This is a genomic window from Haladaptatus sp. T7 (assembly GCF_026008575.1).
GTDB lineage: Archaea > Halobacteriota > Halobacteria > Halobacteriales > Haladaptataceae > Haladaptatus > Haladaptatus paucihalophilus.
Genome location: NZ_BROP01000003.1, coordinates 110,942 through 335,025, shown reverse-complemented (window position 1 = coordinate 335,025; position 224,084 = coordinate 110,942). Strand labels below are relative to the sequence as shown.

General features: G+C 62.5%; 228 protein-coding genes, 5 tRNA genes, 1 pseudogene and 1 riboswitch (1 of these 235 cut by a window edge). Of the genes and pseudogenes, 116 read left to right on the top strand and 118 right to left on the bottom strand.

The genetic code is table 11. The features are described from left to right. Positions 1-154 precede the first annotated feature (154 nt). Positions 155-1,546 carry an aryl-sulfate sulfotransferase gene (locus OPC11_RS10915; protein WP_049940975.1) on the top strand — a complete coding sequence of 464 codons (1,392 nt, stop codon included), beginning with the start codon at positions 155-157 and terminating at the stop codon, positions 1,544-1,546. A gap of 147 nt (positions 1,547-1,693) precedes the next feature. Here the strand turns inward: OPC11_RS10915 and OPC11_RS10910 are convergent, their stop codons facing one another. Then, positions 1,694-1,987 carry a HalOD1 output domain-containing protein gene (locus OPC11_RS10910; protein ID WP_264781881.1) on the bottom strand — a complete coding sequence of 98 codons (294 nt, stop codon included), beginning with the start codon at positions 1,985-1,987 and terminating at the stop codon, positions 1,694-1,696. Between the two features lie 172 nt (positions 1,988-2,159). Between OPC11_RS10910 and OPC11_RS10905 the strand changes: the two genes are divergently transcribed. Then, positions 2,160-2,525 (top strand): helix-turn-helix domain-containing protein, encoded by a 366-nt coding sequence (locus OPC11_RS10905; protein ID WP_264781880.1) that lies wholly within the window; start codon positions 2,160-2,162, stop codon positions 2,523-2,525. Positions 2,526-2,558: 33 nt separating this feature from the next. Continuing rightward, positions 2,559-2,870 (top strand): hypothetical protein, encoded by a 312-nt coding sequence (locus OPC11_RS10900; protein ID WP_264781879.1) that lies wholly within the window; start codon positions 2,559-2,561, stop codon positions 2,868-2,870. 234 nt (positions 2,871-3,104) lie between these two features. Here OPC11_RS10900 and OPC11_RS10895 read toward each other — a convergent pair whose 3' ends face one another. Both OPC11_RS10895 and OPC11_RS10890 read right to left on the bottom strand, forming a co-directional pair. Then, complete coding sequence (locus OPC11_RS10895; RefSeq protein WP_264781878.1) at positions 3,105-4,490, bottom strand: MFS transporter; 1,386 nt, start codon at positions 4,488-4,490, stop codon at positions 3,105-3,107. Positions 4,491-4,947: 457 nt separating this feature from the next. Continuing rightward, a tRNA-Phe gene (locus OPC11_RS10890) sits at positions 4,948-5,021 on the bottom strand. Positions 5,022-5,336: 315 nt separating this feature from the next. On the opposite strand from OPC11_RS10890, the gene OPC11_RS10885 reads away from it, so the two are divergent. The 4 genes from OPC11_RS10885 (at position 5,337) to OPC11_RS10870 (ending at position 8,366) form a co-directional block, all read left to right on the top strand. Continuing rightward, complete coding sequence (locus OPC11_RS10885; RefSeq protein WP_264781877.1) at positions 5,337-5,765, top strand: hypothetical protein; 429 nt, start codon at positions 5,337-5,339, stop codon at positions 5,763-5,765. Position 5,766: 1 nt separating this feature from the next. Beyond that, entirely contained in the window at positions 5,767-6,723 is a 957-nt protein-coding gene (locus tag OPC11_RS10880; RefSeq protein ID WP_264781876.1) for an alpha/beta hydrolase, read from the top strand. A 108-nt stretch (positions 6,724-6,831) separates the two neighbouring features. Then, positions 6,832-6,969 carry a hypothetical protein gene (locus OPC11_RS10875; protein WP_154652461.1) on the top strand — a complete coding sequence of 46 codons (138 nt, stop codon included), beginning with the start codon at positions 6,832-6,834 and terminating at the stop codon, positions 6,967-6,969. Between the two features lie 272 nt (positions 6,970-7,241). Continuing rightward, entirely contained in the window at positions 7,242-8,366 is a 1,125-nt protein-coding gene (locus OPC11_RS10870) for a hypothetical protein (protein WP_264781875.1), read from the top strand. 489 nt (positions 8,367-8,855) lie between these two features. Here OPC11_RS10870 and OPC11_RS10865 read toward each other — a convergent pair. Beyond that, a tRNA-Val gene (locus tag OPC11_RS10865) sits at positions 8,856-8,929 on the bottom strand. A gap of 85 nt (positions 8,930-9,014) precedes the next feature. Here OPC11_RS10865 and OPC11_RS10860 point away from each other — a divergent pair. Together OPC11_RS10860 and OPC11_RS10855 are read left to right on the top strand one after the other, a co-directional pair. Continuing rightward, entirely contained in the window at positions 9,015-9,284 is a 270-nt protein-coding gene (locus OPC11_RS10860) for a hypothetical protein (protein ID WP_264781874.1), read from the top strand. A 276-nt stretch (positions 9,285-9,560) separates the two neighbouring features. Next, entirely contained in the window at positions 9,561-11,516 is a 1,956-nt protein-coding gene (locus OPC11_RS10855; RefSeq protein ID WP_264781873.1) for an ABC transporter ATP-binding protein, read from the top strand. 63 nt (positions 11,517-11,579) lie between these two features. Here OPC11_RS10855 and OPC11_RS10850 read toward each other — a convergent pair whose 3' ends face one another. The 4 genes from OPC11_RS10850 to OPC11_RS10835 form a co-directional block, all read right to left on the bottom strand. Continuing rightward, a complete protein-coding gene (locus tag OPC11_RS10850; protein WP_264781872.1) occupies positions 11,580-12,170 on the bottom strand; it encodes a hypothetical protein in 591 nt (196 codons plus the stop codon). Positions 12,171-12,279: 109 nt separating this feature from the next. Continuing rightward, positions 12,280-13,125 (bottom strand): trehalose-phosphatase, encoded by an 846-nt coding sequence (otsB, locus tag OPC11_RS10845; RefSeq protein ID WP_264781871.1) that lies wholly within the window; start codon positions 13,123-13,125, stop codon positions 12,280-12,282. Next, positions 13,122-14,624, bottom strand: a complete 1,503-nt coding sequence (locus OPC11_RS10840; RefSeq protein WP_264781870.1) for a trehalose-6-phosphate synthase — start codon at positions 14,622-14,624, stop codon at positions 13,122-13,124. The genes otsB and OPC11_RS10840 overlap by 4 nt, the downstream gene beginning before the upstream one ends. A 189-nt stretch (positions 14,625-14,813) precedes the next feature. Further along, on the bottom strand, positions 14,814-15,128 hold the full coding sequence (locus tag OPC11_RS10835; protein WP_007979786.1) for a hypothetical protein: 315 nt from the start codon (positions 15,126-15,128) through the stop codon (positions 14,814-14,816). 81 nt (positions 15,129-15,209) lie between these two features. On the opposite strand from OPC11_RS10835, the gene OPC11_RS10830 reads away from it, so the two are divergent. Then, on the top strand, positions 15,210-15,947 hold the full coding sequence (locus OPC11_RS10830) for a creatininase family protein (protein ID WP_007979784.1): 738 nt from the start codon (positions 15,210-15,212) through the stop codon (positions 15,945-15,947). 15 nt (positions 15,948-15,962) lie between these two features. On the opposite strand, the gene OPC11_RS10825 is transcribed toward OPC11_RS10830, so the two are convergent. Continuing rightward, entirely contained in the window at positions 15,963-16,445 is a 483-nt protein-coding gene (locus tag OPC11_RS10825; protein ID WP_264781869.1) for a DUF5790 family protein, read from the bottom strand. Positions 16,446-16,730: 285 nt separating this feature from the next. Beyond that, positions 16,731-17,072 (bottom strand): dihydroneopterin aldolase family protein, encoded by a 342-nt coding sequence (locus OPC11_RS10820; protein WP_264781868.1) that lies wholly within the window; start codon positions 17,070-17,072, stop codon positions 16,731-16,733. A gap of 85 nt (positions 17,073-17,157) precedes the next feature. Between OPC11_RS10820 and OPC11_RS10815 the strand changes: the two genes are divergently transcribed. From OPC11_RS10815 to OPC11_RS10790, 6 genes are all read left to right on the top strand, one after another. Next, the gene (locus OPC11_RS10815; RefSeq protein WP_007979779.1) at positions 17,158-17,766 is read left to right on the top strand and encodes a translation initiation factor IF-2 subunit beta; all 609 of its coding nucleotides are present in this window, start codon (positions 17,158-17,160) and stop codon (positions 17,764-17,766) included. Positions 17,767-17,815: 49 nt separating this feature from the next. Then, positions 17,816-18,034, top strand: coding sequence for a hypothetical protein (locus OPC11_RS10810; RefSeq protein WP_007979777.1), 219 nt, complete (start codon positions 17,816-17,818; stop codon positions 18,032-18,034). A gap of 62 nt (positions 18,035-18,096) precedes the next feature. Further along, positions 18,097-18,843, top strand: a complete 747-nt coding sequence (azf, locus tag OPC11_RS10805; RefSeq protein ID WP_007979775.1) for an NAD-dependent glucose-6-phosphate dehydrogenase Azf — start codon at positions 18,097-18,099, stop codon at positions 18,841-18,843. A gap of 49 nt (positions 18,844-18,892) precedes the next feature. Beyond that, positions 18,893-19,441, top strand: a complete 549-nt coding sequence (locus OPC11_RS10800) for an NUDIX hydrolase (protein ID WP_007979773.1) — start codon at positions 18,893-18,895, stop codon at positions 19,439-19,441. After that, positions 19,441-19,959: an NUDIX hydrolase gene (locus OPC11_RS10795; protein ID WP_007979771.1), complete on the top strand. Its 519-nt coding sequence runs from the start codon at positions 19,441-19,443 to the stop codon at positions 19,957-19,959. Before OPC11_RS10800 ends, OPC11_RS10795 begins: the two co-directional genes overlap by 1 nt. Positions 19,960-20,031: 72 nt before the next feature. Next, positions 20,032-20,379, top strand: coding sequence for a rhodanese-like domain-containing protein (locus OPC11_RS10790; RefSeq protein ID WP_007979769.1), 348 nt, complete (start codon positions 20,032-20,034; stop codon positions 20,377-20,379). A gap of 100 nt (positions 20,380-20,479) precedes the next feature. Here OPC11_RS10790 and yciH read toward each other — a convergent pair whose 3' ends face one another. From yciH to OPC11_RS10765, 5 genes are all read right to left on the bottom strand, one after another. Beyond that, the gene (yciH, locus tag OPC11_RS10785) at positions 20,480-20,773 is read right to left on the bottom strand and encodes a stress response translation initiation inhibitor YciH (RefSeq protein WP_007979767.1); all 294 of its coding nucleotides are present in this window, start codon (positions 20,771-20,773) and stop codon (positions 20,480-20,482) included. 65 nt (positions 20,774-20,838) lie between these two features. Continuing rightward, positions 20,839-23,079, bottom strand: coding sequence for a DUF3488 and transglutaminase-like domain-containing protein (locus OPC11_RS10780; RefSeq protein ID WP_264781867.1), 2,241 nt, complete (start codon positions 23,077-23,079; stop codon positions 20,839-20,841). Further along, the gene (locus tag OPC11_RS10775; RefSeq protein ID WP_264781866.1) at positions 23,076-24,101 is read right to left on the bottom strand and encodes a DUF58 domain-containing protein; all 1,026 of its coding nucleotides are present in this window, start codon (positions 24,099-24,101) and stop codon (positions 23,076-23,078) included. The genes OPC11_RS10780 and OPC11_RS10775 overlap by 4 nt, the downstream gene beginning before the upstream one ends. 1 nt (position 24,102) lies before the next feature. Further along, the gene (locus OPC11_RS10770) at positions 24,103-25,101 is read right to left on the bottom strand and encodes a MoxR family ATPase (RefSeq protein ID WP_007979761.1); all 999 of its coding nucleotides are present in this window, start codon (positions 25,099-25,101) and stop codon (positions 24,103-24,105) included. Positions 25,102-25,440: 339 nt separating this feature from the next. Continuing rightward, positions 25,441-25,752 carry a hypothetical protein gene (locus OPC11_RS10765; protein WP_264781865.1) on the bottom strand — a complete coding sequence of 104 codons (312 nt, stop codon included), beginning with the start codon at positions 25,750-25,752 and terminating at the stop codon, positions 25,441-25,443. A 72-nt stretch (positions 25,753-25,824) separates the two neighbouring features. Here OPC11_RS10765 and OPC11_RS10760 point away from each other — a divergent pair, with 72 nt between their 5' ends. Beyond that, on the top strand, positions 25,825-26,037 hold the full coding sequence (locus OPC11_RS10760) for a hypothetical protein (RefSeq protein WP_264781864.1): 213 nt from the start codon (positions 25,825-25,827) through the stop codon (positions 26,035-26,037). On the opposite strand, the gene OPC11_RS10755 is transcribed toward OPC11_RS10760, so the two are convergent. The 3 genes from OPC11_RS10755 to OPC11_RS10745 are packed head-to-tail and all read right to left on the bottom strand — an operon-like array spanning position 25,988 to position 28,303. Then, positions 25,988-26,974, bottom strand: coding sequence for a 5,10-methylenetetrahydromethanopterin reductase (locus OPC11_RS10755; protein ID WP_007979755.1), 987 nt, complete (start codon positions 26,972-26,974; stop codon positions 25,988-25,990). The genes OPC11_RS10760 and OPC11_RS10755 overlap by 50 nt on opposite strands. After that, positions 26,961-27,722, bottom strand: a complete 762-nt coding sequence (locus tag OPC11_RS10750) for a coenzyme F420-0:L-glutamate ligase (protein ID WP_264781863.1) — start codon at positions 27,720-27,722, stop codon at positions 26,961-26,963. The genes OPC11_RS10755 and OPC11_RS10750 overlap by 14 nt, the downstream gene beginning before the upstream one ends. Positions 27,723-27,775: 53 nt before the next feature. Further along, a complete protein-coding gene (locus OPC11_RS10745) occupies positions 27,776-28,303 on the bottom strand; it encodes a metallophosphoesterase family protein (RefSeq protein ID WP_007979750.1) in 528 nt (175 codons plus the stop codon). 84 nt (positions 28,304-28,387) lie between these two features. Here OPC11_RS10745 and OPC11_RS10740 point away from each other — a divergent pair, with 84 nt between their 5' ends. After that, positions 28,388-29,518 carry a PQQ-binding-like beta-propeller repeat protein gene (locus OPC11_RS10740; RefSeq protein ID WP_264781862.1) on the top strand — a complete coding sequence of 377 codons (1,131 nt, stop codon included), beginning with the start codon at positions 28,388-28,390 and terminating at the stop codon, positions 29,516-29,518. Positions 29,519-29,587: 69 nt separating this feature from the next. After that, complete coding sequence (locus OPC11_RS10735; protein ID WP_264781861.1) at positions 29,588-30,829, top strand: NUDIX domain-containing protein; 1,242 nt, start codon at positions 29,588-29,590, stop codon at positions 30,827-30,829. Positions 30,830-30,865: 36 nt separating this feature from the next. Here the strand turns inward: OPC11_RS10735 and OPC11_RS10730 are convergent, their stop codons facing one another. From OPC11_RS10730 to OPC11_RS10720, 3 genes are all read right to left on the bottom strand, one after another. Then, positions 30,866-31,051 (bottom strand): hypothetical protein, encoded by a 186-nt coding sequence (locus OPC11_RS10730; protein ID WP_026177838.1) that lies wholly within the window; start codon positions 31,049-31,051, stop codon positions 30,866-30,868. Next, a complete protein-coding gene (locus OPC11_RS10725) occupies positions 31,036-31,155 on the bottom strand; it encodes a hypothetical protein (RefSeq protein WP_234944732.1) in 120 nt (39 codons plus the stop codon). The genes OPC11_RS10730 and OPC11_RS10725 overlap by 16 nt, the downstream gene beginning before the upstream one ends. Positions 31,156-31,314: 159 nt before the next feature. Beyond that, on the bottom strand, positions 31,315-31,488 hold the full coding sequence (locus OPC11_RS10720) for an HTH domain-containing protein (RefSeq protein ID WP_232423794.1): 174 nt from the start codon (positions 31,486-31,488) through the stop codon (positions 31,315-31,317). Positions 31,489-31,753: 265 nt separating this feature from the next. Between OPC11_RS10720 and OPC11_RS10715 the strand changes: the two genes are divergently transcribed. Both OPC11_RS10715 and OPC11_RS10710 read left to right on the top strand, forming a co-directional pair. Next, positions 31,754-32,179: a DUF5518 domain-containing protein gene (locus tag OPC11_RS10715; protein ID WP_264781860.1), complete on the top strand. Its 426-nt coding sequence runs from the start codon at positions 31,754-31,756 to the stop codon at positions 32,177-32,179. Between the two features lie 209 nt (positions 32,180-32,388). After that, a pseudogene (locus OPC11_RS10710) lies at positions 32,389-32,643 on the top strand (IS6 family transposase); the annotation flags it as partial. Between the two features lie 324 nt (positions 32,644-32,967). On the opposite strand, the gene OPC11_RS10705 reads toward OPC11_RS10710, so the two are convergent. Further along, positions 32,968-33,540 (bottom strand): hypothetical protein, encoded by a 573-nt coding sequence (locus OPC11_RS10705; RefSeq protein ID WP_264781859.1) that lies wholly within the window; start codon positions 33,538-33,540, stop codon positions 32,968-32,970. A gap of 113 nt (positions 33,541-33,653) precedes the next feature. On the opposite strand from OPC11_RS10705, the gene ddh reads away from it, so the two are divergent. After that, positions 33,654-34,592 (top strand): D-2-hydroxyacid dehydrogenase, encoded by a 939-nt coding sequence (ddh, locus tag OPC11_RS10700; RefSeq protein ID WP_069450187.1) that lies wholly within the window; start codon positions 33,654-33,656, stop codon positions 34,590-34,592. Positions 34,593-34,815: 223 nt separating this feature from the next. Next, positions 34,816-36,207 carry an FAD-binding oxidoreductase gene (locus OPC11_RS10695; RefSeq protein ID WP_264781858.1) on the top strand — a complete coding sequence of 464 codons (1,392 nt, stop codon included), beginning with the start codon at positions 34,816-34,818 and terminating at the stop codon, positions 36,205-36,207. 33 nt (positions 36,208-36,240) lie between these two features. On the opposite strand, the gene OPC11_RS10690 is transcribed toward OPC11_RS10695, so the two are convergent. The 3 genes from OPC11_RS10690 to OPC11_RS10680 all read right to left on the bottom strand — a co-directional run bounded on the left by OPC11_RS10690 (position 36,241) and on the right by OPC11_RS10680 (position 40,198). Further along, positions 36,241-37,494, bottom strand: a complete 1,254-nt coding sequence (locus tag OPC11_RS10690) for a M20/M25/M40 family metallo-hydrolase (RefSeq protein ID WP_264781857.1) — start codon at positions 37,492-37,494, stop codon at positions 36,241-36,243. Beyond that, positions 37,487-39,046, bottom strand: coding sequence for an APC family permease (locus OPC11_RS10685; protein WP_026177839.1), 1,560 nt, complete (start codon positions 39,044-39,046; stop codon positions 37,487-37,489). The genes OPC11_RS10690 and OPC11_RS10685 overlap by 8 nt, the downstream gene beginning before the upstream one ends. Positions 39,047-39,508: 462 nt before the next feature. Beyond that, positions 39,509-40,198: a helix-turn-helix domain-containing protein gene (locus OPC11_RS10680; protein ID WP_007979733.1), complete on the bottom strand. Its 690-nt coding sequence runs from the start codon at positions 40,196-40,198 to the stop codon at positions 39,509-39,511. Positions 40,199-40,350: 152 nt separating this feature from the next. Between OPC11_RS10680 and OPC11_RS10675 the strand changes: the two genes are divergently transcribed. From OPC11_RS10675 to OPC11_RS10665, 3 genes are all read left to right on the top strand, one after another. After that, entirely contained in the window at positions 40,351-41,388 is a 1,038-nt protein-coding gene (locus OPC11_RS10675) for a DUF1611 domain-containing protein (protein WP_264781856.1), read from the top strand. Continuing rightward, on the top strand, positions 41,388-42,443 hold the full coding sequence (locus OPC11_RS10670) for a dipeptide epimerase (RefSeq protein ID WP_007979735.1): 1,056 nt from the start codon (positions 41,388-41,390) through the stop codon (positions 42,441-42,443). The genes OPC11_RS10675 and OPC11_RS10670 overlap by 1 nt, the downstream gene beginning before the upstream one ends. Positions 42,444-42,543: 100 nt before the next feature. Next, a complete protein-coding gene (locus tag OPC11_RS10665) occupies positions 42,544-43,737 on the top strand; it encodes a redox-regulated ATPase YchF (protein WP_264781855.1) in 1,194 nt (397 codons plus the stop codon). Between the two features lie 514 nt (positions 43,738-44,251). Here the strand turns inward: OPC11_RS10665 and engB are convergent. Then, entirely contained in the window at positions 44,252-44,872 is a 621-nt protein-coding gene (engB, locus tag OPC11_RS10660) for a GTP-binding protein EngB (protein WP_264781854.1), read from the bottom strand. A 127-nt stretch (positions 44,873-44,999) separates the two neighbouring features. Here engB and OPC11_RS10655 point away from each other — a divergent pair, with 127 nt between their 5' ends. Together OPC11_RS10655 and OPC11_RS10650 are read left to right on the top strand one after the other, a co-directional pair. Then, positions 45,000-46,361 (top strand): TIGR00341 family protein, encoded by a 1,362-nt coding sequence (locus OPC11_RS10655; RefSeq protein ID WP_007979731.1) that lies wholly within the window; start codon positions 45,000-45,002, stop codon positions 46,359-46,361. A gap of 71 nt (positions 46,362-46,432) precedes the next feature. Next, positions 46,433-47,761 carry a TIGR00341 family protein gene (locus tag OPC11_RS10650; protein WP_264781853.1) on the top strand — a complete coding sequence of 443 codons (1,329 nt, stop codon included), beginning with the start codon at positions 46,433-46,435 and terminating at the stop codon, positions 47,759-47,761. A 23-nt stretch (positions 47,762-47,784) separates the two neighbouring features. Here OPC11_RS10650 and OPC11_RS10645 read toward each other — a convergent pair whose 3' ends face one another. Beyond that, positions 47,785-48,744, bottom strand: coding sequence for an NOG1 family protein (locus tag OPC11_RS10645; protein WP_264781852.1), 960 nt, complete (start codon positions 48,742-48,744; stop codon positions 47,785-47,787). 101 nt (positions 48,745-48,845) lie between these two features. Here OPC11_RS10645 and OPC11_RS10640 point away from each other — a divergent pair, with 101 nt between their 5' ends. The 3 genes from OPC11_RS10640 (at position 48,846) to OPC11_RS10630 (ending at position 50,550) form a co-directional block, all read left to right on the top strand. Further along, a complete protein-coding gene (locus OPC11_RS10640) occupies positions 48,846-49,211 on the top strand; it encodes a DUF5518 domain-containing protein (protein WP_264781851.1) in 366 nt (121 codons plus the stop codon). Positions 49,212-49,243: 32 nt separating this feature from the next. Continuing rightward, the gene (locus OPC11_RS10635) at positions 49,244-49,558 is read left to right on the top strand and encodes a hypothetical protein (RefSeq protein WP_069451905.1); all 315 of its coding nucleotides are present in this window, start codon (positions 49,244-49,246) and stop codon (positions 49,556-49,558) included. A gap of 125 nt (positions 49,559-49,683) precedes the next feature. Continuing rightward, positions 49,684-50,550 (top strand): RimK family alpha-L-glutamate ligase, encoded by an 867-nt coding sequence (locus OPC11_RS10630; protein ID WP_264781850.1) that lies wholly within the window; start codon positions 49,684-49,686, stop codon positions 50,548-50,550. Here OPC11_RS10630 and OPC11_RS10625 read toward each other — a convergent pair. The 3 genes from OPC11_RS10625 to OPC11_RS10615 form a co-directional block, all read right to left on the bottom strand. Continuing rightward, the gene (locus OPC11_RS10625; RefSeq protein ID WP_069451903.1) at positions 50,537-50,926 is read right to left on the bottom strand and encodes an Hsp20/alpha crystallin family protein; all 390 of its coding nucleotides are present in this window, start codon (positions 50,924-50,926) and stop codon (positions 50,537-50,539) included. The two genes, OPC11_RS10630 and OPC11_RS10625, sit on opposite strands and share 14 nt — an antisense overlap. A gap of 149 nt (positions 50,927-51,075) precedes the next feature. After that, positions 51,076-51,411 (bottom strand): hypothetical protein, encoded by a 336-nt coding sequence (locus OPC11_RS10620; protein WP_264781849.1) that lies wholly within the window; start codon positions 51,409-51,411, stop codon positions 51,076-51,078. 433 nt (positions 51,412-51,844) lie between these two features. Then, complete coding sequence (locus OPC11_RS10615) at positions 51,845-52,858, bottom strand: type II glyceraldehyde-3-phosphate dehydrogenase (protein WP_264782000.1); 1,014 nt, start codon at positions 52,856-52,858, stop codon at positions 51,845-51,847. A 407-nt stretch (positions 52,859-53,265) separates the two neighbouring features. Between OPC11_RS10615 and OPC11_RS10610 the strand changes: the two genes are divergently transcribed. The 7 genes from OPC11_RS10610 (at position 53,266) to OPC11_RS10580 (ending at position 58,378) form a co-directional block, all read left to right on the top strand. Beyond that, entirely contained in the window at positions 53,266-53,877 is a 612-nt protein-coding gene (locus OPC11_RS10610; protein ID WP_264781848.1) for a hypothetical protein, read from the top strand. A 114-nt stretch (positions 53,878-53,991) separates the two neighbouring features. Beyond that, the gene (locus OPC11_RS10605) at positions 53,992-54,936 is read left to right on the top strand and encodes an aminopeptidase (RefSeq protein WP_007979712.1); all 945 of its coding nucleotides are present in this window, start codon (positions 53,992-53,994) and stop codon (positions 54,934-54,936) included. A 12-nt stretch (positions 54,937-54,948) separates the two neighbouring features. Next, positions 54,949-55,281, top strand: a complete 333-nt coding sequence (locus OPC11_RS10600; RefSeq protein WP_264781847.1) for a CHY zinc finger protein — start codon at positions 54,949-54,951, stop codon at positions 55,279-55,281. A gap of 92 nt (positions 55,282-55,373) precedes the next feature. After that, positions 55,374-55,907, top strand: coding sequence for a hypothetical protein (locus OPC11_RS10595; RefSeq protein ID WP_264781846.1), 534 nt, complete (start codon positions 55,374-55,376; stop codon positions 55,905-55,907). Positions 55,908-55,977: 70 nt separating this feature from the next. Beyond that, positions 55,978-56,628: an HVO_0476 family zinc finger protein gene (locus OPC11_RS10590; protein ID WP_026177842.1), complete on the top strand. Its 651-nt coding sequence runs from the start codon at positions 55,978-55,980 to the stop codon at positions 56,626-56,628. Positions 56,629-56,678: 50 nt separating this feature from the next. Next, entirely contained in the window at positions 56,679-57,590 is a 912-nt protein-coding gene (locus OPC11_RS10585; protein WP_264781845.1) for a class I SAM-dependent methyltransferase, read from the top strand. Between the two features lie 26 nt (positions 57,591-57,616). Beyond that, a complete protein-coding gene (locus OPC11_RS10580) occupies positions 57,617-58,378 on the top strand; it encodes a protein-L-isoaspartate O-methyltransferase (RefSeq protein ID WP_264781844.1) in 762 nt (253 codons plus the stop codon). Positions 58,379-58,381: 3 nt separating this feature from the next. Here OPC11_RS10580 and OPC11_RS10575 read toward each other — a convergent pair whose 3' ends face one another. Further along, complete coding sequence (locus OPC11_RS10575; protein ID WP_007979700.1) at positions 58,382-58,867, bottom strand: Ig-like domain-containing protein; 486 nt, start codon at positions 58,865-58,867, stop codon at positions 58,382-58,384. 76 nt (positions 58,868-58,943) lie between these two features. On the opposite strand from OPC11_RS10575, the gene OPC11_RS10570 reads away from it, so the two are divergent. From OPC11_RS10570 to crcB, 3 genes are all read left to right on the top strand, one after another. Beyond that, the gene (locus tag OPC11_RS10570) at positions 58,944-59,972 is read left to right on the top strand and encodes a DUF87 domain-containing protein (protein ID WP_264781843.1); all 1,029 of its coding nucleotides are present in this window, start codon (positions 58,944-58,946) and stop codon (positions 59,970-59,972) included. Between the two features lie 101 nt (positions 59,973-60,073). Next, positions 60,074-60,142, top strand: a riboswitch (Fluoride riboswitch). A 9-nt stretch (positions 60,143-60,151) separates the two neighbouring features. Then, entirely contained in the window at positions 60,152-60,544 is a 393-nt protein-coding gene (locus OPC11_RS10565; RefSeq protein ID WP_007979696.1) for a CrcB family protein, read from the top strand. Further along, a complete protein-coding gene (gene crcB, locus OPC11_RS10560; RefSeq protein WP_264781842.1) occupies positions 60,541-60,903 on the top strand; it encodes a fluoride efflux transporter CrcB in 363 nt (120 codons plus the stop codon). Before OPC11_RS10565 ends, crcB begins: the two co-directional genes overlap by 4 nt. 71 nt (positions 60,904-60,974) lie before the next feature. Here crcB and OPC11_RS10555 read toward each other — a convergent pair whose 3' ends face one another. The 3 genes from OPC11_RS10555 to OPC11_RS10545 form a co-directional block, all read right to left on the bottom strand. Continuing rightward, on the bottom strand, positions 60,975-61,406 hold the full coding sequence (locus OPC11_RS10555; RefSeq protein WP_264781841.1) for a universal stress protein: 432 nt from the start codon (positions 61,404-61,406) through the stop codon (positions 60,975-60,977). A 68-nt stretch (positions 61,407-61,474) separates the two neighbouring features. Further along, positions 61,475-63,925 (bottom strand): MMPL family transporter, encoded by a 2,451-nt coding sequence (locus OPC11_RS10550; protein ID WP_264781840.1) that lies wholly within the window; start codon positions 63,923-63,925, stop codon positions 61,475-61,477. Between the two features lie 6 nt (positions 63,926-63,931). Continuing rightward, positions 63,932-65,515: a hypothetical protein gene (locus OPC11_RS10545; protein WP_264781839.1), complete on the bottom strand. Its 1,584-nt coding sequence runs from the start codon at positions 65,513-65,515 to the stop codon at positions 63,932-63,934. 307 nt (positions 65,516-65,822) lie between these two features. Here OPC11_RS10545 and OPC11_RS10540 point away from each other — a divergent pair, with 307 nt between their 5' ends. Then, positions 65,823-66,230 carry a hypothetical protein gene (locus OPC11_RS10540; protein ID WP_264781838.1) on the top strand — a complete coding sequence of 136 codons (408 nt, stop codon included), beginning with the start codon at positions 65,823-65,825 and terminating at the stop codon, positions 66,228-66,230. Between the two features lie 84 nt (positions 66,231-66,314). Here the strand turns inward: OPC11_RS10540 and OPC11_RS10535 are convergent. The 3 genes from OPC11_RS10535 to OPC11_RS10525 form a co-directional block, all read right to left on the bottom strand. After that, a tRNA-Asp gene (locus OPC11_RS10535) sits at positions 66,315-66,387 on the bottom strand. A 69-nt stretch (positions 66,388-66,456) separates the two neighbouring features. Further along, positions 66,457-66,912: a group I intron-associated PD-(D/E)XK endonuclease gene (locus OPC11_RS10530; RefSeq protein WP_264781837.1), complete on the bottom strand. Its 456-nt coding sequence runs from the start codon at positions 66,910-66,912 to the stop codon at positions 66,457-66,459. Between the two features lie 274 nt (positions 66,913-67,186). Beyond that, positions 67,187-67,259: transfer RNA gene (locus OPC11_RS10525), tRNA-Asp, on the bottom strand. A gap of 289 nt (positions 67,260-67,548) precedes the next feature. Here OPC11_RS10525 and OPC11_RS10520 point away from each other — a divergent pair. From OPC11_RS10520 to OPC11_RS10480, 9 genes are all read left to right on the top strand, one after another. Continuing rightward, positions 67,549-67,776: a DNA-directed RNA polymerase subunit H gene (locus tag OPC11_RS10520; RefSeq protein ID WP_007979681.1), complete on the top strand. Its 228-nt coding sequence runs from the start codon at positions 67,549-67,551 to the stop codon at positions 67,774-67,776. Continuing rightward, the gene (locus OPC11_RS10515; protein ID WP_007979678.1) at positions 67,776-69,332 is read left to right on the top strand and encodes a DNA-directed RNA polymerase subunit B''; all 1,557 of its coding nucleotides are present in this window, start codon (positions 67,776-67,778) and stop codon (positions 69,330-69,332) included. Before OPC11_RS10520 ends, OPC11_RS10515 begins: the two co-directional genes overlap by 1 nt. Next, entirely contained in the window at positions 69,332-71,158 is a 1,827-nt protein-coding gene (gene rpoB / locus OPC11_RS10510) for a DNA-directed RNA polymerase subunit B (RefSeq protein ID WP_007979677.1), read from the top strand. The genes OPC11_RS10515 and rpoB overlap by 1 nt, the downstream gene beginning before the upstream one ends. Position 71,159: 1 nt before the next feature. Further along, entirely contained in the window at positions 71,160-74,090 is a 2,931-nt protein-coding gene (locus OPC11_RS10505) for a DNA-directed RNA polymerase subunit A' (protein WP_264781836.1), read from the top strand. After that, a complete protein-coding gene (gene rpoA2, locus OPC11_RS10500) occupies positions 74,083-75,264 on the top strand; it encodes a DNA-directed RNA polymerase subunit A'' (RefSeq protein ID WP_007979673.1) in 1,182 nt (393 codons plus the stop codon). Before OPC11_RS10505 ends, rpoA2 begins: the two co-directional genes overlap by 8 nt. Then, positions 75,264-75,692: a NusA-like transcription termination signal-binding factor gene (locus OPC11_RS10495; RefSeq protein ID WP_264781835.1), complete on the top strand. Its 429-nt coding sequence runs from the start codon at positions 75,264-75,266 to the stop codon at positions 75,690-75,692. Before rpoA2 ends, OPC11_RS10495 begins: the two co-directional genes overlap by 1 nt. 330 nt (positions 75,693-76,022) lie before the next feature. Then, positions 76,023-76,592, top strand: coding sequence for a hypothetical protein (locus OPC11_RS10490; RefSeq protein WP_264781834.1), 570 nt, complete (start codon positions 76,023-76,025; stop codon positions 76,590-76,592). A gap of 151 nt (positions 76,593-76,743) precedes the next feature. Further along, the gene (locus OPC11_RS10485; protein WP_007979666.1) at positions 76,744-77,172 is read left to right on the top strand and encodes a 30S ribosomal protein S12; all 429 of its coding nucleotides are present in this window, start codon (positions 76,744-76,746) and stop codon (positions 77,170-77,172) included. 2 nt (positions 77,173-77,174) lie between these two features. After that, the gene (locus OPC11_RS10480; protein WP_007979662.1) at positions 77,175-77,792 is read left to right on the top strand and encodes a 30S ribosomal protein S7; all 618 of its coding nucleotides are present in this window, start codon (positions 77,175-77,177) and stop codon (positions 77,790-77,792) included. A 53-nt stretch (positions 77,793-77,845) separates the two neighbouring features. On the opposite strand, the gene OPC11_RS10475 is transcribed toward OPC11_RS10480, so the two are convergent. Further along, a complete protein-coding gene (locus tag OPC11_RS10475) occupies positions 77,846-78,607 on the bottom strand; it encodes a DUF5781 family protein (RefSeq protein ID WP_264781833.1) in 762 nt (253 codons plus the stop codon). Between the two features lie 141 nt (positions 78,608-78,748). Between OPC11_RS10475 and OPC11_RS10470 the strand changes: the two genes are divergently transcribed. The 7 genes from OPC11_RS10470 to OPC11_RS10440 all read left to right on the top strand — a co-directional run bounded on the left by OPC11_RS10470 (position 78,749) and on the right by OPC11_RS10440 (position 85,538). Then, on the top strand, positions 78,749-80,935 hold the full coding sequence (locus OPC11_RS10470) for an elongation factor EF-2 (protein ID WP_264781832.1): 2,187 nt from the start codon (positions 78,749-78,751) through the stop codon (positions 80,933-80,935). Positions 80,936-81,516: 581 nt separating this feature from the next. Beyond that, on the top strand, positions 81,517-82,056 hold the full coding sequence (locus OPC11_RS10465; RefSeq protein WP_007979657.1) for a hypothetical protein: 540 nt from the start codon (positions 81,517-81,519) through the stop codon (positions 82,054-82,056). Then, complete coding sequence (locus OPC11_RS10460) at positions 82,053-83,003, top strand: homoserine dehydrogenase (RefSeq protein WP_264781831.1); 951 nt, start codon at positions 82,053-82,055, stop codon at positions 83,001-83,003. The genes OPC11_RS10465 and OPC11_RS10460 overlap by 4 nt, the downstream gene beginning before the upstream one ends. A 145-nt stretch (positions 83,004-83,148) precedes the next feature. After that, on the top strand, positions 83,149-84,414 hold the full coding sequence (tuf, locus tag OPC11_RS10455) for a translation elongation factor EF-1 subunit alpha (RefSeq protein WP_007979654.1): 1,266 nt from the start codon (positions 83,149-83,151) through the stop codon (positions 84,412-84,414). 3 nt (positions 84,415-84,417) lie between these two features. After that, positions 84,418-84,726 carry a 30S ribosomal protein S10 gene (gene rpsJ, locus OPC11_RS10450; RefSeq protein WP_007979652.1) on the top strand — a complete coding sequence of 103 codons (309 nt, stop codon included), beginning with the start codon at positions 84,418-84,420 and terminating at the stop codon, positions 84,724-84,726. Between the two features lie 117 nt (positions 84,727-84,843). After that, entirely contained in the window at positions 84,844-85,461 is a 618-nt protein-coding gene (locus tag OPC11_RS10445) for a rhomboid family intramembrane serine protease (RefSeq protein ID WP_264781830.1), read from the top strand. Positions 85,462-85,466: 5 nt separating this feature from the next. Further along, positions 85,467-85,538: transfer RNA gene (locus tag OPC11_RS10440), tRNA-Ala, on the top strand. A gap of 438 nt (positions 85,539-85,976) precedes the next feature. On the opposite strand, the gene OPC11_RS10435 is transcribed toward OPC11_RS10440, so the two are convergent. After that, a complete protein-coding gene (locus OPC11_RS10435) occupies positions 85,977-87,071 on the bottom strand; it encodes a hypothetical protein (protein ID WP_264781829.1) in 1,095 nt (364 codons plus the stop codon). A gap of 143 nt (positions 87,072-87,214) precedes the next feature. Beyond that, positions 87,215-87,472, bottom strand: a complete 258-nt coding sequence (locus OPC11_RS10430; RefSeq protein WP_264781828.1) for an ArsR family transcriptional regulator — start codon at positions 87,470-87,472, stop codon at positions 87,215-87,217. A 295-nt stretch (positions 87,473-87,767) separates the two neighbouring features. Between OPC11_RS10430 and OPC11_RS10425 the strand changes: the two genes are divergently transcribed. The 3 genes from OPC11_RS10425 (at position 87,768) to OPC11_RS10415 (ending at position 89,226) form a co-directional block, all read left to right on the top strand. Then, positions 87,768-87,902, top strand: a complete 135-nt coding sequence (locus OPC11_RS10425; protein ID WP_232423797.1) for a formate dehydrogenase accessory protein FdhE — start codon at positions 87,768-87,770, stop codon at positions 87,900-87,902. Between the two features lie 433 nt (positions 87,903-88,335). Next, the gene (locus tag OPC11_RS10420; RefSeq protein ID WP_264781827.1) at positions 88,336-88,812 is read left to right on the top strand and encodes an Lrp/AsnC family transcriptional regulator; all 477 of its coding nucleotides are present in this window, start codon (positions 88,336-88,338) and stop codon (positions 88,810-88,812) included. 108 nt (positions 88,813-88,920) lie between these two features. Further along, positions 88,921-89,226 carry a HalOD1 output domain-containing protein gene (locus tag OPC11_RS10415; RefSeq protein ID WP_018128918.1) on the top strand — a complete coding sequence of 102 codons (306 nt, stop codon included), beginning with the start codon at positions 88,921-88,923 and terminating at the stop codon, positions 89,224-89,226. Between the two features lie 9 nt (positions 89,227-89,235). On the opposite strand, the gene OPC11_RS10410 is transcribed toward OPC11_RS10415, so the two are convergent. The 7 genes from OPC11_RS10410 to OPC11_RS10380 all read right to left on the bottom strand — a co-directional run bounded on the left by OPC11_RS10410 (position 89,236) and on the right by OPC11_RS10380 (position 95,006). Continuing rightward, positions 89,236-89,844, bottom strand: coding sequence for a uracil-DNA glycosylase family protein (locus OPC11_RS10410; RefSeq protein WP_264781826.1), 609 nt, complete (start codon positions 89,842-89,844; stop codon positions 89,236-89,238). Positions 89,845-89,872: 28 nt separating this feature from the next. Continuing rightward, positions 89,873-91,156: a ribonuclease R family protein gene (locus OPC11_RS10405; RefSeq protein ID WP_007979633.1), complete on the bottom strand. Its 1,284-nt coding sequence runs from the start codon at positions 91,154-91,156 to the stop codon at positions 89,873-89,875. A gap of 42 nt (positions 91,157-91,198) precedes the next feature. Then, positions 91,199-91,501: a hypothetical protein gene (locus OPC11_RS10400; protein WP_007979631.1), complete on the bottom strand. Its 303-nt coding sequence runs from the start codon at positions 91,499-91,501 to the stop codon at positions 91,199-91,201. A 47-nt stretch (positions 91,502-91,548) separates the two neighbouring features. After that, a complete protein-coding gene (locus OPC11_RS10395; RefSeq protein WP_264781825.1) occupies positions 91,549-92,028 on the bottom strand; it encodes an RNA-binding protein in 480 nt (159 codons plus the stop codon). A gap of 127 nt (positions 92,029-92,155) precedes the next feature. Next, the gene (locus OPC11_RS10390) at positions 92,156-92,854 is read right to left on the bottom strand and encodes a DUF1028 domain-containing protein (protein ID WP_264781824.1); all 699 of its coding nucleotides are present in this window, start codon (positions 92,852-92,854) and stop codon (positions 92,156-92,158) included. Positions 92,855-92,911: 57 nt separating this feature from the next. Next, a complete protein-coding gene (locus tag OPC11_RS10385) occupies positions 92,912-94,384 on the bottom strand; it encodes a S8 family peptidase (protein ID WP_264781823.1) in 1,473 nt (490 codons plus the stop codon). Between the two features lie 184 nt (positions 94,385-94,568). Next, a complete protein-coding gene (locus tag OPC11_RS10380; protein WP_264781822.1) occupies positions 94,569-95,006 on the bottom strand; it encodes a hypothetical protein in 438 nt (145 codons plus the stop codon). A 151-nt stretch (positions 95,007-95,157) separates the two neighbouring features. On the opposite strand from OPC11_RS10380, the gene sepF reads away from it, so the two are divergent. Beyond that, a complete protein-coding gene (gene sepF, locus OPC11_RS10375) occupies positions 95,158-95,517 on the top strand; it encodes a cell division protein SepF (protein WP_007979619.1) in 360 nt (119 codons plus the stop codon). On the opposite strand, the gene OPC11_RS10370 is transcribed toward sepF, so the two are convergent. Genes OPC11_RS10370 through OPC11_RS10360 form a run of 3 tightly spaced genes read right to left on the bottom strand, consistent with a single transcriptional unit; the run spans position 95,514 to position 97,493 of the window. After that, positions 95,514-95,906, bottom strand: a complete 393-nt coding sequence (locus OPC11_RS10370) for a DUF5611 family protein (protein ID WP_264781821.1) — start codon at positions 95,904-95,906, stop codon at positions 95,514-95,516. The genes sepF and OPC11_RS10370 overlap by 4 nt on opposite strands. A 50-nt stretch (positions 95,907-95,956) precedes the next feature. Then, entirely contained in the window at positions 95,957-96,802 is an 846-nt protein-coding gene (locus OPC11_RS10365; protein ID WP_264781820.1) for an oxidoreductase, read from the bottom strand. Between the two features lie 52 nt (positions 96,803-96,854). Then, entirely contained in the window at positions 96,855-97,493 is a 639-nt protein-coding gene (locus OPC11_RS10360; protein ID WP_264781819.1) for an FAD-dependent oxidoreductase, read from the bottom strand. 91 nt (positions 97,494-97,584) lie between these two features. Here OPC11_RS10360 and OPC11_RS10355 point away from each other — a divergent pair, with 91 nt between their 5' ends. From OPC11_RS10355 to OPC11_RS10345, 3 genes are all read left to right on the top strand, one after another. Further along, entirely contained in the window at positions 97,585-99,342 is a 1,758-nt protein-coding gene (locus OPC11_RS10355; RefSeq protein WP_026177846.1) for a 2-oxoacid:acceptor oxidoreductase subunit alpha, read from the top strand. After that, positions 99,339-100,202 (top strand): 2-oxoacid:ferredoxin oxidoreductase subunit beta, encoded by an 864-nt coding sequence (locus OPC11_RS10350; protein ID WP_007979608.1) that lies wholly within the window; start codon positions 99,339-99,341, stop codon positions 100,200-100,202. The genes OPC11_RS10355 and OPC11_RS10350 overlap by 4 nt, the downstream gene beginning before the upstream one ends. 384 nt (positions 100,203-100,586) lie before the next feature. Then, a complete protein-coding gene (locus OPC11_RS10345; protein ID WP_007979606.1) occupies positions 100,587-101,819 on the top strand; it encodes a digeranylgeranylglycerophospholipid reductase in 1,233 nt (410 codons plus the stop codon). An 11-nt stretch (positions 101,820-101,830) separates the two neighbouring features. Here the strand turns inward: OPC11_RS10345 and OPC11_RS10340 are convergent, their stop codons facing one another. Then, a complete protein-coding gene (locus tag OPC11_RS10340) occupies positions 101,831-102,139 on the bottom strand; it encodes a MazG nucleotide pyrophosphohydrolase domain-containing protein (protein WP_007979604.1) in 309 nt (102 codons plus the stop codon). 393 nt (positions 102,140-102,532) lie between these two features. Here OPC11_RS10340 and OPC11_RS10335 point away from each other — a divergent pair, with 393 nt between their 5' ends. Further along, complete coding sequence (locus OPC11_RS10335) at positions 102,533-103,696, top strand: glycoside hydrolase (RefSeq protein WP_232423798.1); 1,164 nt, start codon at positions 102,533-102,535, stop codon at positions 103,694-103,696. Here OPC11_RS10335 and OPC11_RS10330 read toward each other — a convergent pair. From OPC11_RS10330 to OPC11_RS10295, 8 genes are all read right to left on the bottom strand, one after another. Continuing rightward, complete coding sequence (locus tag OPC11_RS10330) at positions 103,693-104,436, bottom strand: 4-phosphopantoate--beta-alanine ligase (protein WP_007979598.1); 744 nt, start codon at positions 104,434-104,436, stop codon at positions 103,693-103,695. The two genes, OPC11_RS10335 and OPC11_RS10330, sit on opposite strands and share 4 nt — an antisense overlap. A 53-nt stretch (positions 104,437-104,489) precedes the next feature. Beyond that, entirely contained in the window at positions 104,490-105,323 is an 834-nt protein-coding gene (locus OPC11_RS10325) for a pantoate kinase (protein ID WP_264781818.1), read from the bottom strand. A 112-nt stretch (positions 105,324-105,435) separates the two neighbouring features. Further along, on the bottom strand, positions 105,436-106,734 hold the full coding sequence (aspS, locus tag OPC11_RS10320) for an aspartate--tRNA(Asn) ligase (protein ID WP_264781817.1): 1,299 nt from the start codon (positions 106,732-106,734) through the stop codon (positions 105,436-105,438). A 25-nt stretch (positions 106,735-106,759) separates the two neighbouring features. Next, the gene (locus OPC11_RS10315) at positions 106,760-107,389 is read right to left on the bottom strand and encodes a TetR/AcrR family transcriptional regulator (RefSeq protein ID WP_018128924.1); all 630 of its coding nucleotides are present in this window, start codon (positions 107,387-107,389) and stop codon (positions 106,760-106,762) included. Further along, positions 107,386-108,189: an ABC transporter permease gene (locus OPC11_RS10310; RefSeq protein WP_264781816.1), complete on the bottom strand. Its 804-nt coding sequence runs from the start codon at positions 108,187-108,189 to the stop codon at positions 107,386-107,388. The genes OPC11_RS10315 and OPC11_RS10310 overlap by 4 nt, the downstream gene beginning before the upstream one ends. Next, positions 108,182-109,114, bottom strand: a complete 933-nt coding sequence (locus OPC11_RS10305) for an ABC transporter ATP-binding protein (RefSeq protein ID WP_264781815.1) — start codon at positions 109,112-109,114, stop codon at positions 108,182-108,184. Before OPC11_RS10305 ends, OPC11_RS10310 begins: the two co-directional genes overlap by 8 nt. 216 nt (positions 109,115-109,330) lie before the next feature. Continuing rightward, positions 109,331-110,053: a phosphoglycerol geranylgeranyltransferase gene (locus tag OPC11_RS10300; protein WP_007979592.1), complete on the bottom strand. Its 723-nt coding sequence runs from the start codon at positions 110,051-110,053 to the stop codon at positions 109,331-109,333. Positions 110,054-110,483: 430 nt separating this feature from the next. Further along, complete coding sequence (locus tag OPC11_RS10295) at positions 110,484-113,060, bottom strand: DNA topoisomerase I (RefSeq protein ID WP_264781814.1); 2,577 nt, start codon at positions 113,058-113,060, stop codon at positions 110,484-110,486. Between the two features lie 181 nt (positions 113,061-113,241). Between OPC11_RS10295 and OPC11_RS10290 the strand changes: the two genes are divergently transcribed. The 3 genes from OPC11_RS10290 (at position 113,242) to OPC11_RS10280 (ending at position 117,642) form a co-directional block, all read left to right on the top strand. Then, complete coding sequence (locus OPC11_RS10290; RefSeq protein ID WP_264781813.1) at positions 113,242-115,458, top strand: histidine kinase N-terminal 7TM domain-containing protein; 2,217 nt, start codon at positions 113,242-113,244, stop codon at positions 115,456-115,458. 133 nt (positions 115,459-115,591) lie between these two features. Further along, positions 115,592-116,131: a HalX domain-containing protein gene (locus OPC11_RS10285; RefSeq protein WP_007979589.1), complete on the top strand. Its 540-nt coding sequence runs from the start codon at positions 115,592-115,594 to the stop codon at positions 116,129-116,131. Positions 116,132-116,241: 110 nt separating this feature from the next. Then, the gene (locus OPC11_RS10280) at positions 116,242-117,642 is read left to right on the top strand and encodes an MATE family efflux transporter (RefSeq protein WP_264781812.1); all 1,401 of its coding nucleotides are present in this window, start codon (positions 116,242-116,244) and stop codon (positions 117,640-117,642) included. 53 nt (positions 117,643-117,695) lie between these two features. Here OPC11_RS10280 and OPC11_RS10275 read toward each other — a convergent pair whose 3' ends face one another. The 4 genes from OPC11_RS10275 to gatB form a co-directional block, all read right to left on the bottom strand. Next, complete coding sequence (locus tag OPC11_RS10275; RefSeq protein ID WP_007979587.1) at positions 117,696-118,409, bottom strand: lytic transglycosylase domain-containing protein; 714 nt, start codon at positions 118,407-118,409, stop codon at positions 117,696-117,698. Positions 118,410-118,543: 134 nt separating this feature from the next. Further along, positions 118,544-119,221, bottom strand: a complete 678-nt coding sequence (locus OPC11_RS10270) for a DedA family protein (protein WP_007979586.1) — start codon at positions 119,219-119,221, stop codon at positions 118,544-118,546. After that, positions 119,206-119,463 carry a hypothetical protein gene (locus OPC11_RS10265; RefSeq protein WP_264781811.1) on the bottom strand — a complete coding sequence of 86 codons (258 nt, stop codon included), beginning with the start codon at positions 119,461-119,463 and terminating at the stop codon, positions 119,206-119,208. Before OPC11_RS10265 ends, OPC11_RS10270 begins: the two co-directional genes overlap by 16 nt. A 146-nt stretch (positions 119,464-119,609) precedes the next feature. Beyond that, the gene (gatB, locus tag OPC11_RS10260; RefSeq protein ID WP_007979582.1) at positions 119,610-121,127 is read right to left on the bottom strand and encodes an Asp-tRNA(Asn)/Glu-tRNA(Gln) amidotransferase subunit GatB; all 1,518 of its coding nucleotides are present in this window, start codon (positions 121,125-121,127) and stop codon (positions 119,610-119,612) included. 232 nt (positions 121,128-121,359) lie between these two features. Between gatB and OPC11_RS10255 the strand changes: the two genes are divergently transcribed. The 3 genes from OPC11_RS10255 to OPC11_RS10245 are packed head-to-tail and all read left to right on the top strand — an operon-like array spanning position 121,360 to position 126,280. Next, the gene (locus OPC11_RS10255) at positions 121,360-121,626 is read left to right on the top strand and encodes a hypothetical protein (protein ID WP_232423799.1); all 267 of its coding nucleotides are present in this window, start codon (positions 121,360-121,362) and stop codon (positions 121,624-121,626) included. Between the two features lie 27 nt (positions 121,627-121,653). After that, entirely contained in the window at positions 121,654-125,232 is a 3,579-nt protein-coding gene (smc, locus tag OPC11_RS10250; RefSeq protein WP_264781810.1) for a chromosome segregation protein SMC, read from the top strand. Next, entirely contained in the window at positions 125,225-126,280 is a 1,056-nt protein-coding gene (locus OPC11_RS10245) for a ScpA family protein (RefSeq protein ID WP_264781809.1), read from the top strand. Before smc ends, OPC11_RS10245 begins: the two co-directional genes overlap by 8 nt. On the opposite strand, the gene OPC11_RS10240 is transcribed toward OPC11_RS10245, so the two are convergent. From OPC11_RS10240 to OPC11_RS10225, 4 genes are all read right to left on the bottom strand, one after another. Then, on the bottom strand, positions 126,277-127,347 hold the full coding sequence (locus tag OPC11_RS10240; protein WP_264781808.1) for an alanine--glyoxylate aminotransferase family protein: 1,071 nt from the start codon (positions 127,345-127,347) through the stop codon (positions 126,277-126,279). The two genes, OPC11_RS10245 and OPC11_RS10240, sit on opposite strands and share 4 nt — an antisense overlap. A gap of 162 nt (positions 127,348-127,509) precedes the next feature. Next, positions 127,510-128,358, bottom strand: coding sequence for an S-methyl-5'-thioadenosine phosphorylase (gene mtnP, locus OPC11_RS10235; RefSeq protein WP_264781807.1), 849 nt, complete (start codon positions 128,356-128,358; stop codon positions 127,510-127,512). A gap of 182 nt (positions 128,359-128,540) precedes the next feature. Next, a complete protein-coding gene (locus tag OPC11_RS10230) occupies positions 128,541-129,140 on the bottom strand; it encodes an HD domain-containing protein (RefSeq protein WP_264781806.1) in 600 nt (199 codons plus the stop codon). A gap of 5 nt (positions 129,141-129,145) precedes the next feature. After that, positions 129,146-129,856 carry a phosphoribosyltransferase gene (locus tag OPC11_RS10225; protein ID WP_069452967.1) on the bottom strand — a complete coding sequence of 237 codons (711 nt, stop codon included), beginning with the start codon at positions 129,854-129,856 and terminating at the stop codon, positions 129,146-129,148. Between the two features lie 292 nt (positions 129,857-130,148). Between OPC11_RS10225 and OPC11_RS10220 the strand changes: the two genes are divergently transcribed. Then, on the top strand, positions 130,149-131,537 hold the full coding sequence (locus tag OPC11_RS10220) for a S1 family peptidase (protein WP_264781805.1): 1,389 nt from the start codon (positions 130,149-130,151) through the stop codon (positions 131,535-131,537). 1,191 nt (positions 131,538-132,728) lie between these two features. On the opposite strand, the gene OPC11_RS10215 is transcribed toward OPC11_RS10220, so the two are convergent. After that, positions 132,729-133,082, bottom strand: coding sequence for a HalOD1 output domain-containing protein (locus OPC11_RS10215; RefSeq protein WP_264781804.1), 354 nt, complete (start codon positions 133,080-133,082; stop codon positions 132,729-132,731). Positions 133,083-133,715: 633 nt separating this feature from the next. Here OPC11_RS10215 and OPC11_RS10210 point away from each other — a divergent pair. Beyond that, complete coding sequence (locus tag OPC11_RS10210; RefSeq protein ID WP_264781803.1) at positions 133,716-134,639, top strand: PhzF family phenazine biosynthesis protein; 924 nt, start codon at positions 133,716-133,718, stop codon at positions 134,637-134,639. A gap of 18 nt (positions 134,640-134,657) precedes the next feature. Here OPC11_RS10210 and OPC11_RS10205 read toward each other — a convergent pair whose 3' ends face one another. Continuing rightward, on the bottom strand, positions 134,658-135,005 hold the full coding sequence (locus OPC11_RS10205; RefSeq protein WP_007979552.1) for a KTSC domain-containing protein: 348 nt from the start codon (positions 135,003-135,005) through the stop codon (positions 134,658-134,660). A 180-nt stretch (positions 135,006-135,185) separates the two neighbouring features. On the opposite strand from OPC11_RS10205, the gene OPC11_RS10200 reads away from it, so the two are divergent. Together OPC11_RS10200 and ppsA are read left to right on the top strand one after the other, a co-directional pair. Next, on the top strand, positions 135,186-135,524 hold the full coding sequence (locus OPC11_RS10200) for a hypothetical protein (protein WP_264781802.1): 339 nt from the start codon (positions 135,186-135,188) through the stop codon (positions 135,522-135,524). 119 nt (positions 135,525-135,643) lie between these two features. Continuing rightward, entirely contained in the window at positions 135,644-137,938 is a 2,295-nt protein-coding gene (ppsA, locus tag OPC11_RS10195) for a pyruvate, water dikinase (protein WP_007979548.1), read from the top strand. Between the two features lie 100 nt (positions 137,939-138,038). On the opposite strand, the gene OPC11_RS10190 is transcribed toward ppsA, so the two are convergent. Next, on the bottom strand, positions 138,039-138,554 hold the full coding sequence (locus OPC11_RS10190; RefSeq protein WP_069452976.1) for an HPP family protein: 516 nt from the start codon (positions 138,552-138,554) through the stop codon (positions 138,039-138,041). Positions 138,555-138,717: 163 nt separating this feature from the next. On the opposite strand from OPC11_RS10190, the gene OPC11_RS10185 reads away from it, so the two are divergent. Then, a complete protein-coding gene (locus OPC11_RS10185; RefSeq protein WP_264781800.1) occupies positions 138,718-139,839 on the top strand; it encodes a hypothetical protein in 1,122 nt (373 codons plus the stop codon). A 51-nt stretch (positions 139,840-139,890) separates the two neighbouring features. Next, on the top strand, positions 139,891-140,949 hold the full coding sequence (mfnA, locus tag OPC11_RS10180) for a tyrosine decarboxylase MfnA (protein ID WP_264781799.1): 1,059 nt from the start codon (positions 139,891-139,893) through the stop codon (positions 140,947-140,949). 10 nt (positions 140,950-140,959) lie between these two features. Here the strand turns inward: mfnA and OPC11_RS10175 are convergent, their stop codons facing one another. Beyond that, the gene (locus tag OPC11_RS10175) at positions 140,960-141,487 is read right to left on the bottom strand and encodes an HVO_2922 family protein (RefSeq protein WP_306421014.1); all 528 of its coding nucleotides are present in this window, start codon (positions 141,485-141,487) and stop codon (positions 140,960-140,962) included. A gap of 160 nt (positions 141,488-141,647) precedes the next feature. On the opposite strand from OPC11_RS10175, the gene OPC11_RS10170 reads away from it, so the two are divergent. Then, positions 141,648-142,205: a VTT domain-containing protein gene (locus OPC11_RS10170; RefSeq protein WP_232423837.1), complete on the top strand. Its 558-nt coding sequence runs from the start codon at positions 141,648-141,650 to the stop codon at positions 142,203-142,205. Positions 142,206-143,056: 851 nt separating this feature from the next. Further along, on the top strand, positions 143,057-145,135 hold the full coding sequence (gene metG / locus OPC11_RS10165) for a methionine--tRNA ligase (RefSeq protein ID WP_007979538.1): 2,079 nt from the start codon (positions 143,057-143,059) through the stop codon (positions 145,133-145,135). 7 nt (positions 145,136-145,142) lie between these two features. Here metG and OPC11_RS10160 read toward each other — a convergent pair whose 3' ends face one another. After that, positions 145,143-145,427, bottom strand: coding sequence for a GYD domain-containing protein (locus tag OPC11_RS10160; RefSeq protein WP_007979536.1), 285 nt, complete (start codon positions 145,425-145,427; stop codon positions 145,143-145,145). A 115-nt stretch (positions 145,428-145,542) separates the two neighbouring features. On the opposite strand from OPC11_RS10160, the gene pyk reads away from it, so the two are divergent. From pyk to OPC11_RS10135, 5 genes are all read left to right on the top strand, one after another. Next, positions 145,543-147,291 carry a pyruvate kinase gene (gene pyk / locus OPC11_RS10155; protein WP_007979534.1) on the top strand — a complete coding sequence of 583 codons (1,749 nt, stop codon included), beginning with the start codon at positions 145,543-145,545 and terminating at the stop codon, positions 147,289-147,291. A 35-nt stretch (positions 147,292-147,326) separates the two neighbouring features. Continuing rightward, a complete protein-coding gene (locus OPC11_RS10150; RefSeq protein WP_007979533.1) occupies positions 147,327-147,509 on the top strand; it encodes a hypothetical protein in 183 nt (60 codons plus the stop codon). Positions 147,510-147,547: 38 nt separating this feature from the next. Further along, positions 147,548-148,081 carry an NfeD family protein gene (locus OPC11_RS10145; RefSeq protein ID WP_007979531.1) on the top strand — a complete coding sequence of 178 codons (534 nt, stop codon included), beginning with the start codon at positions 147,548-147,550 and terminating at the stop codon, positions 148,079-148,081. Between the two features lie 81 nt (positions 148,082-148,162). Continuing rightward, positions 148,163-149,347 carry an SPFH domain-containing protein gene (locus OPC11_RS10140; RefSeq protein WP_026177849.1) on the top strand — a complete coding sequence of 395 codons (1,185 nt, stop codon included), beginning with the start codon at positions 148,163-148,165 and terminating at the stop codon, positions 149,345-149,347. A 102-nt stretch (positions 149,348-149,449) separates the two neighbouring features. Further along, complete coding sequence (locus OPC11_RS10135) at positions 149,450-150,064, top strand: MarR family transcriptional regulator (protein WP_007979526.1); 615 nt, start codon at positions 149,450-149,452, stop codon at positions 150,062-150,064. 204 nt (positions 150,065-150,268) lie between these two features. Here OPC11_RS10135 and OPC11_RS10130 read toward each other — a convergent pair whose 3' ends face one another. Next, entirely contained in the window at positions 150,269-150,508 is a 240-nt protein-coding gene (locus OPC11_RS10130; protein WP_007979522.1) for a hypothetical protein, read from the bottom strand. Between the two features lie 218 nt (positions 150,509-150,726). Here OPC11_RS10130 and OPC11_RS10125 point away from each other — a divergent pair, with 218 nt between their 5' ends. Next, positions 150,727-152,547 (top strand): flippase-like domain-containing protein, encoded by a 1,821-nt coding sequence (locus tag OPC11_RS10125; RefSeq protein ID WP_018128935.1) that lies wholly within the window; start codon positions 150,727-150,729, stop codon positions 152,545-152,547. Here OPC11_RS10125 and yjjX read toward each other — a convergent pair. Further along, positions 152,533-153,069 (bottom strand): inosine/xanthosine triphosphatase, encoded by a 537-nt coding sequence (gene yjjX, locus OPC11_RS10120; RefSeq protein ID WP_007979519.1) that lies wholly within the window; start codon positions 153,067-153,069, stop codon positions 152,533-152,535. The two genes, OPC11_RS10125 and yjjX, sit on opposite strands and share 15 nt — an antisense overlap. 34 nt (positions 153,070-153,103) lie before the next feature. Continuing rightward, entirely contained in the window at positions 153,104-153,853 is a 750-nt protein-coding gene (locus OPC11_RS10115; protein ID WP_264781797.1) for a helical backbone metal receptor, read from the bottom strand. A gap of 254 nt (positions 153,854-154,107) precedes the next feature. Here OPC11_RS10115 and OPC11_RS10110 point away from each other — a divergent pair, with 254 nt between their 5' ends. The 4 genes from OPC11_RS10110 (at position 154,108) to OPC11_RS10095 (ending at position 157,348) form a co-directional block, all read left to right on the top strand. Continuing rightward, on the top strand, positions 154,108-155,070 hold the full coding sequence (locus OPC11_RS10110; protein WP_007979514.1) for a transcription initiation factor IIB: 963 nt from the start codon (positions 154,108-154,110) through the stop codon (positions 155,068-155,070). A gap of 55 nt (positions 155,071-155,125) precedes the next feature. Next, a complete protein-coding gene (locus OPC11_RS10105) occupies positions 155,126-156,154 on the top strand; it encodes a site-specific DNA-methyltransferase (protein ID WP_264781796.1) in 1,029 nt (342 codons plus the stop codon). A 30-nt stretch (positions 156,155-156,184) separates the two neighbouring features. Then, positions 156,185-156,859, top strand: a complete 675-nt coding sequence (locus OPC11_RS10100; RefSeq protein ID WP_007979510.1) for a type I 3-dehydroquinate dehydratase — start codon at positions 156,185-156,187, stop codon at positions 156,857-156,859. 72 nt (positions 156,860-156,931) lie between these two features. Then, positions 156,932-157,348 (top strand): zinc ribbon domain-containing protein, encoded by a 417-nt coding sequence (locus OPC11_RS10095; protein WP_007979508.1) that lies wholly within the window; start codon positions 156,932-156,934, stop codon positions 157,346-157,348. Here the strand turns inward: OPC11_RS10095 and OPC11_RS10090 are convergent. Beyond that, on the bottom strand, positions 157,335-158,504 hold the full coding sequence (locus tag OPC11_RS10090) for a 3-dehydroquinate synthase II (protein WP_007979506.1): 1,170 nt from the start codon (positions 158,502-158,504) through the stop codon (positions 157,335-157,337). The two genes, OPC11_RS10095 and OPC11_RS10090, sit on opposite strands and share 14 nt — an antisense overlap. A 246-nt stretch (positions 158,505-158,750) precedes the next feature. Here OPC11_RS10090 and OPC11_RS10085 point away from each other — a divergent pair, with 246 nt between their 5' ends. Continuing rightward, complete coding sequence (locus tag OPC11_RS10085; RefSeq protein ID WP_264781795.1) at positions 158,751-159,422, top strand: HAD family hydrolase; 672 nt, start codon at positions 158,751-158,753, stop codon at positions 159,420-159,422. Here OPC11_RS10085 and OPC11_RS10080 read toward each other — a convergent pair whose 3' ends face one another. From OPC11_RS10080 to trpC, 4 genes are read right to left on the bottom strand one after another with little or no spacing between them, the layout of a single operon-like run. After that, positions 159,423-160,217 carry a 2-amino-3,7-dideoxy-D-threo-hept-6-ulosonate synthase gene (locus OPC11_RS10080; RefSeq protein ID WP_007979502.1) on the bottom strand — a complete coding sequence of 265 codons (795 nt, stop codon included), beginning with the start codon at positions 160,215-160,217 and terminating at the stop codon, positions 159,423-159,425. 21 nt (positions 160,218-160,238) lie between these two features. Continuing rightward, positions 160,239-161,108 carry a tryptophan synthase subunit alpha gene (gene trpA / locus OPC11_RS10075; RefSeq protein ID WP_007979500.1) on the bottom strand — a complete coding sequence of 290 codons (870 nt, stop codon included), beginning with the start codon at positions 161,106-161,108 and terminating at the stop codon, positions 160,239-160,241. Continuing rightward, the gene (gene trpB, locus OPC11_RS10070; protein WP_007979498.1) at positions 161,105-162,466 is read right to left on the bottom strand and encodes a tryptophan synthase subunit beta; all 1,362 of its coding nucleotides are present in this window, start codon (positions 162,464-162,466) and stop codon (positions 161,105-161,107) included. Before trpB ends, trpA begins: the two co-directional genes overlap by 4 nt. Further along, entirely contained in the window at positions 162,463-163,221 is a 759-nt protein-coding gene (trpC, locus tag OPC11_RS10065; RefSeq protein WP_264781794.1) for an indole-3-glycerol phosphate synthase, read from the bottom strand. Before trpC ends, trpB begins: the two co-directional genes overlap by 4 nt. Before the next feature lie 85 nt (positions 163,222-163,306). Between trpC and OPC11_RS10060 the strand changes: the two genes are divergently transcribed. After that, positions 163,307-163,768: an MGMT family protein gene (locus OPC11_RS10060; RefSeq protein ID WP_007979494.1), complete on the top strand. Its 462-nt coding sequence runs from the start codon at positions 163,307-163,309 to the stop codon at positions 163,766-163,768. On the opposite strand, the gene OPC11_RS10055 is transcribed toward OPC11_RS10060, so the two are convergent. Further along, complete coding sequence (locus OPC11_RS10055) at positions 163,745-163,990, bottom strand: hypothetical protein (RefSeq protein ID WP_232423801.1); 246 nt, start codon at positions 163,988-163,990, stop codon at positions 163,745-163,747. The genes OPC11_RS10060 and OPC11_RS10055 overlap by 24 nt on opposite strands. Positions 163,991-164,114: 124 nt before the next feature. Between OPC11_RS10055 and OPC11_RS10050 the strand changes: the two genes are divergently transcribed. After that, entirely contained in the window at positions 164,115-164,714 is a 600-nt protein-coding gene (locus OPC11_RS10050) for a GNAT family N-acetyltransferase (protein ID WP_007979491.1), read from the top strand. A 102-nt stretch (positions 164,715-164,816) separates the two neighbouring features. Here OPC11_RS10050 and OPC11_RS10045 read toward each other — a convergent pair whose 3' ends face one another. The 3 genes from OPC11_RS10045 to OPC11_RS10035 all read right to left on the bottom strand — a co-directional run bounded on the left by OPC11_RS10045 (position 164,817) and on the right by OPC11_RS10035 (position 166,460). Further along, positions 164,817-165,539: a methyltransferase domain-containing protein gene (locus OPC11_RS10045; protein WP_264781793.1), complete on the bottom strand. Its 723-nt coding sequence runs from the start codon at positions 165,537-165,539 to the stop codon at positions 164,817-164,819. Beyond that, the gene (locus tag OPC11_RS10040; protein ID WP_026177850.1) at positions 165,536-165,928 is read right to left on the bottom strand and encodes a nascent polypeptide-associated complex protein; all 393 of its coding nucleotides are present in this window, start codon (positions 165,926-165,928) and stop codon (positions 165,536-165,538) included. Before OPC11_RS10040 ends, OPC11_RS10045 begins: the two co-directional genes overlap by 4 nt. Positions 165,929-165,989: 61 nt before the next feature. Then, positions 165,990-166,460, bottom strand: coding sequence for a PUA domain-containing protein (locus tag OPC11_RS10035; protein ID WP_264781792.1), 471 nt, complete (start codon positions 166,458-166,460; stop codon positions 165,990-165,992). A gap of 142 nt (positions 166,461-166,602) precedes the next feature. Between OPC11_RS10035 and OPC11_RS10030 the strand changes: the two genes are divergently transcribed. Next, positions 166,603-166,779 (top strand): hypothetical protein, encoded by a 177-nt coding sequence (locus OPC11_RS10030; RefSeq protein ID WP_007979482.1) that lies wholly within the window; start codon positions 166,603-166,605, stop codon positions 166,777-166,779. On the opposite strand, the gene OPC11_RS10025 is transcribed toward OPC11_RS10030, so the two are convergent. The 3 genes from OPC11_RS10025 to OPC11_RS10015 form a co-directional block, all read right to left on the bottom strand. Then, positions 166,776-167,273, bottom strand: a complete 498-nt coding sequence (locus OPC11_RS10025) for an NYN domain-containing protein (protein WP_069449646.1) — start codon at positions 167,271-167,273, stop codon at positions 166,776-166,778. The two genes, OPC11_RS10030 and OPC11_RS10025, sit on opposite strands and share 4 nt — an antisense overlap. Before the next feature lie 49 nt (positions 167,274-167,322). Beyond that, positions 167,323-167,964: a metallophosphoesterase gene (locus OPC11_RS10020; protein ID WP_264781791.1), complete on the bottom strand. Its 642-nt coding sequence runs from the start codon at positions 167,962-167,964 to the stop codon at positions 167,323-167,325. A gap of 73 nt (positions 167,965-168,037) precedes the next feature. Beyond that, positions 168,038-168,370 carry a hypothetical protein gene (locus tag OPC11_RS10015; protein WP_264781790.1) on the bottom strand — a complete coding sequence of 111 codons (333 nt, stop codon included), beginning with the start codon at positions 168,368-168,370 and terminating at the stop codon, positions 168,038-168,040. Between the two features lie 356 nt (positions 168,371-168,726). Between OPC11_RS10015 and dapA the strand changes: the two genes are divergently transcribed. From dapA to OPC11_RS09985, 6 genes are read left to right on the top strand one after another with little or no spacing between them, the layout of a single operon-like run. Next, positions 168,727-169,617 carry a 4-hydroxy-tetrahydrodipicolinate synthase gene (gene dapA, locus OPC11_RS10010; protein WP_264781789.1) on the top strand — a complete coding sequence of 297 codons (891 nt, stop codon included), beginning with the start codon at positions 168,727-168,729 and terminating at the stop codon, positions 169,615-169,617. Continuing rightward, positions 169,614-170,372, top strand: coding sequence for a 4-hydroxy-tetrahydrodipicolinate reductase (gene dapB / locus OPC11_RS10005; protein ID WP_264781788.1), 759 nt, complete (start codon positions 169,614-169,616; stop codon positions 170,370-170,372). The genes dapA and dapB overlap by 4 nt, the downstream gene beginning before the upstream one ends. Further along, positions 170,369-171,211 carry a 2,3,4,5-tetrahydropyridine-2,6-dicarboxylate N-succinyltransferase gene (locus tag OPC11_RS10000; protein WP_264781787.1) on the top strand — a complete coding sequence of 281 codons (843 nt, stop codon included), beginning with the start codon at positions 170,369-170,371 and terminating at the stop codon, positions 171,209-171,211. The genes dapB and OPC11_RS10000 overlap by 4 nt, the downstream gene beginning before the upstream one ends. Next, positions 171,208-172,455 carry a diaminopimelate decarboxylase gene (lysA, locus tag OPC11_RS09995; protein ID WP_264781786.1) on the top strand — a complete coding sequence of 416 codons (1,248 nt, stop codon included), beginning with the start codon at positions 171,208-171,210 and terminating at the stop codon, positions 172,453-172,455. The genes OPC11_RS10000 and lysA overlap by 4 nt, the downstream gene beginning before the upstream one ends. Continuing rightward, positions 172,452-173,288 (top strand): diaminopimelate epimerase, encoded by an 837-nt coding sequence (dapF, locus tag OPC11_RS09990; protein ID WP_007979468.1) that lies wholly within the window; start codon positions 172,452-172,454, stop codon positions 173,286-173,288. The genes lysA and dapF overlap by 4 nt, the downstream gene beginning before the upstream one ends. 4 nt (positions 173,289-173,292) lie before the next feature. Then, on the top strand, positions 173,293-174,408 hold the full coding sequence (locus tag OPC11_RS09985; RefSeq protein ID WP_264781785.1) for a M20 family metallopeptidase: 1,116 nt from the start codon (positions 173,293-173,295) through the stop codon (positions 174,406-174,408). A 351-nt stretch (positions 174,409-174,759) separates the two neighbouring features. Here OPC11_RS09985 and OPC11_RS09980 read toward each other — a convergent pair whose 3' ends face one another. Next, positions 174,760-175,101 (bottom strand): DUF5518 domain-containing protein, encoded by a 342-nt coding sequence (locus OPC11_RS09980; RefSeq protein ID WP_264781784.1) that lies wholly within the window; start codon positions 175,099-175,101, stop codon positions 174,760-174,762. A 39-nt stretch (positions 175,102-175,140) separates the two neighbouring features. Next, positions 175,141-175,359, bottom strand: a complete 219-nt coding sequence (locus OPC11_RS09975) for a zinc ribbon domain-containing protein (RefSeq protein ID WP_264781783.1) — start codon at positions 175,357-175,359, stop codon at positions 175,141-175,143. An 87-nt stretch (positions 175,360-175,446) separates the two neighbouring features. On the opposite strand from OPC11_RS09975, the gene OPC11_RS09970 reads away from it, so the two are divergent. Further along, on the top strand, positions 175,447-175,818 hold the full coding sequence (locus tag OPC11_RS09970) for a DUF2127 domain-containing protein (protein ID WP_264781782.1): 372 nt from the start codon (positions 175,447-175,449) through the stop codon (positions 175,816-175,818). A 10-nt stretch (positions 175,819-175,828) separates the two neighbouring features. Here OPC11_RS09970 and OPC11_RS09965 read toward each other — a convergent pair whose 3' ends face one another. Together OPC11_RS09965 and purB are read right to left on the bottom strand one after the other, a co-directional pair. Continuing rightward, on the bottom strand, positions 175,829-176,509 hold the full coding sequence (locus OPC11_RS09965; RefSeq protein ID WP_264781781.1) for a hypothetical protein: 681 nt from the start codon (positions 176,507-176,509) through the stop codon (positions 175,829-175,831). Positions 176,510-176,567: 58 nt separating this feature from the next. After that, positions 176,568-177,944, bottom strand: a complete 1,377-nt coding sequence (purB, locus tag OPC11_RS09960) for an adenylosuccinate lyase (RefSeq protein ID WP_264781780.1) — start codon at positions 177,942-177,944, stop codon at positions 176,568-176,570. Positions 177,945-178,111: 167 nt separating this feature from the next. On the opposite strand from purB, the gene purH reads away from it, so the two are divergent. Both purH and OPC11_RS09950 read left to right on the top strand, forming a co-directional pair. Beyond that, entirely contained in the window at positions 178,112-179,728 is a 1,617-nt protein-coding gene (gene purH / locus OPC11_RS09955; protein WP_264781779.1) for a bifunctional phosphoribosylaminoimidazolecarboxamide formyltransferase/IMP cyclohydrolase, read from the top strand. A gap of 428 nt (positions 179,729-180,156) precedes the next feature. Continuing rightward, positions 180,157-180,423, top strand: a complete 267-nt coding sequence (locus tag OPC11_RS09950; RefSeq protein WP_264781778.1) for a zinc ribbon domain-containing protein — start codon at positions 180,157-180,159, stop codon at positions 180,421-180,423. Between the two features lie 34 nt (positions 180,424-180,457). Here OPC11_RS09950 and OPC11_RS09945 read toward each other — a convergent pair whose 3' ends face one another. After that, entirely contained in the window at positions 180,458-181,258 is an 801-nt protein-coding gene (locus tag OPC11_RS09945; RefSeq protein ID WP_264781777.1) for an alpha/beta hydrolase, read from the bottom strand. A gap of 126 nt (positions 181,259-181,384) precedes the next feature. Here OPC11_RS09945 and OPC11_RS09940 point away from each other — a divergent pair, with 126 nt between their 5' ends. Together OPC11_RS09940 and folP are read left to right on the top strand one after the other, a co-directional pair. Further along, positions 181,385-181,912, top strand: coding sequence for an SHOCT domain-containing protein (locus OPC11_RS09940; protein ID WP_264781776.1), 528 nt, complete (start codon positions 181,385-181,387; stop codon positions 181,910-181,912). Positions 181,913-181,987: 75 nt separating this feature from the next. After that, positions 181,988-184,438, top strand: coding sequence for a dihydropteroate synthase (gene folP / locus OPC11_RS09935; RefSeq protein WP_264781775.1), 2,451 nt, complete (start codon positions 181,988-181,990; stop codon positions 184,436-184,438). A gap of 9 nt (positions 184,439-184,447) precedes the next feature. Here the strand turns inward: folP and fetB are convergent, their stop codons facing one another. The 7 genes from fetB to OPC11_RS09900 form a co-directional block, all read right to left on the bottom strand. Continuing rightward, entirely contained in the window at positions 184,448-185,257 is an 810-nt protein-coding gene (gene fetB / locus OPC11_RS09930; protein ID WP_264781774.1) for an iron export ABC transporter permease subunit FetB, read from the bottom strand. Then, complete coding sequence (locus OPC11_RS09925) at positions 185,254-185,925, bottom strand: ATP-binding cassette domain-containing protein (RefSeq protein WP_264781773.1); 672 nt, start codon at positions 185,923-185,925, stop codon at positions 185,254-185,256. Before OPC11_RS09925 ends, fetB begins: the two co-directional genes overlap by 4 nt. Before the next feature lie 202 nt (positions 185,926-186,127). Further along, positions 186,128-187,201, bottom strand: coding sequence for a glycosyltransferase family 4 protein (locus OPC11_RS09920; RefSeq protein WP_264781772.1), 1,074 nt, complete (start codon positions 187,199-187,201; stop codon positions 186,128-186,130). Between the two features lie 84 nt (positions 187,202-187,285). Next, positions 187,286-187,885, bottom strand: coding sequence for a hypothetical protein (locus OPC11_RS09915; RefSeq protein ID WP_007979435.1), 600 nt, complete (start codon positions 187,883-187,885; stop codon positions 187,286-187,288). A 287-nt stretch (positions 187,886-188,172) separates the two neighbouring features. Further along, a complete protein-coding gene (locus tag OPC11_RS09910) occupies positions 188,173-188,670 on the bottom strand; it encodes a hypothetical protein (protein ID WP_007979433.1) in 498 nt (165 codons plus the stop codon). Between the two features lie 84 nt (positions 188,671-188,754). After that, positions 188,755-188,949 carry a hypothetical protein gene (locus OPC11_RS09905; protein ID WP_264781771.1) on the bottom strand — a complete coding sequence of 65 codons (195 nt, stop codon included), beginning with the start codon at positions 188,947-188,949 and terminating at the stop codon, positions 188,755-188,757. A gap of 4 nt (positions 188,950-188,953) precedes the next feature. Then, the gene (locus tag OPC11_RS09900; protein WP_007979429.1) at positions 188,954-189,286 is read right to left on the bottom strand and encodes a HalOD1 output domain-containing protein; all 333 of its coding nucleotides are present in this window, start codon (positions 189,284-189,286) and stop codon (positions 188,954-188,956) included. Between the two features lie 178 nt (positions 189,287-189,464). On the opposite strand from OPC11_RS09900, the gene OPC11_RS09895 reads away from it, so the two are divergent. Next, positions 189,465-191,270 (top strand): S9 family peptidase, encoded by a 1,806-nt coding sequence (locus tag OPC11_RS09895; RefSeq protein WP_264781770.1) that lies wholly within the window; start codon positions 189,465-189,467, stop codon positions 191,268-191,270. Positions 191,271-191,288: 18 nt separating this feature from the next. Here the strand turns inward: OPC11_RS09895 and OPC11_RS09890 are convergent, their stop codons facing one another. After that, a complete protein-coding gene (locus OPC11_RS09890) occupies positions 191,289-191,792 on the bottom strand; it encodes a GNAT family N-acetyltransferase (protein WP_264781769.1) in 504 nt (167 codons plus the stop codon). Positions 191,793-191,913: 121 nt separating this feature from the next. Between OPC11_RS09890 and OPC11_RS09885 the strand changes: the two genes are divergently transcribed. The 4 genes from OPC11_RS09885 to OPC11_RS09870 all read left to right on the top strand — a co-directional run bounded on the left by OPC11_RS09885 (position 191,914) and on the right by OPC11_RS09870 (position 195,518). Continuing rightward, the gene (locus tag OPC11_RS09885) at positions 191,914-192,858 is read left to right on the top strand and encodes an ABC transporter ATP-binding protein (RefSeq protein WP_007979421.1); all 945 of its coding nucleotides are present in this window, start codon (positions 191,914-191,916) and stop codon (positions 192,856-192,858) included. Next, entirely contained in the window at positions 192,855-193,688 is an 834-nt protein-coding gene (locus OPC11_RS09880; RefSeq protein WP_007979419.1) for an ABC transporter permease subunit, read from the top strand. The genes OPC11_RS09885 and OPC11_RS09880 overlap by 4 nt, the downstream gene beginning before the upstream one ends. A 64-nt stretch (positions 193,689-193,752) precedes the next feature. Then, on the top strand, positions 193,753-194,688 hold the full coding sequence (locus OPC11_RS09875; RefSeq protein ID WP_026177854.1) for an ABC transporter ATP-binding protein: 936 nt from the start codon (positions 193,753-193,755) through the stop codon (positions 194,686-194,688). Further along, a complete protein-coding gene (locus tag OPC11_RS09870) occupies positions 194,685-195,518 on the top strand; it encodes an ABC transporter permease (protein WP_007979414.1) in 834 nt (277 codons plus the stop codon). The genes OPC11_RS09875 and OPC11_RS09870 overlap by 4 nt, the downstream gene beginning before the upstream one ends. Before the next feature lie 38 nt (positions 195,519-195,556). On the opposite strand, the gene OPC11_RS09865 is transcribed toward OPC11_RS09870, so the two are convergent. The 4 genes from OPC11_RS09865 to OPC11_RS09850 all read right to left on the bottom strand — a co-directional run bounded on the left by OPC11_RS09865 (position 195,557) and on the right by OPC11_RS09850 (position 199,921). Then, positions 195,557-196,135, bottom strand: coding sequence for a response regulator (locus OPC11_RS09865; protein WP_264781768.1), 579 nt, complete (start codon positions 196,133-196,135; stop codon positions 195,557-195,559). A 289-nt stretch (positions 196,136-196,424) separates the two neighbouring features. Beyond that, complete coding sequence (locus OPC11_RS09860) at positions 196,425-197,075, bottom strand: helix-turn-helix domain-containing protein (protein ID WP_232423804.1); 651 nt, start codon at positions 197,073-197,075, stop codon at positions 196,425-196,427. 240 nt (positions 197,076-197,315) lie between these two features. Continuing rightward, the gene (locus tag OPC11_RS09855; RefSeq protein ID WP_007979407.1) at positions 197,316-198,365 is read right to left on the bottom strand and encodes an NAD(P)-dependent glycerol-1-phosphate dehydrogenase; all 1,050 of its coding nucleotides are present in this window, start codon (positions 198,363-198,365) and stop codon (positions 197,316-197,318) included. Between the two features lie 566 nt (positions 198,366-198,931). Then, positions 198,932-199,921: an NAD-dependent epimerase/dehydratase family protein gene (locus OPC11_RS09850; protein WP_264781767.1), complete on the bottom strand. Its 990-nt coding sequence runs from the start codon at positions 199,919-199,921 to the stop codon at positions 198,932-198,934. A 266-nt stretch (positions 199,922-200,187) separates the two neighbouring features. Between OPC11_RS09850 and OPC11_RS09845 the strand changes: the two genes are divergently transcribed. After that, on the top strand, positions 200,188-200,922 hold the full coding sequence (locus OPC11_RS09845; RefSeq protein ID WP_264781766.1) for a GNAT family N-acetyltransferase: 735 nt from the start codon (positions 200,188-200,190) through the stop codon (positions 200,920-200,922). A gap of 25 nt (positions 200,923-200,947) precedes the next feature. Here OPC11_RS09845 and gltB read toward each other — a convergent pair whose 3' ends face one another. From gltB to OPC11_RS09805, 8 genes are all read right to left on the bottom strand, one after another. Then, the gene (gltB, locus tag OPC11_RS09840) at positions 200,948-205,435 is read right to left on the bottom strand and encodes a glutamate synthase large subunit (protein ID WP_264781765.1); all 4,488 of its coding nucleotides are present in this window, start codon (positions 205,433-205,435) and stop codon (positions 200,948-200,950) included. Between the two features lie 198 nt (positions 205,436-205,633). Then, entirely contained in the window at positions 205,634-206,134 is a 501-nt protein-coding gene (locus OPC11_RS09835) for an Lrp/AsnC family transcriptional regulator (RefSeq protein WP_007979400.1), read from the bottom strand. A gap of 235 nt (positions 206,135-206,369) precedes the next feature. After that, positions 206,370-208,493 (bottom strand): polyphosphate kinase 1, encoded by a 2,124-nt coding sequence (gene ppk1, locus OPC11_RS09830; RefSeq protein WP_264781764.1) that lies wholly within the window; start codon positions 208,491-208,493, stop codon positions 206,370-206,372. Between the two features lie 54 nt (positions 208,494-208,547). Continuing rightward, a complete protein-coding gene (locus OPC11_RS09825; protein WP_007979396.1) occupies positions 208,548-209,237 on the bottom strand; it encodes a metallophosphoesterase family protein in 690 nt (229 codons plus the stop codon). Between the two features lie 133 nt (positions 209,238-209,370). Further along, positions 209,371-211,044: an AMP-binding protein gene (locus OPC11_RS09820; protein WP_264781763.1), complete on the bottom strand. Its 1,674-nt coding sequence runs from the start codon at positions 211,042-211,044 to the stop codon at positions 209,371-209,373. Between the two features lie 127 nt (positions 211,045-211,171). Next, a complete protein-coding gene (gene proS / locus OPC11_RS09815; RefSeq protein WP_264781762.1) occupies positions 211,172-212,629 on the bottom strand; it encodes a proline--tRNA ligase in 1,458 nt (485 codons plus the stop codon). A 190-nt stretch (positions 212,630-212,819) separates the two neighbouring features. Continuing rightward, positions 212,820-213,086: a hypothetical protein gene (locus tag OPC11_RS09810; RefSeq protein WP_264781761.1), complete on the bottom strand. Its 267-nt coding sequence runs from the start codon at positions 213,084-213,086 to the stop codon at positions 212,820-212,822. A gap of 325 nt (positions 213,087-213,411) precedes the next feature. After that, positions 213,412-213,873 (bottom strand): NUDIX domain-containing protein, encoded by a 462-nt coding sequence (locus tag OPC11_RS09805; RefSeq protein ID WP_264781760.1) that lies wholly within the window; start codon positions 213,871-213,873, stop codon positions 213,412-213,414. 93 nt (positions 213,874-213,966) lie between these two features. On the opposite strand from OPC11_RS09805, the gene OPC11_RS09800 reads away from it, so the two are divergent. Further along, positions 213,967-214,371 carry a hypothetical protein gene (locus tag OPC11_RS09800; RefSeq protein ID WP_264781759.1) on the top strand — a complete coding sequence of 135 codons (405 nt, stop codon included), beginning with the start codon at positions 213,967-213,969 and terminating at the stop codon, positions 214,369-214,371. Position 214,372: 1 nt separating this feature from the next. On the opposite strand, the gene OPC11_RS09795 is transcribed toward OPC11_RS09800, so the two are convergent. Further along, the gene (locus OPC11_RS09795; protein ID WP_007979384.1) at positions 214,373-214,849 is read right to left on the bottom strand and encodes a hypothetical protein; all 477 of its coding nucleotides are present in this window, start codon (positions 214,847-214,849) and stop codon (positions 214,373-214,375) included. A 300-nt stretch (positions 214,850-215,149) separates the two neighbouring features. Here OPC11_RS09795 and OPC11_RS09790 point away from each other — a divergent pair, with 300 nt between their 5' ends. Next, positions 215,150-217,066 carry a beta-CASP ribonuclease aCPSF1 gene (locus OPC11_RS09790; RefSeq protein ID WP_264781758.1) on the top strand — a complete coding sequence of 639 codons (1,917 nt, stop codon included), beginning with the start codon at positions 215,150-215,152 and terminating at the stop codon, positions 217,064-217,066. Between the two features lie 117 nt (positions 217,067-217,183). Here OPC11_RS09790 and mce read toward each other — a convergent pair whose 3' ends face one another. Further along, entirely contained in the window at positions 217,184-217,567 is a 384-nt protein-coding gene (gene mce / locus OPC11_RS09785; protein ID WP_007979382.1) for a methylmalonyl-CoA epimerase, read from the bottom strand. A 100-nt stretch (positions 217,568-217,667) separates the two neighbouring features. Here mce and OPC11_RS09780 point away from each other — a divergent pair, with 100 nt between their 5' ends. Beyond that, positions 217,668-218,783 (top strand): aminotransferase class V-fold PLP-dependent enzyme, encoded by a 1,116-nt coding sequence (locus tag OPC11_RS09780; RefSeq protein ID WP_264781757.1) that lies wholly within the window; start codon positions 217,668-217,670, stop codon positions 218,781-218,783. A gap of 133 nt (positions 218,784-218,916) precedes the next feature. Next, the gene (locus tag OPC11_RS09775; RefSeq protein WP_264781756.1) at positions 218,917-219,246 is read left to right on the top strand and encodes a DUF1330 domain-containing protein; all 330 of its coding nucleotides are present in this window, start codon (positions 218,917-218,919) and stop codon (positions 219,244-219,246) included. A gap of 55 nt (positions 219,247-219,301) precedes the next feature. Here the strand turns inward: OPC11_RS09775 and OPC11_RS09770 are convergent, their stop codons facing one another. The 3 genes from OPC11_RS09770 to OPC11_RS09760 all read right to left on the bottom strand — a co-directional run bounded on the left by OPC11_RS09770 (position 219,302) and on the right by OPC11_RS09760 (position 222,229). Then, positions 219,302-220,984, bottom strand: coding sequence for a methylmalonyl-CoA mutase family protein (locus OPC11_RS09770; RefSeq protein WP_264781755.1), 1,683 nt, complete (start codon positions 220,982-220,984; stop codon positions 219,302-219,304). Positions 220,985-221,599: 615 nt separating this feature from the next. Then, positions 221,600-221,911 carry a transcription factor S gene (locus tag OPC11_RS09765; RefSeq protein WP_007979377.1) on the bottom strand — a complete coding sequence of 104 codons (312 nt, stop codon included), beginning with the start codon at positions 221,909-221,911 and terminating at the stop codon, positions 221,600-221,602. Positions 221,912-221,971: 60 nt separating this feature from the next. Beyond that, positions 221,972-222,229: a hypothetical protein gene (locus OPC11_RS09760; protein ID WP_264781754.1), complete on the bottom strand. Its 258-nt coding sequence runs from the start codon at positions 222,227-222,229 to the stop codon at positions 221,972-221,974. 142 nt (positions 222,230-222,371) lie between these two features. Here OPC11_RS09760 and OPC11_RS09755 point away from each other — a divergent pair, with 142 nt between their 5' ends. Next, a complete protein-coding gene (locus tag OPC11_RS09755; protein ID WP_049805643.1) occupies positions 222,372-223,622 on the top strand; it encodes an MFS transporter in 1,251 nt (416 codons plus the stop codon). Between the two features lie 13 nt (positions 223,623-223,635). Here OPC11_RS09755 and OPC11_RS09750 read toward each other — a convergent pair whose 3' ends face one another. Continuing rightward, positions 223,636-224,084, bottom strand: partial view of an enoyl-CoA hydratase-related protein gene (locus tag OPC11_RS09750; protein ID WP_264781753.1) — the 3' portion only. It continues 328 nt past the right edge of the window; the window shows 449 of its 777 coding nt (coding positions 329-777); its start codon lies beyond the right edge, outside the window — the gene reads right to left on this strand; the stop codon is at positions 223,636-223,638.

Sequence of the window (224,084 nt, the reverse complement as noted above, 5' to 3'; positions counted from 1 at the left end):
GCATTAGAATTCCTTCCTGTCGACGCCCTTTATTCCGTATCGAGAATCTACTTTTTACATTCCAGTATCAGATCGTCCTATTCATCTCTCGAATAGGACCGCTTTCCGCTACTAATCCAAAACAGTTACGTGATGTGTCATTCCCTTCCTAAATATGATTGATCGAATTTCAGTACTCTCAAAACGAACGAAAATTACGCTCCGTATTTTATTTCTCGTTATTTTAGTGCTCCTCTCTGCAGCTATCGTTACCACTGGTGGTCGTTCTGTCGAGAAAACGTCCGCCGGCTCAAATATATCTCCTTCAACGTTTAAAAATGAATCTAGATTGACTATTGTTACGGCGTTCCACGGCCCACTTTCTGTCTATAATCGGAGTGGTGGTCTTCTATATCGAAACAGGTCACACCACTCTTACTGGGATGTTGATCCCGTCAGGGGAACGAAGTCCACGTATGTATATTCCGCAACAGATGTTCTCACCCGCTCAGAATGTCATGCAGATACGAAATGTGTCCGCAATGTCGTGGAAGAAATCAATCTGACTACTGGACGTGTCAACTCTATCTTCTCTAGGATTCGTCGAGGTACGATAAATAATGAGTGGCATGATATTGATCGAATTAATGACACTCACTACGCCATCGCAGATATCAAACGAAACGAGGCATACATCGTAAATGTTCGGACCGGAGTAACCGTCTGGCGGTGGAATGCACAAGATGCGTTTCCTTTGTCTTCGGGGGGTTCGAACGCGTTTGGGACGAATTTCCCTGGCGATTGGACACATCTGAACGATATAGAAGTTCTCGATGATGGTCGAATCATGCTCAGTCTTCGGAACCAGGATGCGGTAATTTTCATCAATAGAACGACTGGTTTCCAAAAGAACTGGACTTTGGGGTCTGATAACGAGTATGATATAATGTACGAACAACACAACCCGGATTATATCTCCAAAAGTAACGGTGGCCCCGCTGTCGTACTTGCTGACTCCCAAAATAATCGTATCGTGGAATATCAACGAACCGATGGAAAATGGGAACAAACGTGGGTTTGGAGCGATAGTGAAATGCTCTGGCCTCGTGACGCTGATCGCCTTCCGAACGGAAATACACTTATCACCGACACCAACTCCGGACGTATCATCGAGGTAAATAAATCTGGGAAGAAGAAGACGGTGATTAACTACCACGGTCCGGGTCGAATATACGAATCCGAGCGAGTTGGTACCGGTGATGAAAGCGCGGGTGGTCCGAGCGCCCGTACAGCAAATCTACAGAGCCGAGGTATGACAACTGTCGATGGAAAAGCGTCACACACCATAGAACGGTCTCGACTACAAAACCTGTGGTCTGGCGTGAAACAGGTACTCCCGACGAAAATACTTAACGCGATAATGTTCGTAAAGCCCACCTGGCTAACGTTCTCTGATATCGGTCGGATGATCGGTATCGGTATCGTAATCGCCGCTTGGGTCTGCCTCGAATTACTGTGGACAACCCTCTCTATCTCCATTCAGTCACCTGTACGCGTTCATCGGTAACTCGAGGATACTACTGCTACTGAAGGATGTCGCGGTTCGGGAAACAAGCGTCCACGGAGGTTATTTCGAATCGAAACTAAAAGTTCTTTTCAGATGCGGTAAGGGAAGTGGGAGTTCGCATCGTTCCGTTTCTGTTTCCGTCTCGACTCACGTCTCCGGGGTGAGAACCACGCGCGAATCCCCCGTCACTTCCACCCGATAACCGAGATAGGCGAACGCGACGGACGACACCGCGTCCGAGGAGGTGATCCGTTCGAGGGCATCGCCATCGACGACGAAGTAGAGCGGATCGAGGTCGTCCACGTCGGCGTTTTCTGCTGCCATTACTGCCGATACCACGGCTTCACAGACGGATTCGTCCGAACCGATACCGCGTTCGTAACTGTCCGGTGATTGAGTGTTCGCCGGTTCGACTGGCATGCTGCTCGTTGATTCCTTCATGGGTCTCACTCGTTGGCGAGTCGAACGTTAAGAGCAAACCACTCGGATTTCGACCCGCCCTGTAACGACGTATGGAGCGCCACGTGATTAAAGACAGGCGCGCGATTTCGGGGTCCGAAATCGCCCGCCTACCGGACCGACGTTTTTATCCGATGCGGCCCTACGTTCGTCCGTGAGCAAGGAATGGGGACCTGACGACATCTTCGACGTTCTGGCGAGCAGAACGGCGAGGGAGATACTACTCTTGAGCAGCTCCGCGGCGATGTCCGTACAGCAACTCGCGGAGGAGTGTGGCGCGTCGAAACCCACCGTGTATCGGCGTATCAACAAGCTCCACGAGTACGATCTGCTCGAACAGAAGGTCGTCATCGACGAAAGGGGGAACCATTACAACACGTACCGGACGAACATGGACCGAATCTGCTTCGAAATCAGTGACAGCGAATTCGTCGTCACCATTCGGTTCGACGAGGACCTCATCGACCGATTCGTATCGGCGTGGACCGGTCTCAGAGGGCCGGAAAACGGAGTTGATTGACGTGTCACTCGTCCACATCACAGGTGAGCGCTCGTGGTGAACGGCGTCCTCTTCTGGACGTTCGTCCTCACGAACCTGTTCGTCTTCGCCGTCGGCTCGGCGCTCACGTACCTGAGCTATGCGGCGTACCAACGGGTGGGACAGCGCTCCTTCCGATACGCGATTCTCGGGTTCGGAACCGTGACGGTCGGCTCGCTGACCGAACTCGTCTACGAACTCCTGATAAAGCGGAGTAACGAACTCGACATGACCGAACTGCTCGTCCTCCGCACCGGCGAATCGGCGCTCATCGGTTTGGGACTCGTCTTCCTGTTCTACTCGCTGGTGAGTCCCGACCGGTCGTGAGCGGCCGTGGGAATCACTGTTGCGTGTATTCGTGGTTCTGCCGGTGCTCGCTTCGCTCGCGAATCAGAATCACAAGAATGCCGCCTCCCGGATTTGAAACTACGCCGAGACGGTCGCCTCGCTCCGCTCCCGCTGCGTCTCGTCTAATTCAAATCGCGGTCGGGTGCATGTTAGTTCGCTCCGCTCTCGATGAGTTGGTCGAGGCGACTGACCTCGTGAGTGAGAGAATCGACGTCATCCGGCGCGCTTCTCACTACCTTCGCTCGTCGATGTCGGAATGGCCGTATCGACACGAGAAGCATCCGTATCCGGGCGTGGTTCGGTCGCATGACTCTCCTTCGATAGTGCTCGGAGCGATAGGACAAGAATGGCTCCGAGGAGTACCAATCCGCCCGCGACGCCGAACGCGACGCCGTAACCGAAGGTAGCGACCCACCCACCGAGTACCCCACCAATACCACCTGCGATGGCACTGAGGGCCGTGTAGACCCCGAGAACTTCGCCACGGACGTTCCGTGGTGCGAGACGGGTGACGATTGCAGTGCCGACGACGGCGATGACCGCCCACGTCAAGCCGATAGCGGCGAGACCAACGCCAGCGGCTCCGAATCCGAGCGTCACGGCCCCCAAACCGGCCACCAGTGCAGTTCCCGGAAAGAGCACGCTACGAACCGCGAGCGCACCAGATTGAAGGAGCCGAACATCGTATCGCGATGCGAACGTCCCGACGCCCTCGTAGAGAACCGCGGAGGCGAGACTCGAAGCCAAGTAGAGGGCGAACACCTCCTCGGAGTCGAAGCCGGTCTCTGTGAGAAACAAGGGCAGTGGTGCCCAGAAGACAGCGAACCCAGTGAAAAAAAGCACGGCGGCAACTAGGTAGGTCGCCAAGGCCGGATTGATCCGGTTGAGGAGTCTGCGCGGGTGGAACTGTCGGGTGGTCCAGTACAACCGGTTCGGTGAGAACACGAAGGCGGTTCCCTTTATGCCTCGATTTGAGGTCGAGAGGAGTCGCGCGACCTTGCGGATTTTTCGTTCGCTCGTGACGTGGGCGCTCGGGTCGGGACGCGGAAGCGACCGGACAGCCCCTATCACGCTCATCCCCGCACTGAGGGCGAACACCCAGAAGAGCGCGCGAGTGACGGTTTCCTCCCCGACGAGTTGTCCCCCGACAAACGGCCAGATGGTCCCAAGCACGAGACCACCAGCCCAGCCATAGCCCTGATATTTGTTCAGCACCCCAATACGCTCACTCCACGCGGATTCCGGCGCGTCGTCCACGACCAGCATCGTCAACACGGGTGCGATGGACGAAACGACCAGCCAGATGACGGCGTTGGCGACGATGACCGCAGTCACGCTGCTCAACAAGGGAATCGCGGCGAGGAAGATGGCGACGGTAGCGAGTGTTATCACCACCAGTGGCCGCCGATGGTCGACACGATTGGCGAGTCGGCCGAACACTATCGCTCCCGGGGCACCGATGAGTGCGGCCGTCGCCGCCAAGATACCCAGCTCCACCGTTGAGGCACCGAGTTCGACGATGTAGAGCGGTATCAGCAGGGACGCACCGCCAAACGAAATCGAACCGAGCGCCCACGAGTAGAGCCACCGTTCTTTCATAGTTGGGACTCTGTATGGATTCCGTATGAATTTGGGGGGTTACTGTTGTAAAAATACCTTTTCGAGGCTGCTCTGGGACGAAACTGATGGTATCGCCTGCCCTCGCTGCATTCCGTCGTCCCTTGGATTCCATTTTTGTTGCTCACGGTATTGATTGCAACAGAAATGTCGCCTCCCGGATTTGAACTACGCCCGAGAACCTGCGCTCCGCGCAGAACCTCGGTCTACTTCAAATCCGCTCGGGACCACGCTGGATTTCAACGCGACTCGCTTCGCTCGTCGGTTTGAAATCACAGAAATGCCGCCTCCCGGATTTGAACCGAAGCAAGACATTCCGGCTCACTCGCTCCGCTCGCTCGCGGGCTGTGTCTTGCAGGGTTCAAATCGCGGTCGGGTTGCAGTTTCACGGCCAACGTCTCACTCGCTCCGCTCGTTCGAATTGTTGGCCGTAGAAACATGCCGCCTCCCGGATTTGAACCGGGGACAGCTCGATCTTCAGTCGAGTGCTCTCCCAGTCTGAGCTAAGGCGGCTCATTCTGGAAAAGGCGGATGGTACAAAAAAGGATTTCGAAATCCACCCGAGGGGAGGCGGGCGGAGGGAAAACTCCTAACACACCCACGCACGGGTAACAGAAGCCATTTATCCGTTGTCGTGGTATTGTATCGCATGGGTGAACGTGCTTGCTATCTGGAGTTTTGCCCCGCGTGCGACGCGTCGGTGACGATGGTCGATGAGCAGTGTCCCGACTGCGGGAGATCGCTGTCTGATTCCGCGTCGCACGCACCGGATTGATTATGTGATTTTTTATCACGCTGGGTCTTGTCCCCCTGTCTTGGGGGGAGAGCATGAACGACACAGACCTCGCCACGCACGAGTGGTGGGAACGATACAAGGAAACGGTGAATAGCGACCCCGAGATGGGCGTTCGGGGCCACGACAAGTTCAGCGACAACTTCTACGTGGAGATCGGCGACGAGCGATTCCTCGTCGAGATGCAGGGCGGGAAGATTCGGGACATCATGCCGAATCCGACCTTGAACGACCGCTGGTCGTTCGGCGTCGAAGGCTCCCGCGAGGCGTGGGAGGAGTTCGTCCAGGAGAATCCGCCCGCGTTCAATCACGAAATCGTCGCCTCGCACTATCGCAGTGCGGTGAGAAACGAGGACGGCCACCTCCAGATGCGGGGAGACAACAAGAAGATATTCCAGAACTTGCGGGCGTTTCAGCGCACACTGGATTTGATGCGCGTCGCACACAACAACGGGGGGAGCTAACATGGTCGAGCACGGGACCGTCGAGCCCATCACGGGCAAGTACGTCCACACGGAGATCGGCGGCACGGACCACCGGATTTACTTCGAGGAGAACGGACCGGAAGACGGGATTCCGCTCCTCTGCCAGCACACCGCGGGCAACAACTGTCAGGAGTGGCGCCACCTCCTCACGGACGAAGAGATAACCGAGGACTTCCGCGTCATCGCCCACGACCTGCCGTATCACGGGAAGTCGGTTCCGCCGACCAGCCAATCGTGGTGGGAGGAGGATTACACGATGACGGCGAAGCAGTTCACCGAGACGCTGGTCGCGCTCGCGGACGCGCTTGACCTCGACGACCCTATCTACATGGGGTCGTCGATGGGTGGCAACATCGCGCTCGAACTGGCCGATTGGTATCCCGACCGGTTCCGAGCGCTCATCGGACTGGAGTGTGGCGCGCACAGTCCGGGCTTTTACATCGACTGGCTCGACCATCCACAGGTCAACACCACCGAGGTGAACGCCTACTCCTGCTGGGGATTGATGGCTCCACAGAGTCCGGAGCAGACGCGACGAGAGACGATGTACCTGTACGAACAGGGTGCGAACGGCGTGTTCAAGGGCGACCTCTACTACTACTCGGTTGACCACGACTATCGGGACAAACTCGACCAAGTGAACGCCGACGAGTGCCCGTTGTACATCGTCAACGGCGAGTACGATTACCTCACGACGCCGGACGATGGACGGGAAACGGCAAAAGGGGTCGGCGACGGAGCGACTGCCGTCGAGATGGCCCAAATCGGCCACTTCCCGATGAGCGAGCACCCGGAACTGTTCAACGCGTACCTGAAAGAGATACTCGCGGACATTACCGGGGACCGAGACGAGACGCTCCCGGACGTTCTGACGCCCGACGACGTGGGAATCGAACTCCAACCACCCGCACCCGCTCGGGAAAAACCCGCGGAATAGCGTCGTCTCATTTTTCAGTCTGGTCGCCGTCAGGAACGGAGTAAGCGGTGAATACCGCGACCGGGAGAAAGCTTATTGCTACACGGTACCGCAGTTCGAGATACCCAAATGGTGCAAGAGAACACCGATAGATGGGATGATTGCTTGGAACGCGAAATCGACGGCGGGGTCGAACTGTACGACCCTGAAAACGAAGACGCGTGGATTTGGTCCGATCTCGGCGTAGAACTCTCGTGGGAAGCGTAACTTCGGCGGTCTATCGAGCTGCATCCGAGTAACGAGCGATTTCCGGCCGGTGAACACGCGAGTTCTCCCCCTCGCGTTGCGACCGTTCCCCCCCTCGACCGCTCTTGGAATGGCTAATTGGTGGCAAATCCAGACACATATTTTACTTGACTATCTCGTCGGATAACAAGAGAAAATATTTATTCTACCAATTGGTGTGAATATGCAAACAGGTTCGAACGGGAAGACGGACCCTCCACCGTCACCGTTCAGATTCCTTCCCCGCTAGTACAATGCACGTCTCATCCTTCGAACGCGAAACGCTCAAATCACCCGCCTTCATCGTCCCCAGTTTCATCCTGTTGGGCATCCTCGAAACGCTGAATCGGTATTTTCGAATTCTATCCGGAAGACGGCAGGCGCACATCGACGTCCGGTGCTGTTGGCGACCCCTCGCCGAGGCCGTCCTCGCCGGGAAGCCGATGTACGTCCGTCCGGCGGTGGACAACAAACCGCCCCTGTTCGAACTGCTGAACGTCGCCGTCGCGGCGACCGGCCAGTATCTGCTGGTCTTCTTCGTGCTCATCGGCATCGTGAACGCGTTTTCCGCCATCCTCCTCTGGCGAATCTGTGCCGAGCGCAACGCCTCCCGCGTCGGACTGATGGCCGGACTACTGTTCCTGACGAGCGTTCCGGCCACCGGGGGTACCGTAGTCAACGTTCGCTCGTTCGCCATCGCGGGTATCCTCCTCGCGCTCTGGGTCAAACATCCCCTCGCACGCGGTGCAGTCATCGCGGCGGCTGGTCTGTTCTCCCAGCACGCGGTGTTCGCCGTTCCCGTTCTCGCCTACGACGGTCTTCGCTACCTCGAACGCGATGATTGGACGGCGTGGCTCACGAAATTCGTCGCCGGTGGGCTCGGCGTCGTCGCCGTCTCCTTCGCGTTCGTGTACGCCGTATGGGGGTCGGCGTCCTTCCACGGCGCGCTCTACTGGTCGTTCGGTGCCGCGAAGAAGTACACGACCAACCCGGCCGTTCCGTCGCTCATCGGCGACACGAGCCGGTGGCTCGCCGCTCTCTACCGTGAAACCATCAAACACCTCTTCCTCCTCGTTCCGGCCGCTGTCGTCGTCCACCAACTCGTCACCGAACGCGGTTCGAAACGCGTCCTTCGTTCGACGAACGCTCCCGTCGTCACGGCGACCCTCCTCGCGTTCGCGATGACGATACCTCTGTTCGTCCGCGCCTATCGCGCGTACTGGCTGTACCCGCTTCCCTTCCTCGCCCTGTTAGCGAGTATCGGCTATCAGCAGTTCTTCACGATCGGCCGGGACGGGTTCTCGTCGTCGGAGGAACGTCGGCGCACTGGTCGTGAGCGACCTCCTGCTCGCGGTCAGCACGACGATTCCCCGCGATAGAAGCGTTCGCCGTCGAAGGTGTCGCACTGCTCTTTGGTGGATTGCATCGCGCAGAATTATGGGTTCGGGCGGATTCGAACGACGCCCGGACATGCTCACTACGTTGCGCGTGCCCGGTCTACTTCGAACCCGCCGAACGTTTCCTTTCGTGGCCTCGGTGGTTCGCTTCGCTCATCGCGAAGCGTCACAAAATCCAGTGGGTTCGGGCGGATTCGAACCTCGCCAAGACGTTCCGGGTCGCTCACTTCGTTCGCTCCCGGGCATGCGACTTGTCTGGTTCAATCGCCCTCACGGACGAACTTACTCGTCACGTCCGTTCCTCGCAAAATTCGATGGGTTCGGGCGGATTCGAACTACGTGCAAGACATTCCTGCTCACTCGCGTTGCTCGCTCCGCGGGCTGTGACTTGCTTCGTTCGAACCGCCGAACGTTTCCTTTCGTGGCCTCGGTGGTTCGCTTCGCTCACCACGAAATGCCACGAAAATTCGATGGGTTCGGGCGGATTCGAACCACCGACCTCGGCCTTGTAAGGGCCGCGTCATAACCAACTAGACCACGAACCCGTACCGTGGAAAAATCGCTCCGGAGGAATAACTGTTACTTTCTCCGTTTCGTAACGACTACCACGCTCGCTAGCAATCCGCAAGTATGGACGACACGCTCTCCGAACTCGGCGAACAGGATGGCTGGAAGGTGGACGGGTTCGCCGCCCGCGTCCACTACCGCGGCGCTGACGACCACTACAGCATCGAGTACTATCACCCCAGCCAATGCGTGCTCTACTGGAAAGTGAAGGGGGACGGCGACGTGGCGGTTCCGGTCGGCCGCGGGACGGTGCCCGGCCCGCTCCGGGAACGCGTGCGTATGGATTTGACTGAAGCCGGTATCGACCCCGATGTCGAAAGTCGTAGCCTGTAACCGCCGCTACGTCTCCGTTTTCGAGTGACCACGTATCTCGTTTCTAGAAACAATGTATCTTTCCCGCAGTTGTTCCTTCTCTCCCTGTGATCGGACGGAGAACGAACCCTGGTGTATCCGTCCCTCCGCGATAGCGACCATCGCTTCGGATCTCCTCCCTGCCCGAACGCTTATGCGTGACTTGGCCGTTCCTGCGTTGGTGCACCACCGACTGAAGCGGCGGTGTTTCGGTTCGTAGGAAACTCTTATCAATACAGTGTCCCTTGAGAGAGAATAATGAGCATACACACGGACGAAGACGACCCGTTCGAGGAACAGCGGGAGAACGCCGACAATCCGATGCGGCGTCTGTTCGTCGAATACGGGGGCGAAAATCGCTTCGCCTTCGTCGTCGGGGTCGTCTCCAGTTTCTTCGCCCGGATTCTCAACCTCCTACCGCCGATAATCCTCGGCGTCGCCCTCGATTCTCTCATCAGCACGGACAAGAAAATTCCCTACTCGGAGGCGCTCTCCGGGCAGGTTCCGTTCCTGTCCGCGAGCATGGCCCAGGGGATTACACCGGGCACCGAAATCGGTCAGTTCTGGTTCTCGGTCGTCGTTATCGCACTCGCGTTCGGCGTAGGGGCGATGTTCCACTGGGGGCGTAACTGGGGCTGGAACTCGTTCGCCCAGAACATCCAGCACTCGATTCGGACCGACACGTACGACAAGATGCAGCGACTGGACATGGAGTTCTTCTCGGACAAACAGACCGGCGAGATGATGTCCATCCTCTCGAACGACGTGAACCGCTTAGAGCGGTTCCTCAACGACGGGATGAACTCTGCCTTCCGACTCGGCGTGATGGTCGTCGCCATCGCGGCCATCCTCTTCACCATCAACTGGCAACTCGCGCTCGTGGCGATGGTGCCGGTGCCGCTCATCGCGGCGTTCACCTACAAGTTCATCCAGATAATTCAACCCAAGTACTCCGACGTCCGCTCGTCGGTCGGCAAGGTCAACTCCCGACTGGAGAACAACCTCGGCGGCATTCAGGTCATCAAGACGAGCAACACGGAGTCCTTCGAATCCGACCGCGTGAACGACGTGTCGAACGACTATTTCGGTGCGAACTGGGACGCCATCGTCACCCGGATAAAGTTCTTCCCGTCGCTCCAGATACTCTCGGGGCTGGGCTTCGCACTGACGTTCATCGTCGGCGGCCTCTGGGTGTTCAACGGCGAAGGACCGTGGCTCTTCTCGGGGGACTTGAAAGCGGGTGAGTTCGTCACGTTCATGCTCCTCACTCAGCGGTTCATCTGGCCCATGGCGCAGTTCGGATCCATCATCAACATGTACCAGCGCGCGTACGCCTCCAGTGCCCGCATCTTCGGGCTGATGGACGAACCGAGTCGGATTCAGGAGAACCCCGACGCGAAGGACCTCGACGTCACCGAGGGGGAGGTCGTCTACGACCACGTGACCTTCGGCTACGACGAGAGCGAAACCATCGTGGAGGACATCACCTTCGAAGTCGAGGGCGGCGACACGCTGGCGCTCGTCGGCCCGACCGGGGCCGGGAAATCCACCGTCCTCAAACTCCTGCTCCGCATGTACGACGTAAACGAAGGTGCCATCCGCATCGACGGCACCGACATCCGCGACGTGAGTTTGCCGAGCATCCGCCGGAACATCGGGTACGTCAGCCAGAACACCTTCCTCTTCTACGGGACGGTCAAGGAGAACATCGAGTACGGAACGTTCGACGCGACCGACGCGGAGATAGAGGAGGCCGCCAAGGCCGCCGAAGCGCACGAGTTCATCACCAATCTGCCCGACGGCTACGACACCAAAGTCGGCGAGCGCGGCGTGAAGCTTTCGGGCGGTCAGCGCCAGCGGATTTCCATCGCCCGCGCCATTCTGAAGGACCCGGAAATCCTCATCCTCGACGAGGCGACCAGCGACGTGGACACGGAGACGGAGATGCTCATCCAGCGCAGCCTCGACAAACTCACCGAGAACCGGACGACGTTCGCCATCGCCCACCGCCTCTCGACCATCAAGGACGCGGACAAAATCGTCGTCCTCGAAGGCGGCAAAATCGTGGAACGCGGTCGCCACGACCAACTCATCGGCAACGACGGCCTGTATGCGCATCTCTGGGGCGTTCAGGCCGGAGAAATCGACGAGCTTCCACAGGAGTTCATCGACCGCGCCGCCCGGAGAACGGCGCGAACGGACGCCAACGACTGACCGCGGTTACGCACCGCTGACGGTCACTGACGGCGGCGATTTGGTCCGACTCGAAGGCGGTTATCACCGCCCGCGGTGGTACCGTCGTCCGCCTTTTTCGACCTGCAAATCCCGTTGTCGGGAAAGCGCCGCGTTCGCCTGTCGTTCGTATCGTCGAACCACCTCCTCGCGCTGTCGCTGTCGGCTTTTCGCCCGCTGTCGTTGCTGCTTCCAATTCGGGTCGCGGCGACCGCCGTACTTCGGTATCTCGCCCGTCTCCGATTTACGGACCGGTTCCTCCGACGATTCAGTGGCGACTTCCTCCTCGCTCTCTCGCGGCGCGCGTCCTTCCCGTTCGCGCTGTTCGCGTGCATTCAGTTCGTTTTCCTCCGCCCCGCGTTTCGGAACCCTGCTTCCGTACCGTCCGCCGTACGAGGACGATTTCGCCGGTCGTTCGTACTCGCCCTCCGGTTGTCGTTTTCCCTCGTACCGCGCCGGACCCGCCGGTGGATGCGGTCGCTCTTCCTCTCGCCGTCGTTTCACTTCTCGTCGTCCTTCTACCTCTCGTCGTCCTTCCTCGCCGCGCTCCTCGTCGTAGTCCGATATCTCCTCCGTCGTCTCGTCCGTGATTCGCTCCTCTTCCGTTTCCCGTCCGGTGTTCTCGTCTGATACCATTGTCTCTCTGGCCCGAAATACTCGCAAATAGCGAATAAACCGGCGTGACTGTTCAGACGGTTTGTCGGAGTTCCGTCGGCTGTTTCGAAACGGGTAACGGAGGGTTTCCTTAGCTCTGTGGCGATGTCCTGTTCATCGCGGGTTCGGATTGCAGAAACTCGACGCCGTACTCGGCCAACCACGAGAGCGTTTTTTGCACCGCGGCGGGGTCGGCGACGCGATAGCTCGCCATCGTCGGCGGTTCGTGTCCCACTTTGACCCCGAGTCCCATGTCGGGAAGGACGTGAAACGCGTCCTCGTCGGTTCGGTCGTCGCCGACGTACAGCGGAAGCCACGTTTCGTCGTCCGGGACGCGCCGCTCGTAGAGCCACCGAATCGCCCGTCCCTTGTGCCAATCGACGTCCGGGCGCAGTTCGATGACCTGCTTTCCGGTCGTGACGCGCACGTCCTCTACGTCCGCGACGACATCGCGGACCGCCTCCCGAACCTCCGGAACGCGGTCGTCGTCGGTGAGTCGGTAGTGAATCGACGCGGTGACGTCCTTGTCCTCGACGAAGGCTCCGTCTATCGCGGCGAGTTTCGAATCGAGAGTTGCGGAGAGGCGTCCGATTTCGTCCGTCGCGTCTTCCGCGACCGGGTGGGTATGTCGTTCGTCGCTCGTTCCGATTTCCAACCCGTGGTTTCCGGCGTAGGCGATGCCGTCCACATCGACTCGTTCTTGGAGGTCGTCCAATCCCCGTCCGCTGACGATGCCAACCTGGACGTCCGGCGAATCGCGGAGGTCTTCGATGACGGTCCGGGTCGCCGGTGGCAGCCGAACGTCGTCGGGGTGGTCTTCTATCGGTGCGAGCGACCCGTCGAAATCGAACATCGCCAACATCCCGTCCGTGTCCCGCAATCGCCGTACCAACGCGTAGAGGTGGTGGTGGAGCGGGTCGGGTACGTCTTCACTCATCGTCTCTGTGGTGATTTCGCGGCCACTTCACGGCCTCGTCGAATCGCTTCGATGGTTCGGAACTGGGCGTTCATCCATGCGTACACATCGTTCGAATGCACTTGTTTTCTGAGGTCGTGCATCCGTCGTTTTCGCTCCGACTTGGGAAGCGAGAGCGCGCGTTCGATGGCCTCCACGAACTCGTTCGTGTGATGGGGGTGTACGGTCACCGCCTCGTCGCCGAGTTCCTCGTTCGCGCCCGTCAGCTCGCTCAAAAGAAGCACGCCCGGCTCGTCCACTTGCGAGGCGACGAACTCCTTCGCCACGAGATTCATTCCGTCGCGCCGGGGACTGACGATACCGAGGTCCGCCTCGCGGTACAGCGCCGCCAACCCTTCCTTCGGGAGATGCTCGTTCAGATAGACGACCGGCACCCAGTCGTCGGTCCCGAACCGGTCGTTGATTCGCTCGATTTCCGATTCGACCTCCGCTTGTAACTTCCCGTACGCGTCTATCTGGCTCCTGCTCTCGCTCGCCTTTTGGACGTACGTGAACTCGCCGCGCCACTCCGGATGTCGCTCCCAGAACCGCTCCAGCGCGGTGAGTCGCTCGGGAATTCCCTTGGTGTAATCGAGTCGTTCGACCCCCACCGCGACCGTCTCGCCGAGGTCGTGCTCCCGTCGGAACGACTCCCAGAACGCCGTCGTCTCCGTCGAGTCGGCGAGTTCCTGTCGATTGTCGGCGTCGATGCCGAGCGGGAACGGTCGAACGAACGTCCGCCCGCCCTCGTAGACGACGCTTCGCGTCGCTCTATCGACTCGCGTCCCCGAGAGCATCGCGGCACAATCGAGGAAGTTCTGGCAGTATCGCTCCGTGTGGAACCCGACGAGATCGTTCGCGAGCAATCCGTCGAGCAGTTGCTCGTAGTGCGGGCACGCCTGAAACGCGTCCCACGACGGCCACGTGATGTGCCAGAACTGCATGCAGAACGCATCCGGTCGCTCCTCGCGCACCATCCGGGGAGCCAGCCCGAGATGGTAGTCCTGAAACCAGATCACCGACTCCTCGGTCGTCTCGTCGGCGATGGCGTCCGCGAAGGCCCGGTTCGCCCGCTGATAATGCTCCCAAAACGCGGTGTCGGCGTTCATCTTCGCCGGGTCGATGTGGCAGATCGGCCAGAGCACCTGATTGCTGTAGCCGTAGTAGTATCCCTCAACTTGCTCGTCCGTGAGTTCGACGCGCCGAATGTCGTAGGCTGGCGACTCGGGTGGTACGCCAACGCGCCCGTCCTCGTCGGCCACGTCGAAATCGGCGTCGCCGCTCCCCCACGCCACCCACGTCCCACCGGCGGACTGCATCACGGGGTCGAGCGCCGACGTGAGCCCCCCCGCCGGACGGCTGACGGAAATCTCGCCGTTCTCACGTTCGTGGCTGTACGGTTGTCGATTCGATGCGACTATCAGTTCCCGGTCCCCGAGGAGCGAGGAGACGGTTTCGGCCGTCGGTCCATTCCCTGTCATGATTTCGCTTCTGACCCCCGGTCGAGACTTGCACGTCTGTATTCGTTCATCAGTTATCGGTGGGTCGTGACTGCGACGAATAAGGCAGTCGTCCGTTCAACTGGTTTCGCCGTGAAAAACGATGGTAACGACCACTTACAGCGCTCGTAGGCTACAACTAGTCGCGGTAATCCTCTCGTTACGATTCCGTCAGAACGACTCCGTATCCGGGTCTTCGTCGGCCGCGGACTGTTCGACGCCGCCGCGGTCGGAGTAGCGTTGGCGACCGACCGCATCACTGTCAACCATTGTCATGATTGATTGTCGAACTTCCTCCGCCGAATCGAAGGTATCGTTCATCGGTCCGAGCACTTCTTCGAACGTTTCCGATCCCTTCGGATAGTCGATTTCGTACTCGCCGTACTCCGAGACGAGTTCGTCCACGTCCGCGGGATAGTCGTGTTCCTCCAGTTTGCCGCTCAGTTCCCCCAATTCCACACCTTGCTCTCGCTCGCGGTCGGACATGGACGGAACGACAGCACTGAGTTAGTAAGTCCTTCCGGCCGACCCCGCGATTACAAGGGGATTGCCGAACACGAAACCCGTATGCACCTCTCCGATGCGACGTGGACCGACGCCGACGACGTGGACACGGACCTCGCGCTCCTCCCCGTCGGAAGCACCGAACAGCACGGCCCGCACGCACCGCTCGGCACCGACTGGTTGAACGCCGAAGCCGTCGCGGACGCGGGCGCGGCGGCGTACGACGGCGAGGTCGTCGTCGCCCCGCCGATTTCCGTCGGCGTGAGCGAGGAGCACCGCCAGTTCACCGGCACGCTGTGGGTCTCGGAGGACACCTTCCGCCGGTACGTCCGCGAGACGGTCGCCAGTCTCGCCCATCACGGCTGGAATCGCGTCGTCATCGTCAACGGTCACGGCGGCAACGTGGCCGCGCTCCGGGAGGTCGCGGGGACGATAACCCGCCACGACGAGGCCTACGCCGTTCCGTTCACGTGGTTCGAAGCGGTCGGCGACCACCGGAGCGACATGGGCCACGCCGGGCCGCTCGAAACCGCCTTCCTCCGTCACACTCGCCCCGACCTCGTGCGCGAGGACGAAATCGAAGCGGCCCGCGAGGGCGCGAGCGACGGCTGGGGGGAGTGGGTGTCCTACACCAACCTCGCCTACGACAGCGCGGAGTTCACGGAAAACGGCGTCGTCGGCGACCCGACCGACGGTGACGAGGAGCGCGGCGAAGAACTGCTCGAACTGGCGACGCAATCGCTGGTGAAACTGCTCTCGGCGGTCGAATCGCGGGACGTGTCCCGTCCCGACCGCGAGTAGGTCGATTCGTCCCCCTTACTCTTCCTCTTCTTCCTCCGCGTCCGCCTCTTCCGCTTCCACCTCGTCGTCACCCGCCGATTCCTCGGCTTCATCGTCGTCGCTTTCGTCGTCGGCTTCCAACTCCTCCAGCGACCCCTTCAGGCTCGGAATCGTGCTCGCCAGTTCGCCGACCTGCTCGCGGGCGTCCTCGACGTCCGAGATGGCGGCGTCGATGGTCTCGATTTCGTCCTTCAGGTCGTCGGCGTCCTCGAACGCGTCGGCCCGCTGGCCCATCGCGTACCACTTCTTGGCGTCGTGGAGGTGGTCCTCCGCGTCGCCGACGTCGAGCGCCGAGCGGAGCGCGTTGAGCGCTCCAAGCGTGTTCTCGGCGTCGGTCTCCCAGACGGCTTCCACGGGTGGCAGTTCCTCGCGGGCGGCCGCGAGGTGTTCTTCGACGTCTTCCCGCATTTCGTTCGCCGCTTCACCGAACAGTTCGTCATCGAACGAAGATTGACTCATGTCGCGTGATTGGACGGGATTACATTTAAAAGATAACCCGAAACCGGAAGTGAAAGACCCCACCTTTTTATTGCGAGGGTCGCTGGGCGACCCTCGATAAAAATCTGGACCAAAAGCCCGCGTCACCCCGCTTCCGTCGCAGAGGACGGCGAGTCCTCGCCGTCCCTGCTCCGTCGGGGGTTCCTCGGCCCGCTCACTTCGCTCGCGGCAGGGTTGCTAGTTCCCGGCGCAAAGTCGGACGGCCTATCGCTCACATTTGTTCGCTGGCCGAACTCGGTGCTCTTCTCACTCCTCCCGAACAGACTCGATTTTCATCAGCGGATAGCCGTCCTCCATCTCCATTCGCGTGACGACTTCTGTCCCCTCGTGGTCGATGACGATTTCGACTTCCATGTATCGTCCCGTGAGTTCGGTATACCCGTGCTCTATCTCGTCTTCGAGTTTGTCGGTCAGGATGTCCACTTCGACCGATTCACAGGAGGGCTGGTTTTCGATGCTCTCCTCGATTGCGCGTTCGAGGCTGTCTGCGCTCTCGGGGGAGACGGGGGTGCCCGCGAACTGGTGATACAGCGCGCCGAACTTGATTCCGGCTTCGAAACAGGCGGCGTCTCGCGTCGTCGGTTCCATGCCGGAAACGAAGCGTCGGGGGGTTAAAGTTCGTGATGACATGGAACACGGAGAACCTTTACGTGTTCACCTCTCAACGAACGGTATGGATTACAATTCAGCCCTCGACAGAGGCATGGACGCCGTTCCAGACCTCGAAACGAGCGACGAGCGGTTCAGCTATCCCGACCCGGCCGTCCAGAAGGACGGGTCGTTCACACGACTGACCAACTTGGACGACATCGCCGACGCCCTGTCACGAGACGGCGAACACGTTCACAGCGCGCTCCAGCGCGAACTCGGTACCAGCGGGAAGTACGAGGAAGGACAGGCACGATACAGCGGGTCGTTCACCGAGTCCGACTTCAACACCGCACTGGACGAGTACGTAGAGGAGTTCGTCATCTGTTCGGAGTGTGGTCTGCCGGACACGCGACTCGTGCGCGAGAACCGCAACCTCATGCTCCGCTGTGACGCCTGTGGTGCGTTCCGACCGGTCACGAAGCGAAGCACGACGAGCCGAACCCAACAGCGCGATGCCGTCGAAGAGGGGCGGACCTACGAGGTCAAAATCACCGGCACCGGACGAAAGGGCGACGGCGTTGCGGAACGCGGCAAGTACACGATTTTCGTCCCCGGCGCACAGAAGGGCGACGAAGTGCAGGTGTACATCGAGAGCGTCCGCGGCAACCTCGCGTTCGCGCGGCTCGCCTGAGCGGGGTTCCTGCGAAAGCTTCTTTTGCCTCACGTTCCGATGAACGGGCATGTTCGAATCGCTCCTCGAACTCGGCATGTTCGCACTGTACATCGCCGGGTCGGGGCTGTTGACGGTTCTCGGAGCAGTGACCGAATATCAAGGTATCCAGAACGCGCTCTCCGGCGATAACACGATGGCGCTGTGGTTCGTTTGGATGGGTACTGTGGCCCTCATCGCGGGCCTCATGCTCGCCCGCGATAAGGTTCTGCACCGCGTAACGGCGTAACTGTCGTCGTCTCGCCGGAAAATCGCATGGTTCTTATCGGGGTTGTACCTCTAGCCGATTGAATGGACGATCCCGTTCTGCTCACGGGTTCCGAGGGCCGCGTCGGGTCGGCGATTCTCGGCGACCTCGAATCGAAATACGAGTGGCGATTGCTCGACAGAGAACCACCAGCGGCGGATCCGTCCCACGAATTCTTCGTCGCGGACATCACCGACTACGACGCCGTGTACGAAGCCGTGGACGGTGTCGGTGCGGTCATCCACCTCGCGGGCGACCCCCGGCCGGAAGCGCCGTGGAACAGCGTACTGGGTAACAACATCGACGGCACCCACACCGTCATGCAGGCCGCGGTCGATGCGGGCGTCGAGAAGTTCGTCTTCGCTTCGTCGAACCACGCGGTCGGTGCCTACGAGACGGAAGAGCGGAAACCTGACCTCTACCGGACGCACGACGAGTTCCGACTGGACGGCACCGAACTCCCCCGTCCGGGTAACCTGTACGGCGTCAGCAAGGCGGCGGGCGAGACGCTCGGCCGATACTACCACGACGAGTTCGACCTCAGCGTCGCCTGCGTCCGCATCGGCAACCTGACCGAGGGTCACCCGCCGATAGATTACGAACGCGGACAGGCGATGTGGCTGTCCTACCGCGATTGTGCCCACCTGTTCGACTGCTGTCTGACCGCCGACTACGGCTACGAAATCGTCTACGGAATCTCGGACAACGACCGAAAGTACTACTCCATCGAACGGGCACGCGAGGTTCTCGGGTACGACCCGCAGGACAACTCGGCCCACCACGACGACTGATTTTGCGGTATCACGTCGATTTTAACCACACGCCGCCTCAGTCACGACCATGACCGACGACTGGCGCGACCACGACTGGCCGGTGCTCGAATCGGAGTCCGAGTACGAAACCGGCTGGTACACCGGCGGCTACGACCTCGTGGAACAACCCGACGGGACGACGAAGAAGTACTACTGGGCGGACCTCCCGCCCGCCGTGGTCGTCCTCGCCGTCGAGGACGGACGGGTCGTCTTCGTGGAGCAGTACCGCCCGGCCATTCGGAAGACCTGCTTGGAGTGTCCCGCCGGAATCGTCGAGGACGGCGAATCGTACACGACCGCCGCCGGGCGCGAACTCCGCGAGGAGACGGGCTTCGAGGCGGACGGCCTCTCGCTACTCGAAACGTTCTGGGTCGCCACGGGCGTCCTCCGACACGAGCGCGGTATCGTCTTCGCGGAGGGACTGACGCCGGTCGAGCGGAACCTCGACGACAACGAGTTCCTCTCGGTGCGGACGGTTCCCGTCGAGGACGCCCTCGACGCCGCGCGCGAGGACCCGGCCAACGACGCGACCATCGAGGCGCTCCTCCTCGCAAACGCGGAGGGCCTGCTCGACTGATGGAGTGGAAACTCCACGCGAGACGCGGCCTGTCGCTGCTCGGCCACGCGGTCGGCTACGACACCCTCGAACGGCCTGACGGAAACCGAGTCCGAAGGGGCTGGTTCGACCCGCCGGACGCCGTGGCGGTCGTGGCCCGAACCGGTGACGAACTCGTCCTCATCGAGGAGTACCGCCCGCGACTCGGCGAACGAGTGCTCTCCTGTCCGGCGGGTCGAATGGACCCCGGCGAGTCCTACGAGAGCGCCGCGAAACGCGAACTGTACGAGGAGACGGGCTATCGCGCGAAACACGTCGAACTCCTCGAAACGTACTATCCGGCGGCGGGCATGCGAAAACAGCGGGCGGTCGTCTTCGCGTCCGACCTCTCGCCCGGCGACCAGCACCTCGAAGCCGACGAGTTCATCGACGTTCGGACGGTTCCCGTCGGGGAGGCGATCGACGCGGTTCGTGCCGGGCCGACCTGCGGGTGGGGATTGCCCCCGCTCCTGCTCGCGCGCGAGGAAGGGTTGATTTAGCGTTCGTGGGACGCCCGATTCCGTGTTCCCCGACCGGGTGGCTTATTCCGGCGGCCCCCATAACCCCGGTCGATGGACGCGGAAATCTCCACCGACGACGTTCACGAACTGGTCGAGTCCGACGCGGACGTTCGAATCGTCGACATCCGACCGGAGCCACAGTTCGACAGCGGTCACATCCCCGGAAGCGAGAACATCCCGTTTCACACGCTCCCCTCTCGGATCGGCGAACTGGACGGTGCCGAACACGTCGTCACGGTCTGTCCGCTCGGCAAATCGAGCGTCCAAGCCGCCCGACTCATCGGGTCGTACGAGGGCGTCCCGGAGGACACTCGGGTCGAGAGCATGGCGGGTGGCCTCAGCGAGTGGGAGTACGAACTCGAATCGTCGGCCGACGCCGAACGCGACGCTCCGTTCTGAGGTTCAGTTTCGCCCGTTCGACCGAGACGGGACTCCTCTCGGCAGTTCGGAGACCGGTTAAAAATGATTGTGTAGCTGTCCCCGACCGACGGATGGTTCGTCAGGCGACGTTAAACCCGCGGTCGCGGAGGAAATCCTCGACGCGTCCGGTATGGTTTCCTTGAAGTTCTATCTGACCCTGCTCGACCGTGCCACCGCAGGCGAACTTCGACTTCAAGTCCGAAGAGAGACTATCGACGTCCACGTCTTTCGGGTCAAATCCTTCGATTATCGTTACCTCTTTTCCATAACGGCGCTCGTCGATGCGGATGGTGATCTGCTGGGATTCTTTTGCGACGTCTTCGCAGACGCAAAGCTCCTGAGGCAGCCCGCACGTCGAGCAGACTTCCGACATTACGCATGGGGCTACGAAACCAACCTATTAAACATTGTCGGGTGTGTTGCCATATCGAACGGTCGTTACCCACTCGTTCCGCCACCATCCGACCCGCGAACGATGTCGTTTACGAGCGACACCGCCTCGTCCGCGTTGTCGCGGGTCACCTCGCCCGCGTATCGCGCCTTTTCGTACAACGAACCGACACGTTCGGCTCGCTCGTCCACGCCGACGTGCGAGAGCGACGCGATGTACTCGCGCGGCGTCTCGCCGGGACGGCGCTCGCGGTGTTTCCGCGACAGGTAGTACTCCAGTCTGTCGAAGGCGCGTTCGACGTCGGCGTCCGGTTCGTCGCGCGGTTGCCAGCGCATCCACATGGTTCGGTACGCCCGATTTACCAGACCGGTCCGCCTCGCCGTGAGCAACAGTCCGAGCACCAGCAGGCCCCCGTAGAGCACTTGCGACGTCGACGGCAGTTCGATGGGAATTCCGCCACCGGCCGTCGCGTTCGTCGTGGTAGTCGTCGTTCGGGCCGGGCTGTTCGTACCGACGATTCCGTCACCGGGCCTCTGACGGTCGGGCAATTCCCCGCCCGTCGAACCGTTCGACGTGTTGTTCGTCCCGTCGCCGGTGGTCGTGGTGGTGGTCGTGGTGGTCGTCGTGGTGGTCGTCGTCGGCTCCGGGGTCCACGTTCCGTTCTCGCTCCCCGACGCGTCGATGCCCGGTTTCTCGTTTTCGCGGGCGTTTTCCACTATCGACTGTTCCGCGTCCACGCGTTCGTCGGTCGGCGTCGGGTCGAACCGGACCCATCCCGTGTCGGGGAAGTACACTTCGACCCACGCGTGCGAGTCGAGGCCGCGGACGACCCACGTATCCTCGTCGGTCCGCTGTCCCGGCGTGTATCCCGTCACGAACCGCGCCGGAATCCCTTGCGTGCGGAGCATGACGACCATCGACGTCGCGTAGTAGACGCAGTATCCCTCGTTCATCTCGAAGACGAACGAGTCGGCGATGTTCCCGTCCGGTCGGTCGACGTCGAGCGAGTACTCCTTGTTCGTCTCCAACCACTGCTCGATGGCGACCGCCTCGTCGTAGGGCGTCTTCGCGTCCGCGGTGATTTCCCCCGCCCGCTCTTTCAACCGCTGTGACGTGCTCCCCGGAACGTGCGTGTACCGTTGTCGAACGTCGCTCGGGTAGTCGGTTCCGGCCGTTCGCAACTCGCTCGGGTTCTTCGTCGGCACGCGACTGACGACGCTGTAGGACTGGTTCTTCGTCAGCGGTCGTTTCGGCGAGAGGCTCCCCGCGCTACTGATTCGCGTGTCCAACCGCTGATTGCCGAGGACTCGAATCGGCTTCCACGCCGCGGGCATCGCGTCCGCCCGCGTCGCTTTGACGGTGAACGTCTGTCGAATCTCGTAGGAGTCTCCGGGCGGCGACGACTGCTGTTCGTAGGCGCGACTGCCGCCGGTTCGTATCCAGTCGTTCCCCGTATAGCGGTCGTACGACGCGACCTTCCAATACCCCTCGTGGCTCGCCGTGACGGTGTACTGCACCTTCGGCGACAGTTCGATGCTGCCTTGCACCGAGAGGCGCGGGTTGTTGCTGATGAGTCCGCCGTTACCGCCCGACCCGCCGCCGCTGTTCGATAGTATCGGACTCGCACGGCCGCCGGGGACGACGCTCGCCGTCGCGGAGAGGAGGACCATCGCAACCAGCGCGACGACCAACACGTCTATCTGGCCGACGGTGGCACCGTACCGAACCATCGTCCCGAAGGCGATAATTCCGAGCGCGCCGAGCATCCCCGCGAGCGTCACGAACGACCCGGCGTCGCCCGTGAGGACGAAAAAGCCGAGCGCCGCGCCGCCGCTCGCCGCCGCGAGCATGTACCGACGGCGGCAGACGAGATACCACGGCACGAAGACGGTCGCCGGTGCGACGCCCAACGCCCACGTGCCGACTTTCCGCATCTCCAGAATCGATAACCCGGTCAACAGCGCGATGTTGTCCGCGGCAATCTGACCCGCCTGTGAAAACACGTTCACGCCGCCGGGTATCGTCGCGTAGTAGGCGAACATCCCGCCGACGAACAACACCGCTCCGACCGCGAACGCGACCCAGACCGGCAGTTTCCGCGCCAACAGGGTCGCACCGACGAACGCACCCGCGACCAACAGGAGCAGGTCCCCCTTGTCGCCCGCGATGTTCGCGATATCGTAGAGGATGCTCAGGTACGACCCGATGAGCACCGCCGTCGAGACCATCGCCAGCCCTCGGTACGGAATCGTCACTCGGCCGAACTGGAATCCCCGCGCCGTGCTCATCGCGTCTCACCCCCGTCCGCGCGGGCCGTGTGTGGCGCGGTCGTCCGCGCGCCGCCCGACGCGAACTCGTCGAACGACATCGTGTCGCCGCCCCACTGAATTTCCGCGTGCTCCCGGTCGGTCGGTCCGCGAACGAGGACGTCCGCTCGCGCGCGCTCGCGGTCGTGAACCCGTCCGCTCTCCATGTGCGCGAGCAGAGTGAGAATCTTCGTCCGCTGTTCGGTCGCGCCGTCGGGCGCGACGCGGCCTTCGGGCGTCGTCACCCCGACCGCGACGCCGCCGTCGAGTAGGGCGGACGCGATACTGGCGGTCGCGTCAGCCACGGTATCGACGCGCCCCGCGTTCGCCTCGGCCACGATTTCTATCCGTTCGCTCTCCGCCTGCGCCTCGAACTGGCGGACGAGCATCTCGCCCACCGGTCGTTTCGCGCTCGATTTCCAGTGGACGTCACGGAGCGGGTCACCGGTCTGATACTCCCGGAGCTGTTCGAACTCGCGCCGGGCCGCGTTCACGTGGGCGTCTTGGAGTGCGCGAACGGTGGCGTCCCCATCGACCGGTCGTATCCGCGGGAAGACGAGGATGGTCTCCCGAACCTGATGGGTGAACGTCCGCTTGAACAGTCCGAAGACGTCCTTCCCTACGATGCGAACCGGTCCGATCGACTGTTCGCCGCGCTTTGCGAGTCGAACGTCGAACTCGACGGTCGTCTCGCCGATGCTGCTCTTCACGGGGCCGTCGTCGTATTCGAGTCCGTCATCGAGTTCCAATTCGACCGTCCCGGCGAAGGGGTCGGGCGCGGAGAAATCGAGCGTTATCGTCACTTCGTCCTCCCGTGAGCCGACGCTCGGTACCGAGACGTCGAGTTGGGGGTGGCTCGTCCGTTTCAGTTGGATGTAGCCGACGAGTAGCGCCACCAAAATCGGTCCGACGACGGCGTTCAGCGACCGCGCGCCGAACGACCACGCCAACGCGAACCCGGCGATTCCGACCGCGACGAACGCACCGCCACGTCGCGTCAGCATCTCACTCCACCGGTACGTTGTCGAGGGCGTTCTGTACTATCTTCCGCCCTTCCTCGCCGCCCATGACGCCCGAGTTGCCCCGAACGCGATGGGCGAGAACGACCTCCGCCTCGACTTTCACGTCGTCGGGTATCACGTACTCGCGGCCGTCGAGGACCGCTCGAGCCTGTGCCGCGCGGAGCAGCGAAATCGACCCGCGCGGACTCACGCCGAGTTGACAGCGGTCCCGAGTGTAGTTCGCCAGTCGGGTGACGTACTCCCGAACCGGTTTCTTGACGCTCACGTTCGAGACGGTCGCTCTGGCTCGGCGGATGTCGCTGGCGCTCGCAACCGCGTCGAGTCGGCGAATCGGGTGCTCGCCGACGACGCGCCGGAGGACCTCGGATTCGTCCTCGGGGTTCGGGTAGCCGAGCGAGAGTTTCTTCATGAACCGGTCGATTTCGGCCACCGGGAGTTCGTAGGTGCGGTCCTGCTCGATGGCGTTCTGCGTGGCGATGACCGTGAAGGGACGGGGAACGTCGTGGGTCTTCCCGTCGATGGTCACCTGCTCTTCTTCCATCGATTCCAACAGCGCGGCCTGGGTCTTCGGCGGCGCGCGGTTGATTTCGTCGGCGAGGACGACGTTTCCGAAGATGGGACCGGGTTGGAACTCGAACTCGTTCGTCTTCTGGTTGTAGATGTTGACGCCGGTCACGTCCGATGGGAGGAGGTCGGGCGTGAACTGCACGCGCTTGAACGAACAGTCGATGGAGCGCGCCAGTGACCGCGCGAGCATCGTCTTCCCGACGCCGGGAACGTCTTCGAGGAGGAGGTGACCGCGTGCGAGAATCGTCGTCAAAATGTGCTCCGCGACGTCGTGCTGACCGACGATGACGTGTTCGATGTTGTCGATGATGCGTCCTGTCAAATCCGCCGCGTCCTCGACCGAGAGGGGGTCCGCGAATTCGTCTGTGGGTCGCTCTACAGGGGTCGGCTCTGGATCTTTGTTAGCTTCCTTCATGCTATGAATGCGCGATTGAGTCGAAACGGGTCCTGATGGGCAATGGGGTACTGTGAACGGCGTCTCCCTCGTTACACGTACTATGGGAGCGGGCCTTTGTAACTTTTGTCGCTACTCAAAGAGGTGTTCCAGTTATCCTTGAATACTTTGTGGATTTGTCTGTCGATAAAAAAGACAACTTGTACGGGGTTTCGCGCCAAACATGATTTCGACGAGACACTCCCGGACGAAGAGATAGGTCGCCGTTCAACCGCCGACGTCAAGCGGTTTCTCCGGTTAGTCGGCACGTTTCCGGATGACCTTCTAAGCGTGGTTTCATTTCCCATCCGCGTTTCCACCTCACCACTCCTTGCAGTCGGAACAGACCATTCCGCCGTCGTCCCGCCAGCGCTTCTCGACCGCCGCCCCACAGCGCGTACAAGCCGCGCCGTCGGGCGTCCAATCGTACGTCGCTCTGGCGGGTTCGACGGCGGGTTCGTCCGGCTTCTCGGCGGATTCGTGGTCCGTCGCCGACCCGTCCGCGTCGGTCGTCTCGGCCGTTTCGACCTGTCCCTCCGCGTCGTTCGCTTCGTCCTGTCCGTCCGCCCCGTCCTGTCTGTCCGACTCGCCCGTCTTCCCGACGAATTCCGAGAGCGACGTATCCTCTGACACGTCCGCGCCTACGGAGCGCCCGGTCGTAAGCGTGACGGAGCATCCAAGTACCCCCGGTACGGAGTATCGGGCATGGCAGGAATCCTCTCGAACTTCACCGAAATGGCTCGACTGTTCACCGACGTGGCGACGGCGACGTCGAACCCAATCCCGGCGCTGATGTTGCTCTTCGGGGCCATCTTCGTCGGCTTTTCCGTGTTGTTTTTCGCCTACTTGACCATCGGTGGACTGGGCGCTACGCTCGTCTCCGACGTGCCCGGTCGAGTGCCGCCGCAACAAGACTGACCGCGTTTTCGCGGTCCGGTCCGAGCGGCGACCCGGCGACGAAACTGTCCGCGTAGTCGAGTACGGCGGCGATTCTGTCGGCCACCGTCTCCGGCGTCCCGGCGATACAGAAGGCGTCTATCATCGCGGGCGTCACCGCCTCGAACGCCGCGGCGAACTCGCCGGCCTCGATGCTCTTTCCGATTTCCCCCGCCGCTTCCTCGTCGATTCCGTGTCTGTCGAGCACCGGCTCCGCCGTTCCGCCCGCGATGAACGCCACCGGCGGACGGGCCGCTTCGCGGGCCGCATCGCCGTCTTCGGCCACGCTCACGCAGGCGTAGGCCGCGAAGTCGAACTCGCCGCGTTCGTCGGGGCGCTCGGCCAGTCCCTCCTCGATGCGGTCGCTCGCCCAGTCGAAATCCCGCGGATGGGAGGCGTTGACCAGCGCGCCGTCGGCGTGTTTCGCGCTCATGCGGAGCATGTGCGGCCCCTGTGCGCCGACGTACACCGGAATCTCGCCGACGTCGTAGTTCAGTCCCGCGTCCCGCGCGGTGAAGGTTCCGTCGTGGGTAACGCGTTCGCCCGCCCACAGGTCCTTCGAGACCTTCATCGTCTCCAACACGCGCCGGAGCGGTCGGTCGCGGTCGATGCCGAGGTTCCGGAGCGTCGAGCGGTCGCCCGCGCCGACGCCGAACACCGCCCGTCCGTCGCTGGCTTCGTCGAGCGTTGCGACCCGGGAGGCGAGCGTCACCGGGTGGCTCTCGTAGGGGTTGACGACGCCCGGCCCGAGGCGGATGTCCTCGGTGGCGTCTGCGACCCGCGAGAGGACGGTGAACGGGTCGCGGTTGTTGTAGTGGCTGCTGGCGAACAGCGTGTCGAAGCCCTCGTCCTCGGCCGTCTTCCCGTGTTCGACCAACTCGGCAATCGGCTCCTCGGGCGTGAGTTCAATCCCGCGCAAACTCCCACCCCCGGAGCGCCTGCCGGACGAAATCCCCCTCGACCGACCGAAACAGGTTGTCGCTTCCCCCGTGGTCGCCGAACTCCCAATCGCGGACGACGACGACGGGCAGACCGTCGTCGCCCTCGCCGCTCACGAGGTTCGCCGCGGAGGCGAGTTCGTCCACGACGGATTCGACGGTCACTTCGAGTTCGTGGCCGTCCCTGTCGCGTTCGCCCCGCCAGTCGCGGCTCGCGGGGGTTCCGTCCCAGCCGATGGCGACCCCGCGCTGTCCGTGGCGAAACGGGCGGCCACAGGTGTCGGTGACGACGACGGGCGCGTCCAGCGAGAGTCCCGCCCGAATTCTGGCGGCGCTCTCGCTCGGTCGCTTCGGGAGCAAGAGTAGGTCCGCGTCCCCCGTGTTCGACCGGTCGATACCCGCGTTGACCCCGATGTGGCCGAACCGCGTCGCGGTCAGCAGGAAGGGCGCTTCCATGACGAGTTCCGTGCTCTCTTCGAGGACGGCCTGTGCGAACCGCGGGTCTTTCTCCTCACCCGAGATTTCCGACAGGCGTCCCGCGATTTCCTCCGCTCGCGGACTCGCCGGGAATTCGTCGAGCGTTGCGGTCCGCCCCTCGGCTTTCGAGACGATGGTACTCGCGACCAACAGCACGTCGCCGGGTTCGAGGTCAACTCGTTCCTCGACGAGCGCCGCGATGTCGTCGCCGGGTTCGACCTCGGGAATCCCGGATACCGCGAAGACGTTCATGGCTGGGCGTTGGTGCGCGCCGATAAAAACCCGCCCGGAAGGTGCAAAACGGGTCAGCTTTCGTGTTTCTGGACGTCCATCTCGCCGTCCTCGACGGTTACGACGAACATCGTCGCCATCTCCGCCGGGGCCGCGCCCGTCGCGCTCCCCGGATTCAACAGGCGGACGCCATCGACCGTCTCGTCCATCGGTCGGTGCGTGTGCCCCCCGACGCCGACGACGGACGCGTCCGTCGCTCGCTTCGCCGAGGTTTCTTCCTCGACCGTCTCGCGGACGATTCGAGCGACCCGTTCCCTGTATCCGCGTTTCGGTCCCGTTCCGTGCGTGACGACGAAGGTGACGCCGCCGACTTCGAGGGTCGCCACGTCGGGCAAGCGAAGCGACTTCGGGTCGGTGTTTCCGCCGACGGCGGTGTAGTTGCCGTCCGTCAGTTCGTGAACCGACGCCAGCGCGTCCGCCGAATCGAAATCCCCGGCGTGAATCGTGTGGTCCGCACGCATGATTCGGGTTCGAACCCAGTCGGGAATTCGGTTCGCGCGCGACGGGATGTGCGTGTCGCTGATGACGGCGACCCGGAGCATGGTCGCCGTTTCGTCGCCCGGGTAGAAAAACGTTTGAGCGCGATGCGTCGGAACGTTTTAGTCTTCGCTGATGGTTTTCAGACTATGGTCGGTCGTTCGTCTCGACGCGGCTTTCTGCGTATTTCCGGCCTCGGCCTGTCGATACTCGGCAGCGGCTGTAGCGCCCTCCAAGCGCAGTCGCCCCGTCAAGACCCGCGCTGGTCGGTCGAATTCGACGGGACCCCGGCACGAGCGACGACTCTCTCCGACGGTGGCCTCGTCATCGCAACGACGTTCACGCCCGACGGCGAACTCGGTCACCTTCGATTCTCCGGCGAGTACCAACGACTCGCCGAACTGATACAGGTCAAGACGCCCCCGGTCGTTTACGACCACCGCGCGCTCGTCGAATCCGAGGGCATCGTCCGCACCGTCGCGCTCGACGGCAGTTCCCAAACGCGACTTCGAACCGGGTACTTGGCGCTCGGCCACTACGCTCCGGTCGTTTTGGGGTCGTCCATGTTCGGCGTCGGCTACAGCGACGAGTTCGGCAAATACGTCGTCTTCGCGCTCGATTTGACCGCCGAACGGATTCGCTGGATCCGCCCGTTCGGCACCGCTCGGGCGTCCATCGCCGCCGACGGCGAGCGCGTCTTCGCCGCGTCCCCGTCCGGTGTCGTCCGCGCCTACCGCGCGGACGACGGGGCGACGCTCTGGCGGTGCGAGATCGGGAAGGGGGCGCGGTTGGCACACCGCGGGGATTCAGTTCTCGTCGCTACTCGGGGCGGGATGACCGCCCTCGACGCCGCGGATGGTTCGATACGCTGGCAGACCGAGAGCAGTTGGATCGCGTCCGTGGACACCGTGCCCGCGGTGGCCGACTCGACCGTCTACGCCGTGTTGTCGCTCTACTCGAATCATCACCGAACCGTATTCGAGACTGAGACGTACCTCATCGCCTTCCACCTCGATACCGGCGCGGAACGCTGGCGAACGCGCGTCAGCTACGGGACGCCGCTCACCGTGACCGAGGACGGCATCGTCGCCGAGACCATGGAGAAAGTCGAGACGGACCGCGGGAACCGCGAGTTTCGAAAGAACCTCTCCGTCTTCGCCACCGGTGGCAAACGGTTGACGAAGTACGACCTGCCCGACAGGGCGACGATGCGTCCCGTCCTCCTCGACGACGCGGTTATCGCCGGATACGGGAAGACCGTCGCCGCGTACGACCGCTGAATCGGCGGCGTATTCGACGTCGCTCCTCTCGCCCGAGGGTTCAACTGCCACTGGCCCGTCTCCCTTCCCATGGACGAAACCCACGTCGTCACCTGCTTTCTGCGTAACCGCGGTGCGGTGTTGCTCCTCCGGAGAAGCGAGGACGTCGGGTCCTATTCGGGGCAGTGGGGCGGGGTCGCCGGACACGCGGAGGGCGACCCGGACGCGCTCGCACGCGAGGAAATCGAGGAGGAAACCGGACTGCTCTCCGCCTGCACGTTCGTCCGCGCCGGGGACACCTTCGACGTGGCCGACGACTCGCTCGACAAGCGCTGGGTCGTTCACCCGTACCTGTTCGACTGTGCGAGTCGGGACGCGACCACGGACTGGGAGACGACCGAGACGGCGTGGGTTCCCCCGACCGAAATCCTTCGGCGCGAGACGGTGCCGGACCTGTGGACCTCCTACGACCGCGTCGCGCCCACGGTCGAATCCGTCGCCGAGGACGCCGAACACGGGTCCGCGTATATCTCCGTTCGGGCGCTCGAAGTTCTCCGCGACCGGGCCGGACTGTGCGCGGTCCGCGGCGGCGACTGGGACGAACTGACCCGACTCGCGGCGGACCTTATCGACGCTCGACCGAGCATGGCCGCGCTGGCGAACCGCGTGAACCGCGTCATGTCCGATGCGACCGACGACCGAACCCCCGAAGCGGTCGAACGCGCCGCAATCGACGGCATCGAACGCGCCTATCGCGTGGACGAGGCGGCGACGCGCAACGCCCGCGAGCAGGTCGCCGATGAAACGGTGCTGACGCTCTCGCGCTCCGGGACGGTGCTGGACGCGCTTCGCGCCGCGGACCGCGTGTTCGTCGCCGAATCCCGCCCCGCCCTCGAAGGCGTCGGCGTCGCGGAGTCGCTGGCCGACGCGACGAACGTGACGCTTCACACCGACGCCGCGATAGCGCACGTGCTGGCGACGGAGGACGTGGACCGCGTCGTCGTCGGAGCCGATTCCGTCCTCCCGAACGGCGACGTGGTGAACAAGACCGGAACCCGAGTGGCGGCGTTGGCAGCGAGAAACGAGGACGTTCCGGTGTTCGTCGTCACCGCGACGGACAAGGTCCGAACCGGGGACGACCTCGTGCTGGAAGAAGGAAACCCGGATGCGGTGTACGACGGCGACGCGGACCTGTCGGTCCTGAATCCGACGTTCGACGTGACGCCAGCCGAGTTCGTTTCGGGCTACGTCACCGAACGCGGCCTTTTGGAGCGGGAAGGCATCGAGGCGGTAGCCGACGAACTGCGGGAATTAGCCGAGTGGAACGACTGACCGAACGCGCAAGAGTCAAACGTCTCGATTCTCGAACTACTCATCCGCGAAGACCTCCTTTCGAATCGACTGAAGCTGTTCGGTTCCGTACATAGTAATACCCTCCTCGAAGATATCTCGCAATTTCCTGCCCGCCCGTCGCGTGCTCTCGGTCGATTCGACGTACGTTTCGAAGTCGAACCGGTCGCCGTCGAACCGGCGTTCGCTCAACTCACCGACCACGTCTGTTGTGCACCGTCTGGCACTCGTTCTGTTGCCATCGACGACGATGAAGAGGCGATGTCACTCTGCCTGTCCGCCTCACCGCGAGCAACGCTACCGAACAGGACGATACCGACGACAGTCTCGATATCGTCCCTCTCACCGAGTGCAAACTGGACCTCCTCGATGAACGCTCGAACTGGGTCGTGAAACTCCGGCCGCCCGATGGCAAGTATCGGGTCGTCTTTCTGGAGGCGGCTAGGGTCGATGGAAACGTAGTTCCGCTATGGCGTCTCGCGGATTCGGACGACGCCGAGATCGTCTAGCAGTTGTACGGCCCGCCAGACTATCGAACGAGTCACCGCTGTCACATCGACGAGTTCGGGAATCGTAAATTCCGTATCGTTTGCGTCGGTCAACAGACGGAGGATATCGTCTGCGACACCGATTCGAAACACGTCTATCTCGTATCCGTGGTGACGTTGATGCAGACTTTTATCTGCTGTTTCGCATCTCCAGACACTGCCTGATATCGTGCAACAACGTATGAATGGGCTGTGGATAGAAGACAGTCACGCACTTGGAGAAAAATAGAGTAGTCTTGACTGACGTAGCTCCGTGGACCCGAATCGGCAGCCGATTAGTCGGCCTGATTCCTCGTGCTTCAACCCATCAAGGGTATTTCTGAAACTATATACGTCCCAGCTCACAATAAATACGAAAATGGTTTCCCCGTCTCACGTTCGCATTCTCTCCCCAGCATGGGGATACGCGCTCATCGGCGCACTGGTCTCGCTCCCGGTCTCAGCCATTATCAACTGGCTTCCGAATTCGGAGGCGACTATCGGCGGTGGAATTATGATTGTTGGGGCGCTCGTCGCGGGAGGCATCGCTGCAATCCGCTCAACAGAACCAAGTGCTGCCGGACTCCGCGCTGGGTTCCTTGGTGGTCTCGTCGCTGTGCTCATTTTCCTCGTAACGGTCGATATCACGGCGGTATGGCCGCTGTCCAGAGTCATCTTCTGGGTGTTTGCTGGGGGGATAAGTCTGTGCGTCGCCCCTCTATTCGGTCGAGGATGCGGTCGTATCGGTGGATGGGTGACGATCACCATTGTCACCCGATGGAAGACTAGCGCGAACGTGTCGTAATTGGCCTACGATCTAGTAGTAGGTCTCATTCCGGTATTGAATGTTCAGAGTGCTTTGTCGATGTTATGAGTGAGACAGCTGACAAGCTTCAGTGGGTTACTGACAAGGTAAACGATCGGCACAGAGTCCCCGACTTCACCCGCGTCCGCAACGATAGCTCGGAGGGCACTGTCTAGATAAGGACGAGCAGGTCGAAGAGCTAGTGATTCATGCTACTCTCAAACCTGCTCAAAAAGAGTTTAGAGACGGCTAGGATTGACTGTTGGGAGCATGAGCGGACGGCGAATGCCCTGACGGTCGTTCGCCACCCGGCTCCACGCGACCGGGCGTTCGCTCAGGGAAACAAAAGCGATTCTTGCGCCTCTCGGCGTAAAACGTTCGCATCGAGCGATTTTCAATGGATCCATCGGATATCTGATAGCGTCTCCAACCCGCCGTCGGCAGCGCCGACGCAGGTCGCGGTGATCGCTCAACAACCGAACACCTGTCGAAGAGGAGCTAAACTAGACAGTGCCGTTCTCTAACATACCCTGAATCTGAGCCAACTATTGAAAATAAGCGAATTCAACTACGTGACGCTTTTTACCCCGCCGATTCTATCCTCTGATGGTGGTGATGACGAAATGTTACCCCCACTGAGCCCCTTGTGATGAAGGGATTAACACCGAACCACCGCTAATTCACGAAAGAACGAATCAATCAGTTGAAACTGTTCACCCCTCCGAGCCCCTTGTGACGAGGATTTTCCCCGAGCCGCCCTTTCGATACGCCCCGAGAGGAATCTCTTCCTACACGCTTTCGAGCACCGCGACGGCTACCGCGCCAGCGGTGAGCGTCGTCCGCGGAATCGCTCCGGGGCGTTCGATACGCACGTCGTAGGCGGTCCGCGGCGAGAGCCGTCCAGAAATCGTCCCGACGTGTTCGCCGTTCGGTGCCGTGACGGTGAACGTGCGCGGGAACGGCGAGAACACGTCCACGACGGTGTTCAGCGCGCCAGCGATGCCCCGGCGGGAGGACAACTCGGCGATGCGTTCCCCGTCCGGTCGGTCGATGGTCCAGTGGTGGCGGCGAAAGTCCAACTCCCGCGAGAGGACGAGTTCGGGTTCGTCCGTCTCCGATTTCACGAGCGTGTACTCCCCCTCGATGTCGAAGGTCTGGCCAGAATCGACGCGGAAGACGGCGTTTCCCTCGGAGTCCCGAAACGGAAACGTGGCCCGCCCCTCCGCGACCTTGCGTTCGGTGGTGAGCAGCGTGTTCCCGTCCGGGTCGGTCACCCGAAACTCTTCGCGGAGGAGGTGTTTCCTGACAGTACATTCGCGTCCCTCGAACGACCACCCGCCGACGTCGCCGCGTCCCGTCATTGCGGCCGTCTTCGAAACGAACCGACAGTAAACTACCGATGCCGCGTGGCGGTTGGGCGGTATTGCCTTCCCCCTTCCGAAGATTCATTCCGACGCCGTTGGTACCTTTCCGCATGCAGATTTCCCACCTCGGAATCCACGAGTCGGTCGAAGCCGTCTTCCCGCCCGAGCAGTTGCGCGAGGAACTCTCCGCGCTCGACCCGACGGTCGCGGTGGTCGGTGACGGTGACCGCGACGCGCTCGCTGATTGCGATGCGCTCGTCACGTTCGCCTATCGAGAGTCCTTCCTCGACGCCGACCTCGAATGGATACACTCGATTCAGGCGGGGTACGACCGCTTCCCGCTCTCCGAGCTCGAAGAAGCGGGTATCATCCTGACGAACAGCACGGGGATTCACGGCACCAGCGTCGGCGAAACCGTGTTGGGAACCATGCTCGAAATCGCCCGTCGTCTCCACGCTTTCGCTCGTCAGCAAGCCGCCCACGAGTGGAACCGCCCGGACTGGGACGAGCCGTTCACGCTCCAGCACGAGCCGATATGCGTGGTCGGCCTCGGCACCCTCGGGCAGGGAATCGCCAAGCGCGCAGACGCCATCGGCATGCACGTTACGGGCGTTCGCCGGTCCGCCGAGTCGGTACCGCACGTTCGGACGGTGTACGCGAACGACGACCTCCACGAAGCAATCTCGGACGCTCGGTTCGTCGCGCTGGCGACCCCCCTCACCGACGAGACGGAGGGTCTGATGGGCGAAGCGGAGTTCGACGCCATGCGGGACGACGCCTACTTCGTCAACGTGGCTCGCGGGGATTGTGCCGACCAAGACGCCTTGGTCGCGGCGTTGCAGGGCGGCGACATCGCCGGTGCCGCCCTCGACGTGTTCGAGGAGGAACCGCTCCCCGAGGACTCGCCGCTGTGGGACATGGACGACGTTATCGTCACGCCCCACGCCGCCGCGGCGGAGGTCGATTACTACCGCCACATCGCGGAACTCGTTCGGGAGAACACGCTGCACATCGACGCCGACGAGGAACTCACCAATCGAGTCGTATAGGCGGGCCGCCTCCGGTGCGGGGTGTTCGGCGATTCGCCAACCGAGCCATACGACGTTTATCGAAGTTCGTTCGAATGCGATGTGGATTCCGTGGATATCGCCGCCATCGTTTGACAGTTGATAACATCTAACGTTGTGGGTGGAGTAGGAGAACTAGCGCTCGCTGTGATGGTGATTCGGACACGAACGGCGTCTGAATGGGCGCGACAGAGGGGGGAACACAATGGCAACGACAGCGAAAGACGCTGACGAAACGACCATCGAACGATTTCGGGAGGGCCTTCGAGGGACGGTGATTCGGCCGGACGACCCGGAGTTCGACGACGCGCGCACGATTTACAACGCGATGATAGACAAACGTCCCGGACTCATCGTTCGGTGTGCCAACGTCGGGGACGTAATCGCGGCCGTGAAGTTCGCTCGCGAACAGGACTTCGAAGTCGCCATCCGAAGCGGGGGGCACAGCGGTCCAGGTCTGGGACTGGTGGACGACGGACTGGTCATCGACCTGTCGGGCATGACGGGCATCCACGTGGACCCGGACGCGAAAACCGTGCGAGTCGAACCCGGGTGCACGTGGGGTGACGTGGATTCCGCGACCCACGCGTTCGGCCTCGCAACTGTGAGCGGAGTCATCTCGACGACCGGGGTTAGCGGCCTGACCCTCGGCGGTGGACACGGCTATCTGACCCGGAAATACGGCCTGACCATCGACAACCTGCTGAGCGCGGATGTGGTACTCGCGGATGGACGCTTGGTTCGCGCGAGCGAGGACGAGCACGAAGACCTGTTCTGGGCGCTTCGGGGCGGCGGCGGCAACTTCGGCGTGGTCGTCTCGTTCGAATACGAGTTGCACCCGGTAGACACGGTGGTCGGGGGGCCGCTGTTCTGGCCGATATCGGAACTCGAAACGACGATGCGCTGGTACCGCGAGTGGCTCCCGCAGGCCCCGGAGGACGTGTACGCGTTTTACCTGATTGCCGAGGTGCCGGGCGAACCATTCCCGGAAGAACTCCACGGTAAGAACGTGTGCGGACTGATGTGGTGCTGTCTGGGGTCGGAAGCCGAAACCGATGCGGCGCTCCAGTCGGCCCGCGACGCCGCCGAACCGTTATTCGAGCACGTCGAGTCGATGCCCTATCCGGCGATCCAAGGCATGTTCGACGGCCTCTACCCGCCGGGCGACCAGTGGTACTGGAAGGGGGATTACGTGCGCGAGTTGACCGACGACGCCATCGCCGTCCACGAGCGTTTTAGCGAGGTGCCGACCCCGAAATCGACGATGCACCTCTATCCCATCGACGGGGCGGTCCACGACGTCGCACCGGACGAGACCGCGTGGAGCGTTCGCGACGCGACGTGGTCGATGGTTATCGTGGGCGTCGATGCCGACCCGGCGAACGACAAGAAAATCACCAAGTGGGCCCGCGACTACTGGCATGCGCTCCACCCGCACACGGTCGGTGGCTCGTACATCAACTTCATGATGGAGGAAGGGGAGAATCGGATACAGGCCAGCTACGGCGACAACTACGAACGGTTGCGTGCGGTCAAGGCGACGTACGACCCCGACAACTTCTTCCACGTGAACCAGAACATCGAACCGGCGAACTGAGAGCAGGGAAACCGTTTCCCTCGCGGTACGTTTCTACTCTGACCCGACAAAATGCTCCTCCGACCCGACGAAGCGCATCGCGCCCTCGGCGACGATTCGCGCCGTCTCGACAACTTCGTCGGTGTAGACGAACTCGCCCGCGCCGTGGATGTTCTCGCCGTCCGGCCCGACGATGACGGTCGGGAGGTCCGCGCGGTCGCCGAGGTAGTTGAAGTCGCCGACGCTGGCGAAGTAGCCGAACTCCGGTTCGACGCCCGCGACGGATTCCGTCGCGCCGACGAGCGACGTCACGAGGTCGTGGTCCTCCGGCGTGACGTAGGGTCCGTACTTGATGCCGGGGTCCGGCGACTCGCGGAAGCCGATTTCCACCTCGCTCTCGATGTCGAGGGCCGCGACGGCCTCCTCTGCCTGTTCGCGCACGATTTCCTCCGTTTCGCCGAGGACGACGTGGCGGTCCACCATGAGCTGGGCGCGTTCGGGAACCGAGAGCGTTTGGCTGCCGCCCTCCAGTAGAAGGGGACAGACCGACCCGTCGCCGAGTTTCGGATGGCTTCCCACGTCGAGATTGGAGAGCGCGTCGGCGACCTTCCCGGCGTCTACGACGGCGTTGGTTCCCTTGTGCGGTTGCGACCCGTGGGCCGCGTGGCCTTTCACTTCGATGTCGTAGAGGAAGCGCCCGCGAGCGCCGAGGAGGAGCGCGGGATTGTCGATGTCCTCCTCCTGTGCGAGAATCGGGCCGGGTTCCGTCACGATGGCGGCGTCGTAGTCGTCGGTGTAGCCGTCGCGGATGAGGCGGTCGGTGCCGAGTCCGTACGGCCCCTCCTCGTCCACCACGGCGGAGAGAACGACGTCGCCCGCGAGGTCAACGTCCGACTCCGCCAGCGCTTCGAAGGCGACCATGACCGCGGCGAGGCCGCCCTTCATGTCGCAGGCCCCCTGTCCGTACAGTTTGCCGTCTTCGATGCGCCCCGAGCAGGGGTCTTCCTCCCAATCCTCGACCAACAGCACGGTGTCCATGTGCGCGTTGAGCAGGAGCGTGGGGGCATCCGGGTCGCTTCCTTCCAGTCGGGCGAGCACGTTATCGCCCTCGTACTCCGTGATTTTCGGCTCGCTGACGTGGTGGTACTCGGGGTCGAGGTCGCGCGAATCCAGCCAGTCGTACACGAACTCGCTCAGTTCGTGCTCTTCGAAGTACGGCGAGGGAATCTGCACCATCTCCTGCAGGAGGGAGATGGTCTCGTCCGGGTCGATCCGCGCGAGTTCAGCGGATTCAGCGGGTTCAGTCATCCGAGGTCACATCCCCGATGGTCGGGTCGTGGTCGTCGCTCGCCACGCCCGGGAGCGTGTCGAGAATCGCGCCGACGTCGGTCCCGCGCTGGTTTCCGAGTCGCCAGTAGACGGCGAAGATGCCGAGTCCCACGACCATCCACGGGAGGTAGATGCGGAGCGTGGGCGCGGCCTCGAACGCGGTCCAGTACGCGTTCACCACCGTCGCGCGGAACGCGCTCACGAGCGGAACGGTTCCGGCCAACGGCGCGGCGAAGAAGTCGCCGAACGCACCTGGAAGCCCGGTGATGAAGTCGCCGAGCGCGGCGGGGAGTCCGCCGAAGTTCGCGGCCTTGGTCAGCAACCCGACCGCACCGAGGGTCGCCACGACGCCCGTGACGGGGGTGAGCCAGCCGTAGTCGAAGCCCGCTTGCTCCACGAGGTCGGGACGCGACGCCCGGACGTACAGCAGGGTCAGCGAGACCGTGGCGTACGCGATGAGGTAGCTGAACGTGGCGATGACGATGGCCTCGTTGAGGCCGTCGCTCCAGAACGTCAGCGCGGCGGCGACGACGTACAGCGTGGCGAGCGAGTAGTGCGGCGTGCCGAACCGCTGGCTCACCGCGGAGAACTGCTTCGGGAACACCTCGTCCCACGACCACGAGTAGGGCATCTTGATGCCCGCGGCCATCACCGCGTGGACGCTGGAGGCGGTTGCCAGCAGGCCGCCGAACGCGACGACCGCGGTGGCGCTCCCGCCGAGGAACGACTCCGCGGCGGTTGCGAGCGGCCGCTCGGAGTTCGCCAGCACGGTGTAGTCGCCGACGACGCCGTAGATGACGGCGGCCGTCCAGACGTACAGGACGACGAGGACCAGCGTCCCACCGACCATCGCCAGCGGGAGGTTCTTGGACGGGTTCTTCACTTCGGCGCCCATCTGCCCCGCGACGGCGATGCCGATGTAGGCGTAGAACAGCGGGACGGCGGCTTGGATGAACCCGCTCCGGCCCCCGGTGAAGAACGGCTGGTAGTTCTCGGGGTTCACGTGGAACGACCCCGGAATGACGAGGACGAGGATGGCCAGCATCAACACCGCCATGATGGCGTTCTGCGAGAGGCTGTACTCCTTCGTGCCGACGAGATTGACGAGGAAGAGGACGGTGAGGAGCGCGAAGCCAGCGATTGTCGGGTCGATACTGGGGTAGAACACTTGGAGATAGCTGCCGAAGCCCAGCGCGAGCACGGCGTCGGCGGCCATGTACCCTAACCACTTCGACCACGTGACGATGAAGCCCGGAAGCCGACTGTCGAACGTCCGGGAGATGTAGGCGTACGACCCGGCGGCGGCCGGGAAGATGGTCGCCATCCAACTGTAGTTCACCGCGATGGCCATCGCCAGCAGTCCGGAGAGGACCACGACGAGGATGACGCTCGGCCCGGTCGTGGAACTCGCCGTGCCGAGCGTGACGAACAACCCGGCACCGAGCGTCCCCGCGACGACGGTGCTCATCGCCCCGAACAGGCCCATGTCCCGCGAGAGGCTATTGCTGTCTTTGCCGTGTGATGATGACATATGATGACATACACCTATGTCCCCGCTTAGTCCCCGTCCCTAGCATGTGCGGTGTGACGACTAGGAAGTGGGTGAGAATAGTGATTTTCTGTGGGTTGATCCGAGGTTCGCACTTCGAGAACGATTGCAGTCGCTAGGAAACACGAAGCCCTCGTTCGCTCGCAAGGAGGTGGTGTTGGTTTTTCTATGACTGCAATTACAGACGTCACTGAAACCGCAACCGCACCGCGACGGCCACACCCTCCCCAACCGATTCCTTCGCATTCGCTCAGTCATCCCTCGCGTGATAACCAAGCAGGCCCTCGGCCATCGCGGCCGATGGCCTGCTGGCGCACGCGCCGAGGTATTATTATGCGGATTCCCCCCGTTTCACGTTCGGATTTTCGCGTATCGATTCGCCAACGCTGTAGAGATACTAGAACACACTAAAGAGTACTGAAGTATACTGAATGATACTAAATCTCACCCGAGAAGTTTCGCTTCGGCCTTTCGGAGGTGTTCGAGGAGCGTGGTTTTGGACACGTCCATCTCCTCGGCCAGTTCCGATGCCGTCACGTGCCGCGGCCAGTCGTAATAGCCGCGCTGACGGGCGAGTTCGAAGACCTCGCGTTGGCGCTCCGAGAGGTCGTCGGTGCGGAGGACGCCAGCGCCGGCTTCGGCGGTTGCGACGTGACGGACGCGGATTTCGGCGTCCATCTCCTCACAGACCGCCTCGATTCGGTCGTGCAGTTCGTCCTTCTCGACCTCGACGATGACGGTCCAGTACTCGCGCCCGCCGTACATCCGCACCGGTTCGTCGGGGATGAACCCGCGCGAGACCAGCGCGTCGTTGATGCTGTTGCCCAGGTCGTAGTGGACGACGATACCCCTGCTCGCGCTGCCGAACGCGATAGAATCCTCGGTCGCGTGCGGGTGGTCGGTTTCCCACACGGAGTCGGTCAAGTCGGAGTCCCGAATCGCCGCCACGAGTTCATCCACCTCCTCGCGCGTGTTGCCGTAGACGGTGAACCGCCCGGTCGCCAGTCCGTCGATGGTGTGGACGCCGTGGCCGAGGAGTCCCGCCGCCCGGCCCTCGGTGACTTCGAGCGTCCAGCAGTCGGGATGCCAGATGTCGAGGGTCACCCGAAGTCCGGCGTGCTCCGCTGTGGTCATCTGATGTGATACACGGATGAGACGAGCAAAAACGTATGGCAAGGAGAATGACATACGTTGACATGGAGTCGGCTCTGAAATCGGGACCGGGCGTCGGCCCCCCTTCTATGAAAGGGGGTAATGTTTTGCCCCGCTATGCGCCTGTGTAGCACATGAACCTCCGGGACGCGTTCGACGCCCCCGCTCCAGCAATCGTTCTCGCCGAGGGAGCGTTCGGAACGATGGACGGAAAGACGGCCAACGGCGTCGTCATGCACAGCGAACTGTTCGACGCACGGGCCGTCATCGACTCGACACACGCCGACGAAGCCGCCAGCGACGTTCTCGGACGCGCGGACGTCCGCGACGTACCGATAGTCTCCTCGACCGAGGGCGCACTCGAACGCGCGCCCGATGCCGAGGCGCTCGTCATCGGGGTCGCTCCCGCTGGCGGTGCGCTACCGGACGAGTGGGTGAGCGACATCGAGGAGGCCATCCGCGCGGGGCTGGATATCGTCTCCGGACTGCACGTCTTCCTCTCCGAGCAGGAGCGATGGCAAACGCTCGCGGACGAACACGGCGTCACCCTCTTCGACGTGCGAAAGCCGCCGGGCGAGGACGACCTCCGCGTCGGCGACGGGACCGTGGACGAAGCGGACGCACAAATCGTGTTGACCGCCGGGACGGACTGTGCGGTCGGCAAGCGGACGACGACGTTCGAACTCTATCGGGCCGCCAAGCGCGCCGGACTGAACGCCGGATGGGTCGCGACCGGCCAGACGGGAATCATGGTCGGCGCGCACCGCGGCGTCGTCATCGACCGCGTTCCGGCGGATTTCACCGCTGGCGTGGTCGAAGACCTCGTGTCGGCCGTCGCCGAGGAGCACGATATAGTCTTCGTGGAGGGCCAAGCCTCGCTCACCCACCGCGCCTATTCGAGCGTCACGCTCGGACTCCTGCACGGCGCGTGGCCCGATGCGGTCGTGCTGGTCGATGACCCCGACCGTGACCGGCGAACCCACTTCGACCAGTGGCCGGTCGCGGGCGTTGAAGCGGAGCGGCACCTCGTGGAACAACTCTCGGACGCGACGGTCGCCGCCGTTTCGACGTGGGCCGACCCCGCCGAAATCGACTACTCCGTCCCTGCGGCGAACGTCTACGACGAAGGCGGCGCGGACGACCTCCTCGCGTCGGTCCGCGAGGCGCTGTAATGCGAATCGAACGGGTGTCGGTCGAACCGCTCGACCTGCCGCTCCGGGAGCCGTTCGAAATCTCGCTCGGCACGCAACATCGGGCGAGCAACGTGCTGGTGACGGTCGAAACCGAGGACGTGACCGGCTACGGCGAAGGCTCACCCCTGACGCCGGTGACGGGTGAAACACAGGAGGCGGCGCTCGCAACCGCTCGCGCCGCGACGACGTTGCTCGACGGAAAGTCCCTCGCCGACTATCGAAGCCTCGTTACCGAAGTCCGAGAGACGTTTCCCGGCATGGTGTCGGCGCTGTTCGCGGTCGAAACCGCGATTCTCGACGCCTACTGCCGCGAACGGGGGATGGCCCTCTCGGAACTGTTCGGCGGCGCGCCTACCTCCGTGACGACCGACTTTACCATCGGCATCATGCCACCGGAAGACGCGCGGGACGGCGCAGCGCGGGCGGCGGACCGCGGGTTCGACCAGTTGAAGGTGAAGACGGGGACGACCGTCGCGGAGGACGTCGCCCGTGTCGCCGCGGTGCACGAGGGCGCACCCGACGCGGAACTAACGGTGGACGCGAATCAGGGGTGGACGCCGAAGGAAACCGTCGCGTTCGTGGACCAACTCGAATCGCGGGGCATCGACCTCGCACTGGTCGAACAGCCGACCCCCGCGGCGGACGTAACTGGACTCGCGCGAGCGCGGGACGCCGTATCGGTCCCGATTGCGGCGGACGAGGCGGTGTTCACGCCGGAGGACGCGATTCGAATCGTCCGCGAGGACGCGGCGGACGTGATAAACGTGAAACTCGGCAAGTCGGGACTCCTCGCCGCGCGGGACATCGCCTCGATAGCCGAAGCCGCGAACGTCGAACTGATGGTCGGATGCATGCTCGAAAGCGCCATCGGAATTCACGCCAGCGCCCACCTCGTCTCCGGAATCGGGTCGTTCTCACACGTCGATTTGGACGGCAACCTCCTCATCGCGGAGGACGTGATTCCGTCGGACGGAGGACCGACAATCGACATTTCGGGGGCGGGGCACGGAGTCGTGCCGAACGGAATCGAGTAACTCGGCGGTCAACCGCGTGACCCCGAGTGACGCGGTATCATTCGACAGACGTGTCACCGTTTGAAAACCCCTTTAGCCACCAATCACCCACTCCGGCCTAATGAGTTACAAAATCGGCTTGGTCGGAAAACCCTCCGTGGGGAAATCGACCTTCTTCAACGCCGCGACGATGAACGACGTGCCGGAGGGGTCCTACCCCTTCACGACAATCGACCCGTCCATCGGCGAGGCCTACGCCCGCGTCGAGTGCGCCGCCCCCGAATTCGACGAGTCCTGCACGCCCAGCGTCGGTTTCTGCGAGGAGGGCACGCGCTACGTCCCGACGAAACTCGTTGACGTGGCCGGACTCATCCCGGGCGCACACGAGGGCAAGGGCCTCGGCAACCAGTTCCTCACGGACCTGAACGAGGCCGACGTGTTGGTCCACGTCGTGGACTTCTCCGGCAAGACCGACATCGAGGGCGAACCCACCGAGGGCCACGACCCCCGCGACGACATCGACTTCCTCGAAAACGAACTCGACATGTGGTACCTCGAAATCCTGGAGAAGGGCATCGAGCGCTTCCGCTCGGGCTACGCCGGGGAGGAGAAACACATCGAGGAGGACCTCGCGGAACAGATGTCGGCGTTCAAGACGAACAAGGACGAGATAAAGCAGGTCATCCTCTCGCTCGGTCTCGACCTCGACCCCGAGACGTGGGAGGACGAGGACCGCCAGGAACTCGCCCGCGAGATTCGCAAGCGCACCAAGCCGATGGTCATCGCGGCGAACAAGATGGACACCCCCGCGGCGCAGGCGAACTACGAGGAAATCACCTCGGACCCCGAGTACGAACACCTGACCGTCATCCCCGCCAGCGCCCACGCCGAGAAGGCGCTCAAGAACGCCGCCGAACAGGGCGTCATCGACTACGACGCCGGGGATTCGGACTTCGAAATCACGGGCGACGTGAGCGAGGAACAGGAAGGGGGCCTCGCCCAGATTCGGGAGTTCACCAACGAGTTCGACGGGACGGGCGTCCAGCGCGCCCTCGAAGCCGCGCTGTTCGACGAACTCGACCTCATCGCCGTCTTCCCCGGGTCGGCCAACGGCAGCGCCAGCGAGAAGGGCGTCTTCCGCGACTGCTTCCTCCTCCCCGGCGGTTCGACGGCCGAGGACTTCGCGTACCACCTGCACTCCGATATCGGAGATGGGTTCCTCCACGGCATCGACTGCCGGAGCAAGCGCCAAATCGGTTCGAGTTCCGAGTTGGACCACCGTTCCGTCGTGGAAATCGTCTCCACGAGTCAGTAACGACGGACTCTGCTAGTTGATTTTTCTCTCCTGTATTCTTCCCCCATTTCGTGGTTCGGTACGCTTGCTTAGCCGTGATTATGCGTTCAGCGTGATTTCAGCGATTGAGAAACAGCCCTCGAAAGCCCCCGCCACGCTCGCAGCCGTTCGGAAAATCGGGATGAGCGCTACTGACTAACCGCCGTGGCGCGTGCGCCAGCAGGCCCTCGGCCGCGATGGCCGAGGGCCTGCTTGGTTATCACGCGAGGGATGACTGAGCGAATGCGAAGGAATCGGTTGGGGAGGGTGTGGCCGTCGCGGTGCGGTTGCGGGCGGGGGCTTTCAGGGTCGTCTCCGTAGCTGAAATCGCACGAGAACCAAAATCAGAAGCCACTCGTAGCGAGCGTGGCGGTGTTTCTCGAGAACGTCCCCCGTCAACGCACCCCGATTCTCCTCCAAACCTTTATATATGATACCGGGACCAAACCGGTCAGTGCCCGACGAATCGCTACGCAACCGGTCGCCGAAAACCCGCCTAGGAGAAGAACTTGAACAGGTCGTCGCGCTTCTGTTCGTGCAAGTGGGTCTTCACGGCCTCGTTCAGCGCGTCGATGTTTCCGCGCTTGGCGCTGATGGGTGCGATGGTGTCCTGCCACTGCTTCCACGGCGGGTGAAGGCCGAGGCGGTCACAGAGGTCGTTCAGTCGCTCGTCCTCGTCGTCCACCTTGTCCATCTTGTTCACGGCGACGACGACGGGGATTCCAACCTCGCGGAGGAAGTAGAACATCTCCACGTCGTGCGGGATTTCGTCCTCTCCGGAGTGGCGGTCGATGATGTCGATGACGCTCTTGCCGTCCACGACGAGGACGCCGACCAACACCTTCTCGGCGTTCTCCTCGATGTACTCCACGATGTCGGTCTTTATCCGCTCGCGCCGGTCCTCCTCGACGCCGGACATGAACCCGAATCCGGGCAGGTCGGTGAGCATGAAATCCTCGCTGGCCCAGTCGAAGTGATTGGGTTGGCGCGTGACGCCGGGCTTGCCGCCAGTCTCGAAACTGTGACCCGTCAACTCGCGCATCAGCGTGGACTTGCCGACGTTCGAGCGCCCGACGAACACGACTTCGGCGTCCCTGCCGGGTCGATTTTCGAACATAGTCGTCCGTTCGCCTCTCGACGCTTAACGGCCGTGGTTTCCCGCGGCGAGACTCCGCTGTTTCCCGCGGCGGAATTCCGCCGTCTCACGCGGCGGGACTTATTGTTCCGTGTGTCGTGTTCGAGATGTGCGTCTCGTGGAAATCGCCATCCCGCTGGGGGAACGGGAGCTGGTCATCGAAACGCTGGAAGCGAGGGATATCGACTACTACATCACCGAGGAGACGAGCGGACGTGGGGGAAGAGAGGACTACGCCGCGATTATCACGTTTCCGCTGCCGCAAAACGCGGTGCAACCCGTCATCGACGAACTCCGCGATGTCGGACTCAGCGAGGAAGCCCACGTCATCATCATCGACGCCGAGGTGGACGTCTCGACGCGTTTCGAGCGACTCGTCGAGCGCTACACCGCGAAACGCGGTCGTCGGATTCGCATCGCCCGCGAGGAGATTCGCATCCACGCCCGCGAACTCTCGCCGAGCCTCCGAACGTTCGTCACGATGACGATCGTGAGCGCGGTCGTCGCCACGGCGGGGTTGTTGCTCGACTCTCCGGCGGTCGTCGTGGGGTCGATGGTCATCGCGCCGCTGGTCGGCCCGGCGCTGTCCGCCAGTATCGGAACGGTCCTCGACGACCGAGACCTGTTTCGACGCGGCGTGCGGTTACAGGTCCTCGGCGTCGTTCTCGCGGTAGCGAGCGCCGCCGCATTCGCCACGCTCGTTCGGTTTATCCCGCTGTTTCCGCCGGGGACGGATGTGACGCGAATTCCGGAGGTCGCCATCCGAATCTCCCCCGATTTCCTGTCGCTCATCATCGCGCTCGGCGCGGGAATCGCCGGTATCGTGAGTCTGTCGGCCGGTGCCTCGACCGCTCTCGTCGGTGTCATGATAGCCGTTGCGCTCATCCCGCCCGCCGCCACGGTCGGCATCGGCATCGCGTGGGGCGAACCGGTCGTGACCGTCAGCGCGGGCATCCTCGTGTTGGTCAACCTGTTGGCCATCAATCTCTCCGCCCTCCTCACGCTCCGTTACATGGGCTATCGGCCGAAAGAGTGGCTGAAACTCCAACGTTCCAACTGGGAGACGGCCAAACGGGTATCTCTCCTCATCCTCGTTATCGTCCTCCTGTCGGCCTTCCTCGGCGGGGTGACGTACTCGTCGATTCAGGACGCGCAGTTCGAACGGAGCGTTCGGACGACGACCGACGCCTTGCTCGAACTGCCGCAATACTCCGGGGGAGAACGGCTCGAAGTCGATGTCCGGTACGGGCCGTCCGTTCCGCTTCCTCGGAAGTACCGCGACCCCGCCGTCCCGTTTCATCGGCCACGGGAGGTCATCGTTACCGTCGGTAAACCGACGAACGAACGGTATCCTGGACTGGCGGAACGGCTTCGCGCCCGTCTCTACCGACGGACGGGCCGAGACGTCTCCGTTCAAATCCGTTACGTCAGCATCGACGAAGCGCCTCGCCGCGGTATCGAGAGAAATTGACTGACATATTGACATGAACTAACCGACTATCGGCCCGCGATTATATCAATCTGCAAACCCCATCGGTGACTGTGCGACTCGTACAGGTATCCATCCCGACGGGCGAGCGAGAAACGGTCGTCGAGACGCTCGACTCCGAGGGAATTGATTTCTTTCTGACCGACGAAACGGGTGGTCGCCGTTATACCGCGATTGCGACGTTTCCGCTCCCGCAGAACGCCGTGCAGCCGGTTATCGACAAGCTTCACGATGCGGGACTGAGCGACGAGGCTCACACGGTCATCATCGACGCCGAGACGGATACGTCCCGACAGTTCGAGCAACTGGCGAAACGCTACGAGGCGGAAAACGGCGCGGACCGCATCGCGCGCGACGAAATCCTAACCGCGGCGCGGGAACTGTCCCCGCGGTTGCGGACGTTCGTCTTCATGACCGTCGTGAGTGCGGTCGTCGCCACGGCGGGGCTGTTGCTCGACTCTCCGGCGGTCGTCGTGGGGTCGATGGTCATCGCGCCGCTGGTCGGTCCGGCGTTATCGGCAGGCGTTGGCACCGTTTTGGACGAAAGCGCCCTGTTCACCCGCGGCGTCAAACTGCAACTGCTCGGCGTCACCGTGGCCATCGCCAGCGCGACGTTGTTCGCATTCTTCGTCAGAGTTCTCTACCTCTTTCCACCGAACACGGATATCACGGCAATATCACAGATAAGCGGGCGGCTGACTCCGGATTTCCTCTCGCTCATCGTCGCGCTCGGTGCGGGTTCGGCGGGCGTTATCAGTCTGGCCGCGGGCGTATCGGTCGCCCTCGTCGGGGTCATGATCGCCGCGGCCCTCATCCCGCCCGCCGCCGCCGTCGGTATCGGCATCGCGTGGGGGAGTCCGGTGGTCGCGTTGAGTGCTGGGGTTCTCGTCCTCGTCAACGTCCTCTCCATCAACCTCTCGGCCATAGTGACGCTCCAGTACATGGGGTATCGGCCGAAGAACTGGTTCAAACTGGAGCGCTCCCGAGAGGAGGCCATCAAACGAATCGGGGCCCTCGTCGTCGCCCTCGCCGTTCTCTCGGTCTTTCTCGGCGGCGTTACCTACTTCTCGTATCAAGGCGCGCAGTTCGAGCAGGGAGCAGACAGGGCGGTGACGAACGTCTTCGAGCAGCCGCGGTATCAGCAGGCGGAACGGCTTCAGATGCAGGTCCAGTACCGACAGACGTTCCCGCTCGGCAAGACTACCTACACGCGAAACCTCCCGTTCCGCGAACCACATCGCGTCGTGGTCACCGTCGGTCGTCCGCGGGGCGAGCAGTACCCGGATCTCGCCGAACGAATCCACGACCGAATCGCCACTCGGACGGGTCGCACGGTCGGGGTTCAGATTCGGTACGTCGAAACGGACGACGTGTCGGCCTGAACGTCCGAACTCGCCGACCGGTCTTATCCGTCGAACGGAAGTTCGGGTTCGTAGCCGATGGCTTCGACGGCCGCGTCGAGCGTTCCCGTCACGTTCTCGTCCTCCTCGATGCTCATGTACAGGTCGGCCTCCACGTCGGTCGAGAGGTCGGACTTGTTGCAGACGGTGAGGACGGGCACGTCGCCGAACTGCTCTTCGACCGAATCGCGGAGTTCGAGTTGGGCGTCGAGCGGGTAGCCACAGTAGGCGCTCGGGTCCACGAAGAACAGGATGCAGTCGGCGAGGTGCGTGAGCGCCGACACAGCCTGCGATTCGATGGCGTTTCGCTCGTCCGCGGGTCGGTCGAGCAGTCCCGGCGTGTCCACGATTTGGTAGCGAATGTGGTCGCGCTCGAAGTGACCGACGTGAATCCCCTTCGTCGTGAACGGGTACTCCGCGATTTCGTTGCGCGCGTTGGTTATCGTGTTGACGAACGACGACTTTCCGACGTTGGGATAACCGGCGACGACCACGGTCGGGTCGGCCGTGTCGATGTCCGGGAGGTCACGGAGGTCGTTTCGCGCCGCGTTGATTCGGTCGAGGTCGTCCTCGACTTCCTCCACGATGGACGCGAGGCGAGCGAACCCCTGCTTTCGCACCTTGCGGGCGTAGTTGATGTCGCCGCGGAGTTTCCCTTGGTACTCGCGGCCGATGTCCTTCGTCTTGCGGGAGGCCCATTGGATTTCCGACAGACTCTTTCGAATCTCGTCAACGTTCACGACGGCGTCGGCCAGTTCGTAGTAGAACGGGTCCACTTCCTCGAAGTCCGGCCACGCGGTGACGATATTCTGCAGATTGTCCGATAGGATGTTCGAGGCGGTTTGGAGCATGGACTGTTGGGCCTGAATGCCGCTCTTGGCCCGGCCTGCTCGTGTCGCCCGCGAGAACGCCTTGTCGATGAGTTCCTCCGACGTGGGCGTCGTCGGTAGGGTCTCGAAAATCATGGGCATTCGTATGCTCTCGCCCCTTAAAAGGGCGTTCATACCGTCGTGCGAGCCGATTTTGGCGAGAGACTTTTGTTTTCCGCCTTCCAACGTATGTACCCATGACCAACTGGTACGCGGTCTTCGTCGGCTTCGTCGTCTCCGTCCTCGCGGGCATCGTCGCGTTCGCCCTCCCCGGAATCGGGCACGTCGCGGCGGGACTCGCCGGTGGCTTCGCCGCTGGCTACGTCGCCGGCGGCGGACTGGGAAGCGGCTTCTGGCACGGCCTGCTCGCCGGGTCCATCGGCGGCGTCATCGTCGCCCTGTTCCTCGGACTGGGTGGAACCATCATCGGCGGCCTCGCGGGCGGCCCAGTCGGGTCGTTGTTCGGCGGTATCGGTCTCTTCCTCGCCGCCGTCTTCGTCGCGTTCCTGCTGGCGCTCGACAGCGCCATCGGCGGTGCCATCGGCGGCGTGCTGAAAGGCTAGTCGTTTTTTCGCTGCAACTCGAACGAAGCCGTATGGCTCGAATCGACGCCGACACGCTACTCCCGGCACCGCACATCCAACAAGCGGTCACGGCGGGTCGAATCTCGCAACTCCACCGTGGCAACCCGTACGCCGAGGAAGGCGACACCTTCGACATCGACGGCGAGACGTTCGAGGTCGTCGACGTGACCGAGCGGAAACTCGGAGATTTAACCGACGAGGACGCACAAGCCGAAGGCTCGGAGGACTTGGACGCCTACCGCGAGCGCCTGAATCACGCCCACGACGACTTCGAATGGGACGACAGCGCGACGGTGTACCGACATCGCTTCGAAGTTGTCGAGTGAGGACGGCGGAGCGGGACGAGATGGACGGGCGAACGGAGTAGATGTATGGGATGGACGGGACGGACAGGACAGACACACGAACGAGACGGGCGAACTTTTTATCGGCCGACGCCAACCCATAGCCAATGCTGAATTTGGCGGTCGCCTATCGAAAGGAGACGTTCGAGCGACTCCGCGACCCGCTCGCAGAGCGCGGAATCAGGGTCCGCCACGTTCCGAGCGAGTCGCGGACGTTCGACCTCGCCGACCCGCCGTGGGGTCCCGACGAGTTCGACGCGGGCTTCGTCTACCCGTCACGAATGATGGAGGGCGGCGTGGTCGATGGGCTGTTGGACATTCCGTGGGTGAACGACCGCGAGGCCGTCCTCACCTCGCGGAACAAGGGCGGCGTCATCGCCCGACTCGGGCGAGCGGGGATTCCGGTCCCGAAAACCGTCGTCGTCTCGAACCCCGTCGAGGAGGCGGACCTCGTGGACGCGTTCGAGGCGTTCGACCCGCCGGTCGTGGTCAAACCTAACTCCACGACGCGGGGGACCGGAATCGCAAAAGTGGACGACGTGGACTCCTTCCTCGGCGTGGTGGACTACCTGAACCTCGTCCACGACTACCGCGCGACGGGGGACAAATCGTTTCTCGTGCAGGAGTACCTCCCGGAGGCGGTCGATTACCGCGCGATGGTCGTCGACGGCGAGTACGTCGGTGCGGTCGAGCGGCAACTGCCCGAGGACGCGCTGACCGCCGGACGCTGGAAACACAACGTCCATCGCGGTGCCGAGGCGCGCGGCGTCCGTTTATCCGAGGAGCACCGGAATATCGCGGAACGGACGGCGGAGGCGCTCGGGATTCCGTTCTGTGGCATCGACCTGCTCGCCGTCGGCGACCGGGTAGTCGTCAACGAGACGAACGCGCGGCCGACGATAGACGTGAAAACGAAGTACGAAAATGGATTCTACGACCGCCTCGCCGAACTCGTTCGGACTACTCGACGCTGATGTTCGCTGATTCGTCGGTCTTCTCGAACGTGACTTCGAGGACACCGTTGTTGTAGGTCGCTTTCGCGGAACTCTCGTCCACGCGCGCCGGGAGCGCGATGCGCTCGTCGTACTCGCGGTGGTCGCTGGCGGCGCTGATGGTCATCGCTTCGCCGTCGCATTTGAGGTCGATGTCGTTCTTCTCGACGCCGGGGAGGTCGGCGATGACGCGGATCAGTTCGTCGTCTTCGTGGATGTCGACGTGCGTGTCGGCACCGAATCCGGTCGTGCCGGTATCGACCTGCATATCGACGTTGCCGCCCATCATATCGTTCATCATGCGCTCTATCTCTCGAAAGAGATCGTCGAAGGGGTCGTCGCGGTCGTCTCGTCGCATACCTGAGGCTAAGCCCTTCCCGGGCAAAAGGTTTTGGACAGGCGTCAACCGTTCCGATTCCGTTGCGACGAATCGGACTCACGTCCGACCTTTCGGAACGCTGACTCGCCTCCCGTCTGAAAAAATGCCGCTATCCGCGGACGTGTCGATCAGTCGTCCTGGTTCTGCCAGTTGAAGTTCTGGGCGTTGGACCAGGCGACCTGCGCGTTCTTGTTACTCTGGTAGCTCGCTTGGATGGCCGTTGCATCGTCGGATTCCGCATCGCCACCGATGCTGCCAGCGGCCGAGACCGCGTAATTGTCCTCTTGGTGGTTGGCGTTACCCTGCGCGACATACTGACTCTGGCTGACGTCCGAACTCGCGTACTGGCCGTTCACTTGTACTTGGTTGTCGTCGGCGAATGCCGCCGCGTTACCCGCGAATCCGACTGCGAACAAACTTCCCACGATGGTCATCGTGAGCAGGATCTTGAGTGCTTTTCTCATTGTTTTTCTCTCCGGGCGGGAGAGTCCGTTACTGGACACCACCTGTCCGCGGTGCTGTCCGCCCCACCCACCGCGTCTCATCGGGGGTGTCGTAAATGAACGGGTAGCATCGTTGAGTCCGTTTGCGCCGTTTGTGAACGACGGAACTCGCACCTAAACGTCGGTAACGTGGAAAATCGGGGGCGTAGGACGTCTGCCGCGGTCGCGGATACGTGTCGGTAAACGTTTCGTCCCGTGTTTCGAATGGCGGAATCCGGCGCTGATTGATGATAATTCACAATTCAAAAGTTCCATGTTAACATCTGCCACAATTCCCCGCGGTGAATAACAGGACCCCTCCACGAGTTGTCGGCGTTACTCGGGCGTATGAACGAATACCGTCCCGTCGCCCCACGAAAAACGAACCGTCGAATCGACGGTCAGAAGCGGTTGGTTAGAAGCCGATTCCGAGCGCGTCGTTCGTCGTTTCGATGCTCTCCTCGGCGTCGGCGGCGTTCGTTACCGCACGGATGGCGTCCACGTTCTCGGGAACCACGTCGCTCTCTTGGTGGATGGCTTGGAACAGATAGAGGTCGTTTCCTTCCATCGAGACGGATTCGCCCCAGACGCAGTTCTCCCAGAAGTCGCCGCGGGGCCGACCCCTGTCCATGGCGAACTCCTTGAGCTTGCCCGCGCCGTCGATGTCCATGTGCTCGGGAATCACGAAGATGCGGGACTGGCGTTCGAGCAGTTCGCGCACCTCCTCGGCGTCCGGTTCGGCTTCGAGCGAGACGTTGATGCTGTGCATGTGCATCAGCGTCGCCGGAACCTTCAGTCCGAGCGTGTCGATGGCGAGGTCCGGGAAGATGGTCTTCACGTCCGGGCCGTGGTGCGACGGCAGCGACACCGGGTTCGGAACGATGTCGTTGATGGGACCGCGGCCGGTCTGGGCCGGGTCGCCGCCACGGCGGACGAGCGTCGCGCGAACCTTCTCGACGCCGTACTCCTCGCGGAGGGGGGCGACGAGCCGCGAGAGCCCGGTCGTGTTACACGACACGACGCGGACGTGCTGTGCGCCGACCGCCTCGTCGTAGTTGGCACGCGCGTTGAAACTCGTGTCCGCGACGCTCGCGTCCTCACCGCCCTGATAGAGCGCGGGCGTGTCGTACTCGTCGTACAGCGATTTGTTGTCCGCGCCGATGCCGGACGGACAGGCGTCGACGATGACGTCGGCCGCCTCGACCAGTTCCTCGACCATTCCCGCCAGTTCGATTCCCGCGTCGTCGAACCGGTCCGCCCGTTCCTCGATAGCGGCGTAGAGTGGGTAGCCGTTCTCGACGGCTCCCTCGGCCTCGAAATTGGGCCGGGTTTTTGCGACACCGACGACTTCCATGTCCGGTTGCGCCCGAACGGCGTCAGCGACTCGCTTCCCGATAGTCCCGTACCCGTTAATGCCGACCTGTAGCATGTACATCTGCCGCTCCAACCCCCGCGACTAAAACGGTTTCGAGCCAACCTGAGAAGGAAATAACTCGAAAATGAGTAATTTGGGGGGTGTTACAATCGAACAACAGTTATTTAAACAGTTGAAACAAGTATTAGAAATAAACTATGAAAAGATTTATATTAGTATAGAATATCAATAAGTCAATGGTGGAAAAAAAGCACCAAAAGACAGTAAGTAGACGGAGCATAATCAAATCGGTCGGAGCCAGCGCAGGAATCAGTGGTATTTCAGTCCTATCGTCCCAAGGAGTTAGGGCATCTAGTACTAATTTAAGCATTTTAGTATTAAATACTGTACCTTTTGTTCGAGATTGGAATGGTGATAATAATGACCTCCGTGATCGAAGTGCTAGCGGAGTTAATACTTATATGGGAGCGAGTATCCAACAGATTTGGAGTGATGGGGTCGCACCTGACGATGGTCGGTACGATGTTAATTTTAAATGGGGTGACCACGGCGGTGTAAAGGCAACTAATGTAAGTTCTAATTACCTATCGACTCGTGCTAACCAGTACGACGAGTATCTACGAAACTCGTCGTACTGGAAAAAAACTTATGATGACGCGGACGGCATATTACTTCTAGACTATAACTCAGGAAAAGATATAAACCTCGGGGATGCTAGTGCCTGCTATGGCAAGATTGGAGGCGCCGCCGGAAGCGAGCAAAAGACAGCGATAGTTGATATGGCATTTTTCGAAAATGCCACTTGGGAGTATGACTCTGGTGGGTTCTTCGCAGACACATTCGCTAAGGGAACTGGGTTCCGGGCAGCAGGTCTTCTCTTTAATGTGTACTCGGACTCTGCAGGAACGAGAACGATCAACGGGTTACCACAGTATTCGCTTGCGACAAGAGGAGGTGGGTTAAAAAGCGGCGCAAGTTGTGGGAACGTAGACAGCAACGCTTCGAAGCAGGCGAACTTCGTTTCCAACTGCACTCAAAATCAGATTCAGAATTGGGTTGATAATTATATGTGAATCAAATCCTCTTCCCAAATATTGAAAATAAAGTATTTCGAAATAGGTATTCCGAGAGTTGCTTAGTAGGATAGAAAAGGAAAACCTACTATTTCTGGAGTCGGCATATTAGGTATGAGTCTGGACGACGCCGCGAGAACCGCCGTCGAGCAGTGTATGGCACTCGAAGCGGACGAATCGTGTGCGATAATCACCGACGACAAGCGCTGGGACATCGGCAAGGCGCTGTACGATACCGCGAGCGAGATTACCGACGACGTGACGATTACGCGCTATCCCGTCGGAACTCAGCACGGTGAGGAGCCGCCCGCCTCCGTCGCCGCCGCGATGGCCGCCGCCGACGTCGTTCTCGCGCCGACCACGAAAAGCCTCAGCCACACGCGCGCCCGAGGAGACGCGAACGAGGAAGGCGCGCGAATCGCCACCCTCCCCGGCATCACGAAGGAAGTGATGATCACCGGACTCGCGGCCGACTACGAGACCATCGACCAGCACTGCACGGACGTGCTCGCGCAAGTCGAAGGTGCCGAGGAAATCCGCGTCACGACCGAGGCCGGAACCGACATCACCTTCGAACCCGGCGACCGCGAGTGGTACGACGACACCGGCCTCTGTCACGACCCCGGCGACTTCACCAACCTCCCCGCGGGCGAGGTGTTCGTCAGCCCCGAGAACGTCAACGGCCGCTACGTCGTGGACGGAACCATGCGCCCGCACGGCCTCCTCGAAGAGGGACAAACCCTCGAATTCGAAGTCGAGGACGGCTACGTCACGAGTATCAGCGACGACGAGATTCGCGCTCAGGTCGAAACTGCATCAGAGGAAGTCGGCCAAGACGCCTACAACCTCGCCGAACTCGGCATCGGAACCAACGTTGCGGTGTCCGAACTCGTCGGCTCCGTCCTACTGGACGAGAAGGCTGGCGGCACGGTCCACATCGCCATCGGCGACGACGCGGGAATCGGCGGCGACACGGACGCCCCGCTTCACTTGGACGGCATCATTCGGGAACCGACGGTGTACGCTGATGGCGAAGAGGTCGAACTGCCACAGCCCTAAAACGGTCGAGCGATGCGAATCATCCACGGAACCGCAATCCACGGCGTCGATGTGGACGCCGAGACCCGTTGTGCGCACTACGACACCGAGCGGGACGTAATCGCCATTCGGTTCGCGTGTTGTGAGGAATACTATCCCTGCTTTCGGTGTCACGACGCGGTTGCCGACCATCCGCGGGAACCGTGGCCCGAAGACGAACGAGACACGGAGGCGGTGCTGTGCGGCGTTTGCGGCGCGGAAATGACGATTACCGCGTACCTCGACTGCGGTTCGCGCTGTCCGGACTGCGGTGCGGCGTTCAATCCGGGGTGTGCGAACCACTACGGGTTGTATTTCGACGGGTGAGTTCGACCGAGTTCGGTACGCGGATGTTCCAACCGGACGGCGCTCGTCTCACTCACCACAAAATTGTTACTTCATGGGGGGTAGTGGATGGTATGAACCGTCGCACGCTCCTCGCTGGAATCTCCCTTCCGCTCGTCGGCGGTGGCGTCGTCGTCGCACAGCAACTCGATTATCGCCGCGACAAGGACTTTTCCATCCGAACTGGTCCCCCGATAACTGAACACGAATTCGAACTGGTAGACGTGACGAAGGGATTCGACGACGAAAACTACGACCCTGGAAAGCAGTTCGGTAATTACGCCACGGTCGAATTCGATTCGACCGAAAACCGAGTTCGCGTGCTTGGACAGGTTAAAAGCGGTGGACGGTCGTGCAAGGAGACGGAGCTCAAATCACTCCGGTACGACGAACGATCGGATACGCTCACGGTGGCCGTCTTCGACGATTATATCTCCCACGGAGTCTGCACGCTCGAATTGGGGATTGTCCCGTACACGGTCAGCGTGAACTTCGAATCGGACCTCCCGTCACGGGTCGTCGTTGCGCACGTCAAGGACGCCGCGGGAATCATCGACGGTGAAAATGTCGTCTACGAGAAAGCGTTCTCCAGCGAGAACCGAAATTGACGACGGCAATCGAACACCCCCCTTCGCCCAACTCCACGCACTTTTACGCGCCGAGTCCCTACACCGCTCCATGAGCGATACAGCGGAACGTGTGGCAGTCGTCTGCCCATCCTGTTCCCCCGATTTGGAGACGGTTCACGAGGTCCTCAAACCGGGTGGACAGGCGACGGTACGATGCACAGAGTGCGACCACGTTCACAAGACGAAAATCGAGGAGGAGACAACCGAGGAAATAGACGTCGTCGTCTCGCAGGAAGGCGAGTCGTTCACCGCGAAGGCCGACGTTCCGGTCGAGGAGAACCTCGCCGTCGGCGAGGAGTTCGTCCTCGAAACCGACGAGGCCATCTTCGTCGTCAGGATTACCAGCCTCGAACAGGACCAAAATCGCCGCGTCGAGGAATCGCTCGCACCCGACGTCGAAACCATCTGGACGCGCGCCGTGGACAACGTGAGCGTCAACGTCACGATTCACCCCAACGACGGCCGCCGGGACAACTCCCGGAGCGTCAAGGTGAGCATCCCCGGGGACTACGAGTTCGTCGTCGGCGAAACCGAGGAACTGGCGGACGAGGAGTTCACCATCGACGGAATCCTCGTCACGGACGACGCCTCCGGCTACGACCACGACCGTCTCGACTTCGACGGCGACGCCGTGCTCGCCAAGGACGTGAAACGGATTTACGCCGAGGACGAGGGTTCGACCGCGTGGTCCGCGTGGTAATCGACCGCGCCAGCACCTAGCTTTTTTCGCCTCGCAATCGTCGTTCGGACATGGACTACCGCGAACTCTGTTTACTGTGGGCTGCCCGCGAGACCGGCATCATCGATGCCGTCATGTTCCGCGCCGGAACGCCCGCAGAAGTCGCCGCCGAAACAGACGTTACCGAGCGCGCCGCCCGAATCACGCTCTCCGCGATGACCGAATTGGGTTTTCTCGAACGCGTCGACGGCGAATACGAGGCGACCAACCGGGCGCTCGGGTTGTTCGCCAAAACGGACGTGCGTTCCATCGGGACGGTGCCACACCAGATGGACTGTCTCGACCGCTGGTTCGCGCTTCCCGAGACGATGCGAACCGGACGTCCGCCCGAGCCAGCCGACGAGTGGACGGCGAACTTCATGGGCGCGATGGCGACAATCGATGACGGGACGGTTCGGACGTGTGTCACGGAAGCGGTTCACGAGAACCCCGACGCGGAGCGCGTCCTCGATATCGGCGGCGGCCCCGGTAGTTTCTCGAAGGAATTCGCCCGTCGCGGCTACGACGTGACGTTGTTCGACCAGTCCGACGTCATCGATGTCGACCGGACGTTCCTCGAACACGAACCCATCGAACTCGTTCCCGGCGACGCGACCGACGACCTTCCGACCGGGTTCGACCTCGCGTTCTGCTCGCGGGTCGCACACGCGCTCGGTCCGGCCGAAAACCGCGCGCTCTCGAAGAACGTCTACGACGCCCTCGAACCCGGCGGCGTCGCCGTCTTCATCGACAAGGTTCGAGGGTGGGCCGACGACGCGGCGCTGTTCGGCGCACACATGCTCGCACAGACGGAGAACGGCGATACGTACACCGAAGACCAGTTCGAAGGCTGGTTCGATGACGCCGGGTTCGATGACTTCGAGATTCGGGACGTTCCGGGAACGAACCAGCAAGCCATCGTCGGCTACAGGCCGCGCCATTGAAGAACGTCGGACCCCAAACCGGATTCATGGAACCGACGGTGCTGCGCGACGATATGGTCGCCAGCCTCGAACACGAGATGAAGGGGCTCGTCCGGAGCGAGCACGTCGGTCTCGCGCTCCGAACGGTCCCTCGTCACGAATTCGTCCCCCTCGAAGCCAGCGACGGCGCGTACTCCGACCGGTCGTTCGACCACCGGGGGACGCGAATACTGTCCCCGAGCACCGTCGCCCGACTGATGGAAGCCCTCGACGTTCGTGAGGACGATTCCGTCCTCGTCGTGGGTGCGGGCGTCGGATACACGTCCGCGGTGCTGGCCGAAATCGTGGGCGAGCAGAACGTCCACGCGGTCGATATCACGCGAACCATGGTCTACGAGGCGCGGCAGAACCTCGATTCGTCGGGCTACGGCGGCGTCTTCGTCGACTGCCGCGACGGTGCCGATGGCCTGCCCGAGTACGCACCGTTCGACCGCATCCTCGTCGAGGCGGCGGCCATCGAACCGCCGCGCACCCTCGTCGAACAGCTGACAGCGGACGGCCGGTTGGTGATTCCGCTGGGCGGAGGGATACAGCGGTTGACCGCCGTCGAACGCGCTTCGGACGGAACTCCCGACATCGGACGTGAGTTCGGCACCGTCGCGTTCGCCCCGCTCCTCGTCGATGGCGAGCAGTCGGACACCATCGAGCGCAACCGCACTACTCGGGAGGACCGCGAGTTCGCGGACCGCAACGCCCAAGCCCGCCACGGCTGGGAACACGAGTGGATCGACTGGGACGGATACAGCTAATTCTTAGTCGGCAACGACCAGTATTTGCGTGTTCGCTCGCTTGTCCGCAAACTCGCTCCCAGCGGGTGGTTTGATGTCTATTTCGAGTGTTCCGTCCTCCTGATTCGGCCCCAGTTCGGGGTCGAGTGAGAGCGTCGCACCTCCGTTCTTTCCGGTCGTCGCCGTCTGGATGTGTTCCAACGTGGCGGAGTCCCCTTTCACGACGACGGTCGCCCCCGACACCGGTTTACCGTCCGAATCGATGACGGAGATATCGACCGACTGGTGGCCCGGTTGAACTACTTCCGGGGTCGGTTTCGCGTCGAGTTCGCTCACCGCCAATCCGTTGAGTCCCGACAGCATGTTCATCATGACACTTAAACTGGCGACCCCCACGACGAGCGCGATGACCAGCCGAATCGGCAGTCCTTCGATGGCTCGGTCGTCCGACCGGAACAGTTGCAGTTTGCGGTTGGTTCGCCTCGTCCGAAGCCGTTGACGCACAGACATGGCCCGGAGTGGTTCTGGTTTCGAATATAAACCTTCGTCCGAGGGTTTATATCGGAAGTCGGGACCAGCACCCCACATGACGGACGTTCTGGGTCGGACGGGCGACGGCGGCGTTTCGGGTGCACTCGGAACCTACCGGGCACGCGACGGCAGCGCGGGTGCACCTGTTCGAATCGATTTGGACGGCCCGCACGCCGCGTTGGTGGTCGGCAAACGCGGCTACGGGAAATCCTACACTCTCGGCGTGCTGGTCGAAGAACTCGCACGCGCGGACGGCGTTTCTCCCGTCGTCGCCGACCCGATGGGCGCGTTTCGGACGTTCGCGGACGTTCCGGGATTCTCGGTTATCGAGGAGCCGTGCGTCTCCGCGAACGCGCTTTCGCCGCGAGCGTGGTGCGAACTCCTCGGTCTCGACCACGAGAGTGCCGTCGGGTCGCTGGTGTGGCAGGCGGCCGCGAAGACGGAAACGCTCGCGGCGATGGACGAGTACGTCTGGAACGCCGATGTCGCGCGGGCGACCCGCCGGGCGGCCCGAAATCACCTCGTACTCGCGGATTCGTGGGACGTGTTTTCCCCCGACGGACTCACCGCCGCAGACTGCCTGTCCGCGGCGACGATACTGGACTGTTCGGGCTACGACGCCGCACCGATGAACGCCGTCGTTCGGGCGGTTGCGGAAGACCTGTATCGCGCTCGGGTCACGGAATCCGTGGCGACGCTTCCGTGGCTCGTCGTGGACGAAGCGCACGCCTTCTTCGACGGAATCGCCGGACCGGCGCTTCGAACCATCGTGACGCGCGGACGGCGGCCGGGCGTCAGTTTCGTCGCCGCAACACAGCGCCCGGCCGGTCTCCCCGACGTGGCGGTTTCACAGTCCGACCTGCTCGTCTCCCACCGTCTGACCTCGCGGGGCGACCGCGAGGCCCTCGCCCGCGCTCGCCCGACGTACATGCACGGGTCGTTCGCCGACCGAATGCCCGAGACGCCCGGGTCGGCGCTGGTCGTTGACGACGCGACCGAAAGCGTCCACGCGGTGCAGGTTCGAACGCGGCGCGTCGAACACGGCGGCGGCAGTCCGAGCGCGAGCGAACTGGCAGACGGGTGACCGCCGGCAGACGATACCCATCGAGCAACCGAGAATCGTCGAGTAGTCGGTGACTGCCGGGTCGTTTCGAGTCCGTTAAGTGCGTTCGATAAGGAGTACCGGACTAACTGGGCGATGGAGTCCGCCTTCCCCAACCGCCGAACGCGTCGGCTGATGACTCCTTTTCGAGAGCGACAGATATGGGAAGCAAACATCCACTCCACACGATAGAAGTCCTGCTGCTGATCGGCGTCGGCGGATTCGCGGGGTCGAACCTCCGGTACTTCGTCAGCCTCGTCGAACCCGGGTTGACGGGGACGCTCATCGCCAACGTCGCGGGTTGTTTCGCGCTCGGCTTCATCCTGTACGAAGCCATCTACATGGGCTACCTCGCCGACCAAACGCACTTCGTCGTCGGCACGGGATTCCTCTCCTCGTTTACGACGTACAGCACGTTCGCCGTTCAGACGACGCAGGCGGCGTCGCCGCTGTGGATGGTCGGAAACGTCGTGGCCAACTACGGCCTCGGGTTTCTGGGCGTCATGCTCGGCCGCTCGCTCGCCCGCTTCGTCAACGGGGGTGTGAGCGAATGACCTCGCTCGACCCCGCGCACATCGTCGGGACCGGTGGCGCAATCGGGGCGCTCTGTCGCCATTTCGTCAGCGAACGGGTCGATGCCGACGAATTCCCAATCGGGACGTTCACGGTGAACGTCGCGGGGAGTTTCGTCCTCGGACTTCTCACGTTCCTCTCCATCGACAACCAACTGGCGCTGCTGCTCGGGACCGGCGCGTGCGGGTCGTTTACGACCTTCTCGTCGTTCTCCTTCGAGACCTTCCGGTTGTGGGAGACCGGCGAACGGTTGCGCGCGACCGTCAACGCCTTCGGCAACCTCGCCGGTGCCGGAATCGCCATCGGGGTGGCGTGGGGCGTCGTCCAACTTCTCGGCTAGTTGAGTGCGGACCCTTCGTCTCCACTTGTCGCCAGTCTCCCGCCGGTTGCTGATTCCCCGCCGATTGCCGCTCACGCCGTCACGCGAACGACCAGTATCGGCAGGGTCGAATTGCGGATGACCTTCTCGGTGACGCTCCCGTTCAGGAAGTGTTCGACCCCGCTTCGGCCGTGCGTTCCCATCACCACGACTTCGATGCCGTTCTCGTCTGCGTAGTCGAGGATTTCTTCGTGAGGAATCCCTCGCAGGAGTTCGGTTTCGACCGGAACGCCCCGTTCGTCCGCCCGCTTTCGAACGTCCGCAATCGCGCTCTCGCCTCGTTCGGTTCGGTCGCGTTCGATGGTGAGCCACTTGGCATCCGACAAGGTGCTGTACTCGCGCGTATCGACGACGGACACCGCGTGTATCCGCCCGCCCGTGAACGCCGCGAGGTCGAGCGCCTCCGCGATGGCGTCTTCGATTTCGGGACTGCCATCGGTCGGAACGAGTATCTCGCCGTACATCTCCCGCACGTTCGGTGGGCATCGGAATAACTGTACTGCAGCCACGGCGTTCGAAGGGAAGGTGGATGTTACTCGAAATACCGCTCCCACACGACGATGACGGAGGGGGTCAACAGGACCGCCGTGAGATACGAGTAAAAGATGCTCAGGGCGGTCACGAGTCCGAACTGGCCGAGAACGGGGGTGATGGCGAGGACGAGGACGCCCGTCCCGGCGACCGTGGTGAGCATGCTGCCGGTCAGCGCGCCCCCGGTTCCGCGGACGGTGCGCGTGAGGGCGGCGAACACGTCCGTCTCGTGTTCGAATTCGTCGGTGAATCGGTGAACGACGTGGGCGGAGTAGTCGGTCCCGAGCCCGAGCGCGATGGCGAGCACTGTCGCCGTCAGCGCGTTGAACGGGATGCCGAGCAACCGCATCGTCCCGGCGAGGAGTGAGACCGCGACGACGATTGGAAAGAGGTTGATGACGCCGAACGCGGCCCGGCCGACGAGGACGCGATAGACGAACGCGAGAAAGATGGCCGTGGCGAGGAGTGCAGTGGCGAGGCTTCGAAGCGCGGACGCGAAGATGATGGCCGCGATGGACTGGAAGACGACCGTTTCGCCGGTGGCAGTCGCGTCGAGACGGTAGCGGTCGGCCACCTGCTGGGCGTCGCGGGTGATGGCGTTCTGCGACGCGCCGCTTTTCATCGTGTAGACGACCTGTGTGCTCCGCTGATCCTCCGTGATGTACTGGAGTGCCTGCCCGCGAGCGGGGGACGAGAGCAACCGGTCGTAAATCTGTCCGAGGTTATCGTCGGGAACGCCGTCGCCGTCGATGTCGCTTCGTTCGACGAGTTGTCGGAACTCGTCCGACTGACGGCTGTAATTTTGGATGACGGTGATGATGCTTTCGGACTCCGCCCGTCTGTCCGCTTGAGCGAAGGACTTCGGCGGATTTCGGTTGGCGTGCTGAATCGATTCGAGCGCGTAATCCTCGCGGAGCGGCCCCTGCACGTATATCGTCACTGTATCCCCCTGTACGGCGGCGAACTTCTCGTCGAGGAAGTTCGTCGTCTCGGTGACGGTGTACGTTCCCGGCGCGAACGGTTCGGGAAGCGATTGGAGATAGCTCGGCGTCTGCTCCGGCGGAAGGAAATCCTCGTTCGAAAACGACGTGTCGATGCCGGTCGCGTAGTAGCCCGAAACGACCGTCAGGACGAGCGCGGCGGCGAGAACGACCGGCGCGCCCCGGCGGGCGAGCGTGACGCTCCCCTGCAGGAGTCGTCCCAAGGCGGACCCCTCCTCGCCGAGCGGTCGAAGCCCGAACACGGGAAGCCCGACGCGGTCCCGGAACCGGTCAGCCGTGACCTTTGCCGCGGGGAGGAAGATGCCGAAGATGAGGGCCGTGACCACGATGCCAATCGCAGCGACCAACCCGAACTCGCGAATCGGTTGGAGGCGACTCGTCAGGTTCGACGCGAAGCCCAACGTGGTCGTTCCCGTGACGATGAAGAACGCGACGAGCAGCTGGTCGGTCGTCCGACGCATCGAAGGGCTGATGTCCAACCCGGTGACGCGTTCTTCCCGGTAGCGGTTGATGGCGTGGATACCGTAGTCGATACCGACCGCGAGGAGCAGGGGCGGCACGGCGACGAGCAGTTGCGTGAACGGAATGCCGATCCACCCCATGAACCCCAACGTCCAGATGATGGTCATCACCAGCGAGACGACGCCCAGCAGGAGGTCGAGCGGGTCGCGATAGGCGAAGAGGAGAAAGACGAGTATCAGCACCGCGGCGGCGGGTGTGACGATGATGAGCGAGTCGAAGGTGACGTTCGATAGTTCCGACGAGATGACGCCGCTCCCGAACACCCGAATGTCGCTATCGACGCTTCCGACGACCGATTCGGACCGAACCTGAATCCGGGTCAGCGGGTCGTCGCCGCTCGATTCGGCACCCGCCTGCTGTGCCAACCCGCGCGGAATCTCGTGCTCGACGATGCCGATGGTCGCCGACGCGGAAGCCGACCGACGGTTGAAATCCTTGCTCAACAGGGCGCGGAAGCCGGGGTTCGTCGCCGCCCGCCGAACTGCGGTTTCGACCTCGGTCGGGGTCGCACGCCGCACAGTTCGAATCTGCGCTTCGAGCGTCGTCGCGTTCGGGTCGAGCGTCCCGGCGACGATTCTCGCCGCGCTCGTCGTCGAGGAAACGCGGAATTCGGTGCGGCGTTCGAGGCGATACTGCGCCTTCAACATCGCCAGCAGTTCGGGTTTCGAGAGCACGTTCCGTCCGGTCTGGATGAGCTGGGTGCTCCCGTTCTCCGCCGCGAACGGCGGCGTGAACTCGCGGTTCACGGCGTCGAACGCCTCCTGTGCCGGGCTGTCCTCGGTGAACTGGCTCGTCCCGGATTCGGTCGAAACGCGAACGAGCCCGGTACCGAGGACGACCGTCAGCACGAGAAAGACGAGTATCACCCTCTTCGATCGGTCGGCTATCCACACGTCGAGCCAATCGATGACGCGTTGATAGTCCACCATCGGAACTCACCGCCGTCGAATGACGAAGACGGCGACGAGGACGAGCAGGACGGCAAGCACGACGATGGCGACGAGTCCCCCGGTTCCGCTCGAAAACGACAGCACACCCTCCTGCCTCGGGGCCGTCACCCGAATCGGAACCTCGTACGTGTCGGTGAGTTTCGTCTCCCCGTCCGGCGTGTCGTACTGGAAGTCCACCGACATCGGATACGCGTTCGGAAGCGTCCCCCCGTCGGCGCTCACGTCGAACCTGATGGTCGCCGATTCGTTCGGTTCCAGTTTCTCGATGAACGCACCGTTGTCGTTGATGGTCAACGGACTGTCCACGAACGCCTGCGCGTCGATGTTCCGCACCGTTCGGTCGTCGTTGTTCGTGACGACGAGCGAAACCGTCGCCGTCGATCCCGCCTCGACCGAGGCGCGTTTCGCGTCGATTCGGAACTCGTCCCGTCGCGGGCCGACCGGAACCCGCGCGTCGAGCGGCTTGCTCTGTCGCGGGTCGCCGTCCTGATTCTGATATCGAACGACGAACGAAAGCTGTCGCGGGCCGCGGTCGGCGCTGTCGCTCACGTCGATTCGGTATTCGAACGGCGTCGATTCGCCCGCATCGAGCGACCCGAGCGCGTACTCCGTCTCCTTCGGCGAGAGGTTCTCCCCCTGCGACCTGAGGACGAGGACGGCGTTGGGCGCGCGCTGTGGTCCCTCGTTGGTCACGGTCCCGGACACGGTTCCCTCCTGTCCCACGCGCAACGTGCTGGTCACGGTATCGAACGAGAACGACTGCTCCGGGTCGGGAATGATGCCGATGAGATGCGGCTCCGTCCGATTCCTGGTCCCCTCCTCCCGGTACGAAATCGAGAGGCTGAACGGGTAGCTCCCGCCGACCGTATCGTTCTTCGCCGTCACCCGATACTGGAACGTCTGCCGTTCGTTCGACGACCACTCGTTCACGAACTGGCTGGCGTTGGGCGACCGGCCGAGCGTGAGTTGCTCGTTCGCGGACCGAAGCGACACGATGGCGTCGTTCACGTCCCGCCCCGTGTTCTCCACGGTCACCGATATCACTCCCGTATCGCCCGCCTGCACGTTCGAGGAGATGGACGTCACCTCGAACCGCTCCAGTCGAATCCGCTCGCTCGGTTGTACGCCGAACGTGTACGGTCCCGCCCGCCTCTGTGAGCCGTCCCCCGCCGTGAACGAGATGTTCGCCTCGAACGGGTAGTTCTCGACTTCGGCGAACTCCTCCGCGAGGAGGCTGTATTTCACCGTCCGTCGCTCGCCCGCCGCCCAGTTTCCGACCTGCTTTCGGGCGGTCTGTGATGGTCCGAACCGAACGCTCTCGTTCGGTGACCGAACCGAGATGCTCGCGTTCGAAACGTCCTCCCCGGTGTTCTCGAACGTGATGGAGAGGTTCCCGGTCCCGTTTATCGGTACGTTCGAGGCGACCGATACGATTCTGAATTGACCCGTCGGTGCCTGTGCTTCCTGTTCGATAGCCGCCCCGCTCGTCGGATTTGCGGTTCCCGTCCACAGTCCCCCGTGGACGACCAGCAGCAGGAGTCCTATCGAAATGACGGCTCGACCGTTCATCCGTCACGTCCCGTCGAACCCGTCTCCCCCATTTGCGCCATTCGTTTCCCCCGCTCTCTTGTCACGTCGTCATGATTCCTATAGGTTTGGCCCGTCGAACGATGCCGGGTGGTCAGTTCGACGGGGATGTGTCTCGGTCGTTCACAAAATGTGGCCTTGTAGAAATCCCCCCGCGGTGATGAGATTTAGTGATCCTGCTGGATACGGGCGCGTATCTATCATGACATCCGATTATTTGTGTCTCCTTCTCACTTTCAGATTCCGTATCGACCACAAATGGTTCGTAGCCTCGATATGAACTGTAAATATGGGAACTGCCGAGCGAGGATTGGTCTCGTGGGTATCAGCGACCGTTGATTTCCTTCTGGCAGTGTTCGGGTTCATAATTGTGCTGTATCCGATGGTCTCGCTCGGAAACGCAGTTTTCGGGTCGCCGGCTTCGGCCTCGACAATCGGCTTGGTTCTCGGTGTGCTGGCGGTCGGCGGAGCGTATCCCATGGTTGCGGGCGATTGGTCGCTCGGACAGCTCGGTGAATACGTGTTCGTCCTTACCGTCGCCACATTCGGGTGGGGACTCCTCGGGATGATAGTGATACTCGTCTCGGGGCTTTCGTTAGCCGGGAGTAACCCGGTTCCACGAGCGATAGTCTGGGTCGCGGCCTCTCTGACTGCCTATATCGTCGTCTACCGAACCCGGTTGACGGTTCTCGACTAACTCCGATTTGCAGGGTTCAAATCTTCTCGGCCGATAGAAACTGAGACAGAGCAATCGCTCGTGAATCGTTGTTTCGTTAGAAAGCGCCCGAGGCGGGATTTGAACCCGCGTCACAACCGTGACAGGGTTGTATGATGGGCCACTACACCACCCGGGCCTTCAACGCATCTTCTTCTTTTCCCCGCCCTTATTAAGGGGTGTCGATTTCGTCGTCCTTTGGCATCCGTTATCGCGGGGTCCGGTACGATTTATTTTTCGGAGGGATTTCTCCGGTGAACTCGTACTCCTCTGCCCAATTGATCGACGGATGGTCTATTTCCCCTTCAAAGCGAAGTTCCATCTTTTGCTCGGTCGCCTCATCAATCGCTATCCAATAGGTCTTCTTGTTTTTAGGGTACCGAACAGTAAACGCGTCTATCTCTCCATCATACGTGTTCTCGTGGTAGTTCCCTTCCTTTGTCGTTTGAGTGTGAGTGTTGAACCGCATCGTTTTTTCCTTGTTCTGCCATGCGGTTTTACATTGAACTCGATATAAATCACCCATATCGTCTATTATCAAATCGTATTTATCGTTGTCACCGAATGGAATTGAAACGCTGTATCCATAGGATATCATCTCGTGGATTATCTTCGCCTCTGTTTTATCACCTCGATCTTTCGTGTTACCTCTCTCTTTTGACATCCGTTGAAAATAGGCTCGATTCCATCTTATTGACTATTTCGGTGTGAAATATATTAGCGGATTTCAATTGTGTGATTGACTTAGATCGCTAATCGTCATTCAGCCAAACAACGTCCGAGACAGAATTCGGCTTCCATCGAGGTTGAGAGATGGACTCACCATACGCGAGTTATTGTTCTATCTGGTAATGTCCAAGGCCAAATCCAAATACCCGTTTGCGCGAAGACGAGAAATAGCGGATGCACTGCTCGTGAATCGTCGTTCCGTTAGAAAGCGCCCGAGGCGGGATTTGAACCCGCGTCACAACCGTGACAGGGTTGTATGATGGGCCACTACACCACCCGGGCCTTCAACGCATCTCTTCCTTTCTGGCTTGTACTCTTAAGGCTTTCCAAAGCCGTCCCGTGTGGGGGTTCGTACCGAGGGATGCTAACACATCCCGATTGCCCAAACCATTTATACCAGAACGAAGTAGATACAGGTGTTCAGTTGGGAACTTCCGTCCATTTGTACGGGGGTTCGGGATAGCCGAGCGTGTGCGAACCGACTTAGCAAGTCTTAAATGAGTGCTGCGTGTAATACCCTGTAGTATCTCGTGATAGCCATTTCTCCCGCTAGCCGGAAACTCGCGCACACATGGTAGACGTAAGCCAACACAAAATGGTTCCGGAGCACTCAATCGTCGATTCGGACGAAATCGACGAGGTGCTCGCGGAATACGACATCAAGAGTACAGACCTGCCGAAAATCAAGCGGACCGACCCCGCGCTGCCGGACGACGCAGAGCCGGGTGACGTCATCAAAATCGTCCGCAACTCCCGAACGACGGAGAACGCCGTCGTGTATCGACTCGTGGTGGAATAATGCAACAGGAAGATCGACGCACACTATCGAGGGAGTATTTCTCGAAAGAACGACTCGCGGAGCATCACTATCGCTCGTTTAACGCCTTCCTGAATCGCGGCATGCAGGAAGTCGTAACCGAGAAGGGAATAATCGACACGGACATCGGTGACAAGGAGGGCGAAGAACCGGTGTTCGTCGAACTCGGCGACATTCGCGTGGTCACCCCGCGCGTACGTGAGGCGGACGGAAGCGAAGAGCTCCTGTATCCACAGGAAGCGCGCCTCCGCAACATCACGTACGCCGCACCGGTTTTCATGGAGATGACCATCGTCAAAGGAGAGGGCGACGACAAGCGCGTCGTCGACTCCACCGAGACGAAAGTCGGTCGGATGCCGATCATGGTCGGCTCTGAGAAGTGTAACATCGCCAACTTCGACAAGGAGGACCTGGTGGAGATCGGTGAGGACCCCGCCGACCCCGGCGGCTACTTCATCGTCAACGGCTCGGAGCGCGTGCTGATGACCTCCGAGGACCTCGCCCCGAACAAGATTCTCGCCGAGTACGACACGAAGTACGGCGACGAGATTCAGGTCGCAAAGACGTTCAGCCAACGCCGCGGCTACCGCGCGCTGGTTCTCGTCGAGCGCTCGCGCGACGGCCTGCTCGAAGTGTCGTTCCCGTCGGTGTCCGGACGCGTGAACTTCGTCACGCTCGTTCGCGCGCTGGGACTCGAATCCGACGAGGAGATCGTCCACCGCGTCTCCGACGACCCGGAGATCGTGAAGTTCATGCTCGAAAACCTGGAGGCCGCCGAAGTCCAGACCCAAGAGGAGGCCATCGAAACCCTCGGGAAGCGGGTCGCCTCCGGACAGGGCAAGAACTACCAGCTGAAGCGTGCGAACTACGTCATCGACCGCTATCTCCTGCCGCACCTCCACGAGGACGGTGTCGAGGAAGAGGAAGTGCGCATCAACAAGGCGTACTACCTCGCGCGGATGGCCGAGGCGTGTTTCGAACTCGCGCTGGGACGCCGCGACTCCGACGACAAGGACCACTACGCCAACAAGCGGCTGAAGGTCTCCGGCGACCTCATGAAGGACCTGTTCCGCACGGCGTTGAACAAACTGGCGCGCGACGTGAAGTACCAGCTCGAACGCGCGAACATGCGCAACCGGCAGTTGTCCGTGAACACGGTGGTTCGGTCCGACGTTCTCACCGAACGTCTCGAACACCCGATTGCGACCGGGAACTGGGTCGGTGGCCGCTCCGGCGTCTCGCAGTTGGTCGACCGGACGGACTTCATGGGTGTGCTGTCACACCTTCGCCGTCTCCGCAGTCCGCTGTCGCGGAGCCAGCCTCACTTCGAGGCCCGTGACCTGCACGCGACCCAGTGGGGTCGTATTTGCCCGTCCGAGACGCCTGAGGGACCGAACTGTGGTCTGGTGAAGAACTTCGCGCAGGCGATGGAGCTGAGCCAGAACATCGAGGACGAACAGGAACTCAAACAGGAACTGTCGTCGATGGGAGTCGAGGGGATTCCCGGAATCGAGAGCATCGAAGGGAGCGCAGACTGATGAGTCAGGGACGAGAAGCGAAAGTATACGTCAACGGCAGTTTGGTCGGGACGCACCCCGACCCCGAACAGCTCGCAAATCAGGTACGAGAGGCACGTCGGCGCGGCGACGTGAGCGAGATGGTGAACGTCTCGGTCAAGGGACGGACCAGCGAAGTCATCATCAACGCGGACGCGGGTCGTGCCCGCCGTCCGCTGCTCGTGGTCGAAGACGGCGAGACTCGTATCACGGACGAGGAAGTCGAGGCGCTCAACCAGGGCGACCTCTCGTTCGACGAACTCGTCGAGCGCGGTAAGATCGAGTTCATCGACGCCGAGGAAGAAGAGGACATCTACGTCGCGGTCGACGACGACGAGTTGAACGAGGACCACACGCACCTCGAAATCGACCCGCAGCTCATCTTCGGCATCGGTGCCGGGATGATTCCGTACCCGGAACACAACGCCAGCCCGCGCATTACGATGGGTGCGGGGATGATGAAGCAGTCCATCGGGCTGCCGTCGGCGAACTATCGAATTCGCCCGGACACGCGCCAGCACCTCTTCCACTATCCGCAGCTCTCCATGGTGAAGACGCAGACGACGGAGCAGATCGGGTTCGACGACCGACCCGCCGCCCAGAACTTCACCGTCGCGGTCATGAGCTACGAAGGGTTCAACATCGAGGACGCGCTCGTCATGAACAAAGGCTCGGTCGAACGCGCGCTCGCTCGTTCGCACTTCTTCCGGACCTACGAGGGTGAAGAACGTCGCTACCCCGGTGGACAGGAGGACCGCTTCGAGATTCCGAGCGACGACGTTCGCGGTGCCCGTGGCGAGGACGCGTACACGCACCTCGACGAGGACGGACTGGTCAACCCCGAGACGCGCGTGGACGAAAACAGCGTTCTGCTCGGCAAGACGAGTCCGCCCCGGTTCCTCGAAGAACCGGACGACATGGGCGGACTGTCGCCGCAGAAACGCCGCGAGACGAGCGTTACGATGCGCTCGGGCGAATCCGGCGTCGTGGACACCGTGACGCTGATGGAGGGTGAGGACGGCTCGAAGCTCTCCAAGGTGTCGGTGCGCGACGAGCGAATTCCCGAACTCGGGGACAAATTCGCGTCGCGGCACGGACAGAAAGGTGTCGTCGGCCACATCGCGCCGCAGGAGGACATGCCCTTCACGCAGGAGGGCGTCGTTCCCGACCTCATCGTCAACCCGCACGCGTTGCCGTCGCGCATGACGGTCGGTCACGTGCTGGAGATGATCGGCGGAAAGGTCGGTGCGATGGAAGGTCGCCGAGTCGACGGGACGGCCTTCTCCGGCGAGGACAAAGAAGAACTCCGCTCGGCGCTGCAAGAGCGCGGCTACAAGTCGTCCGGCAAGGAGATAATGTACTCCGGCGTGACGGGCGAGAAGATCGAGGCGGAGATTTTCGTCGGCACCATTCTCTATCACAAGCTCTACCACATGGTGTCGAACAAACTCCACGCCCGGTCGCGCGGCCCGGTGCAGGTGCTGACGCGTCAGCCGACGGAAGGTCGTGCCCGCGAAGGTGGTCTCCGTATCGGGACCATGGAGCGTGACTGTTTCGTCGGACACGGCGCGGCACTGGCGCTCAAAGAACGGCTTCTCGACTCCTCCGACCGCGAGTGGATCTACGTCTGCGGTCAGTGTGGCATGAGCGCGGTCGAGAACATCGACCAGAACCGCGTTTACTGCCCGAACTGCGAGGAGGAAACGGACATTCACGAAATCGATATGAGCTACGCTTTCAAGCTCCTGCTCGACGAGATGAAAGCCCTCGGCATCGCGCCGCGACTCGAACTGGAGGATACAGTCTAAAATGTCAACAAATCAAACTCCCAAGGAGATCGGTTCCGTCAGCTTCGGCCTGATGGACCCGGAGGAGTACCGAGAAATGTCGGCGACGAAAATCATCACCGCCGACACCTACGACGACGACGGATTCCCCATCGACATGGGGCTGATGGACCCGCGATTGGGCGTCATCGACCCCGGTCTGGAGTGTAAGACGTGCGGACAACACTCCGGTTCGTGTAACGGCCACTTCGGTCACATCGAACTGGCCGCCCCGGTCATCCACGTCGGATTCACGAAACTCATCCGCCGCCTCCTTCGCGGTACCTGCCGCGACTGTTCCCGACTCCTCCTGACCGAGGAGGAAAAGGAGAAGTACCACGGCATGCTCACGCGGACGAAGGAACTCGGCAACGACATCACCGATGTGACGAAGGCGGCGATTCGAGAGGCGCGGAAGAAGGACCGGTGTCCGCACTGTGGTGAGGTTCAGTACGACATCAACCACGAAAAGCCGACGACCTACTACGAGGTCCAGCAGGTGCTCACGAGCGAATACTCGGAGCGAATCGCGTCCCGGATGCAGGGTCGAAACGAGGAGGGCGACGAGGACGAAGACCTCGAACCCGTCTCGCCGCAGGAGTTGGCCGACCAGACGGACATCGACCTCTCGCGCATCAACCAGATAATCTCCGGCGAATTCCGTCCGCGCGAGGCGGACCGGAAGGCCATCGAGAAGGCGCTTTCCATCGACCTGACGACCGAGGACATGAACAAGCTGATGCCCTCGGACATCCGCGACTGGTTCGAAGACATCCCGGACCAGGACATCGAAGCGCTCGGCATCGATTCGAGTCGCTCGCGCCCCGAGTGGATGATTCTGACCGTCCTGCCGGTGCCGCCGGTGACGGCTCGTCCGTCTATCACGCTGGACAACGGCCAGCGCTCCGAGGACGACCTGACCCACAAGCTGGTGGACATCATCCGCATCAACCAGCGGTTCATGGAGAACCGCGAGGCCGGTGCGCCACAGCTCATCATCGAGGACCTGTGGGAACTGCTCCAGTACCACGTCACGACGTTCATGGACAACGAGATTTCGGGCACGCCGCCCGCCCGTCACCGCTCCGGGCGTCCGCTGAAGACGCTTTCCCAGCGGTTGAAGGGGAAGGAAGGTCGCTTCCGTGGCTCGCTGTCCGGGAAACGCGTGAACTTCTCGGCACGGACCGTCATCTCGCCGGACCCGACGCTCTCGCTGAACGAGGTCGGCGTCCCGCGACGGGTCGCCCGCGAGATGACCCAGACGATGAACGTCACGCCGCGAAGCATCGAGGAGGCCCGACGCTACGTTCGAAACGGACCGGAGGGTCACCCCGGCGCGAACTACGTCAAGCGGCCGGACGGACGACGATTGAAGGTCACCGAGAAGAACTGCGAGGAACTCGCGGAGAAGGTCGAACCGGGATGGGAGGTCAACCGACACCTCATCGACGGCGACATCGTTATCTTCAACCGACAGCCGTCGTTGCACCGGATGTCCATCATGGCCCACGAAGTGGTCGTGATGCCGTACAAGACGTTCCGGCTGAACACCGTCGTTTGTCCGCCGTACAACGCCGACTTCGACGGGGACGAGATGAACATGCACGCGCTCCAGAACGAGGAAGCACGCGCGGAGGCGCGCGTGCTCATGCGCGTGCAGGAACAAATCATCTCCCCGCGCTTCGGTGAGAACATCATCGGCGCGATTCAGGACCACATCTCGGGGACGTACCTGCTCACCCACCACAATCCGCACTTCAACGAGACGCAGGCGCTCGACCTGCTCCGTGCGACGCGGATCGACGAACTGCCGGAAGAGGACGGGACGGAGGAGGACGGAACCCCGTACTGGACGGGACAGACGCTGTTCTCGGAACTCCTGCCGAACGGCATCGAACTCGAGTTCACGAGCTCGACGGGCGACACCGTGGTCATCGAAAACGGCCAGCTCATCGAAGGGACGATAGACGAGGACGCGGTCGGCGCGTTCGGCGGGGAGATCGTCGATACCATCTGTAAGGAGTACGGCGAAACCCGCGCCCGTCACTTCATCAACGAAGTTGCGACGTTGGCGATGCGTGCCATCATGCACTTCGGGTTCTCCATCGGTATCGACGACGAGACGATTCCGGTGGGCGCACAGGAGCAGATCGACGAAGCCATCGACAACGCCTACGAGCGCGTTCAGGACCTCATCCAAACGTACGAGAACGGCGAGCTGGAATCGCTTCCGGGCCGAACCGTCGACGAGACGTTGGAGATGAAGATCATGCAGACGCTCGGCAAGGCGCGTGACTCCGCCGGTGACATCGCGGAAGACCACTTCGCCAGCGACAACCCGGCGGTCATCATGGCCGACTCCGGTGCGCGTGGGTCGCTGCTCAACCTGACCCAGATGGCTGGCTGTGTCGGCCAGCAGGCAGTTCGGGGCGAGCGCATTAACCGCGGATACGAGGACCGGACGCTCTCGCACTATCAGGCGGACGACCTGTCTGCCGACGCCCACGGTTTCGTGGAACACTCCTACACCGGCGGTCTGACGCCGCTCGAGTTCTTCTTCCACGCGATGGGTGGTCGTGAGGGGCTGGTGGACACGGCAGTTCGGACGTCCAAGTCCGGCTACCTCCAGCGCCGCCTCATCAACGCCCTGTCCGAACTCGAAACCCAGTACGACGGAACGGTGCGCGACAGCAGCGACACCATCGTCCAATTCGAATTCGGCGAGGACGGTACCTCGCCGACGCAGGTCTCCTCGGACGAGGAGAACCCGATAGACGTCGCAGGAATCGCGGACCAGATTCTCGAAGAGGAGTTCGACAGCGAGGACCGCAAACTCGAATTCCTCGGCGAACGGCAGCCGCCGACGAATCTGTCCGAACACGCAGACACACGGCAGGTGGAATCAGATGACTAAGATAACTGACGACATCGAAGCGATCGTCGAGGATACGGAACTTCCCCGACGACTCAAGGACGAAGTGTACGAGACCATCGAATCGCGCGATGGTATCTCGCTCGAACAGGTGACGGACATCGCCAAAGCGGTCGAACACCGCTACCTCGACACGCGGGTCGACCCGCTCGACCCCGTGGGAACGGTGAGCGCACAGTCGATCGGCGAACCGGGAACGCAGATGACGATGAACACGTTCCACTACGCGGGCGTGGCGGAGATGGACGTGACGCAGGGGCTTCCGCGCCTCATCGAACTCGTGGACGCACGGAAGACGCCCGACACGCCCATCATGACCGTCTATCTGGAAGACGAGTACGCGGAAAACCGCGAGAAGGCACACGAAGTCGTCTGGAACATCGAGGCGACGAAAATCCTCGCGCTCGGTGACATCTCGACGAACGTCGCCGACATGATCGTGTCCATCAACCTGAACGAGGACACGCTCGAAGAGCGGATGATAACCATCGACGAGGTTGCATCCATCATCGAGGACAGTCTGGGCGTCCAGACGACACAACAGGGGTCGGTCATCGAGTTCGGTCCCGACCAGCCGAGTTACCGCAAACTCCTGCAGTTGGTCGAGGAACTCCGCGAAATCGTCTTCAAGGGTATCGAGGAGATCTCCCGCGTCGTCATTCGCCGCGAATCGCTCGACGACGGCGAGGAGTTCGTCCTCTACACCGAGGGGTCGGCGTTCAGCGACACGCTCGAAATCGAGGGCGTCGATGCCTCCCGGACGACGTGTAACAACATCCACGAGATTTACCGAACGCTCGGCGTCGAGGCGGCCCGCGAATCCATCATCGAGGAGACGATGGACACGCTGGAAGAACAGGGTCTCGGCGACGTGAACGTTCGGCACCTGATGCTCGTGGCCGACATCATGACCAACCGTGGTACTATCGAATCCATCGGCCGACACGGTATCTCCGGCAGCAAGGAGTCCGTCCTCGCACGTGCGGCGTTCGAGGTGACGGTGAACCACCTGCTCGATGCCGCCATTCACGGCGAAGTCGATGACCTGAACGGCGTTATCGAGAACGTCATCGTCGGTAAACCGATCAAACTCGGAACGGGCGACGTGAACCTCCGGATGGGTTCGGTTAGTCGCGGTGCGGAACCGTCCGACTGATGACGGTAACGCTCACCGACACGGCGCGACAGTACATCGCCCTCTTCGAGGACGAGACGGGTGCGACCGCCCGTGATTGTGTCGTCCTCGGTGACGACGACAAGCGTGTCATCTTCGTCGTCAAACCCGGCGAGATGGGACAGGCCATCGGACCGGGCGGAAAACACGTTCGGAGCGTCGAGGACCAACTCGGTGCGGACGTGGAACTCGTCGAAGACGCGGACGAACCTGATCGATTCGTGGTCAACGCGTTGGCACCGGCGGAGGTCCGGCACGTCACCATCAGCGAAAACGACGATACCGTCGCCTACGCTGAGGTGGCACAGCAGGACACCGGCGTCGCCATCGGGACGGACGGCCGTAACATCGAAGCCGCGAAACTGCTGGTGTCGCGTCACTTCGACGTGGACGACATCCAGTTGACCTGATCCAGCTTTTTCTGCGGTCGTGAGCAGAGAGCGAGCGCGACCCGCGCTCGCTCTCTGCCTTACTCCCTGGAAAAAGCTGGACCAAAAGCCAGCGCTCCTCCCGTCGCTCACTGCGTTCGCTTTGGTCGTCGCTCGGTCCGCTCGCCGGTCGCTCCGCTCCCGCTCGCGGTGGGTGGTCGTCGGTGCGGCGGTTGCACAGATTGCTGATTTTTGGGACGTTCGGACGAACTGCACATCGACACGTTCTCGGAGCGTCGGGGATGGTCGGTACAACCGCCGAGAGTAACGCGCGTGTCAAGATTTATCTTAGCGAATCGCCATTTTCGAGGTATGAGCCTCCGCTCCCTCGTCCGCCCCCGGCGGGCGCTCGCGTTCCCGTTCGTCGCCGTTCTGTACCCGCTTCTCTGGTTCATCGTTCGGGACGCGCACATCGCGATGGCGTACGGGAAATCCGGCGTCGTTACGCGGGCACTCAGATTCACCGCGGGTGCCGTGCTCGTGAGCTACGTCGTCGCCGTCGCGGTCGTCGAAGTGGTCGATGGAGATTCGGATTCGGCTTCGACGTGGAGGCGCTGGCTGTTCGCCCCCTCGAATCGCGCACTCGCGCTGTTCGCGGTCGTTTCGCTGCTGCTCGCGGTTCAACTACTCGACGTGACGACGACGCCGGTGTGGCTTCGTGACGTCGAGCGACTGCTCGGTGTGGCCGTCGGGTGGCCGCTCATTGTGACGTACCTCGGTGGGTTCGGCCTGAGCGTGCTTCTCGGAGAATCGCTCGGCGTCCAATTCGTTGCCGTGGCCGTCGGCGTTTCGCTGTCGGTGGCGTGGTTGTTCGTCCTGTTCGGATGGTTTACGGACGCCGTTTCGCGGGCGTCGGGGATGGGAACCCTGCTGAACCGATGATGCGGTCCGGTTCGAACGAACCCGTTGGCTCGGCTTAGAATCATTGAAACGGTCTCAAATCGCTTTATCGACCCCTTTCGAGCGACCTGCGGGCGTTTCGCCGCTTCCAAAAGGGGACGCTTAAGTACCTTCGTCGGATAGTCCACTGCATATGGCGAACGGCAAGTACGCAGCTCGTAAGCTGAAGAAGGACCGCCAGAAGCATCGGTGGTCTGACTCCGATTACGCCCGACGCGAGCGCGGTCTCGGGGAGAAATCCGACCCCCTCGAAGGCGCGCCGCAGGGCCGAGGTATCGTGCTGGAGAAAGTGGGCATCGAGGCGAAACAGCCCAACTCCGCAATCCGAAAGTGTGTCCGTGTTCAGCTCATCAAGAACGGAAAGCAAGTCTCCGCGTTCTGTCCCGGTGACGGTGCGATTTCGTTCATCGACGAGCACGACGAGGTTACCATCGCCGGTATCGGTGGTGCGAAGGGTCGTGCGATGGGTGACATCTCGGGTGTCAACTACAAGGTCGAGAAGGTCAACGGCGTGAGCCTGAAAGAACTGGTTCGCGGAAACGCGGAGAAACCGGTCCGATAACCATGAGTGCAGACGAAGAACAACCAGAGCCGGAACAGGAAGTCGGCACCGAAGGCGAGGAGATGGCCGCGAAGCTGTTCGGAACGTGGGACGTCTCGGAGATCGAGTTCAACGACCCGAGCACCGAGCGCTACATCAACATCACGCCCGTCGCTCACACGATGGGCCGCCACGCCTCCAAGCAGTTCCAGAAGAGCGAAATCAGCATCGTCGAGCGCCTCATCAACCGTCTCATGCAGACGGAAGAGAACACGGGCAAGAAACAGCAGACGATGAAGATCGTCCGCAGCGCGTTCGACATCGTTCACGAGCGCACCGAGGAGAACCCGGTTCAGGTTCTCGTCCGCGCGGTCGAGAACGCCGCCCCGCGTGAAGAGACGGTTCGCCTGAAATACGGTGGTATCTCCGTCCCCAAGGCAGTCGACGTCGCGCCCCAGCGCCGCGTCGACCAGTCCCTGAAGTTCATCGCGGAGGGTGCCCACGGCGCGTCGTTCAAGACCTCGACCGACGCTGAAGAGGCACTCGCCTCCCAGCTCATCGGTGCCGCGGACTACGACGTCCAGACCTACGCTGTCAACCAGAAAGAAGAGAAAGAGCGCGTCGCCGCCGCGGCCCGTTAAATTCTCTCGTACTTCTCTCGTTTATCGTTCGTCGTGAGTCTCGACTCTGCGTTTCAGTCCGCCGCCTGCGTGCGCTCACCGTCGCCGCTTCCGAGGACGTACTCGCGCGCGGTGTCCACGAGGGCCTTTCTGTATTCGCTCTCGGTCGGGTCGTCGGTCAACGAGAGGAATCGGTATTTGAACCCCTGCACGTCGACGGTGGGTGCATCTCGGGAGGCGGTGCGGGCGAGGTCGTAGAGGCGGTGGTCGCGCGGAACGAGGTCGTGACGCTCGACCATGGCGAGTGCAAACGCGGCGTTGACGGCGGTCATCTCCGGGTCTGACGTGGCGGTCAGTCGCCGTCCGCGAACCTCGGCGGGGCGGTCCGCGACCGCCGCCGCGAGTTCCGATTCGAGGAAGGTGACGAGTTTGTCGCTCGGACCGACTCGGAGCGTGATGTCGTCGGCGTAGATGTCCTTCATGTGGTTCGCGATTTGATAGCAGTGGGTGAGCTTCCGCCGCTCGACCGACTGTCCGGCGAACGCGAGGAACAGCACCTCCGGGGTTGATTGGGTGTGCGAGGGGTGAGACTGCTCGTTGCGCGCCATGTGGGAATACTCGTGGAGCGCGAGCTCGCGGGCCATGACGCTGGTCGCGGCCTGCCGCGAGATGTTGAGCACGTGGTGGTCCTCGGGGTGGGCGGTCCACGTCCGCTCGTCGGGGTCGTCGCGGACGCGCACGTGGACCGGTCGTTCGAGGTCGAGTTCGGTTTCGAAGATGTCGGAGGCGCTGAGAAACGGGCTCGGGGACGTCAAACCGTGCACTCGGATATCCATGCGTGTCGTTGGCACGGTCTACACCGCCATTACTCTTGTGCCATATGTGACTGTTTAGCAGGGAAATGGCCCGTTTCCGGCCGTTTTACGGGCGGGAAAACACTACGCTTTTCAACCTCGTACAGGTAGGGATACCCATATATGGGTAGACGAAAGAAGATCGTCGAACAGTGTGAGCGGCTCATGGACAAACCGGAACAGATCCGGAATATCGCCATCGCCGCCCACGTCGACCACGGTAAAACGACGCTGACGGACAACCTTCTCGCTGGTGCGGGCATGATCGCCGACCAAGGCGAAGCCACCCAGTTGATGATGGACACGGAGGAGGACGAACAGGAACGCGGTATCACCATCGACGCGGCGAACGTCTCGATGACCCACGAGTACGAGGGTGAAGACCACCTCATCAACCTCATCGACACGCCGGGCCACGTCGACTTCGGTGGCGACGTGACTCGTGCGATGCGCGCCGTCGACGGTGCGCTCGTCGTCGTGGACGCGGTCGAAGGCGCGATGCCGCAGACGGAGACCGTCGTCCGACAGGCACTCCGCGAAGGTGTTAAGCCGACCCTGTTCATCAACAAGGTGGACCGACTCATCTCGGAACTCCAAGAGGGTCCCGAGGAGATGCAACGCCGCCTGCTCAACGTCATCGACGACGTGAACGAGCTGATTCGCGGCATGACCGAGGACATGGACGACGTGGACGACTGGACCGTCTCCGTCGAAGACGGAACCGTCGGATTCGGGTCGGCACTCTACAAGTGGGGTGTCTCCATGCCGTCGATGCAGGCGACGGGCATGGACTTCGGGGACATCATGGAACTCGAACGCAACGACAATCGCCAAGAGCTTCACGAGAAGACGCCGCTGTCGGACGTCATCCTCGACATGGTCTGTGAGCACTTCCCGGACCCCATCGAGGCCCAACCCCGTCGTATCCCGCGCGTCTGGCGTGGTGACGACGACTCGGAACTCGCCGAACAGATGCGACTCGTTGACCCGGACGGCGAAGTCGTCCTGATGGTCACCGACATCGGTATCGACCCGCACGCTGGCGAAATCTCCGCCGGTCGTGTCTTCTCCGGCACGCTGGAGAAAGGACAAGACCTCTACATCTCCGGAACCGTCGGAACGAACCGCGTCCAGAGCGTCGGTATCTACATGGGTGGCGAACGCGAGGAAGTGGAGCGCGTCCCTGCCGGGAACATCGCGGCCGTCACCGGTCTGAAAGACGCTATCGCCGGTTCCACGGTATCGAGCGTGGAGATGACGCCGTTCGAGTCCATCGAGCACATCAGCGAACCCGTCATCACGAAGTCCGTCGAGGCAAAGAGCATGGACGACCTGCCGAAACTCATCGAGACGCTCCGACAGGTCTCCAAGGAAGACCCGACCATCCAGATCGACATCAACGAGGACACGGGTGAACACCTCATCTCCGGACAGGGTGAACTCCACCTCGAAGTCATTACCCAGCGTATCGAGCGCAACCAGGGTATCCCGGTGACGACTGGTGAGCCTATCGTCGTCTTCCGCGAGCAAGTTCAGGGGGCGACCACCGAAGTCGAAGGTATCTCCCCGAACCGCCACAACCGGTTCTACATCACGGTCGAACCGCTTGGCGATGAAATCGTCGAGAAGGTTCGACTCGGCGACGTGTCGATGGACATGCCCGAGCAGGACCGCCGTGAGGTCCTGCAGGAAGCCGGTATGGACAAGGACACCAGCCAGAACGTGGAGCACATCCACGGGACGAACATCCTCATCGACGACACGAAGGGTATCCAGCACCTGAACGAGACGATGGAACTCGTCATCGAAGGGCTGGAAGAGGCGCTCGATAACGGTCCGCTCGCGGCCGAACCCGTTCAGGGGACGCTCATCAAACTTCACGACGCGCGTCTCCACGAGGACACCATCCACCGTGGTCCGGCACAGGTCATCCCTGCGGTCCGACAGGCAGTGCACAACGCACTCATCCACGGTCACGTCAAACTCCTCGAGCCGATTCAGAACGTCCGCATCGACGTTCCGAACGAGCACATGGGTGCCGCGTCCGGCGAGATTCAGGGTCGCCGTGGCCGCGTGGACGACATGTACCAAGAGGGCGACCTCATGGTCGTCGAAGGTATCGCGCCCGTTGACGAGATGATCGGGTTCTCCTCGGACATCCGCAGTGCGACGGAAGGTCGTGCGTCGTGGAACACCGAGAACGCCGGGTTCCGCGTCATGGCGGACAACCTCCAACCCGAGACCATCATGGAAATCCGAGAGCGCAAGGGGATGAAGTTGGAACTCCCGCAGGCCGTCGATTACTTCTAATCGACGCTCACCGCTTTCGAACCCCTATCTTTTGAGTCTCTCCCGAGTCAGGAACTCGATTTCGCTCGTCACGTCGCCGTCCGCGCGATATCGTTTCTCACGTGCCATCGCCACCAACCAGCGCTCGCTCTTTCGCGGCGAGATGCGTCTCACGGGATCGTCGGCGTAGAATCGTCCGCATCGCGCACCGCATGGTTTTCGACGTCACTACGTCAGAATGGGCGTCTCGTTCCGAGTACGACTGCGCAGCTATCGGTCACCCCGGATGACGATCTCCGCGTCGCATACCGGGCACACGCGGTCACGGCTATCGAAGGCCGTCTGGCAGAACGCACACACGTGGTCTTCATTCGTACTGGTACTGCTCGCACCGACCGCGTCGGTAAATCGCATCATCTATCACCGATTCACCCGTTCACGGTCCACGGGTATTACTACGACCCCGTTAACGCATGACATAGGCTGTGACTAACGCCGGTTTCACATCGTTTTTCTCCGTTGCATCCCGTTGCCGTCCTTCGATTGGAGAATTTTGCGACCGACTCAAGGCTTATTGCCTCCCGCCCCCCAATCCTGTCATCATGAGCGACCACGGCGGCGGCCCGGTACAAGCGTACACGGTTCGTTTGGAACTCTCGGACGAACCGGGTGAACTGCTCCGGGCTCTCGAACCGATTGCCGACTACGGTGGCAATCTACTCAGTGTCTTTCACGAACGCGGCTCACTCACTCCTCGCGGCAACATCCCGGTTGAAGTCGATTTCGAGTGTCATCCCAACCGGTTCGAAACTATCGTTTCCGCGCTTCGCACAGCGAGCATCAACGTCATCCGCGCGGGTGCGGAGCGATACGACGAGGAAGTGACCGTTATACTAACAGGTCATATCATCGACACGAACGTCTCGGATACGCTCTCGCGGATCACCGCCGAATCGAACGCGTCCGTCGTCGATATCTCCCTGTCGGCCCCCGCAGGGACGAGCGACGTATCGAGCGCGCGCCTCCGTCTCGCCACGGACTCCGCCGATACGAGCGACGTTCTCGAAACCGTCGAAACGGTCGCGGACGACAAGGATTTGCGCTTCATCGCGCCGTTGACCGACGGGGAGGGGGTCGCATGAAACTCGCCGTGTTCGGTGCCGGTGCCGTCGGTCGGTCCGTCGTCGAGCTAGCGGAGGAGTACGGGCACACCGTGACGGCGCTGGCGGACTCGTCGGGTGCGGTCGTGGATTCGAGCGGCATAGACGTGGCCGCGACGCTCGAACGCAAGGCCAGCGACGGGACCGTCGGGGACGGAGACCCGCAAACCGCGCTCGAAAGCGAATACGACGTGCTGGTCGAGGCGACGCCGACGACGCTCGGCGACGCGCAACCCGGATTCGGCCACGCACGCGAGGCGTTCGCGCGCGACCGTGACGTCGTGTTGGCGAACAAGGGGCCGGTCGCGGAACGCTACGACGAGTTGCGCGCGCTCGAACGCGAGAGCGAGGGAAGCCTGCTGTTCGAGGCGACGGTCGGCGGCGCGATTCCCGTCCTCTCTACCATCACCGACGTCGGGACCGAAAACGTCACCGCGGTTCGCGGCGTCCTCAACGGGACGGCCAACTTCGTCCTCTCGCGGATGGCGACCGAGGGGCTGAGCTACGAGCACGTCCTCGCCGAAGCACAGGACCTCGGCGTCGCGGAGGCCGACCCTTCGTTCGACGTGGACGGAACCGACGCCGCGCTGAAATGCGCGATTCTCGCCAACGTGCTGTTCGACGGCGGCTACACGCTCGCGGACGCGGACGTTTCGGGTATCCGTGACCTGCCGGGAAGCGCCCTCGAACTGGCGGCCGAGGACGGGTGGACGATTCGACTGGTCGGCGAAGTGTCCCCGAACGGCGTCAGCGTCGCGCCGCGGTTGGTACCCGAAAACGGGACGCTCGCCGTCTCGGGGACGCAGAACATCGTCCAGTTCGAGACGAAACACGCGGGGCAACTGAACATCAGCGGACGCGGTGCGGGCGGCGACGAAACGGCGACGGCGGTTCTGGCGGACGTGAGTCGCCTCGAACGGGAAATGTGACCGGCGTCCGTGCCGCAACTAACCATGTCATCTGTTGCCATTAACCGCCAGACGGCGGCGAGATGGCCTGCATAGCGTATCGAAATGGTTTTAACCGCTTCTGCCAAATAATTCCTCCAGAGCGCATCTGCGCGTGAGATATACAATGAGCGACAAACCACACCAGAACTTGGCCGTTATCGGCCACGTCGACCACGGTAAGAGTACGATGGTCGGGCGACTCCTCTTCGAGACAGGGAGCGTCCCGGAGCACGTTATCGAACAGCACCGCGAAGAAGCGGAAGAGAAGGGTAAGGGCGGCTTCGAGTTCGCCTACGTGATGGACAACCTCGCAGAGGAGCGAGAGCGTGGTGTAACCATCGACATCGCCCACCAGGAATTCGACACCGACGAGTACTACTTCACCATCGTCGACTGTCCGGGCCACCGTGACTTCGTGAAGAACATGATCACGGGCGCATCGCAGGCAGACAACGCGGTCCTCGTCGTCGCCGCAGACGACGGTGTCGCGCCCCAGACCCAGGAGCACGTCTTCCTCTCGAAGACGCTCGGTATCAACGAACTCATCATCGCGGTCAACAAGATGGACGTCGTTGATTACAGCGAGGACAAGTACGAAGCAGTCAAGGACGAAGTTTCCAAGCTCCTGAAGCAGGTCAACTTCAAGTCCGACGACGCGACGTTCGTCCCCACCTCGGCGTTCGAGGGCGACAACGTTTCCGAGCAATCGGACAACACGCCGTGGTACGACGGCCCGACGCTGCTCGAGGCCCTCAACGACCTCGAAGCACCCGAGCCACCGACGGACGCGGACCTCCGTCTCCCCATCCAAGACGTGTACACGATCTCCGGTATCGGTACGGTTCCGGTCGGACGTGTCGAGACCGGTACGCTCAACGTGGGCGACAACGTGTCGTTCCAGCCGAGCGACGTCGGCGGCGAAGTGAAGACCGTCGAGATGCACCACGAAGAAGTTCCGAAAGCGGAACCCGGTGACAACGTTGGTTTCAACGTCCGCGGCATCGGCAAGGACGACATCCGTCGCGGTGACGTGTGTGGCCCGGCCGACAACCCGCCGAAAGTGGCCGACACGTTCACGGCCCGCATCGTCGTGATGCAGCACCCGAGCGTCATCACGGCCGGTTACACGCCGGTCTTCCACGCCCACACGGCGCAGGTCGCGTGTACCATCGAGTCCATCGACGCGAAGATCAACCCGTCCACCGGTGAAGTCGCCGAGGAGAACCCGGACTTCATCAAGTCCGGCGATGCGGCAAAGGTCACGGTCCGACCGCAGAAGCCACTCAGCATCGAACCGGCAGGCGAAATCCCGGAACTCGGTTCCTTCGCTATCCGTGACATGGGCCAGACCGTCGCGGCCGGTCAAGTCCTCGAAGTCAACGAGAAGTAAACGATGCAGCAAGCACGAGTCCGACTCGCAGGAGCCAACCCCTCGGACCTCGACGACATCTGCGACGATGTTCGTGAAATCGCCGAGAAAACCGGCGTCTCCCTGAGCGGTCCGATTCCGCTCCCGACGAAGACGCTGGAGATTCCGACGCGCAAGTCGCCCGACGGAGAGGGCACTGCGACGTGGGAACACTGGGAGATGCGCGTCCACAAGCGCCTCATCGACCTCGACGCCGATGAACGCGCGCTTCGACAGCTGATGCGCATCCAGGTTCCGAACGACGTAAGCATCGAAATCGTCCTCGAAGACTAAGGGATACCCCGTATCCCGCTCAGTTCGAGGCCCGCGCAATCTTCTTTCGTTTTTCACCCATCGACCAGCGGGCGCACCGTGTGGTCGTTTTTTGTGCTCTCGGTGATGAGTAGGAGTATGCGTCTCTCTCGCTCGCCGACGATACAGACGCTCGTCGCCTTCGCCGTCGTGTTCGTCCTCCAAACCGTGGTCGGGTTCATCAGGCCGTTTTGGGCGGTGAGCCTGTTCGCCCTCGCGCCGCCCGTGTCGGTTCACCCGTGGACGCTCCCGTTGAGCGTGTACTCCCACGCCAACTTCGGGCACATGTTCTCCAACGCCGTTGCACTGGTACTCGCCGGACTCATCGTCGAGCGGGTGACGACGACGGCGCGCTTTCACGCCTTCTTCATCACCGTCGGGATGCTCTCCGGCCTCGTTCAGGTGTGGGTCGGCGGCCTGTTCTCCCCGACCGCCCCCGCCGTCCTCGGAGCCAGCGGCGCGGTCCTCGGCCTGTACGGCTACCTCCTCGCCGGAAACCCGGTCTCGGACGCCGTGTTCGGACGGCTTCGCCTCTCGCGCCGCGCACAGGCCGTCATCGTCGTCGCGTTCACCACCCTCATCACCCTGATGACGGCCGCGCCCGGCGTGGCGCTCCTCGCCCACTTCACCGGCTTCGCCGTCGGCCTAATCGCGGGACGGCTTCACATACTCCGCGTCGAAACACAAGCTACAAGTAACGACCGGGCGGTACAATAAGTCGAGGGCTCGTAGATCAGTGGCAGATCGCTTCCTTCGCAAGGAAGAGGCCCCGGGTTCAAATCCCGGCGAGTCCACTTCTCTCACTCCACTTCGTTCCGTTCGATCAGTGGACTCGCCGTAGTCCCCCTCGCTTCGGAAGAGCTTCGCTCTTCCGTGCTCTCGTTCACTTCGTTCACGAGAACTTCGCTCGCGGGACTCCCGGCGAGTCCATGATGAGCGGGAATTTACTACGCCACCACATTCTATGCAGGACGAGAATGACAATCCAGTTTACGTTCATCCTCTCCGATAGGTCGTCGGGTAGCAGGGGGGCGTCAAGCTGACTGGATGGGGCTGACGCCATGCTCAACGCTGACTCTGTTGAAACTCTTCACAGAAGACACGAATTGCTTGTCGAATACAGAGAATCTATCTTACAGAACGACGACCTAAGACGAGCACGAATAATGAACCCCTCATCGTCATGAGCGCGGCGTGACCTGTGACAAGTGCGCGGGCGGCCTCAAATGCTCTTAATCACTGCTGGGAGATAACTGCATTAGACTAACAACCTCCCATCGAAAGATAGGATAATAATCCGTATACTCACTTTGTCGTGGATTGCCTGGAACAGCCGCCCTTACTTCGTCAACGAGATCTGATCGATAATTATCGAAGTCTGATTGTTCTATAGCATCCCAAAATATCAAACAACACAGACTGAATGTTATGGGTAAGATAGAAACACTGCTACCTTCTCCATGAACGTTGTAATGTCGTTGGTTGGAGAGAATCTGTAAAAAGTGGTCCATCTCATCAACATCTTCATCTGAATCTATTACTCCAGATAAAGACTTCAGATGTTTTGATTCATATCGACTAATGTCATCCACTTGTGCGAGAGTGTCATTAGTAGTTGGATTTGCGACGTGATATCTCCATAATTGTAGCCGATCATGATATCCTACCCCGGACTTTGAACTGTGATTGCTACTCCATGGACTACTTACCGGTGGATTTTCGAGCCTCCCATCAATTGTCAGAAACCTACTACAGTGTCGACAAACCAATCCGTCCAATAAAGCGAGTGAAACAGGAGAAAATAGTCTTAAAGTGTCTATCTCAGAGACATCATTAGTTAGCCTGAGAGAGTTTTGAATATAATTTTCTACTGATGGATTTGGGTATGGGGCACTCATTCTCAATGGCAAATTGAGTAATCGATTCATCAAGAACATATCATTTATCAAATTAGCGCTCCCAGGAGAAGGAGCGGGGTCTGGATGATATGGATTTGTTATTTTTTCAAATACGTTACTGTTCCTCCGGAGATATTGGACGAAAGCCAAGGTCCACGACCAGTATGAATAGTGCTCAGCAGTGACTACGAAATTTTTCGCCCTGAGAGATACATCACACAAATATCGTGGGAATTCCCTTAGCTCTAACAAGGAAAGGTTATGCACAACTCCATCTAAAAATACATTCTTACGAGATACATGGGAGTTTTCAGCAATCATGACTCCCTCACTCGCTGAGAATCCAGTCCAATCATTGTATTTATCAACGAAATCATCCACTCGTTCTCTAATTGAACCTCCGTCTCCTGTTGGGGTTTCGGGTGACATACTATCTGTCCTGGTCTCTATTTGTATAAATTTTTGTTGCAACAAAAGTAATCGAATAGACCTGAAATTATGCCTGCCACAGACGCGCCATGTATTCAGCACGACTTCTGGAGTCGATTACTTCCCGAGGGCGCATACCGCATCTACTCCTTGTCTCGCTCCAAGTCACTCGCCTCAAGTTCACCGGCGAGATATCGCTTGCCTTTCTCGGTGATGCAGTAGATTCCCCTGTCCTCGTCGTAGTACTCGACCAGCCCTGCCGAATGAAGTTCACGGAGGCGACTCCGTATGTGGGAGATTTGATAATCGATGTTGGCCTGAACCACTGCCGGATTCGCGTTGATCGGCTTGTTACCCTCGTTTAGTAGAAACTCCAAAATAACGTTGTCTGCCCGCGTCATCCATTCTACCCGAGGGCGTCGCATCCGCTTGTAACCAAACCAATTCGTATGTTAATTTGATTGATTCCAATTTCTCACCATCTCTATCGAGACACTGAGTGTATGGTTTGATACGCTAGTGTTAAGTGACTGCTCGAAGATGTCATCATACGGAAGTCAATGACGGACCACCTCATCGCCAACCCAGCCCCATTTTGGCGAGTCGAAGCGTCAGGAATCGAGTCCGTGTGGCTTCCGTACACGCCTGTGAGAAACTATGTGCTCCGAGAATTCGTCGGACGAGAATACGGAATCCGTGTCGGTCCCCGACTGTCCCGTCTGTGGCGCGCCCGTCCTGCTGGTCGTGACGCGCGGGCCGGACACCCACGAGTGTCGGCCCTGTGGCTGTTCGGTCGGGTTGGAAACCGCGCGTGATTTCTTCGAGCGGTGAGAAAATCCCAGCTTCTCGTGAGATTTTCGAATGATTCGCACGTCCCTCGTTCACCGACGTGTCGGAGAGTTGTTTTTCGTCCGTCAATTACCCCCGGGCGGACCACCGTTTCACGGCGGATTCCGGCGGTACGACCGGTTTACGATGGTGATTCGCCCACATCGCCCGATTCCGTTCTCCTAACTGTTTCACCGAGTTCGCGCCCGTCGCACCCCGCTTAGCCGGGATATAATAAAGCCGATAGCGGTATTCGTGTGAAATACGCCCGAAGCCCGGGTGTACTCCCAGGCAAGCGTTCGACGGTGCCGGAGGCGCTGGTGGCGAGCTGGCCTCTCGCCGTGTTTCGGCCATGCCTCCCACGAAAGTTTGTCATCTCGAACGCCTGCCGACTTTTTCAGGACCGAAACCGAGTACCGAGGTCGCTACCAAAACAATGAGCCACGACACACTCGACGAGGTTGACCGCGGCATCCTTCACCTGCTCCAGCAGGACGCACGCAACGTGACGACGACCGAAATCGGCGACGCCGTGGGCGTCTCCGCCAGCACCGTCGGCAATCGACTCCGAGAACTTCGGGAGAAGGGAGTCATCGACGGTTACTATCCCCAGATCGACTACCACGACGCGGGGTTCCCGCTCCGCGTCCTCTTCATCTGCACCGCGCCGATACCCGACCGCGAGCCCCTCGCCGAACGCGCGCTCGACGCGCCGGGCGTGGTCACCGTCAGGGAGATCATGGCCGGTGTCGAAAATCTCCACGTCGAAGCGGTTGCGACGACCCGCGACGACGTGGCCGACGTCGCGCGGAAACTCGACGAACTCGGGGTGGAAGTCGTCGAGGAAGTGCTGGTGAAGAACGAGCACGTGCAACCGTTCGACCACTTCGGGGGCGATACCGTCTCGGAGTGACTCGCGCGCGGTCACTTCGAAATTCGGAAAATACTATCTTCAGAATCGAATTCACACAGATTTTTCCGACATACTTATCCATTGACGAATCTTAGGGGGTGTACCGGAATGGAACATACTCCCTACCGTGTGCAGGACGGTGAGCGTCCCAGTACCGCCGTCGTCAATGCGATTGCGGATTACGAAGATGCCTCCCCGGACGATATCGGACCGCGCCTGTACGACGTTATCGACCCCGACGCGCTGGATTCGCTGTTCCGACCGCGGGTCGACGGCGCAGCCAGGGACGGGGGCAAAGCGGTGTTCCGCTATCGCGACTACGAAATCACGTACGAGAGCGACGGATGGATCCACATCACCGATGACGCGAACCCCCCGGCCGACGCGTCCGGAACTGCACCCGCAGACGAGTGAGAAGACGAGTCAGACGAGTGCCGCGAGCGTTGACTCGATGGCAACGACGTACTCCGATCGGTCGTAGCCGAGCCTCTCTCGCCAGACATTCTCGTAGGATGGGTGGAGGAGCGGCAACAGTACCACGCCGAGGCGTTCGCACTCCACCGGCGACAGCACCCGGTCGAGAAACCCCTCCATCGGTATCGATTCGAAATCGAGTAGAATTTTCGTGGCGTGTTTCCCTGTCGAGACGACGACGGTCGGGTCCACCGTCGCTAGCTCCGTTCTGAGGTGGTCGAAACAGTTGTCGAGTTCTTCCGCCCGTGGCTCTCGATTCGACCCGTCCTCGCCCTCTGGAAAGCACTTCACGGCGTTCGTGAAGTACGCGTCGTACCCGAGGTCGGAAAACAGCGACCTGATTTTTCGCCCCGAGTGGCGCGTGGTGTAGGCCATGCCCGTCCAGTTGCCGCCCCGCCACCGCTCCGCGTCCGGTGCCCCCGCGCCGGGAGCCTCGCCGACGACCATCACGTCGGCCGAACGCGGCCCGGTCCCCCACGAGATGCGGTTTCGGCACTCGACGAGTTCGGGACACCGCGAGCAGTCGGGTTCGAGGACGGTGCGCGAGTCTGGAAACATGGCTGGAAAATCGTCCGTTCGACCGCGTTCAGTCGTCGTCTTCGACGACTTCGATGCCGCGGTTGTTGACCGCGTTGGGGTCGAGTCCGACTTCTTCGAGGAACTGTTTGTACTCGCGTTCGCAGGCCTCCGCGTCGGCCTGCTTGTCGCTGGCGCGGTCACAGAGCGCCACGAGGTCCTCGGGCACGTCGTTCGTGTAGACGATCCAGTGGTTGATGAGGTCCGACAGCCGCCGAATCGGGCTGGTGAAGTGACCGTAGATCTCGAAGTTGAGCGCGTGGTGGCCGCCGAACGGGTCGCTCATGTAGCGAGCGCGGGGCATCACCTTCATCACGGCCCACTGGATTTTGTCGAGCTGTCTGCCCGGTGCATCCTCCAGCGTGGCGTTGACGGCCTTCCGCGGGTCATCCCACGTGCTGCCCGGAATCGAGACGCCGTTCAGGTCCTGAATTTCCTGTAGCGCCTTCCCCCACTCGTCAGGCGTCGGCTGGGGGTGGACGCGGTACATCGCCTCGACGCCGCGGCCCCACATCAGTTCGTGCGTGACCGCCTTGTTCGCCTTCAGCATCGACTCCTCGATGATGGTGTGCGCGCGGTCGCGCCGCGGGTTCAGGACGAGGCTGCCGTCCTCCTTTCGCTGCTCGTGCATCCGGTCTGCGAGTTCGAACGAGAGCTTACACTCCTCGTGTAGCGGCGCGTCCTCGTCGTCGATTCGCTCCTCGGCTTGCGAATAGGTGAGTCGCTCGTCGCTTTGGATAACCGATTTGTAGATGTCGATGGTTTCGTAGGAGAGGTTCTCCTTGTCGAGGTGCATCTCGACGGTGTGCGCGAGGCGGTCCTCGTTCGGTACGAGCGAACAGACCGTCTCCGCCAGCATCGGCGGGAGCATGTGAATCGTGTAGCCGGGGAGATACACCGTGTTCCCGCGTTTGACCGCCTCTTCCCACATGTTCGATTCCGGGTGGACGTAGTGGGTCACGTCGGCGATGTGGACCCAGAGGACGTACTCGTCCTCGCGCTCCTCGACGGAGATGGCGTCGTCGAAGTCCTGCGCGTCGATGGGGTCCGTCGTCCACGTCGTCATATCGCGCAGGTCGGTCCGCTCTTCGGCCTCGTCCTGAATCTCCTGCTGGATGTTCTCGGTTCGCTTTTCGGCCTCGGTCATCACGGCCTGTGGAAATCCGTCCCTGATTTCGAACTTCTCGAACAGTTTTTCGCGCTTGCTGTCGAGTCGCTCGGCGAGGTCTTCGGAGATTTCGACCGGCCCTTGGCCTTCGGCGGTTCCCGCCTCGGCCTGTGCGTCGCTCGTCATGGCCGCTGGTAAGGGTGTTGGGAAGTTAGGCGTATCGACTGACTACCCTTCGCGTTCCTCCAACGGGCCATAACGGTCTTGAACCGCCCTTTCGTACCGGGTCAAAAACTCAATCTGATCGACACGTCCGGCGTCGATGTCCACCAACAGCGCCTCCAGTTCGTCGCGCGGTTGATGGCATAGCTCACGGTGACACGCCTTACAGAGGTGCTCGAACGTCTTTCCGTTTCGCTCCCAGCGGTTCCCTTCCTTATCGTATTCGCGGGCCGCGGAGCGGCGAACGGCGTCGCCACACGCGATGCAGATGACTGACTTTTTCTCCCGGTTCCGCCGGGAACCCCACATACTAGCTCCTTCGACGCCCCCCCACTTCCCCTTTTTGCCGCCGCGAATCAGACCACGAACTCGTAGAGGTCGTCGCCGACGAAGTGAACCGATTCGACGACCTTCCCGGAGTCGCCGACCATCTCGTCGCCGGTCGTTTTCGCGCGCCCGACGGCGAGGACCTTCCCGTGGGTTTCCTCCGCGATGGCGACCAGGTCGCCCGCTTCGATGTCGTCGCTCGCTTCCACGATACCGGGGCGCATCACGTCCGCGCCGTCGCTGACGAACGAGACGGCACCCGCGTCGACGGTGACGACCCGCTTCGTCGGCGGGTAGGCGTTCGCGCCCTGCACGGTGAGAAACGGTTCGTCGTCGATGTAGACGACCATCGGTTCCCCGTTGACGAGCACGATGTCGAACTTCGAATCCTCCAACTCCACCAGTTCGTAGGTGTCGGCGTCCAGTTCGACGCCGAGCGCGTCTTCGAGCGAGGTTTCTATCTCTCGAACCTCGTCGCTTCGGAGATGATGGCGAGACTTGACTTCCATAATCCGACGTGCGTTCGTCTCGTGCATAAACCCACCCGTTTGAACCGACACGGGGCGGATACCGACGATTCGACAGCCGAACCGACGCCGAATCGACAGCCGAATCGACCGCCGGTCCGAAGTCGAATTACGAGTCGGCTTCGTCCCGCGCCGCTTCGTAGCGTTCGACGGCCGCGGCGAAGCCGTCCCCGGCGAGTTCGTAGGCCTCCCGCAAATCCAGAATCGGCGTCTCGGTCGCGTCCACGCGCAAGTCGTTGTAGTACGGCTCCGTCTCGTCCGCCTCCGTCGTCTCGACGAGCAGCGCCGCGCTTTGGACGTGCAGTTCCTCGCGCTTGTCTCCGCCCTCCGCGTAACCCGCCGCCAGCGCGTCGATGAGTCGCTCGGCCAGCGGTCGGTCGTCGTCCTCGTTCTCCCGGTACTCGCGGGCGGTTTCGGTCACGACCGACTCGCCGGTCAGCAGGTTTCCGGCGACGGTGTAGTTCTCGCCGCTCTCGTGGCCGTACCAGCCGTTGCACTCGTCGCCGGAGAAGGTGAACGTTCCGTCGGCGTCGACGCCGTGCAGTTGGCGGTTCTCGGCCCCGTCGTCCGCGTTGAGGAGCGTGTCGAGGGCGTCCTCGATGGCGAGTCCGTCGTCCACGTACTCGATACCTTTCCGTCCGAGTTCGACGTTGACGAGGCTTTGGGTGGCTATCGCCCCGTTCTCGCTGGCGAACGGGCACAGCGTTCCGACCCCCGGTAAGCGCGTCGTGACCGCGACGCCGAACCGCGTTTGGTCGTCCCCCTCCTCGTCGGTGTACCGCTCCCGGACGCAGATACTGAACGTCATGAACCGGGTAACACAGCGTGCGAGCAAAAAAGTCGGTTTTCCGGCGAAGCGTTCGGGTCAGTTCGTCGTCTCGCCCTTCGGCGTGGGGATGATTCCGCCGCCGTCCGTCGGCATCCAGAAGAATCCCGGCGCGTAAACGGTGTCTCCGTCGCTGGCCTCCACGACGGCTCGGAAGGTGTATCCCTCGCCGTCGGTCGGCGTGTAGACCGTCTTCGTCACGGTGTCCGGGCCGCTGATGGTCGTCGATGGCGTCGTGTACGGGAAGAGCTCTTGGTCCTTCTGGGGCCCCCATTCGAAGTGGACGGTCGCGGAATTCGCGCCGCCGAGATCGCTTACTTCGACGCTCATTTCCGCCGACTGCGTTTCGGCATCGACGTTCACCGGTCCCGTCGTCGCTATCGGGTCCTTGTCCAAGTCGATGCCCGCCGTTGCGGCCTCCACGTCGAGGAGACCGTAGCCCTGTTCGTCGGAGCTAAGGCCGATGTCCTCCGCGGTGTTGCGGAGGCGGATGCGGGCGTCGGCCGCCGAAAAGCCGTTCACCATTAGGATACCCGCCGCGCCCGCGACGTGCGGGGTCGCCATCGACGTGCCCGAGAGCGTCTCGTAGGTCCCTCCCTTGTACGTCGAGTAGATGCTGCTGCCGGGCGCGGCGAGTTCGATTTCCGGCCCTTGCGAGGAGTAATAGGAGAGCGAATCGCTCGACGTGGTTGCTGAAACGGCGACGACTTCGCTGTACGCCGCGGGATAGCCCACGCAGTCGGTACAGGGTCCCTCGTTTCCAGCCGCTGCGACGAGGAACACGCCGTTGTCGCTCGCGTACCGACACGCGTCCTGTACCGTGGACGAGGGTGACGACGCGCCCAGACTCATGCTGCCGACGTCCCAACCTTGGTCGGCGACGTGTTCCAGTCCCGCGGCGAGGTCGGACCACGACCCAGACCCGCTCGAATCCAAGACCTTGACCGCGTGGAGTCTGGCGTTGGTCGTCACGCCGACCACGCCCCACGAGTTGTCCGCTGCACCGGCGATACCGGCACAGTGCGTCCCGTGCCCGTTGTCGTCCTCCCAACTGGACCCGACGAACGATTCACCCGACGAGACGTTCCCGCTGAGGTCCGGATGGTCGGAGTCGATACCGGTGTCGAGGATGGCGATGTCGGCGGCCCGACCCGTTCCGCCCTCCGGGTGAATCACGTCCGCGTCCACACGGTCGACACCCCACGGAAGGGTCTGTCCGCTGGCGTGAACCGTGCCGTTCTCCTCGACGTATCGAATGGCCGGGTGGGACTGGAGTCGTTCCGCGGCGCGGGCGGGGAGTTCCATCGTCATCGCCGAGAACGAGAACTCGCGGACGACGGTATCGGCGGCGTCCCTCGCCATCGCCTTCCCCGTGGCGTTCTCGAACCCGACGTTCACTTCTACGGTGTCTCCGGGAGTCGCGCTTGCGAATCCGGTTCCGAACACGACGAGGGAACCGGTCGTCGCTTTCAGTGCTGTTCGACGCGAGATGGTTTCGTTTTTATGAGCCATCAAACAAGTACTGTCTTATCAATTATTAACTATATTTGTACAGGCGTAGAGTGCCGGAAAATTGGCTCTCGTAGGTCGTTCTACGGAGAACGCGTGTTCGAGTCGGTAACTGTCCAAACCGCAACCGATACCGTTCGAGGGTCTCGAACGGAAAATCAGCGTTCCCGTTGAAGCGAGGTTCCGCCTAGAAGGAGAACGTCCTCGTTGCGCCCTCGGTTCTCCCGTAGTCGTTGTACGCAACCGCGCGATATTCGTAGGTGATGCCGCTTTCTTCACCGACCGGATGGCCGGTAAAACTCGCGTTATCGTCGATTAGGCGAAGTTCGGTATCGTACGGGAACCCGTCGCCTTCCGGACCCCACTCGAACCACGCCTCGACGTCGGTGCCGTACGCCCAGCCGGTGAGCTCTACCTCGCCGTTGTCTACGGTGTACGGTCCCGTTTGTGGTGTCGGAGGTGGACTGCCGCTCCCGCTTCCACCGCCACCGCCGCCGTCACAACCCGTACACGGAACTCTCGCGGCTACTGTGCCCGTCATCGAGATGCCGATTGCCGCTCCGATACCGACGCCGGATCGCCTGAGTACGTCACGCCGTGACGTATGGTTGTCTTTGTCTACCATACGATTAGAATTACTATCTAATATTATATAATATTTACCTATATAATTTATCGAACCATCTCACGATAGAACCATTCTGTTCCTCGCCGCCACGTTCCCGCACGCTTCGTCTGACGTAAGAACTATACTCGTTCGATGGCCCCGTAGTTCTATGGGATTCATGGATAAAATTCTCGGCGAGACTCCATCCGGGAGTGCCGGGGATTATGTCGAGCTCGATTTGGACGATTTCGATGCTGCACCCGACGAATCGCAAACCAGCGTCCACATCGCCGAAATTCAGGGCCAACAGGACGTCATCGCCATCAAGGACGCCGTGTACGACGGCGACATCGTTATCGCTGACATCACACGACTTCGAACGCAGGATACCACCGTCGAACGAATCACGGACGAACTACAACAGGTCGCCCGCGAAGTCAACGGCGATATCGTTCAGAAAGGCGACGACCAACTCATCGTGACGCCCACTAGCGTCAGTATCAGCCGAACAAAACTCGGCCGGGATTAGACGTTATCCGGCGTATCCGCATCGTCCTCGACGGTTCGTTTCAGCGAATCGCGGCGTGCTTTCGCGTCGCGGCCGGTCGCTTCGAGGAGGAATTCGTTTTTCTTGCTTACCGCGTCGGCAGCAGCGTCAGCGTTTCCTTCCGCGATGACGTCCTCGGCCGGTCGCTCTTCGAAGTGAACGGCGAGTTTGTCTTTCTTGCCGCTGTACGATGCCGCACCGGCGACGATCCGCTCGAACACCGGATTGTCGGGTTCCTCGACCACGTAGAGTTCGTGCCCGTTGAACTCCTCCGTCCCCGTTACGGGACCGAAGTAGTCCTCGATGCTCGCTTTCAGGTCGGGCATTCGGTCTTCGAGATGCTCACCGCGTCGCATTTTGTATTCTTTCATGAGTTGGCCCCAGATTGGAGGGGTGGATGTTTACCCTTTTCGCGTCGCGCTTACTCTTGCTCGCTTAGGTATCCCTTTCGACACTCGGGACAGATGTCGCCCGCTCGAAGCGAGGATCCCGACGCTACCCCACCGAACTGGCCGCATTCGGGGCAGACGAGTTCCGCGTCGACGCTCGACTCCGAGGCTTGGTCCGGCTTCGGCGCTTCCCGCGCCCGCGTGAAACCGGTGTCCGTCTGCGGGTCGGGTCGCGTGGTTCGCACGAATCCCGTCTCCTCGCGCGGTTCGGCCTCCACGAACTCCGTCTCGTCGTCCATCTTCGGCGCGCTCTCGGGTGTCAAACTCCCGCCGAAGCTCACCTCGGCGTCGCTTCCGTCGCTGACCTGTGCATCGAACCCTTCGTCTTCCATCCCCGTGTCGGGCCACTCCATCGGTTCCCGCTCCGCGTCGCCCACGTTCGTATCTTCCGCCTCGGGCCACTCGCCGTGGCCGCGTTCGCCCTCGTCGGCTTCCTCGTCGTCCTCGTCTTCGAGGATGACGCCATCGTCTTCCTCCGCGCTCTCCGGCGGCTCGAAGTCGTCGTCGTTGAAGCTCACCGGCTCCGGGTTCAATTCAGGACCCGGCTCCGTGGTGGGTGAGGAGTCGATGATTTCCGTCTCGGCCGGTGGTTCGGCCTGTCGGTCCGCCGCCTTGCTCTCGATGGGTTCCGGCGTGGGTTCCGGTTCCTCTATCGCCGTCACCTCCTTGTTCTCGCTGACCACCTTCTCGTTTCCACAGCGTTGACACTCCTCGAACTCCCGGACCGTCACGATGACTTCGTTACCCTGCTCTTCGCGCTCGCGCTCTATTTCGGACTCACCGTAGTCATGCCCTATCAGCGAACATCTGAGACCCATTGAGTGAGGGTTATTTTCACGGTGTGATAAAAGGGTATTGTTTTTTCTAACGTTAGCCGAAGTTTTCCGTTTTCGCCTCGTCCGGGTCGTGTCCGGTCGCTGCCAGAACGTCGAGAGCGTCCGAGAGGAAGTCGGCGAACCCGTACACGAACGACCGTCCGTCCGCGCGAGAGAGGACGGTCCGTACTTCCTCGCTCTCGCTCACCGCCTCCTCCGTCAGGACGACCGTCGCACCGTCGGCTTCCAACTCTCGAAGTCGGTCCTCGTGGGCGGGTTCGTCGTCCCGATACACGATTGTCGCGTCGTTTCCGTCCGCCAACGCGCGCTCCCCGATTCCGACGGCCGGACCGATGCCCGGCCCACCCGCGAGGACGATGACGCGGGCTTCGCCCTCGTAGTACGACCGACCGAAGGGACCCGCGATGGACACCGTGTCTCCGGCCTCGCGCTCCGCGAGCCACGGACTGAGGTCCCCGTCCGGGTCGATTCCCACCGTAATTTCGAACGTCTCCGTCGCGGTCGGCGACGAGAGCGTGTAGTGGCGCGTGATTTCCTCACCGTCTACGATTCCAGCGACCTGGAGGAACTGTCCGGGACGGGCGTCGAATCCCGGCGGTGACTCGATCTCCAGCGCAATCGTCCCTGGTCCGACATTTCTCACCGATTTCACTTCGACTTCGGTTCCATCCATGGTGGGACGTTTGGCCGTAAGAACCAAATTCCTTCCCACTTCGCCGACTCTGCTTCAGAAGGCTTTTGATTTGCCACCGGGTAACGTAGCAGTGATGCAAGACCTGAACTGGGCCATCGGCGGCGAAGCCGGCGATGGAATCGATTCGACCGGGAAAATCTTTGCGCAGGCACTCTCCCGAGCGGGCCGACATGTCTTCACGTCGAAGGATTTCGCGTCCCGTATTCGAGGGGGCTACACCGCGTACAAGATCCGGTCGTCTACCGATCGAGTCGAGAGCGTCGTCGACCGACTGGACATCCTCGTGGCACTGACCCAGCGGACCATCGACGAGAACCTCGACGAACTTCACGAGGACAGCGTGATCATCTACGACGGGGAACGGACGGAGATGGAGGACGTCGACATCCCCGAGGAGATGATCGGATTGGCCGTTCCGCTCCGCAGTCTGGCGAAGGACGCGGGTGGAACCATCATGCAGAACACCGTCGCGCTCGGTGCGGCGTGTGAAGTGGCGAACTTCCCCATCGAGAACCTCGACAGCGCACTCGACAAGAAGTTCGGCGCGAAGGGTGAGGCCATCGTCGAGAACAACAAGGAAGCCGCCCGTCTCGGACAGGAGTACGTCCAGGAGGAGTACGACTACGACTTCGAGTACGACGTGGAAACGACGGACAACGACTACGTCCTGCTCAACGGTGACGAGGCCATCGGCATGGGTGCTATCGCCGCTGGCTGTCGCTTCTACTCCGGCTACCCCATCACGCCCGCGACGAACGTCATGGAGTATCTCACGGGCCGAATCGAGCACTTCGGCGGCACCGTGATGCAGGCCGAGGACGAACTGTCGGCCATCAACATGGCGCTCGGCGCGGCGCGCGCTGGCGCACGCTCGATGACGGCGACGTCCGGTCCGGGTATCGACCTGATGACCGAGACGTTCGGTCTCATCGCACAGAGCGAGACGCCGCTCGTCATCTGCGACGTGATGCGCTCCGGTCCCTCGACCGGGATGCCGACGAAACAGGAACAGGGCGACCTGAACATGACGCTGTACGGCGGCCACGGCGAGATTCCGCGGTTCGTCGTCGCGCCGACGAACGTCGCCGAGTGTTTCCACAAGACCGTCGAGGCGTTCAACTTCGCCGAGAAGTACCAGACCCCCGTCTTCCTGCTCGCCGACCTCGCCATGGCCGTCACCGAGCAGACGTTCTCGCCCGAGGAGTTCGACATGGATTCCGTCGAAATCGAGCGCGGAAACATCGTGGACGAGGACGACATCGAGGCGTGGACGGACGAGAAGGACCGGTTCCAGCCCCACTTCCCGACCGCTGACGGCATCAGCCCGCGCGCGTTCCCCGGAACGAAGGGCGGTGCCCACATGTCCACCGGTCTCGAACACAATGCGCTCGGTCGGCGGACCGAGGACACCGAAATCCGCGTCGAGCAGGTCGACAAGCGAAACCGCAAGGTCGAGACAGCACAGGAAGAAGAAGACTGGAGTCCGCGCGAGTTCGGCGACGAAGACGCCGACACGCTCGTCATCTCGTGGGGGTCGAACGAAGGGCCGATGCGCGAAGCCCTCGACTTCCTCGAAGAGGACGACGTGAGCGTTCGGTTCCTCTCGGTCCCGTACATCTTCCCCCGCCCCGACCTCACCGAGGACATCGAGTCCGCGGACACCGTCATCGTGGTCGAGTGTAACGAAACCGGGCAGTTCGCCAACGTTCTCGAACACGACGCGCTCACTCGTGTCGAGCGGATAAACAAGTACAACGGTATTCGATTCAAGGCCGACGAGTTGGCCGACGACATCAAAGCGAAACTCGGACAGGAGGTAGAAGCATGAGTTCAGAGGTTCGATTCACCGACTTCAAGTCGGACAAGCAACCGACGTGGTGTCCCGGATGCGGCGACTTCGGGACGATGAACGGGATGATGAAGGCACTCGCCGAAACCGGCAACAGCCCGGACGACACGTTCGTCGTCGCGGGTATCGGCTGTTCCGGAAAAATCGGGACGTTCATGCACTCCTACGCGATTCACGGCGTGCACGGGCGTGCGCTTCCCGTCGGCACCGGCGTCAAACTCGCCAACCCCGACCTCGAAGTGATGGTCGCGGGCGGCGACGGTGACGGCTACTCCATCGGTGTGGGTCACTTTATCCACGCCGTGCGCCGGAACGTGGACATGTCCTACGTCGTCATGGACAACCGCATCTACGGGCTGACGAAGGGACAGGCCTCGCCGACCAGCCGCGAGGACTTCGAGACGAGTACGACGCCGGAAGGCCCGCAACAGCCCCCGGTCAACCCGCTCGCCCTCGCCCTCTCGGCGGGTGCGACGTTCATCGCACAGTCCTTCTCGACCGACGCACAGCGACACGCCGAAATCGTCCAGAAGGCCATCGAGCACGACGGCTTCGGCTTCGTGAACGTCTTCTCGCCCTGCGTCACGTTCAACGACGTGGACACGTACGACTACTTCCGCGACTCCATCGTCGACCTCGCGGACGAGGGTCACGACCCGCACGACTACGAGGCGGCCAAAGAGAAGATTCTCGACGCCAGCAAGGAGTATCAGGGCGTCATCTACCAGGACGAAGATAGCGTTCCGTACAGCGAACTCCACGGCATCGAGGGCAACATGTCCGAGATTCCCGACGGCGCACCCGAGGACGCGATGGACCTCGTGCGCGAGTTCTACTGACCCGGCACCCGCTTTCGACGGCTCGGTTTCCTTTTGTTTTTACTCGCCTGCCAACGACCGGTTTCTCGTTCCACCTCGATTGCTCTCGACGTCTCCGGTTCAACTTCTGACCCACGACGTACGACTAAATCCGTTTCTCGCGGCCGTTTGCGTCTGTTTTTTATGATATGACCGGCAAGAACGGATAGAGATGACTGCGGAGATACGCGCTGTCGTCTGCGGTGCTGGGTGTCCCCCCGCCGCGGCGACCGTTTTACTCGATTCCCCCGACACTGGCCGACTTTGCGACGCTATCGGCGGCCGTTCGACCGTCGACGCGTCGTCAGTTCGAGCACCCGGCACAGCGGAGCGAACACCGTCCCCGTATCGGACGAAGGTGGCGGTATGAGCGACCATTTCGACGTTATCATCGCGGGCGCTGGCCCGGCCGGTGCACAGTGTGCCCGGGATTTGGCCCAACGGGGCTACGATGTCGTCGTCCTCGAAGCCGAAAAGGAAGACACGTTCCCGCGCCAGAGCAACAAGTCCACGGCCGGGACGTTCTCGTCCATGATGGCGGCGTTCGGCATCCCGGACGACGTGGTGATGAACTTCACCGACAACGTGGTCCTCGAATCGCCGAACGAACACTTCGTCCAGGCACAACCCGGTGCCGTCCTCGAATTCGCCGATTTCAAGCGGTTTTTGGTGGCGGACGGTCGGGACGAGGGTGCCGAATACTGGTTCGACGCCCGCGTCTCGAAGCCCATCATGAGCGGCAACGAAATCGTCGGCGTCCGCTACGCCGGGGACCAAGAGGTGTACGGCGACATCATCATCGACGCGACCGGTCCGAGCGCGCCGCTCGCAAAGAGTCTCGGCGTGACCAACCTGAAGCGCGAGAATCAGGCCATCGGCGTCGAGTTCGAGATGAAAGGCGTCGATGTGGACGCCGACGGCTATGCGGACCTCACCGACGCGATGATGCTTCGACTCGACCACGACCTCGCGCCGGGCGGCTACTCGTGGATTTTCCACACCGGAGAGGACACCGCGAAGGTCGGCCTCTGTTACATCCAAAACGAGAGCCACCACGACTACGCCAAGGAGGGAATGGGTATCGACGATTACCTCCAACACTGGTTGGACACCGACCCGCGGTTCGAGAACGCGGAACGGATGGAAGGCAAACAACACCGCGGGTCCGCCCACATCCAGATGCCCGGCGGCCTCTCCACGGACAACTTCATGGCCATCGGCGACACCGTGCCGACCATCGACCCGCTCTGGGGTGAGGGGATTCACACCGGCATGAAATCCGCGCGAGCGGCGGCGATAACCGCTGATCGCTGTTTCATGACCAGCGCATCGGACACCTCCGCGGAGAAGATGTCGATATACGACAATCTCTGGCACGGCGACGTCGCGCCGCAGATGCGGACGCGACTGCTGATGACGCAACTGCTCTATCTCGCCGAGAACGAGCGCTACGACACGCTGATTCGTGACCTCAAGCAACTCAGCCACGAGATGCGTGCGAACGCGAACAACGGGAAACTTCGCGGCATCATGAAGCTCCTCCACTGGGAGGACATCCCGCTCCTCAAGCGATTCGCCAGAGAACGGCTCCCGATGTAACGTCTCCGACGCTATTTTTCGGCCGAACTCGCGGTTCCCGTCTCTCGAATCCGGCGGCGATACTTTTCGAGCGCGTCGTCCAACGCGGCTCCGGCGTCCACGTCGAGTGCGTTCGCCACCGCGAGCAACGAGAACAGCGCGTCGCCGAGTTCGTCTTCCGTCACGTCGAGCGCCGCCGGGTCGTCACCCCATCCCGTGGATTTCGTCGCGTCGGCCGCGATTTCCCCGACCTCCGCGGCCAAATCGAGAATTCGATACGCGGGGTCGCTCTCCAGGTCGTGCTCCGCCACGAACGCGGCAACCGCCTCTTGTTCGTCCATACTCACTTTGACCAGACATGTCGGAGTAAACTGTTCCGGTTCGCCTCGCTGCCTTCCGGTACGCAACGTGTGGTGGTCGAACTATCCCGCTCGGCGCGCGCTGACGGCGGCTCCGGACATCCGTGTCACCGACCGCGAGTACGGAAATGACGACTCCTACCGTCTCGTGTTGGGGTACTGATTATTACGGCAAATTACTGAACTCATATTTGTGACACTAAATTTCACTGAATTCTACTATAATATACTGTTTTCTACTATTCTCCCACCACTTTCCCCACCGCCTTCCTTCCCTTCCTCTCCCACCGCCGCAAACCGAGGTCGCTCCGTTTCGGAGCGTCCTCGTCGAAATTATCCGCGAACTAATATGTCCTCGGAACGCGATTGACGTGATTGAACGTTCGGATGTGGGAGGGGAATCCGACGCGGCGAGGAGTACTTCGATTCGGCGCGGTAGCGGCCGGTGTCGGCGTGGCGGGGAGTTCCGGCCGACGAACCGAGAGCGACGTTGATTGTCTGTCCGGGGACCGCGGGACGAACGGCGAAGCGGACGCTCCGGTCGACGTTCGCGGAGCCATCTACTTCCCGTCCAGAGCGTACAACACGTTCCAGATGTGGCACGGCTACGACCCCGACGTCATCGAACGCGACCTCTGCTATGCGAGTCGGATTAACCTGAACGCGCTGCGGGTGTGGCTGAGTTTCGAAACGTGGCGGCGCGAGCCGTTGCGGTTCGGACTCCGACTCGAACACTTCCTGACGACGGCGGCGAACCACGGCCTCCGGGTCCTGCTCGGCATCTTCGAAGGTATCGGGTTGAATCCCACGGAACGCCAACTGCAAAACACCGACCCGCTCACCGCTCGGCCGGTGTTCTCGCCGTCGCGGGAGATCATGGAACAGCGAGCGCGCTGGCACCTGCCGCGACGGTTCATCCGGTGGTTCATGGAACGCCACCGCGACGATTCGCGCCTGCTGGCCATCGAACTGATGAACGAACCCGGCTGGAAGCCGTGGAAGATGCGGTTCGCGCGGGCGATGTTCCGAACGCTCGCCGACCAGCGCGGACGCGTCCCGCTGTCGGTCGGTTCGACGAACATCCCGAACAACCGGGACTACCGAACGTGGGGGAGCGAAGTGTACCAGTGCCACAAGAACTTCGCCCACACCGAAGGGCAGTACCGTCGGTTGCTTCGCCGTATCAACGCGACCGAGCGTCGGACCGGTCGCCCCGTCTGGCTGACGGAGTGGCAGCGACTCGCACCGCCCCGAAAGGGAACCGGAACACATCCGCCGAACTACGCGTCGCTCGCTCCCTTGATTCGGCGGGCGGGCGTCGGCAACTTCTTCTGGTCGCTCATGGTCAAACCCGCGTATCAGGTCTATCGCCGAGAACAGGGATTGATAAGCGGAATATTCCACGAGGACGGCACGGTCTGGAGCGCGGACGATGCCCGGGCCATCAAAGCGATGTCGGGCGACCCCACTTTTTCGGGCGAGGAACGCCCCGAATGGCCGTCGTGGGCCGAGTCCGTTCGGAACGCCGTCACCGACTAGACGTCCCGTATCGCTCGTTCGGCGTCGTCGAGGACCGCTTCGCGGTCGAAGTCGGCGACGATAGCTTCCAGTTCGTCGCGGGACGCGTCCGCGAGGTCGCGGGCGTGCTCCGTTACGTTCGGCACCGCGCGGATGATGTTGTCGATTATCGGAATCGCGGCGGTTCGCGGCGAGCGCGAGAGCGGATTCAGGTCGATGACGATCTCCGTCTTTCCCATCTCGCCGAGCGCTTCGGCCCGGTCGCCGTCCTCCAGCGGGACGAGGACGACATCCGCATCGTAAATCCCGTCTTCGTCCACCTTCCCCCGCTCGTGTTCCAGTCCGGGAATGCGAGCGTCCGCGGCGAGTCCCTTCACGTTCGTCGCGCCGTGTTCACGGAGGTGGTCGGCGATGGCCCGCATGCGTTCTTCCGTCCGTCCGAACAGGTTCACCTCGATGTCCGCGCCGGTCGCCTCGGCGAGGGCGACGGTTTCGCCCGGCACGAGCGCCGCTACGTTTCCGTTCACCGAGAGCACCGCGTGCTCCGCGAGGAGCAGTTGCGCCGCGGCCGCCCGCTCCGCCGCGTCGGCGCTCGGGAGGGTTTCCTCGCCGAGCAGGTAGTCGAACGACTCGCCGCGACCTTCGGCGATGAGTCCTTGTTTGCTCGTGATACCCTTCTCGACGCCCTCCTCGATTCGGTGGCGCGTGAGAAGCGACTGGTATCGCGGATGGTCCTCGGGAATCTCCACCTCGTCGGTCATACCCGGTTCTCCGAAGCGGGGGGAGAAAACAGCCGTGATTCGATTCCGAACGCCTATTCGAGCACCGTCGCTCCGGCGTGGTGCGTTTTGCAGGCGTGTGCGTCGTACCCCGCATCGGAGAGGCCCGTATCGAGCGCGAAGACGGTTTCACCCAGCATCGCCATCGAGGCGTACCCACCCGCCGCGTGAACGTCGTCGATGACCGCCCGAACCTCGTCGGTGAGCAGGCCGGTCCGTTCCGCGAAGGCGTTCGATTCTGCCATGAACGTCTGCAGCGTCGGTTGGTTCACCAACGCGACGAGCGCGTCCACGCCCGCCCGCGAGAGTCGGTTCGTGCTCCCCGAGAGCACCTCGGCGGTGGACAGTTCACCGAGCGAGAGATACTCGACGGTCGCCCGCGTCGGCACGCCGTCGAGACGGTTGTGTTCGGGTCCGCCGGGTTCGAGTCGGATGGGGATTCCGCCGCGCGCCTGTGCCACCACGTCGCCGAGTCCGGTTCCCGCTGCGACCTCCGCCTTGTGCGCGAGCGTCACGAGTTCGTTCTCGGAGCGTCCGTCGCCGAAGACGTCGTTCGCGGCGTACGCGGTTCCGAGCGCGACCGCGCCCGAGACGCCGAACCCCGAACCGAGCGGGAGGGTCGTCTCGGCCGAAATGCGTGCCGTCTCGTCCAGTTCGTCCAACACGCGTCGCCCGGATTCGACGGCCGCGAACTCGCCGTTCAGTTCGATACTCGTCTCCGCGGCCGGTTCGACGGTCACGGTGACTCCCTCCGAAAGCGTCAGCCCCGCCCCGCGAGACCCCGCCCGTTCGGGGTCGTCGGCCTCGTGAATGCTGAAAAACCCCGTGATGTGGCCGGGAACGAACGCGCGACCAACCTCGTCGCTCATACCCCCGCTTTCGGGCGACAGCGTATAACGGTTAAAATTCGTCGTCGTCATTCGGCGGTTTTGTTCGCGCGAAGATGCCGTCCACGATTCTGCTCGAAGACAGCGGTTTCGTCTACGGACTCAACCGCTGTCTGTCTCGCGGGAACAGAACAGCCTCTCGAATGTTGTCCAACCCGAGCATCGTCATGATGAGACGCTCGCCGCCGAGACCCCACCCGGCGTGCGGCGGCATGCCGTATTTGAACATCTTCGTGTAGTAGTCGAACGCCTCGGGGTCCAGCCCCTGCTGTTCGAAGCCTTCGACGAGGCGGTCGTATCGGTGTTCACGCTGGCCGCCGGAGACGAGTTCCATGCGCGGATGCATCATGTCGAAACCGGTCGAAAGCTCCTCGTCGTCGTCGTGGTCCTTGATGTAGAACGGCTTGATTTCGCTGGGCCAGTCGGTGATGAAGTAGTGGGTGCCCACGTCCTCGCCGAGCGCCTTCTCGCCCTCGGTCGGCAGGTCGTCGCCCCAGACGAGCATCTCGTCGAGTTCGCCGGTGGCGTTGATGCGCTCGATGGCCTCCTCGTAGGTGAGTCGCGGGAAGTCGCCCTCGGGTACTTCGAAGTCGATGTCGAGCGCGTCGAGTTCGTCCTGGCAGTTCTCGGCGACGCCCTCGTAGGCGGCCTTGACGACCGCTTCGCAGGCGTCCATCGCCTCGTTGTGGTCGTAAAAGGCGCTCTCGAAGTCGATGCTGGTCGCCTCGTTCAGGTGGCGCGGCGTGTTGTGCTCTTCCGCGCGGAAGATGGGACCGATTTCGAAGACGCGTTCGAGACCCGAACCGACCATGAGCTGTTTGAACAGCTGCGGCGACTGGTTCATGAACGCCTCCTCGCCGAAGTAGGTGATGGGGAACAGTTCCGTTCCGCCCTCCGTCCCCGTCGCCACGATTTTCGGCGTGTTGATTTCGCTGCAACCGAGGTCGCGGAATTTCTCGCGCACGGCGCGGAGCACTTCGCCGCGAATCTTGAACACGGCCTCGACATCTTCTTTGCGCGCGTCGAGCGTTCGGTTGTCGAGACGCGTCGAGAGGTCGGCATCGACCTTGCCGCTGGGGTCGAGCGGGAGTTCCGGTTCGGCCTCCGCGATGACCGCCACGTCCGTCGGGACGATTTCGACGTCTGTCGGCGCGCGCGGTTCTTCTTTCACGTCGCCCGTGATTTCGACGACGCTCTCGCGGTTGACGCCGAGGCCGGTCTCGACGAGCTCCTCGTCCATGTCGTCTTTCTCGAACTTGACCTGAATCCTCCCCGTCGTGTCGCGGACGATGAGGAACGCGATACCGCCGAGGTCGCGGATTTCGTGGACCCAGCCGGCGACCGTGACGGTCTCGCCGGGTTCGGCATCCGCGGTGTAGGTTCGGTTCTGCATACGGCCCAATTCTCCCGGGGCGTGCTTAAACGCGTTCGTTTTCCCCCGTCGGGCGCGTCAACCCGGCGGCGACTGTCTCGACGAACGTGTCGCGCATGACCGGGTAGTATTCCTCGCCGAGTTGTTCCCGGTACGCCGTGAGGAATTTCACCGACCCCATCACGCCCACGATGGCGGCCGGGTCGCCGTCGCGGACGCTCCCCTCGGCCTGCCACGCTTCGACGTACGGGAGGAGGTGGGCGAACGACGCGGCACGCATCGATTCGTACTCCTCCTTTGAGATGCCGTCCATCGTCCGCAAGACGGTTTCCCACTCGTCGCCCGCGACCAACCGTTCGAACAGCGGGTTCTCCTCCATCTCATCGGCCAACAGCGTCATGAATCGCCGAATCGCGCGCTCGGGGTCGTCTTCCGTCTCGAACGAGTTGGCGATGAGGTCGTCGGCCGTCTCGTGCCCCTCGCGTTGCAGAATTTCGAAGTAGAGCGCCTCCTTGGAGTCGAAAAACCGATAAAACGTCCCGTTGGCGATTCCGACCGGATCCGTGAGGTCGGAGATGGTGGTCTTTTTCACCCCGTACCGAGCGAACAGGTCGGTCCCCGTCTCCATCAGCTGGTCCCGTATCCGCTCGCGCTCAGCGTCGTCAAATCCCTTCATGCGATGTCTTTCCGTTGGAAGATGACGAGGCTCACGGACACCAACGCCGCGATTCCGACGAGCAGGATTCCCGCCCCCGTCCAGTCGTAGGACCCGGAGACGAGGATGGCGGTCGGGTCGTAGTAGTGCATCGGGCTGAGGGCTCCGAGCCAGCCCATATCCGCCGATTCGCCGACGGAGTTGAGCAGGAACAGCGCGAACACCGCCCCGAGTCCCCCGCGCTGGGCGATGTCCTCCCGGTCGAACAGCACCGACAGCAAGAGTCCGATGCCGCCACAGGCGAGCAGGTAGGGAATCGAGAGCAGGTGCACGACGGCCAAATCGCTCAGCGACACCGACTCGCCGACGGCGACGACGCTCCCGTACACCACGATGCCCACGATGACGTTGAGGATGACGAGCGTGGGGAGCAACGAGGCGAACTTCTCGACCAGCACCTTCGAACGCGAGACGGGAGTGGCGAGGAGCATGTCCATCCGGTCGCGCTCCACGTCACCGGCGATGAGGCTCCCGGCGAGGTACGCCACGTAGACGCCGAGCAGGAGCAACCAGAAGAACTGGTACAGTTCGACGGCGAGGAATCCCTCCATCGTCGTCAGCGAGAACCCCGCTCCCGACGCGCCGAAGGCCGCCTTCATCGCCGGGGGGAGGTTGTTCCAGTACGCGTCGATGTTCGCCCCCGAGGACTTGATGGACGGGAACAGGGCGACGAACAGTATCGACATCACGCCGAGGAGCACCGCCAACGCGACCGCTCCCTTGACCCGCCGCGAGGACTCGTAGCGCGCGATTTCAAGCATCGACTTCACCTCCCTCGCTCGCGGAAACTTCACCCGCCTCGTCGGTGCTCGCTTCGCCGCCGTAGAACCGCATGAACACCTCGTCGAGCGGTGCCTCTTCGATATCGACGTCTACGACGTGATAGTCGGAGAGACGGTCCAAGAGCACGTCGTACTCCCCCGTGTAGGTGAACTGCACCGCGCCGTCGAGCACGAGGTCGTGGACGCCCGCGAACTCGAACTCCTCGCGGGCCACTGGTTCGTTCGTTCGAAGCCGCACGCGCTTGCCGTTCCGGTCGAGGAGCGTCTCGACGTCCTCGGTCGTGACGAGCTTTCCGTCGCGGATGATGCCCACGCGGTCACAGACCTTCCGAACCTCGCTCAGGATGTGACTCGAAAAGAAGAACGTCACTCCGCGCTCCTGCTCGTCTTCGAGGAAGTCGTAGAATCGCTCCTGCATCAGCGGGTCGAGGCCCGAGGTCGGTTCGTCCATGATAACGAGGTCGGGGTCGTGCATGAACGCCGAGACGATGGCGAGTTTCTGTTTGTTCCCCCGCGAGTACTCCTCGATGGTCCGCTCGACCGGGGCGTCGAAGAGTTCGAGCAGTTCCTCCCGTCGGTCGTCGCCCTTCAGCGACGCTTGGTAGTCGAGGAACTGCGTTCCGGTCGCGCCCTCGTCGAATCCGGGGTCGCTCGGCAGGTAGCCGATGCGTTTTTTCGCTTCGATGAGCGCACGCTCGTCGCGCACGTCGTACCCGAGCACCGTCGCCTCCCCGTCCGTCGGGGCGATGAATCCGAGCAGCGTCCGAATCGTCGTCGTCTTCCCGGCTCCGTTCGGTCCGAGGTAGCCGAACACCTCGCCCGATTCGACGGAGAGCGTCAGGTCTTCGATACCCCGCGTCTCTCCGTAGTACTTCGTCAGACCGACCGTTTCGAGTGCGGACATGTGTATCCCGACCGTATATCCGCTCTATGAATATATGAATATTCTGTTCATGAATATTCGAATCTCTTATTCACGTCCGTCAGCGCTTTTTTTTGGTTATTTGCGTCGTTTCCACTCACAATCACCGTCTCTACTCACAATTGGCGGCGCTTTACCCCAGCGTCGCCACTACTCCGAATGACCGACGGAAAACGAACTCTCGTACGTCGAAGCTCCTTACGCCGATTCCGCGCGCGCCTTCTTCGCGTCTTTCGCACCTTCGACCGTCTCGCGGACGGCCTCGACGCCCTCGTCGTGCACGAGGTCGCCGACGACCACGATATCGGCGTGCGCCGCCATCGTGTTCGCCGATTCGTAGTCGCGGATGCCGCCGCCGTAGAACAGCGTCGCCTCGTCCAACGCTTCCTGTGCCATCTTCACGGTTTTCGGGTCGCCGAACGTACCCGAGCACTCGATGTAAATTATCTGCTGGCCGAGCATCTTCTCCGCGAGTTCGGCGTAGGCCGCCACGTCCTCCGGCGTCTGGTCACAATCGGCGTCGGCGTATTCCGCGACGCTCGCCTCGGGGTTCAGGATGATGTAGCCCTCCGTGTGCGTCTCCGACCAGTCCACGTCCGCCATCCGAATCCACTCCTTGTGGAGTCCGGCTATCCACGCCACGTCTCGCGTGTTCAGCACGGTCGGGACGAGATAGCCGTCCAGCGCGTCGCTCTCCACGACCACGGCCGGGTTACTAGGCTCTTGATAGAGCGGCACGTCGTACTCGGCACAGGCGTCGATGACCCGCTGCATCTTATCCTGTGTCATATCCAACGTGCCACCGATTTCGAGCGCGTCCGTCCCCGTCGCGCACACGTCGGCGAACGTATCGCCATCCGCGAGGCTCTTGTCCGGATCGAGTTTAGTTATATGGTCCCAGTCGTCCCATGGCGCAGTCATAGGGTTCCTTTCAAAACTCCCGGCTAAAACAGCTTCGAAACGACCTTTTACGACGCTCGCGGGTCGGCGGGACGACAACCGCTGTCGTCCCGCCGACCGGCTCCCTGTAAAAGCTCGACCAAAAGCAGCAGAAGACGTTCCTGCTCGCTTCGCTCCGCGGGCTGCGACTTCCTGGCCTTCGTTCGCTCCGCTCACGAAGACACTCCTCCTTTATTTTCCCGAACGACTCGCTGGGTGAGTCGTTCGGCTCCATTCAGTCGTCGGCCCGGAAAATCGAAGATTTTCCGGAAAGAAGACTGGTCTCCGCGGTTTTTCATCGGCTGTTTCCGGTGGTTGTGAAAATGCGAGTTACTGGTGGTTGTGTCACTGCTGATTCTGGCATAATGCGGACGCCGTGCACGATTCGTGATGTAGATGAGGGGGGGACGAATCAGTCCGCTTTCGCCTGCCAGTTTCGCAGTCTATCTTCGCTGACGCCGTTGACCTGCTCGGCAACCGTCTCGGCCTCGGCGTCTTTCAGGTCGTCGATGGTGTCGATACCGGCCTCGGCGAGCTTTTCGGCGGTCTTCGCACCGATGCCGTCGATGACTTCGAGCCCGCTCTTGCGTTCGCGCTGTTTGAACTCCTCGTAGTTGCAGATGGGACAGCCGAGTTCCCACGGTTCGTCCCCGTCATCGGACTCGTCCGATTGGCCAGCCGAGCTTTGCTCGGTGTCGTTGTGGATGACGAGTTCGGGAAGGTCGTGTTCCTCGCACCGCTCGTCGGTCACTTCGATTTCGCCCCGGCGGGGGAGCGGCAGCGAGTAGTCACAGTCGGGATAGCGCGTACAGCCGACGAGTCGGGAACCGGTCTGGAGCTTTTTGATGGCGAGTTCGCCGCCGTGTTCTTCGGCGGTTTCACCGCCTTCGTCTCGCTGGCTCTCCGACCCAGCGCCTTCCCCACACTGGGGACACTCCCCGATGATCCGGTCTTCGGCTTCCTCGGCCTCCTCCGCCTTGCAGAGCGGACAGCCGTGGACGAAGGTGCTTCGTCCGGCGAGTATCTTCACCTCGCGGAGGTCGTGGTCTTCGCACGTCTCGTCCAGGATGAGCGGTTTGCCCTTGTTCGGCAGCGGGAGCGTGTATGTGCAGTCGGGATACCCGTCACAGCCGACGAAGTACGACCCGCGCCTGCTCTGGCGCACGAGCAGGTCCTCTCCGCACTCGGGACACGGCCCCAGCGTCTTGTCCTCCTTCAGCGACTGTTGGAGCTGTTTGCCGATTTCCTCGCGCGACTCCTCCAAGTCGTCGAACACCGTTGCGAGGATTTCGCGCGACGAATCGGCCACGTCCTCCAAGTCCGCTTCTCCCTCCGCGATGGCGGTCATGTCCTCTTCGAGTTCGCGGGTCATCGTCTCGCTCACCACGAGGTCGGCGTAATCCTCCGCGGCCTTCACGACCGCCTGCGCGAGGCGGGTCGGCCGCGGCGGGTCGCTTTCGAGGTAGCCCCGGTCGTAGAGCTTCTGGATGGTGTTGTGGCGGGTCGATTTCGTCCCGATGCCCATCTTCTCCATCTTCTCGATGAGCCGCGACTGACCGTACCGGCGCGGCGGTTGGGTCTGTTTGTCCTCGATTCGCGTGTCGATGATGGACAGGTCTTCCCCTTCCTCCACGTTCGGCACGTAGTTCTCGCTGGTGTTGAAGTACGGGTAGACGGCGTGGTAGCCCTCTTTGAGGAGGCGCTTTCCGTTGGCCTTGAGGGTCAGGTCGCCCACCGTGGAGACCACCTTGAGGTGTTCCCACTTCGCCGACTCGGCGACGGTGGCGAAGAAGCGTCGAACCACGAGTTCGTACACGTCCCACTCGTCGTCGCCCAACTCGCCCTTCGTCGGGATGTCCTCGGTCGGATGAATCGGCGGGTGGTCGGTCGTCTCCTCGTCGCCCTCGGTCGGTTCGATGTCGTCCTGTTCGAGCAGGCCGTCCGCGTCGTCGCCGAAGTGGTAGTTTCCGACGAACGTATCGAGCAGTTCCTCGGGGTCCAAATCGTCCGGGTAGACGGTGTTGTCGGTCCGCGGGTACGTGATGTACCCGGCGGTGTAGAGGTCCTCCGCGATGCTCATCGCGCGCTGGGCGGAGTAGCCGAGGCTCCCCGCCGCGCGAATGAACTGCGTCGTGTTGAACGGCGCGGGCGGGCTGTCGGTTCGCGTCCGCCGAGAGACGCTATCGACCGTCGCCTGCGTGGCCGATTCGAGGGTTTCGTACGCCTTCTCGGCCGTCTCTTCGTCCCAGACGCGTTCCGCCTCGTTGCCGTCCTCGTCGCGGTAGAAGTACTGCGATTCGAACGCCTCGTCGTCCTTCTGCAGGTCGGCGAACATCTCCCAGTACTCCTCGGGGTCGAACGCCTGAATCTCGCGTTCCCGGTCCACGATGAGCTTCAGCGTGGGACTTTGGACCCGCCCGACGCTGATGAAGTCGTTGCCGAGTTGTCGCGCCGAGAGCGAGAGAAATCGCGTCAGCGCTGCCCCCCAGATGAGGTCGATTATCTGGCGGGCTTCGCCCGCGGCCGCCAGATCGAAGTCGAGTTCGTCCGGGTTCTCGAAGGCCGAGGAGACCTCGTTTTTGGTAATCGAGGAGAACCGAACGCGCTGGATGGGCACGTCCTCGTTCACCTCGCGGACGAGTTCCCACGCTTCCTTCCCGATGAGTTCGCCCTCGCGGTCGTAGTCCGTCGCAATCGTCACCCGACTCGCATCACGCGCGAGCAGGCGGAGCGTCCGAACGATGTTCTCCTTCGTCGGCTGTTTCTCGACGCTCGCGTCGATGAGTTCTACCGGTTCCACGTCGCGCCAGTCGTTGTACTCGGGTGGAAAATCCACTCCGACGACGTGGCCCGACAAACCGATGCAGCGCTTCCCGCCCCACTTGTAGACGTTGACGCCGTTCTGTCGGTCGGCCTCCGCACTCTCGCCGGAGAGTATGTCGGCGATTCGACGTGCGGCGTTGTCCTTCTCGGTGATGATGAGTTCCACTTACGCACCACCCCGGTTCGCGTCGGTCATCGCCCTCGGCTACGGCCATGGCGCTGGTAAACGTTTCGCCAACGAAAGAAAGTAGGATTCCACGGGAACCCCCGATGTTCCCCCGATTATCTGGGGTGATAATGGAAGAAACTGCTATGTGTCGAAGACCTGTACAAAAACATGCTCTGATATGTTCGGTTCGATAACGTTCGGTGGCGGTGTCGTCCTCACTGGTACCGCCCTCGGTGGCGGTGTCGGCTTCGTCCTCGCGCGACACGCGTGGTCGAATCGGGACGTTCCCGGGGCGACGCTCTTTTCCTCGCTCATCCTCGCCGTCGCCGGGTGGTGCGTTTTTTCCCTCCTCCTACTGACGAGTACGTCGCTCGCTCGCGCCCGTCTCTGGACGACGCTCATCGGGGTTTGCGTCACCGCCATCCCCGTCCTCTGGTTGACCTTCGCGCTCGAATACACCGGTCGGGACGATTGGGTCTCGCGCAAGACGTTGCCGCTCATTTGGGCGGAACCGGTCCTCTACACCGTCGGTTCGTTATCGAGCCCCCACCACGGCTTTGCGAACGACAGCGCCGCGCTGGTGACGAGCGACGGTCTCACCGCCCTGTCGGTCGTCCACACGCCGTCGTTCTACTTCCATCTCGTCTACCTGTTCGTCGTCCTCGTCACCGGATTCGGATTTTTCACCGCGTTCTTGGTCCAAGCCGACCGACTCTATCGAAAACAGACGGTCGCCATCATCCTCGCGGGACTGCTCCCCCTCGTCGGGACCGCCGTTTTCTCCTTCGTCGACCTGAACATCGCGTTCGGCTTGGCCCCCGTTTTCTTCGCCGCCAGCGCCATCTTAGACTGTCTCGCGCTCTTTCGGTACGACTTTCTGAACGTCGCGCCGCTCGCCTCCGAGGTCGTCCTGTCCGAGATGGACGACCCCGTTATCGTCGTCGCGGACGAGCGAATCGTCGAGTACAACCCGGCGGCGAAGCCGTTGTTCGACGGCGACACCATCGTCGGCCGTGACCTCGAATCGGTCGTTCCGGGGCTGTTGGACGCCGTTTCGAGCGACGAACCGTTTTCCCCGCCTTCGGTGCTGGCGGACGGCGGTTCCGTCGGGGAAACGCCCATCTACGACCCTCGCTCGACGCCGATACGCGATCACCACGACGCACATCGCGGCGACATATTCGTCCTCCGCGAGATAACGAGCCAGAAACGGCGGGAAGAGACGCTCCGCGCGCTTCAATCCGCGACCCGGCGATTCATGAACGCGGAGCGACCGGAGGAGATCGCCGAAATCGCAGTGCAAACCGCCGACGAGGTGTTGGACCACCCCTATTCGTCCATCTTCTTCCCGGAAGACGACGGGGCGGTCCTTCGGTCGGTTGCGATGACCGACCTCATGCGAGACGGTCTCGACGGTGAACTGACGTTCTCGCGCGATGCCGAATCGATGTGGTCGGTGTTCGAATCCGGAACGCCGGTCGTGTACGAATCGGTCGAGCAACTCTCGAAGCCGCCGTACGGGTATCTCCCCCTCGGATGTCTGTTGTCGCTGCCGCTCGGCGAACACGGCGTCCTCGCGGTCGGAAGCGACACCCGAAAACGGACGTTCACCGAGAACGACCGCCGATTCGCCCGTATCCTGGCGAGCACGACGGAGACGGCCCTCGACCGCGCACAACGCGAACGCGACCTTCGGGAGAGTCAAGCGATGGTCGAAGAACGAACCGAGCAGATAGAGTTCTTCAACGGCGTCTTGCGTCACGATATTCTGAACGGCATTACGGTCGTCAACGGCAATCTCGAACTCCTCGAACCTCACGTCGCGGCGACCGGGGAGTCGTATTTCGAGACGGTCCGTAACTGGAGCGAGGATATCGGGCAACTGACGGAGAAGGTGCGGTCCGTCAGTCAGACCGTTACGGACTCCGAGTCGGTATCGTTGGAATCCGTGTCCCTTTCCGACGCGCTGTCGAGGCGGGTGACGAAGGTCCGGAACACGTACCCGAACGTGAGTATCGACGCCGACATCGAGGACGGATTGGCCGTCTCCGGCAACGAACTGCTCGGCGAGGTCGTCGAAAACGTGCTCCTGAACGCCATCGAACATCACGACCGCGACGACCCGTCGCTCGTGATTCGGACACGGCGGTCGGAGGAGACTGTCCGCGTCGAAATCGAGGACGACGGACCGGGAATTTCGGAGGAGATGAAAACGCGGGTCTTCGACCGCAACGTTACGTCCGAATCGACCGGTTCCATCGGGTTCGGTCTCTACTTCGTCTCGGTGATGATGGAGCAGTACGACGGTTCGGTGTGGTTCGAAGACGCGAATCCGTGCGGCACGGTGGCCATCCTCTCGTTCCCGCAACTGTCAGCGGACGCTCCACTCACATGAACGGTCACTTCGCTTTCGGGAATGTTCCAGAGCTGTAATCTAAGAAACCAAAGATATATGTGCATCTGATTGATTATCTCTACCACCACACGGTTAGAATATGAATGCAGATGGGAATATCGGTGTGCTAATCGTGGACGATGAGGTGGAGGTGACCACGCTCTACGAGGAGTGGCTCGCCGCGCATCGGACACACGTTGCACACGATGGACAGGAGGCCCTTACAGTGCTCGACCGGCGAGGAGAGGAGATCGATGTGGTTCTTCTCGACCGGAAAATGCCGACGTTGAGCGGCTCCAAAGTCCTCGAACGCATTCGTGCACAAGCGTACGACTGTCGCGTCGCCATGATCACCGCGGTGGCACCCGACTACGATATCATCGACATGTCGTTCGACGAGTACATCACGAAACCAGTCGATGGCGATACCATTCGACGGACGGTCGAGGCGCTGTACAGTCGGGCACAGTACGCGGAGACGTTGACCCACTACTATTCGCTCGTTTCGACGCACGCCAACCTCTTGGCGGAACATTCCTACGACGACCTGCAAGAGAACGACGAGTTCGTTTCGCTCGAAACGGAAATCGAGTCCGTCCGCCGCAGTCTCGACTCGTCCCTCGAAGTCGACGACCACCGCGAGTTTCAACACGTCCTCCGCGAGATTCAGTAGTCTGTACTCACGAGAAACCGGCAGAGAGCGGACGGGATACGTTCGTTTAAGAACCATTCGACCGTTGCTCTGAAACGTTTATGTCCGGGCGACCTACAGGACGCGTCGATATGACCGACGGTGCCATCACGCCGAAACTGGTGGCGCTGGCGTGGCCCCTGGTCGTCGGTAACCTCCTCCAGACGTTTTACAACCTCGCGGACATGTTCTGGGTCGGCCGGGTCGGCACCAACGCGGTCGCGGCCGTCTCGCTCATGTTCCCGACCTCGTGGCTGTTCGTCTCGCTCGCGATGGGACTCACCGCGTCGTCGGTCGCGCTGGTGTCACAGCATATCGGCGCCGGTGACGACCGGGCCGCGGACAACGTGGTCGCACAGACGACCCTCCTCACCGTCCTCGCCGGGGTCGTCCTCGCCGCGTTCGGCTACGCGTTTCGCTCGCAACTCCTCACGCTCGTCGGTGCGGAAGGGCCGGTCTACGTGCAGGCGCTCCAGTACATCGAAGTCCTGTTCATCTCCATCCCGTTCACGTTCCTGTTTTTCGTCTTCAGGGCGGTTCTCCGCGGCGCTGGCGACACTCGAACCGCGATGTGGTTGATGGTTATCTCCGCCGGGATGAACGTCGTCCTCGACCCGATACTCATCCTCGGCTACGGCCCGTTCGACCCCATGGGAACGCAAGGTGCGGCGGTCGCCACGCTCGTCGCTCGCGTGTTCGCCGCCGTCGTCGGCGTGTACGTCCTCCTGCAGGGGGACTGGGGGATCCGACTTCGACTCGACGACCTCCGCCCCGACTGGCCGGTGCTGAAACGACTCGTCACGGTCGGCTATCCTGCGACCATCGACGGTGCGGCGCGGAGTTTCGCCGCCGTGGCGATGGCCGCGTTGGTCGCTCGGTTCGGACCGGTGCCAACCGCCGCCTACGGCGTCGGCGTTCGAATGATGTCCGTTTCGTGGACGGTTTCGGGGGCGGTCGGACAGGCCGCCGCGACCGGCGTCGGTCAGAACCTCGGTGCGGAGACGCCCGACCGCGCAGCCGAGGTGACGCGGAAGGCGACCATCGGAACGTTAGTGGTGCTGTTCGGCGCTGGCGGATTGATGGTGCTCTTTCCCGACGTCGCCATCAGCGTGTTCACGGACGACCCAGAGGTGGTCCGCGTCGGCACTCACTTCCTCGAAGTCATCGGGCCGTTTCTCGCCTTCTTCGGCGGGCTGATGGTGATTCAGGGCGGGTTCCGCGGCGCGGGGAACACCGGAGTCGCGATGGCGCTCTCGTTCCTCTCGCGCTGGATGCTTCGGATTCCCGTCGCGATACTGCTCGCCTACCAGTGGACGCTGCAACTCGGTCCGCTCACCCTCTCCGGGCTCGCGTGGGGCGTCAACGGTCTCTGGTGGGCGTGGTCGATTTCGGCCATCGGGTCGTTCGTCATCGGCGTCCTCTGGTTCAGCCTCGGCACGTGGCGACAGGGCGTGTTGGGGGACGAGGAACGACAACCGACGACCGCGGACTGAGCGGTCGGAACGTCGGCACGGTCAACAAAAAACGGGCACGGTGCTTCGAATCCTCACGCGTCGGTGAGATACCGCTCGACCGACCAGCCCCACACGCCTCGGTCGAGCCAGTGGACGCCCCACCACGTGTAGCCGCCTTTGTCCGTCGGACCGTTCATGATTTCGCCGACCTCGCCGGGTGAGATGGTTGCGACGATTGGCTGACCGGTTCCCGGCTGCTCCCGCGTGTTCAGATCGACCGTCGGCGTTACTCGGTCGCCATCGACGAATTTGTCACCGCCACTGCCGCCGCCGTAGGTGTCGCGGTAGTACGCCGCGGCGTCCTTCACGTCGCTGACGTACGACCAGCTGTGGTTGTAGGCGTAGAGCGCGCTGTCCCAGTCGCCGGGCGCGCCGCTGTCGGTCAGGTAGTAGGCGGCGGCCGGAATCGCGTCCTGATAGTCACAGATGTCGGCCACGCCGTCGCCGTTCCCGTCGATGCCGTAGTAGTCCCACGTCGAGGGCATGAACTGCATCGGGCCTTTCGCCCCGGCGGACGAGGTGTCACACCCCGCCTCGTACTGGCCGTGTTGGGTCTCGATCCAGCCGACGCCAGCGAGATACGTCCAGTCGATTCCGTAGTCGCTTCCCGTCTGCTGGTACTCGGTCAGATAGTTCGACGGGATGGAACCGGGCGTCGCCGCCGCGGACCCCGAGAGGCCGCTAATGGTCACCGCCGCCGTTCCCGTCGCACCGACTTTCTTTAGTATGTTGCGTCTGGATGGCATCTGCAATTATCTGGCGAGTCTACAGAGAAATATATTTTTCTCCAAATTCCAGAAATAAAATTGCCAGGACGGAGTATCCGACCGTCCTCGGCGGTGCTTCCGGCCGGACAAAAGCGGGCGAATCGGGCGCGCCTTCACCGTTGTGAGGCGATTTCTCGGATGAGGTGTTCACGAGCAAGCCAGACGCCCGCGGTTCCAACCGCGAGGACGACGCCGATGCCCGCGATGACGGCCCAGTTTCCTCCGATTCCCTCGATATACGGCGTGACCGTGGTCGAAATCGTCGTGACTGCCCAGTCGAGCGGTGAGGTTTCCCCGGACCCCTCGTAGACGAGGTACGTGAGAAACACGTTGAACACCAGCGAACCGCTCGCGGAGTAGACGGTGAAGGTCCGCACGTCCATCTCGGCGATTCCGGCCGGAATCGAGATGATGGCGCGCATCAACGGAAGCATCCGTCCCCAGAGAACGGAACTCCGGCCCCATCGTCGGAACCAGCGTTGGCTTCGCTCCAAATCTGACTCGGAGACGTGAAGGATGTGTCCGTACCGGTCGAGCGCCGCCTTGCCGTTCCTCCCGAACGCGTAGTACCCGAGGAGGCTCCCGGCGGTCGCTCCGGCGGTGGAAACCGCGACGAAGAACCCGAATGACATCGGGTCGTGGACGAGTTGCGTGGCCGCGAACGGGACGACGATTTCGCTCGGCGCGAAGTGGAGGATGAACGCCGTTTCGAGCGTCAAATAGATGAAGACTGCCAAATACCCGTATTTCACGACGAACGAGAGAATGGTATTGGCTAGCCAATCGAACATTCGATAACCCCTTCTTCGTTCTCCATAATTAATTTTTTCATGGCGAATAATCTCAATATTATTGTTGTCGAACAATACCGTTCCGTAGCGAACCCATGTGATAACGTCTCGTACTTTATAGCCGACGCGCCACGCTCGGCTGTCATCGCCAACGGCACGATGAACAGCGGCAATTCGCCCGGAATCGCGTATTCAAGCGAATAGACGACGAACGTCGCGACGAAAACGCCCAGGCCGGTCACGAATCATATGTCTTGCTCCGAGAACCACACGTAGGTTTAAATCGAAAGAAGAGACCAACCGCCGACATGCCGTAGCCGATTGCCGCGAAGGGGTCGAGGCGGGTGTGCGACGCTCCCCTCGCGGTCGTTTCCACGTCGCCTGTTCGTTACTCGTCCAGTCGTTCGCGGAGCATGCCGTTTACGCTTCCGGGGTCGGCGCTGCCGCCGGTCTTCTGCATAACCTGTCCGACGAGGAAGTTGATAGCGCCACCTTCCCCGGCGTGGTAATCCTCCACCGTGTCCGGGTTCTCCTCGATGGCTTCCGTTACGGCCTGCTCGACTTCGCCCGAGTCGGCCTTGCCGAGTCCCTCGCGGTCGATGATGGTCTCCGGGTCGTCGCCATCGTCCAGCATCTCTCGGAGAACCGTCTCTTCCGCGTTCTTGGCCGTAATCTCGTCCTCGGCCACCAGTCGAATGAGGTTCTTGAACTCCCCGAGGCGTTCCTCGACGTCCGTGATCTCCATGTCGCGGTAGTTGAGTTCCCCGAGAAGGCTGTCGGCGACCCACGCCGCGGCGAGGTCGGGGTCGAACGCTTCGGCCACGTCTTCGTAGAAGTCAGCGACCTGCTTGCTCGACGTGAGCTTGCTCGCGGCCTCCTTGTTCAGGCCGTACTCCTCGCGGAACCGCTCGCGGCGGGCGTCCGGCAGTTCCGGGATTTCGAGCTTTTGCTTCCAGTCGCTCACTTGGAGCGGCGGTAGATCTTCTTCGCGGAAGTAGCGGTAGTCCTTCTCTGCTTCCTTCGAGCGCATCGAAACCGTGGAACCGTGCGTTTCGTTGAAGTGGCGCGTTTCCTGTTCGATGGCCTTTCCGCGGCGGATGAGGTTCTTCTGTCGGCTCTCCTCGTAAGCCAGCGCGCTTTCGGCCCCTTTGTGACTCGAGATGTTCTTGACTTCGGTCCGGTTCGCCTCCGCGAGAACGTCCTCGGGAATCGACCCGTCGTCCGCAACGTCCTCCTCGGGAATGATGGACAGGTTGGCGTCGATGCGCAGGCTACCGTCCCGCGTCGAGTCGAAGACGCCGAGGTATTCGAGCACTTCCTCCAACTTTTCGAGGAAGGAGACGACTTCGCCGGGTTCACGGAAGTCGGGTTCGGTGACGATCTCCATCAGCGGCGTCCCGGCGCGGTTGTAGTTGACGAGGGTGTAGTCGGCGCGGTCGATGCCGACGGTCCGGGTTTCGATGTCGCCCGTTCCGTCCCGAACGTGCCGGAGACTGCCGGGGTCCTCTTCGAGGTGCGCGCGGTGGATACCGACCGTTCGGGTTTCACCCTCGAAGCTGAACTCCAGTTCGCCGTCCTGACAGATCGGCGCGTCGTACTGGGTAATCTGGAATCCCTTCGGGAGGTCGGGGTAGAAGTAGTTCTTCCGGTGGAAGGTCGTCTCCTCGGGGATGTCGGCGTCGATGGCCTTGCCGACCTTGACGGCGTACTCCACGGCCGCCTCGTTCAACACCGGGAGCGCCCCCGGAAGCCCGAGACAGACCGGACAGGTGTAGGTGTTTGGTTCGGCGTCGTCTTGGTCGGTCGAACACCCGCAGAAGATCTTCGTGTCCGTTTCCAATTGGACGTGGATTTCGAGGCCGATAACGGCCACGAGTTCGCCCTCTTGGACAGCCTGAGCAGTCATTACAGACTGGTTGGTCGGGTGAGTGTTAAAAGCCTACGGGACGCTTCCAACGACGCCTCTCACGAACGGAACGAGCTAATCGGTCCCGCTTCGGTTTCCGTGAGCATTCGCCGTCGATACGTTGTCGGTGCTCGACCTACTGTCCTATTGGTTGTGACGGAGCGATTTACTTCACAGGAGTCTGCCACATGTCTGACGCACATTTATAGGCAAACCGTCACGCATACGTTATATGACTAGCCAGCGCGACCGTATCGGCTCACTCGAATCTCGAATGGAAGAACTGGAAGCGACGATTCGTGGCCTGACGGAGGAACTCGTGGACGCGAACCAGCGAATCCGCGAACTGGAGCAGGCACAGGAAACGGCGGACGCGGACTCGAAATCGGAATCAGAATCGGAATCGGCGCAGGACGAAGAGGCTAAATCTGACGAGTCCAAGGACGACACAGAAGAAGAGGAGTCGTCCGGACTCGGTGACGACATCATCGTCGCGTAGGACTTCTCCTCACCCCACGAGCAATCCATGCACATCAAAACGCTCGTCCTCGACAAATTCAAGAGCTTCGGCCGGAAGACCGAAATCCCGTTTTACGAGGACTTCACCGTCGTGACCGGCCCGAACGGCTCCGGGAAGAGTAACATCATCGATAGCGTTCTCTTCGCGCTCGGATTGGCCCGAACGCGCGGCATTCGCGCCGAGAAACTGACCGACCTCATCTACAACCCCGGCCACGACGGTGACGAGGCGGCGGGCAACGGACCGCTCGAAGCATCCGTGGAAGTCGTTCTGGACAACAGCGATGGCACCCTCGACCGGACGCAGGTCGTCAACGCCGCCGGGACGGATAACGTCGGTGACGTGGACGAAATCACCATCAAGCGCCGGGTCAAACAGACCGAGGACAACTACTACTCGTACTACTATCTGAACGGCCGCTCGGTCAACCTTTCGGACATACAGGACCTGCTCGCACAGGCGGGTGTGACGCCGGAAGGTTACAACGTCGTCATGCAGGGCGACGTGACCGGTATCATCAACATGACGCCGTACGAGCGGCGCGAAATCATCGACGAAATCGCCGGTGTGGCGGAGTTCGACGCGAAGCGGGACGCCGCCTTGGAAGAACTCGAAGTGGTCAAAGACCGGGTTGAGGAGGCCGAACTGAGAATCGAGGAGAAAGAAGACCGGCTCGACCAGTTGCGGGACGAACGTGAGACGGCGCTCGAATATCAGGGTCTCCGCGACGAAAAAGAGGAGTACGAAGGTTATCTGAAGGCTGCCGAACTCGAAGAGAAACGGTCGGATTTGGACGCGACTCGAACGGATATCGACGCCAGAAAGGAGGAACTCGTCTCCCTCCAGCGCGAACTGGACGAAAAGCAGGGAAAAGTCGTCCGTCTCGAAGACCAACTGGAGGAACTCAACGCCGAAATCGAGCGCAAGGGCGAGGACGAACAGCTCGCCATCAAGAGCGAAATCGAGGAGGTCAAAGGCGAAATTTCCCGTCTCGAGGACAAAATCGAGACGGCGGAAGAGAAGATCGAGGACGCGGAAAACCGGCGACGGCAGGCGTTCGTCGAAATCGACCGTAAACAGGAGACGGTCGACGAGTTGGACGGCGACATCCGAGACATCAAAATCGAGAAGGCCTCGGTTAAGGGTGAAATCGGAACCAAGGAAGCGAAACTCGCCGAAATCGAGGATGAGATAGAGAACGTCGACACCGAGTACGACGAGGTGAAAGCCGACCTCGCCGAGAAGAAAGACGCTCTGGAAGCCGAAAAGAGCGAGAAAAACGAGCGCCAGCGGGAGAAAGACCGCCTGCTGGACGAAGCGCGGCGGCGTTCGGACGCGGTGAACGAGAAGCAAAACGAACTCTCGTCGGCCCGCGAGCGGATTCCCGAACTCGAAACCGAACTCGGCGATTTGGCCGACGAACTGACGAAAGCCGAGCGAAACGCGGCGCAAATCGAGGACGTGGTGTCGGATCTGAAGGAAGAAAAGTCCGAACTTCAGTCGGACCTCGACGCGGTAGAAGGGAAGATACAGTCCAAACAGCAGGAGTACGCCAAACTGGATGCGCGGGCCAACGAGAGCGGCGATTCGTCGTTCGGTCGAGCCGTTTCCACGATTCTGAACGGCGGGGTGGACGGCGTTCACGGCGCGGTGGCACAACTCGGAAGCGTGAACCAGCAGTACGCAACGGCCTGCGAGACGGCCGCGGGCGGCCGACTGGCGCAGGTCGTCGTGGACGACGACAGCGTCGGACAGCGCTGTATCGAGTATTTGAAACAGCGAAATGCGGGCCGGGCGACCTTCCTGCCCATCACGAAGATGCAAAAGCGCCGCCTACCGTCCCTGCCCAACACGCCGGGCGTGGTCGATTTCGCGTACAATCTCATCGACTTCGATTCGGAGTACGCCTCGGTTTTCTCCTACGTCGTCGGCGACACGCTCGTCGTGGAGGACATGGAGACGGCCCGCGAGTTGATGGGCGACTTCCGCCTCGTGACGCTCTCGGGCGAACTCGTGGAGAAGAGCGGGGCGATGACCGGCGGTTCGACCAGCGGGTCGCGCTACTCGTTTTCTGCCTCCGGCAAGGGGAAAATCGAGCGCGTGGCGCGCCAGATCAACGAGTTGGAGGACGAACGCCAGTCGATTCGACAGTCCATCAACGGCGTCGAAGAGCGGTTGGACGACGCCCGCGACCGGCAGACCGACGCGACGGACCAAGTTCGAAGCATCGAGAACGACATCGAACGGAAGGAGTCCGAACTCGAATCCATCGAGGAGCGCATCGGGTCGCTCCAGGACGAAATCGAGGAGCTACAGGACGAACGCGAGTCGGTCACCGAGCGGATGGAGGAACTCGACGCCGAGGTGTCGGCCCACGACGAAACCATCGCGTCCATCGAGGAGGACATCGCGGACCTCGAAAGCGAACTCGCGGATTCGAAGATTCCCGAGTTGACGAGCGAGGCCGACGAGGTGAACGAAGAAATCGACGCGCTTTCGGACCGAATGGATTCGCTCGACGGCAAACTCAACGAACTGCAACTCGAAAAGCAGTACGCCGAGGACGCCATCGACGACCTCCACGACGAGGTGGAGTCCGCACAGAACCGAAAAGCCGAGCAGGAAGAGCTGATTTCGGAACTCGAATCGGACATCGAGGAGCGAGAGGAAATCCTCGAAGAAAAGCGCGAGGCGGTATCGGAACTCGAAGAGGAACTGACCGAACTCAAGGACGAACGCGCCGAGTTGAAGGAGGAACTACAGGAGGCGAAGTCGAAACGCGACGCCCAGCAGTCGAAGGTCGAGGGCGTCGAGAACCGCCTCGAAAGCCTGCAGCGGAGCGCGAGTCGTCTCGAAGAGGAGGTGTCCGAACTCCGGGAGGAGGTCGGCGAGTACGACCCCGAGGACGTGCCGGACCACGATGAAGTGCAGGAAAACATCGACCGACTCACTCGACAGATGGAGGCGCTCGAACCCGTCAACATGCTCGCCATCGACGAGTACGACGAGGTGGACGAGCAGTTGGACGACCTGAAGGACCGAAAAGCGACGTTGGTGGAAGAGCGCGACGGCATCCGCGAGCGTATCGACTCCTACGAATCACAGAAGAAGGAGACGTTCATGGAGGCTTTCGACGCCATCGACGCGCACTTTCAGGATATCTTCACTCGCCTGTCGGCCGGGTCGGGCGAGTTGTTCCTCGAAAACGACGACGACCCCTTCGACGGCGGCCTGACGATGAAGGCGCAACCGGCGGACAAACCCGTCCAGCGTCTCGACGCCATGAGCGGGGGCGAAAAGTCGCTGACCGCGCTCGCGTTCATTTTCGCCATCCAGCGCTACAACCCCGCGCCGTTCTACGCGCTGGACGAGGTGGACGCCTTCCTCGACGCCGTGAACGCCGAACGCGTCGGTGAGATGGTGCACGAACTGGCGGGCGACGCACAGTTCGTCGTCGTCTCGCATCGCTCCGCGATGCTCGACCGTTCGGAGCGGGCCATCGGCGTGACGATGCAGGGGGACAACGTGAGCAGCGTGACTGGTATCCGGTTGGACGGGGAGCAGGAGGTGCCCGCGGATGACTGAGGAGATTCCGGAGGAATCTCCAGAAGCGAACGGCGAAGTTGCCGAGCAACGCTCGGCAGTCAGCCAGACGGAGTCTGGCGAAGCCGCGAGTAGCGATTCTCCGAAGGAAAATCGGAACGCGAGTAGCGCGGAAATCCGTTCCGCGGACAGTCGAGCGGCGGAGCCGCGAGACGACGACATACCGCTCGATATCGCCGGTCACGAAGACCGGGAGCGGGGGGAGTCGGACCTCCTCTCCGACCTGCCGACGGAGGAGTCGGACGACGAGGTGGAACCGGTCGAACTGCTCGTGCAGCTCGCGGAGGAGGGCGAAATCGAGCCGTGGGACATCGACATCGTGGACGTGACGGACAAGTTCCTCGACCGGTTGGACGGCACCGACCTCAGAACTTCGGGACGGGCGCTGTTTTACGCCAGCGTACTCCTTCGGATGAAGAGCGACGCGCTCCTCTCGGAGGACGAACCGGAGGAGGAAGCGGAACTCGAACCGTGGGAAGCGCCGATGTCGATGGACGAGACGGACGGGTTCGATCCGGTCGCGTCACTCGAAGACGAGATGGAGCGACGACTCGACCGGAAAAGTGCCCGTGGCAAGCCTGAGACGCTGGACGAACTCGTCCGCGAACTCCGGGAGCGCGAACGCGGGTCCTGGTGGAAGGAGTCGCGGACCTACGACACGAGCGGGTCGCCGCAGGGGTTCCAGCGCGGAACCCAGACGCTCGATTACCACTCGGGCGACGACATGCGCTTCGACGACGAACCCACGGAGTCGGAGGTGACGGGCACGACCCACGACGAGGACATCGAGACGGTCATCGACGACGTGCGGGGTGCGCTGGTCGAACAGTACGAAGCGGGGAGAACGGAAGTGCTCTACGCCGAAATCGAAACGGTCGGTTCGACGCGGGTCATGACGTACCTCGCTCTACTGTTTCTTGCCCATAGAGGAACGCTCGTGCTCGAACAAGACGACCTGTTCGGCGACCTCTGGGTGCAGGACGCCCGCGAGACGGACGACGCGGAACCGCCGGAACTCCTCGCTGATTAATCGAGCACCGATTCGAGCGCGTCCATCGTCTTCTCGACGCGCGTTTCGTCGGCGCTGTAGCCCATGTGACCGACTCGGAGGAGGTCCGATGCCATCTCACCGAGTCCGGTGGCGACGAGGACGTCGTGGTCCTCGTACAATCGCTCCTGTATCTCCTCCGCACGTCCCTCGATCTCGAAGGCCGTGACGGTGGGCGAGCAGAGCGACTCCGTTCCGGGGAACGGTTCGAGTCCGAGTTCCTCGCCGCGCTCCCGGCAGCGTTCGGCCGCCGTTTCGTGGCGCGCGAACGCGCTCTCCCGACCTTCGTCGAGAATCCGGTCCAGCGACGCCTCCAGGGCGTACAGGTTCGACACGAGGTGCGTGTACGGCAGGAACGAGTAGTCGGCGTCCTGCCACGGTTCCAGACTGGTGTAGAAGCCGTTCTGATCGGTTTCCTCGACCTTCTCCCACGCCGCATCGCTGACGGATATGGTGGTCAGGCCGGGCGGCGAACTGAAACATTTCTGCGAGGCTCCGAGACACACGTCGATGTTCTCGACCGGGACTTCGGTGCCGCCGAGCGACGACACGGCGTCCACGATGGTTAGAATCCCCGCCTCCTGCAACGTCGCCAGAATCTCGTCGAACTCGTTCAGCAGACCGGTCGGCGTCTCACAGTGGACCATCGTGGCGGCGTCGAAGTCGCCCGATTCGACGCGTGCGGCCACCTCGTCCGGGTCGAATGCGTCCCTGTAGTCGCCCTCGTGGACCACCGGGGTGCCGCCCGCCATCTCCACGAAGTCCGCGAAGCCGTCGCCGTACACCCCGTTGGCGAGACAGAGCACGTCGTCGCCCGGCGCGACCAGCGAATCGACCGCGGTTTCCAGTCCGAGGATTCCCTCGCCGCCGAGGACGACCATCTCGTCGTCCGTTCCGTACACCCGCGCCAGTTTGTCGAGGAGGGTTTCATAGTACGATTCGAACTCGGGATTCACGTCGGGGTTCATTGCCGGTTGCGCCATCGCTTCTCGAACGTCCTCGGGGACGGCGGTCGGCCCCGGCGTCATCGTGAGCGTGTTCTCGTCCATAGGTCCCCTGCGTTCGCCGTCGAAGTTAAACCGTTCCACCGACCAGGACCCTGGGGACGTTCCACCTGTCCGGGACCCTGGGGACGGTCGAAGACCGGACTGGGCCGCTGGAAAAGCTCGTCGTTTTCCTACGTCGGTTTCGTTACCGAGTTCGGCTCGGATTCAGAGGTACTCGCCCGCGAGCAGGTCGACTTCCTCGCGCGTCTCTTCGGGAATCGCTTCCGTCGGGGTGTTGATGGTGCCTTCGAGCGCGTGGTCACAGTCGCACTCGCGCTCGTCGGGCATGGTTCGAATCGCGTGCTCGACGACCTCCTTGATGGCGTCCTCGTTCTTCGCGGCGTTGTCGAGCACTTCCTCCAACGTCACCTCGCTGTCCTCCTTCCACACGTCGTAGTCCGTGACGCCCGCCACCGTCGCGTAGCACATTTCGGCCTCTCGGGCGAGTTTCGCCTCCGGGATAGCAGTCATGCCGATGATTTCGAAGCCCTGTGCGCGGTAGAACTCGCTCTCCGCGCGGGTCGAGTACTGCGGGCCCTCGATACAGACGTAGGTGCCGCCCGAGTGGTGGTCCGCGTCGGTCGCCTCGCCGCTGGCCTCCGAGAGGTGAGAGACCATGTGCGGGCAGTACGGGTCCGCGAAGGGCATGTGGACGACCATGCCGTCGCCGAAGAACGTCGGGGTTCGGTGTTTCGTCCGGTCGAAGATCTGGTCGGGAATCACGAGCGTCTGCGGCGGCAGTTCCTCGCGGAGGCTACCGACCGCGTTGCTCGCCAGAATCCGCTCCACGCCGAGTTGCTTCAGCGCGTGAATGTTCGCCCGATACGGCGCTTCCGTCGGCGTCTTCTGGTGTTTCGGACCGTGGCGGGGCAGGAAGGCGACTTCCTTCCCGGCGAGTTCGCCGATGGTGACGGGCGCGCTGGGTTCGCCGAAGGGCGTCGTCACGTTCTCCTCGCGGGTGTTTTCGAGTGGCAGTGCGTCGTAGATGCCGCTTCCGCCGATGAAGCCTATCATGACGGGTACTCGTCCCGGTGTCCACCTAAACGACACGGGTTCGGTTCGGACGGGGATTCGGAGCCTTTTTCGCCCGTCCGTGCCGCACGATACCGCGACATACGACCCGAAATGCGATATCGGAGACCTTCCGTATCGTCCCCGCTCTTGGCTCGGGAACGGACCTCTCGGCTGCGGACCGCTTATTCGTCCGTCCCGTCCCGAACGGCCTCGTAGCGCGTCTCGATTTCCTCGAACAGTTCCTTGCCGATCGCGGTTCGGAGTCGCGGCTCCGCCGTGGCGAAGAATTCGTCCAAATCCTCGTACTCGTCGAACCGGTCGTTCTCCCGCTCGCCGTCGTACCGCGCTTCGCGCTCGTAGACGAGCGCTTGCAGGCACATGTCCACCAGGTCCATGTCCTTGACGAAGACGGACTCGGGGGTCTCGCGGGCTTCGTACTCCTCCCACAGGTCGCGGATTTCGGGGTCCAGCGCGGGTGCGAGGTCGGCCATGGCTTCGCGTTCCCGCCGGTCTTTTTCCGCCGCTGAAACCCGCTGGTCGGCGTCGTCCACGCGCGTCGCAACGTCCCCCGTTTTCGCCTCCGCGAGGTCGTGGACGAGCGCCATGCGGAGCGCTCTGTCGGTGTCGATGTCGGCTTCGTTTCCGTACTGCAAGCAGAGCAACGCGACGCCCCACGTGTGTCCCGCGACCGACTCGGGGTCAGAAACCTCCCGGAGTTGCCACCCGGTTCGGCGTTCGTCCTTCAGCGCGAACGCTTCCGCGAGCGCGTCGATGGTGTCCACGGTTTCTACTGCACGCCGGTCGAGTTCTCCAGCAGTCGCCAGCCGTCGTCCTCGCGGGCGAGGACGTCTCGCCGAACCATCTCTTCGAGGACTTCGCTCAGGCGGTCCGGTTGGGCGATCTCCATCTGGATTCGCTCCACGTCGTGGTACTCGTTGAGGTAGTGTCGGATGTCGTCCTTCGTGAACACCTCGTCGTCGGCTCGGTCCAGCGCGCCGCTGGTGATGTCTATCATGTCCTCGATGAAGTTCCACGGGTAGACTATCCACGCCCACTCCTCCAGTCGCTCGCCGATGTAGTCGGGGTCGAACTCGCTCGTCTGGAGCAGTTGGAGGGTGGCGGTTCGGATTTCGCCCGCGTCGCGGTCCTCGACGTACTCCGCGGCGTGCTTGATGGACCCGCCCGTATCCGCGATGTCGTCGATGATGAGCACGTCCTTGCCCTCGACGCTCCCCTCGGGCATGGGGTAGCGGACTTCGGGTTCGCTCGACTTCTGGGCCGCCCCGACGTAGTGTTCCATCTTGAGGCTCGTCAGGTCGTCCAAGCCGAGGAAATCACAGATACATCGCCCGGCGAACCAGCCGCCGCGTGCGAGCGCCACGATGACGTCCGGTTCGAATTCGGAAGTTTTCACCTGCTCGCTCACGTCGCGGCAGAGACTGTAGATGTAATCCCAGTTGGTGATGGTACATTTGAAATCGTCCGGGATATCGCTCATTCTATCCGAACGTCGCGCGTCGGCACACTTAACGGTTTACAGGTGGTCGCGTACCCCCAGTTGCACGCGTCGTCGAACTCCGAGAAATGCTCACTGCGGAGTGTATTCGCCGGTTTGGAGATGACGGAGGGAACGCGCCGTCGCGTAGTGGTTCCCGTCCGCGATGGTCGGTCGTTCCCCGTGGAAACGCCACCACGCCAGCGCCATCAACTATATTACGATTCGCTCCTTAATATCATCGAATCAGGCAGTGAAACGACTGGAGACGGACCTGTCCTGACGCCCCCAAACCATGACGCACACACAAGAATTCGAACACCTCCTCGACTGCAAGAACGTCCTCGGCGTCGATTACGACGAGGAAACGAACACGCTCACGGTCTTCGTCTCGCAAAAGCTCCCGGACGCGGAACTCGACGACGAGGACAACGTGAAAAAGCGCGTCTCCGGCGTTACCGTCCGCGTCGAAGACGCGGGCTACGGCGACGAACGCGACGGGTTCGACGCGCTCGCCTTTCTCGAACCCCTCCCCGATGCCGAGGCGGGCCGCCACGACCGCCATCGACCGGTCGTCGGCGGTATCAGCGAAATCAACGCGAAATCGACGGCCGCGACCGCCGGGCCGTATCCCGCCCGCGTGACCGACACCGACGCCGCGAACTGGGCCGAGTCGGTCTCCGAGGGCGACGTCGTTCGCCTCTCGAACAATCACGTCTACGCCCGGGTGAACGAGGGCGAGTTCGGCGAACCGGTCATCCAGCCATCGCCGAGGGACGGCGGGAGCATGCCCGACGACAAGACCGGCGAACTGCGCGGCTACGTCACCATCGACGACGGCGCGCTGGTGGACGTCGCGGCGCGCTCCGTCGACCCCGAGCGGGAATCGCCCGAGTACTACAAGTTGGACGACTCGTGGCCGACGAGCGTCCGCCGCGAGGACTACCGCTCGCTCAAGGGTCAGACGGTGACGAAGACGGGCCGCACCACCGGCGTTACGAGCGGCGACGTGAAGGCGACCGGGGCGAGCGTCCGCGTGAACTACGGCGACGCGGGCACCATCAAACTCCGCGACCAACTCATTGCGGGACCGATGTCGAAGGGCGGCGACAGCGGGTCGCCCGTCTTCCTCGATTCGACCGGCGAACTCGTCGGCCTGCTCTTCGCCGGGTCCTCGCGCCAGACCATCTTCTCCAAAATCGCGGCCGTCGAGTCGGAACTCGGCGTCGAACTGCTGACCGAGGAACCCGGCGAGGGCGGGAGCGGTGGCGGTGGAAGCGGTGGCGGACGCGGCGGCGATGATGGTGGTCGTGGCGGAGACGGTGACGGCGGCCGTGGCGGTACGGGCGGAGGCGACGATGGGTCGGTTACCTACCGCGAGACGTTCGACACCACGGTCACGGTTTCGACCGACGGCCCGGAACTGTCCTTGGAGTCGTTCTCCGTGTCCGACGCGACCGGTTCCGGTAAGCAGGTGAAAGCGATCGCCGAGGTGTCCGGCACCGCCGTCGGAACCGGATGGCTCTCCGTGCAGGGGAACCGAACCACGTTCGAGTTGACCGACGAGCACGAGCGCGACGGAGCCTTCGCCCGCGACGTGTCCTTGTCCGTCGAGGTTCCCGACTCCTCGTCGGATACCTTCGATTTGCGCGTCACCGGCGGCTACGTCGTTCAATCGTCGTAACGGCATTCGAGTCGAGTTGGGTTTCGCTTTTGTTGTTTCAGTTCCTGGGTGACAGTGACCACACTGCCACCGCTTCCAGTCCGCGCATGGAGAAAGGAGAATAGGGACACGATTAGCAGCAGGCCGATAGCTTTGCCATAGAAATACGCGAGCGGGACGACCGTTACACCCGCGTAATGACGGTGTACGCGAGGAGGGCGGAGGCGAGCGTATTTCGTTCCATAGATCAACTTACTGAGTTGTGGGAATCTTTTAAAATAATCTCATATGTCATGGATTACAATATCGGATTCGGCTATTCCGAACGATTTGGAGAAGAGTAGTTTGTTTTCTGGGATTTCAGCGCGTCATAAGGTGCGTGATTGGTTTGATAACCGAAGTGGAACGTGCGACGGTGGTAAGGTTGATTTCTTGAATTTGGCCAATTTGGGTGATTGACTTCCTGTGGGCAGTATAAGCGGCAGTAGAATCTGGTAAGTCACATTCAACTGATTTACCATCGTATACGACCCAGCCTGCACGGCCAACACTCTCCGACGGCGGTGCCACCGTATCCTTGTCGACAACGATCGTCAGGCACGTCGCCGCCGAGAAAAAAGTGAACCCCAGCGATCTCAGACCGCTATACGAGGTAATCGACCCGGAAGCCCTTGATTTGCTATTCGACCCATTGACCGACGGAACGCTCCGAGCCAGCGGCCGTGTTATTTTCGAGTATAGCGGCTGCCAAGTCGTTGTCACAGGAACTGGTGATGTTCAAGCAACACTGCTTGAGAGCTCCTGAGAAAGCGGAGTCACCGACAGTCAACCATGCTCGGGGATATCTCGCCAATGAGTGTGAATACGAGTGCACTCTCATCGGTGGTCTACACCTCGATGAGACTCCTTTTCACTCTCTGAGCGGCGTGGATGCTCTCATTCGGAATCCTCGCGGTAGTGACACCGATCGGTATCCATTTACCAGCACACTCTGTTTGCTAGCGTATGGCAGAGTTTGTCGTTCGTTTGGACGAGCAGCCCAATATCGAGCTCGACACGCTCGACGTTGGTGTTGAAAAAAAAAATCATTGCTTTCGACATTACAGGCACAATACGAGATATCGACGATGAGCTCCTTGAACAGCTGACCGACACACCACTCCGACCAACCGAGATCCACTTTACTACGGACGAAGCGGACACAGACTGAATCTACTCGGGTCCTTCCTCTGGCGAGTGGTCGTTGTCCAACTCTGAGTCTGACTGGTGAACCGTAATCTGCCCGCTGCTGTCGATTCTGACGTGGTACGTATCATAATTGAACAGCACATGCCCATTTGTTTCACGCGGTTCACCTGCAGCCCGTGGTCCGAAGAGCGCATCGAGTGCTTCGGGATCAACAAACTCCGAGAGGAGTGCGAGTTCGGTGGGATCAGCATCGTTCAGTGTTGCAACAGCCTTAATCAACTCTTCACTAACATTATCCGTTCTCGGATCAAACTCTGTTTGGTAGGCCGCATCGTCTGTCTGCTTGTGCTCGTCGTCGGAAGGGGGGTGTTCGGTCATGGTGTGGGTGCGAGAAGTACTAACTCTAGAATGTACCCACACATGGGATGTGAAACAGCCAGACTGTTTCTGAAAGGTTTGTTTCCGCCGCCTGGAAACAGATACACAGTATGTTCTTGCTTCTCCGTCAAAGACACCTATGCACGCCAGTCACCTAAAGGTCTGGTTCGGAATCACCACCAAAGAGATAGATGGTTGTTATCTCTATTGTCATCGGGCACTTCATAGCCATTAGGGGGAGTCAATGACTGTCGCCTCTACTGTATTTCACTCGAGACTGGGTGTGTCCACGTCTGCTTAGTGCAACATGAAGCAGTGGTACAAATGGGCTTCAACCAATCTACTTTCATGTACAAGTGGTCCAAGTTTACTGCCCTCTGAAAAGCGAAAGCAGACATGCTTCCCGCCGCTACTGATTACGAACCGAATGTAATGGGTGTTTCTTATTCCTCCTCCACCGATAGTGAGAAATGTAGTGTGGCAGGAGAATCACGGAGTGATATCGAGGACGAGGGAGAACCGATTACGGACTCGGTTTGACCGTGGTTAGAATGGACAACGGGGAATCCAATTCAACCATCCCGCGGGTATCGAGAACCGAGGCTTAAACACCCCGTCGGACCATGCCCCGGTATGCAAACCTGTCGAACGCTGCTCGTGGACGCGTTCACGGACGAACCGCTGGCCGGAAACGCCGCCGGTGTGGTTCCCGACGCCGACGATTTGACGGCCGACCAGATGCAGGCCATCGCCCGCGAACTCTCGGTGAGCGAGACGGCCTTTTTTGTCGAAAGCGAGGACGCGGACCGCCGGGTTCGGTACTTCACGCCCACCACCGAAATCGACCTCTGCGGACACGCGACGGTCGCCTCGCACGTCCACCTGCTCGAAGACGACCGCATCGAACCGGGAACGCACGCGCTCGAAACGAACGTCGGCGTGCTGGACATCGAGGTGGAAACGGACGGCACCGTCTGGATGACCCAAGACGACCCCGACGTCGAACCCGTCGATGTCGAGTACGAGCGGGTGGGCGAGGCGCTCGGCATCGACCCGGCGGCGCTCCGCGACGTGGGCGAGGACCTCCCGCTGGCGGTTTCCTCGACGGGACTTCCCATTCTCATCGTCCCCGTCAACTTCCTCGAACACGTCGGCGGCGCGGACCCTGACATGGAGGCCATCGAGGAAATCGGGAACGAGGTCGGCGCGCTCGGCGTCTACGTCTTCACGTTCGACGCCATCGAGGCGGGCTCGACGCTCCACGGGCGGATGTTCGCCCCCGCGGTGGGGATTCCGGAGGACCCGGTGACGGGCACGGCGAGCGGGTCGGTCGCGGCGTATCTGGACGCGTACGACGCGTTCGACAACGAGGGCGAATCCGGGAATTTCCCGGACGAACTCCGCTTGGAGCAGGGTCACTTCGTTGACCGACCGGGCTACGTGCGCGTGCGGGTCGATAATGAAACCGGCGTGCGAGTCGGGGGTCGGGCGACGACCGCGCTGGACGGCAGTTTGGTCGCCCCCGACGCGGCGGACGACGACATCATCGAGTGCTGACGACGGACGCGAACGACGTTATCGAATCCGACGATAGTCGTACGCTCCCCGAATATTTTCGTGAAAGTACGACCCGTGTGAGCGGGCGCTCAGGAGTTCCTGATACACCGATTGGGGAACGTCGGCGTACCGATACACGCCGCCGCTGTGGAACTCGATTTCGAGCGTCTCCTCCTCCGGGTCGTAGCCGACGCTCGCCAAACTGGTCGAATCTACGGGCGTCCGGGTTCGCGTCACGGACGCCAGCATGTCGTACGGGACGTATCCGACGACGCCCGCGTGGCGTCCCCGGAGGACGATTCCCTCGTTCCCTTCCTCGAATTCGTCGCACTCGATTCGTTCGCCGTCGCGTGTGCGCGCTTTCATCGCCGAAGCCACGATTCGAACGACCCTCAACGCATCGGCCCGCAAATCATTGCTGTAAGTTATACAGAGGCACAGAAAGTTATTTATGTATAATCGACATCTTCTATGGTGTGCCAATCCGGACGGTTCTACACGTCCATTTATCCAGTCCGTCGTGCTGTCCGGGTGGTCGGAGAAGCCATGACTAACAGCGAGACGCCAACCGAAACCGGAATTTCTACAGCCGTACCAAGCACGCGCGACCTGTCGAACGTCTTCGACGCTTTGCAACGCCCGGAACGTCGAACTGTCCTATCGTTCCTTCACGAGTGCGACGCCGACACCATCAAGTTGGACGAACTCGGAGCGCACGTTTCGTCTCGATTGACTGGTACGGACGAAACCCTCGTCCGGTCGATGCTTCATCACCACCATCTTCCCAAGCTGGCGGACTACGGGTTCATCGATTACGACAGAACGACCCTCGTAATCCGTCCGTGCGCCGACGTCGATGAGCTACTTCCCCTGTTCGTAGAATGACGAAAATCGCCCCCGGCGTCCTGGTGGCGATTCCAGAGTATATTCGGTTCTGAGTTACTTTTCCACGACGAACTGGTCGGAACATTCTTTATGTACCTGCTTGTTTCCCCCCATACGCAATGGTTGTACTCTGGCTGGACGAAATCAGTGCAAACGACCTCGAACTGGTCGGTGGCAAGGGGGCCTCGCTCGGTGAACTCACCGGTGCGAACCTCCCTGTCCCGCCGGGATTCGTCGTGACCGCCGAAACCTATCGACGGTTCATCGAAGAAACCGGTATCGCAGAAGAGCTGTTCGAGGCCGCTGACGTCGACACCGAGGATTCCGCGGCACTGGCGGAGGCCGAGTCGCGGGCGGAAGAGCTCATTCTCGGTACCGACATTCCTGAAGACATGCGCGAGGGTATCCTCGCCGCCTACGATAATCTAGATGACGGGAAGGCGTTCGTCGCCGTCCGCTCCTCCGCGACGGCCGAAGACCTCCCGGACGCGTCCTTCGCGGGACAACAGGAGACGTTCCTCAACATCACGCGCGACGATCTCGTCGAGCGAGTGAAGGAGTGTTGGGCGTCGCTGTTCACCCAGCGCGCTATCTACTACCGACAGGAGAAGGACTTCGACCACAGGAAAGTGGACATCGCCGTCGTCGTCCAGCGCATGGTGGACGCCGAAAAGAGCGGCGTCATGTTCACCAGCCACCCCTCGACCGGCGAGCCGAAGATAATCATCGAGGCCGCGTGGGGGCTCGGCGAGGCGGTCGTTTCCGGGTCCGTGTCGCCCGACAACTACGTCATCGACCGCGAAACCGGTGCGGCCGAGGACGTCACCATCGCCGACAAGAAGGTGATGCACGTGAAAGACCAGGACACCGGCGAGACGGTCGAACGAAGCGTTCCCGACGATAAACGGAACGCACGCGTCCTCTCGGAGGCCGACATCGACCGGCTCATCGAACTCGGCGAGGAGGTCGAGAGCCACTACGAAACCCCACAGGACGTGGAGTGGGCTATCGTGGACGGAGAGGTCTTCATGCTCCAGTCGCGTCCGATAACCACCATCAGCGACAACGGCACCATCGAGGCCGAGTCGTCCGAAGGCGTCGCCGACGGCAGCGGCGCGGCCGGAGCGGTCGGCGCGAGCGGGCACGAAATCCTCGTCGACGGACTCGGGGCCAGCCCCGGTATCGCGAGCGGCGCGGTCCGACTCGTCACGAAACTCGACCAACTCGACAAGGTGCGCGAGGGCGACATCATCGTCACCGAGATGACGACGCCCGACATGGTGCCCGCGATGAAGCGCGCGGCGGGCATCATCACGGACGAAGGTGGCATGACCAGCCACGCCGCCATCGTCTCGCGCGAACTCGGCGTCCCGGCCGTCGTCGGCTGTAGCAACGCCACCGATTCCCTCGAAGACGGGCAAGTCGTCACGTTGGACGGCGACAAGGGAACCATCCGTGAGGGCAAGCCCGAGCGAGAGACGGAGCGCGAGCCCATCGAGGAGGCGCGACCGAAGACCCCCGTCAAACCGATGACCGCGACGGAGGTCAAGGTGAACGTCTCCATCCCGGAGGCCGCGGAACGCGCCGCCGCCACGGGAGCCGACGGCGTCGGCCTGCTCCGAATGGAGCACATGATCCTCTCGACCAACAAGACGCCCGAACGCTACATAGAGGACCACGGCGTGGACGCCTACGTGGACGAAATCGTGGAGGGAATCCGCGGCGTCGCCGAGGAGTTCTACCCCCGACCCGTCCGCGTTCGCACGCTCGACGCGCCGACCGACGAGTTCCAACAGCTCCAAGGGGGCGAGAACGAGCCGAACGAGCACAACCCGATGCTCGGCTGGCGCGGCATCCGCCGGAGCCTCGACAAGCCCGGCGTCTTCCAGCACGAACTCGACGCCTTCAGCGAGCTGTACGACATGGGCTACGACAACGTACAGATCATGTTCCCGCTCGTCAACGACGCGGAGGACGTCCTCCGCGCCCGTCGGCTGATGGCCGAATCGGGCATCGACCCCGACAAACGCTCGTGGGGCGTGATGATAGAGACGCCCGCGAGCGCGCTCCAAATCGAGGAGATGGCACAAGCGGGCATCAAATTCGCCAGTTTCGGCACCAACGACCTCACCCAGTACACCCTCGCGGTGGACCGCAACAACGAGAACGTCGCCAACCGGTTCGACGAACTCCACCCCGCCGTCCTCGAACTCATCGGCCAAACCATCGACTGCTGCCGCGAACACGACATCAACACGAGCATCTGCGGGCAGGCCGGGTCGAAACCGGAGATGGTTCGCTTCCTCGTCAACCGCGGCGTGTCGTCTATCTCGGCGAACATCGACGCCGTGCGCGACGTGCAACACGAAGTCAAACGCGTCGAGCAGAAACTGATGTTGGATTCGGTGCGGTAACGAACAATCCGATTTTTCGAACGATTTCGGAAAGCGCTCCAACACCGTATTTGCTCGCCGCTAAAGCGTGGTTCGCCGGGCGAGCAGTAGGGAGGGTAGCTTATTCACCGGAATAGATTGGATGTGGTCTACCAACTACTCGTTTAAACAGAAACAGTACAGCAGTATCCGACGCTACGAGGAGAACGATACTCACAACGATAATCACAACTTGAGTCGGGGTCGAGAGTAATCCAAGGGAGACGATAAGCGTCGTTGCGCAGGCGGGAGCGTGAATCATGTCGGTTGCAATCATCGCCCAACTAGTGAGAACAATCGAGACGACTGCACTCGCAACGAGGTGAAATTCTTCAGCTGAGCGGGCGGGGGGCAGTGCTGTGATCGCTGCACCATCTCCAAGCAAATGAAACGCAACAAATCCGGCGACACCGCCGATGAGATGCCCCCCGACAATCCGATACACCTGTCGTCGGTCTCTCCGGCGCTCGAACGCCAGCACGAATGCAGATGGGCCAAGGCTCGGGAAAATAAACGGCTCACCGCTCATCCATGCAACGAATCCGAGAACGGCAAACAAAAACCCCGCATAGAGACCGGTTTCTACGTGCTGTCTCATACCGATTTGTCAGCCCTTTCCATCGATATATCCTTTGTAGACGTATCGAAGACAACTGTTGTATGTACTTCTATTCGGTGTCGGTGCCGACCGTGAACCAGTCATCCTACTCCGACGTCGTTCCTGAAATTTTATATATCAAACTGAAGAATTGTATCGGGAGATGAATTGGAAACCGCTCGGAACCGCCCTCCTCACCGCGATGGTTCTCGTTGCAGGCTGTCTCGGTGGTCCCGCCGGTTCCGGGACGACGGACGGACGGAACGCGACATACGCGGCGACCGGAACGACGACCACGACCGGAACGGCGACTACGACGATTTCCCCGGCGAACGCTGACCTCCCGCCGGGCGTCACGACCGACGGGATTTCGGACGTGGACGCGCTGGTTTCGGCGCACGAATCCGCCCTGCGCGAAACCGGCTTTCGGTTCGAGGCCCGCCAAACGTCCCGCGCGGACGGCAATACCACAGTCGCCGTCCAGCACGGCCGCGCCACCGCGGGGCTGTCCACCGTGTTCACGCGGTTGAACATGACCGGTAATTTCCACTATCGGAGCGCGGTGTGGAAGAACGACTCCACCGTGATTTCGCGCGGCACGAGCGAGGAGGGGACGCGGTACCGAATCCGTCCGCGAGAAGAACGCGGCGTGGCGAAATCGAACACGATTCGGTCGATACTCCACTCCGGCGAGTTCGCCATCGACCACGTAGCGAGTGTCGATGACGGAACCCGAATCACGCTTCACGCCGACCGATTCTCCGGGAACGGCGGCTTCGAGAACGTCACCGATTACGACGCCACGCTGGTCGTGGATTCGGCCGGTCGCGTTCACCGCTTCCATCGGTCCATCGAAACCGATGGGCGAACCCGGTCCATCGACTTCGAACTCCTCGCGGCGCGCTCGGACGCCATCGACCGTCCCGAGTGGACCGACGAGGCGGGGCGGGCGGTTCGCGCCGACCTTCGGACCACGACTGACTCCGGTCGTCTCGAAATCGAACACCGCAGCGGCGACGCGCTTCCGGCCGGTTCGAGCATCGAACTCGGCCACAATGGAACGACGTACGCGGCGACGTTCGAGCACGCGCTCGAACCCGGCGAGACGGCGTACTTTTACTTCCCGAGCGACGGCGGCGACCCGATGCTGACCCGGACCGACCCAGGTCGTGACGCTGGCACGCGGTTCGAGGGCAGTTATTCGCTGACCATCGTCACCGCGTCCGACGTCATCGTCCAGTCGAGCGGCTTTTCCGTCGGGTACGACGAGTCGAGCGCGCCGTAGCGAGTCGTCGCGTAACGGAACCAATAAACGGGTTGCGTCGAATTCTGGGGTATGCAGGTGGCCGCGAGCCAATCGTTCCGCCGGGTACTTTCCTCGATGTGTACCGAACCGCATCCGGCGGCGCGCGACGCCGCCGAACGATTCTTGGCGTCGAATCCGGGCGACCCGACGACGTACCCCTCCGTCTCGGCGTTGGAGGATGAGGCCGTATCACTGCTCGGTGATATCACCGGGCTTTCGAATCCGCACGGCTACGTCGCGAGCGGCGGCACGGAGGCGAACATCCAAGCGGTTCGAGCGGCGCGTAACCTCGCGGCGACGGACGACCCCAACGTCGTCGCGCCCGAGAGCGCCCACTTCAGTTTTCAGAAGGCGGCGGACGTGCTCGGCGTCGAACTCCGACTCGCGGCGGTTGCGGACGACCGCCGTGCCGACCCGGACGTGATGGCCGAACTGGTGGACGACGACACCGTTCTCGTGGTCGGCATCGCGGGAACGACCGAATACGGGCGCGTAGACCCGATTCCTGCCGTGGCGGACATCGCCCACGATGCGGGAGCACTGCTCCACGTCGACGCCGCGTGGGGCGGTTTCGTCCTTCCCTTCACCGACTACGAGTGGAACTTCGAGCACGCGGCCGTGGACACGATGGGTATCGACCCGCACAAGATGGGGCAGGCGGCGGTCCCGGCCGGTGGCTTTCTGACCCGCGAAAAGCGCGTCCTGGACGCGCTGGCCGTCGAAACACCGTATCTCGAATCGACATCCCAAGCAACCTTGACCGGAACGCGAAGCGGCGCGGGCGTCGCCAGCGCGTGGGCCGCGATGGACGCGCTCTGGCGTGACGGCTACCGCGAGCAGTTCGAACGCTCACAGGCGAACGCGGAGTGGATAGCGGACGCCTTCGACTCGCGGGGCTACGATGTGGTCGACCCGGTGCTCCCGTTGGTCGCGATCGACGTCCCGCGCGAGACGGTCGAAGCCCTGCAGGAGCGCGGCTGGCGCGTCTCGCCGACCGGCTCGGGAGAACTCCGAATCGTCTGTATGCCCCACGTCACCCGCACGATGCTGGAGGAGTTCGTCGCGGATTTGGACGCCATTCGCGCGTAATCGTCGTCGGTTACGACTCGGCTGGCCGCTCCGACTCTTCCACCGGCGCGCCGAGCGCGTTTCGTTTGACGCTCTGTATCCCTTTCTTCGCGGCTTGTTTCGACGAGTATCCCTCGCCGCCGTCGGCGATGATGTTCCCGTTTCGGTGTACGAGTCGCCAGCGCCACTCGCCGCCGTGGTCCTCGTACACTTCGAACGTCGCCTGCGCTGGCGGGCGGAGCGCCTCCACGACGCCCCCGTCCTCCTGCGTCACCGCGACGGGCCACGAATCGGGCTCGGTGCCCGTCTCTCTCGTCGTCGATTTCCCCACGCCGCCCCTGTTCGCCAATCGGCCGACGAACCCAGCGACCGCCGACCCGTACTCCTCTATCAACTCCGCGCTGAGGCGTTTCTCCAGCACCGATTCGCCGTCGCGGGTGACGGCGATTTCCCGCCCGCGGAGTTCGACCGTTCCGGCCGACTCCTCCCATTCCCCGTCGCGTCGGTACTCGACCGTCGCCGTCACCGCCGAGCCGTCGTCCGTGTACGCCACCCGCATTTGCAGCGTCGGATGCACCGTGACGCGGTATTCTCTGTCCGAGTTCACACCCTCGGTTCGTCACGGGTCGGCATCAGTCTGTTTGCTATCTGGTAGCACGTTTCGGGGTCCAATCTCAACCTTTACATCGGTCGATTGCGGACCTACTCCTGTGCTCGATATCCTCGCTTCGGTCGTCGATGTCGCCACGAACGGCGTCGTTCTCGGATCCCTTGGGGGGTTGACGGATGCCGTCGAACACGCGACGGGTTGGTTCGGTCTCGTACTTATTGCCATCTACTCGTTCCTCATCTCGTTCCTTCTTCCTCTCCCCAGCGAGGTCGTCCTCCTCGCCCCGCTCGACCTCGGGGTCGGCAAACTCGGACGAATTTCGCTCATCATCCTTCTCAGCGGTCTCGGCAAGGCCGCGGGGAGCGTCTTCGCCTTCCACATCGGTCAGGAGGCGAAACAGTCCGGTCCCGTCATCCGCGCGCTCCGCGGCTCGAAAATCGACATCGTGGAGTGGTCGGAGCGAAAGACGGTCGGTCTCGCTCAGAAGTGGGGGTACCTCGGACTGGCAGGGGCGCTGTGCGTCCCCGGCTTCCCCGATACCATCTCCATCTACGCGTTTTCGATTCTCGAAACGGATTACGTGAAGTTCGCGCTGGCGTCGTTCGCCGGGAGCGTCGGCCGACTGGTGTTGGTGACGCTCGTCGGTGCTGGCGTCCTGTCGCTCTGAAGTGGACCCGACGGGTCGGCGTCGATACCGTCGTTTCTCCGACGTTCTCGTCCGCTCGCTACGAAATGAGTTTACCTGAGAGGATGCTCCGAGTGGAGCAACAGCGAAGCAGCCCTCGAAAGCCCCCGTCCGGTCGCGGTCGTCGGAAAACGTTCCTGCTCACTTCGTTCGCGGGCGTGCGACTTCCGTGGTCACATTCACGTCCGTTCATGTGACCGCTGTGCGGGATATTCTGGCCTTTCCACGCCGGAAGAGCACGCTCTTCCGTGCTCTCGTTCGTTGCACTCACGAGAACATCGTTCCGCTCATCCACCGTCAGAGCGTTGCTCTGACGAGCCATTCGTTCGTTCCGTTGTCACTCACGAAGACCTCGAACGCTTCAATGGGGCGACTCAGACGATGGCTCGCGGCGGTGCCGCTCGCTTGCGAGGTTTCTTTGAAACCTTGCTGTCTTCGTCTCCCCGCCAGCGCGCGCGGTACCGTGGATAACTCGGATTTCTGAAACCGATGGTTCTATCCTCCTTCCGGCGGGCGAGCGTTTATATACTGTCACGGACCTATCGCACGGTATGTGCCGGACGGTCCACCTCACTCGGATGCCTATGCGCGGGCAGCAGTAGCGTCGGGTGAATCCTTCTGGGCCGGTCGTCGGTCGGTATCCGGGGTGAAACCCGTCCGTTTGGAATATTCGGAGAGCGACCGCTACACGAACGACACCCACCAACCATCGAAGACAGCACATCACGCATGACGAGACGAAATCAGGATCGACGGACGGGACAGGAGAGACGGAAGCGACGGCAGACGGAGAAATCGGCGGTTTTTACACCCACAGAAACGGAGTCGATAGCATGAGTCACGACGACTATCCCACCGAGGAACCCGCGGTGGTGACGTGCGGACTGCCCTACGCGAACGGGGAGTTGCACATCGGCCACCTCCGAACCTACGTCGGCGGCGACGTCTACTCGCGCGCGCTCGAAACGCTCGGCCAGCAGACCGCGTTCGTTTCGGGGTCGGACATGCACGGCACGCCGGTCGCCGTCAACGCCGAGAAGGAGGGCGTCTCGCCCCGCGAGTTCGCGCTTCGCCACCACGACAAGTACGAAGCGACGTTCCCCAAGTTCGACATCGAGTTCGACAACTACGGTCATACCGACGACGAGACGAACACGGAACTCACCCAGGAAATCGTCCGCAAACTCGACGAAGAGGGCTACATCTACGAGAAGGAGATCAAAGTCGCGTGGGACCCCATCGAGGACGACCCGCTTCCGGACCGCTACGTCGAGGGGACCTGCCCGTACTGCGGTGCCCACGCCCGCGGCGACGAGTGCGACGAGGGCTGTGGTCGCCACCTCGAACCCGGCGAAATCGAGGACCCGACAAGCATCCGCACCGGCAACCCGGCGGAGTACCGCGAGCGGACGCACAAGTTCTTCCGCGTCTCGGAGCTACAGGAGTACCTGCAGGGGTTCATCGACCGCCTCGAAGGGACGAGCAACGCGAAGAACCAGCCCCGCGAGTGGATAGAGGGCGAACTACAGGACTGGTGTATCTCCCGCGACATGGACTGGGGCATCGATTATCCTGGTGATGAGGGAGATGAAGCGTCCGAAGACCTCGTGCTCTACGTCTGGGTCGATGCACCTATCGAGTACATCGCCAGCACGAAGCAGTACACCGAGCGCGTGGGTGCGGACACCTACGACTGGGAGGAACCGTGGAAGGACGCGGGCGAAATCGTCCACATCATCGGCCGCGATATCATCCAGCACCACACCGTCTTCTGGCCCGCGATGCTCCACGTCGCCGAGTACAACGAACCTCGAGCCGTCATGGCGAGCGGCTTCGTCAACCTGAACGGCAAGGGCTTCTCGACGAGTCGCAACCGCGCCGTCTGGGCCGACGACTATCTGGACGAGGGCTTCGCCCCGGACCTCCTGCGCTACTATCTCGCCACCAACGGCGGCTTCCAGCAGGACGTGGACTTCTCGTGGGACCGCTTCCAGGAGCGCGTCAACGGCGAACTCGTCGGCACGGTCGGCAACTTCGTCTACCGGAGCCTGCTGTTCGCGGCGCGGAACTACGACGGCGCGCCGGACGCCGAGACGAGCGACGAGGTGCGCGAGCGAATTGAAGACGCGATAGACGAGTTCACCGCGGCGGTCAACGACTACTCCATCAAGGACCTCGGCGACGCCGCGACCGCGCTCGCCGCGTTCGGCAACGAGTACATCCAGCGCAACGAACCGTGGAAACTGACCGACGAGGACCCCGAACGGGCCGAACAGGTCATTTACGACTGCGTGCAGCTGTCGAAGGCGCTCGCCGTGCTCTTCGAGCCGATTCTCCCCGGTAAAGCCGAAACCCTCTGGGCGCAACTCGGAGAGGACGGCTCGGTGCACGAGACCGTCGTCGCGGACGCGCTCGCCGCGCCGCGCGGCGACTTCGGCGAACCCGACGAACTGTTCGCCCAAATCGAAGACGAGCGCGTCGAGGAATTGAACGAAACGCTCGACGAACGCATCGAAGCGGCTACGTCGGACGAGGACGAAGCCGACGACGAACACGAGGACGAAACCGTGAGTGACCACAAACCCATCTCGGACGACCGAATCAGCTTCGACGAATTCCAAGACCTCGACCTCCGCGTCGGCCGCATCGAGTCGGCGGAACCGATAGAGGGTGCCGACGCCCTCCTTCGACTCGAAGTCGATATCGGCCCCGAAACCCGGCAGATAGTCGCCGGTCTCAAACAACTCCACGACGTGGAGGACCTCGAAGGGAAGAAAATCGTCGTCGTCGCCAACCTCGAAAAGGCCGAACTGTTCGGCGTCGAGAGCAACGGCATGGTGCTGGCGGCGGGCGAGGAGGCCGACCTGTTGACGACCCACGCCGACGCCGAACCGGGCACGAAAATCAAGTAGTCGCGGTTCAGAGGTCGTCTACGAGCGTTGCGAAGTCCTCCATCGGAATTATTTCCATCGTCTGCATGTCGAGGCCGTAGCGTTCGATGCACAGCGACGCTTGATACGCGGCGTCCCGGTCCTCGGCATCGATGACGAGGAGGAAATCGTACTCCCCGAGGATTGCGTACGTCGATTCGAGCGTCGCGCTGTGTGTTTCCAGTTCGTTTCGGACGTCCCCCCAAATCGACGCGAGTTCCTGTACGTTCTGGTAGTCCCGTTCGACGGTGACGAGCGAGGCGTACGTCGACATATTTTCCCGCTTTGGAGGCAACACAAATATCGGTTGTGGCCGGACGTGTCACCGTTTGAACTCGGCCGCGAGTTAACTGTAGGGTTTTTTTGGGGGCACGCACCAATCATCGCGCATGAGAAACGCGAAAATCGTCTGTACCCTCGGACCCGCGTCCGATTCCCGGAGCACGGTTCGAGAACTCGCAAACGCCGGTATGACCGTCGCGCGGGTGAACGCGAGCCACGGCTCGCGCGAGGACCGAGCCGAACTCATCGACACGATTCGCCGCGTCGACGAGGCGACCGAAAACCCGCTTTCGGCCATGCTCGACATGCAAGGGCCGGAAATCCGAACCGCGGAAGTGGACGAGCCCATCACCCTCGAAACCGGTTCGACCGTCCGGTTCGTGGAGGGCGACGACGCGACGCCGGAGGAGGTCGGCCTCTCCGTTTCTATCTCGAACGCCGAACCCGGCGACGCCGTTCTTTTGGACGACGGTCGAATCGAGACGGAGGTCGAGGAAGTCGAGGACGACGCCGTCGTCGCGCACGTCGTGAGCGGCGGCGAGTTGAGCAGTCGCAAGGGTGTCAACGTCCCCGGCGTCGAACTGGGTCTCAGCGTCGTCACCGAGAAGGACCGGCAGGACCTCCGTCTCGCGGCCGAGAAGGGTGCCGATTTCGTCGCCGCGAGTTTCGTCCGCGACGCCGACGACGTGTACGAGGTCAGCAAGGTACTGGAGGAGTTCGGTGCCGACATCCCCATCATCGCCAAAATCGAGCGGCGCGGCGCGGTCGATAACCTGGACGAAATCGTGGACGCGGCCTACGGCGTGATGGTCGCCCGCGGCGACCTCGGCGTCGAGTGTCCGATGGAGGACGTGCCGATGATTCAAAAGCGCATCATCAGGACGTGCCAGCAGGCCGGAGTTCCGGTTATCACCGCGACGGAGATGTTGGACTCGATGGTCCACTCCCGACGGCCGACGAGGGCGGAGGCGTCCGACGTGGCGAACGCCGTCCTCGACGGGACCGACGCCGTGATGCTCTCCGGTGAGACGGCCATCGGCGACCATCCGGTTCGCGTCGTGGAGACGATGGACCGCATCGTCCGTGAGGTCGAGGAGAGCGATGAGTACGACGAGACGCTCGAACAGCGCGTCCCGATGAGCGACGACACGCGCACCGACGCCATCGCTCGCTCGGCCCGCTACCTCGCCCGCGACATCGGCGCGAGCGCGGTGGTCGCCGCCAGCGAATCCGGGTACACCGCGCTGAAGGTGGCGAAGTTCCGCCCCGGCGTGCCGGTCGTGGCGACGACGCCGAACGACAGGGTTCGACGGAAACTCGCCCTCTCGTGGGGCGTCAACGCCCAGTACACCGACCTCGGCCACAGCGTCGAAACCATCGTGGAGGACGGCGTGCAGGCCGCGCTCGACGCCGGTGTCGCGGAAAGCGGTGACACGGTCGTCGTCCTCTCGGGTATGATGAGCGAACTGGACGGTTCGGACACGGCGAACATGTTGAAGGTGCACGTCGCCGCGGAAACCATCGCGACGGGGCGGAGCGTGGTTCGCGGGCAAACCGTGGGACCGGCGGTGCGGTCTTCGACCGGCGACCTCTCGGAGGTTCCGTCGGGGGGCATCCTCGTCCTCGAACCGGATTTCGACGGCGAGTTCACCGGCGATACCTCACGCCTCGCCGGTATCGTGGATTCCCGTCCGGGGATGACCGGCTATCCGGCGTTGATCGCGCGCGAACTGGAGATCCCGATGATAAGCGGCGCGCCGCTCGGCCCGACCGTCAGCGACGGCGACGAGATCACCCTCGATGCGGAACGCGGCGTCGTGTACGACGGCGACGTTCGCTCGTACGACCGCTCGTAGCCAGCCTTTTGGTCACCGGACCCGTATCCTGACGTATGTCCGACTGGAAGTACGACGTGGACGATGTTGGTGAGGATGCCGACGATGCATCTCCCGACGTTTTCGCCGAGAGCGAACCTCTCGAACCGGGGTCCCCTTCGGCAGAGAACGTGCTGTTCGTGCTGCTCGGTGTTCTGACTGTCGTCTTCATGTTTCTCCACGTCACCGGCGTCGCCTAACCCACAAACCCTTAATCGTTCGACACCAAGGCCCACCCATGGCATCGCCCTTCGATTCGCTTGCGCTTTTACTCGTCATCGCGGGTGCAGGGCTCGCGTTCGCGGAGGCGCTCATCCCCGGTGCACACTTTATCGTGGTCGGTATCGCCCTCCTCCTCGCCGGATTGCTCGCCCTCCTCTTTCCGCCGCTCGCCCAGCCGTTCGTGCTCTCGTTCCTCGTTCTCGCGTTCGGCGCGCTCGCGTTCTACGGCTATCGGAACCTCGACCTGTACGGTGGCAAAGGCTCCGGTCGAACGAAGGACTCCGATTCGCTGAAAGGAACGACCGGTCACGTCACCGAACGCGTTACGCGCTCGGGCGGACAGGTGAAACTGGAAAGCGGCGGCTTCAACCCCTACTTCGCCGCTCGGTCGATGGACGGTGAAATCCCCGAGGGGACGGAAGTGATGGTCATCGACCCCGGCGGCGGTAACGTCGTCAAGGTCGAACCCATCGATTTCATCGAGGACGCCATCGACCGCGAACTCGCACGCGAGCGAGCCGGCAAGGAGAAGGAGACGGAAGAATTGTAATTATCGACTCCTTTCGTGTCGAATAATATGGGATAAAGTAGCAGAATACTTAACAAGTATCTCTCCCAACATCCGAACGTAATGCTGCCCACAATACCCCTGCAGAGCGCTCCCATGACTGGGGGCTTTATGATAGTCGCACTGCTGTTGTTACTGCTCGCCGTCGTCACCATCTGGCAGGCAGTCGAAATCGTTCAAGCGACGGAGAAGCGAGCGCTGACCGTCTTCGGTGAGTACCGCAAACTCCTCGAACCGGGTATCAACTTCGTTCCGCCGTTCGTTAGCAAAACCTATCGCTTCGATATGCGGACACAGACGCTCGACGTGCCGCGCCAGGAAGCCATCACGCGCGACAACTCGCCCGTGACCGCCGACGCCGTGGTCTACATCAAGGTGATGGACGCGAAGAAGGCGTTCCTCGAAGTCGAGGATTACAAACGCGCCGTCTCGAACCTCGCCCAGACGACGCTCCGTGCCGTTCTCGGTGACATGGAACTCGACGACACGCTCAACAAGCGCCAGGAGATCAACGCGAAAATCCGCCGCGAACTCGACGAACCCACGGACGAGTGGGGAATTCGCGTCGAGAGCGTCGAAGTCCGTGAAGTCAACCCGTCCAAGGACGTCCAGCAGGCGATGGAGCAACAGACCAGCGCCGAACGGAAGCGCCGCGCCATGATTCTCGAAGCGCAAGGTGAACGACGGAGCGCCATCGAGAAAGCGGAGGGTGACAAGCAGTCCAACATCATCCGCGCGCAAGGTGAGAAACAGAGCCAGATTCTCGAAGCGCAGGGTGACGCAGTTTCCACCGTGCTTCGCGCGAAATCCGCCGAATCGATGGGCGAACGCGCCGTCATCGAGAAGGGGATGGAGACGCTCCAAGCCATCGGCGAGGGCGAGTCCACGACGTTCGTCCTGCCGCAGGAGCTCTCCTCGCTCGTCGGCCGCTACGGCAAGCACCTCACCGGCAGCGACGTCGCCATCGACGGCAAGCAGGACTTGGAAAGCCTCGACTTCGATTCCGAGACCCGCGAACTACTCGGACTCGATGACATCGACGAAATCCTCGGCCAGATAGACGAGGAAGCCGAGATGGACGTCGAAGCGATGGAAAAGGAAGCACAGGCCATCAAGGAAGGCGAAGACAAGGCGAACATCAAGAGCGCCGACGAAGTTATCTCGGAGATGGACGCCGAGATGAAGTCCGACCAAGCAGAATCGCCCGACTCGGAGTCCGAAAGCGAACTCGAAACCGAAGTCGAATAACAGTCCTCCACCGTCCGACTCGTTTTCGGTCCGACCGTTCGGTCATTGTAACTGTCTGTCAAGCGAAGCTGTTTTACGTTCCCCAGTTGTACGGATGTGTAGATGGTTCAGCCCGGGAACGTCGATGAAAATAAGCGTGCGACGCTCCGCCGTTTCGCGGTTTTGGGAGCGGCAACGCCATTGACGAAGCTCGCTGATGGGAATCACAGCGGCGAGCGAAGCGAAGCCCGCGACGCGATTGCGGGCTACGTCACGACGACACCGGGCGCACACTTTTCGAAGGTACGCGACGACCTCCAACTCGGAACCGGCGAAACGCAACATCACTTGCGACAGCTCGTCGAACTCGGCGTCGTCGAGAGTCACCGGGACGGCGATTACAGGCGGTTTTTCCCCGCCGGAAAGTTCTCCGCGTTCGAGCAGGTCGCGTTGAGTTACCTCCGGCGCGACACCCCGCGGGGCATGCTGATAGAACTCCTCCGCACCCCCGACGCCACCGGCGGCGACCTCGCGGCCGCCCTCGACGTTTCGCGGCCCACGGTGAGCAAGTACGCCGCCGATTTGGACGAGAAGGGACTGCTCTCGCGTGAAGACGGGTACGCCGTTCGTCACCCGGAGACGCTCATCACTTTGCTCGTTCGGTACGCTGACTCCTTCGACGCGAACGCGGAACAGTTCGCGGGCGAGGCGGCGAATCTGATCTCGTTCGACCCGTGAAATCCGGCGTTTCCGTTCGACTCTCGAACATCTCCGTCCGTTTGATTGGTTCGAGTTGACCGGTTCGAGACGTGACGAAGAACCGGTTAGACGACCGTATCGATGCCGGTAAAATCGTGCCGATAAAAGCAGGTTCGACGAAACGGATGGATGACAGTCCCGACGATATCGGCGATGAAACCCACTGGGGCGACGCGTTCTCGCTCAGGCGCTGACTTTCCACGTCGTCGAGGAGGAGTACCCCCACTTCTCGACTTCGACGTCGAAGTTTCCTTCCGCGATGGCGGTCATGTTCGTGCCGACTTCCTTCGCGGTGAGTCCGAGTTCGTCGCCGATGAGCCGCGATTTGAAGTACGTTTTTGTCGTCCCGTTTTCACGAAGGTACCGGAGGATACGCTGTTGTTTGTCAGTAAGCGTGGTCGTGCCAGCAGTGGTGGTGCTCATACTCCTATAGTGGGAGGATACGACCTTAGTGGGTTTGGTACGAGTGGTTAACGCAACGCCGTCTTGTGATTTCCTCTTCAATCCTTGTGAATATAATTCCTCCCGTGGGGGTGGTTGGTACGGTTGGTTAACGCTCGGTTGTAGGCGGGTTCGCACGTGCAATCCTGACAGTCATGGCCCAGAAGCTACTTACGGTGCGAGGGTGAGACAGTTTCATAATGAGCGGTGGTTCTGTAGAGGTGAGTGTCGTCCTTCCGTCGTACAACGAGGAGGCGACGATAGAGAACACCGTCGAGACGACTCTCGACACATTGGAATCGTTTCTCCCTCCAAATAGCTTCGAGGTAATCGTTGCTGAAGATGGCTGTGACGACCGGACGCCGGAAATCGCGGACCGAATGGCGGAGCAAGACGAGCGCGTCCGCCACTTTCACAGCGACGAACGGCTAGGTCGTGGGGGAGCACTGAATCGGGCGTTCGAGTCCGCGAACGGGGAGACGCTGGTCTACTTCGATACGGACTTGGCGACGGACATGCGACACTTGGAGGAGTTGGTCGAGAGCGTTCGCTCCGGCGAGTACGACTTCGCCACGGGGTCGCGTTGGATGCCCGAAAACGTCGCCGACCGTCCAGCGAAACGTGACATTGCGAGTCGCGGATTCAACGGTCTGACACGACTGTTCCTGCGTTCCGACCTGCGGGACCACCAGTGCGGGTTCAAAGCGTTCGACCGGACCGCCCTGCTCGACGTGCTGGCCGACGTCGAGGACAAACACTGGTTCTGGGACACGGAAGTCCTCGTTCGCGCACAGCGCAAGGGATACGAAATCAAGGAGTTCTCGGTGGACTGGACGCCGAAGGGCGACACGAAGGTGGACCTCGTTCGGGACGTGTTCGGGATGGGGAGCCAAATCGGTCGCTGCTGGTGGGAGTTCTCCGTCGAACCGCGTATCACCCGGAGCGTCTCCATGGCCGTCGGCGTCCTGTTGACCATCATCGCCGTCGTGCTGATGGGGAAATACCTCCCGCTGGGGAAAGTCCTCACCCAGATGGAGAGCGCGAACCTCGCGCTCGTCGGTGTCGCGGCCTTGATTTACGTCTTTTCGTGGCCGCTTCGCGGTGCGCGGTACAAGAACATCCTCGAAGAACTCGGCTTCACGGAAAGCGTCGGGTTCCTCACGGGCGCGATATTCATCAGCCAGACCGGGAACCTCGTGTTCCCCGCCCGACTCGGTGACGGCGTGCGCGCCTACGTGATGAAGGCCCGCCGCAACATCCCGTACCCGTCCGGCTTCGCATCGCTCGCGGTCGAGCGGGTCTTCGACCTGCTGACGATAACCGTCCTCGCCGGGGTCGTCCTCATCGGGCTGACCGTGACGGGACAGGCGGCCGACATCGTGCAGGCCGTCACCGGCGCACAGCACGCCGAGGCCGCACGAACCGCGGTCTACGTCGCGGCGGGTGTCGGCGTCGCCGCCATCGCGGCGGTCGGCATCATCGTGGCCAGCGCCCGCTCCGACAGCAACTTCGTCCGCTCGTTCGTGACGAAGATCAGTTCGGACTCCTACGCGAATCACATCGCGGGCATCGTCGAGCGGTTCACCGGAGACGTGCAGACCGTGGCGAGCGACCGGACGGCCTTCGCCCGCGTCGGCGCGAGCAGCCTCGCCATCTGGTCGCTCGACGTGCTGACGGCCATCCTCGTCCTGACGGCGTTCCCGAAGGTGTCGCTCAACCCCGTCACGTTGGTCGCCATCGGCTTCTTCGCGGTGAGCGTCGGCAACCTCGCCAAGGTGCTCCCGCTCTCGCCCGGCGGTGTCGGCCTGTACGAGGCCGCGTTCACGGTCTTCGTCGCGGGTCTGACGCCGATTTCGTGGGAAGTGGCCCTCGGTGCGGCCATCCTCGACCACGCGGTGAAGAACATCGTCACGCTCGTCGGCGGCGTCGGGTCGATGTTCTCGCTCAACGTCTCGTTGACCCAAGCGGTCGAGGAGGGGCGCGACGTGTCCGTCGAGGAACCCGCTTCACTCGACGACTGACGACGTATAGAAATCGGTGACGAACGGGGCGAGCGCCCCGGCGACCGCCTGTTCTAACGCTTCTTGCCGGTCGATGATTCCGTCCGTGAGCGCGCCCGCCGCGCCCTGCTTTTTCGCCACGTCGTCTTCCCCCAGAACGTCGTCCATCACGGGGCCGAGTTCCTCCCCGTCCCGGATTCGACGGGCGACGGGTTCCGGGAGTCGAAGCCGCGGCCCCGCGCCGCGCCCCATCGTCTCACCGTCGGTCACGGCGGCCCACATGATGAGATAGAGGCCGCCGGTTCCGGGGACCTCGGCGACGCCGCCCTCCAGTCCGACGCCCAGTTCGTATCCGTCACCCGACTCCCTGACGCGCCGAGCGCGGTTCTCCGCGCCCGCTATCGTCTCCGCTTCGCCGAACGGTTGTTCCGCGACGCCCGACTCGACGGGGACGGATTCGACCCGCGCGCCGAGTCGTCCGCCGAGGGCGGACTCCACCGCGGCTACCTTCACCGGATTTCCACTGCCAACGCCGACGTGCATGGTGGCTTTCCTTTCCGTCCGTACTTGGACGTTGCTACTCCACCACGTCCGGGTGGAGCGTTCGCGCCATCGTCTCGATGCCGTCGATGAGTCGCGGACTCGGCTGATTCAACAGGGAGTCGTCGAGAACGTGGACGCCTCTCGTTTCGAGTGCGGGAACGTCCCAGTCGCGGCACAGCACGGTTTCGGGGTCGCTTCGTTCGCCTCGCCCGCACACGTGGAGGAAGACGTGTTCCGGTTCCGCGTCCTCGATGGCGTCCGAATCGACTCGGTGGGAGCGCTCGCCCGACGGCACGAACGGGTACTCGCCGCCAGCGGCCCGAACCGCATCGGGAACCCAGTTTCCGGCCGCGGTCGGCGGGTCGGACCACTCCTCGCAGTAGACGACCGGCCGTCGTTCGTCGGCGACCTGTCGGCGAACCCGCTCGATTCGATTCCGAGCGCGCCGCGCGAGGGCGCGCCCCGCGGTCGGTTTCCCGATGGCGCGCCCCACCGTGGCGAACGATTCGACGACTTCGGGGAGCGTTTCCGGTTCGACGTGGACGACGCGGTGCCCGCGGTCCCGGAGGTCGTCGCGCACGCCAGCCTGTAACGCGTCGGTCGTGAGAACGAGGTCGGGGTCGCGCGCCTCGACCGCATCGAAATCCGGATTCAGCCACCCGCCGACCGCGGGAACGTCGGATCGGCAGTGGTGGGTAACGCCGACGAGTCGGTCCGTTGCATCGAGCGCCCGACAGATTTCGGTGACGCTCGGCGCGAGGGAGACGACGCGGTTCGAAACCATCACCCCGCGGTTCGGTCGGGAGCGAGTAAACGTTTCGTTACCTCGTCGAAACCTATTCTTAAATATTTCGCTGGCCTGACGCTGGACGGCTATTTCACGGCGTGTGTGAGTGTTTCACGAACTCAACACGGCCGAAAAACGAATCGTTTAAGTACCTTTCGTCCTAACGACGTGTTAAGACTAGCGGTGCCCGGGTTTTTCAGGATTCTCCTGCCCGGTAGCTGACGCGCTCTCCCACCGAGGAGGTATTGCACATGCAAAACACGACTATCCGAACGAGAAGCGAAGAAACAGAAGTAGAGAAAAGCGGGCAGAAGGGACGGAGCTGCCCCGAATGTAGCGGTAAGCTCATCGCCGACTCCGGTCACGGCGAAACCATCTGCGAGGACTGCGGTCTGGTCGTCGAAGTGGACAACGTGGACCGCGGCCCGGAATGGCGAGCCTTCGACGCGAAGGAGAAAAACGAGAAGTCCCGCGTCGGCGCGCCGACGACGAACACGATGCACGACAAGGGGCTATCGACCAACATCGACTGGCGGAACAAGGACGCCTACGGCAACTCGCTCGGTTCCCGCCAGCGCGAAAAGATGCAGCGCCTCCGCAAGTGGAACGAGCGCTTCCGCACCCGCGACAGCAAGGAACGGAACCTCAAGCAGGCGCTCGGCGAAATCGACCGGATGGCCAGCGCGCTCGGCCTCCCGGACAACGTGCGCGAGATGGCCAGCGTCATCTACCGCCGCGCGCTGAACGAGGACCTCCTGCCGGGGCGCTCCATCGAGGGCGTCTCGACATCCTGTGTCTACGCCGCCGCGCGCCAGGCCGGCGTCCCGCGCAGTTTGGACGAAATCACCGAGGTCAGCCGCGTCGATAAAAGCGAAGTGGCGCGAACCTACCGCTACGTCGTGCGCGAACTCAGCCTCGAAGTCAAACCTGCCGACCCCGAGAGCTACGTCCCGCGATTCGCGTCCGGGCTCGAACTCTCCGACGAAGCCGAACACCGCGCCCGCGAACTCCTCCGTAACGCGAAAGAACAGGGCGTCCACAGCGGCAAATCGCCGGTTGGACTCGCCGCGGCCGCCGTCTACGCCGCCGCGCTCCTGACCAACGAGAAGACGACGCAGGCCGAGGTCAGCGACGTGGCCGACATCAGCGAGGTCACGATTCGCAACCGATATCACGAACTGCTCGAAGCCGAGGAAGGAACCGTCGCGCTGTAGACGCGTTTGAAAAGAGGTTTTTATCTTGCGCCGATAGCTTCAGAAAGCTACCGCAATGGAAACCGAGCACGAGATTCACGTCGGTGACGCGCGCGATACCTCGCTTCCCGACGATTCGATAGACCTCGTTGTCACTTCTCCCCCCTATCCGATGATAGAGATGTGGGACGACCTCTTCGCCGACGCGAACCCCGAAATCGAGGCGGCGCTTTCGGCGGGCGACGGTGATACGGCGTTCGAGTTGATGCACGACGAACTCGACGCCGTTTGGGCCGAACTCGTCCGCGTGCTGAAACCCGGCGGCATTGCGGTGATAAACGTCGGCGACGCCACCCGAAAGGTGGACGGGACGTTTCAGTCGTTTCCGAACCACGCCCACGTTCTCCGTGATCTCCGGGAGCGCGGTCTGAAGTCCCTTCCCGACATTCTCTGGCGCAAACCCTCGAACCGCCTGACGAAGTTCATGGGGTCGGGGATGCTCCCGCCGAACGCCTACGCCGCGCTCGAACACGAATACCTCCTCGTCTTCCGGAACGGCGACACCCGCGCGTTCGAACCGGGCGTCGACCATCGCTACGAGTCCGCGTACTTCTGGGAGGAGCGAAACGAGTGGTTTTCCGACCTCTGGACGGACGTTCGCGGCGAGGAGCAACTGCTCGACCACGGCGACCTCCGCAAGCGCTCGGCGGCGTTTCCCTTCGAACTGCCGTATCGGCTCATTTCGATGTTCTCCGTCTACGGCGACACCGTTCTCGACCCGTTTTGGGGGACGGGAACGACCTCGCTCGCCGCGATGGTCGCGGGTCGAAACTCGGTGGGGTACGAACTCGAACCCGATTTCGTCGAACTGTTCGCGGAGCGGGCCGAAACCACGCCGGAACTCTCCCGAAGCGTCATCTCTCGGCGACTCGACGACCATCGGGCGTTCGTCGGCGACCACGGCGGCGACCTCAAGTACGACGCTACGTACTACGATTTCGCCGTCAAGACGGCCCAAGAGCGCGACATCCGGTTGTACGCCGTGAGCGACGTGGAGCGGGACGAAACCGGATTCTTCGTCACTCACGAACCCTATTCCGAGTAATCTTTTATTCGGCGGGTCGAAGTCGCGGATATGGACGTCGATTCCTTTTCGCTCGCTGTGAGCACGGCCGACCTCGGCGACGAACCCCGCGCCCGTGAACACGCCGATATCGTCGAGTTCCGGATGGACCTCGCGGACGACCCGCTTTCGATGCTGTCCGCCTACGACGGCGAACTGCCAGTCATCGCCACGAATCGCGCCGAGTGGGAAGGTGGCGAAGCGACCGGCGACGAGCGCCTCGATGCACTCCGCGAAGCGACCGACCACCCGGCGGTGGACGCTATCGACCTCGAACTGGAGACGCTGTTTACGGCCCCCGGACGGGACCTCGCCGAGCACGCGCGGAACAACGACGTACTCGTGATCGCCTCGGTTCATGATTTCGAGGAAACGCCGTCGCAGCGACGGATGCGCGAACTGCTCGAAAACTGTACCGACCACGCCGACGTGGGCAAACTCGCCGTCACCGCCCAGTCCGAATCCGACGTGCTCGACCTGTTCCGCGTCACGAACCTCCTCACGGAGCGCGGGCAAACCGTCGCGACGATAGCGATGGGCGAAGTCGGTCGTCACTCGCGGGCCGTCGTTCCGCTGTACGGGTCGAAAATCGGCTACGCGCCCCTCGAACTGGCGGATGCGACCGCCCCCGGTCAGTACGACTTGGCGACGCTCTCGCAACTCGTCGACGAACTGCGCGGTAACTGACTGCCTCGGCGAATTCCCGTCAAAACGCCGCATCGGAAGGGTTTAACACGCTCGACCAGCTATCAACGACTAGTGACACGGAACAAAAAGCGCCCGTGGCTCGCGGCCCTGTTCGCGTTCGTTTACCCCGGAGCGGGCCATCTCTATCTCCGGGAGTGGCTTCGCGCGTTCCTCTGGTTCGGGTTCGCGTTCCTCACCGCTTATCTGTTCATCCCGCCGGAGATGATACAGGCGGTCCAGAACGGCGGCTGGTCCGGCTACATGCAGGCGAGCGAAAACATCGACATACAACAGACCCTCCCGGTCCTGTTCGTCTCGCTGTGTAACATCCTCGACGCCTACTGGTCGGCGATTCGTAACAATCGCGCCGTCCAAGAGGCTGCCGACGGGACGAGGCGCTGTCCGAACTGCGGACGAAAAGTGGACGCCGACCTCGACTTCTGTCAGTGGTGTACGTCGCCGCTCGACGCCGACGCTACTGCTCAATAATACTCTCTTCGACGCTCTCGCCGAAGTGTCGCGCGCCTCCCTCCAGGAACAGTTTTACTTCGTCGCCGACTTCGATGTCCGTCACGGCCTTCCGTCCGTCGGGCGTGGCGACTTTGATGGTCTCCGCGTTCTGGAGCAGCGTCTCCACGCGATCGCCGTCCGCCGTCTCGACTTCGAGGCGGAACATGGGTCGCTTCTCGATTTTCACCCGACCGACCACCGCTTCGCGGGTCTTGCCGTCGGTATCGACCACTTGCACCTCGTCGCCGCTCTGGAGTTCCGCGAGGTATTTCGTCCCGCCGCCGGGGGTGCGGACGTAGGCGTGAACCGCCCCGGCGTTCACTCGGAACGGCCGCGACGCGACGTAGGGCGACTCCGCCGTCTCGGCGTGGACGAAAAAGAGGCCGCGCGACATCGACCCGACGAGCATGCCCTCGTCGTGTTCCATCAGCGACCCGGTATCGACGCACACGCGGTCCGCGCTGCCGGTCTGTTCGATGGTGAGAACTTCGCCCCACTCCAAGTCCAGCGTTTCGCGCTCGGCGGCGTCGCGCACTTCCACCGTCGACCGAATCTCGTCCGGGTTATCGCTGTCGAGCAGAACGGCGTCCGCGCCGAGTTCCAGCGTCTCGAACGCGGTTCGGGCCTCTTCGGCGTTCGTGACGCCCGCCACGAGGTCCGTCTCCTCGCCGATTCGGGCGATGAGGTTTTCGAGCGGGATGATGGTCCAGTCCTCGCCGACGACGATTGTGTAGTCGGCTTCCTGGGCCGCTGCCTCGGCGAACGCTTCGTACTCCTCGCTCAGGATTCTCACGTAGGCACCCTCGGCTTCGTCCTCCCGGCGGAGCGTCGAGAGGTCGGCGGAGCCGGAGAAATCCGAGGGGAGGTCGACCGTCCCGTCGCCCTCGCCGTCCTTCCCGACGATTCGAGCGTCGGCCCGGTTGCGCTCGTCGTCCTCGGCGTCGAAGACGTGCACGTCGCCCTCGGAGCGAAACGCCGCGACGTTCACTTCGCCGAGTTCTCGAACGCGCTCGACGTCGCCGTCGTCCACCAAAATCCAGTCCACACCGGCTTCCAACCCGGCCGTGATTCGTTTGCGACGGGTGTCCCAGTCGCCGACGGAGGCGTCGGCCTTCAACCATACGGAGCGTGTCATGCTGAATCGCTCGTAGCCCCACGGCTTGAACGTGGCGGAATCCGCAACTTCTCTGCTCCCCGCTATCGAATTTGCAGCTGACGACGACCACAGTTGGACCGTCCGAATCGACGGCCATCGGCGGGAACCCATCGCTCGTCCCACTCCATCATTCGTCACTCCATCGCTCGCCCCACTCCATCGCTCGTCTCCCCCATCGCTCACCACTCGACATCTTTTTATCACACTATCGAACACCACTAACGAATGACTGCTCTCGATGCCGTTCTCTTCGACCTCGATTCGACGCTGTGTGTCTCCGAGCAAGACGAGGAGGCGGTCCTCACGGACGCGTTCGACCGCGCGTCCGTCGAACAGTACTGTACGGTCGCCGACATTATCGAGGCGGTGGACGACATCCCGACCGCGGAAACGTCGCACGAGTTCTACGAACTCTGTTTCGCCGCCGCGGCCCGCGAGGCGGGCGTCGAGGACCATCACGCGTCGGCGCTCGCCGCCGCGTACGAGGAGTGTGTCGATCACTCGGCGGTTTCGTTCCGACCCGGTGCCGAGGACGCGTTGGCGGCCGCCAGCGAGACGAACGTCGGACTCGTGACGAACGGGGACGAGGCGACACAGACCGTCAAACTGGACGCGCTCGGCATCGCCGACGCGTTCGATACGCTCGTCTTCGTGGACCCGCGAAACGGCGTCCCGCCGAAACCCGACGCGGCCCCGTTCGAGAAGGCGCTGACCGACCTCGGCGTGGCACCGGACGACGCGCTCCACGTGGGCGACTCGTTGCGGGCGGACGTCGCCGGTGCGAACGCGCTCGGCATCGACTCCGTGTGGGTTCCCCACGAAAACCGACGGATAGAATCACCCCACGAACCGACGCACACGCTCACGTCGCTCGCGGAGTTTCCCGAACTGCTATAATCAGGCTTCGACCGACAGCCCCGCCTCGTCCAGCGCGTCCTCGGCGGACAGGTCGTCGTGAACGACGCTGGTCACTGCGCGTGCGATGGCCTCCGGGTCGTCGTGCTGGAAGACCGACCGGCCGATGGAGACGCCCGCACCGCCAGCGTCCATCGCGCCGCGGACCGCTTCGAGGGTCGCCTTGTCGCCCTCGGGTGCACCGCCCGCGATGACGACGGGGAGGCGCGTCGATTCGACCACGTGCTCGAAGCTCTCGGCGTCGCCGCTGTAGGCCGTCTTCACCACGTCGGCACCGAGTTCCTCCGCCAACCGCACCGCGTGGCCGAGGCTTTCCGCGTCGTGTTCGTCGATTCCCGGGCCGCGTGCATAGGACATGGCGAGGACGGGAATTCCGAACTTGCTCGCCGTGTCGCAGACTTCCGCGAGGTCCGTGATCTGTTTGGGTTCGTAGTTGCTGCCGACGTTGAGATGGAGCGAAACGGCGTCGGCACCCGCCGCGATAGCCTCCTGTACCGTCCCGGTCATTCGTTTATCATTCGAGTCCGGGCCGATGGTCGTGGAGGCGTTCAGGTGGACGATGTAGCCCGCGTCGTTCTTGTTCGGATGGACGCGCGGTGCGATTCCCTTCTGCGTGAGAACGGCGTCGGCACCCCCTCGCGTTACCGCGTCGATTGTCGATTCGATGTCCTTCAGACCCCGTACCGCGCCGAGTGTGATTCCGTGGTCCATCGGGACGATGACGTAGCGTCCGTCACGCCCGATTCGGTCGAGGCGCGCTGTGATTCCTGTATCCATTGTATGTGACTCTGTAGCAAGCTAGTTTGAAGTTCGTTCCGGTTCCGGTATCTCTTGTTCCCCTTCGCGTGCCCCGGATTTGAGTTCCGCGGCTTTGGATTCGAGTCGTTCCGCGACGTTCTCGCCGGACGCGACGATATCGACGAGCGCGCTGCCGACGACGACGCCGTCCGCTCCCGCCGAGACGATTTCGCGGGCGTGTTCGCCCGCGCTCACGCCGAAGCCGACCGCTTTCGGCAGGTCGCTTTCGGCCAGTCGTGCGAGGCTGTCGTGGGTGTCGCCGCTCACGTCCGCCTGTGCGCCCGTCGTTCCCATTCGGGCCTGCACGTAGACGAATCCGGAGGCCTGCTCGGTGATGCGCCGCTTGCGCCTGTCCGTCGTCGTCGGCGCGATGATGAACACCAAATCGAGTCCGTACTCGTCGCACGCCAAGCGGAGCGGACCGCTCTCCTCGACGGGAAGGTCGGGGACGATGAGTCCCGACACCCCGGCGTCGGCGGCAGCGGAGACGAACGCTTCGACGCCTTCCTCGTCTCGCGGTGTGCCACCGCTCGACCGTTCCGAGGCGCGTTGCGCCTCGCGGCCCCCATACTGGTAGATGAGATTGTAGTAGGTCATGCAGACGACGGGCACGTCCACGTCCAACCCCGAGACGAGTTCGAGGTAGTCGTCCGGCGTCATCCCGCCGGAAAGCGCGCGCTGGATGGCGTTCTGAATCGTCGGCCCGTCCGCGATGGGTTCCGAGAACGGCAGGCCGAGTTCGATGACGTCCGCGCCGCCGCGGACCAGCGCCCGGACGTACTCCTTCGTCTCTTCGATACCCGGGTCGCCAGCGACGACGTACGGAATCAGGGCCGGTTCGTCCGCAAAGGCGGCTTCGAGTTCGCTCATTCAAACACCTCCATACTCGGTGCCGCATCGATACCACGCTTCGCGCTCTCCTCGATGACCGTATCGAGGTCCTTGTCGCCGCGTCCGGAGACGTTGACGATTACGAGATCGCCCAACTCGTCCGCCTCGTCTCGCTGGTCATGCCCGCTCGACCCATCCGCGGCGCGTTGGGCCGCGCGTTCCAGGTAGGCAACCGCGTGACTCGACTCCAGCGCGGGGATGATTCCCTCCAGTTTCGAGAGTCGGTGGAAGGCTTCGAGGGCCGCGTCGTCGCCGACGTTGACGGGCGTCACCCGCCCCGTTTCGACGAGGTGGGCGAGTTCCGGCCCGACGCCGGAGTAGTCGAGTCCCGCGCTCACGCTGTGGGATTCGAGGATTTGACCGTCCCCGCTCTGGAGCAGTTTCGTTCGGGCACCGTGGAGCACGCCGTCCTGTCCGGAGGAGAGGGACGCTGAGTGCGGCGCGACGCCCTCGTCCTCGTCGATAGTCAGACCCGAACCGCCCGCTTCGACGGCGAACAGGGAGACGCTCTCGTCGTCTCGCGGGCCGTGCCCGCTCGACCTGTTCGCGGAACGTGGTTCCGCGTCATCGACGAAATTGTGAAACGCACCCATGGTGTTCGACCCGCCGCCCGCGCAGGCGACCACGCTATCCGGGAGTCGCCCGGCCTTCTTGCGAATCTGCTCGCGGGCTTCCTCGCTGATGACCGACTGGAAGTCGCGGACCATCTTCGGGAACGGGTGGGGGCCGACGACGCTCCCGATGACGTAGTGGGTGTCCTCGACGTTCGTCGCCCAGTCGCGCATGGTCTCGTTGATGGCCTCCTTCAGCGTTCCCGACCCCACGTCAACGGGGTTGACCTCGGCGTCGTGGGTTCGCATCCGGAAGACGTTCGGCCGCTGGCGGTTGATGTCGGTGCGGCCCATGAACACCTCGCAGTCGATGTCGAGGTACGAGGCGGCCATCGCGGTTGCGGTGCCGTGCTGTCCCGCGCCCGTCTCGGCGACGATGCGCTCTTTGCCCATGTACTTCGCCAGCAGCACCTGTCCGAGCGCGTTGTTCAGTTTGTGCGCCCCGCCGTGAAGCAAGTCCTCGCGTTTCAGGTAGACTTCGCGGTCGTATCGCTCGCTCAGCGCGTCGGCGCGCTGGAGCGGCGTCGGTCGGCCGCCGAAATCGCGGAGGTGGCGGCGAAACTCGTCCATGAAGCCGTCCTCGTTCTCCAGCACGTAGCGCTCGTAGGCCGACTGGAGTTCCTCGATTGCGGGCATCAGCACTTCGGGGACGTACTGGCCGCCGTACTCTCCGAACTTCGTCTCGTTCATTCCGCTCGCTCCGTTCATGTCGTTCGTATCGCTCATGCGTTCACCAACCTCCGCGTGTTCTCGCCGACGTCGCCGTCCATGATGGCGCTCCCGACGAGCAGGGCGTCCGCCCCGGCGTCGCACATTCGTTCGACGTCCGCCGTCGTCGTGATACCGCTTTCGGCGACGAGCGTCGTGTCCTCGGGAACCACGGGTGCGACCGATTCGAACGTTCCCAAATCGACCTCCAATCGCGCGAGGTCGCGGTTGTTCACGCCGATGATGGTCGCTCCCGCATCGAGCGCCTCTCGGAGTTCCTCCCCGTCGTGGACTTCGACGAGGACCTGAAAGCCGCGCTCTTCGGCCGCCGAAAGCAGTCCCTCCAGGTCGTCCACGAAGCGGACGATGAGGAGCACGAGGTCCGCGGCCACCGCGTCCAGTTGTTCCTCTCGGACGATGAAGTCCTTGCGGAGGACCGGTACGTCCACGGCTTCGCGGATTCGACGGAGGTTCTCGGTACTGCCGCCGAAGTGCTCCGGTTCCGTGAGAACCGACAGGGCCGTCGCCCCGTTCTCGACCATCGTTTCGGCCAGTTCGACCGGATCGTCGGTTCGTTCGCCGTCCGTCGTCGGACTCGTCGGCTTTACCTCCGCTATCAGCGGCACCCGTCCGTTTTCCTCCGCGTCCGCGAGCGCGTCCGAAAACGAACGCGCGTCCACGGAGACCCGCTCTGCGTCCTCGCCGGGTGTCCGTTCCCGAGCGGTCCGGAGGATGGATTCGACCGCGGGTGCGAGCGCACCATCTACGTTCATTGTAGTACATCAACGGACTAGTTTGTACATAAGGTTTGCGTCCGCGGGACGAATCTTGAAGGTCATGAGGTTCGTTGCCGTCGCTATGGACGAGACTGCCGGAATCTATGCGCAGCACTCCCCGTATTTGGAGCGAGCAGTGCAGGTCGGCGTCGCCAGCGGACGCGTCTTGCGCGTGACGTTTCCGCACGACCCCGACGACGACGCACTGGAAGACCACGCCGTCCTCGACCGTATCATGGCGTATCTGGAAGGCGTCGAGGACGACTTTTCTGACGTACAGGTCGCGCTCACCCTCCCGACGGACCAACGAAGCGTGCTCGAGTCGGTGCGCAACGTTCCCTACGGCGAGCAGGTGAACGTCGAAACCGTCGCCCGGATGACCTCCGGTATCGACCACACCGAGGACGCGGACTTGGAACTGGTCAGGACCGCGCTCGACGAGAACCCCGCCCCGATTCTCGTCCCCGACCACCGCGTCCGCGACGGGCCGAGCGCCGCGCCGCCGGACGTCGAGCAGAAACTACGCTCGCTGGAAGGGCTGTGAAGGGCTGATCCGAATCTGGAGGACGTACAGCAAGGCACCCGCGACCAGCAGGGGAACCGTGAGAATGGTGAGTCGCGTCGTCCCATGCTGGCGAAACGCCACGAGACCAAACACAACCCAGAGCAGGGCAAACGCGAGATGCCCGCCGAATTCGGCGATTCCGCTGTTCGTAACCGCGCTGTAGGCTTCGAGCGCTATCTGTATCGCTACCACTGATAGCATGAGAACTATTCCCCACTGATTCATGACCTTCGACCCACGCATCGGACGGTCGTTGTTTCTCGGCTAGCCACTTCAACGTCCATCCACGGATGACTTTTTGACGCTTGCGAACGTATCTCCCGACATGTACGTCCGGGATGCTAAAAACCGCGAGGAGGTCTGGTTGCTCGATAACATCGAAGCGATGGGGCTCGACGAAACCGCCTTTCGTTCCCGGGATTACGTCGTCGTCGTGGACGAAACGTCGGGCGAAAAGGCCGGATTCGGGCGGATTCGAATCCACAAGCCGGACGATGCCCCCGAAATCTGTGAGCTGACGAGCATCGGCGTCGTCGAATCGTGGCGCGGGCAGGGCGTCGGCGCGCACGTCATCGAACGCCTCATCGACAAGGCGAGCGACGACGACTTCGAGGAGGTGTACGCCCTCGTCGGCGTGCCCGATTACCTCGCCCAGTTCGGTTTCGAACCCCTCGACGTCGGGGACCTCCCGTCGAAACTCCGCGACCGCCTCGATTCGAAACGGGACGACATCGAACCCGACGCCATCCCGATGGTGCTCGCCGTCGATTCCTTCGAGATGCCCGACCGTCTCCGCGAACGGTTCAAGGACGCCCGGCCGCACGAGGGAGAGCCTTCGAGCGACGAGGACGCGGAGGAGATGGCCGAGGAGTTCGGCATCGACCCCGACGACGCGACCTACAAGTACGACACCGGCAGGCACTGACGACCGACCGTCTTTCACCCACCGCTCCGAGCAGTCCCGAATACCCCCCGCTACCGCGGGGCGCGTCGAAAGAAAAATGATATCGAGAACCGCCGTCTCGCGCTACGTCTTCCGCGCGAAGGTGAGATACCCGGTGTGGCCGACGGGACTCGTGGACGGGCGCGTTCCGCGCTCGTCGAAGTCCATCTCGCGCTGGATGGTCTCCATCGTGCGAACGTCGTCGAGATTCGCTTCCCGAGCGGCCGTTTCGACGTCACGGGCGCTCTCCACGAACGGCGCGTAGACGCCGAGCGAGCCGCCGTCCGCCAACAGGTCCGGCGCGCGTGCGACGACCTCCGCCGCGTCCGGCGTATCGAGGGTGAGAACGTCGAACTCGCCGAGTTCGTCGAGGTTTTCGGTGACGTCTCCCGTTCGAACCTCGACCGTACCGGCCACGTCCGCCATCTCGATGTTGTCGCGGGCGACCTCGGCGAAATCTTCCTTCCGCTCGAAGGTGACGACCTCCGCGCCGATTCGCCCGAGATACGCGGCGAGGACGCCGGTTCCGGTTCCCGCGTCGAGCACCCGGTCGCCAGCCGCGACGCCTGTTTCGCCGACGACGAGGCCGATGTCCCGCGGGAGCATCGGCGCGCCCGTTCGCTCGAAGTGGTGGAACAGGTCCGGGCCGCGGAGCCGTCGCACCGTGAACTCCTCGTCCAAGTGGGTGGCGAGGACGTCGCCGGGTTGCACGTCCTCGGGAACGGTGAGGACGCCGAGGTCGGTCTGTAGCTCCTCGCCGGGATTTCGCAGGTACTCCCGGTCGCCGTGAACGAGTAGGACCGTCACTCCAGTCGCTCTATCGCCGCCGCAAGGTCGCCGTTCTCCGCGTCGAGCGCCTCTCGGGCTTCGTCTTCGCTCACGCCCGCGCGCTGGGCGACGATTTCGACGTCGGCATCGGGAATCGCGCCCGCGGATTCCTCCGTGGACTCCTCGGAGCTTCCCGCGTCGGAACTACCGGACGCTTCGCGCGTCTCGGCGTCGCCGACGACCTGGTAGGTGTGCTGGCCACGTGCGTCCATTCGGGTGACGTCCGGGTCGCTGAAGACGAGTTCCTCGCCGTCGGTCGTGCGAATGACGACCTCTTCGGCTTCGATGTCGTCCACTTCGATACCCATCTGCTTCATCATCTGCTGCATCTTGCGTGGGTCGAGCCCACCGCCGCCTCCTCCAAACATACCCGAATCGTCGGAACGGAGGGGGAAAAACGTGACGCAAATGCGTCGGAAACCCGTCGGTTTACTTTTCTGCGCCGTCGCGCACCTTCACGGCCATTCCGGTGTCGAAATCGAACATGGCGTCTGCGTCGAGTTCGGCGCGACCGACGGCGAGCAGGTCGCCGTTCTCGTGGGTCACGAGCACCTCGTCTCCGGCGCGGACGTCGGGGTCCACGTCGGCGACGAACTTGGCGAAGACGTTCTTGCCGTCCCTAACGAACGGCTCGCTCTCGTCGCCGACGATGACGCGACCCGCGGGCGATTCGAGAGCGTCGGCGATGCGACTGCCCCCCGCGAGGCCGAGCGTGAATCGGCCGTCGGTGGCGTAGGTGACGAGTCGGCTCCCGTCGGCGTGCACCTGCTGGGGTCGCCCGGAGGACGAATGGCGAACTTCCAGGTCCTCCTCGGGAGGGAACAGCGCGGCACCGGCCCCCGCGCCGAACTGGTAATCCGCGGTCGTACGCAGTGCGGGTAGATCCTCGTCTTCAGTCATTGGGCCGGATTTAGCGTGTGAGGGTGAAAGCCCTTCGACATCGGACTGTTTGGTGCATGTTACCATTTCTCTGTCACAGTGTACCATGGAGCTGGCTATCGATTTGAGAGCGATTTATTAGGCGGGAGTCCGAAGACGACGTATGAACACGAAAGAACTGCTGGGAATCGCGCTTCTCATCGTCGGGAGCGTCCTGATATTTGGCGTCATCTCCATGATCGGTACCTTCACGGGGAACGCCCTCGCCGGTCTCGCCACTGTCGCGCTCGCCGCTGGCGCACTGATGTTCGGCACGGGCGAAGGCGGTCGCCCGGTCTAAAGGAGAAACGTTTCGGTCCGTTCGCTGAGATCGATGAAACTGTCGGCGGCGGCGATGAGTTCTTCGGCGGTCGATTCTTGGAACCCCATCACTTCCACGCGCACCCCCTCGTGTCGAAGGTGCGTCGCGAGCTGTGCGAAATCGCCGTCGCCGGTACAGAGCACGACCGTATCGACTTTCGGTGCGAGCGTGATGGCGTCGAGACAGATGCCGACGTCCCAGTCCGCCTTCTTCGACCCGTCGCCGAACGTCTTTATCGCCTTTATTTTCGCCTCGAATCCGATGTCGGTCAACGCGTCGAAAAAGCGGTCCTCGTCGGGGCTATCGGCCTGAATGACGTAGGCGATGGCGCGCGTCAACTCTCGCTCCTGTGCCGCCTTCGAGAGAAGAGATGAGTAGTCGATATTCCGACTATAGACGCTTTGAGCAGTGTGATAGAGGTTTTGCGCGTCGGCTAATACCGTGACGCGCTGACCCGGATGAATATCCGTCATACGTTAGTGTGATAACTACTGGCATAAAGAAGTTGCTTGTCCGGTACTGTCACGATGTCGGCGTTTTATGCCACGTGAGCGTGAGCGACTCGGGGTCGAGGATGTAATATCGCTCCCATGTCGGTGCCACGCTGACGACCTGCGTCTCGCCGATGGTCGTCTCGGCGTGCTGGTGGTGGTGCCCGATGAGACAGAGGTCCGGCGAGAGCGCGGAGATGAGGTCGTCGATGTGCGAACACCCGACGTCGTAATCCTCGGCGACGGGCAGACCGTGGGGTGCCTCGTGGGTCATCAATACGTCCACGGAGTCGAGTTCCATCGCCTTCTCCACGTCTTCGTGAGTGAAGTGACGGCGGCGGTCGCCGACGAGGTTGGCGCGCGGGCGGTCGTACTGCGTCGGCGCGAAGTTCCCCGACAGACCGGCGATTCGAAGGCCGTCGAGTTCGACGGCGGTGCTGGCGATGAGGTGGGCGTTTCTGACGTGCGAGTTCGAAACCAGTCCGTTCCGCAGTGCTTCGATGGTGTCGAAATCCTCGTTGTTGCCACCGATAAACCACGTGGGTGCGGGCAAGTCGTAGAACATCAAGTCTCCCAACTGCAGAGTGACGTCTGGGTTCGCCTCGCGGTACGCCGCAAAGAGTGCGCGCCGGTTGTCGCGGTCGTCGGCGTGGGCGTCTCCGAGGACGAGCATTTTTCGAGCGTATGTCTGGAGGTATGATAAGACCGCCGGATTGTCCTGCGCGACAACGGCACACAGGCCCTTCCTACCCGACCAGTACGAGCGCCGCGATGCCACAGACGAGGAGGCCGATGCCGTAAAAGAGCACCTTGACGTCGCTCTGCAACTGGGTCACTTGGAGGTCCGCTGGGTCCACGATGGAACTCTCTAACCCCATCGAATCCGCGTTCGCCATGGCTGTTCCCATTCGGACGGTTCCGGTTCCACCGAGCGCAAACAGGAGAACGGTAAGTCCAACCCCGAACAGGGCGAGGAGCGCGAGTTCCGATTTTGTGAGAGCGAACACGGCACCCACCGTGAGTCCCGCGTAGACGAGCGAGTATCGGAGGCTACACCGTGCGATGAGGGACCAGTTCATACTGAACATCTTTCATGTCTCGATAAATGTTTTCTGACCAACCGGTTGATTTTCGGCAAACGACCACTTTCGACCGATTTCCTCGCGACTCCGACCGGTTTTTGACGACGAATCTGCCGAAATCCGACCCCGACGGCAGAGTCTGTCGTCGGCGTAAGGCATAAGTCACCACGAAACACCCAATGGAATATGCCTCGTGCTGTGGCGCCCGCCGCGTTCGCGTATCGGCGAGCCAGCGACAGCACAGTCGGAAAACGGACAAAACGTGCGGCGTGAGGTTCGCGGCGGGCATGGCACCCCCGTTTCGAGCCATTCTCGTTTTGCACCGCACGATAACCGATTTCCGACACAGACCGATGACAGACACAGACACACCGTTTCGCGGGGTCTATCCCGCGATGACAACGCCCTTTGCGGGCGACAGCATAGACCACGAACTCCTCCGTAGCGACGCCCAGCGCCTCGAACGCGCCGGGGTCGACGGCCTCGTTCCGGTCGGCTCGACCGGCGAGAGCGCGACCCTGAGCCACGACGAACACGTCGAAGTCGTGGAAACCGTCGTGGACGCCGTCGACATCCCCGTCATCGCCGGCGCGGGGAGCAACGCGACCCACGAAGCCCTCGACCTCGCACGACGGTCCGCGGACGCCGGGGCCGACGGCCTCCTTCTCATCTCCCCGTACTACAACAAGCCCGAACCGGCGGGGATGGAAGCCCACTACCGCACCATCGCGGACGGCGTTGACCTGCCTCAAATCGTCTACAACGTCCCCTCTCGAACCGGGCGAAACATCGACGTGGAGACGACCGTCTCGCTGGCCGAACACGGCAACATCGTCGGCTACAAGGCCGCGAGCGGCGACTTCGGGCAGATAAGCGAGATAATCGAACGAACCCGAGACGAGGCGTTCGCGGTGCTATCGGGCGACGACGCGCTGACGCTCCCGATGCTTTCCATCGGCGCGGCGGGGACTATCAGCGTCTCTGCAAACGTCGAACCGGAACGGACCTGTGAACTGGTCGAATCGGCCCTTTCGGGCGACTACGGCCGGGCGCGGGAACTCCAGTTCGAACTCGGACCGCTGTTCCGCGCGCTGTTCGCGGAGACGAACCCGATTCCGGTGAAGGCGGCGATGGAACACCGCGGCTACGGACCGGACGGCCTCCGACTGCCCTTGTCCGAACTGTCCGACGAGAACCGCGAGGAACTCGCGGCGGTACTCGACGAACTGGAGGGGGGCGCGTGACGCGGGTGCTCGTCGGCGGCGTCACGGGGCGGATGGGCCGCGCCGTCATCGCGGCGGCGAGCGACCGGGACGACGTGGATATCGTCGCTGGCGTGAGCCGCGACCCGCCGGGAGAAATCGACGGCGTTCCGACCGAATCCGCGGCGGACCTCGAAGCGGCCCTCTCGGAGTACGACCCGGACGTTCTCGTGGACTTTTCGACCCCCGACGCCAGCCGAACGTTGGTCGCGGCGTGTGCGGACGCGGACGTCGCGTGCGTCGTCGGCACGACCGGGTTCGACGACGACGAATCCGTCTTCCGCGAGGCGAGCGAATCGGTCCCCGTCCTCGTGGCGAGCAACTTCTCCCGCGGGGTGCAGGCTCTCCTCCGAGCGGTCGAAGGTGCCGTCTCCGACCTGCCCGGCTACGACGTGGAACTGACCGAAACGCACCACAACGGCAAGCGAGACGCGCCGAGCGGGACCGCGAAGACGCTCCTCGACCGAATCGCGGCGGCGGGCGGTCCCGACGAGCGCGTTCACGGACGCGAAGGCGATGCGCCGCGACAACCCGACGAAATCGGCGTTCACGCTCGCCGCGCGGGGGGAATCGCGGGCGAACACGAAGTCCTCATAGCGAACGACCACGAGGACCTTCGACTCTCCCATCGGGCGGCCGACAGGGGCGTGTTCGCCGACGGCGCGCTCGACGCGGCGGCGTGGGTGACCGGACGACATCCGGGGCGGTACGAGTTTAGCGAGGTGATCAGCGAATGAGACGTGAAAGCGACATACGAAGCGACGTACGTGAACTGTGGCAACGATACGATTCCGGCGAGGTAAACGCGGACAGCGCCGGACCGAACGAACACGAAATCCTCGAAACCTTCCTCGACGCGTTGGAGGCGGGCGAGGTTCGCGCCGCCGAAAAGCGCGACGGGAGTTGGGAAGCGAACGAATGGGTGAAACAGGGTATTTTACTGAACTTCGGCCTTCGCCACATCGAGGGCCACGAATACGGCGGCGTCACCTACTACGACGTCCTTCCGCTCCGCGAGACGGACGATTTCCCCGGTCGGGGTACCCGCAACACGCCCGACGGAACCGTCGTCCGCCGCGGCGCACACGTCGGGTCGAACTGCATCCTGATGAGTCCGAGCTTCGTCAACATCGGCGTCTCCATCGGCGACGGGACGCTCGTGGACTCCTGTGATACCGTCGGCTCGTGCGCGCAAATCGGGGAGAACGTCAAGCTCGGTGCGAACGCGCTCATCGGGGGCGTCCTCGAACCCGTCGAGGGGACGCCCGTCATCGTCGAAGACGACGTGACTCTCGGCGCTGGCTGTCGCGTCACGTCCGGGTTCGTCGTCGGTGAGGGAAGCATCGTCGCCGAGAACACGCTTCTCACGCCGCGAATCCCCGTCTACGACCTCGTGGACGAGGAAATTCTGTACGGCCATCTTCCGCCGAACCGACGCGCGTTCACCAGATTCGTTGAATCGAGCCTCGGCGACCACGACCTGTTCGACGGCGGGGCGTACAAGCCCGCCGTCGTGGCGCTCGACGTTGAAGACGACACGCTCGCTCAGGTCGAGCGCGAGGAGGCCCTGCGATGAGCGCGACCGTTTCGGCCGACAACCCGCCGGTACGACGGCTGTCGGACTGGTCCGACGCCCGACTCGACGACCTCGCCGACGAATACGACACGCCGCTGTACGTCATCGACCTCGAACGCGTCCGCGAGAACTACGCCAGACTCGCAGCGGCGTTTCCTGACGCCGACGTCCACTTCGCCGCGAAGGCGAACACGTCCCGCGCGGTCCTCGAAACCCTCGAAGCCGAGGGCGCGAGCATCGAATGCGCTTCGGCGGGCGAGACGGAGCGCGCCTTCGCCGCCGGATTTGAGGGCGAGCGTGTCCACTACACGGCCGTCAACCCGCCCGGAATCGACCTCGACAGGGCGGTCGAACTCGCCGCGGACCACCCCGGTCTGACGGTTACGGTCGGTGCCGCGGACACCATCGACCGATTGGCCGAGCGCGGCTACGACGGACGGCTCTGTCTCCGCGTCAATCCCGGCGTGGGCGCGGGCCATCACGAGAAGGTGCGAACGGGTTCGGACGCGAAGTTCGGCGTCCCTTACGACCGCGCCGCGTCCCTGCTCGAATCGGCCGCTGACGACTTCGACGTCGTGGGAATCCACGCCCACGCGGGAAGCGGCATCTCGGGCGACGACCTCGGCAACCACCGCGAACTCGTCTCCCGGATGGGTGAGTTAGCTCGCATCATCGACCCCGACCTCGAATTCGTGGACGTCGGTGGTGGGTTCGGCGTGCCGTATCACCCCGATGACCCGCCGCTCGACCTCGAATCGGTCGCGGACGCGACGCGGGACGCGCTCGGCGACCTCGACGCCACGCTCGTCGTGGAACCGGGTCGGTACCTCGTCGCCGACGCCGGTGTCCTCCTGACCCGCGTGAACACGGTCAAGGAGGCACCGGAGGCGACCGTGGTCGGAGTCGATGCCGGAATGACGGCGCTCGTTCGACCCGCGCTCTACGATTCGTACCATCACATCAGGAGCGTGGGAGCGGACGGTCAAGCGGTCGAAACGACGGTCGCCGGACCGATTTGCGAGAGTTCGGACACCTTCGGAACCCACCTGCTCGCCGACCCGACGCGCGGCGACCTGCTCGCCGTCGGCAACGCGGGCGCGTACGGCTACGAGATGGCGAGCCAGTACAACTCGCGGCCGCGTCCGGCCGTCGTCGTCGTGGACGGCGACCGAACCGGGGTCGCACACCGACGCGAAACCCACGCGGACGTCATCGCGACCGAAACGGAGGTGACGTGGGAATGAACCTCTCGTTCGAGAAGTACCACGGCACCGGGAACGATTTCGTCATCGTGAACCCGGACGCATGCGTTCCTCACCGCTCGCGGTTCGCCCGCAGGGTCTGTGACAGGACCGACGGAATCGGTGCGGACGGCGTGCTCTTTCTGGCGCTCGAACCCGAATTCCGCCCGCCGCGCGTCATCATGACGCTGGTGCAACCGGATGGGAGCACGGCCGAGATGTGCGGAAACGGTGCGCGCTGTGCCGCGGTCTGGGCCGCCGAGCGCGCGAACGCGGACGAGGTGATGATAGACACGCTCGCCGGAACCCGCCACGCGAAAATCCACGACGGCGGTGCGACCATCGAGATGGGTGCCCCCGAATTCGGGCCGAACGACGTCCCGGTCGCGGGGGACGAACCCCTCATCGAGACCCGCGTCGGCGATTACGACGTAACGGCGGTGAACACGGGCGTTCCGCACGCGGTCGCGTTCGTGGACGACGTGACGGCGGTGAACCTCGAACGGGACGCACCGCCGATTCGCCACGCTGACGTCTTCCCGGAGGGCGCGAACGTCACCTTCGCCTCGCCGTGCGACGGCGGGTTCGACCAGCGGACCTTCGAGCGCGGCGTCGAGGGCGAAACCCAGTCGTGTGGCACCGGCGCGGTCGCCATCGCGGCCGCCGCGCGCCGACTCGGACTCACGGACGGCGAGAACGTATCGGTGTCGCCGCCCGGCGGCGACCTCGAAGTCACGGTTGACGACCGAAACGCGACGCTCACCGGACCCGTCGAACGCGAGTTCGGCGGCGACCTCCGCGTCTCGAACGCCGGACGACTCGATTTAGAGGCGTGATTCCGTGACGGACTTCGACCCGATTTCGTTCCTCGAAACCGCCGTTCGGACGCCATCACACGAATCGGTCGATGCGATGCGAACCCTGCTCGTCGAAACCCTCGAATCGGCGGGCGTCGAGACGACCATCGACGCCGCGGGGAACGTCCTCGCGGAACGCGTCAGCGACGAGGACGGTCCGTACGTCGTCCTGAACACCCACATCGACACCGTGCCGCCCCACGTTCCGTTTTCCCGCGATAGCGACGGAGACGGTGACGACGACCGAATTCGTGGCCGCGGCTCCTGTGACGCGAAGGGACCGCTCGCGGCGCTCCTTGACGCGTTTTTGGCGGTCGAACCGGAGCGAGGACGGGTAACGCTCGCCGTGACGCCGGACGAGGAAACCGACTCGACGGGTGCGGCCGCCCTCGACTTCCTCGCTCGGGACGAGGAGGACGGGACCGAACTCCATCCCGACGCCGTAATCGTCGGCGAACCGACCGACCTCGACGTGTGCAACGCCGCGCGAGGGCGTTTTCAGGGAACGGTAACCGTTCGGGGGGAGAACGCACACGCCGCGCACCCCGAAGCGGGCGTCAACGCGATACGCGGGTTGGTCCCCGTCCTGTCGGCGCTCTCCACGTTCGATTCGGACAGGGAACATCCCGAACTGGGCGCGCCGACGCTCACGCCGACGACGGTCGAGGGGGGAACCGCCACGAACCAGATTCCCGCCGACTGCTCGTTCGTCATCGACCGGCGGAGCGTTCCGCCGGAAGGTGCCGAGGAGTTCCGCCGCTCCCTCGAAGCCCATCTCCGGGACGCCGTGGATGCGGTCGAGGTGGACGTTTCCCTCGCTGAACGCGACACGCCGTTTCTCGAAGCCTTCGAGACGCCCGCCGACTCGGAACTGGTGCGAACGCTCTCCGACGAGAGCGGCGGCGAGGTACGTCCGTTCGGCGCGGCGACCGAGGCGTCCTATTTCGCACGCGTCGCTCCGACCGTCGTGTTCGGGCCGGGCGTGCTGTCCGACGACGAGGGCGCGGTGGCACACGGGCCGCGGGAGTACGTCGATGTCGCCGACGTCCGAGCGGCCGCGGATGCGGTACGGGGAACTCTTCTGGCGCTCGTTGAATGACCGGGACACTGTTGGCACTCTCGGTCCGATAGGTTGCGAACATCGCTTTCGGACGGGTCGCGCTCGGGCGGTGGTCGGTCGAGAACGAGTATTCGCGGTCGGTGTTGCTGTCGTCGCTGGCGTGGTTGTTGTCGTTGTCGTCGCAGTCGCTGTTGTGATCGCTGTCGTTGCGTGACGACCGCAAGCGATGAAATCGCGGGAAGTAGCGCCGAAGAGCGTCGTCGCTCACCACCGGGAACCAATGGCGCGAGCGCGGCGAGGACGACCAGCGCTGCGATTCGTTCGGCGGTCACGCCGCGAGGTGGCTTCGTGTCGGTATAAAAAGTTCAGGTGAGGAGGGCGATTCGTTGTTCAGAACTCGTCGGCGAGATACGCGCCGAGGTACCCACCCAGCGCGCTCAGTCCGACCGTGTAGAGCATGGCGAACATGCCCAAGAGAAAGAGGAGCGCCACGAATCCGCCGGGCATGTACCCGAAGGAGATGATGCTCATGACGAACAGCCCCACGACCGCCATGGGAATTGCGGCGATGGCACCGGAGATGGCACCGACTCGAAGTCCCTCGTCGGGCGTCGTCCGCCCCAGATAGGCGGCGACGCCCCCGCCGAGGACGGGCGAAAACGGGACGAAGGACACGACGAGAGTTACGACGGCGCCGATGAGCGCGTGGATGAGGTTATTGTTGTCTGTCATATGTTGTAGTGGGTAGCGACAACGGCGGTCGGTGGCGATTCAACCCAAGAAGACGTCCACGATGTCGCTGCCGCGGTTGCGGACGTCTTTGTACAGTTCGGAGTAACCGCAGTTGGAGCAGGAGACCACGGTGAAGCTCTTCGTTTGGATGTCGAACATCTTGCTGAGTCCGCCGCCGGTGGTCGAGATGGAGTCCGTGGTTACTTCCGTGTGACCGCATTTCGGGCAGCCGGAGGTATCGCGTATATCCGGGTCCATACAGCGACGTGTCTATTTCGTGGGAATAAATACTTCGTGGTCGATACGTCAACGAAGCTTATTACGATTCGCTTTCTATCGAACAGTATGGCTACAAACCGTTCCGCATACGGACGGAAATCCCAGTCCGCCCCGCTCGGTATCAAGATAATCTGCGTCCTCGGTGCGCTCGGTGCGCTCGGAAGCCTCCTTCGCGGTCTCGGGGTGCTGTTTTCGTCCCCCATCGGCCTCATCGTCGGTGCCATCGTCATCGTCTTCGCAGTCGCCAAACTCGCCGTCGTCTGGGGTCTGTGGACGCTCAAGCCGTGGGCCTGGACGCTCACGATAATCGTGTACGGGTTGAGCCTGCTGATGGACGTGTTCCGATTCTTCACGGGGCATCTCGCCGCCTTCTTCGGCATCGTCGTCGGCGGGTTACTGTTGGCCTACGTCTACAGCAAGCGCGATTATTACAAATAATTCGTTGAAGTCACGCCCGATTCACGTTTTTCCGCGTCCCGTATTTCGACGATTCGACGCGCTCTTTCACTCCGAGCAGCATCTTGCGCTCCATGACGAAGTGGGCGGGTTCCCAGAACAGGACGTCGGCCGCTCTCCCGGCGATGTCTTGTTTTCCGTGCGAGCGCATTCGAGCGACGAACCGCGTCGTCTCGTCGTCGAGCGGACGGAGGACGAACGCCCACGTCCACCGCGGCGATTCACCCGGCGGTTGGAGCACTATCGCCCGTTCGGGGTCGAGCACCGCGACTTCGGGGGCGGACTCGGGCGTCTGCACCGAGTAGTCCTCGGGCGCGAGGCGGACGGTATCCCCGACTTCGAGGTCCTGATGTGCCGGGAGGATTCGGTCGGCGTTGTGGATGTCCGCGCCGACGAGGTTTTCCAGCCAGTCGTAACTGTAGAACCCGCCGCGCCCCTGCCCGATTTGGACGAGCCACGGCCACACCTCCTCGACGGGGGCGTCGATGGTGACGGCGTGAGTGACCTCGGACTCGGGGTCCCGAAGCAAACCGTCACCGGGGAGGGAACCGTTCGATTCCTCGTCGGTCGCACCCCAGCGGAGGTGCCACGGTCGGACGGCGAACCAGTAGATCAGCGCGGCGATTGCGATGAGCGGTGCCACCAGTCGGCGTCGCTCGTACGTCGACGACATGTCACCGGTGACGACGGAGAGAAGCGTAACAGTTTGGGCTGGCTGGGTTGGCGAGCGCTCAGTCGAGGTCGTCCGCGAGGTCGGCGGCGATGCCCGTGTAGCCGGTGGGCGTCAGTGCGTGCAGTTCCTCGCGCACGTCCTCGTCCACGTCGAGTTCGTCGAAGAGGTCTCGGAAGTCGTCGAGCGTGACGCGCTTCCCGCGGGTGAGCGCCTTGACGCGTTCGTAGGCGTCGCCGTGGCCTTCGCGCCGGAGGATGGTTTGGACCGCTTCGCCGATGATTTCGGGCGTGGATTCGAGTTCCTCGCGCATGATCTCCTCGTTGGGGACGACTTTTCCGAGACCATCTTGGGCTTTGGTGTAACCGAGCAAGCAGTAGGCGAACGCCGACCCGATGTTCCGCTTGACGGTCGAATCGGAGAGGTCGCGCTGGAGTCGGGAGGTGGTGATGTAGTCGCCGAGGAACGTGAGGTCGGAGTTGGCCTTCGAGAGGTTGCCCTCCGAGTTCTCGAAGTCGATGGGGTTGACCTTGTGGGGCATGGTGGAACTGCCGGTTTCGCTCTCGGTGGTGAGTTGCCCGAGGTAGCGGTCGCTGACGTAGAGCCAGATGTCCCGGTCCATGTCGAGGAGAATCGTGTTGGCCCGACGGAGCGCGTCGAACAGTTCCGCGAGGTCGTCACACGGGTTGACCTGCGTGGCGAGTGCGGTGTGGGAGAGACCGAGGTCCGTCACGAACTCGCGGGAAAAGGCCCTCCAATCGACGTCGGGGTACGCCGCGACGTGGGCCGCGTAGGTGCCGCTCGCGCCCGCGAGCTTGCCCGAGAGCGATTCGGCGGCGCGTTCGATTTCCCCGACCGCTCGTCCGACGCGCGCGGCGTAGACGGCCATCTCCTTGCCGAACGTCGTCGGCGTGGCCGGTTGACCGTGGGTTCGGGCGAGCATCGGCACGTCGCGGTACTCGTGGGCCATATCGGCCAACTCGTCGCGGACGGCGGCGAGTTCGGGGAGCAGAACCTCCTCGACGGCGGGTTTGGCGAGCAGGCGGTGGGCGAGGTTGTTCACGTCCTCGCTCGTCAGCGCGAAGTGAATCCACGACCCGAGGTCCAAATCGTCGGGGAGCGAGCGGCGGACGAAGTATTCGACCGCCTTCACGTCGTGGTTCGTCGCGGGGTAGTCCTCGTAGCCCTCGGTTTCGAGGGCCTTGACGATTTCAGCGTCCTCCGCGTCGAACTCCTCGTAGACGGCACGGAGTTCGTCGCGGTCGTCCGCCGCGATGTCGAAGGGCGTCACGTCGAGGTCGGACAGCGCGATGAGGTACTCTATTTCGACTCGCACGCGAGCACGCATGAGCGCGGCCTCGCTCGCGTAGTCGCGGAGCGGCGCGGTTCGACCGGCGTAGCGTCCGTCTATCGGCGAGACGGCGTAAAGGGAATCCATACCTGTGCCTGCCGTTCGGTTCGGCAAAAGCGTGTCGGTCCGATGACGCACAAGTATGCATACAAAACGGAAAAATAACCGTGCGACTCCGAAATATATCCACGAAGTTGTATAGAATCCGCCGCTCGACCGCAACTACTTTGGCCCCGCCGGTCGGTCTCTCTCGTATGACAGGGATTGCGGGTATGGCCGGGAACCGTGGTCGAAACCTCATGCACATCGCGGACCTCGCGCCGGGCGGGGCGGAACTGGCGGTCGTCCTCACCAACAGCGCGGACGCGCCGGTGCTGGACGAAGCCGAAAAGCGCGGGATTCCCACGGAAGTCGTCGAACAGGGCGACGACGAATCGCGGCAGGAACACGAGCGCCGCGTCCTCGACGCGCTCGCGGACTACGAGTTCGACCTCGTGTGCCTCGACGGCTACATGCGAATCCTCACGGACGAGTTTTTGGACGACGCGCCGACGACGCTCAACATCCACCCGTCCTTGCTCCCGTCGTTCCCCGGCATGGACGCGTGGGGCGACGCGCTGGACGCGGGCGTGAGCACGACCGGATGCACGGTTCACGTCGTCACCGACGCGACGGACGACGCGGGCGAGGTTGACCACTCCAAGGTCGATTCCGGTCCCATCGTCACGCAGGAACCGGTTCCGGTGTACGACGGCGACGACGAGGAGTCGCTGAAGGAGCGCGTGCTCTACCAGGGCGAGTTCAAGGCGTACCCCCGCGCGGTGCGCTGGTTTGCGGAAGGCGACGCGGCGGTCGATTTCGACGCGAATGCGGTCCGCGTCGAGGCGGATGCGGACGACGCGCTTCCCGCCCGGAAGGTCGAAACGTTCGACCGCGCCGCCAGCCTCCGATACGGGGAGAACCCGCATCAGGACGCCGCGCTCTACGCCGACGCGACGTGCGAGGAGGCCAGCGTGGTCCACGCGGAGCAGTTGAACGAGGGCGCGAAGGCGCTGTCGTACAACAACTACAACGACGCCGACGGCGCGCTGAACCTCATCAAGGAGTTCGACCGCCCCGCCGCCGCGGTCATCAAGCACACGAATCCCGCTGGCTGTGCCGTCGCCGACTCGCTCGCCGAGGCCTACGAGCGCGCCCTCTCGACGGACGCGAAGAGCGCGTTCGGCGGCATCGTCGCCCTCAACCGCGAGTGCGACGACGCCACCGCGACCCAAATCGTGGACTCGTTCAAGGAAGTCGTCGTCGCGCCGGGCTACACCGACGACGCGCTGGCGACGCTGTGCGAGAAGAAGAACCTCCGCGTGCTCGACGTCTCCGAACTCGGTGAAATCACCGAGACCCACACCGAGAAGGACCTCGTGGGAGGCCGACTCGTCCAGGAGCGCGACATGCAGGACCCGACCCGCGAGGACCTCGACGTCGTGACCGAGCGCGAACCGACCGACGAGCAACTCGACTCCCTGCTCTTCGCGTGGCAGACCATCAAACACGTCAAGTCCAACGCCATCCTGTTCGCCACGGGCACCGAGACGGTCGGCGTCGGCGCGGGACAGGTCAGCCGCGTGGACGCGGTGCAGATTGCAAAGATGAAGGCCGACCGCGATGCTGAAGGCAAGGACGCCGACGGCGCGGTCATGGCGAGCGACGCCTTCTTCCCGTTCCCGGACGCCATCGAGGAGGCCGCCGAAGCGGGTATCGAGGCCGTCATCCAACCCGGCGGGTCGGTGAACGACGACGACGTTATCGAGGCCGCGAACGAGCACGACATGGCGATGGTGTTCACCGGGAGTCGGTGCTTCCGGCACGATTGAGCGAAGCGATTGAGTGCCGGAAGCCAGCGAGACGCAGCGCCCGGAGGGCGACCGTCTCGCGCGGTTTCCGCTACGACCGAACGGAGTGAGGGAGTGGCGGATTCTCTCCATAGCGTAATCCAACGCAGATTCTTGAAACGAATCCCATCCAAGAGCTGTCCGAAGGGCGACCGTCTCGCGCGGTTTCCGGCATGACGAGCGAAGCGAGGAATGTCGGAAGCACGTCAGAGCACGCTCTGACGGTGTTTTCGTCACGAGCGAACGGTGTGAGCGAGTGACGAACATTTGCGATAGCTCACTCACCAAATTTTCCGAGACGAGTCATACCAAAAGCACGCCAGCGCTTGCGAACGACTTTGCTCGACGTTCGAACGGCGGGTCGTCCGTATCGCGAGAAAACTTATGGGTACTGTCGTCAACCGCCTAATATGAAACTCGAAGCCGAACACGGCGTCTACCTCGTCCTCGCGGCCGTCGTCTGCGTTTTCTTCGTCCTGTTCGCTTTCATGGGACCAGTCGGGTGGATTCTCGACGTTCTCCTCGTCCTCGCGGTCATCAAACTGGCCGATTGGAGCGGGCTGTTTCCGGGAACGGCGGAACGACCGCCGAAACGGAACTGTCCCGAGTGCGGCGCTCGAAACGCCGCGGACGCCGGTTCGTGCGGGTATTGCGGCGAACCGCTGGCCGACGCCTGAATTCGACGGGCGAAAAAGGAAGTCGTGGTCGGGTTCACAGGGATTCAACGAACTCCCGGAGTCGGCGGTTGAACCGCTCGGGTTCTTCCACCGTGATGCAGTGGCCGCTCTCCTCGAACAGTTCGAACTCGGCGTTCGGGAGGCGGTCCGCGACGTCCCGGACGGCCGCGACGGTTCGCCACTTTTCGTCGGCACCGGCGCAGACGAGCGTCGGGGTCTCGATGTCGGGGAGAACGTCGCGGTAGTCGCGCATCGTGTAATCGAACAGAATCGCGCTCTTGATGGGCGGCGGCGTGCGCGATACCTCGTCGAAGACCAGCGCCCTCGTTTCGGGGGACGGCGGCTCCGCGAACGCCGCTTCGACGAGTCCCTCGATGAACGCGGCGTGGTCGGTTTGGACGAATTCGAGCGTCTCCGTGAGCCGTGCCAAGTCGCTTCTCCCGTGGTCGTAGTAGTCCCACTGGAACGCCGACGCGGACATGTCCACGTCCACGAAGCCCCGAACTCGGTCGGTCCCGAACTGGCCGACGTACTCCCACGCGACCAGCGCGCCCATCGACCACCCGACGAGAACCGCGTCGTCGAAGTCCCGCCGGTCGAGGAAGGCGTCCAGGTCGCTGGCGTACTGGGCCACCGTGTGCCCGGTTTCCGTCTTCTCGGAGCGGCCGTGCCCCCGGTAATCGAGCGCGACGGTCCGGTAGTCGTCCGAGAGGTCCCCCAGTTGGTGCGTAAAGAACCGAACACCGGTCATCACGCCGGGGAGGAAGACGAGCGGGGTTCCCGAGCCCTCGTCTTCGAAATACAGGTCGGCTCCGTTGCACTGTTCGTACGGCATGGCGGGTGGAGTACGCCGCGAACGGGCAAAAACACCGCCGTCGAACTCGTCGCGGCGGACCCTCGCCACCCCGCTCGTGGGCGGCGGAAGGTGAGTTAAAGTGGTCCCCGAACAAAGCTTCACGCGATGAGCGCGCTCTCCAGCACGAAGGTCAAGACGCTGTTCGCGGGGTTCGTGTTCTCGCTCGTCCTCCTCGTCGGAATCGCCGTCGTCGGCGTGTTCGGAACCCTCGCCGCCCTCGGGGGGTCGGCGTACGCGAACACGCCGCTCGTCTTCGCGGTGTTCAACGCCGCGTTCCCGTACGTCGTGGCGTTCCTGCTGGACGCCGTACTCGCCACCGTGCTGTTCGTCTGGATGGTTTCGAGCGCGGTACGGCAGGCTTCGATGCCCCGAAGCGAACGGCTCGCCGGACTCGCTCGAATCGCCGAACGACTGTCCCCGGAGGCCCGCGACGTCGGACTCTCGGAACGCCTCGAACCGACGAAAGAGGACCGGATGGACGAGCTGAAAGAGCGATACGTCGCGGACGAAATCGACGAGGACGAGTTCGAACGGCGGATGATGCGGCTGATGGGCGAGAACGAGCACGGGGGTCGCGCTTCGGCCCGACGGAGCTACGAGCGGACGAAGCGCGAGTTCGAACGCGAGTTCTGACCGGTCGGCGCGCCGACGGGTTCGACGCCCTCCGACTCCGACAATCTAAAGCGCACGGCTTCTGTCCTCACAGACATGGACTACCACGAGGCGGCGAACTTTCTTTTCGACTTGCGGCGGTTCCGTCCGAAGCCGGGGACGGACTCCACCGCGGACCTCCTCGCGCACCTCGACGACCCGCACGACGGGGTTCGATTCGTGCAGGTCGCGGGGTCGAACGGCAAGGGCAGCACGGCTCGGATGACGGAGCAAGTCCTCCGCGAAGCGGGACTGTCGGTCGGCCTGTACACGTCGCCGCACTTCGACGACGTTCGTGAGCGAATCACCGTCGATGGGCGTAAAATCACCGAGGCGGCGATGGTCGAGTACGTCGAAGCCGTCTCGGAGTACGTGACCGAACGGGCGACTCACGGCAACTCGCCGACGTTCTTCGAGGGGATGACCGCGCTGGCGCTCTGGTACTTCGGGCGCGAGGACGTGGACGTCGCCGTCCTCGAAGTCGGCATCGGCGGGCGGTACGACGCGACGAGCGTCGTGGACCCCGTCGCCTCGGCGGTCACCAGCGTCACGCTCGAACACACGGGCATCATCGGCGAGACGGTGGAGGAAATCGCCACGGACAAGGCACACGTCGCGCCAGAGGACGCCCCGCTCGTCACCGGCGCGACGGGGGACGCCCTCGACGCGGTTCGAAAACAGGCGGGCGACGTGCTCGTCGTCGGCGACGGCGAGGACAGCGACGTGCGGGCGACCTACGAAGGACGGACGAATCACACCGAGGCGGCCATCTCGCTGTCGGGTCCGGACTGGAACCTCGAAACATCGATTCCGCTGCTCGGCGAGTATCAAGCCCAAAATGCGGGTATCGCCGCGGTGCTCGCCCGGCAGGTCGCCGACGTGACCGACACCGAACTCGCCCGCGGGCTTCGAAAGGGGTTCTGGCCCGGCCGGTTCGAAGTGATGGGGACGGACCCGCTCGTCGCGCTCGACGGGGCGCACAACCCCGGTGCGTGTGCCGCCCTCGCCGACACCATCGCGGAGTTCGACTACGACGACCTCCACTTCGTTTTCGGCGCGATGCACGACAAGGACGTCGAAGGGATGGCGAACGCGCTCCCGACGCCAGATCACGTCGTCGCCACCCACGCGAACATTGACCGTGCGGAGGACGAGGCGGTCATCGCGCGGGTGTTCGAGGACAGCGGCGTGGAGCACGTCGAACGAATTCGCTCGGTCGAGAGCGCGCTCGAGAGCGCGCTCGCGGCGGCCGACGAGGACGATTTCGTCCTCGTCGTCGGGTCGCTGTTCGCCGTGGCGGAGGCGCGGACCCGCTGGACGCGGGCCGAAATTCCGAAGCAAATCGCCGACATGGACGACGCGCGCGAGGCGTTGGAAACCAGCCACGTGACACACACCGAGAACGTCAGAATTCGCGGAAAAGCGGTTCATCGCGTCGTCAAAACCCGCGTTCAGACCCGGCAGGCACGGCGCATCAAAGAGGAGATGCTCGCCCTCGGCGGCGAGTGTGCGCGCTCCGGGCTCAAAGACCGGGACGACGAGAACATCGATGTGCTGTTGATGGGCACGCTGACCCAGTACAAACGGCTCGCGGAGGCGCTCGACGACGGACCATACGGCCTGTCGCTCTTCGCCGACGACATCCGGGAGACGCTCGGCATCCGGCGGTCGGATTCCGACGGGGACGGAGACGGCCGCGACCACGGCTTCCCGTGGGAGGGTCGAACCGCCGTGATGGGGATCCTCAACGTGACGCCGGACAGCTTCCACGACGGCGGCCAGTACGAGGCACACGAGGACGCCATCGACCGCGCCGAGCGGATGGTCGAGGCGGGCGCGGACGTCATCGACATCGGCGGCGAGAGCACGCGTCCCGGCGCGGAGGAAGTATCGAACGAAGAGGAAATAGAACGCATCGTCCCCGTCATCGAGCGAATCAGCGACCTCGACGCCATGATTTCCGTCGATACTCGCAAGGCCGACGTCGCCCGCGCCGCGCTGGAAGCGGGCGCGGACATCCTGAACGACGTGTCCGGGTTGGAAGACCCCGAAATGCGATTCGTCGCCGCGGAGTACGACGCGCCGTTGGTCGTCATGCACAGCCTCGACGCGCCGGTGGTTCCGGAGCACACGGTGGAGTACGACGACGTAGTCGAGGACGTCATCGCGGAACTGGAAGAGCGCGTCCTGCTCGCCGAGAAGGCCGGACTCGACCGGAGCAAGATAATCGTCGACCCCGGACTCGGCTTCGGCAAGGCACCCGCGGAGAGTTTCGAACTCCTCGGTCGGACGGGCGAACTGCACGCCCTCGACTGTCCCGTCCTCATCGGACATTCGCACAAATCCATGTTCGAACCCATCGCGGACGAGGACCGAACGGCCGCGACGGTCGCCGGGACGACCATCGCGGCCGAACGCGGGGCGGACATCGTTCGAGTGCACGACGTGCCGGAGAACGTCGCCGCCGTCCGCGCCGTCGAGGCGGCCAACGCGGACCGCGAGGAGTAGCCGCCGCCGCTATCCCGCGCTCGCCTCTCCCCCGTCGAACGGTTTCAACTGCTCGGCCTCGGTGAACGCGTAGCGACCGACGAGCAGGGTGCTCGCCATGCTCGTCAGTCCCCCGGCGGCGAACAGCATCGCCATGATGACGAACTGGTACTCGGCGGCGTAGATGGGGTTCGCGCCCGCCAGAATCATCCCGGACATCATGCCGGGGATGTAGACGAGTCCGAGGCTCTTCAGCGACTCCACCATCGGAATCAACGACGCCCGCACGCTCGTCGTCACGTACTCGGAGACGACGGTCTCCGGGGCGACGCCCAGCGCGAGGACGGCCTCGATTTCCGCGCGGTTCGATTCTATCTCCCCCTTGAACCGGTCCAGCGCGAGCGAGTTGGTTTTCATGGCGTTCGCGATGACCATCCCGCCGACCGGAATCAGGTTCCGAACGGTCGCCTCTATCGCGCCCGCGGCGACCATCGTGACGATGACGAGTCCCGACCCGAACGCGATGCCGACGAGCGAGACCCGGAAGACGCCGGGAACGTCCTCGCCGCGGTCCTTCGAAATCCACGCGGCGATTCCCATCATCGCCACGAGCACCAGCCCGCTCCACGCGAGGCTCACCGAGAAGAGCACGCCGATGACCGACCCCATCGCTATCACCTGCACGAACCCGCGGACGAACGACTCCCCGAGTTCCGTTTCGAGGTCGAGGTTTCGGACCGCCGAGACGACGAGGACGACCAGCGCCAACGCCGACGCGACGGCGACCTGTCCGAGTCCCCGGAGCACGTCCGGGTTTCCGAACTGGTCGAAAAAGCTCACGCCATCACCTCCGACACCGGTCCGACCGATTCGAGCCGTCCGTCTTCGAGCAGCGCCACGCTGTCCGCCAGCCGACGCGCTTGCGACTCGTCGTGGGTGACGAGGACCGTCGTCAGGTCGGTTTCGCGGACGAGTCCTTCGAGGAGCGCTTCGACCCGTTCCTCGGACGACGAATCGAGGCTCGACGTCGGTTCGTCGAGCAGGAGCACCTCGGGTTCGGTGACGAGCGTCCGGGCGATGGCGACGCGCTGTGCCTCGCCGCCCGACAGGTCCGCGACGTCCCGGTCGGCGTAGCCGTCGAGGTTCATCCGTCCCAGCAATTCTTCGACGGTTCCGTCCGCGACCGTCTTACCGCGAAGCCGCGGGCCGATGGTCACGTTCTCGAAGACCGTCCCGTCCCGGAGCGCGGGCGACTGGGGGACGATGCCGATTCGGCGACGGACTTCCCGGGGCGGAAGGTCGCGGTAATCCGTCCCGTCGAGAAACACGGTTCCGTCGGTCGGTTCGTCGAGCCGGTTGAGGAGCCGAAGGAGCGAAGACTTGCCCGACCCGGATGGACCGAGCACCGCGAGTACGTCCCCCTCGGACACCGAGATGGAAACGCCATCGACGATTCGGTCCCCGCCGACGACTCGCGTGAGTCGTTCGGTTTCGAGTTTGGTCGCCATGCGTTGTCCGCCGGTACGGGTGGCGTCGGTTTGAATTCTCCTCCGGAGGGTATCGATGCCCGATATACCCATCGTCACCGCTCCGACTCCAACAGTAGTCGGTAGTACGGGTTTCGTTCACTCTGTAGACCGTCATCGACGGAGCGCGGTGTCCATCGCCCGTATCGACGGCCTCTCGGGATGCGAATGACCGCGATTGCTCTCAAAAGAATCCGAACGAATCCTGCACGTCGCGGTAGCAGTCGAGGTACCGTTCCAGCACGGGGTCGTGGTCGTAGCGCTCGAACTCCTCGTTTTCAGTCATCCGCGGGAGGTCGGCGGCCGACCGAAGCGCGTCGGTGAGTTCCTGCTCGCTCGTCGTTCGGAAGGTGCGTTCTTCCTGCTCGACTAGTTCGTGGGCGCTCGATTCGACGTGATACTCGACGACGCCCGCACAGCCACACGCCAGCGCGCGCAACAGGTCCGTCGGGAACGCCTCGCGCCGCGCGGTCTGGACGTAGACGTGCGCGCCGCGAAACACCGGAATCCGTTTCTCGACCGGCTGTGCCCCCGTGAACTCCACGCGGTCGTCGATACGGAGGTCCGAGGCCTGTCGCTCGTACCCCTCGCGTTCGGGGCCGTCGCCGATGATGACGGCGTGCCAGCCCTTATCGCGGAGTTCCGCCAGTGCCAGAAAGAGACTCTCGACGTTAGCGTCCTCGTCGAGGCGGCGCGAATAGACGATGTTGGCACCGTCGATGACCTGCGCGTCCCGGATGGCGTCCATGTCGATGCTGTTCGGAATCACCCGCACGTCGCCGCCGTCCGCGCCCAACTCCCGGACGCGGGTCCGTATCGTCTCGGACGGCGTGATAACTTCGTCCGGTGCCCGCGCCGCCATCCGGAGCGACTTCGAGGTGCTCTCGATTTCGGACGGCGACTCGTACCAGTCCACGACGAGCGGTGCGCGCGCGAGTTTACTCGCCGTCTTCGCCGCGAGGACGTGCTTCGGAACCGCGGCCGCGTGGATTACGTCGGGTTTCGAACGGCGGAGCGCGCCGGGGAGCGAGAGCGCGAAGCGCCGCGACGGACTCTGGCCCGGCGGGTCGGTCGTCACCGCGTGATACACCACCCCGTCCTGTTCGAACGTTTCGTGGTCGCCGTCCCACCACTGGGCACAGAAAACCGTGACGTCGTGGCCGCGATTCGCGAGCAGTTCTGCGAGACGTCTAAGTCGGCGGGTTCTCCCCGTGTCATCGTGTTGAGCCGTCACTTCTGCGACGAACGCGACGCGCATACTCCTCGCCACGAAACGAGAAAGTAAAAGTCTTCTTTCATCTGCGCGCCGATAGTGAAAATCCCCTGAACGGTCGCCGAGGATTCACAAGAACCGGCCGTCGTCGCCGAACTCCACGGCGAGGTCCGGGGTCGCGCCCTGAAACCGCTGCTGCCAACAGTGACGGTCGTAGAAGTGCGCCGTGGCTGTCATGCCGAACGCGACGAGGACGAACGTCGCGAGTTGGAACCCCGAAGCGGGGACGAGTTCGAACCATCCGAGCCCGAGCAACAGCGCGCCGACCGCCGAGAGCGCGACGTACAGTTTGTGCCACGGAACCGTCGTCTGGGAGTCCGTCGCGAGATACAACTCGAAATCCCGTGCGCCGTCGGTAAACGACACCTGCTTCGAATCCCGGTCGTAGCTGACGATACCGATGTTCTCCAACTTCGGAAGATGGGTCTGATACAGCGCGCTGTACACCGATTTTCGCTGTTCCGGAGACACCTCCTCCCGAGAAATATTGTTCTCCCACGCCGCTATCTGTTCGGCGAGTTCTCCCAACTCGACGGAACCGCGCTGCCGGTTGAGCGAGTAGAGAACGTAGCGCCTGCGTAGGTTCTTCACCGCGTCGTACACCTCCTGTTCTGAGAACGCCCGCGACCGTGCCCGGTCAGTGCGCTCCCGTGTCTGTGTCGTATTCATTCCTCCCACCCTGTCGGTGCGTAGACGCCGAGATACCGCATAAATCAGCGACTCCGTTTACCCCGTATCGCTCGATGTCCCGATTTCGTAAACAGTTTATCGACTGACAAACGTGCGGCCGAACCCACCACCGACGGCCGGACGCCGAACGATGCGGTTTCCGCGCTGCCAGCGACTCAATCGGCTGTTACTCGCTCGTTGGCGCGAACAAATCCGACCATTCCCGCACGGCGGCCGCGCGGCGAATCGAGGCTTTTCGTCGGGTCGTCGTTACGACATCGACGCACTCACGCGGCCGATTCGCCGCGGCAGGGTTCCGTCGTCATGTTCGCCGCGGTCGGGCGTTGCTTCGTCAGCATCGGCGTCGCGCGTTCGTCGTCGTACACCGTGACGTAGGTTATCGTGGTTCCGCTGCCCTGCACCGGCACGGCGATGCGCGTGGTCCCGTTCAGCGGGCCGTACTCGAAGTAGGACGTCGCAACGCCGTCCGGCGCGTACCACGTCGTTCCGATGCCGACGCGCTCGGCCGCGCCGTGAATCACGACCGTCGAGTTGTTGACGAACTCGACCTGAACCGTCTCGTTCGACGTCTCCGTTCCCGACCGCTCGTCGTGTGTCCCCACTCCGTCGTGCGTCGTCGTTTTCGCTCGTTGCTCGTGTGTCATCGTCCCCGTCCGGTGGCCGTCGGTTGGGTGTCCGTGCGTCGTGGCGACGACGCCACCGCTTCCGACGATACACAGGCAGGCGATAGCGACCGCGAGGACGCGTCGTTTCTCGGTTTGCATGGCATCCGCGCCTCTCACGCAGGGGTTTTTGTTATATACCGGCTACTCTATGGAAACGACAACTTTACCCCTCGAACGCCGCCATTACCGTTCTTCAGAATCGGAGGTAGGCTTCTGTAGACTCGTGATTTCGACCATTATGTCGGGAAGCTCATCGTTCGAAAGGCGGAACGTCCACGACCGGTCGAAATCGATTCCGTTCCGCGCGCTCGTTTCGAGCAGTTTTCCGAGTTCGTCCTCGAACTCGTCCACCGAGAGCAGTTCCGGTTCACCCTCCACGGTGTTAGCACCCGGTGCCGTCGGCGGTAAATCGTCGATTACCGTCGAACACTTGGATCGTTCCGGTCGTATCGATCCGCACCGTGCACCCGTGAAACGGGAACTGGACCTGTCCTATCTCCCCGATATCGTCTATATCGAACGAGCTAAAGAGGGATTCGAGCGCATCGCAGTCGAGCGTCTCTTGGAGTGGCGGCATCTCCTCCATCGGCGTCCCAGTAACCTCCGAAACGGCTGCGCTGACAGCAACGACGACACTATCGGTTTCAGTGTTATCGAATGAGAATTCCCGTATCAAATCGGAGTCACTATGAGAATTTTGAGATGTCGTATCCATACTATATCACGAAACGTACTACAAATCAAGCTATCGGTCGTCCAAAGTCTGTGCCTTTGTATCTCCGTTCTTTAAGTACGATGAGATGTATTTTATCTTTTCATTATATATCGTTCACTAACGTCGGGTGTTATCGACGACCAAAGCTCTATCCCGTCAGCGGGAAAACCCACCGACGATGACATCCTACGATTTCGAACGCTATCTGAACGTTCGAAGCGCGTACGGCGCGTCGTTCGACCCGACGGGGGAGCGTCTGAGCTTCCTGTTGAACACGACCGGCGTCCCGCAGGTGTGGCAGTTGGACGGTCCCCGCGCGTGGCCCCAGCAATCGACGTTCTACGACGAGCGGGTGACGTTCGTCTCGTGGTCACCCGAGCGCGACGAACTCGCCTTCGGGATGGACGAGGGCGGGAACGAACGCCAGCAACTGTTCCGCCTCGACGGCGACGGCGAAACCATCACCCCCCTTACGGCGATGCCCGACGCGAAACACAGATGGGGCGGCTGGAACTCCGACGGGTCGCAGTTCGCGTTCGCGTCGAACCGGCGTGACAACGCCGTCTTCGACGTGTACGTGCAGGACCGCACCGGGACCGGGGACGATGCCGAGATGGTGTACGAGGGCGACGGGTGGCTCTCGCTCGCCGGATGGGGTCCCGACGACGACCGCCTCGTCGTGGTCGAATCCCACTCCTCGTTCGACCGGGACCTGTACGTCCTCGACATCGAATCCGGCGACATCGAACACGTCACGCCGCACGAGGGGAACGTCCGGTATCAGGGCATCAACTGGGGGCCGGACGGCGACGCGCTCTACCTCGTCACCGACGAGGGGGCGGACACGATGTATCTCGCCCGCCTCGACCTCGACACCTACGATATCGAACTCGTCGAGGAGGGCGGGAGCTGGAACGTTGACGGCTGTGCGCTGGACGAGGACACCGGTCGGCTCGTCTACTCGCGCAACGAGGACGGGTACACGGAACTCACCGTCGGCGAGTTGACCGGCGAGACGACCATCCGCGAGTTCCCGACGCCCAACCTGCCGCACGGTATCGCGGGGGGCGTCAGTTTCGGCCCCGACGCGGAGCGATTCGCCATCTCAGTCACCGGCAGCGCGAGCGCGACCAACGTCTACGTCGTCGAGACGAAAACGGGCGAGGCGGAGCGCTGGACAGACGCATCGACGGCGGGGCTTCCGACCGACTCGTTCGTCCGCCCGAAACTCGTCCACTTCGAGAGCTTCGACGGCCGTTCGATTCCCGCGTTCTTCTCCGTGCCCGAGGACGCGAGCGCGGGCGAAACGCCCGTCATCGTGGACATCCACGGCGGCCCGGAGAGCCAGCGTCGTCCGTCGTTCAACCCGGTCAAACAGTACTTCCTGAACCGCGGGTACGCCTACTTCGAGCCGAACGTCCGCGGTTCGTCGGGCTACGGCACGGCGTACACCCATCTGGACGACGTGGAAAAGCGGATGGATTCGGTCGCCGACGTCGAGGCCGGTGTCGAGTGGTTACACGACCAGCGCGCCGTGGACCCCGACCGAATCGTCGCCATGGGCGGCTCCTACGGCGGGTTCATGGTCCTCGCGGCGCTGACGGAGTACCCCGACCTGTGGGCCGCCGGGGTGGACGTCGTGGGCATCGCCAACTTCGTCACGTTCCTCGAAAACACGGGCGACTGGCGGCGCGAACTCCGCGAGGCCGAGTACGGTTCGCTCGAAGACGACCGCGAGTTCTTGGAGTCCATCAGTCCCATCAACAACATCCACGAAATCGAAGCGCCGCTGCTCGTCCTCCACGGGGAGAACGACCCGCGCGTCCCCGTGGGCGAGGCCGAGCAGATAGCCGAGGAAGCCGCCGAACAGGGCGTCCCGGTCGAAAAACTCGTCTTCCCCGACGAGGGCCACGGCTTCTCGAAACTGGAGAACCGCATCGAGGCGTACACGAAGACGGCCGAGTTCTTGGAGCAGTACGTCTAAGCGCGGTCGGATAGCCGGTCACAACTCCTTTTCGTACACGAACTCCGCCACGCCGAGCGCCGCGTCTTCTCGCTCCTCGATGCGCTCGAAGCCGCGGGACTCGTAGAATCCCACGCCGACCTCGTTGTCGGCGAGGACGGTCAATCGAAGTCGGTCGGCGTTCCGGTCTTCCAACCGCCGTTCGGTGCGGACGAGCAAGCGGGTTCCCAGCCCCGCCCCCCACTCGTCCGAAACGACGTAGATGCGCACGAGTTCGAAGATACTCTTCTCTTCCTCCTCCTCGGCGTCGGGCGCGACGTGGACGAACCCGACGAGTCGGTCGCGTTCGGCGACGAAGAACTCGTGGCTCGGTCGTCGCGCGCTCTCCCGGAGTCGGTCGGGGTCGTACCAGCGGTCGATGGTGTCGTCCACGGTCTCCGCGCCGATGATGTCGTCGTAGGCAGCGTGCCACGATTCGCGGGCGACGCGCCGAATACCGGCGGCGTCGGCGGGTCGCGCTGGACGGATTGCGGGCGATGTCATTCGAGAGTGACGAACGCCGCGATGCAAAGTCCTTTCGCGCCACTGTCGCGTGATACCATTGAACACGTTGGTAGCTGTCAATCAGGAGAAAACTTTTGTGCACGGCATCGAAAGTCCCGCCATGGCCGCCATCGAAACGAAGTCCCTCACCAAGCGATTCGGCGATGTCGTCGCGGTTCGAAACCTCGACTTGACGGTCGAGGAGGGCGAAATATTCGGCTTCCTCGGTCCCAACGGGGCGGGGAAATCCACCACCATCAACATGCTGTTGGATTTCATGCGCCCCAGCGACGGAACGGCGACGGTCCTCGGCTACGACGCACAGGACGAATCCCGAACCATCCGCGACCGAATCGGCATCCTCCCCGACGGGTATCGGCTCTACGACCGACTGACGGCGCGCGAACACCTCGAATTCGCCATCGACGCGAAGGACGCGACCAACGACCCCGCGGTGCTCATCGACCGCGTTGGGCTGTCACAGGAGGACGCCGACCGGAAGGTGGGCGGTTACTCGAAAGGGATGACACAGCGCCTCGCGTTGGCCGCCGCGCTGGTCGGCGACCCCGACCTCCTGATACTCGACGAACCCTCCTCGGGACTGGACCCCCACGGCATCGCGGAGATGCGCGAACTCCTCCGCGAGGAGGCCGACCGCGGCACGGCCGTGTTCTTCTCCAGCCACATCCTCTCCGAGGTCGATGCGGTCTGTGACCGCGTTGGAATCATGAACGACGGCGAACTCGTCGCACAGAACACCGTCGAGCGACTTCGGGAGCTGACCGGTTCCCGCTCGCAACTCCTCCTCTCCGTCGAGCGCGTGCCGACGGGCCTCGACCTAACCGCCATCGACGGCGTGTCCGAGGTGTCCGTCGAGGAATCCATGCTCCGCGTGTCGTTTTCCGACCCCGTGACGAAACCGCAGGTCGTCAAGCGCGTGGACGCCGCGACGACCGTCACCGACATCAAATCCGAGGAAGCCTCGCTCGAAGAGCTGTTTACCACCTACACGACGGGCGACGAACCCGAGGACGAACCCGATGCTCGTATGGAGGTCACCGCATGAGTTGGGTGTCGGTGGCGAGAAAGGATTTCATCGACTCCCGGCGCTCGAAGGGGCTGTGGGCGCTCATCGGCCTGTACGTCGCGCTGCTCGCCCTCACGGTGTACGTTGCACCCTCTGACGTCAGCATGACGAACGTGCTTCGACTCCTCGCGCTCGTCGGCATCTTCATCATCCCCATCAGTGCGCTTATCATCGCCTATCTCGCCATCGCGGGCGAACGCGAGTCCGGGAGCATCAAGTTCCTCCTCGGTCTCCCGAACACGCGCCTCGACCTCGTTATCGGGAAGTTCGTCGGTCGGTCGGCCGTCGTCGCCGTCGGTCTCGCGTTAGCGTTCGTCATCGCGGCCGTCGAAGGGTCGATTCTCCTCGCATCGGTCGATATCGCGATTCTCGCGCAGTTTTTCCTCCTGTTCCTCTTCTTCGCCGTGACGTACATCGCCATCGCGGTCGGCCTCTCGGCGGCGTGCGCGTCACGGTCGCGGGCGATGGCCAGTTCGGTCGGCGTCTTCTTCGTGTTCAACGTCCTCTGGACGGTCCCGGCGATTTCGCCGTCGCGGGCGCTTCGGTTCATCGCCGACGACACGCTCGGCGTGCACCTCTCAGCACAGATTTACGAGTTCGTCTACCTCGTCAGCCCGCCGTACGCGTTCCAACGCGCCGCGGACCTCGTGTTCACCGACCAGCAACTCTACTACTTCCGCGTCATCGGCCAGAACGCGACGGTGCCGTTCTTCCTGGAGAAGTGGTTCATGCTGGTCATCCTCGCCGCGTGGCTCGTCGTCCCGCTCGTCCTCGGCTACTGGCGGTTCGAGCGCGCAGACCTCGGTTGACCTATTATGGCATGACATATCGTGGCAGCATACTTTTAACTACCCTAAGGAATATATGGGCGTTATGGCCGCCATACAAACGACTGGTCTCACCAAGCGGTTCGGTGACGTGGTCGCGGTCCGTGATCTCAACCTCCAAGTGAACGAGGGAGAAGTTTTCGGCTTCCTCGGTCCCAACGGATGCGGGAAATCGACCACCATCAACATGCTGATGGACTACATCCGCCCGACCGACGGGACGGCGACGGTCCTCGGCTACGACGCACAGAACGAGACGCAGGCGATCCACGAGCGGATCGGTATTCTCCCCGACGCGACCGACCTCTACGGTCGGCTCTCGGGGCGAAAGCACATCCAGTTCGCCATCGACTCCAAGGGCACGAACGAGGACGCGGACGAAATCCTCGAACGCGTCGGCCTCTCGGCGGACGACGCGTCGCGCTCGGCGGGCGGCTACTCGAAAGGGATGCGCCAGCGCCTCGTCCTCGGCATGGCGCTGGTCGGCGACCCCGACCTCCTGATACTCGACGAACCGTCCAGCGGGCTCGACCCGCACGGTGTCCGCGAGATGCGCCAAATCATCCAGCGGGAGGCCGACCGCGGTACGGCCGTGTTCTTCTCCAGCCACATCCTCAGTCAGGTCGAGGCGGTCTGTGACCGCGTGGCCATCATGAACAAGGGCCAACTCGTCACCGTCGATACCATCGACGGCCTTCGGGATGCGGTCGGAACCGGTGCCACGATGGTGCTGACGGTCGATACCGTCCCGAACGTCGAATTGACGAGCGTCGAGGGCGTCTCGGACATGTCCATCGACGGAAACGAAATTCACGTCACGTACTCCGACGCGAGTTCCAAGGCGAAGGTCATCAACGCCGTCGAGCAGGCGGGCGCGACCGTCGCCGACATCAGGACGAAGGAGTCCTCGCTCGAAGACCTCTTCGAGGCCTACACGACCGGTTCTCAAGGTCAGCGGATCGAATCGGAGGCCCAAGCATGAGCTGGGCCGTCGTCGCGCGCAAGGATTTCGAGGACGCCGCGCGCTCGAAGATGCTGTGGGGTATCACGGTGCTGTTCGTGCTCGCAACCGCGGGGACGATGTTCGCCGTCGGCTCGTTGACCGACGACTTCACCGCGAAACAGGCCATCGGTTTCCTCAGTTCCCCCGCGACGCTCCTCGTTCCCCTTGCGGCGCTCGTCGTCGCGTACCTCGCCATCGCCGGTGAGCGCGAATCGGGAAGCATCAAGCTGTTGCTCGGCCTGCCGCACACCCGTCGAGACGTGCTGCTCGGCAAACTCGTCGGCCGCTCCCTCGTCGTCGGGGTCGCGACCGTCATCGCGTTCATCGCCGGGGCAATCGTCCTCGCGGTTCAGTACGGCTCGTTCCCCGTGTCGGACTTCCTCGTGCAGGGAGTCACGACGTTCATCTTCGGAATGGTGTTCGTGGGAATCGCTATCGGCTTCTCCGCGATGGCGTCCACCCGCTCGCGCGCGATGGCGGGCGCTATCGGCCTGTTCTTCCTCTTCGAACTCATCTGGGACATCGTTCCGTTCGGCGTCTACTATTTGATCGAGGGCGGAATGCCGAACGTGGCGGACGGACTCCCGCCGTGGTACTTCCTCCTGCAAATCATCAACCCAACGAACGCCTACAGCGTCGCGGCGAACTTCCTGTCCAACCCGAACGGTGCGAGTCCGTACGCACAACTCGTCAACGGGACCGTCCCCTTCTACCTCGAAGGTTGGTTCGCGCTCGCGTTGCTCGCGTTCTGGTTGGTCGTTCCCGTCGCGCTCGGCTACTGGCAGTTCGAACGGGCGGACATCAGCTAAACCCGCATCAGAATCGATTTTTTCGCGCCTTGCGTCTCTTACGTCTGTTCGGGAGCGACTCTGCTGTCGGTCAGTTCCTTGTCCAACTCCGCGTCGTCCATCCCGTCGAGCGTCGTCGAAAGCGACCGTTTCAAGCGCCGTATCTCCGATACGAGCGTCTGGTACTCCTCGTGTCGGGCCAGTTCGGTCTCGGCGATTCGCGCTTCGAGGGTCGCACGCTTCGACGACAGCACGAGGAGCTGTTGAACGTCAGTCGAGTACGTCGCCCGGCGGCGGAGGCTCTCTACGACGTCGTACAGCTCGTCCGGTTCGGTAATCGGCTTGACGACGTAGGCGTCGTATCCCAGCTCGAGTACGTCGAAATCCGGCTCGACCGCCGTCACCATTCCGACTCGACAGTCGATGTTCCTGGCTCGAATCGCCTCTAAAACGTCGTCGCCGCTCGTCTCGGGCATGTCCCTATCGAGGAGGACGATATCGGGCGAATCGTCGAGCATCGCTATCGCTTCCGCGCCACTGTAGGCGGTTCGAACGTCGTACTCGTCTTCGAGCCAGCGGGTAAACAGGTCGGCAATCGGCTGTTCGTCATCGACGACGAGTATTTGGTACTCACTCATTCGTAGTCTCCGGGTCGCTGGACGGGCTGATTCCAACGTAGGGTGGGCGACGTCGGTTTCCGGGCTTCATCGCTCCGACCGGTTTCCCACACAGCCACCGTCGGCACCCGTGGGTCGGGTCGTGAGCGTCGTATCAGTACAACACTCGGTAACCGCTGACCGAACGATTTCGTCTCGCATCGTCGGCCTTATTTCCGAACGTCCAATCACATGGAAACGATGTGGCGCGAAGTAGTTGAGGCCACATGTTTCCCACGAAACACACTTAAGTGCATTGCTGATTCAACGTCTATCCATTCATCGGACGGAGTAGTCCGGCGATGAGATTCGCATATCCGCGTCGAAGACGACCACCGACGGCCTGTGGAGAGATACCCAGTTCGTCGGCTAACTCTTCACGCGTGATTCCACGCGGTTGTTCGAAGTATCCTCCCTCGTAGGCAGTGATGAGCGTTTCCCGCTGTGCGGGCGTGACACCCGCGGAGTTGTGAACCGCTCGTTCCTGCATGGAGTACACTCGTTCGACCTCTATCGGAATTCCTTCGTGTTGACAGAACGTCTGGAACGAGGACATCCCTTCTTGTGCCGGGAATCGGAGATGAAACGTCCAGTCGTCCGCCGTCCCACTCGCTTCCACGATAGTCGCGTTGGCTTCTTCGACTCCGTGGACGAGGTTCGTGATATCGTCGTTCCACTGTGCGTGGAACAACGTATTATCAGTCAGCGTGTCGATCCTCGTGAGCGCGTTGACCGCCGGTTCGGCGCGTGCCGCCGCTTCGAACCGACAGGTATCGCCACCGCGTGCCCAGAAGAAGGGAAATCTAGACATCCCAACCGGGACGACGCGTTCGAGTTCGATTTGCACCTCCGGTGCCGCCTGCAACGCGCGGCCGAGTGCAAACTCGTCGGCGGATATCGAAATCTCAACGATGGAACTCATCTGTTTTCGATACCACCACGCGAAATCAGTTACGCGAAGGTAATCAATGTTGTTGCCAACTCCGATCAAAACGGGTACCACGTAATCGGTGACGGTTACAAAAACGCGGCCGATACGTTCTCGAAACGCTACCAATATTCCCGACATATCTCGTCAGGCTCCCACTCGTATCGATTCTGTGATGCCCGCAAACGGTTCGGAAATTGATGCCCCATCCGTTCGGAATCCACTTCGAACTATTCAGATAACTTTCGTCGTCTCCGCCGCCTCGTACGCGGCGGCCCGACTCATCCCGTTTCCGAGGATGGTGTATCGGTCGCGTATCTCGTGGGCCGTCGTGAGCGCTTCGACCACCGTCTCCGCGTCGATGCCGAGTTCGTCGGCCGTCGTCGGCGCGCCGATGGTCGCGAGGGCGTCGCGGATACCGCGCCAGTCGCCGCCGTGGAGGTACTCCGTGATTATGGACCCGACGCCGACCTGATGGCCGTGCAGCGCCGCCCCCGGCGCGATGCGGTCGAGTTGGTGCGAGAACAGGTGTTCCGCTCCGCTGGCCGGACGCGAGGAGTCGGCGATGCTCATCGCCACGCCCGAGGAGACCAGCGCCTTCACCACGACCCACGAGGACTCCTCCAGTCCGGGCCGAATGGTGTCGGCGTTGTCCACCAGCATCTCGGCCGTCATCTCCGCCAGCGTCGCGGCGTACTCGTGGAACTCCACGTTCTGGAGCCGCTGTGCCAGCCGCCAGTCCTCGACCGCCGTGTAGTTGCTGATGATGTCGGCACACCCCGCGGTCGTGAGTTCCCACGGCGCGTCGGCGATGATCTCCGTGTCCGCCACGACCGCCAGCGGCGGTTCGGCGGCCACGCTGTGGCGCGTGTCCTCCTCCGGGACCGATCCCCGCCCGCTGACGATGCCGTCGTGGCTCGCGGCCGTCGGAACCGAGACGAAGCCCCGCCCGATTTCGTCGCTCGCCATCTTGGCGATGTCGATGGCCTTTCCGCCGCCCACGCCCACGAGATAGCCCGGATTCACTTCGTTCGCCACGTCGATGACCCGCTGGACGGACTCGAAACTCGCCTCCTCGATGACGACGGTTTCGACGCCCCATCCCGCGTCCTCGAACTGGTCCGCGACGCGCTGTCCCGCCACCTCGTTCGGCGTCGGACTCGTCACGAGCAGCGGTGTCCCGTGCAAGTGCAGTTCGTCGATGGCCGCCGTCGTCTCCGAGAGAACGCCATGGCCCACCACGACGTTCCGCGGCAGGCGAATCCACGAAGATTTCTCGAACATAGTGGTCTGTCTCTCCTACGCAGTCAAACAGTTTCCCCTCCTCCGACGACTTTGGGGACTTTGGTTACGAGGTGGATTCGATTTTGCTGGGCATGCGACGACTTCGACCGTTCTCGTCCGGTCGTTTCGTGATGTTCATTCTAACTCTTCGGCTACGACTATGAAGTCACGGAAAGCCCCCTCCCCCTACGAGAACACATTGCAGCTACTTCGACTGCAACTACCGAGAAGACTACCTCGAAAGCACCCGTCCGCTCGGCACGAATCCGCTCGGCACGAGTTGTTGTTACTTCTTCCGTGACTGCAAATACAGACGTCATTGAAACCGCACCGCAAACCGCATCAGCCACACCCTCCCCAGCCGATTCGCTTCGCTCATCCCTCGCACGCTTTATCGAGACGACTCGGACGATGGCTCGCGGCGGTGCCGCTCGCTTTCGAGGTTCCTTCGAAACCTCGCTGTCCTCGTCGCCTCGCCAGCGCGCGCCAGATTGAGAAGTCGGAGTGCACGAACGAGATGAAACGAAATCAGTCGCTGATTGTTCACCGTAACCGCCGAATACGTCTCAGATGGTGTCGAGCACGCCGAGCACGCGTTCTTCGTTCTCGCGGCCGGGGTCGTACTCGCTGCCGTCGCGGTCGCTTTCGAGGTGTTCCTCGACGGTTCGTTCCATCGCCACGTCGAGCGGCGTGGACTCCCAGCCGAGCGCGGCGAGTTTGTTCGTGTCGAGGACGTGCGGGTAGTCGCGGTAGAGGATGTAGTCGTCGGTGGAGAGGTCGGCCGTCGAGAGTTCGCGGTCGCTGGCGTGGACGAGTTCGACGTCGGTGTCGAGGGCGTCCGCGATGAGCGACAGCATCTCGTCCATCGTGACCAACCGCTCGTCGCCGACGTTGTAGGCCTCGCCGGGGTCGCCCTCCTCGGCGACGATGCGGAGCGCGCTCGCCACGTCCTCGGCGTAGGCGCGGTGCCAGACGTTCTGGCCGTCGCCGGGGACGACGAGGCGGTCGTGTTCGTTCACGCGGTCTATCCAGAAGTCCAGTCGCTCGGTGTAGTCGTAGGGTCCGTAGACGATGCACGGCCGGACGCTCATGGCGTTGACGCCCCGTTCCGCGGCCTCGAAGATGGCGCGGTCGCCCTCCGCCTTTCGCGGGCCGTAGGAGTCGTGGGAGTCGTCGGTGGCCTGTTCGTCCGTGCAGGCACAGAGTTCGGTGTCGTTCTCCCGCTTGGGAATCACTTCGTTGCCGTAAGCGCTTCCGCTGGAGATGTAGACGTAGCCGTCCACGTCGGCGAAGATTTCGGTGGCCGCCTGGACCTCGCGGGGTTTGTAGGCCACGCAGTCGATGACGATGTTCGGGTCCACCTCGTCGCGCGCCGCTTCGAGCGCACCGTCGTCCGTTCGGTCGCCCTCGAAGTGGCTCACGCCGTCCGCGTCGGCGAACGGGTTGTCGTGGTTCCCGCGGTTGAAGATGGTCACGTCGTAGCCGTTGTCGAGCAGGTCGGTCACGAGGTGGCGGCCGATGAATCGCGTCCCGCCGATGACGAGTGCCGTGTTCATGTCGGGTCGATTGCGTGGCGGGCGGAAAACGCTACCGAAGGCGGAGAAGTACGAGCGGCGCGTAACTCGTCGCACGATTTCCGTGATGGTGGGCTGTGAGGCGAAAAACTGGACGGTTGGTCGGGAACGACCCCGTTAAAAACGTCCGAACGGGAGGATAGAGCGCGACGATACGCAAAAATCGGACGTAATGACTGCAACTGAGGTGACAAGTAGGAAGCTGCGGCCGGTAGAATGTTTATTGTTCATCCCGGAGTATGCCAAGTATGCAAGTACGCGAAGCGCGAACCGAGGACATCGCTGGAATCCAAGACGTCGCCGCGGAGTCGCTTGCGGCTTCATACGCACACTTCTTGGACGAGGAGATAATCGAACACGCCATCGAGGAGTGGTACTCCGAGGAGAACTTGGAGAACGAGTTCCAAAGCCGGGGGACGCTGTACCTCGTCGCACTCGACGGGGGAGACGTGGCGGGATTCACGCAGAGCGAGGTGCTCCCCGACGTCCCCGAGGGGAACATCCTCTGGTTGCACGTCCACCCCGACTACCGGGGTGAGGGTGTCGGAACGACGCTCCTCGGGCAGACGAAGGAGAAACTCGAAGACAAAGAGGTCGAAACCCTCTCCGGACTCGTCCTCGCCGGAAACGAGGAGGGAAACCAGTTCTACCGAGACCACGGGTTCACCAAGGTTGGCGAGCGGACGGCCGAAATCGGCGACGAAACGTACACCGAGAACATCTACTCGGAGAGCGACGAGCCGATACTGGAAGCCCGCGAGTTCGACGGAGAAACCAGATACATCAACCGCTCGGAAACCAGTCGGGGGTCGAAAGCGCCGTTCTTCGCCGTGTTCAACGACAAGGCGGGTGAGGACCGTTACGGCTACTTCTGCTCGAACTGCGAGACGCTCGACAACGCGATGGACAGCATGGAGCGCATCGAGTGCAACGTGTGTGGCAACAAGCGGAAGGCGGCGCGGTGGGACTCGGCGTACCTCTGAAGATCAGCGACCGCTTTTTTCGGGGTCAGTCGTCCGACGGCACTCGAAAGCCGGACGACTGTCGGGCCGCCGAAACCGGACTGGGGGGCGACGTTCGAACGTCTTCTTTGCCCTCTTCGATGGCCTGCTGGTAGGCATCGGGCATGACCTTCACGAAGGAGACCGATTCCCAGTCGTCCAGCACCGACAGCGCCGTTTCGCTGCCCGTCGCGGCGGCGTGGTTTTCGACCAACCGCCGTACTACCGCCTCGTCGCGGGCGTCCAAGTCGGACGAGAGCGAGACGCTCTCGCCGTTGACGCGCTCGCGGAGTTCGTCGCCGTCGCCCAACACGTAGGCCACGCCGCCCGTCATCCCGGCCGCGAAGTTCTCGCCGATTTCGCCGAGGATGACCGCGACGCCGCCGGTCATGTACTCACAGCCGTGGTCGCCGACGCCCTCGACGACCGTTTTTGCGCCGCTGTTGCGAACCGCGAACCGCTCGCCCGCGACGCCGTTGACGTACAGTTCGCCACCCGTCGCGCCGTACAGGGCGACGTTGCCGACGATGACGTCGTTCGAATCGTAGCCAGCGTCGGCAGGGGTTTCGACTACGACCCGACCGCCCGAGAGACCCTTTCCTACGTAGTCGTTCGCCGCACCGGTCAGGAACAGGTCCACGCCGGACTGGCAGAACGCGCCGAAACTCTGTCCGGCGGCACCGTCTAACCGGCAGGTGATGGACCCGTCCGGCAGTCCCGATTCACCGTGAAGCGCGGAGATGCGACCCGAGAGCATCGCGCCGACGGCGCGGTCCTGGTTCGTTATCGAACGCTCGATTTCGACCGGTTCCTCGCCGTCCAGCGCGCCGCGCGCGGCGTCGAGGAGGTCGTGGTCGAGGTGGTCGTCCAACTCGTGGTCCTGTTCCCGCGTCTTGGTTCGGCTGCCACCGTTCGCGGGGTCGGCGAGCACGCTCGAAAGGTCGAGGCGACGCGCCTTCGGATGGTCGGTGTCGCGCTGCCGGAGCAGTTCGACGTGGCCGACCATCTCCTCGACGGTGCGGAAGCCGAGTTCGGCCATTATCTCCCGAAGCTCCTCCGCGATGAACGCCATGTAGTTGATGACGTGCTCCGGTTCGCCGGGGAACCGCTCCCGAAGCTCCTCCCGCTGGGTGGCGATGCCGACCGGGCAGGTGTTGGCGTGGCAGTTGCGCGCCATCACGCAGCCGCTCGTGACCAGACTCGCCGTCCCGAACGAGTACTCCTCCGCGCCGAGCAGGGCCGCGACGGCGACGTCGCGGCCGGTCTTCAGGCCGCCGTCCACGCTGACGCGGATGCGCGAGCGAAGTCCGGTTTGGTGGAGCATCTGGTTGGCCTCGGCGAGGCCGAGTTCCCACGGCAGGCCCGCGTTCTTGATGGACGTGCGTGGACTCGCGCCCGTGCCGCCCGAGTGCCCGGAGATGTGTACGACGTCGGCTTTGGCCTTGGCGACGCCGGCCGCGACGGTGCCGACGCCCGCCTCCGAGACGAGTTTCACGTTGACCTCCGACCCGTCGCTTCCCGCCTTCAGGTCGTAGATGAGCTGTTTCAGGTCCTCGATGCTGTAGATGTCGTGTTGCGGCGGCGGCGAGATGAGGCCGACGCCCGGCGTCGCGTGGCGGACGTGCGCTATCATCTCGTTCACCTTCTTGCCGGGCAGATGGCCGCCCTCGCCGGGCTTCGACCCTTGGGCCATCTTGATCTGCACCTCGTCGGCCGACTGGAGGTAGCGGCTCGTGACGCCGAACCGCCCGCTCGCCACCTGTTTCACCGAACACTCTCGTTCGGTGTCGAAGCGCTCGGGGGGTTCGCCGCCCTCCCCGGTGTTCGACTTGCCGCCGATGCGGTTCATGGCGATGGCGTTGTTCTCGTGCATCTCCGGCGAGAGCGACCCGAGGCTCATCGCCGCCGTGGAGAACCGGGTCACGATGTCCTCGACGGGTTCGACTTCATCGAGGGGGACCGACTCGCAGGCGTCGGTGTCGAAGTCGAGCAGGCCGCGGAGCGTCTGCAGCGTCTCCTGCTGGTCGTTTATCTCCTCGGCGAACGCCTCGTACTCCTCGCCGTCGTTCCCGCGAACCGCGCGCTGGAGCGCGCCGACGGTTTTCGGATTCCACTGGTGGTGGATGCCGTTCGAGCGGTGTTCGTACTCGCCCCGTCGGTCGATGTTCGGGTCGTCGCCGAACGCGGTTTCGTGGCGCTCGCGCACGTCGTCCTCGATTTCGTCGATACCGATGCCTTCGGTGCGGTTCTCGGTGCCGGTGAAGTATTCGTCGACGAACTCGCCGTCCAGCCCGACCGCCTCGAATATCTGGGCACCGCGGTAGCTCTCGACGGTCGAGATGCCCATCTTCGCCATCGTCTTCAGCAGCCCGTTCTCCAGCGCCGAGACGTACTTGCCGATTGCCTCCTCCTCGTCCGCGCCGTCCGGTCCGGCCACCAAATCCTCGATGGTCCGGTAGGCGAGGTATGGGTTGACCGCCCCCGCGCCGTAGCCGACCAGCGTGGCGAGGTGGTGGACGGTTCGCGGGTCGCCGGACTCCACGACGAGGCCGGTTCTGGTCCGCAGTCCTTCGCGCACGAGGTGGTGGTGAACCGCGCCCGTGGCGAGCAGGGAGGGAATCGGGATTCGGTCCTCGCCCATCCCTCTGTCCGAGAGGACGACGATTTCGGCACCGTCCTCGACGGCGGTGCGGGCGTCGTCGCGGACCCGTTCGACCGCCGCTTCGAGGTCCGTGTCCGGGTCGAAGGTGATGTCGATGACTTCGGTCGGGAAGTCGGTTTCGAGCACCCCCGATAGCGCCTCGTCGGTCAACACGGGCGACTCCAGCACGAGTTGCCGCGCGTGGGCGGGCGACTCGCCGAGGAGGTTGCGCTGGCGGCCGAGACGGGTTTCGAGGCTCGTCACCAGTTCTTCGCGGATGTAGTCGATTGGCGGATTCGTCACCTGCGCGAACAGCTGCTTGAAGTAGGAAAAGAGCGGACGGTCGAAGTCGGAGAGTACCGACAGCGGCGTGTCGTCGCCCATCGAGCCGACGGGGTCCTTGCCCGCGCTGGCCATCGGTTCGAGGAGTTCGCTCAGTTCGTCGTGGGTGTAGCCCCAGGCGGCCTGTCCGGCACGGAGCGGGGCGGGGGACTCGGCGGTGTCGTCGGAATCACCCGCGTCGCGGAACGAGTTCGATTCCAGCCGCTCGGCCAGTCGGACCTGCTCGTTTTCGACCCACTCCGCGTACTTCTCGTCGGTCAGGTCGTCGAACACGGCCTCGTCCGAGACGATGCCGCCCTGTTCGGGGTCGGCGAGGAACAGCTGTCCCGGCTTGAGGCGTCCCCGCTCGACCACCTCGTTCGGTTCGAGGTCGAGGGCACCGGTTTCGCTCGCCATCACGAGTCGGTTGTCCGCCGTCACGTCGTACCGGCAGGGGCGCAATCCGTTGCGGTCGAGCACCGCGCCCACGCGGTCGCCGTCCGTCGCGGCGACGAGCGCCGGGCCGTCCCACGGTTCGACCAGAGAGGCGTGGAAGTCGTACCACGCGCGGCGGTCGCCGTCGGTCCGGTCGCGCCACGCCTCGGGGAGGAGCATGCGAAGCGCGTGGGGCAACTCGCGGCCGTCCTGCATGAGCAGTTCGAGGACGTTATCGACGACGGCCGTGTCGCTCTGGTCGAGCGTCGTCACGGGCGTGATGCGGTCGATGTCGTCGCCAAGGCGCTCGCTTTCGAGGTCGGTTTCGCGGGCGGCCATCCAGTTGCCGTTCCCCTGAATCGTGTTGATTTCGCCGTTGTGGACCACGCGCCGGTAGGGGTGTGCGAGGTGCCACGCGCCGAGCGTGTTCGTCGAGAACCGTGCGTGAACCATGGCGACCGAGGATTCGAAGCGTTCGTCGCGGAGGTCCGGGAAGTATCCCGTGAGTTGATCGCCCTTGAGAAGTCCCTTGTAGACGAGCGTCTTGCGGTCCAGCGAGCAGACGTAGAATCGGTCGGCGTCGTCGCGCGCTTCGACTCGCCGCTCCAGCGCGCGTCGGGCGACGTAGAGCGTCTCGTCGAACTCTTCGACGGACATTCCTTCCTCGGGGCGGACGAAACACTGGGCGATGACGGGTTCCGATTCGAGCGCCGTCTCGCCGAGGTCGTCGTTCTCGGTCGGGACCGTCCGCCAGTCGAAGACGGGGACGCCTTCCGCACCGAGAACCTCCTCGACAGTCGTCTCCAGTTCGGCGCGAACGTCTGCATCGCGCGGGAGGAACAACTGCCCGACGGCGTACGTCTCGGGGAGGTCGGAATCGAGTTCCGCGGCGAAAAACGAGTCCGGACGCTGGACGAGGATACCCGCCCCGTCTCCGGTGTTCGATTCCGCGCCGGTCGTGCCGCGGTGTTCGAGATTGGCGAGGAGCGACAGGCCGTCGGCGACGATTTCGTGGTCGGCGTCGGCGTCGAGGTCCATTACGACACCGACACCGCAGTTCGACCGCTGGTCGGTCGGGTCGACGAGAGAGTTGGTCATGTGCGAGCGCATGACAAACTGGCATAAGAGGTTTCTCCTGAAGGGAAAAGGGTGTGCTATTGTCAATATGTGTTCCTTATATATTGGGCGTTTACACGATAATGGGAGAGAAATAACTATGGTTGTAGTAAATGAGTACCAATTCGGACGAGATTATCGTCCGTTTCTCCTTTCCTCCGCAACTATCGAAAACTGCCCCTACTCGCTTTCGATGAGCGCTTCCAGGTCCTCGTCGTCGTAGTTGACCAGTAGTCTGGACTCGTCCTTGAACGTTTGGAGAACGACCTGCGTCGAGGAGTGTTCCACACCGTCGGTGTGGATGATGTCGTCGATGTACTCCTGTAAGTGGTCGTGGTCGCGGAGATGGGCGATTATCGTGAACGACTTGTCGCCGAGCATGAAGTACACCGTCTGAACGCCCGAAATCTCCGTCAGTTCATCGCCGATTTCGTCGTATCCCGGTCCGTAGGTGCTTCGGATTTCGGTGATAGCGGTCAGTTCGAGGCCGAGTTCGTGCGCGTCGATTTTTGAAACCGTCCCCGAGAGAATTCCCTGTTTTCGATACTTGTCCAACCGATAGTACACTGTCGAGGTACTGATACCGAGTTCGTCGCTCACTTCGTCGACGTCGATATCCCCCTCCCTGTCGAGCCAGCGTAGGATTTTGAAGTCCTTTTTGTCTAAATTGACTTCGGCCATACATAATCGATTGTAGTCGAGTTTCTAAAACTTTGCTAACGATTCGTGATTTGGATAAATGGTGTGCCTACGGATTACAACACGTGATACTGTGGTATACTGTCAAACCTCGCTTAGTTTCCGAATGTGAGACATTCAACAACCGCAATTCGCATTCATTTCGTGATCTTCCGACCTCGATTGTTTTGGAACCGTTATTGTTTTCAACCCATCACTTCTGGCCGCTCTGATTTCTTCAGGTGTCGCTCATCCGACCCGCGCGCCGCATGAGTACGTCCTGTGTAGCCACCGCCGGTTCGTCGCCGGGTCGCCGTTGGCGATAGCTGCCATCCGACTCCATCACCCAGCAGTTCCGATTGTCGGCCAGCATCGTTTCGAGAATCATCGACAGTTCCTCCCGAAGCGCCGGGTTCGTCACCGGTGTGATGGTTTCCACGCGTTTGTCGAGGTTCCTCGTCATCCAATCGGCGGACCCGATGAAGTACCGCGGGTCGCCGTCGTTGCCGAAGTAGAAGATTCTGGAATGTTCGAGGAACCGTCCGACGACGCTGTAGACGTCCACCGTTTCGCTCACCCCTTCGATGCCGGGACGAAGCCGACAGATGTCCCGAACGATGAGGTCGATATCGACGCCGTCCATCGCCGCTCGGTAGAGTTCTTCGACGATAGCCGGGTCTTCGAGCGAGTTCATCTTGGCGACGATGCGTCCCTCCTTCCCCTCGCGCGCCAACCCCGCCTCGGTGCGTATCATCTCGGTGAACCGCTCGCGCATGTTCCCCGGCGCGATGAGCAGTTTTCGGTACTTCTCGTGGCGGGTGTGGCCGGTGAAGTAGTTGAACAGGTCGCTCAGGTCCTGCCCGATTTCGCGGTCCGCGGTCAGCAGTCCGAGGTCGGTGTACGTCTTCGCCGTCTCCGAGTGGTAGTTTCCGGTGGCGATGTGGGAGTACAATTGCACGCCGTCTTCCTCCTCGCGGACGACGAGCGCGGTCTTGCTGTGGGTCTTGTAGCCGATGGTCCCGTACGCGACGTGGATGCCTTCCTCCTCCAACTTCTTGCCCCACTCCATGTTGTTCTCCTCGTCGAACCGCGCCTTGAGTTCGACCATCACCGCGACCTGTTTTCCGTTCTTCGCCGCCTCGATGAGGCTCTCGACGACCTTCGAATCGCTCGCGGTCCGATAGATGGAGAGTTTGATGGCGAGCACGTCGGGGTCCGTCGCGGCCTGCCGCAGGAACTTCTGGACCGTCTCCTCGAAGGAGTGATACGGGTGATGGACGAGCACGTCGTTGCGTCGAATCTCCTCGAACACGTCCACGGATTCGTCGGGGGTCCCGCCGGAGAGACGGGGATGGGGCTGTGGCGTCCACGGAGCGGTTTTCAGGTCGGATCGGTCACAGTCCGTCAGGTCCATGAAATCCCGGAAGTCGAGCGGTTCGGGGAGGCAGAACACCTCGCGTTCGTCCACGCCGAGTTGTTCGACCAGCAACTCCCGAACCTCGTCGGGCATCCCCTCCTCGATTTCGAGGCGGACGACGGTGGCGAACCGACGTTCGCGGAGCACCGACTCTATCATGTCGATGAGGTCCTCCGCGACTTCCTCGTCCTTTCCGACCTCCGCGTTTCGGGTGACGCGGAACGTGGAGTGGTCGATGATCTCCGTGCCCGGAAAGAGGAGGTCGAGGTTGGCCCGGATGACGTCCTCCAGCAGGACGTATCGCGTCTCGTCGCCTATTCGGACGAGACGCGGCCGGTTTTTCGGAATCTTCACGCGCGAAAAGGTCGTCTCCGACTCGTCGTCCTTCCGAGTCAGCACCGCCAACGAGAGGCTCAGGTTCGAGATGAACGGAAACGGATGGGCCGGGTCGAACGTCAGCGGCGTGAGCGTGGGAAGGACGGACGCCTCGAAATACTCGCGCAGGTCGTCTCGCTCCGCGGACGACAGGTCGTCGTACGACACGATTTCGATACCCGCGCCCGCCAGTTCGCCGTGAATCACGTCCCGATAACAGGACGACTGCTGGCGGAACATCTCCCGCGTCACGTCGAGAATTTCGTCCCACTGTTCCCGCGGCGTTCGACCGTCGGGCGACAGTTCGGTCACGTCGGCCGCCATCTGCTGTTTCAGGCCGCCGACCCGCTTGCGGAAGAACTCGTCCATGTTCGTCGTGAAGATGGCGAGGAACTTCACTCGCTCCAGCAGCGGGTTGCGCTCGTCCATCGCTTCGTGGAGCACCCGCTTTTGAAATTCGAGTTGGCTCAACTCTCGGTTCAGGTAGTACTCGGAGTCCGTCAGGTCGATGGCCGCGTTTTCGGACGTCGTTTCCTCGTCATCGTCGTCCGGTAACTCGTGTTGTGGCATGACTGGTCGCGGAGGGGGGTTTTCTGGGACCGATGGTTCAGCGGGTTCGAGGGTTCAGTGGGACCGAGGGGTGACGATGGAGTCGTCGCTTCTGCTCGTGTCCGTTCGCTGGGACGGCCGGGTGACGAACTCGTCGGCCCGATACTCGTAGGCCGTGAGCGTCCCGCCGTAGACACACCCCGTGTCCAACCCGACGGCCCACTCCCGTTCGACCGGTCGTTCGAGGACGGTGTGACCGAAGAACACCCGTCGCGGCCCGTCGTACTCCTCGAACCAGAACGGTCGGTCGTAGCTTCCGTCCGGGTCCAGCGAGCGCGTCGTTTCGAGGTCGTCGATTGAGTGTTCCGAAAGCGGCTTTCGCGGGTCCACGCCGCCGTGAACGACGAGCGCGTCGGCCCACGAAATCGCCGCCGGAAGGCTCCGAACGTACTCGATTTCGGCCTCCCCGAACTCGTCCAGTTCGACGTCCCCGTCGAGGAGTTTCTGCTCGTTGTTTCCGCGAACCGAGCGGAAGTTGTCGTTCTCCCGAACCAACTCGACGACGCCGATGCTGTCGGGACCTTTGCGAATCAGGTCGCCGACGAACACCACGAGGTCGTCGGCGGACGGCGCGAGGTCGTCGAGAAGCGATTCGAGTTCCGGCAAACAGCCGTGGACGTCGCCGACGACGTAGATGTCCTCCCACTCGTCGGCGTCGATTCGTTCGTGTGGCACCCCGTCGTCGAACGTCGGACTCGAAACCATTGTTGTAGTAGCGACCGCTCGCCGCATCGGTGAGCGGCCTTTCGACGGAACACAACCGGTCCGCGGTATAAACGGTTTATAATACCCGTCAGGAGGCGTCAGAGCAATCCGTATGTGAATTTATACCAATAGCTCACGAACTGGATTCCTCGACCGCCCGCTCCCGCAACTCCGTTCGCTGAATCTTCCCGGTCGTCGTCTGAGGCAGTCGGGCGACGAACTCGATTCGACGCGGATACTCGTACTCCGCGAGGCGGTCCCGGACGAGGGTTCGTATCTCCTCGCGGAGCGCGTCGGTCCCCTCGACTCCCGAAACGGGTTGGACGAACGCCGCGATGATTTCCCCGCGCGTGTCGTCCGGGACGCCGACGACGCCGACCTGTTCGACCGACTCGTGTTCGAGGACGGCTTTCTCGATTTCGCCGGGTCCGACGCGGTAGCCGCTCGTGATGATGAGGTCGTCGTCGCGCGATTTGAACCAGATGTAGTCGTCCTCGTCCTGCACCGCGAGGTCGCCGGTGAGGTGCCAGTCGCCGACTCGAACCGACTCGGTTTTCTTCGGGGCGTTCCAGTACTCCTCGAATATCGCGGGTTCGGTGGGGTTTCGCACCGCGATTTGGCCGACCTCGCCGCGCGGTAGTTCCTCGCCGGTGTCGGGGTCAACGATGGCGACGTCGTGGCCCGGAACGGGTTTCCCCATGCTCCCCGGTTTCGCCTCGAACCAGTCCCCACAGTTGGCGACGAGCAGGTTCGCCTCCGTCTGGCCGTACAGTTCGTTCACCGCGACGCCCGCCAGTTCCTCTTCGGCCCACGCCAGAATCTCGGGTGTCAGCGGTTCGCCGCCGGTACTGATGGCGTCGAGGTCGAGGTCGTAGGCGTCGGTCGGGTCGGGCACTTCCATCATCATGCGGATGGCCGTCGGCGGGATGAACGCGTCCGTCACGCCGAACTCCTCCACGAGTTCGAACGCCTCCTCAGCGTCGAACTTCCCCATCGGATAGCCGACGACCGGGCGGCCGTAGTGCCACGAGGAAAAGAGCAGGTCGCCGAGCGCGCCGATCCACGCCCAGTCCGCGGGTGTCCACGCCACCGTCTTCCCGAGGACGTTTCGCTCGAAAACCATCGAGTACGTCGGGCAGTGACCCACCCACACGTGGTGCCCGTGGAGAACCCCCTTCGGCGGCCCGGTGCTACCGCTCGTGTACATGACGATTGCGGGCGTCTCGGGCGTCGTCTCCGCGAGGTCGAACGAGCGCCCGCCGTCCCGAAGCAGTTCCTCGAAACTCCGTGCATCGCCCCCGTCCATGTCCTCGTCCACGTCCTCGTCCCCGTCCACCTCGACCACGTGTTCGAGGTCGGGGCAGTCGTCTCGAACTTCGTCCACCGTCGGGCGAACCGACGCGTCCACCACGGCGACCGTCGCGCCGCTGTCGTCGAGTCGGTAGCCGAGCGCCTCGGAGCCGAACAGCACCGATAGCGGTACCGACACCGCGCCGAGCTTCCAGCACGCGAGGTGGGTGATGGGATTTTCGGGTTTCTGCGGGAGGGCGACCGCGACCCTATCGCCGAATCCGACACCGAGGTTCGAGAGGGCGTTTGCGACCCGATTCGACAGCACGTCGATGTCGTGGAAGGTGTACGTCTCCCGTCGGCCGTCGGGGTAGGCTTGGAACAGCGCCACGGACCCCTTCGGGTCGTCGTGCTTTCGGAGCAGGTCGTGTGCGGCGTTGAAGCTCTCGGGGAGGTTCCACGAGAAGTTCTCGCGGGCGGCTTCGTACGTGTCGTCGAGTGTGACGTACCGCGGCATGGTACCTCGTTGCACGCGCGGGACTATCTAATCCAAGGTTCACATATCACGGTCCACTCCACGGTTCACCTGTCTCGGTCGGCACCTCGGCGAGAAAAGGGAGTCCGCGTCTTCAGTCCAGTTCAGTTCAGTACGACTTGGCGAAGTAGGCCGTCTCCTCGGCCTCGTCGCCGCAGATGGAACACTCGTCGCCGCACGGTTCCTCGTCGCGGTCGAGGGGCACCATGACGATTTCCGCCGAAATCTGGTCTTTGATTTCGGCCTCGCAGTCCTCGTCGCCGCACCACGCGGTTTTCACGTAGCCGCCGTGCTGACCGATGGTGCCGAGGATGTCGGCGCGGGAGTCGGCTTCCCGGATGTTGTCTTCGAGGTTCTCCTCGGCCGCCTCGTACATCTTGTCGAACACCGCGTCGAAGTGGTCCTCGACGGTCTCGGTGATGTCCGCGCGGTCCTCCACGACGTTCTCGCCGTCGGGTCGGTGAACGACCGTAATCTCGTCGTCCTCGACCTCGTGCGGGCCGATTTCGAAGCGGACGGGGACGCCCTTCAGTTCCCACTCGTTGAACTTGAAACCGGGGTTGCGCTCGTCGCGGTCGTCGAGTTCGACGCGGACGCCCGCCTCTTCGAGGTCCTCGGCGATACCCTCGGCGTACGAGAGCACCTCTTCGCGGTTTTCCTCCTGCCAGATGGGGACGATGACGACCTGCTCGGGCGCGAGCGTGGGCGGACAGACGAACCCTTGTTCGTCGCTGTGGGTCATGATGAGTGCCCCGAGCGCGCGCCACGACAGCCCCCACGAGGTGGTGTGGGCCACGCGCTCGTCCTCGTTCTCGTCGGTGAAATAGAGGTCGTACGCCTCTGCGAAGCCCTGCCCGAGGTAGTGGCTCGTCGCGCCCTGCACCGACTTGCCGTCGGGCATGAGCGCCTCGACGGTCGTCGTGGTGTCCGCGCCGGGGAACTTGTCGTGTTCGGGCTTGCGGCCGGGCATGACCGGAATCGCCAGCACCTCCTCGAAGACCCGCTGGTACTGCTCGAGGCGGGTCATCGTCTCGTCCCACGCCTCCTCCTCGGTCTCGTGGGCCGTGTGACCTTCCTGCCAGAGGAACTCCTTCGTGCGGAAGAACGGCTTGGTGTCCGTCGCCTCCCACCGAATCACGCTACACCACTGGTTGAGTCGGAGCGGCAGGTCGCGGTGGCTCCGCACCCACTGGCTCATGAACGGCGTGATGATGCTCTCGCTGGTGGGGCGGAACGCGAGGCGCTCGTCCAGTTCGTCGTGCCCGCCGTGGGTGACCCACGCGACTTCCGGGTCGAACCCTTCCACGATGTCGCTCTCGCGTTCGAGGTAGCTCTCGGGGATGAGCGCGGGGAAGTAGGCGTTCTGCGCGCCCGTGTCTTTGAACCAGCCGTCGAGGTGGTCCTGCAGGCCCTCCCAGAGGGCGTACCCGCGGGGCCGGGTCACGATGAACCCGCCCATCGGCGCGTAGTCGGCGAGACCCGCCTTCAGAACCACTTCGGCGTACCAGTCGCCGGGACTGTACGATTTGGACTCGGTGATGCCGAGTTCCTGGTCGTCGTTGCTCATTACTCCTATCCAGTCCGGTTGCACTCTTAAATGTCCTGAAGCGACGGCAAGGAGGGGTGATTTTGGACGTTCGAGGAGTGCGTTTACTTCTTCGGAGGTAGTCTGGTTTCGCTGTGATTGCAGTTACTGAGAAGCAGATCTCGAAAGCCCCCGCCACGCTCGCGGTTGCTCAGTGACATCTCTCCTTGACTCACTTCGTTCGCCAGCGTCGAGAGGGGTCACTGAGACAACCACGATGAACGCGAGACCGGACGGCCCCTTTCATTCCCACCCGACCGCAACCGCCCCGAACCACATCCTCCCCAACCGACTCCTCCGCTCGTCGCTGGCGCTCCTCGGTCGTCATCCCTCGCGCGGCTTCGAGGGGTTGGTTCGGCCGTCCGCACCGCTGGTTCGCGGTTTCGCCAGACTCCGTCTGGCTGACTGCCGAGCGTTGCTCGGCAATTTCACCGCTCACCCAGAGGTTTCGAAGAAACCTCGCTGGCCTCACCACCCCATCAGCGCGCGCCACTGTGGAAATTCGTCCGCGAGATAGGGACCAGCCACACTGGCGCGTGCGTCAGAAGGCCCGCAACCGACCGCAGGTTGCGGGCCGCCTGGCCAGCGCGAGGGACGACTGAGCGCACGCGAAGGAGTCGGTTGGGGAGGCGTGTGGGCGGTAGCGGTTGCGGTTTCATTGACGTCTGTATTTGCAATCACAGCAATACAGCCACGAATCGTAGCGAACGGACGGATTGCAGACGAGTACCGAACACGATTCGTCAATAGACGCGAATTCGCACTCAAAATTCCACGCCGGTTTCCAACTCCTCTTCGAGCATCTCGTCGCCGTCCGAATCGAACCGGAACCACCCGGAAAACGGCTCTCCCGAGAGCAAATACGGCATCCAGAGGCGGTCGTCCTCCCACATCTCGCCGTAGGGAATGTCCTCGACGTCGAACCATCGCGGGTCGGCCTCCTCGGTCTCTTGGGGGGCTCCCGAAAATTCCTCGGCGCGGAAGACGTGGACGAACATCTCCGGATTCTCGCCGAAGACGAACTCGAACTCGCCGACCTTGGTCGGATTCTCAACGGAGACGCGAACCTCCTCCTCGACCTCACGAACCGCGGCCTCGCGGGGCGTCTCGCCGTCCTCGACTTTTCCGCCGGGACCGACGAGTTTCCCCTCGCCGAGGCCGCGTTTCTTGCGGATGAGGAGGATTTCGTCGCCGCGAATCGGATAACAGAGCGTCGCGGGTTGCATGTCTGTTCGCTGTCACTCCGATTTAATCAGTGTTCCGAACGGTCGGAGGGGCCGGGGCGAACCCTTTTACGTTCAGCCAATCAACACGAAATCATGAAAGCGCCGGTCATCAGCGCACCCACGGGCGGACCGAAGCGCCGGTGGTTCAAGTGGCTCGGAGCGTTCATGCTGTTGCTGAACGCCGGTTTTCTCGTCCTGTTCGGACCGCGCGCGTTGTCCCACCTCGAACAACTCGCGCAGTTCGGAGTCGGCATCCTCGGCGGTCTCCTGTTGATACTTTCGGGTGTCGAACTGCCGTGGGACGTGGGCTGGTATCGGTTGGCCGGTCTGGGATACGTTTGCCTCGCGGTGTCGTTCCTGTTCACCGGCGTTCTCGCCGACAACGGACTCGGCTGGATTGCGGTGAACGCGGTCGGCGCGCTTTCGCTCGCCTTCTTCGGCTTCGACATGATGCGCGGCGGGCGACATTTCAAAGTGGACGCAGACGCCGAGGTCTAACTCACTTCACCGAAAACGGACTTTCGCCTTCCGTCCAGTCCCACCCCGGCAGTCGCGTCTGGAATCCGGCGGCGAGGGCGGCGTCCAAGTCGTCCACGCCCGCCGCCTCGTCGTCCACGTGGTGCATGATGTCCGCGTAGTGGAACGTGGCCTCGCCGAGCAGGCGGAGGGGTTGGTTCCCGGCAATCATTCCGGCGAGTTCTCGCCCGAGGAGTTCGTCCACGACGAATCCGGGGTAGTCGTTTTCGACGTCGAGGTCACGGAGTAGGGCGACGAGTGCGGCGACGTTCACCGCGAGGTCGCCGTCGGCGAACACGGCGTCCACTTCGCGTCGGTAGTCGGCGACGGAGACGGAATCGACCTCCGTGCCGAACGCCTCGCCGAGGTTCGCTCGAACGTCGTCGATGAGCGATACGACTTCCGTTCGTTCCCGGACCCACTCGTGTTCGTCCGCGACGGTCGCAGGGGAGAGTTGCATGGGGAATACGTCGTGGAGAGTAGATTTAGGGGTTTTGAGAAGGCTTTTATAACCACACCGTTTAGTGGGGGATAAGCGGGTTTTCCTGTGTCACCCATGAGCAGTTTGCTTTCGGAGACCAGGACCACATTATGCGCGTTGACGCGTATGCTCCAATCCCGCAGAACAAGCGAGACAATCTATGCTGTGCTGTATACGTCGTAGTGGTCACGGTGTTCGAAACCACCGACTGCGACAATCCCAGATACGCCGGACCAACAGCATTCGCTCTCCCAACGGACGAAGCGGACTGTTTTCACCATGAGTAAAGTAGAGCAACAACTCGAAGACCTCAAAGCAACGATTACGAGCGAACTCCCGAGCGACATTTCGGTATCCGACGTCAAGTACGAAGGGCCGGAACTCGTCGTCTACACGCGCGACCCGAAGAAGTTCGCGCGCAACGGCGACCTGATCCGAAAGCTGGCGAGCCAACTGCGAAAGCGCATCACGGTTCGCCCCGACCCCGACGTCCTCTCACGCCCCGACACGGCGCGCGAGGACATCCTTGACGTCATCCCCGAGGAAGCGGGCGTGACGGACCTCGACTTCCACGCCGATACCGGCGAAGTCGTCATTCAGGCCGAGAAACCCGGCATGGTCATCGGCAAGCACGGGAGTACGCTCCGAGAGATAACCCAAGAAGTCGGCTGGACGCCCGAAGTCGTCAGGACGCCGCCCATCGAATCCTCGACGGTTTCCAATGTCCGGAACTTCCTCAAACAGGAACGCGACGACCGTCGCAACATCCTGGAGAAGGTCGGCCGACAGATACACCGCGAGGAGATGAGCGACGAGGAGTGGGTCCGCGTCACGACGCTCGGCTGTTGCCGCGAAGTCGGTCGGGCGAGCTTCATCCTCTCGACGCCCGAAACCCGCATCCTCATCGACTGTGGCGACAAGCCCGGTTCCGACGACGTGCCGTACCTCCAAGTCGAGGAGGCGCTCGGCGCGGGTGCCGCCACCATCGACGCCGTGGTGCTCACCCACGCTCACCTCGACCACAGCGCGCTCATTCCGCTCCTGTTCAAGTACGGCTACGACGGCCCGATTTACACGACCGAACCGACCCGCGACCTGATGGGACTGCTCCAACTCGACTACCTCGACGTGGCCGCGAAGGAGGGCCGCGTCCCGCCGTACGAGAGCGAGATGGTTCGGGAAGCGCTCAAACACACCATTCCGCTGGAGTACGGCGACGTCACTGACATCGCGCCCGACGTGAAACTCACGTTCCACAACGCGGGTCACATCCTCGGCTCCGCGGTGACGCACTTCCACATCGGCGACGGCCTGTACAACGTGGCGTTCTCCGGCGACATCCACTACACCGACACGCGCCTGTTCAACGGCGCGGTGAACGACTTCCCGCGCGTCGAAACGCTCATCCTCGAATCGACCTACGGCGGTCGGAACGACTACCAGACCGACCAGAAGGATTCGGAGGAGAAACTCAAGAAGGTCATCAACGAGACGTACGAGAAGGGCGGCAAGGTCGTCATCCCCGCGTTCGCGGTCGGTCGGTCACAGGAGATGATGCTCGTCATCGAGGAGGCGATGCGAAACGGCGACATCCCGGAGATGCCCGTCCACCTCGACGGGATGATATGGGAGGCGACGGCCATCCACACGACGTACCCCGAATACCTGCGCGACGACCTCCGAGACCGTATCTTCCACGAGGACGAGAACCCGTTCCTCGCGCCGCAGTTCAACCACATCGACGGCGGCGAGGAGGAACGACAGGACGTCGCGGACGGCGACCAGTGTATCATCCTCTCGACTTCCGGGATGGTCACCGGCGGTCCCATCATGTCGTGGCTCGAACACATCGGCCCGGACCCGGACAGCACGATGGTGTTCGTCGGTTACCAGGCACAGGGAACCCTCGGTCGCCGCATCCAGAGCGGGTGGGACGAAATCCCGATCAACGGACGCGGCGGTCGGAACAAGACGCTCAACCTCGAACTCGACGTGGAAACCGTGGACGGCTTCTCCGGCCACGCCGACCGCGCCGGGTTGATGAACTTCGTCAAGACGATGAACCCCCGCCCCGAGAAGGTGCTCTGTGTCCACGGCGACGAGAGTTCCACCCAAGACCTCTCCTCGTCGCTCTACCACGACTTCAACATCCGCACGTTCGCGCCGAAGAATCTGGAGACGTTCCGGTTCAAGTGAACGCCGGAACTCGGTTCTGAGACGCCCCGTTCGTCCGTTTTACGGCTCTACGTGGAACCGTTCGGACGCCGAACGCCGAACGAACTGCGAGCGGACGACTGGTTTTGAGGATTCGTTTCAGTGTTCGACGTACTCCACCAGCACGCCGCCCGTCGATTTCGGGTGGAGGAACGCCACGTCGTGACCCCACGCGCCGGGTCGCGGTTCCTCGTCGATGCATTCGACGCCGTGCTCGCGCGCCGTTTCGAGCGCGCCCTCGATGTCGTCGGTTTCGAGCGCGACGTGGTGGATTCCCGCCCCGTTCTTGTCGAGATACCGAGAAATCGTTCCGTCTTCGAGCGGTTCGAGCAGTTCGAAGTAGCTGCCACCGAAATCGAGGAAGACGACGCGGAGTCCGTCGAACTCCTCCTCGTGGGCGACGGGGGCGTCGAACAGCGCTTCGTACGTCTCCGCGAGTCCGGCCGCATCGTCGGTTGCGATGCCGATGTGGTCTATCTGCATGCGGAAACGATGGCCGTATCGCGGCATAACGGTGGTGATTCGGCCGACCGGATTGCCGCGAGGTGGGAATTATTAGGCGTACCGTGCATGATAGTATCCGATGGAACCCACTGCCTTGCGAGCCGACATCCCCGCGCTCGAACGGACGACGTACATGAACACGGGCGCGAGCGGCCCCAGCCCGACCCGCGTCGTCGAGGCCAACGAATCCTGTCTCGAACGCCACGAGTACGAGACACCGGCCGACGAGGGGATGTATCCGTTCACGTTCGACGTGCTGGACCGGACCCGGAAGACGGTCGCCGACCACCTCGGCGCGACCGCCGAGGAAATCGCGCTGACCCAGAGCACGACGGACGGCATCAACCGAATCGCCGCCGCGCTCGATTGGGAGTCCGGCGACCGCGTCGTTCGAACCGACCTCGAACACTCCTCGGGCATCCTCCCGTGGAAGCGGTTGGAGCGACAGGGCGTGGAGACGGACGTTCTTTCGAGCGAGGACGGACGACTCGACCTCGATGCGGTGAAAGACGCCGTAACCGACGCGAAACTCGTCTGTTTCAGCGCGCTGACGTGGACGCACGGGACGATGCTTCCGGTGCGGGAACTCACCGACATCGCCCACGATGCGGGTGCGCTCGTTCTCGTGGATGCCGTGCAGTGTCCCGGCCAGATGGCGCTCGACGTGACCGAATGGGACGCCGATTTCGTCGCCGGTGCCGGTCACAAGTGGTTGTTGGGGCCGTTCGGTGCCGGATTCGTCTCCGTCCGTTCGGGAGCGGAACGCCATCTGAACCCGGCCCACATCGGCTATCGGAGCGTCGAGGACCCCAACGCCGAGGCGTACGCCTACGAACCCGGCGCGCACCGACTCGAAGTGGGAACCGTCTCGCCCGCACCGTACGCCGGACTGGGGGAAGCCATCGACGTCATCGAGGAAGTCGGGTACGACACCATCGAGAGCCGAATCCGGGAACTAACCGACCGACTGAAAGAGGGCCTCGTCGCGTCCGACGACGCGCGATTGCTGAGTCCCCGCGAGTACGAGTCCGGCCTCGTGACCTTCGAAGTGGACGACCCGGACGCGTTCGTCGAACGACTCGCTGGCGAGGGGATTCGCATCCGCTCGCTGCCGTATCCGACCAACTCCGTCCGCGCCTCCGTCCACGTGTTCAACACGGCGGACGACATCGACGCGCTGTTGGCGTACGTCTGAGTGCCGAGCTACGGTCCCTCCTCTCCTCGAATCGGGCCGACCGTACCCCATACGTTCATCGTGTCAGAGGTTGTCGTGGAATGCGTCCGTCGGACCGAGGAGTTCGGTATCGGCCGACGGTGGGGGAAGAAGGATGTCTCACGACACGCAACGAAAGGGATACGTTATCGCCGTCGACGGGATAACCGACGTGGACCGCTTCATGGACGAGTACCTCCCTGCCACCGGGGAGACGATTGCGGACCACGATGGCGAGGTACTCGTCGGCTCGACTGATATCGACGTGATAGAAGGCGACTGGGACCACTCCTTGACCGTCGTCCTCGAATTCCCGTCCGTCGAAGCCGCCGAGGAGTGGTACAACGACGATACCTATCAGGAACTCAGGCAGGTTCGCCACGAGACCTGCGAGTACACCGATTTGATAATCACCGCCTCGTTCTCGCCCGACGACCTCGGCTGAAGAGGTACTCAGCAAGCACTTTTCGAGACGGGTCGAGGGAGTTCGACTCGCCCGATTAAATCGCCGTGCCCGGCCGATACTCGCCGAACACGTCCCGGAGTTCGTTACAGATTTCGCCCACCGTCGCGTAGGCCTTCACCGCGTCCACGATGTACGGCATGAGGTTGTCGTTCCCCTCCGCGGCCTCGCGGAGCGCGGTCAGCGTCTCCTCGACTTCCCCGTCGTCCCGTTCCTCACGGACCTCGTTCAGGCGGTCTATCTGTCGGCGTTCGTCCTCCTCCGTGACCTCCTGGATGTCCATCTCGGGTTCCTCGTCCACCTCGAACTCGTTGACGCCGACGATGGTCCGCTCGCCGGACTCTATCTCCTGTTGGCGGTCGTAGGCCACGTCCTGAATCTGGCGCTGGACCCACTGGCTCTCGATGGCCGAGCGCATGCCGCCCTTCTCGTCGATGGTGTCGAGCAGGTCGAACGCCTCTTCTTCCAAGTCGTCCGTGAGCGCCTCGACGTAGTAACTCCCGGCCAGCGGGTCGATGGTGTCCGCCACGCCGCTCTCGTGGGCCAGAATCTGCTGGGTGCGGAGCGCGGTCCGTACGCTCTCTTCCGTCGGCAGCGCCAGCGCCTCGTCCTTGCCGTTCGTGTGCAGGCTCTGGGTCCCGCCGAGAACCGCCGCCAGCGCTTGGTACGCCACGCGGACGACGTTGTTCTCTATCTGTTGGGCGGCGAGCGTCGACCCCGCCGTCTGGGTGTGGAACTTGAGCTGTTTCGATTTGGGGTTCTCCGCGCCGAAGCGTTCCTCCATGATGGTCGCCCACATCCGCCGCGCGGCGCGGAACTTCGACACCTCCTCCAGAATGTCGTTGTGCGCGTTGAAGAAGAACGAGAGTTGCGGCGCGAACTCGTCCACGTCCAATCCCGCGTCGAGCGCGGCCTCGACGTACTCGATACCGTTGCCGAGCGTGAACGCGAGTTCCTGTGCCGCCGTCGCGCCCGCCTCGCGGACGTGATAGCCGGAAATCGAGATGGTGTTGAACTTCGGCACCTCCTCGGCGCAGAACTCGAAGATGTCCGTGATGATGCGCATCGACGGTTCGGGCGGGAAGATGTACGTGTTCCGCGCGATGTACTCCTTGAGCAGGTCGTTCTGAATCGTTCCGCGGAGCTGTTCGCGGGAGACGCCCTGCCGGTCGCCCACCGCGATGTACATCGCCAACAGCACTGACGCGGGCGCGTTGATGGTCATCGACGTGCTCACCTCGTCCAGCGGAATCCCGTCGAACAGCGCCTCCATGTCCGCGAGCGAGTCGATTGCGACGCCCGACTTCCCGACTTCCCCCGCCGACATCGCGGCGTCGGAGGTGTAGCCCATCTGCGTCGGCAGGTCGAACGCCACCGACAGCCCCGTCTGGCCGTTGTCGATGAGGTAGTGATACCGCTCGTTGGTCTCTTCGGCCGTCCCGAACCCGGCGTACTGGCGCATCGTCCAGAGTCGCCCGCGGTACATCGTCGGGTAGACGCCGCGGGTGTAGGGGTCCTCGCCCGGATAGCCGAGGTCCTCCTCGTAGTCCGTGTCGGCGACGTCGTTCGGCGTGTAGAGGCGCTCTACCGTCTGTCCGTCCGTGTCGGTCGTGAACTCCTCCTTTCGCTCGCCGAACCGCTCCAGCGTCGGGTCGAGCGTCTCCGCTTCCCACTCGTCTTTCCCCCGGCGGATTTCGTCGAGGTCGTCCGCGTCAAACATTGCCTGAACTGTTGTCGACGATTCGTCTTAAGGATTGACGGACGACTTCGAGGGCGACAGAAGAATGTAGTCGTTCGATACGTGTAGACGTCCGTTTCGATGGCGACGAGAAGACGGTAAGACAAGTAAAGTCCTGAAAGCCCTTGTCAGTGTACGACACGACAGAGAATCAGAGGCACGCGAATCTGGACAAACTACGTCGGCGCGTGCGTCAACGGGCCTGAGGCCATTGCGGCCGAAGGTCCGTTGAGTACCATGCGAGGGATGACTGAGCGGATGCGAAGGAATCGGCTGGGGAGGATGTGGCCGTCGCGGTGCCGTGCTGGGTGGGATTGAAAGGGGCCGTCCGGTCGCGTTTGCTGTGGTCGTCTCGGTGACCCCTATCGCGGACCTCTCCGCACCGCTCGGTCCGCGATATGTCGGCGAGCGACCGCGACCGGACGGGAGCTTTCGAAAACTGCTTCTCACGGACGTCAATCACCGTTCCATCAAAAACGACATGCGACGACCGGGCGGGGGCTTTCGGAGTTTACTCTACGCCGTCATTTTTGAAATCCGACGGAAAAATCCCTGTTTGTAGACGTGGGAGAGAACCTGATGGTGAAAAATCTACGTTTAGTGGTCGTCTTCGCGCCACTTGTGTTCGCACTCGGTACAGACGAAAAAGCGGGTCTCGCTCTCGTCGGCCGAGCGAATCTGCTGGAGGTACCAGTAGGCCTGGTCGTTGTCGCAGTTAGGACACTGCACCTCGGTCGTCGGGAGGCCGTTGCTGCCGCCGCCGCTCTCGATGATTTCGCTCGCCTCTTGGTCCTCGGTGATGACGTACTCCGAGGCGTCGCCCCGCGGAGTCTCGTGGCCGCAGCTACCACAGACCCAGAACCCGTCGTTTGCTTTCATCATGGAACCGCACTCGTCACAGAACTCCATTGTTGTCCCGGACTAACAAACGCGGCCATTTAAGTAGCGTGCTTTCCGCGCTTTTTTCGCTTATCCCTCCCCCTCCGACTGGTACGGTTCGCCGACCGCTTCGCGCGGGAGAACGTTGTTGATCTCCGTTTCGAGGTCGCGCGCGGACTCGTACTCCTCTTGGTCGGTCTGGGCGATGAGGCCGCCGAGGTTCTCCTCGCCCTCGGCGAGGACGAGCGTCGTCTCGTCCAACTCGATGGCCGCGTCCTCCCGCAGAATGGGATAGGAGAGTTCTCGAAGCACCGACTCGACCCGATTGTATTTGACTCTTTGTGCCATGGTAGCACAGACGCCCCGGTCGTGCTTAGGTGTTATCGCGTTCCTTCTCGAACCGCCGTTACCGCTCCCTCACCCCCGCGATTGCTGCCACGACGACCGCCATCACAACTGTCTTCACCGTGCAGTCGGTATTTCGACTCGAATGTTCAGTGTGGACAGGCGAGTGCTAGCTTTGGCGATTGCACGGATGGCCGACTCGGCTGGCAATTCGTTTCTCATCATCGTTCTCCCGCTCTACATTACCAGCGGCGTGATAACCGGGAATTCTTTCGGACTCACCGCGACGGCCATCACGGGCATCGTCCTCTCCCTGTTCGGTTTCTTGAACAGCTTCACGCAACCGTTCGCGGGATACCTCTCGGACAAATCCGAGCGGCGGAAAGTGTTCATCCTGCTCGGACTGGGAATTCTGGCGGTGACGAACTTCTCGTTCTCCTTGGCCAGTAGCTACCCCGCGCTCGTCGCCATTCGCGCCGTTCAGGGTATCGGCGTGGCCTTCACCATCCCGTGCACCATCGCGCTCGTCAACGACCTCGCGTCGGACGAGAACCGCGGCGGAAACATGGGCGTGTTCAACACGTTCCGACTGCTCGGATTCGGTGCCGGGCCGATAGCGGCCGGTGCGCTGGTTCACAACGGTCCCTACACCGTGGCTGGCATCCACATGACCGGCTTCGAATCCGCCTTCTACATCGCCTCCTTGGGGGCGCTCATCAGCTTCGCGCTCGTCACGCTGCTCGTGAGCGACCCCGAACAGGCCGACGCCGAGGCGGCCGACGACTTCTCCATCACGATTCTCGGCTCGCGCGGCGGTCTCGACCCCATCTTCACGCTGGCGCTCGCCTCGCTGTTCATGGCCATCAGCATCGCGTTGATTTCGACGCTGGAGACGACCATCAACCGGCGACTCGGACAGAACGAACTGTGGTTCGGCATCGAGTTCGCGGCGTTCGTCCTCGCACAGGTCGCCCTCCAGACGCCCATCGGCCGTGCGACGGACCGCTACGGCCGAAAACAGTTTATCGTCGCCGGACTCGTCCTGCTCATCCCCGCCACGGTGGTACAGGGCTTCGTCGGAACGCCGGTGGAGATGCTGATCGCCCGACTCGTACAGGGCGTCGCCGGTGCGCTCGTGTTCGCCCCCGCGCTGGCGCTCGCGGGCGACATCGCACGAAAGGGACAGTCCGGGACGCAACTCTCCCTTCTCACCATGGCGTTCGGTCTCGGCACCGCCATCGGGCCGCTCTCCTCGGGATTCCTCGTCAAGTTCGGCTTCCAAGTGCCGTTCGAAGTCGGCGGCGTCCTCGCGGCGCTCGGGGCCGCCCTCGTCTACACGCAGGTCGAAGAGACGGTTACGAAACCCCCGGACGCCCGTCCGACGCCACAGGATTGAAAACGCTCTTTCCTCAGTCGAAGTTCGGGTCCCTGTCCTCGACGAACGCCGCCATCCCCTCCCGCTGGTCGTGCGTGCCGAACAGCGAACTCCACAGCCGACGCTCGTAGCGCAGTCCCGCCGACTGGGTTCCTTCCTGTACCTGATTCAGCGCCTCCTTCGCGGCTTGCAGGGCGAACGCCGGGCGTTCCGCGAGGTCGGTCGCCATCTCCTCTACGTGGGCGTCGAGTTCGTCGGGAGCGACGACTTCGCCGATCAGCCCCATCTCGTGGGCGTCCTGGGCGTCGATGCGCTCGCCGAAGAAGATGAGCCGACGGGCGAGTTCGTCGCCGACCAACCGCGAGAGGCGCTGCGTGCCGCCCCATCCGGGGATGATGCCGAGGTCGATTTCGGTCTGACCGATGACGGCGTTCGAACTCGCCACCCGGAGGTCACACGCCAGCGCGAGTTCACACCCGCCCC

Bases quoted from the DNA above. Each gene is read 5' to 3' on its own strand.
- OPC11_RS10915 (WP_049940975.1), top strand. From the start codon at position 155: ATGATTGATCGAATTTCAGTACTCTCAAAACGAACGAAAATTACGCTC.
- OPC11_RS10910 (WP_264781881.1), bottom strand. From the start codon at position 1,987: ATGAAGGAATCAACGAGCAGCATGCCAGTCGAACCGGCGAACACTCAA.
- OPC11_RS10895 (WP_264781878.1), bottom strand. From the start codon at position 4,490: ATGAAAGAACGGTGGCTCTACTCGTGGGCGCTCGGTTCGATTTCGTTT.
- OPC11_RS10885 (WP_264781877.1), top strand. From the start codon at position 5,337: ATGAACGACACAGACCTCGCCACGCACGAGTGGTGGGAACGATACAAG.
- OPC11_RS10880 (WP_264781876.1), top strand. From the start codon at position 5,767: ATGGTCGAGCACGGGACCGTCGAGCCCATCACGGGCAAGTACGTCCAC.
- OPC11_RS10875 (WP_154652461.1), top strand. From the start codon at position 6,832: ATGGTGCAAGAGAACACCGATAGATGGGATGATTGCTTGGAACGCGAA.
- OPC11_RS10870 (WP_264781875.1), top strand. From the start codon at position 7,242: ATGCACGTCTCATCCTTCGAACGCGAAACGCTCAAATCACCCGCCTTC.
- OPC11_RS10860 (WP_264781874.1), top strand. From the start codon at position 9,015: ATGGACGACACGCTCTCCGAACTCGGCGAACAGGATGGCTGGAAGGTG.
- OPC11_RS10855 (WP_264781873.1), top strand. From the start codon at position 9,561: ATGAGCATACACACGGACGAAGACGACCCGTTCGAGGAACAGCGGGAG.
- OPC11_RS10850 (WP_264781872.1), bottom strand. From the start codon at position 12,170: ATGGTATCAGACGAGAACACCGGACGGGAAACGGAAGAGGAGCGAATC.
- otsB (WP_264781871.1), bottom strand. From the start codon at position 13,125: ATGAGTGAAGACGTACCCGACCCGCTCCACCACCACCTCTACGCGTTG.
- OPC11_RS10840 (WP_264781870.1), bottom strand. From the start codon at position 14,624: ATGACAGGGAATGGACCGACGGCCGAAACCGTCTCCTCGCTCCTCGGG.
- OPC11_RS10835 (WP_007979786.1), bottom strand. From the start codon at position 15,128: ATGTCCGACCGCGAGCGAGAGCAAGGTGTGGAATTGGGGGAACTGAGC.
- OPC11_RS10830 (WP_007979784.1), top strand. From the start codon at position 15,210: ATGCACCTCTCCGATGCGACGTGGACCGACGCCGACGACGTGGACACG.
- OPC11_RS10825 (WP_264781869.1), bottom strand. From the start codon at position 16,445: ATGAGTCAATCTTCGTTCGATGACGAACTGTTCGGTGAAGCGGCGAAC.
- OPC11_RS10820 (WP_264781868.1), bottom strand. From the start codon at position 17,072: ATGGAACCGACGACGCGAGACGCCGCCTGTTTCGAAGCCGGAATCAAG.
- OPC11_RS10815 (WP_007979779.1), top strand. From the start codon at position 17,158: ATGGATTACAATTCAGCCCTCGACAGAGGCATGGACGCCGTTCCAGAC.
- OPC11_RS10810 (WP_007979777.1), top strand. From the start codon at position 17,816: ATGTTCGAATCGCTCCTCGAACTCGGCATGTTCGCACTGTACATCGCC.
- azf (WP_007979775.1), top strand. From the start codon at position 18,097: ATGGACGATCCCGTTCTGCTCACGGGTTCCGAGGGCCGCGTCGGGTCG.
- OPC11_RS10800 (WP_007979773.1), top strand. From the start codon at position 18,893: ATGACCGACGACTGGCGCGACCACGACTGGCCGGTGCTCGAATCGGAG.
- OPC11_RS10795 (WP_007979771.1), top strand. From the start codon at position 19,441: ATGGAGTGGAAACTCCACGCGAGACGCGGCCTGTCGCTGCTCGGCCAC.
- OPC11_RS10790 (WP_007979769.1), top strand. From the start codon at position 20,032: ATGGACGCGGAAATCTCCACCGACGACGTTCACGAACTGGTCGAGTCC.
- yciH (WP_007979767.1), bottom strand. From the start codon at position 20,773: ATGTCGGAAGTCTGCTCGACGTGCGGGCTGCCTCAGGAGCTTTGCGTC.
- OPC11_RS10780 (WP_264781867.1), bottom strand. From the start codon at position 23,079: ATGAGCACGGCGCGGGGATTCCAGTTCGGCCGAGTGACGATTCCGTAC.
- OPC11_RS10775 (WP_264781866.1), bottom strand. From the start codon at position 24,101: ATGCTGACGCGACGTGGCGGTGCGTTCGTCGCGGTCGGAATCGCCGGG.
- OPC11_RS10770 (WP_007979761.1), bottom strand. From the start codon at position 25,101: ATGAAGGAAGCTAACAAAGATCCAGAGCCGACCCCTGTAGAGCGACCC.
- OPC11_RS10760 (WP_264781864.1), top strand. From the start codon at position 25,825: ATGGCAGGAATCCTCTCGAACTTCACCGAAATGGCTCGACTGTTCACC.
- OPC11_RS10750 (WP_264781863.1), bottom strand. From the start codon at position 27,722: ATGAACGTCTTCGCGGTATCCGGGATTCCCGAGGTCGAACCCGGCGAC.
- OPC11_RS10745 (WP_007979750.1), bottom strand. From the start codon at position 28,303: ATGCTCCGGGTCGCCGTCATCAGCGACACGCACATCCCGTCGCGCGCG.
- OPC11_RS10740 (WP_264781862.1), top strand. From the start codon at position 28,388: ATGGTCGGTCGTTCGTCTCGACGCGGCTTTCTGCGTATTTCCGGCCTC.
- OPC11_RS10735 (WP_264781861.1), top strand. From the start codon at position 29,588: ATGGACGAAACCCACGTCGTCACCTGCTTTCTGCGTAACCGCGGTGCG.
- OPC11_RS10715 (WP_264781860.1), top strand. From the start codon at position 31,754: ATGGTTTCCCCGTCTCACGTTCGCATTCTCTCCCCAGCATGGGGATAC.
- OPC11_RS10705 (WP_264781859.1), bottom strand. From the start codon at position 33,540: ATGACGGGACGCGGCGACGTCGGCGGGTGGTCGTTCGAGGGACGCGAA.
- ddh (WP_069450187.1), top strand. From the start codon at position 33,654: ATGCAGATTTCCCACCTCGGAATCCACGAGTCGGTCGAAGCCGTCTTC.
- OPC11_RS10695 (WP_264781858.1), top strand. From the start codon at position 34,816: ATGGCAACGACAGCGAAAGACGCTGACGAAACGACCATCGAACGATTT.
- OPC11_RS10690 (WP_264781857.1), bottom strand. From the start codon at position 37,494: ATGACTGAACCCGCTGAATCCGCTGAACTCGCGCGGATCGACCCGGAC.
- OPC11_RS10685 (WP_026177839.1), bottom strand. From the start codon at position 39,046: ATGTCATCATCACACGGCAAAGACAGCAATAGCCTCTCGCGGGACATG.
- OPC11_RS10680 (WP_007979733.1), bottom strand. From the start codon at position 40,198: ATGACCACAGCGGAGCACGCCGGACTTCGGGTGACCCTCGACATCTGG.
- OPC11_RS10675 (WP_264781856.1), top strand. From the start codon at position 40,351: ATGAACCTCCGGGACGCGTTCGACGCCCCCGCTCCAGCAATCGTTCTC.
- OPC11_RS10670 (WP_007979735.1), top strand. From the start codon at position 41,388: ATGCGAATCGAACGGGTGTCGGTCGAACCGCTCGACCTGCCGCTCCGG.
- OPC11_RS10665 (WP_264781855.1), top strand. From the start codon at position 42,544: ATGAGTTACAAAATCGGCTTGGTCGGAAAACCCTCCGTGGGGAAATCG.
- engB (WP_264781854.1), bottom strand. From the start codon at position 44,872: ATGTTCGAAAATCGACCCGGCAGGGACGCCGAAGTCGTGTTCGTCGGG.
- OPC11_RS10645 (WP_264781852.1), bottom strand. From the start codon at position 48,744: ATGATTTTCGAGACCCTACCGACGACGCCCACGTCGGAGGAACTCATC.
- OPC11_RS10640 (WP_264781851.1), top strand. From the start codon at position 48,846: ATGACCAACTGGTACGCGGTCTTCGTCGGCTTCGTCGTCTCCGTCCTC.
- OPC11_RS10635 (WP_069451905.1), top strand. From the start codon at position 49,244: ATGGCTCGAATCGACGCCGACACGCTACTCCCGGCACCGCACATCCAA.
- OPC11_RS10630 (WP_264781850.1), top strand. From the start codon at position 49,684: ATGCTGAATTTGGCGGTCGCCTATCGAAAGGAGACGTTCGAGCGACTC.
- OPC11_RS10625 (WP_069451903.1), bottom strand. From the start codon at position 50,926: ATGCGACGAGACGACCGCGACGACCCCTTCGACGATCTCTTTCGAGAG.
- OPC11_RS10620 (WP_264781849.1), bottom strand. From the start codon at position 51,411: ATGAGAAAAGCACTCAAGATCCTGCTCACGATGACCATCGTGGGAAGT.
- OPC11_RS10615 (WP_264782000.1), bottom strand. From the start codon at position 52,858: ATGCTACAGGTCGGCATTAACGGGTACGGGACTATCGGGAAGCGAGTC.
- OPC11_RS10610 (WP_264781848.1), top strand. From the start codon at position 53,266: ATGGGAGCGAGTATCCAACAGATTTGGAGTGATGGGGTCGCACCTGAC.
- OPC11_RS10605 (WP_007979712.1), top strand. From the start codon at position 53,992: ATGAGTCTGGACGACGCCGCGAGAACCGCCGTCGAGCAGTGTATGGCA.
- OPC11_RS10600 (WP_264781847.1), top strand. From the start codon at position 54,949: ATGCGAATCATCCACGGAACCGCAATCCACGGCGTCGATGTGGACGCC.
- OPC11_RS10595 (WP_264781846.1), top strand. From the start codon at position 55,374: ATGAACCGTCGCACGCTCCTCGCTGGAATCTCCCTTCCGCTCGTCGGC.
- OPC11_RS10590 (WP_026177842.1), top strand. From the start codon at position 55,978: ATGAGCGATACAGCGGAACGTGTGGCAGTCGTCTGCCCATCCTGTTCC.
- OPC11_RS10585 (WP_264781845.1), top strand. From the start codon at position 56,679: ATGGACTACCGCGAACTCTGTTTACTGTGGGCTGCCCGCGAGACCGGC.
- OPC11_RS10580 (WP_264781844.1), top strand. From the start codon at position 57,617: ATGGAACCGACGGTGCTGCGCGACGATATGGTCGCCAGCCTCGAACAC.
- OPC11_RS10575 (WP_007979700.1), bottom strand. From the start codon at position 58,867: ATGTCTGTGCGTCAACGGCTTCGGACGAGGCGAACCAACCGCAAACTG.
- OPC11_RS10570 (WP_264781843.1), top strand. From the start codon at position 58,944: ATGACGGACGTTCTGGGTCGGACGGGCGACGGCGGCGTTTCGGGTGCA.
- OPC11_RS10565 (WP_007979696.1), top strand. From the start codon at position 60,152: ATGGGAAGCAAACATCCACTCCACACGATAGAAGTCCTGCTGCTGATC.
- crcB (WP_264781842.1), top strand. From the start codon at position 60,541: ATGACCTCGCTCGACCCCGCGCACATCGTCGGGACCGGTGGCGCAATC.
- OPC11_RS10555 (WP_264781841.1), bottom strand. From the start codon at position 61,406: ATGTACGGCGAGATACTCGTTCCGACCGATGGCAGTCCCGAAATCGAA.
- OPC11_RS10550 (WP_264781840.1), bottom strand. From the start codon at position 63,925: ATGGTGGACTATCAACGCGTCATCGATTGGCTCGACGTGTGGATAGCC.
- OPC11_RS10545 (WP_264781839.1), bottom strand. From the start codon at position 65,515: ATGAACGGTCGAGCCGTCATTTCGATAGGACTCCTGCTGCTGGTCGTC.
- OPC11_RS10540 (WP_264781838.1), top strand. From the start codon at position 65,823: ATGGGAACTGCCGAGCGAGGATTGGTCTCGTGGGTATCAGCGACCGTT.
- OPC11_RS10530 (WP_264781837.1), bottom strand. From the start codon at position 66,912: ATGTCAAAAGAGAGAGGTAACACGAAAGATCGAGGTGATAAAACAGAG.
- OPC11_RS10520 (WP_007979681.1), top strand. From the start codon at position 67,549: ATGGTAGACGTAAGCCAACACAAAATGGTTCCGGAGCACTCAATCGTC.
- OPC11_RS10515 (WP_007979678.1), top strand. From the start codon at position 67,776: ATGCAACAGGAAGATCGACGCACACTATCGAGGGAGTATTTCTCGAAA.
- rpoB (WP_007979677.1), top strand. From the start codon at position 69,332: ATGAGTCAGGGACGAGAAGCGAAAGTATACGTCAACGGCAGTTTGGTC.
- OPC11_RS10505 (WP_264781836.1), top strand. From the start codon at position 71,160: ATGTCAACAAATCAAACTCCCAAGGAGATCGGTTCCGTCAGCTTCGGC.
- rpoA2 (WP_007979673.1), top strand. From the start codon at position 74,083: ATGACTAAGATAACTGACGACATCGAAGCGATCGTCGAGGATACGGAA.
- OPC11_RS10495 (WP_264781835.1), top strand. From the start codon at position 75,264: ATGACGGTAACGCTCACCGACACGGCGCGACAGTACATCGCCCTCTTC.
- OPC11_RS10490 (WP_264781834.1), top strand. From the start codon at position 76,023: ATGAGCCTCCGCTCCCTCGTCCGCCCCCGGCGGGCGCTCGCGTTCCCG.
- OPC11_RS10485 (WP_007979666.1), top strand. From the start codon at position 76,744: ATGGCGAACGGCAAGTACGCAGCTCGTAAGCTGAAGAAGGACCGCCAG.
- OPC11_RS10480 (WP_007979662.1), top strand. From the start codon at position 77,175: ATGAGTGCAGACGAAGAACAACCAGAGCCGGAACAGGAAGTCGGCACC.
- OPC11_RS10475 (WP_264781833.1), bottom strand. From the start codon at position 78,607: ATGGATATCCGAGTGCACGGTTTGACGTCCCCGAGCCCGTTTCTCAGC.
- OPC11_RS10470 (WP_264781832.1), top strand. From the start codon at position 78,749: ATGGGTAGACGAAAGAAGATCGTCGAACAGTGTGAGCGGCTCATGGAC.
- OPC11_RS10465 (WP_007979657.1), top strand. From the start codon at position 81,517: ATGAGCGACCACGGCGGCGGCCCGGTACAAGCGTACACGGTTCGTTTG.
- OPC11_RS10460 (WP_264781831.1), top strand. From the start codon at position 82,053: ATGAAACTCGCCGTGTTCGGTGCCGGTGCCGTCGGTCGGTCCGTCGTC.
- tuf (WP_007979654.1), top strand. From the start codon at position 83,149: ATGAGCGACAAACCACACCAGAACTTGGCCGTTATCGGCCACGTCGAC.
- rpsJ (WP_007979652.1), top strand. From the start codon at position 84,418: ATGCAGCAAGCACGAGTCCGACTCGCAGGAGCCAACCCCTCGGACCTC.
- OPC11_RS10445 (WP_264781830.1), top strand. From the start codon at position 84,844: ATGCGTCTCTCTCGCTCGCCGACGATACAGACGCTCGTCGCCTTCGCC.
- OPC11_RS10435 (WP_264781829.1), bottom strand. From the start codon at position 87,071: ATGTCACCCGAAACCCCAACAGGAGACGGAGGTTCAATTAGAGAACGA.
- OPC11_RS10430 (WP_264781828.1), bottom strand. From the start codon at position 87,472: ATGACGCGGGCAGACAACGTTATTTTGGAGTTTCTACTAAACGAGGGT.
- OPC11_RS10420 (WP_264781827.1), top strand. From the start codon at position 88,336: ATGAGCCACGACACACTCGACGAGGTTGACCGCGGCATCCTTCACCTG.
- OPC11_RS10415 (WP_018128918.1), top strand. From the start codon at position 88,921: ATGGAACATACTCCCTACCGTGTGCAGGACGGTGAGCGTCCCAGTACC.
- OPC11_RS10410 (WP_264781826.1), bottom strand. From the start codon at position 89,844: ATGTTTCCAGACTCGCGCACCGTCCTCGAACCCGACTGCTCGCGGTGT.
- OPC11_RS10405 (WP_007979633.1), bottom strand. From the start codon at position 91,156: ATGACGAGCGACGCACAGGCCGAGGCGGGAACCGCCGAAGGCCAAGGG.
- OPC11_RS10400 (WP_007979631.1), bottom strand. From the start codon at position 91,501: ATGTGGGGTTCCCGGCGGAACCGGGAGAAAAAGTCAGTCATCTGCATC.
- OPC11_RS10395 (WP_264781825.1), bottom strand. From the start codon at position 92,028: ATGGAAGTCAAGTCTCGCCATCATCTCCGAAGCGACGAGGTTCGAGAG.
- OPC11_RS10390 (WP_264781824.1), bottom strand. From the start codon at position 92,854: ATGACGTTCAGTATCTGCGTCCGGGAGCGGTACACCGACGAGGAGGGG.
- OPC11_RS10385 (WP_264781823.1), bottom strand. From the start codon at position 94,384: ATGGCTCATAAAAACGAAACCATCTCGCGTCGAACAGCACTGAAAGCG.
- OPC11_RS10380 (WP_264781822.1), bottom strand. From the start codon at position 95,006: ATGGTAGACAAAGACAACCATACGTCACGGCGTGACGTACTCAGGCGA.
- sepF (WP_007979619.1), top strand. From the start codon at position 95,158: ATGGGATTCATGGATAAAATTCTCGGCGAGACTCCATCCGGGAGTGCC.
- OPC11_RS10370 (WP_264781821.1), bottom strand. From the start codon at position 95,906: ATGAAAGAATACAAAATGCGACGCGGTGAGCATCTCGAAGACCGAATG.
- OPC11_RS10365 (WP_264781820.1), bottom strand. From the start codon at position 96,802: ATGGGTCTCAGATGTTCGCTGATAGGGCATGACTACGGTGAGTCCGAA.
- OPC11_RS10360 (WP_264781819.1), bottom strand. From the start codon at position 97,493: ATGGATGGAACCGAAGTCGAAGTGAAATCGGTGAGAAATGTCGGACCA.
- OPC11_RS10350 (WP_007979608.1), top strand. From the start codon at position 99,339: ATGAGTTCAGAGGTTCGATTCACCGACTTCAAGTCGGACAAGCAACCG.
- OPC11_RS10345 (WP_007979606.1), top strand. From the start codon at position 100,587: ATGAGCGACCATTTCGACGTTATCATCGCGGGCGCTGGCCCGGCCGGT.
- OPC11_RS10340 (WP_007979604.1), bottom strand. From the start codon at position 102,139: ATGGACGAACAAGAGGCGGTTGCCGCGTTCGTGGCGGAGCACGACCTG.
- OPC11_RS10330 (WP_007979598.1), bottom strand. From the start codon at position 104,436: ATGACCGACGAGGTGGAGATTCCCGAGGACCATCCGCGATACCAGTCG.
- OPC11_RS10325 (WP_264781818.1), bottom strand. From the start codon at position 105,323: ATGAGCGACGAGGTTGGTCGCGCGTTCGTTCCCGGCCACATCACGGGG.
- aspS (WP_264781817.1), bottom strand. From the start codon at position 106,734: ATGCAGAACCGAACCTACACCGCGGATGCCGAACCCGGCGAGACCGTC.
- OPC11_RS10315 (WP_018128924.1), bottom strand. From the start codon at position 107,389: ATGAAGGGATTTGACGACGCTGAGCGCGAGCGGATACGGGACCAGCTG.
- OPC11_RS10310 (WP_264781816.1), bottom strand. From the start codon at position 108,189: ATGCTTGAAATCGCGCGCTACGAGTCCTCGCGGCGGGTCAAGGGAGCG.
- OPC11_RS10305 (WP_264781815.1), bottom strand. From the start codon at position 109,114: ATGTCCGCACTCGAAACGGTCGGTCTGACGAAGTACTACGGAGAGACG.
- OPC11_RS10300 (WP_007979592.1), bottom strand. From the start codon at position 110,053: ATGACTGCGCCATGGGACGACTGGGACCATATAACTAAACTCGATCCG.
- OPC11_RS10290 (WP_264781813.1), top strand. From the start codon at position 113,242: ATGTTCGGTTCGATAACGTTCGGTGGCGGTGTCGTCCTCACTGGTACC.
- OPC11_RS10280 (WP_264781812.1), top strand. From the start codon at position 116,242: ATGACCGACGGTGCCATCACGCCGAAACTGGTGGCGCTGGCGTGGCCC.
- OPC11_RS10275 (WP_007979587.1), bottom strand. From the start codon at position 118,409: ATGCCATCCAGACGCAACATACTAAAGAAAGTCGGTGCGACGGGAACG.
- OPC11_RS10270 (WP_007979586.1), bottom strand. From the start codon at position 119,221: ATGTTCGATTGGCTAGCCAATACCATTCTCTCGTTCGTCGTGAAATAC.
- gatB (WP_007979582.1), bottom strand. From the start codon at position 121,127: ATGACTGCTCAGGCTGTCCAAGAGGGCGAACTCGTGGCCGTTATCGGC.
- OPC11_RS10255 (WP_232423799.1), top strand. From the start codon at position 121,360: ATGACTAGCCAGCGCGACCGTATCGGCTCACTCGAATCTCGAATGGAA.
- smc (WP_264781810.1), top strand. From the start codon at position 121,654: ATGCACATCAAAACGCTCGTCCTCGACAAATTCAAGAGCTTCGGCCGG.
- OPC11_RS10245 (WP_264781809.1), top strand. From the start codon at position 125,225: ATGACTGAGGAGATTCCGGAGGAATCTCCAGAAGCGAACGGCGAAGTT.
- OPC11_RS10240 (WP_264781808.1), bottom strand. From the start codon at position 127,347: ATGGACGAGAACACGCTCACGATGACGCCGGGGCCGACCGCCGTCCCC.
- mtnP (WP_264781807.1), bottom strand. From the start codon at position 128,358: ATGATAGGCTTCATCGGCGGAAGCGGCATCTACGACGCACTGCCACTC.
- OPC11_RS10225 (WP_069452967.1), bottom strand. From the start codon at position 129,856: ATGAGCGATATCCCGGACGATTTCAAATGTACCATCACCAACTGGGAT.
- OPC11_RS10220 (WP_264781805.1), top strand. From the start codon at position 130,149: ATGACGCACACACAAGAATTCGAACACCTCCTCGACTGCAAGAACGTC.
- OPC11_RS10215 (WP_264781804.1), bottom strand. From the start codon at position 133,082: ATGACCGAACACCCCCCTTCCGACGACGAGCACAAGCAGACAGACGAT.
- OPC11_RS10210 (WP_264781803.1), top strand. From the start codon at position 133,716: ATGCAAACCTGTCGAACGCTGCTCGTGGACGCGTTCACGGACGAACCG.
- OPC11_RS10205 (WP_007979552.1), bottom strand. From the start codon at position 135,005: ATGAAAGCGCGCACACGCGACGGCGAACGAATCGAGTGCGACGAATTC.
- OPC11_RS10200 (WP_264781802.1), top strand. From the start codon at position 135,186: ATGACTAACAGCGAGACGCCAACCGAAACCGGAATTTCTACAGCCGTA.
- ppsA (WP_007979548.1), top strand. From the start codon at position 135,644: ATGGTTGTACTCTGGCTGGACGAAATCAGTGCAAACGACCTCGAACTG.
- OPC11_RS10190 (WP_069452976.1), bottom strand. From the start codon at position 138,554: ATGAGACAGCACGTAGAAACCGGTCTCTATGCGGGGTTTTTGTTTGCC.
- OPC11_RS10185 (WP_264781800.1), top strand. From the start codon at position 138,718: ATGAATTGGAAACCGCTCGGAACCGCCCTCCTCACCGCGATGGTTCTC.
- mfnA (WP_264781799.1), top strand. From the start codon at position 139,891: ATGCAGGTGGCCGCGAGCCAATCGTTCCGCCGGGTACTTTCCTCGATG.
- OPC11_RS10175 (WP_306421014.1), bottom strand. From the start codon at position 141,487: ATGCGGGTGGCGTACACGGACGACGGCTCGGCGGTGACGGCGACGGTC.
- metG (WP_007979538.1), top strand. From the start codon at position 143,057: ATGAGTCACGACGACTATCCCACCGAGGAACCCGCGGTGGTGACGTGC.
- OPC11_RS10160 (WP_007979536.1), bottom strand. From the start codon at position 145,427: ATGTCGACGTACGCCTCGCTCGTCACCGTCGAACGGGACTACCAGAAC.
- pyk (WP_007979534.1), top strand. From the start codon at position 145,543: ATGAGAAACGCGAAAATCGTCTGTACCCTCGGACCCGCGTCCGATTCC.
- OPC11_RS10150 (WP_007979533.1), top strand. From the start codon at position 147,327: ATGTCCGACTGGAAGTACGACGTGGACGATGTTGGTGAGGATGCCGAC.
- OPC11_RS10145 (WP_007979531.1), top strand. From the start codon at position 147,548: ATGGCATCGCCCTTCGATTCGCTTGCGCTTTTACTCGTCATCGCGGGT.
- OPC11_RS10140 (WP_026177849.1), top strand. From the start codon at position 148,163: ATGCTGCCCACAATACCCCTGCAGAGCGCTCCCATGACTGGGGGCTTT.
- OPC11_RS10135 (WP_007979526.1), top strand. From the start codon at position 149,450: ATGGTTCAGCCCGGGAACGTCGATGAAAATAAGCGTGCGACGCTCCGC.
- OPC11_RS10130 (WP_007979522.1), bottom strand. From the start codon at position 150,508: ATGAGCACCACCACTGCTGGCACGACCACGCTTACTGACAAACAACAG.
- OPC11_RS10125 (WP_018128935.1), top strand. From the start codon at position 150,727: ATGAGCGGTGGTTCTGTAGAGGTGAGTGTCGTCCTTCCGTCGTACAAC.
- yjjX (WP_007979519.1), bottom strand. From the start codon at position 153,069: ATGCACGTCGGCGTTGGCAGTGGAAATCCGGTGAAGGTAGCCGCGGTG.
- OPC11_RS10115 (WP_264781797.1), bottom strand. From the start codon at position 153,853: ATGGTTTCGAACCGCGTCGTCTCCCTCGCGCCGAGCGTCACCGAAATC.
- OPC11_RS10110 (WP_007979514.1), top strand. From the start codon at position 154,108: ATGCAAAACACGACTATCCGAACGAGAAGCGAAGAAACAGAAGTAGAG.
- OPC11_RS10105 (WP_264781796.1), top strand. From the start codon at position 155,126: ATGGAAACCGAGCACGAGATTCACGTCGGTGACGCGCGCGATACCTCG.
- OPC11_RS10100 (WP_007979510.1), top strand. From the start codon at position 156,185: ATGGACGTCGATTCCTTTTCGCTCGCTGTGAGCACGGCCGACCTCGGC.
- OPC11_RS10090 (WP_007979506.1), bottom strand. From the start codon at position 158,504: ATGACACGCTCCGTATGGTTGAAGGCCGACGCCTCCGTCGGCGACTGG.
- OPC11_RS10085 (WP_264781795.1), top strand. From the start codon at position 158,751: ATGACTGCTCTCGATGCCGTTCTCTTCGACCTCGATTCGACGCTGTGT.
- OPC11_RS10080 (WP_007979502.1), bottom strand. From the start codon at position 160,217: ATGGATACAGGAATCACAGCGCGCCTCGACCGAATCGGGCGTGACGGA.
- trpA (WP_007979500.1), bottom strand. From the start codon at position 161,108: ATGAGCGAACTCGAAGCCGCCTTTGCGGACGAACCGGCCCTGATTCCG.
- trpB (WP_007979498.1), bottom strand. From the start codon at position 162,466: ATGAGCGATACGAACGACATGAACGGAGCGAGCGGAATGAACGAGACG.
- trpC (WP_264781794.1), bottom strand. From the start codon at position 163,221: ATGAACGTAGATGGTGCGCTCGCACCCGCGGTCGAATCCATCCTCCGG.
- OPC11_RS10060 (WP_007979494.1), top strand. From the start codon at position 163,307: ATGGACGAGACTGCCGGAATCTATGCGCAGCACTCCCCGTATTTGGAG.
- OPC11_RS10055 (WP_232423801.1), bottom strand. From the start codon at position 163,990: ATGCTATCAGTGGTAGCGATACAGATAGCGCTCGAAGCCTACAGCGCG.
- OPC11_RS10050 (WP_007979491.1), top strand. From the start codon at position 164,115: ATGTACGTCCGGGATGCTAAAAACCGCGAGGAGGTCTGGTTGCTCGAT.
- OPC11_RS10040 (WP_026177850.1), bottom strand. From the start codon at position 165,928: ATGTTTGGAGGAGGCGGCGGTGGGCTCGACCCACGCAAGATGCAGCAG.
- OPC11_RS10035 (WP_264781792.1), bottom strand. From the start codon at position 166,460: ATGACTGAAGACGAGGATCTACCCGCACTGCGTACGACCGCGGATTAC.
- OPC11_RS10030 (WP_007979482.1), top strand. From the start codon at position 166,603: ATGAACACGAAAGAACTGCTGGGAATCGCGCTTCTCATCGTCGGGAGC.
- OPC11_RS10025 (WP_069449646.1), bottom strand. From the start codon at position 167,273: ATGACGGATATTCATCCGGGTCAGCGCGTCACGGTATTAGCCGACGCG.
- OPC11_RS10020 (WP_264781791.1), bottom strand. From the start codon at position 167,964: ATGCTCGTCCTCGGAGACGCCCACGCCGACGACCGCGACAACCGGCGC.
- OPC11_RS10015 (WP_264781790.1), bottom strand. From the start codon at position 168,370: ATGAACTGGTCCCTCATCGCACGGTGTAGCCTCCGATACTCGCTCGTC.
- dapA (WP_264781789.1), top strand. From the start codon at position 168,727: ATGACAGACACAGACACACCGTTTCGCGGGGTCTATCCCGCGATGACA.
- OPC11_RS10000 (WP_264781787.1), top strand. From the start codon at position 170,369: ATGAGACGTGAAAGCGACATACGAAGCGACGTACGTGAACTGTGGCAA.
- lysA (WP_264781786.1), top strand. From the start codon at position 171,208: ATGAGCGCGACCGTTTCGGCCGACAACCCGCCGGTACGACGGCTGTCG.
- dapF (WP_007979468.1), top strand. From the start codon at position 172,452: ATGAACCTCTCGTTCGAGAAGTACCACGGCACCGGGAACGATTTCGTC.
- OPC11_RS09980 (WP_264781784.1), bottom strand. From the start codon at position 175,101: ATGACAGACAACAATAACCTCATCCACGCGCTCATCGGCGCCGTCGTA.
- OPC11_RS09975 (WP_264781783.1), bottom strand. From the start codon at position 175,359: ATGGACCCGGATATACGCGATACCTCCGGCTGCCCGAAATGCGGTCAC.
- OPC11_RS09970 (WP_264781782.1), top strand. From the start codon at position 175,447: ATGGCTACAAACCGTTCCGCATACGGACGGAAATCCCAGTCCGCCCCG.
- OPC11_RS09965 (WP_264781781.1), bottom strand. From the start codon at position 176,509: ATGTCGTCGACGTACGAGCGACGCCGACTGGTGGCACCGCTCATCGCA.
- purB (WP_264781780.1), bottom strand. From the start codon at position 177,944: ATGGATTCCCTTTACGCCGTCTCGCCGATAGACGGACGCTACGCCGGT.
- purH (WP_264781779.1), top strand. From the start codon at position 178,112: ATGACAGGGATTGCGGGTATGGCCGGGAACCGTGGTCGAAACCTCATG.
- OPC11_RS09950 (WP_264781778.1), top strand. From the start codon at position 180,157: ATGAAACTCGAAGCCGAACACGGCGTCTACCTCGTCCTCGCGGCCGTC.
- OPC11_RS09945 (WP_264781777.1), bottom strand. From the start codon at position 181,258: ATGCCGTACGAACAGTGCAACGGAGCCGACCTGTATTTCGAAGACGAG.
- OPC11_RS09940 (WP_264781776.1), top strand. From the start codon at position 181,385: ATGAGCGCGCTCTCCAGCACGAAGGTCAAGACGCTGTTCGCGGGGTTC.
- folP (WP_264781775.1), top strand. From the start codon at position 181,988: ATGGACTACCACGAGGCGGCGAACTTTCTTTTCGACTTGCGGCGGTTC.
- OPC11_RS09925 (WP_264781773.1), bottom strand. From the start codon at position 185,925: ATGGCGACCAAACTCGAAACCGAACGACTCACGCGAGTCGTCGGCGGG.
- OPC11_RS09920 (WP_264781772.1), bottom strand. From the start codon at position 187,201: ATGCGCGTCGCGTTCGTCGCAGAAGTGACGGCTCAACACGATGACACG.
- OPC11_RS09915 (WP_007979435.1), bottom strand. From the start codon at position 187,885: ATGAATACGACACAGACACGGGAGCGCACTGACCGGGCACGGTCGCGG.
- OPC11_RS09910 (WP_007979433.1), bottom strand. From the start codon at position 188,670: ATGCAAACCGAGAAACGACGCGTCCTCGCGGTCGCTATCGCCTGCCTG.
- OPC11_RS09900 (WP_007979429.1), bottom strand. From the start codon at position 189,286: ATGGATACGACATCTCAAAATTCTCATAGTGACTCCGATTTGATACGG.
- OPC11_RS09895 (WP_264781770.1), top strand. From the start codon at position 189,465: ATGACATCCTACGATTTCGAACGCTATCTGAACGTTCGAAGCGCGTAC.
- OPC11_RS09890 (WP_264781769.1), bottom strand. From the start codon at position 191,792: ATGACATCGCCCGCAATCCGTCCAGCGCGACCCGCCGACGCCGCCGGT.
- OPC11_RS09885 (WP_007979421.1), top strand. From the start codon at position 191,914: ATGGCCGCCATCGAAACGAAGTCCCTCACCAAGCGATTCGGCGATGTC.
- OPC11_RS09880 (WP_007979419.1), top strand. From the start codon at position 192,855: ATGAGTTGGGTGTCGGTGGCGAGAAAGGATTTCATCGACTCCCGGCGC.
- OPC11_RS09875 (WP_026177854.1), top strand. From the start codon at position 193,753: ATGGCCGCCATACAAACGACTGGTCTCACCAAGCGGTTCGGTGACGTG.
- OPC11_RS09870 (WP_007979414.1), top strand. From the start codon at position 194,685: ATGAGCTGGGCCGTCGTCGCGCGCAAGGATTTCGAGGACGCCGCGCGC.
- OPC11_RS09865 (WP_264781768.1), bottom strand. From the start codon at position 196,135: ATGAGTGAGTACCAAATACTCGTCGTCGATGACGAACAGCCGATTGCC.
- OPC11_RS09860 (WP_232423804.1), bottom strand. From the start codon at position 197,075: ATGAGTTCCATCGTTGAGATTTCGATATCCGCCGACGAGTTTGCACTC.
- OPC11_RS09855 (WP_007979407.1), bottom strand. From the start codon at position 198,365: ATGTTCGAGAAATCTTCGTGGATTCGCCTGCCGCGGAACGTCGTGGTG.
- OPC11_RS09850 (WP_264781767.1), bottom strand. From the start codon at position 199,921: ATGAACACGGCACTCGTCATCGGCGGGACGCGATTCATCGGCCGCCAC.
- OPC11_RS09845 (WP_264781766.1), top strand. From the start codon at position 200,188: ATGCAAGTACGCGAAGCGCGAACCGAGGACATCGCTGGAATCCAAGAC.
- gltB (WP_264781765.1), bottom strand. From the start codon at position 205,435: ATGACCAACTCTCTCGTCGACCCGACCGACCAGCGGTCGAACTGCGGT.
- OPC11_RS09835 (WP_007979400.1), bottom strand. From the start codon at position 206,134: ATGGCCGAAGTCAATTTAGACAAAAAGGACTTCAAAATCCTACGCTGG.
- ppk1 (WP_264781764.1), bottom strand. From the start codon at position 208,493: ATGCCACAACACGAGTTACCGGACGACGATGACGAGGAAACGACGTCC.
- OPC11_RS09825 (WP_007979396.1), bottom strand. From the start codon at position 209,237: ATGGTTTCGAGTCCGACGTTCGACGACGGGGTGCCACACGAACGAATC.
- OPC11_RS09820 (WP_264781763.1), bottom strand. From the start codon at position 211,044: ATGCCGCGGTACGTCACACTCGACGACACGTACGAAGCCGCCCGCGAG.
- proS (WP_264781762.1), bottom strand. From the start codon at position 212,629: ATGAGCAACGACGACCAGGAACTCGGCATCACCGAGTCCAAATCGTAC.
- OPC11_RS09805 (WP_264781760.1), bottom strand. From the start codon at position 213,873: ATGCAACCCGCGACGCTCTGTTATCCGATTCGCGGCGACGAAATCCTC.
- OPC11_RS09800 (WP_264781759.1), top strand. From the start codon at position 213,967: ATGAAAGCGCCGGTCATCAGCGCACCCACGGGCGGACCGAAGCGCCGG.
- OPC11_RS09795 (WP_007979384.1), bottom strand. From the start codon at position 214,849: ATGCAACTCTCCCCTGCGACCGTCGCGGACGAACACGAGTGGGTCCGG.
- OPC11_RS09790 (WP_264781758.1), top strand. From the start codon at position 215,150: ATGAGTAAAGTAGAGCAACAACTCGAAGACCTCAAAGCAACGATTACG.
- mce (WP_007979382.1), bottom strand. From the start codon at position 217,567: ATGCAGATAGACCACATCGGCATCGCAACCGACGATGCGGCCGGACTC.
- OPC11_RS09780 (WP_264781757.1), top strand. From the start codon at position 217,668: ATGGAACCCACTGCCTTGCGAGCCGACATCCCCGCGCTCGAACGGACG.
- OPC11_RS09775 (WP_264781756.1), top strand. From the start codon at position 218,917: ATGTCTCACGACACGCAACGAAAGGGATACGTTATCGCCGTCGACGGG.
- OPC11_RS09770 (WP_264781755.1), bottom strand. From the start codon at position 220,984: ATGTTTGACGCGGACGACCTCGACGAAATCCGCCGGGGGAAAGACGAG.
- OPC11_RS09765 (WP_007979377.1), bottom strand. From the start codon at position 221,911: ATGGAGTTCTGTGACGAGTGCGGTTCCATGATGAAAGCAAACGACGGG.
- OPC11_RS09760 (WP_264781754.1), bottom strand. From the start codon at position 222,229: ATGGCACAAAGAGTCAAATACAATCGGGTCGAGTCGGTGCTTCGAGAA.
- OPC11_RS09755 (WP_049805643.1), top strand. From the start codon at position 222,372: ATGTTCAGTGTGGACAGGCGAGTGCTAGCTTTGGCGATTGCACGGATG.